Origin of the sequence: Haloferax sp. AS1 (genome assembly GCF_014530665.1) — an archaeon.
Classification (GTDB): Archaea; Halobacteriota; Halobacteria; order Halobacteriales; family Haloferacaceae; genus Haloferax; species Haloferax volcanii.
The window spans coordinates 1,739,053-1,960,304 of record NZ_SPSA01000001.1 but is presented as its reverse complement, the minus strand read 5'-3'; the positions used below and the strand labels follow the sequence as shown (position 1 = coordinate 1,960,304).

At 67.5% G+C, this 221,252-nt stretch carries 229 protein-coding genes, 5 tRNA genes, 1 other RNA gene and 1 pseudogene (1 of these 236 running past the window's edge); 125 read left to right on the top strand and 111 right to left on the bottom strand.

Going from position 1 to position 221,252, the window contains the following annotated elements; all coding sequences use genetic code 11:
- The first annotated feature begins 1,146 nt into the window (after positions 1–1,146).
- The 3 genes from E4P24_RS19005 to E4P24_RS10415 all read left to right on the top strand — a co-directional run bounded on the left by E4P24_RS19005 (position 1,147) and on the right by E4P24_RS10415 (position 4,315).
- Positions 1,147–1,491 carry a hypothetical protein gene (locus E4P24_RS19005; protein ID WP_223173912.1) on the top strand — a complete coding sequence of 115 codons (345 nt, stop codon included), beginning with the start codon at positions 1,147–1,149 and terminating at the stop codon, positions 1,489–1,491.
- A 225-nt stretch (positions 1,492–1,716) separates the two neighbouring features.
- Entirely contained in the window at positions 1,717–2,502 is a 786-nt protein-coding gene (locus tag E4P24_RS10420) for a winged helix-turn-helix domain-containing protein (RefSeq protein ID WP_223173911.1), read from the top strand.
- Between the two features lie 103 nt (positions 2,503–2,605).
- Positions 2,606–4,315, top strand: coding sequence for an NAD(P)/FAD-dependent oxidoreductase (locus E4P24_RS10415; protein ID WP_115803170.1), 1,710 nt, complete (start codon positions 2,606–2,608; stop codon positions 4,313–4,315).
- A gap of 282 nt (positions 4,316–4,597) precedes the next feature.
- Here E4P24_RS10415 and E4P24_RS10410 read toward each other — a convergent pair whose 3' ends face one another.
- Entirely contained in the window at positions 4,598–4,921 is a 324-nt protein-coding gene (locus tag E4P24_RS10410) for a hypothetical protein (protein WP_006601184.1), read from the bottom strand.
- 317 nt (positions 4,922–5,238) lie between these two features.
- Complete coding sequence (locus tag E4P24_RS10405; protein ID WP_163489317.1) at positions 5,239–6,159, bottom strand: NAD-dependent epimerase/dehydratase family protein; 921 nt, start codon at positions 6,157–6,159, stop codon at positions 5,239–5,241.
- Positions 6,160–6,474: 315 nt separating this feature from the next.
- On the opposite strand from E4P24_RS10405, the gene E4P24_RS10400 reads away from it, so the two are divergent.
- From E4P24_RS10400 to E4P24_RS10385, 4 genes are all read left to right on the top strand, one after another.
- On the top strand, positions 6,475–6,975 hold the full coding sequence (locus E4P24_RS10400) for a hypothetical protein (protein ID WP_206043019.1): 501 nt from the start codon (positions 6,475–6,477) through the stop codon (positions 6,973–6,975).
- A 309-nt stretch (positions 6,976–7,284) separates the two neighbouring features.
- Positions 7,285–8,463 carry an ABC transporter substrate-binding protein gene (locus E4P24_RS10395; RefSeq protein WP_188148447.1) on the top strand — a complete coding sequence of 393 codons (1,179 nt, stop codon included), beginning with the start codon at positions 7,285–7,287 and terminating at the stop codon, positions 8,461–8,463.
- A gap of 437 nt (positions 8,464–8,900) precedes the next feature.
- Positions 8,901–9,077, top strand: coding sequence for a hypothetical protein (locus E4P24_RS10390; protein WP_004041923.1), 177 nt, complete (start codon positions 8,901–8,903; stop codon positions 9,075–9,077).
- Positions 9,078–9,224: 147 nt separating this feature from the next.
- Positions 9,225–9,551: an SHOCT domain-containing protein gene (locus E4P24_RS10385; protein ID WP_206043018.1), complete on the top strand. Its 327-nt coding sequence runs from the start codon at positions 9,225–9,227 to the stop codon at positions 9,549–9,551.
- Between the two features lie 336 nt (positions 9,552–9,887).
- Here E4P24_RS10385 and E4P24_RS10380 read toward each other — a convergent pair whose 3' ends face one another.
- From E4P24_RS10380 to E4P24_RS10355, 6 genes are all read right to left on the bottom strand, one after another.
- On the bottom strand, positions 9,888–10,079 hold the full coding sequence (locus tag E4P24_RS10380) for a hypothetical protein (protein WP_115861120.1): 192 nt from the start codon (positions 10,077–10,079) through the stop codon (positions 9,888–9,890).
- A 67-nt stretch (positions 10,080–10,146) separates the two neighbouring features.
- A complete protein-coding gene (locus E4P24_RS10375) occupies positions 10,147–11,265 on the bottom strand; it encodes a TrmB family transcriptional regulator sugar-binding domain-containing protein (RefSeq protein ID WP_115861122.1) in 1,119 nt (372 codons plus the stop codon).
- 115 nt (positions 11,266–11,380) lie between these two features.
- Positions 11,381–12,436, bottom strand: coding sequence for an ABC transporter permease (locus tag E4P24_RS10370; RefSeq protein ID WP_115803178.1), 1,056 nt, complete (start codon positions 12,434–12,436; stop codon positions 11,381–11,383).
- Positions 12,433–13,563, bottom strand: a complete 1,131-nt coding sequence (locus E4P24_RS10365; protein ID WP_008575087.1) for an ABC transporter permease — start codon at positions 13,561–13,563, stop codon at positions 12,433–12,435. Before E4P24_RS10365 ends, E4P24_RS10370 begins: the two co-directional genes overlap by 4 nt.
- Positions 13,560–15,128: an ABC transporter ATP-binding protein gene (locus tag E4P24_RS10360; RefSeq protein ID WP_004062879.1), complete on the bottom strand. Its 1,569-nt coding sequence runs from the start codon at positions 15,126–15,128 to the stop codon at positions 13,560–13,562. The genes E4P24_RS10365 and E4P24_RS10360 overlap by 4 nt, the downstream gene beginning before the upstream one ends.
- A gap of 57 nt (positions 15,129–15,185) precedes the next feature.
- Complete coding sequence (locus tag E4P24_RS10355) at positions 15,186–16,397, bottom strand: BMP family protein (protein ID WP_006601174.1); 1,212 nt, start codon at positions 16,395–16,397, stop codon at positions 15,186–15,188.
- A 264-nt stretch (positions 16,398–16,661) separates the two neighbouring features.
- Between E4P24_RS10355 and lrp the strand changes: the two genes are divergently transcribed.
- Complete coding sequence (lrp, locus tag E4P24_RS10350) at positions 16,662–17,123, top strand: HTH-type transcriptional regulator Lrp (RefSeq protein WP_004041915.1); 462 nt, start codon at positions 16,662–16,664, stop codon at positions 17,121–17,123.
- Between the two features lie 9 nt (positions 17,124–17,132).
- On the opposite strand, the gene E4P24_RS10345 is transcribed toward lrp, so the two are convergent.
- A complete protein-coding gene (locus E4P24_RS10345) occupies positions 17,133–19,310 on the bottom strand; it encodes a PAS domain S-box protein (RefSeq protein WP_004062881.1) in 2,178 nt (725 codons plus the stop codon).
- 189 nt (positions 19,311–19,499) lie between these two features.
- On the opposite strand from E4P24_RS10345, the gene E4P24_RS10340 reads away from it, so the two are divergent.
- Positions 19,500–19,892, top strand: a complete 393-nt coding sequence (locus E4P24_RS10340; protein WP_004041912.1) for a DoxX family membrane protein — start codon at positions 19,500–19,502, stop codon at positions 19,890–19,892.
- A gap of 30 nt (positions 19,893–19,922) precedes the next feature.
- Here the strand turns inward: E4P24_RS10340 and E4P24_RS10335 are convergent, their stop codons facing one another.
- Together E4P24_RS10335 and E4P24_RS10330 are read right to left on the bottom strand one after the other, a co-directional pair.
- A complete protein-coding gene (locus E4P24_RS10335) occupies positions 19,923–20,102 on the bottom strand; it encodes a hypothetical protein (RefSeq protein WP_004041911.1) in 180 nt (59 codons plus the stop codon).
- 102 nt (positions 20,103–20,204) lie between these two features.
- Positions 20,205–21,386 (bottom strand): PAS domain-containing protein, encoded by a 1,182-nt coding sequence (locus tag E4P24_RS10330; protein ID WP_006601172.1) that lies wholly within the window; start codon positions 21,384–21,386, stop codon positions 20,205–20,207.
- Between the two features lie 185 nt (positions 21,387–21,571).
- Here E4P24_RS10330 and E4P24_RS10325 point away from each other — a divergent pair, with 185 nt between their 5' ends.
- From E4P24_RS10325 to E4P24_RS10305, 5 genes are all read left to right on the top strand, one after another.
- On the top strand, positions 21,572–22,804 hold the full coding sequence (locus tag E4P24_RS10325) for a hypothetical protein (protein ID WP_115803180.1): 1,233 nt from the start codon (positions 21,572–21,574) through the stop codon (positions 22,802–22,804).
- A gap of 671 nt (positions 22,805–23,475) precedes the next feature.
- A complete protein-coding gene (locus tag E4P24_RS10320; RefSeq protein ID WP_004041908.1) occupies positions 23,476–23,703 on the top strand; it encodes a hypothetical protein in 228 nt (75 codons plus the stop codon).
- Positions 23,704–23,767: 64 nt separating this feature from the next.
- A complete protein-coding gene (locus E4P24_RS10315; protein ID WP_006601170.1) occupies positions 23,768–24,373 on the top strand; it encodes a hypothetical protein in 606 nt (201 codons plus the stop codon).
- Positions 24,374–24,644: 271 nt separating this feature from the next.
- Positions 24,645–24,845 (top strand): hypothetical protein, encoded by a 201-nt coding sequence (locus E4P24_RS10310; RefSeq protein ID WP_004041906.1) that lies wholly within the window; start codon positions 24,645–24,647, stop codon positions 24,843–24,845.
- 262 nt (positions 24,846–25,107) lie between these two features.
- On the top strand, positions 25,108–25,911 hold the full coding sequence (locus tag E4P24_RS10305) for a DUF502 domain-containing protein (RefSeq protein WP_004041905.1): 804 nt from the start codon (positions 25,108–25,110) through the stop codon (positions 25,909–25,911).
- Here E4P24_RS10305 and E4P24_RS19440 read toward each other — a convergent pair.
- The gene (locus E4P24_RS19440; protein ID WP_115861127.1) at positions 25,855–26,157 is read right to left on the bottom strand and encodes a hypothetical protein; all 303 of its coding nucleotides are present in this window, start codon (positions 26,155–26,157) and stop codon (positions 25,855–25,857) included. The two genes, E4P24_RS10305 and E4P24_RS19440, sit on opposite strands and share 57 nt — an antisense overlap.
- A 336-nt stretch (positions 26,158–26,493) precedes the next feature.
- On the opposite strand from E4P24_RS19440, the gene E4P24_RS10295 reads away from it, so the two are divergent.
- From E4P24_RS10295 to E4P24_RS10275, 5 genes are all read left to right on the top strand, one after another.
- Complete coding sequence (locus E4P24_RS10295) at positions 26,494–26,766, top strand: PRC-barrel domain-containing protein (protein WP_004041903.1); 273 nt, start codon at positions 26,494–26,496, stop codon at positions 26,764–26,766.
- Positions 26,767–27,037: 271 nt separating this feature from the next.
- On the top strand, positions 27,038–27,397 hold the full coding sequence (locus E4P24_RS10290; protein ID WP_004062888.1) for a hypothetical protein: 360 nt from the start codon (positions 27,038–27,040) through the stop codon (positions 27,395–27,397).
- A gap of 94 nt (positions 27,398–27,491) precedes the next feature.
- Entirely contained in the window at positions 27,492–28,871 is a 1,380-nt protein-coding gene (locus E4P24_RS10285; protein WP_188148446.1) for a pentapeptide repeat-containing protein, read from the top strand.
- Between the two features lie 102 nt (positions 28,872–28,973).
- A complete protein-coding gene (locus E4P24_RS10280) occupies positions 28,974–29,873 on the top strand; it encodes a hypothetical protein (protein WP_008605791.1) in 900 nt (299 codons plus the stop codon).
- 165 nt (positions 29,874–30,038) lie between these two features.
- Positions 30,039–31,049 carry a cell division protein FtsA gene (locus E4P24_RS10275; RefSeq protein WP_004041899.1) on the top strand — a complete coding sequence of 337 codons (1,011 nt, stop codon included), beginning with the start codon at positions 30,039–30,041 and terminating at the stop codon, positions 31,047–31,049.
- An 81-nt stretch (positions 31,050–31,130) separates the two neighbouring features.
- Here E4P24_RS10275 and E4P24_RS10270 read toward each other — a convergent pair whose 3' ends face one another.
- Positions 31,131–31,631: a zinc finger domain-containing protein gene (locus E4P24_RS10270; protein WP_188148445.1), complete on the bottom strand. Its 501-nt coding sequence runs from the start codon at positions 31,629–31,631 to the stop codon at positions 31,131–31,133.
- Between the two features lie 123 nt (positions 31,632–31,754).
- Between E4P24_RS10270 and E4P24_RS10265 the strand changes: the two genes are divergently transcribed.
- Both E4P24_RS10265 and E4P24_RS10260 read left to right on the top strand, forming a co-directional pair.
- Positions 31,755–32,939, top strand: coding sequence for a tubulin/FtsZ family protein (locus tag E4P24_RS10265; protein WP_049896240.1), 1,185 nt, complete (start codon positions 31,755–31,757; stop codon positions 32,937–32,939).
- Between the two features lie 127 nt (positions 32,940–33,066).
- Positions 33,067–33,462: a response regulator gene (locus E4P24_RS10260; protein ID WP_004041896.1), complete on the top strand. Its 396-nt coding sequence runs from the start codon at positions 33,067–33,069 to the stop codon at positions 33,460–33,462.
- A gap of 1,128 nt (positions 33,463–34,590) precedes the next feature.
- On the opposite strand, the gene E4P24_RS10250 is transcribed toward E4P24_RS10260, so the two are convergent.
- The 4 genes from E4P24_RS10250 to arcS form a co-directional block, all read right to left on the bottom strand.
- The gene (locus tag E4P24_RS10250) at positions 34,591–34,980 is read right to left on the bottom strand and encodes a hypothetical protein (RefSeq protein WP_004041895.1); all 390 of its coding nucleotides are present in this window, start codon (positions 34,978–34,980) and stop codon (positions 34,591–34,593) included.
- A gap of 184 nt (positions 34,981–35,164) precedes the next feature.
- On the bottom strand, positions 35,165–35,473 hold the full coding sequence (locus E4P24_RS10245; protein WP_004041894.1) for a hypothetical protein: 309 nt from the start codon (positions 35,471–35,473) through the stop codon (positions 35,165–35,167).
- A 102-nt stretch (positions 35,474–35,575) separates the two neighbouring features.
- Positions 35,576–35,845 (bottom strand): hypothetical protein, encoded by a 270-nt coding sequence (locus E4P24_RS10240; protein ID WP_188148444.1) that lies wholly within the window; start codon positions 35,843–35,845, stop codon positions 35,576–35,578.
- A gap of 240 nt (positions 35,846–36,085) precedes the next feature.
- Positions 36,086–37,843 (bottom strand): archaeosine synthase, encoded by a 1,758-nt coding sequence (gene arcS, locus E4P24_RS10235; RefSeq protein WP_004062895.1) that lies wholly within the window; start codon positions 37,841–37,843, stop codon positions 36,086–36,088.
- A 112-nt stretch (positions 37,844–37,955) separates the two neighbouring features.
- On the opposite strand from arcS, the gene E4P24_RS10230 reads away from it, so the two are divergent.
- On the top strand, positions 37,956–38,417 hold the full coding sequence (locus E4P24_RS10230; RefSeq protein WP_188148443.1) for a pyridoxamine 5'-phosphate oxidase family protein: 462 nt from the start codon (positions 37,956–37,958) through the stop codon (positions 38,415–38,417).
- 151 nt (positions 38,418–38,568) lie between these two features.
- On the opposite strand, the gene E4P24_RS10225 is transcribed toward E4P24_RS10230, so the two are convergent.
- Positions 38,569–39,069, bottom strand: coding sequence for a hypothetical protein (locus E4P24_RS10225; RefSeq protein ID WP_004062897.1), 501 nt, complete (start codon positions 39,067–39,069; stop codon positions 38,569–38,571).
- 268 nt (positions 39,070–39,337) lie between these two features.
- The gene (locus E4P24_RS10220) at positions 39,338–41,353 is read right to left on the bottom strand and encodes a PGF-CTERM sorting domain-containing protein (RefSeq protein WP_188148668.1); all 2,016 of its coding nucleotides are present in this window, start codon (positions 41,351–41,353) and stop codon (positions 39,338–39,340) included.
- 276 nt (positions 41,354–41,629) lie between these two features.
- On the opposite strand from E4P24_RS10220, the gene epsC reads away from it, so the two are divergent.
- Entirely contained in the window at positions 41,630–42,493 is an 864-nt protein-coding gene (epsC, locus tag E4P24_RS10215; protein WP_004062899.1) for a serine O-acetyltransferase EpsC, read from the top strand.
- Positions 42,494–42,543: 50 nt separating this feature from the next.
- Here the strand turns inward: epsC and E4P24_RS10210 are convergent, their stop codons facing one another.
- The 3 genes from E4P24_RS10210 to tgtA all read right to left on the bottom strand — a co-directional run bounded on the left by E4P24_RS10210 (position 42,544) and on the right by tgtA (position 44,818).
- A complete protein-coding gene (locus tag E4P24_RS10210; RefSeq protein ID WP_008605678.1) occupies positions 42,544–42,849 on the bottom strand; it encodes a hypothetical protein in 306 nt (101 codons plus the stop codon).
- A gap of 79 nt (positions 42,850–42,928) precedes the next feature.
- Positions 42,929–43,204 (bottom strand): winged helix-turn-helix domain-containing protein, encoded by a 276-nt coding sequence (locus E4P24_RS10205; protein WP_004041883.1) that lies wholly within the window; start codon positions 43,202–43,204, stop codon positions 42,929–42,931.
- Positions 43,205–43,276: 72 nt separating this feature from the next.
- A complete protein-coding gene (gene tgtA, locus E4P24_RS10200; protein ID WP_115861139.1) occupies positions 43,277–44,818 on the bottom strand; it encodes a tRNA guanosine(15) transglycosylase TgtA in 1,542 nt (513 codons plus the stop codon).
- Between the two features lie 188 nt (positions 44,819–45,006).
- Between tgtA and E4P24_RS10195 the strand changes: the two genes are divergently transcribed.
- Both E4P24_RS10195 and E4P24_RS10190 read left to right on the top strand, forming a co-directional pair.
- Positions 45,007–45,288, top strand: a complete 282-nt coding sequence (locus E4P24_RS10195; RefSeq protein WP_115803196.1) for a hypothetical protein — start codon at positions 45,007–45,009, stop codon at positions 45,286–45,288.
- Positions 45,285–46,793 carry a methyl-accepting chemotaxis protein gene (locus E4P24_RS10190; RefSeq protein ID WP_004062903.1) on the top strand — a complete coding sequence of 503 codons (1,509 nt, stop codon included), beginning with the start codon at positions 45,285–45,287 and terminating at the stop codon, positions 46,791–46,793. Before E4P24_RS10195 ends, E4P24_RS10190 begins: the two co-directional genes overlap by 4 nt.
- A gap of 83 nt (positions 46,794–46,876) precedes the next feature.
- Here E4P24_RS10190 and E4P24_RS10185 read toward each other — a convergent pair whose 3' ends face one another.
- The 4 genes from E4P24_RS10185 to E4P24_RS10170 form a co-directional block, all read right to left on the bottom strand.
- Entirely contained in the window at positions 46,877–48,748 is a 1,872-nt protein-coding gene (locus tag E4P24_RS10185) for an SLC13 family permease (protein ID WP_188148442.1), read from the bottom strand.
- Positions 48,749–48,796: 48 nt separating this feature from the next.
- Complete coding sequence (locus tag E4P24_RS10180; protein WP_004062905.1) at positions 48,797–49,570, bottom strand: CPBP family intramembrane glutamic endopeptidase; 774 nt, start codon at positions 49,568–49,570, stop codon at positions 48,797–48,799.
- A 91-nt stretch (positions 49,571–49,661) separates the two neighbouring features.
- Entirely contained in the window at positions 49,662–50,210 is a 549-nt protein-coding gene (locus E4P24_RS10175) for an NUDIX hydrolase (RefSeq protein ID WP_004062906.1), read from the bottom strand.
- Between the two features lie 45 nt (positions 50,211–50,255).
- A complete protein-coding gene (locus E4P24_RS10170; RefSeq protein ID WP_006601161.1) occupies positions 50,256–50,987 on the bottom strand; it encodes a hypothetical protein in 732 nt (243 codons plus the stop codon).
- A 119-nt stretch (positions 50,988–51,106) separates the two neighbouring features.
- On the opposite strand from E4P24_RS10170, the gene E4P24_RS10165 reads away from it, so the two are divergent.
- Positions 51,107–51,823, top strand: coding sequence for a hypothetical protein (locus E4P24_RS10165; RefSeq protein WP_115861143.1), 717 nt, complete (start codon positions 51,107–51,109; stop codon positions 51,821–51,823).
- A 30-nt stretch (positions 51,824–51,853) separates the two neighbouring features.
- Here E4P24_RS10165 and E4P24_RS10160 read toward each other — a convergent pair whose 3' ends face one another.
- On the bottom strand, positions 51,854–52,471 hold the full coding sequence (locus E4P24_RS10160) for a bifunctional 2-polyprenyl-6-hydroxyphenol methylase/3-demethylubiquinol 3-O-methyltransferase UbiG (protein ID WP_008608314.1): 618 nt from the start codon (positions 52,469–52,471) through the stop codon (positions 51,854–51,856).
- 252 nt (positions 52,472–52,723) lie between these two features.
- Between E4P24_RS10160 and E4P24_RS10155 the strand changes: the two genes are divergently transcribed.
- A complete protein-coding gene (locus E4P24_RS10155; RefSeq protein WP_004041873.1) occupies positions 52,724–52,918 on the top strand; it encodes a cold-shock protein in 195 nt (64 codons plus the stop codon).
- A 117-nt stretch (positions 52,919–53,035) separates the two neighbouring features.
- Here E4P24_RS10155 and E4P24_RS10150 read toward each other — a convergent pair whose 3' ends face one another.
- The 7 genes from E4P24_RS10150 to E4P24_RS10120 all read right to left on the bottom strand — a co-directional run bounded on the left by E4P24_RS10150 (position 53,036) and on the right by E4P24_RS10120 (position 59,587).
- Positions 53,036–54,277: an ABC transporter substrate-binding protein gene (locus E4P24_RS10150; protein WP_115861145.1), complete on the bottom strand. Its 1,242-nt coding sequence runs from the start codon at positions 54,275–54,277 to the stop codon at positions 53,036–53,038.
- Positions 54,278–54,824: 547 nt separating this feature from the next.
- Positions 54,825–54,897: transfer RNA gene (locus E4P24_RS10145), tRNA-Pro, on the bottom strand.
- A gap of 84 nt (positions 54,898–54,981) precedes the next feature.
- Entirely contained in the window at positions 54,982–55,578 is a 597-nt protein-coding gene (trmY, locus tag E4P24_RS10140) for a tRNA (pseudouridine(54)-N(1))-methyltransferase TrmY (RefSeq protein ID WP_115861147.1), read from the bottom strand.
- Between the two features lie 214 nt (positions 55,579–55,792).
- Entirely contained in the window at positions 55,793–56,842 is a 1,050-nt protein-coding gene (locus E4P24_RS10135; RefSeq protein ID WP_188148441.1) for a DUF4350 domain-containing protein, read from the bottom strand.
- Positions 56,829–57,728: a S49 family peptidase gene (locus E4P24_RS10130; protein WP_004062915.1), complete on the bottom strand. Its 900-nt coding sequence runs from the start codon at positions 57,726–57,728 to the stop codon at positions 56,829–56,831. Before E4P24_RS10130 ends, E4P24_RS10135 begins: the two co-directional genes overlap by 14 nt.
- A 132-nt stretch (positions 57,729–57,860) precedes the next feature.
- Positions 57,861–58,637, bottom strand: coding sequence for an ABC transporter permease (locus E4P24_RS10125; protein ID WP_004062916.1), 777 nt, complete (start codon positions 58,635–58,637; stop codon positions 57,861–57,863).
- Positions 58,634–59,587, bottom strand: a complete 954-nt coding sequence (locus E4P24_RS10120; protein ID WP_115861151.1) for an ABC transporter ATP-binding protein — start codon at positions 59,585–59,587, stop codon at positions 58,634–58,636. Before E4P24_RS10120 ends, E4P24_RS10125 begins: the two co-directional genes overlap by 4 nt.
- 346 nt (positions 59,588–59,933) lie before the next feature.
- Here E4P24_RS10120 and E4P24_RS10115 point away from each other — a divergent pair, with 346 nt between their 5' ends.
- The 5 genes from E4P24_RS10115 (at position 59,934) to E4P24_RS10095 (ending at position 64,031) form a co-directional block, all read left to right on the top strand.
- A complete protein-coding gene (locus E4P24_RS10115; protein ID WP_004062918.1) occupies positions 59,934–60,188 on the top strand; it encodes a hypothetical protein in 255 nt (84 codons plus the stop codon).
- Positions 60,185–61,222 carry an isocitrate lyase gene (gene aceA, locus E4P24_RS10110; RefSeq protein ID WP_004062919.1) on the top strand — a complete coding sequence of 346 codons (1,038 nt, stop codon included), beginning with the start codon at positions 60,185–60,187 and terminating at the stop codon, positions 61,220–61,222. Before E4P24_RS10115 ends, aceA begins: the two co-directional genes overlap by 4 nt.
- Entirely contained in the window at positions 61,215–62,516 is a 1,302-nt protein-coding gene (gene aceB, locus E4P24_RS10105; protein ID WP_188148440.1) for a malate synthase AceB, read from the top strand. The genes aceA and aceB overlap by 8 nt, the downstream gene beginning before the upstream one ends.
- A 215-nt stretch (positions 62,517–62,731) precedes the next feature.
- Entirely contained in the window at positions 62,732–63,325 is a 594-nt protein-coding gene (locus E4P24_RS10100) for a DUF4112 domain-containing protein (protein WP_004062921.1), read from the top strand.
- A gap of 100 nt (positions 63,326–63,425) precedes the next feature.
- The gene (locus E4P24_RS10095) at positions 63,426–64,031 is read left to right on the top strand and encodes a twin-arginine translocation signal domain-containing protein (RefSeq protein ID WP_115861155.1); all 606 of its coding nucleotides are present in this window, start codon (positions 63,426–63,428) and stop codon (positions 64,029–64,031) included.
- A 133-nt stretch (positions 64,032–64,164) separates the two neighbouring features.
- Here the strand turns inward: E4P24_RS10095 and E4P24_RS10090 are convergent, their stop codons facing one another.
- A complete protein-coding gene (locus E4P24_RS10090) occupies positions 64,165–65,142 on the bottom strand; it encodes a DMT family transporter (protein WP_006601151.1) in 978 nt (325 codons plus the stop codon).
- Between the two features lie 190 nt (positions 65,143–65,332).
- On the opposite strand from E4P24_RS10090, the gene E4P24_RS10085 reads away from it, so the two are divergent.
- Together E4P24_RS10085 and rnhB are read left to right on the top strand one after the other, a co-directional pair.
- The gene (locus E4P24_RS10085) at positions 65,333–66,616 is read left to right on the top strand and encodes a tRNA pseudouridine(54/55) synthase Pus10 (protein WP_188148439.1); all 1,284 of its coding nucleotides are present in this window, start codon (positions 65,333–65,335) and stop codon (positions 66,614–66,616) included.
- Positions 66,617–66,706: 90 nt separating this feature from the next.
- Positions 66,707–67,354: a ribonuclease HII gene (gene rnhB / locus E4P24_RS10080; protein WP_115803215.1), complete on the top strand. Its 648-nt coding sequence runs from the start codon at positions 66,707–66,709 to the stop codon at positions 67,352–67,354.
- A gap of 66 nt (positions 67,355–67,420) precedes the next feature.
- Here rnhB and E4P24_RS10075 read toward each other — a convergent pair whose 3' ends face one another.
- From E4P24_RS10075 to secF, 3 genes are all read right to left on the bottom strand, one after another.
- Positions 67,421–67,651 (bottom strand): hypothetical protein, encoded by a 231-nt coding sequence (locus E4P24_RS10075; RefSeq protein WP_004041856.1) that lies wholly within the window; start codon positions 67,649–67,651, stop codon positions 67,421–67,423.
- Between the two features lie 281 nt (positions 67,652–67,932).
- On the bottom strand, positions 67,933–69,507 hold the full coding sequence (gene secD, locus E4P24_RS10070) for a preprotein translocase subunit SecD (RefSeq protein WP_004062926.1): 1,575 nt from the start codon (positions 69,505–69,507) through the stop codon (positions 67,933–67,935).
- The gene (secF, locus tag E4P24_RS10065; RefSeq protein WP_004062927.1) at positions 69,504–70,367 is read right to left on the bottom strand and encodes a protein translocase subunit SecF; all 864 of its coding nucleotides are present in this window, start codon (positions 70,365–70,367) and stop codon (positions 69,504–69,506) included. Before secF ends, secD begins: the two co-directional genes overlap by 4 nt.
- A gap of 127 nt (positions 70,368–70,494) precedes the next feature.
- On the opposite strand from secF, the gene E4P24_RS10060 reads away from it, so the two are divergent.
- On the top strand, positions 70,495–70,836 hold the full coding sequence (locus E4P24_RS10060) for a hypothetical protein (protein ID WP_115803217.1): 342 nt from the start codon (positions 70,495–70,497) through the stop codon (positions 70,834–70,836).
- A 35-nt stretch (positions 70,837–70,871) separates the two neighbouring features.
- Here E4P24_RS10060 and E4P24_RS10055 read toward each other — a convergent pair whose 3' ends face one another.
- Positions 70,872–71,369, bottom strand: a complete 498-nt coding sequence (locus E4P24_RS10055; RefSeq protein WP_115861159.1) for a DUF5812 family protein — start codon at positions 71,367–71,369, stop codon at positions 70,872–70,874.
- Between the two features lie 114 nt (positions 71,370–71,483).
- On the opposite strand from E4P24_RS10055, the gene E4P24_RS10050 reads away from it, so the two are divergent.
- The 4 genes from E4P24_RS10050 to E4P24_RS10035 all read left to right on the top strand — a co-directional run bounded on the left by E4P24_RS10050 (position 71,484) and on the right by E4P24_RS10035 (position 74,335).
- Positions 71,484–72,119, top strand: a complete 636-nt coding sequence (locus E4P24_RS10050; RefSeq protein ID WP_188148438.1) for a GNAT family N-acetyltransferase — start codon at positions 71,484–71,486, stop codon at positions 72,117–72,119.
- A 127-nt stretch (positions 72,120–72,246) separates the two neighbouring features.
- Positions 72,247–72,945 (top strand): phosphatidylcholine/phosphatidylserine synthase, encoded by a 699-nt coding sequence (locus E4P24_RS10045; RefSeq protein ID WP_004062931.1) that lies wholly within the window; start codon positions 72,247–72,249, stop codon positions 72,943–72,945.
- Positions 72,942–73,655, top strand: a complete 714-nt coding sequence (locus E4P24_RS10040; RefSeq protein WP_188148437.1) for a PHP domain-containing protein — start codon at positions 72,942–72,944, stop codon at positions 73,653–73,655. Before E4P24_RS10045 ends, E4P24_RS10040 begins: the two co-directional genes overlap by 4 nt.
- Entirely contained in the window at positions 73,652–74,335 is a 684-nt protein-coding gene (locus tag E4P24_RS10035; protein ID WP_006601147.1) for a TVP38/TMEM64 family protein, read from the top strand. Before E4P24_RS10040 ends, E4P24_RS10035 begins: the two co-directional genes overlap by 4 nt.
- 19 nt (positions 74,336–74,354) lie before the next feature.
- On the opposite strand, the gene E4P24_RS10030 is transcribed toward E4P24_RS10035, so the two are convergent.
- Complete coding sequence (locus tag E4P24_RS10030; protein WP_004041847.1) at positions 74,355–74,888, bottom strand: hypothetical protein; 534 nt, start codon at positions 74,886–74,888, stop codon at positions 74,355–74,357.
- Positions 74,889–74,960: 72 nt separating this feature from the next.
- On the opposite strand from E4P24_RS10030, the gene E4P24_RS10025 reads away from it, so the two are divergent.
- Together E4P24_RS10025 and E4P24_RS10020 are read left to right on the top strand one after the other, a co-directional pair.
- Positions 74,961–76,253, top strand: coding sequence for a hypothetical protein (locus E4P24_RS10025; RefSeq protein ID WP_004062935.1), 1,293 nt, complete (start codon positions 74,961–74,963; stop codon positions 76,251–76,253).
- A 249-nt stretch (positions 76,254–76,502) separates the two neighbouring features.
- Positions 76,503–77,240 carry a CPBP family intramembrane glutamic endopeptidase gene (locus tag E4P24_RS10020; RefSeq protein ID WP_188148436.1) on the top strand — a complete coding sequence of 246 codons (738 nt, stop codon included), beginning with the start codon at positions 76,503–76,505 and terminating at the stop codon, positions 77,238–77,240.
- A 33-nt stretch (positions 77,241–77,273) separates the two neighbouring features.
- Here E4P24_RS10020 and E4P24_RS10015 read toward each other — a convergent pair whose 3' ends face one another.
- Both E4P24_RS10015 and E4P24_RS10010 read right to left on the bottom strand, forming a co-directional pair.
- A complete protein-coding gene (locus E4P24_RS10015; protein ID WP_004062937.1) occupies positions 77,274–77,732 on the bottom strand; it encodes an NOB1 family endonuclease in 459 nt (152 codons plus the stop codon).
- Positions 77,733–77,750: 18 nt separating this feature from the next.
- Entirely contained in the window at positions 77,751–77,996 is a 246-nt protein-coding gene (locus E4P24_RS10010) for a PRC-barrel domain-containing protein (protein WP_004041843.1), read from the bottom strand.
- A 198-nt stretch (positions 77,997–78,194) separates the two neighbouring features.
- Here E4P24_RS10010 and infB point away from each other — a divergent pair, with 198 nt between their 5' ends.
- Together infB and E4P24_RS10000 are read left to right on the top strand one after the other, a co-directional pair.
- Positions 78,195–79,997, top strand: coding sequence for a translation initiation factor IF-2 (infB, locus tag E4P24_RS10005; RefSeq protein ID WP_049916525.1), 1,803 nt, complete (start codon positions 78,195–78,197; stop codon positions 79,995–79,997).
- A 116-nt stretch (positions 79,998–80,113) separates the two neighbouring features.
- The gene (locus E4P24_RS10000; RefSeq protein WP_188148435.1) at positions 80,114–80,437 is read left to right on the top strand and encodes a hypothetical protein; all 324 of its coding nucleotides are present in this window, start codon (positions 80,114–80,116) and stop codon (positions 80,435–80,437) included.
- Positions 80,438–80,462: 25 nt separating this feature from the next.
- Here E4P24_RS10000 and E4P24_RS09995 read toward each other — a convergent pair whose 3' ends face one another.
- The 6 genes from E4P24_RS09995 to E4P24_RS09970 form a co-directional block, all read right to left on the bottom strand.
- Complete coding sequence (locus E4P24_RS09995) at positions 80,463–80,624, bottom strand: hypothetical protein (RefSeq protein ID WP_004062940.1); 162 nt, start codon at positions 80,622–80,624, stop codon at positions 80,463–80,465.
- A gap of 171 nt (positions 80,625–80,795) precedes the next feature.
- Positions 80,796–81,179, bottom strand: a complete 384-nt coding sequence (locus E4P24_RS09990; RefSeq protein ID WP_004062941.1) for a DUF5811 family protein — start codon at positions 81,177–81,179, stop codon at positions 80,796–80,798.
- Between the two features lie 98 nt (positions 81,180–81,277).
- Positions 81,278–82,123 carry a sensor histidine kinase KdpD gene (locus E4P24_RS09985; RefSeq protein ID WP_004041839.1) on the bottom strand — a complete coding sequence of 282 codons (846 nt, stop codon included), beginning with the start codon at positions 82,121–82,123 and terminating at the stop codon, positions 81,278–81,280.
- Positions 82,124–82,213: 90 nt separating this feature from the next.
- The gene (locus E4P24_RS09980; RefSeq protein WP_004041838.1) at positions 82,214–82,687 is read right to left on the bottom strand and encodes a pyruvoyl-dependent arginine decarboxylase; all 474 of its coding nucleotides are present in this window, start codon (positions 82,685–82,687) and stop codon (positions 82,214–82,216) included.
- A gap of 110 nt (positions 82,688–82,797) precedes the next feature.
- Positions 82,798–84,036 carry a proteasome-activating nucleotidase Pan2 gene (gene pan2 / locus E4P24_RS09975; RefSeq protein WP_049896234.1) on the bottom strand — a complete coding sequence of 413 codons (1,239 nt, stop codon included), beginning with the start codon at positions 84,034–84,036 and terminating at the stop codon, positions 82,798–82,800.
- Between the two features lie 418 nt (positions 84,037–84,454).
- A complete protein-coding gene (locus E4P24_RS09970) occupies positions 84,455–84,928 on the bottom strand; it encodes a deoxyuridine 5'-triphosphate nucleotidohydrolase (RefSeq protein WP_004041836.1) in 474 nt (157 codons plus the stop codon).
- Between the two features lie 272 nt (positions 84,929–85,200).
- Between E4P24_RS09970 and E4P24_RS09965 the strand changes: the two genes are divergently transcribed.
- From E4P24_RS09965 to E4P24_RS09930, 8 genes are all read left to right on the top strand, one after another.
- Entirely contained in the window at positions 85,201–87,165 is a 1,965-nt protein-coding gene (locus tag E4P24_RS09965; protein ID WP_188148434.1) for an aconitate hydratase, read from the top strand.
- Positions 87,166–87,318: 153 nt separating this feature from the next.
- Positions 87,319–87,807, top strand: a complete 489-nt coding sequence (rimI, locus tag E4P24_RS09960; protein ID WP_006601140.1) for a ribosomal protein S18-alanine N-acetyltransferase — start codon at positions 87,319–87,321, stop codon at positions 87,805–87,807.
- 82 nt (positions 87,808–87,889) lie between these two features.
- Positions 87,890–91,093 carry a bacterio-opsin activator domain-containing protein gene (locus E4P24_RS09955; protein ID WP_188148433.1) on the top strand — a complete coding sequence of 1,068 codons (3,204 nt, stop codon included), beginning with the start codon at positions 87,890–87,892 and terminating at the stop codon, positions 91,091–91,093.
- Positions 91,094–91,254: 161 nt separating this feature from the next.
- Positions 91,255–91,602: a HalOD1 output domain-containing protein gene (locus E4P24_RS09950; RefSeq protein ID WP_006601138.1), complete on the top strand. Its 348-nt coding sequence runs from the start codon at positions 91,255–91,257 to the stop codon at positions 91,600–91,602.
- A 268-nt stretch (positions 91,603–91,870) separates the two neighbouring features.
- A complete protein-coding gene (locus tag E4P24_RS09945; protein WP_004041830.1) occupies positions 91,871–92,389 on the top strand; it encodes a DUF5810 domain-containing protein in 519 nt (172 codons plus the stop codon).
- A 24-nt stretch (positions 92,390–92,413) separates the two neighbouring features.
- Positions 92,414–92,935: a DUF5809 family protein gene (locus tag E4P24_RS09940; RefSeq protein WP_188148432.1), complete on the top strand. Its 522-nt coding sequence runs from the start codon at positions 92,414–92,416 to the stop codon at positions 92,933–92,935.
- Positions 92,932–93,495 (top strand): NUDIX hydrolase, encoded by a 564-nt coding sequence (locus E4P24_RS09935; protein WP_115861173.1) that lies wholly within the window; start codon positions 92,932–92,934, stop codon positions 93,493–93,495. The genes E4P24_RS09940 and E4P24_RS09935 overlap by 4 nt, the downstream gene beginning before the upstream one ends.
- A complete protein-coding gene (locus E4P24_RS09930) occupies positions 93,496–93,861 on the top strand; it encodes a rhodanese-like domain-containing protein (RefSeq protein WP_115861175.1) in 366 nt (121 codons plus the stop codon). It abuts the gene before it with no gap.
- Between the two features lie 122 nt (positions 93,862–93,983).
- On the opposite strand, the gene yciH is transcribed toward E4P24_RS09930, so the two are convergent.
- From yciH to E4P24_RS09900, 6 genes are all read right to left on the bottom strand, one after another.
- A complete protein-coding gene (gene yciH, locus E4P24_RS09925; protein WP_004041826.1) occupies positions 93,984–94,277 on the bottom strand; it encodes a stress response translation initiation inhibitor YciH in 294 nt (97 codons plus the stop codon).
- Positions 94,278–94,343: 66 nt separating this feature from the next.
- Complete coding sequence (locus tag E4P24_RS09920; RefSeq protein ID WP_115803334.1) at positions 94,344–95,402, bottom strand: hypothetical protein; 1,059 nt, start codon at positions 95,400–95,402, stop codon at positions 94,344–94,346.
- Between the two features lie 165 nt (positions 95,403–95,567).
- Positions 95,568–96,875 carry a hypothetical protein gene (locus tag E4P24_RS09915; protein ID WP_188148431.1) on the bottom strand — a complete coding sequence of 436 codons (1,308 nt, stop codon included), beginning with the start codon at positions 96,873–96,875 and terminating at the stop codon, positions 95,568–95,570.
- A gap of 52 nt (positions 96,876–96,927) precedes the next feature.
- The gene (locus E4P24_RS09910) at positions 96,928–99,177 is read right to left on the bottom strand and encodes a DUF3488 and transglutaminase-like domain-containing protein (RefSeq protein ID WP_115861178.1); all 2,250 of its coding nucleotides are present in this window, start codon (positions 99,175–99,177) and stop codon (positions 96,928–96,930) included.
- Positions 99,174–100,202: a DUF58 domain-containing protein gene (locus E4P24_RS09905; RefSeq protein WP_188148430.1), complete on the bottom strand. Its 1,029-nt coding sequence runs from the start codon at positions 100,200–100,202 to the stop codon at positions 99,174–99,176. The genes E4P24_RS09910 and E4P24_RS09905 overlap by 4 nt, the downstream gene beginning before the upstream one ends.
- 5 nt (positions 100,203–100,207) lie before the next feature.
- Complete coding sequence (locus E4P24_RS09900) at positions 100,208–101,164, bottom strand: MoxR family ATPase (RefSeq protein WP_004062958.1); 957 nt, start codon at positions 101,162–101,164, stop codon at positions 100,208–100,210.
- 207 nt (positions 101,165–101,371) lie between these two features.
- Here E4P24_RS09900 and mutS point away from each other — a divergent pair, with 207 nt between their 5' ends.
- A complete protein-coding gene (gene mutS, locus E4P24_RS09895; protein ID WP_188148429.1) occupies positions 101,372–104,140 on the top strand; it encodes a DNA mismatch repair protein MutS in 2,769 nt (922 codons plus the stop codon).
- Complete coding sequence (gene mutL / locus E4P24_RS09890; protein ID WP_188148428.1) at positions 104,137–105,828, top strand: DNA mismatch repair endonuclease MutL; 1,692 nt, start codon at positions 104,137–104,139, stop codon at positions 105,826–105,828. The genes mutS and mutL overlap by 4 nt, the downstream gene beginning before the upstream one ends.
- Before the next feature lie 111 nt (positions 105,829–105,939).
- Here the strand turns inward: mutL and E4P24_RS09885 are convergent, their stop codons facing one another.
- On the bottom strand, positions 105,940–106,227 hold the full coding sequence (locus E4P24_RS09885) for a zinc ribbon domain-containing protein (RefSeq protein WP_188148427.1): 288 nt from the start codon (positions 106,225–106,227) through the stop codon (positions 105,940–105,942).
- Between the two features lie 153 nt (positions 106,228–106,380).
- Between E4P24_RS09885 and E4P24_RS09880 the strand changes: the two genes are divergently transcribed.
- On the top strand, positions 106,381–106,617 hold the full coding sequence (locus E4P24_RS09880) for a hypothetical protein (protein WP_008609567.1): 237 nt from the start codon (positions 106,381–106,383) through the stop codon (positions 106,615–106,617).
- Here the strand turns inward: E4P24_RS09880 and E4P24_RS09875 are convergent.
- The 3 genes from E4P24_RS09875 to E4P24_RS09865 all read right to left on the bottom strand — a co-directional run bounded on the left by E4P24_RS09875 (position 106,571) and on the right by E4P24_RS09865 (position 108,977).
- On the bottom strand, positions 106,571–107,557 hold the full coding sequence (locus tag E4P24_RS09875; RefSeq protein WP_004062963.1) for a 5,10-methylenetetrahydromethanopterin reductase: 987 nt from the start codon (positions 107,555–107,557) through the stop codon (positions 106,571–106,573). The two genes, E4P24_RS09880 and E4P24_RS09875, sit on opposite strands and share 47 nt — an antisense overlap.
- Positions 107,558–107,609: 52 nt before the next feature.
- The gene (locus E4P24_RS09870) at positions 107,610–108,365 is read right to left on the bottom strand and encodes a coenzyme F420-0:L-glutamate ligase (protein WP_004062964.1); all 756 of its coding nucleotides are present in this window, start codon (positions 108,363–108,365) and stop codon (positions 107,610–107,612) included.
- A gap of 117 nt (positions 108,366–108,482) precedes the next feature.
- Positions 108,483–108,977: a metallophosphoesterase family protein gene (locus tag E4P24_RS09865; RefSeq protein ID WP_188148426.1), complete on the bottom strand. Its 495-nt coding sequence runs from the start codon at positions 108,975–108,977 to the stop codon at positions 108,483–108,485.
- Positions 108,978–109,037: 60 nt separating this feature from the next.
- Here E4P24_RS09865 and E4P24_RS09860 point away from each other — a divergent pair, with 60 nt between their 5' ends.
- From E4P24_RS09860 to ddh, 3 genes and pseudogenes are all read left to right on the top strand, one after another.
- On the top strand, positions 109,038–110,279 hold the full coding sequence (locus E4P24_RS09860; RefSeq protein ID WP_115861188.1) for an NUDIX domain-containing protein: 1,242 nt from the start codon (positions 109,038–109,040) through the stop codon (positions 110,277–110,279).
- 372 nt (positions 110,280–110,651) lie between these two features.
- Positions 110,652–110,780: pseudogene (locus E4P24_RS19305) on the top strand (hypothetical protein); the annotation flags it as partial.
- Between the two features lie 135 nt (positions 110,781–110,915).
- Entirely contained in the window at positions 110,916–111,842 is a 927-nt protein-coding gene (ddh, locus tag E4P24_RS09850) for a D-2-hydroxyacid dehydrogenase (protein WP_115861190.1), read from the top strand.
- A gap of 49 nt (positions 111,843–111,891) precedes the next feature.
- Here ddh and engB read toward each other — a convergent pair whose 3' ends face one another.
- Entirely contained in the window at positions 111,892–112,509 is a 618-nt protein-coding gene (gene engB / locus E4P24_RS09845; RefSeq protein WP_004062969.1) for a GTP-binding protein EngB, read from the bottom strand.
- A 138-nt stretch (positions 112,510–112,647) separates the two neighbouring features.
- Positions 112,648–112,980 carry a hypothetical protein gene (locus tag E4P24_RS09840; RefSeq protein WP_004041809.1) on the bottom strand — a complete coding sequence of 111 codons (333 nt, stop codon included), beginning with the start codon at positions 112,978–112,980 and terminating at the stop codon, positions 112,648–112,650.
- A gap of 484 nt (positions 112,981–113,464) precedes the next feature.
- Between E4P24_RS09840 and E4P24_RS09835 the strand changes: the two genes are divergently transcribed.
- From E4P24_RS09835 to E4P24_RS09820, 4 genes are all read left to right on the top strand, one after another.
- The gene (locus tag E4P24_RS09835) at positions 113,465–114,127 is read left to right on the top strand and encodes a helix-turn-helix domain-containing protein (RefSeq protein ID WP_188148425.1); all 663 of its coding nucleotides are present in this window, start codon (positions 113,465–113,467) and stop codon (positions 114,125–114,127) included.
- Between the two features lie 91 nt (positions 114,128–114,218).
- The gene (locus E4P24_RS09830) at positions 114,219–114,950 is read left to right on the top strand and encodes a 5-formyltetrahydrofolate cyclo-ligase (protein WP_004062972.1); all 732 of its coding nucleotides are present in this window, start codon (positions 114,219–114,221) and stop codon (positions 114,948–114,950) included.
- Between the two features lie 42 nt (positions 114,951–114,992).
- Positions 114,993–116,297: a TIGR00341 family protein gene (locus E4P24_RS09825; protein WP_115861196.1), complete on the top strand. Its 1,305-nt coding sequence runs from the start codon at positions 114,993–114,995 to the stop codon at positions 116,295–116,297.
- Positions 116,298–116,388: 91 nt separating this feature from the next.
- On the top strand, positions 116,389–117,141 hold the full coding sequence (locus tag E4P24_RS09820) for an SIMPL domain-containing protein (protein WP_188148424.1): 753 nt from the start codon (positions 116,389–116,391) through the stop codon (positions 117,139–117,141).
- A gap of 150 nt (positions 117,142–117,291) precedes the next feature.
- Here E4P24_RS09820 and E4P24_RS09815 read toward each other — a convergent pair whose 3' ends face one another.
- A complete protein-coding gene (locus E4P24_RS09815) occupies positions 117,292–118,269 on the bottom strand; it encodes an NOG1 family protein (RefSeq protein ID WP_004041804.1) in 978 nt (325 codons plus the stop codon).
- 226 nt (positions 118,270–118,495) lie between these two features.
- Between E4P24_RS09815 and E4P24_RS09810 the strand changes: the two genes are divergently transcribed.
- Positions 118,496–118,858 carry a DUF5518 domain-containing protein gene (locus E4P24_RS09810; RefSeq protein ID WP_188148423.1) on the top strand — a complete coding sequence of 121 codons (363 nt, stop codon included), beginning with the start codon at positions 118,496–118,498 and terminating at the stop codon, positions 118,856–118,858.
- 45 nt (positions 118,859–118,903) lie between these two features.
- On the opposite strand, the gene E4P24_RS09805 is transcribed toward E4P24_RS09810, so the two are convergent.
- Positions 118,904–119,401 carry a DUF367 family protein gene (locus E4P24_RS09805; protein WP_115803248.1) on the bottom strand — a complete coding sequence of 166 codons (498 nt, stop codon included), beginning with the start codon at positions 119,399–119,401 and terminating at the stop codon, positions 118,904–118,906.
- A 128-nt stretch (positions 119,402–119,529) separates the two neighbouring features.
- On the opposite strand from E4P24_RS09805, the gene E4P24_RS09800 reads away from it, so the two are divergent.
- Complete coding sequence (locus E4P24_RS09800) at positions 119,530–119,883, top strand: nuclear transport factor 2 family protein (RefSeq protein ID WP_004041801.1); 354 nt, start codon at positions 119,530–119,532, stop codon at positions 119,881–119,883.
- 49 nt (positions 119,884–119,932) lie between these two features.
- Here E4P24_RS09800 and serS read toward each other — a convergent pair whose 3' ends face one another.
- The 3 genes from serS to E4P24_RS09785 all read right to left on the bottom strand — a co-directional run bounded on the left by serS (position 119,933) and on the right by E4P24_RS09785 (position 123,463).
- On the bottom strand, positions 119,933–121,315 hold the full coding sequence (gene serS, locus E4P24_RS09795) for a serine--tRNA ligase (protein WP_008608299.1): 1,383 nt from the start codon (positions 121,313–121,315) through the stop codon (positions 119,933–119,935).
- A 177-nt stretch (positions 121,316–121,492) separates the two neighbouring features.
- Positions 121,493–123,061, bottom strand: a complete 1,569-nt coding sequence (locus tag E4P24_RS09790; RefSeq protein ID WP_004062977.1) for a DASS family sodium-coupled anion symporter — start codon at positions 123,059–123,061, stop codon at positions 121,493–121,495.
- Between the two features lie 141 nt (positions 123,062–123,202).
- Entirely contained in the window at positions 123,203–123,463 is a 261-nt protein-coding gene (locus tag E4P24_RS09785; RefSeq protein WP_049896232.1) for a hypothetical protein, read from the bottom strand.
- An 84-nt stretch (positions 123,464–123,547) separates the two neighbouring features.
- Here E4P24_RS09785 and E4P24_RS09780 point away from each other — a divergent pair, with 84 nt between their 5' ends.
- From E4P24_RS09780 to E4P24_RS09770, 3 genes are all read left to right on the top strand, one after another.
- On the top strand, positions 123,548–124,456 hold the full coding sequence (locus tag E4P24_RS09780; protein ID WP_006601120.1) for an MBL fold metallo-hydrolase: 909 nt from the start codon (positions 123,548–123,550) through the stop codon (positions 124,454–124,456).
- Positions 124,457–124,553: 97 nt separating this feature from the next.
- Complete coding sequence (locus E4P24_RS09775) at positions 124,554–126,554, top strand: long-chain fatty acid--CoA ligase (protein ID WP_188148422.1); 2,001 nt, start codon at positions 124,554–124,556, stop codon at positions 126,552–126,554.
- A 129-nt stretch (positions 126,555–126,683) separates the two neighbouring features.
- Positions 126,684–128,591: a cation:proton antiporter gene (locus E4P24_RS09770; RefSeq protein WP_004062981.1), complete on the top strand. Its 1,908-nt coding sequence runs from the start codon at positions 126,684–126,686 to the stop codon at positions 128,589–128,591.
- 51 nt (positions 128,592–128,642) lie between these two features.
- Here the strand turns inward: E4P24_RS09770 and E4P24_RS09765 are convergent, their stop codons facing one another.
- The 6 genes from E4P24_RS09765 to nasA all read right to left on the bottom strand — a co-directional run bounded on the left by E4P24_RS09765 (position 128,643) and on the right by nasA (position 135,275).
- Entirely contained in the window at positions 128,643–128,825 is a 183-nt protein-coding gene (locus E4P24_RS09765; protein ID WP_188148421.1) for a hypothetical protein, read from the bottom strand.
- Between the two features lie 130 nt (positions 128,826–128,955).
- Complete coding sequence (locus E4P24_RS09760) at positions 128,956–130,089, bottom strand: thiolase family protein (RefSeq protein WP_188148420.1); 1,134 nt, start codon at positions 130,087–130,089, stop codon at positions 128,956–128,958.
- 127 nt (positions 130,090–130,216) lie between these two features.
- Positions 130,217–130,420, bottom strand: a complete 204-nt coding sequence (locus E4P24_RS09755) for a hypothetical protein (RefSeq protein WP_115861202.1) — start codon at positions 130,418–130,420, stop codon at positions 130,217–130,219.
- Positions 130,421–130,422: 2 nt separating this feature from the next.
- Complete coding sequence (locus E4P24_RS09750) at positions 130,423–132,177, bottom strand: nitrite/sulfite reductase (protein WP_115803253.1); 1,755 nt, start codon at positions 132,175–132,177, stop codon at positions 130,423–130,425.
- Between the two features lie 265 nt (positions 132,178–132,442).
- The gene (locus tag E4P24_RS09745) at positions 132,443–133,075 is read right to left on the bottom strand and encodes a molybdenum cofactor guanylyltransferase (protein ID WP_004062986.1); all 633 of its coding nucleotides are present in this window, start codon (positions 133,073–133,075) and stop codon (positions 132,443–132,445) included.
- Positions 133,076–133,133: 58 nt separating this feature from the next.
- Entirely contained in the window at positions 133,134–135,275 is a 2,142-nt protein-coding gene (gene nasA / locus E4P24_RS09740) for an assimilatory nitrate reductase NasA (protein WP_188148419.1), read from the bottom strand.
- Between the two features lie 322 nt (positions 135,276–135,597).
- Here nasA and E4P24_RS09735 point away from each other — a divergent pair, with 322 nt between their 5' ends.
- The 3 genes from E4P24_RS09735 to E4P24_RS09725 all read left to right on the top strand — a co-directional run bounded on the left by E4P24_RS09735 (position 135,598) and on the right by E4P24_RS09725 (position 138,116).
- Positions 135,598–137,016: an ATP-binding protein gene (locus E4P24_RS09735; protein ID WP_115803255.1), complete on the top strand. Its 1,419-nt coding sequence runs from the start codon at positions 135,598–135,600 to the stop codon at positions 137,014–137,016.
- 66 nt (positions 137,017–137,082) lie between these two features.
- Positions 137,083–137,907, top strand: a complete 825-nt coding sequence (locus E4P24_RS09730) for an MBL fold metallo-hydrolase (RefSeq protein WP_188148418.1) — start codon at positions 137,083–137,085, stop codon at positions 137,905–137,907.
- A complete protein-coding gene (locus E4P24_RS09725; protein ID WP_188148417.1) occupies positions 137,904–138,116 on the top strand; it encodes a hypothetical protein in 213 nt (70 codons plus the stop codon). Before E4P24_RS09730 ends, E4P24_RS09725 begins: the two co-directional genes overlap by 4 nt.
- A gap of 4 nt (positions 138,117–138,120) precedes the next feature.
- On the opposite strand, the gene E4P24_RS09720 is transcribed toward E4P24_RS09725, so the two are convergent.
- Positions 138,121–139,104: a DUF5787 family protein gene (locus E4P24_RS09720; protein WP_115803257.1), complete on the bottom strand. Its 984-nt coding sequence runs from the start codon at positions 139,102–139,104 to the stop codon at positions 138,121–138,123.
- A gap of 224 nt (positions 139,105–139,328) precedes the next feature.
- Here E4P24_RS09720 and E4P24_RS09715 point away from each other — a divergent pair, with 224 nt between their 5' ends.
- From E4P24_RS09715 to E4P24_RS09660, 12 genes are all read left to right on the top strand, one after another.
- A complete protein-coding gene (locus E4P24_RS09715) occupies positions 139,329–140,036 on the top strand; it encodes a hypothetical protein (protein WP_004041783.1) in 708 nt (235 codons plus the stop codon).
- Between the two features lie 237 nt (positions 140,037–140,273).
- On the top strand, positions 140,274–141,509 hold the full coding sequence (locus E4P24_RS09710; protein WP_115803258.1) for a translation initiation factor IF-2 subunit gamma: 1,236 nt from the start codon (positions 140,274–140,276) through the stop codon (positions 141,507–141,509).
- Positions 141,510–141,531: 22 nt separating this feature from the next.
- On the top strand, positions 141,532–141,900 hold the full coding sequence (locus tag E4P24_RS09705) for a hypothetical protein (protein WP_004062994.1): 369 nt from the start codon (positions 141,532–141,534) through the stop codon (positions 141,898–141,900).
- A gap of 7 nt (positions 141,901–141,907) precedes the next feature.
- Positions 141,908–142,480, top strand: a complete 573-nt coding sequence (locus E4P24_RS09700; RefSeq protein ID WP_004041780.1) for a DNA-directed RNA polymerase — start codon at positions 141,908–141,910, stop codon at positions 142,478–142,480.
- On the top strand, positions 142,480–142,677 hold the full coding sequence (gene spt4, locus E4P24_RS09695; protein ID WP_004041779.1) for a transcription elongation factor subunit Spt4: 198 nt from the start codon (positions 142,480–142,482) through the stop codon (positions 142,675–142,677). The genes E4P24_RS09700 and spt4 overlap by 1 nt, the downstream gene beginning before the upstream one ends.
- Positions 142,678–142,690: 13 nt before the next feature.
- Positions 142,691–143,230 (top strand): GTP-dependent dephospho-CoA kinase family protein, encoded by a 540-nt coding sequence (locus E4P24_RS09690; protein WP_115803259.1) that lies wholly within the window; start codon positions 142,691–142,693, stop codon positions 143,228–143,230.
- Between the two features lie 68 nt (positions 143,231–143,298).
- Positions 143,299–143,604 carry a 30S ribosomal protein S24e gene (locus E4P24_RS09685; protein ID WP_004041777.1) on the top strand — a complete coding sequence of 102 codons (306 nt, stop codon included), beginning with the start codon at positions 143,299–143,301 and terminating at the stop codon, positions 143,602–143,604.
- A 33-nt stretch (positions 143,605–143,637) separates the two neighbouring features.
- Positions 143,638–145,296 carry a bifunctional N(6)-L-threonylcarbamoyladenine synthase/serine/threonine protein kinase gene (locus tag E4P24_RS09680; protein ID WP_006601112.1) on the top strand — a complete coding sequence of 553 codons (1,659 nt, stop codon included), beginning with the start codon at positions 143,638–143,640 and terminating at the stop codon, positions 145,294–145,296.
- A gap of 62 nt (positions 145,297–145,358) precedes the next feature.
- Positions 145,359–145,637, top strand: coding sequence for a DUF5808 domain-containing protein (locus tag E4P24_RS09675; RefSeq protein ID WP_004041775.1), 279 nt, complete (start codon positions 145,359–145,361; stop codon positions 145,635–145,637).
- Between the two features lie 54 nt (positions 145,638–145,691).
- A complete protein-coding gene (locus tag E4P24_RS09670; RefSeq protein WP_004062997.1) occupies positions 145,692–146,324 on the top strand; it encodes a non-canonical purine NTP pyrophosphatase in 633 nt (210 codons plus the stop codon).
- 160 nt (positions 146,325–146,484) lie between these two features.
- On the top strand, positions 146,485–146,892 hold the full coding sequence (locus E4P24_RS09665; RefSeq protein ID WP_115803261.1) for an ACT domain-containing protein: 408 nt from the start codon (positions 146,485–146,487) through the stop codon (positions 146,890–146,892).
- 233 nt (positions 146,893–147,125) lie between these two features.
- Positions 147,126–147,299, top strand: coding sequence for a hypothetical protein (locus E4P24_RS09660; protein ID WP_004041771.1), 174 nt, complete (start codon positions 147,126–147,128; stop codon positions 147,297–147,299).
- A 59-nt stretch (positions 147,300–147,358) separates the two neighbouring features.
- Here E4P24_RS09660 and E4P24_RS09655 read toward each other — a convergent pair whose 3' ends face one another.
- Positions 147,359–147,835 (bottom strand): PIN domain-containing protein, encoded by a 477-nt coding sequence (locus tag E4P24_RS09655; RefSeq protein ID WP_004063000.1) that lies wholly within the window; start codon positions 147,833–147,835, stop codon positions 147,359–147,361.
- A 231-nt stretch (positions 147,836–148,066) separates the two neighbouring features.
- On the opposite strand from E4P24_RS09655, the gene E4P24_RS09650 reads away from it, so the two are divergent.
- The 3 genes from E4P24_RS09650 to E4P24_RS09640 are packed head-to-tail and all read left to right on the top strand — an operon-like array spanning position 148,067 to position 150,681.
- Positions 148,067–149,095, top strand: coding sequence for a substrate-binding domain-containing protein (locus E4P24_RS09650; RefSeq protein ID WP_115803262.1), 1,029 nt, complete (start codon positions 148,067–148,069; stop codon positions 149,093–149,095).
- Between the two features lie 24 nt (positions 149,096–149,119).
- Positions 149,120–149,818 carry an ABC transporter permease gene (locus tag E4P24_RS09645; RefSeq protein WP_004063002.1) on the top strand — a complete coding sequence of 233 codons (699 nt, stop codon included), beginning with the start codon at positions 149,120–149,122 and terminating at the stop codon, positions 149,816–149,818.
- Positions 149,815–150,681: a phosphate ABC transporter ATP-binding protein gene (locus E4P24_RS09640; RefSeq protein ID WP_115803263.1), complete on the top strand. Its 867-nt coding sequence runs from the start codon at positions 149,815–149,817 to the stop codon at positions 150,679–150,681. Before E4P24_RS09645 ends, E4P24_RS09640 begins: the two co-directional genes overlap by 4 nt.
- 309 nt (positions 150,682–150,990) lie before the next feature.
- Here the strand turns inward: E4P24_RS09640 and E4P24_RS09635 are convergent, their stop codons facing one another.
- Complete coding sequence (locus E4P24_RS09635) at positions 150,991–151,644, bottom strand: TrkA family potassium uptake protein (RefSeq protein ID WP_004041766.1); 654 nt, start codon at positions 151,642–151,644, stop codon at positions 150,991–150,993.
- A gap of 40 nt (positions 151,645–151,684) precedes the next feature.
- Entirely contained in the window at positions 151,685–152,302 is a 618-nt protein-coding gene (locus E4P24_RS09630; RefSeq protein WP_004063005.1) for a hypothetical protein, read from the bottom strand.
- A gap of 98 nt (positions 152,303–152,400) precedes the next feature.
- Here E4P24_RS09630 and E4P24_RS09625 point away from each other — a divergent pair, with 98 nt between their 5' ends.
- Both E4P24_RS09625 and E4P24_RS09620 read left to right on the top strand, forming a co-directional pair.
- Entirely contained in the window at positions 152,401–153,012 is a 612-nt protein-coding gene (locus E4P24_RS09625) for a metal-dependent hydrolase (protein WP_186372488.1), read from the top strand.
- Positions 153,013–153,254: 242 nt separating this feature from the next.
- Positions 153,255–154,259, top strand: coding sequence for a pectinesterase family protein (locus E4P24_RS09620; protein ID WP_008605643.1), 1,005 nt, complete (start codon positions 153,255–153,257; stop codon positions 154,257–154,259).
- A gap of 81 nt (positions 154,260–154,340) precedes the next feature.
- Here the strand turns inward: E4P24_RS09620 and E4P24_RS09615 are convergent.
- From E4P24_RS09615 to E4P24_RS09595, 5 genes are all read right to left on the bottom strand, one after another.
- Positions 154,341–154,412 (bottom strand) — tRNA-Thr (locus E4P24_RS09615).
- A 162-nt stretch (positions 154,413–154,574) separates the two neighbouring features.
- Entirely contained in the window at positions 154,575–155,459 is an 885-nt protein-coding gene (locus E4P24_RS09610; RefSeq protein ID WP_163489262.1) for a hypothetical protein, read from the bottom strand.
- A gap of 74 nt (positions 155,460–155,533) precedes the next feature.
- The gene (locus E4P24_RS09605; protein ID WP_163489260.1) at positions 155,534–156,733 is read right to left on the bottom strand and encodes a site-specific integrase; all 1,200 of its coding nucleotides are present in this window, start codon (positions 156,731–156,733) and stop codon (positions 155,534–155,536) included.
- Between the two features lie 136 nt (positions 156,734–156,869).
- Positions 156,870–156,957: transfer RNA gene (locus E4P24_RS09600), tRNA-Thr, on the bottom strand.
- Between the two features lie 78 nt (positions 156,958–157,035).
- Positions 157,036–157,713, bottom strand: coding sequence for a hypothetical protein (locus tag E4P24_RS09595; protein WP_004063012.1), 678 nt, complete (start codon positions 157,711–157,713; stop codon positions 157,036–157,038).
- Positions 157,714–157,773: 60 nt separating this feature from the next.
- On the opposite strand from E4P24_RS09595, the gene E4P24_RS09590 reads away from it, so the two are divergent.
- On the top strand, positions 157,774–158,469 hold the full coding sequence (locus E4P24_RS09590; RefSeq protein WP_188148416.1) for an enoyl-CoA hydratase/isomerase family protein: 696 nt from the start codon (positions 157,774–157,776) through the stop codon (positions 158,467–158,469).
- 49 nt (positions 158,470–158,518) lie between these two features.
- Here the strand turns inward: E4P24_RS09590 and E4P24_RS09585 are convergent, their stop codons facing one another.
- Complete coding sequence (locus E4P24_RS09585) at positions 158,519–159,349, bottom strand: NAD+ synthase (RefSeq protein ID WP_004063014.1); 831 nt, start codon at positions 159,347–159,349, stop codon at positions 158,519–158,521.
- 275 nt (positions 159,350–159,624) lie between these two features.
- On the opposite strand from E4P24_RS09585, the gene E4P24_RS09580 reads away from it, so the two are divergent.
- Positions 159,625–159,695: transfer RNA gene (locus E4P24_RS09580), tRNA-Gly, on the top strand.
- Positions 159,696–159,888: 193 nt separating this feature from the next.
- Here E4P24_RS09580 and E4P24_RS09575 read toward each other — a convergent pair.
- From E4P24_RS09575 to E4P24_RS09565, 3 genes are all read right to left on the bottom strand, one after another.
- Entirely contained in the window at positions 159,889–160,068 is a 180-nt protein-coding gene (locus tag E4P24_RS09575) for a hypothetical protein (RefSeq protein WP_004041759.1), read from the bottom strand.
- A 50-nt stretch (positions 160,069–160,118) separates the two neighbouring features.
- Entirely contained in the window at positions 160,119–160,415 is a 297-nt protein-coding gene (locus E4P24_RS09570; protein WP_004063015.1) for a hypothetical protein, read from the bottom strand.
- Between the two features lie 114 nt (positions 160,416–160,529).
- Positions 160,530–161,447, bottom strand: coding sequence for an acyltransferase (locus tag E4P24_RS09565; protein ID WP_115803266.1), 918 nt, complete (start codon positions 161,445–161,447; stop codon positions 160,530–160,532).
- A gap of 189 nt (positions 161,448–161,636) precedes the next feature.
- On the opposite strand from E4P24_RS09565, the gene E4P24_RS09560 reads away from it, so the two are divergent.
- From E4P24_RS09560 to E4P24_RS09550, 3 genes are all read left to right on the top strand, one after another.
- Positions 161,637–162,710 carry an aldo/keto reductase gene (locus tag E4P24_RS09560; RefSeq protein ID WP_163489256.1) on the top strand — a complete coding sequence of 358 codons (1,074 nt, stop codon included), beginning with the start codon at positions 161,637–161,639 and terminating at the stop codon, positions 162,708–162,710.
- Complete coding sequence (locus E4P24_RS09555; protein ID WP_004041755.1) at positions 162,710–162,880, top strand: hypothetical protein; 171 nt, start codon at positions 162,710–162,712, stop codon at positions 162,878–162,880. The genes E4P24_RS09560 and E4P24_RS09555 overlap by 1 nt, the downstream gene beginning before the upstream one ends.
- A 281-nt stretch (positions 162,881–163,161) precedes the next feature.
- Positions 163,162–163,410 (top strand): hypothetical protein, encoded by a 249-nt coding sequence (locus tag E4P24_RS09550; protein WP_115803335.1) that lies wholly within the window; start codon positions 163,162–163,164, stop codon positions 163,408–163,410.
- Positions 163,411–163,591: 181 nt separating this feature from the next.
- Here E4P24_RS09550 and E4P24_RS09545 read toward each other — a convergent pair whose 3' ends face one another.
- From E4P24_RS09545 to E4P24_RS09535, 3 genes are all read right to left on the bottom strand, one after another.
- Positions 163,592–165,142, bottom strand: coding sequence for a heme-binding protein (locus tag E4P24_RS09545; protein WP_188148415.1), 1,551 nt, complete (start codon positions 165,140–165,142; stop codon positions 163,592–163,594).
- A gap of 117 nt (positions 165,143–165,259) precedes the next feature.
- Positions 165,260–167,044, bottom strand: a complete 1,785-nt coding sequence (locus tag E4P24_RS09540; protein ID WP_006601107.1) for a site-2 protease family protein — start codon at positions 167,042–167,044, stop codon at positions 165,260–165,262.
- A 148-nt stretch (positions 167,045–167,192) separates the two neighbouring features.
- Complete coding sequence (locus tag E4P24_RS09535) at positions 167,193–167,678, bottom strand: hypothetical protein (protein WP_115803269.1); 486 nt, start codon at positions 167,676–167,678, stop codon at positions 167,193–167,195.
- 130 nt (positions 167,679–167,808) lie between these two features.
- On the opposite strand from E4P24_RS09535, the gene E4P24_RS09530 reads away from it, so the two are divergent.
- Positions 167,809–168,348, top strand: a complete 540-nt coding sequence (locus E4P24_RS09530) for a hypothetical protein (RefSeq protein WP_008574805.1) — start codon at positions 167,809–167,811, stop codon at positions 168,346–168,348.
- A 51-nt stretch (positions 168,349–168,399) separates the two neighbouring features.
- Here E4P24_RS09530 and lysS read toward each other — a convergent pair whose 3' ends face one another.
- A complete protein-coding gene (gene lysS, locus E4P24_RS09525) occupies positions 168,400–170,067 on the bottom strand; it encodes a lysine--tRNA ligase (RefSeq protein WP_188148414.1) in 1,668 nt (555 codons plus the stop codon).
- 1 nt (position 170,068) lies between these two features.
- Complete coding sequence (gene pyrH, locus E4P24_RS09520; protein ID WP_004041748.1) at positions 170,069–170,782, bottom strand: UMP kinase; 714 nt, start codon at positions 170,780–170,782, stop codon at positions 170,069–170,071.
- 93 nt (positions 170,783–170,875) lie between these two features.
- Between pyrH and E4P24_RS09515 the strand changes: the two genes are divergently transcribed.
- The 4 genes from E4P24_RS09515 (at position 170,876) to E4P24_RS09500 (ending at position 174,188) form a co-directional block, all read left to right on the top strand.
- Positions 170,876–171,220 (top strand): hypothetical protein, encoded by a 345-nt coding sequence (locus E4P24_RS09515; RefSeq protein ID WP_115861222.1) that lies wholly within the window; start codon positions 170,876–170,878, stop codon positions 171,218–171,220.
- Between the two features lie 24 nt (positions 171,221–171,244).
- Positions 171,245–172,030, top strand: a complete 786-nt coding sequence (locus tag E4P24_RS09510; RefSeq protein WP_188148413.1) for a molybdopterin synthase — start codon at positions 171,245–171,247, stop codon at positions 172,028–172,030.
- 306 nt (positions 172,031–172,336) lie between these two features.
- Entirely contained in the window at positions 172,337–172,582 is a 246-nt protein-coding gene (locus E4P24_RS09505) for a hypothetical protein (protein ID WP_008574797.1), read from the top strand.
- Positions 172,583–173,048: 466 nt separating this feature from the next.
- Positions 173,049–174,188, top strand: coding sequence for a site-2 protease family protein (locus E4P24_RS09500; RefSeq protein WP_006601102.1), 1,140 nt, complete (start codon positions 173,049–173,051; stop codon positions 174,186–174,188).
- A 38-nt stretch (positions 174,189–174,226) separates the two neighbouring features.
- On the opposite strand, the gene thiL is transcribed toward E4P24_RS09500, so the two are convergent.
- Positions 174,227–175,120: a thiamine-phosphate kinase gene (thiL, locus tag E4P24_RS09495; protein WP_006601101.1), complete on the bottom strand. Its 894-nt coding sequence runs from the start codon at positions 175,118–175,120 to the stop codon at positions 174,227–174,229.
- A gap of 151 nt (positions 175,121–175,271) precedes the next feature.
- Here thiL and E4P24_RS09490 point away from each other — a divergent pair, with 151 nt between their 5' ends.
- From E4P24_RS09490 to E4P24_RS09445, 10 genes are all read left to right on the top strand, one after another.
- Positions 175,272–176,300, top strand: coding sequence for a lysylphosphatidylglycerol synthase transmembrane domain-containing protein (locus tag E4P24_RS09490; RefSeq protein ID WP_115803272.1), 1,029 nt, complete (start codon positions 175,272–175,274; stop codon positions 176,298–176,300).
- Positions 176,301–176,414: 114 nt separating this feature from the next.
- A complete protein-coding gene (locus tag E4P24_RS09485) occupies positions 176,415–176,870 on the top strand; it encodes a 30S ribosomal protein S19e (protein WP_004041740.1) in 456 nt (151 codons plus the stop codon).
- Between the two features lie 105 nt (positions 176,871–176,975).
- Positions 176,976–177,338, top strand: coding sequence for a DNA-binding protein (locus tag E4P24_RS09480; RefSeq protein ID WP_004041739.1), 363 nt, complete (start codon positions 176,976–176,978; stop codon positions 177,336–177,338).
- Between the two features lie 3 nt (positions 177,339–177,341).
- Positions 177,342–177,932: a hypothetical protein gene (locus E4P24_RS09475; RefSeq protein WP_004063031.1), complete on the top strand. Its 591-nt coding sequence runs from the start codon at positions 177,342–177,344 to the stop codon at positions 177,930–177,932.
- Positions 177,933–178,038: 106 nt separating this feature from the next.
- On the top strand, positions 178,039–178,944 hold the full coding sequence (locus E4P24_RS09470; protein ID WP_004063032.1) for an EamA family transporter: 906 nt from the start codon (positions 178,039–178,041) through the stop codon (positions 178,942–178,944).
- A gap of 54 nt (positions 178,945–178,998) precedes the next feature.
- Positions 178,999–180,294, top strand: coding sequence for a histidine--tRNA ligase (gene hisS / locus E4P24_RS09465; RefSeq protein ID WP_188148412.1), 1,296 nt, complete (start codon positions 178,999–179,001; stop codon positions 180,292–180,294).
- A 122-nt stretch (positions 180,295–180,416) separates the two neighbouring features.
- On the top strand, positions 180,417–180,863 hold the full coding sequence (locus E4P24_RS09460; protein WP_188148411.1) for a universal stress protein: 447 nt from the start codon (positions 180,417–180,419) through the stop codon (positions 180,861–180,863).
- A gap of 70 nt (positions 180,864–180,933) precedes the next feature.
- The gene (gene truA / locus E4P24_RS09455; protein WP_115803274.1) at positions 180,934–181,785 is read left to right on the top strand and encodes a tRNA pseudouridine(38-40) synthase TruA; all 852 of its coding nucleotides are present in this window, start codon (positions 180,934–180,936) and stop codon (positions 181,783–181,785) included.
- 87 nt (positions 181,786–181,872) lie between these two features.
- Entirely contained in the window at positions 181,873–182,520 is a 648-nt protein-coding gene (locus E4P24_RS09450; RefSeq protein WP_004063036.1) for an HAD family hydrolase, read from the top strand.
- Between the two features lie 111 nt (positions 182,521–182,631).
- Entirely contained in the window at positions 182,632–182,958 is a 327-nt protein-coding gene (locus E4P24_RS09445) for a hypothetical protein (protein ID WP_115861230.1), read from the top strand.
- 9 nt (positions 182,959–182,967) lie between these two features.
- Here the strand turns inward: E4P24_RS09445 and E4P24_RS09440 are convergent, their stop codons facing one another.
- Complete coding sequence (locus E4P24_RS09440) at positions 182,968–184,305, bottom strand: M28 family metallopeptidase (protein ID WP_188148410.1); 1,338 nt, start codon at positions 184,303–184,305, stop codon at positions 182,968–182,970.
- A 386-nt stretch (positions 184,306–184,691) separates the two neighbouring features.
- Here E4P24_RS09440 and pepF point away from each other — a divergent pair, with 386 nt between their 5' ends.
- Entirely contained in the window at positions 184,692–186,491 is a 1,800-nt protein-coding gene (gene pepF / locus E4P24_RS09435) for an oligoendopeptidase F (protein ID WP_188148409.1), read from the top strand.
- Positions 186,492–186,877: 386 nt separating this feature from the next.
- On the opposite strand, the gene E4P24_RS09430 is transcribed toward pepF, so the two are convergent.
- Positions 186,878–186,951: transfer RNA gene (locus E4P24_RS09430), tRNA-Lys, on the bottom strand.
- 86 nt (positions 186,952–187,037) lie between these two features.
- Between E4P24_RS09430 and E4P24_RS09425 the strand changes: the two genes are divergently transcribed.
- On the top strand, positions 187,038–188,282 hold the full coding sequence (locus E4P24_RS09425) for a M20/M25/M40 family metallo-hydrolase (protein WP_115861232.1): 1,245 nt from the start codon (positions 187,038–187,040) through the stop codon (positions 188,280–188,282).
- Here E4P24_RS09425 and E4P24_RS09420 read toward each other — a convergent pair.
- On the bottom strand, positions 188,270–188,944 hold the full coding sequence (locus tag E4P24_RS09420) for a hypothetical protein (RefSeq protein WP_004063041.1): 675 nt from the start codon (positions 188,942–188,944) through the stop codon (positions 188,270–188,272). The two genes, E4P24_RS09425 and E4P24_RS09420, sit on opposite strands and share 13 nt — an antisense overlap.
- Positions 188,945–189,040: 96 nt before the next feature.
- Positions 189,041–189,211 carry a hypothetical protein gene (locus E4P24_RS09415; protein WP_188148408.1) on the bottom strand — a complete coding sequence of 57 codons (171 nt, stop codon included), beginning with the start codon at positions 189,209–189,211 and terminating at the stop codon, positions 189,041–189,043.
- A gap of 304 nt (positions 189,212–189,515) precedes the next feature.
- On the opposite strand from E4P24_RS09415, the gene E4P24_RS09410 reads away from it, so the two are divergent.
- From E4P24_RS09410 to E4P24_RS09390, 5 genes are all read left to right on the top strand, one after another.
- Complete coding sequence (locus E4P24_RS09410) at positions 189,516–189,839, top strand: hypothetical protein (protein WP_004041667.1); 324 nt, start codon at positions 189,516–189,518, stop codon at positions 189,837–189,839.
- Between the two features lie 88 nt (positions 189,840–189,927).
- On the top strand, positions 189,928–191,706 hold the full coding sequence (locus E4P24_RS09405) for a nitrite/sulfite reductase (RefSeq protein WP_188148407.1): 1,779 nt from the start codon (positions 189,928–189,930) through the stop codon (positions 191,704–191,706).
- A gap of 66 nt (positions 191,707–191,772) precedes the next feature.
- Positions 191,773–192,057 carry a DUF6360 family protein gene (locus E4P24_RS09400; protein ID WP_004063046.1) on the top strand — a complete coding sequence of 95 codons (285 nt, stop codon included), beginning with the start codon at positions 191,773–191,775 and terminating at the stop codon, positions 192,055–192,057.
- A 318-nt stretch (positions 192,058–192,375) separates the two neighbouring features.
- Complete coding sequence (locus E4P24_RS09395; protein WP_144858428.1) at positions 192,376–193,296, top strand: DMT family transporter; 921 nt, start codon at positions 192,376–192,378, stop codon at positions 193,294–193,296.
- Between the two features lie 200 nt (positions 193,297–193,496).
- Positions 193,497–193,883, top strand: coding sequence for an ester cyclase (locus E4P24_RS09390; RefSeq protein ID WP_223173908.1), 387 nt, complete (start codon positions 193,497–193,499; stop codon positions 193,881–193,883).
- A 74-nt stretch (positions 193,884–193,957) separates the two neighbouring features.
- On the opposite strand, the gene E4P24_RS09385 is transcribed toward E4P24_RS09390, so the two are convergent.
- Positions 193,958–194,905 (bottom strand): DMT family transporter, encoded by a 948-nt coding sequence (locus E4P24_RS09385; RefSeq protein ID WP_004063048.1) that lies wholly within the window; start codon positions 194,903–194,905, stop codon positions 193,958–193,960.
- A 202-nt stretch (positions 194,906–195,107) separates the two neighbouring features.
- Between E4P24_RS09385 and E4P24_RS09380 the strand changes: the two genes are divergently transcribed.
- A complete protein-coding gene (locus E4P24_RS09380) occupies positions 195,108–195,596 on the top strand; it encodes an Lrp/AsnC family transcriptional regulator (protein WP_004041677.1) in 489 nt (162 codons plus the stop codon).
- A gap of 44 nt (positions 195,597–195,640) precedes the next feature.
- Entirely contained in the window at positions 195,641–195,916 is a 276-nt protein-coding gene (locus E4P24_RS09375; protein WP_004063049.1) for a hypothetical protein, read from the top strand.
- Between the two features lie 15 nt (positions 195,917–195,931).
- On the opposite strand, the gene E4P24_RS09370 is transcribed toward E4P24_RS09375, so the two are convergent.
- Entirely contained in the window at positions 195,932–198,040 is a 2,109-nt protein-coding gene (locus E4P24_RS09370; RefSeq protein WP_115861238.1) for a PAS domain-containing sensor histidine kinase, read from the bottom strand.
- Positions 198,041–198,281: 241 nt separating this feature from the next.
- On the opposite strand from E4P24_RS09370, the gene E4P24_RS09365 reads away from it, so the two are divergent.
- The gene (locus E4P24_RS09365) at positions 198,282–198,665 is read left to right on the top strand and encodes an SHOCT domain-containing protein (protein ID WP_188148405.1); all 384 of its coding nucleotides are present in this window, start codon (positions 198,282–198,284) and stop codon (positions 198,663–198,665) included.
- A gap of 149 nt (positions 198,666–198,814) precedes the next feature.
- Positions 198,815–198,955: a hypothetical protein gene (locus E4P24_RS09360; RefSeq protein WP_004063052.1), complete on the top strand. Its 141-nt coding sequence runs from the start codon at positions 198,815–198,817 to the stop codon at positions 198,953–198,955.
- 49 nt (positions 198,956–199,004) lie between these two features.
- On the opposite strand, the gene E4P24_RS09355 is transcribed toward E4P24_RS09360, so the two are convergent.
- The gene (locus tag E4P24_RS09355) at positions 199,005–200,237 is read right to left on the bottom strand and encodes an MBL fold metallo-hydrolase (protein WP_115861240.1); all 1,233 of its coding nucleotides are present in this window, start codon (positions 200,235–200,237) and stop codon (positions 199,005–199,007) included.
- Between the two features lie 111 nt (positions 200,238–200,348).
- Between E4P24_RS09355 and E4P24_RS09350 the strand changes: the two genes are divergently transcribed.
- Positions 200,349–200,747, top strand: a complete 399-nt coding sequence (locus tag E4P24_RS09350) for a hypothetical protein (protein ID WP_188148404.1) — start codon at positions 200,349–200,351, stop codon at positions 200,745–200,747.
- Positions 200,748–200,831: 84 nt separating this feature from the next.
- Here the strand turns inward: E4P24_RS09350 and E4P24_RS09345 are convergent, their stop codons facing one another.
- From E4P24_RS09345 to rnpB, 4 genes are all read right to left on the bottom strand, one after another.
- Positions 200,832–202,064 carry a digeranylgeranylglycerophospholipid reductase gene (locus tag E4P24_RS09345; RefSeq protein ID WP_115803285.1) on the bottom strand — a complete coding sequence of 411 codons (1,233 nt, stop codon included), beginning with the start codon at positions 202,062–202,064 and terminating at the stop codon, positions 200,832–200,834.
- Positions 202,065–202,304: 240 nt separating this feature from the next.
- Positions 202,305–202,637, bottom strand: a complete 333-nt coding sequence (locus E4P24_RS09340; RefSeq protein WP_004063056.1) for a hypothetical protein — start codon at positions 202,635–202,637, stop codon at positions 202,305–202,307.
- Between the two features lie 84 nt (positions 202,638–202,721).
- On the bottom strand, positions 202,722–203,867 hold the full coding sequence (locus E4P24_RS09335; protein ID WP_188148403.1) for a zinc-dependent metalloprotease family protein: 1,146 nt from the start codon (positions 203,865–203,867) through the stop codon (positions 202,722–202,724).
- A gap of 91 nt (positions 203,868–203,958) precedes the next feature.
- Positions 203,959–204,386, bottom strand: an RNA gene (gene rnpB, locus E4P24_RS09330) — RNase P RNA component.
- 150 nt (positions 204,387–204,536) lie between these two features.
- On the opposite strand from rnpB, the gene E4P24_RS09325 reads away from it, so the two are divergent.
- The gene (locus E4P24_RS09325; protein WP_004041686.1) at positions 204,537–205,139 is read left to right on the top strand and encodes a TIGR00296 family protein; all 603 of its coding nucleotides are present in this window, start codon (positions 204,537–204,539) and stop codon (positions 205,137–205,139) included.
- A gap of 93 nt (positions 205,140–205,232) precedes the next feature.
- Here E4P24_RS09325 and E4P24_RS09320 read toward each other — a convergent pair whose 3' ends face one another.
- The 5 genes from E4P24_RS09320 to E4P24_RS09300 all read right to left on the bottom strand — a co-directional run bounded on the left by E4P24_RS09320 (position 205,233) and on the right by E4P24_RS09300 (position 210,277).
- On the bottom strand, positions 205,233–206,399 hold the full coding sequence (locus E4P24_RS09320; RefSeq protein WP_115803287.1) for a nicotinate phosphoribosyltransferase: 1,167 nt from the start codon (positions 206,397–206,399) through the stop codon (positions 205,233–205,235).
- A 77-nt stretch (positions 206,400–206,476) separates the two neighbouring features.
- Positions 206,477–206,797: a hypothetical protein gene (locus tag E4P24_RS09315; protein ID WP_115861248.1), complete on the bottom strand. Its 321-nt coding sequence runs from the start codon at positions 206,795–206,797 to the stop codon at positions 206,477–206,479.
- Positions 206,798–206,834: 37 nt separating this feature from the next.
- Positions 206,835–208,268 carry an Hvo_1808 family surface protein gene (locus tag E4P24_RS09310; RefSeq protein ID WP_188148402.1) on the bottom strand — a complete coding sequence of 478 codons (1,434 nt, stop codon included), beginning with the start codon at positions 208,266–208,268 and terminating at the stop codon, positions 206,835–206,837.
- Positions 208,269–208,312: 44 nt separating this feature from the next.
- Positions 208,313–208,750, bottom strand: coding sequence for a hypothetical protein (locus tag E4P24_RS09305; RefSeq protein WP_115861252.1), 438 nt, complete (start codon positions 208,748–208,750; stop codon positions 208,313–208,315).
- A gap of 96 nt (positions 208,751–208,846) precedes the next feature.
- Positions 208,847–210,277, bottom strand: a complete 1,431-nt coding sequence (locus tag E4P24_RS09300; protein ID WP_115861254.1) for an Hvo_1808 family surface protein — start codon at positions 210,275–210,277, stop codon at positions 208,847–208,849.
- 99 nt (positions 210,278–210,376) lie between these two features.
- On the opposite strand from E4P24_RS09300, the gene E4P24_RS09295 reads away from it, so the two are divergent.
- The gene (locus E4P24_RS09295; protein WP_188148401.1) at positions 210,377–210,949 is read left to right on the top strand and encodes a cysteine hydrolase family protein; all 573 of its coding nucleotides are present in this window, start codon (positions 210,377–210,379) and stop codon (positions 210,947–210,949) included.
- 78 nt (positions 210,950–211,027) lie between these two features.
- Here the strand turns inward: E4P24_RS09295 and E4P24_RS09290 are convergent, their stop codons facing one another.
- Positions 211,028–211,513, bottom strand: a complete 486-nt coding sequence (locus E4P24_RS09290) for a PaaI family thioesterase (protein ID WP_004041693.1) — start codon at positions 211,511–211,513, stop codon at positions 211,028–211,030.
- A 237-nt stretch (positions 211,514–211,750) separates the two neighbouring features.
- On the opposite strand from E4P24_RS09290, the gene E4P24_RS09285 reads away from it, so the two are divergent.
- On the top strand, positions 211,751–214,330 hold the full coding sequence (locus E4P24_RS09285) for a PAS domain S-box protein (RefSeq protein WP_188148400.1): 2,580 nt from the start codon (positions 211,751–211,753) through the stop codon (positions 214,328–214,330).
- A 60-nt stretch (positions 214,331–214,390) separates the two neighbouring features.
- Positions 214,391–215,518, top strand: coding sequence for a hypothetical protein (locus E4P24_RS09280; RefSeq protein WP_188148399.1), 1,128 nt, complete (start codon positions 214,391–214,393; stop codon positions 215,516–215,518).
- A 199-nt stretch (positions 215,519–215,717) separates the two neighbouring features.
- Here E4P24_RS09280 and E4P24_RS09275 read toward each other — a convergent pair whose 3' ends face one another.
- The gene (locus E4P24_RS09275) at positions 215,718–216,401 is read right to left on the bottom strand and encodes a helix-turn-helix domain-containing protein (protein ID WP_008574713.1); all 684 of its coding nucleotides are present in this window, start codon (positions 216,399–216,401) and stop codon (positions 215,718–215,720) included.
- 221 nt (positions 216,402–216,622) lie between these two features.
- Positions 216,623–217,534: a hypothetical protein gene (locus E4P24_RS09270; RefSeq protein ID WP_170076678.1), complete on the bottom strand. Its 912-nt coding sequence runs from the start codon at positions 217,532–217,534 to the stop codon at positions 216,623–216,625.
- A 54-nt stretch (positions 217,535–217,588) separates the two neighbouring features.
- On the opposite strand from E4P24_RS09270, the gene E4P24_RS09265 reads away from it, so the two are divergent.
- Both E4P24_RS09265 and E4P24_RS09260 read left to right on the top strand, forming a co-directional pair.
- The gene (locus tag E4P24_RS09265; RefSeq protein ID WP_188148398.1) at positions 217,589–218,275 is read left to right on the top strand and encodes a lipoate--protein ligase family protein; all 687 of its coding nucleotides are present in this window, start codon (positions 217,589–217,591) and stop codon (positions 218,273–218,275) included.
- A gap of 88 nt (positions 218,276–218,363) precedes the next feature.
- Entirely contained in the window at positions 218,364–219,653 is a 1,290-nt protein-coding gene (locus E4P24_RS09260; protein ID WP_115861264.1) for a dihydroorotase, read from the top strand.
- A 32-nt stretch (positions 219,654–219,685) separates the two neighbouring features.
- Here E4P24_RS09260 and E4P24_RS09255 read toward each other — a convergent pair whose 3' ends face one another.
- On the bottom strand, positions 219,686–220,138 hold the full coding sequence (locus E4P24_RS09255; protein WP_004063072.1) for a hypothetical protein: 453 nt from the start codon (positions 220,136–220,138) through the stop codon (positions 219,686–219,688).
- A 126-nt stretch (positions 220,139–220,264) separates the two neighbouring features.
- Between E4P24_RS09255 and E4P24_RS09250 the strand changes: the two genes are divergently transcribed.
- Complete coding sequence (locus E4P24_RS09250; protein WP_006601078.1) at positions 220,265–220,792, top strand: hypothetical protein; 528 nt, start codon at positions 220,265–220,267, stop codon at positions 220,790–220,792.
- Between the two features lie 62 nt (positions 220,793–220,854).
- On the opposite strand, the gene E4P24_RS09245 is transcribed toward E4P24_RS09250, so the two are convergent.
- Positions 220,855–221,252, bottom strand: partial view of a DUF5806 family protein gene (locus E4P24_RS09245; RefSeq protein WP_004063073.1) — the 3' portion only. 355 nt of this gene lie beyond the right edge of the window; 398 of the gene's 753 nt are visible here — the last part of the coding sequence; its start codon lies beyond the right edge, outside the window — the gene reads right to left on this strand; it ends in the stop codon at positions 220,855–220,857.

The window sequence follows — 221,252 nt, the reverse complement described above, 5'->3', positions numbered from 1 at the left end:
CGCGACGAAATCGAGAACGGTCAGTTAGTTTCAACTCTCTTCCCTTCGAACCAAGTGGGTTGCGTGAGGGTGACGTGGCTTCCAGTAGATGCTTGCACGTACCTTTGGACGTGTTTTGCTGGCAGGTCGGTCCAGCAGTGGCGCTGTGATGTTGGTGTGCTCGCGTTCTAACTCGTGGGAACCACGTCGCGTTACGCCCCAGTCGTTGTGCCCTGACGAGGAAGGCCAGTTGACTGTGGCCTGTGCCATCCGAGGACCATTGTACACAGTAGCCTCAGAAGATGGTGGTGTCCCTTTGGGTACGTCTGTCCGAGTTGAACGAGGCCACGGTCCCAGATGTGTCATGACAGGTGTTCGCTCTCGAATCGAACGCACTTGCTCTCGACGAACTCGTAGTTCGAGACACCGAATGCCTCGTTATCACGAAGGTTTTCGATCGTTCGAACGATCTCGCTTGTTCATTGAGGAAGATACGGCCACACACCGCTTCGGTGAAGTCTATTGTTGCGGGACAGACGGTGGGTGTATTCCAATCGAAGCAGAGGTATGGTAACCCACCGACTCACCAACACACCGACTGCAACTCACCGCAACGACAACCCAGCCACCAAACCCGTCCCGAGCGCCACGACCTGCCAGCCACGGTGGATGGGAGCGCGTCGATTAGCCTCGGGGCGGTGTGTGGGTCCGAGGCCGCCCGCCCCCGCTCAGTCTCGAGAGTCGAATTCCCGTTATGAGTGGCCGATGGAGAAACGGACGCCCCGGTATATTGGCGTTCAACCACAAGCCCAAGTGGGCGATGACGAAGAAACATGAATCGAACGGTGTCTACATCACACCTCGCTGCCGAAACTCAACGCGGGCGTCATCGAACACAACAGACGAAGCGGGTGTATCCGGTATCGGCAATCCCCGCAGCTCAAACGACTGCTGGAACAGGTATCTGAATTCACGCGGCGCGACTATTGAGATTCCACGACACTCGGACAGACGGCGATTCTTTCTTGTGTCCGCTGGGCTGGCCCAGTTGAGTTCGTGCTCTCGTGTCTGGCGTTCCCTCTCACGTGAATTCGTGGCGTGATCAATTAAGAGTGTGCGGAGCTGATGAAGTCCACAAGTTTTGTACCCTCGTTGAAATGAACCGGTATGAGAGTCGTGAACTATACTGTCACAGGTGGGCAATTTTCGGACCTCATAGACGCACTAACTGAGCGATTTTCTCCGGAGGAATCTCACACAGGAGATGGGTTCGCGGTGTTACTGATTGAGAAATACGAATTTTGGCGGACGAACTCGAATATGCAGGTAACGATTATCCTCGAAGAGATGACTAGGACGACCTGGTTCCTAAAGATCGTCGTCGGTGGGGGAGCGAGCGGGATTTTCAACTGGACTTATGGGTCGGAACAGAAGGTTCTCCGAAAGATGACGACGGGAATTGAGGAGTTGATTGACGAGCTCGACATGAAAATCAAATCGAATGCTCGCTGAGTCTTGGCTGTTGGGCCACATCAAGGTGCGCGACCAACCACTTATCCGGGATCACATCGAACCGTGAAAACAGAGCGGTGTATCGGGGGACTCGTGTGGTCGCTCGGCTTCCTCGAGCTGTACGAGTGGATTCGGTGACGTGTTCGAAAGCGACGTCAGCGGGGGCGGCAACCTTCAGCCGCTTGCCGGAGGTACACTTAGGGTTTCCAAGTCCGTTCCGAGGACATGGCTCACCACGAACCGGACACACACCAGTTACTGGACCAAGCACCGCTGCTGGATGCGACCCGAGATGGGCCGCTCGACCGGTCGACGCTCCAAGACGAACTTAACATCTCGCGTGCAACGGCCTACCGATGGACATCCTCACTCACCGACGAGAGTTTGCTCGAGCAGACGCCCACGGGATACCGGACGACCGGAGCGGGCTGTGCCGTGGCCGATGCCGTGTCACGGTTCGAGCGGTCGGTCGCAGCGGCCGGCCGATTAGAACCCCTCCTCGCTCAGATTTCGGCACCGGAGTTCACGCGTCATGTCCACCTATTCGCCGACGCCGACCTCCACGTCGCCACGCCGCAGAATCCGAACGCGCCCATCGAACCGTGGCTCGAACACTTCGCGTCGTTCGAGCACTCGCGGAGTCTAGTCGTCGCAGGGTGTCCACCGAAGGTCACAGAACAGGGTATTGAACACGCCCGAAACGACGTGGACTTCGAGGCTATCTGTACGCCGCTGGCGCTCGAAGCGGACCGGAACGCTTCGAAGAACGCGTTCGACACCATCGCGTCGGCTGAAGCACCCGCGCTATACACTCACCCCGGACTGCCGTTCACCATGGGTATCATCGACGACGTTGTCATCGTCGGCGGTTTCGACGACGAGACATCCCTCCCGATTGCTTCGGTCACAACCGACGACCCCGAGGCTCGCAAGTGGGCCGTCGACCTCTATCGACGCTACAAACGCGACGCGGACAGGCTCAACGTGACTCAGATGAGCACCAAGAAGTAGCGACTCTACGCGTGAAATCTGTGTACTGATCGAACTGTGTCTCACGAACTGAGATGCCGTCTCAGGGAATGACTATAATCCTGAGCTTTCCGTCGAACGGATTATGGAACGGACAGGGCAGACCGAGGAGGACGGCGGCGATCGACAGCACAGGCGACGAGACAACTGGGACGCCGTAGAATCAGCACCGACGGGTTCCTACGACGTTGTTGTCGGTGGTTCCGGGATGTCGGCGTCTCTCACGGCGATGATTCTGGGAAAACACGGCCTCGACGTGGTGATGCTGGAAGCCGGGTCGCATCCGCGGTTCGCCGTCGGCGAGGCGATGCTCCCGCAGAGTTCGATGTGGATGTGGATTCTCGGGGAGTACCACGGAATCCCGGAGATTCAGTACCTCAGCGACACGGACGACATCGTCGACAACGTCACGTCGTCGTGCGGCATCAAACACTCCATCGGCTTCGCCTACCACGAACCCGGGCGGAGGGTCGCGCCGGACCACAGCCACCAATTGATTCCGCCGGACCTCCCGTTTTACAGCGAGAGCCACCTCCTGCGCTCAGAGATCGACCGGTATCTGGTTGAGGCCGCCCAGCGGTACGGCGTCGAGTACCTCGACGAGACCGAAATCACCGGCGTGGACATCGGCCGCGACGGGGTGACCGTGACGACCGGACGCGGCGACATCGAGGCGGCGTTCTACGTCGACGGGACCGGGGGAAACTCCGTCCTCGCCGAGGAGATGGGGTACCGCGAGGACGCACCGGCGTTGGAGACGGATTCGCGCGCCATCTTCACGCACGTCGAAGGGCTCGCCCCGTTCGACGAGGTGCTCGACGAGGCTGCCCGCCCCGGACAGTCCAACCGCCTCCACGACGGGACGCTCCACCACGTGTTCGACGGGGGCTGGATGTGGATTATCCCCTTCGACAACTTCGAGCGCTCGGAGGCGAACAAGGCGAGCGTCGGGGTAGTCCTCGACCGAACGCAGTACCCCGTTGACGAGTCGGTCAGCGCCGAGCAAGAGGCCCGACGAATCATCGCCGAGTTCCCCGACATCGAACGACACCTCGAATCAGCGGTGCCGGTGCGGCCGTGGGTTCGAACCGGGAGGCTTCAACGGACCGCCAGTCAGTCCTCGGGACACCGCCATTATCTGACCAACAACACGTATGGGTTCGTCGACCCGCTGTACGCGGTTGGCCTGGTGAACACCCTCGAATCCGTTTTTGTGTCGACCAACCTGCTTTTGGACGCGTTCGAAGACGGCGAGTTCTCGGTGGCGCGCTTCGCGCCAATCGACGAGATGCACCGCCGTCAGCTTGCGACCAACGACCGGGTCATCAGCAACGCTTACAAGTCGATGGGTGACTTCCGGCTCTGGAACGCGTGGACGCAGATGTGGCTGGGGCAGGTCCTGTTCCACGACCTGTACGTTCAGCGGCACTGCTTCAACTATCTCGCAACGGGGCGACCCGCCGAGTTCGACTCGCTCCTCGCGGAGTCGTCGCCAGGCGACGGCGCGCCCTTTGTCCCGCAGAAGACCGAGATACACCAGCGGATGGCAGAGGTACTGGATGTCTACAGGGACGGAGACGCGAGTGCTGGCGAGGCAGCCGGACTGTTGTTCGCGGAGCTTCGGCGGGCCGACTGGCTTCCGAAGCATGTCTACGCCTGGGGAGACGAGCGTGCACGGCACGTCGATTTCTCTGACCCGGAGTTAGTGGGCAAACTCATCCAGTGGGGGATGACCGAATCACCCGATCAGCTCCGAGCGGAACTGTTCGACTTCCCCGTTCCCGAGATGGCGTAGCCATCGGCTTAGGTGGGTAGTCACTTTGACTCGGTCCGTGTTTTTTCCTACCGACCCAAGCGGCTCGCGAGGCCGGAGGCTATCGAGCGACTCGTGACAAGCCCGCACCTGACGCCGACCGAGACCGTACGCTTGCACGTCGTTGCGACCGCAGTTCGGTGGGAGATGCGACCGTATTCGTGGACTGGTACTGAGCAGTTCGTTCGTATCACTCGGTGGAGGCGGCAGACCGACGGAGGAGGTCGTTCGTGAGCCACCGACCGCCCTCACACCTTCGGGAGTTCACTCCTCGTCGTCCGAACCGGGAAGCCGTCGAACGGCCCGTTCCCACCGGTCGCGGGCGGCCTGCCCGGGGTCCGCAAACGGGTCGTAGGTGATGTCTTCGGCGGTTCCGAGCCGACTTCCTTCGTCCCGTCCGGTCGCGCGCCGCCACAGCGCGACTCCCGACGCGAAGACGACCGCGGCGAACAGTCCGCCCAAGAAGAGATTGACCGGGTACTGGAGCGCGGGCACGACGAACACGAGCACCAACGCGAGCGCAGTCAGTTGGAACGCGTACAGCAGATAGCTGAACCACGTCCCGGAGAGTGAAACCGTTCGACCCATCGCTCGAGAACGGAGGGGCTCCACCGCCAAAGTGCTTCACACTGCGATGACTCTGTTGGACCCCTCGGGGAGCGTGCGGTCGGAACTGTGCCGAGATGGGGGGCGCAGCCAAATTACGAGAGCCGGGTGAAAAGTAGGTCAATCACCCTCGAAGCAGTGCGTTCTCGGAGACCGGCTCCGGAAACGTCGACTGCGCCGTGTCGGGCGACAACCACCGTCTGACACTTGACTCGTACTGGGGGTTCGATTGTCGACACCGGGCCTCGGTGAGTGAGCTCGGAACCCCCGGTCGAAACACACTAACGCGAGCGCGCTCGTCAGTCGTCGAGGTACGGCTCACAAACCCGCTGTACACCCTCTTCGAACGAAACTTCCGGCTCCCACCCGGTCGCCTCGTGCATCTTCGAGTAGTCGGCTTTCGTGTCGTGGACGTACACCTCGAAGGGGTTCTCGACGTACACGGGGTCAACGTCCGTCCCGAGCACCTCGTTTATCATGTCGACCATCTCGTTGAACGAGTAGCTCTCGGCAGTCCCGAGGTTGTAGATGCCCTGCAGCCGGTGGTCGGCGGCGAGTTCGATGCCGCGGACGATATCGTCCACATGCGTGAAGTCACGCGTCTGAGTGCCGTCGCCGAACAGCTCCGGCGACTCGCCGTTCGCGATTTTGTCGGTGAACTGCGCGACCGTATTCGCGAACTCCCCTTTGTGTTCTTCCGCGCCGCCGAAGCCCTGGTACACCGAGAAAAAGCGCATCCCGGCCAACTGCATATCGTAGTGGTGGTGGAAGTACTCCGCGTAGCGCTCGCGGCCCAGTTTCGACGCCTCGTAGCCCGTCCGGGACTCGACGGGCATATCCTCGGGCGAGGGCTCGGTTCGCGACCCGTAAATCGACGATGTCGTCGCGTACACCACGGTATCGCAGCCGTCCTTGCGAGCCTGTTCGACCGTGTTGACGAAGCCTTCGATGTTGACGCGGGCACCCTTCGTCGGGTTCTCCTCGTGCATCTTGTACGACGACAGCGCCGCCAGGTGGAATACCACGTCGACGCCCTCGGTCGGGAGGTCGTCGTCGAGGACCGTCGTGTCGTGGAACTCCACGGCGTCGTCGAGATTCTCGGGCGTTCCGAGATAGAGGTCGTCAATCGCAATCACGTCGTTGTCTTCGGCGAGATGGTTCGCGAGATTCGAGCCGATGAATCCGGCACCGCCAGTAACGAGGACTCGTTTGCCGTCCATACACCGAAGCTCTCACCGAGTGACAAGAACGTATCGCCCGCGGTGGTGCAATCTGCGTGGGTTCGTCTCGTGTCCGTCGGCGCTGGGTCGGTTGCGTCACCGCGCGACCCGCACCACGCTTTGAGCGATACGGTTCCGCGAGGAGAGCCGGACCGACTGCACGTGGATAGACGTACTGCGCGTGCACCGTGAACCGTACGCCCCGGTCCGTACGACGGTGAAATCCGCATAGCTACGCCAGCGGGCCGACACTCCCGGTACTAAGTAGCCACTCTCGCTCGTTCGACTGTGGGACGGACACGCTGGGACTTCGATTTGGCAGAGACCGCCGGAGCGATTGCGATTGCGCTCATTCTCGTGGGGCTACTGCTTCGGAACCTCGTTGACGCGACGACTTCAGCCGACGTGGTTCGGGCGTTCGGTGGGGTGACGATACTGGCGCTGTTGTTCGGTTATCGGTTCGTCTCACATCGGCTCGATGAGCAAGCCAGTGGAGTGCTGTTGTTGTTCGTTGGCGGACTCGTCGCTGGTCTCACACTGCTTGTTGCGCCGAGCGCGTTCGCTGACCGCGGGACTATCGCGGCGTTTGCTGCGTTGGGGGTGCTCGCTACTGCGTTCATCGTCTCACCGTGGATTTCGGTGTCGACGAGATGGTTCGGCGCGCTCCTCTGTGTCGTCGCACTACTGATGGCCGGCTTAGAGCTCACCGTGTTCACTGGCGAGGACATCGGCAGCGCGATTGTTGTCGCAATGCTGGGCCTCGTAATGGTTCTACGGCCGAAGGCGATAGAAGAGACCGGTGGGCGAACGGAGTAACTCCCCGCTTGGGATTCAGTCTCTACTGGGTAACCGTCTCCCCGCAGGCGACTGTCGCTGCACGGCGTCGTTCACGCCGAAGCGGAGTGTGAACGCGACGTGGGACGCGTTCGAGGGGGGACGACCGAGGGAACCAACGGTCGCCCGGTGTGAGGTATAACAGCCGCATCGGTGCCACAGCGTGGCGCTACCAAACCCACACAGAATGCTGAGACACCGGCCAACCAGAGTAAACACTTCGACAGCGCACCGTGTTTTGGCTTGCCTAAAAATCGAAGCCGTTATCTGGTTTTAGGCTAGCCTAAAATCATGGTGAACAAGTACAAACGACTCACTCGACGGGACTACGTGAAGTACGGGGCTGCGGCAGCGACGGCCGCACTCGCCGGCTGTGGCGGACAGTCGGCGTCCGACCCACCGACAACCGAAGCGAACACGACGGCGACACCAACGGACGACGAGCGTTACGCAGCCACCCTCTCGCCGGCCGGTCGTGTGGAGTTCACCGAGCCCCCGGAGAACGTGTTTACCGTCCTGCTTCACCACGCAGATATGGCGGTCGCACTCGGGCAGGGCGAGTCGCTCAACGGGATGTACAACCCGGAGGGGTTCGGGCAGTTGTACGACCTGCTATTCGAGCGACTCCCCGGCGTCTCGGTCGATTGGTCAGGGCTGGTGGATACCTGGAATCCCGACAAGGAGGAGCTCTACGAACTCGACAGCGATATCCATCTCGAAGACCCGGCGTTGATGGCGACGATGGAGGCGTGGGAGCCCGACGACGTTGCGGAGATTCGGACGGAAGTCGCCCCGTGGTTCGGGAACTCGCTGAGCCGAAACCACAGCGAGCCGCCGGCGAGGTGGGCGGACCAGTACCGGTATCACACGCTCTGGGAGATTTTCGAGCGGGTAGCGGCGGTGTTCCAAGCACGGGCGCGGTACGAGGCGCTGGCGGAAATCCACGGCGACCTCCTATCGACGATTACGGCCGGCCTCGAAGAGACGGAGGCCCGGCCGTCGACGGCGCGGTTCCTGTGGCGAGGCGGCATCTGGGTGTACCCACTCAACGGCCCCGGGACGGTCCGAGCCCACACGCGCGTGTTCGACGCCGAAGACGCACTCGCCGACGTGCCGAGCGGGACGCAAATCGACATGGAAGCGCTCGTCGAAGCCGACCCGGACGTCATCCTCGTCGACGGTGGCCTCGGCCCGGACTGGACGACGACCAAACAGGAACTGTACGACGAGCCGACTGCGCAGGGCCTCTCGGCGGTCGCAAACGACCGCGTCTTCCCGATTGGAGTTCGCTACGGCGGCCCGCTCATGAACCTGTTCCAGTTGGAGATGATCGCCAAGCAGTTGTATCCCGAGCAGTTCGGCGCGTGGCCGACCTACGAAGGCGGCCCGTATCCCGACGTTCCGGAAGCCGAGCGACTGTTCGACCGACAGCGCGTGGCTGACATCATCAACGGGGACTTGCAACCGTAGTCGAACGCCGAGGTGGTGGATAGCCTCGGCGTAACACTGAGCGGCGGAGCTCACCAAGCGACGAAAGAATACGCAGCGTTCATGAGCGACGCCGATGACCCCCGAAACATGAGTACAGACGCGAGCGCACGCGTGCCGCACCTACTGATGTCGATTGGGGGGTTGGCGCTGGTCAGTCAGTCGGTCGTGTTCGAAGGTGCCTTCGGACTGGTGACGAACCCGGGCGTGTCTGGCGGCCTTCGAGACGTGCTGAGCGGCGGTCTGTTACTTGTGTCAATGGTCTGCTTTTTCAGTGGAATATATCTGCAAATTCGAATGTCCCGATAACGACTCGCTCATCCCTCGAACGAAGTCTAGACTTGCGGTTTGACGCGTGTCTCGGAACACAGCGGTCTCGGACACACCACAACTAACAGACTGCTCGCCCACGGGTACACATGGACCGGACGGACCTGTTCCTCGGATTGATAGTCGTTCTGTTGGCCGCACAGGTGTACGAGACGGGCGACGGCCACACGCCGATGTTCATCGTGCTCCCCGTGATGGCGATTCTGTATCTGCTTCCGGTGTACCTCGCCGGAGCGGTCGTCCTTGAGAACGTCGTCGACGGCTGATTCACAGCGCACGAAACGGGAGGGCGCGACAGGGGGTGCCTGTTCGACAGCGATTCGGACGGCCGGACGGGGGCGTTCCCAGCGAGCGATAATCACGGCGTGAGTTGATACGGTCCGTGAGTGAACTACTACATAGAGGTGAGAAAGATGAGCGAAATGGCGACCGTCGTACTCCAGTGGGGTGGACACGGGCCGATGGGTCCCCACGGCGGCCACGGGGTCGCCGCGGGGGGCGCGACAGCCACCGGCGGCATGGGGCTGTGGTGGCTCGCGGCCGGAGTCCTCCTGCTTCTCGCACTCGCAGGAGTGAGTCTCGTGTACGTCAGTCGCGTCCGGGCGGCGAGTACCGAGACGACGCCACCGAAGGAAGCCGACAGCGCCATGCAGGACCTCCGGACGCAGTACGCGCGCGGCGAAATCGACGACGAGGAGTTCGCAAACCGGGCGGCCACGTTGAACCTGGAGTGGGGATAGACCGCAACGCACGCAGACATCCCCGTTTAACTCACCGGAAACAGACAGTTTCTCGGCGGCGAAACGCCGAGAGCAGTGAGTCGGGGTGTTCGAATTCATGTACGGTTCGTTATTTGAATCTGATGGAATCTATATAGCTAAATCTGCATACCGAATTTAACCTTTTCTGCAATAAAAACCGATAGTTCAGGCGCTCGCTTGAGATGCAACGCGTTCGTTTTCGACACCTATCTATGTAACTATCTGATTTCTGCTAATTACGTCACGCTCACGAATCGGTGTTTGTGTCCGTGTGTGAGGCGTTTTTATCATGATTCGGATGTTTTCGGACGCGACTCACTCCGTCCGCGACCGCTGACGCAGTTCGTTGATCAGCGTGGGAAGCACGACCCCCACGCCGAACAGCGCGACGAGCTCGACGAACCCGTCGTTCAGGTATCGCTGCGCCAAGTACCACGACGTGAGCCCGAGGAACATGAACGCGAGCGTCGTCTTCATCTCGACAGTCAAAAGCGGGTCACGGGTCATAGGCGGAGTTCGGGGAGAGCGCTTGTAAATTCGACTTACTGGCGGAGAACGCGGCGGACGGCGACCGTCATCGGTTGAGCGCGTCCGAGCGAGCGATGAGGTCCGGGACCGACTGGCCGGACGATTCGACGACGTCGAGCGTCACGCGCCTGGCCTCGTAGGGCTCGACAATCGCGCCGGGGCCGCCGACGCTCAGCTGTTCGGTGCCGTCGTCGATGAGGAACGCGTTCTCGATGGGAATCGAGTTCGTCGTCGGTTTCACGAGCCCCTGGGTGACGTCGGTAATCGTCCCGAACCGGGTTTCGAACGCCTCGTTCGAGTCCGCCGGTCTGAGTTCGATTTCCGCGACGAGCGTGTAGCCGCGTTTCAGATAGCGGGTCGCCGCGAAAATCGCGTGTCGGAAGCGGTCGTACGTCGCCGGAAGCTCGTCCGGTTCGTGGAGGTAAATCTCCTCGGCGAGCGGCCAGTAGTTTCCGAGAAACGACCCCACGAGCGCGGGGGAGAGGCGGTCTTCGGTGAAGCTAATCGCCTGGTGGTCCGACCCCCGCCCCATGACGAACTCCGGCGGGGAGAACAGCCCGTGTCGCCGGTCGACGCAGACGAGCATCGGGCCGCCGTCGGCCCAATAGCGGACGACGCTGCCGAGTCCCTTCAGCGTCGACTCCGAGACGGCCTCGTCGCCGTGGCCGTTGGCGAGGACGAGCGTGAGCACCCCCCGGTCGACGGCGGCCTCCAACTCGGGTGCGAGGTCCGGCAGTAGCGACGCCGGCACCGACACGTTGACCTCGTTTTCGGCCTGTCGAACCAGCGACGCGATGCGCTTTTTCACGGTGGATTTTGACTTGATGACCTCGTAGCGTCTGTCCTCGCCGGGGTCGGGGTTGTGGATGGATTCGAGCTGCGTTTCGAGCGAGGACAGCTGGTCGGAGAGCCGTCTGATGACGACCGCGGGGTCGACGGCGCGAATCGTCGTCGGCGTCTCGTGGTCGTTGACCTCGACGAGCCCGCGGTCCTCGAAGCTCCCGAGGACGTTGTAGACGTAGCGCTTGGACACGCCGGCGTGCTGGGCGAGTTCGCTCGCCTTGGCCTCGCCCTGTCCCAAGAGCGCGATGTAGGTGTCGGCCTCTTTGTCGGAGAAGCCGAACGTTTTCAGTCGTTCGCGGACGGTTGGTTCGTCGACAGTCACTAGCCTGTCTTTCGAGACGAACGGTAGTTGAATGTATGCGTTGGTGACAGCCCTGCGGCCACCGCAGGTCGGTCGAGCGGCGCGAACGGGGCCGAAAGGGGGAGTGTGCCGTGCCTTACTCTTCGGTGTCGTAGGACTCACCGACCGCCGACGGCACGCGCGTGTAGCCGACGCCGACGAGGACCACGAGCACGGCGACGTAGGGGAACAACCCGGTGATGCTCCCCGGCAGCGAGATGCCGATGGTTTGCAGTTGAATCTGGAGCATGTCCATCGCCCCGAACAGGAGCGACGCGCCGTACGTCCCGAGGGGGTTGTAGTTGCCGAAGAGGTACGCGACGATGGCAATCCAACCGCGGCCGTCGACCATCGTCACGCCGGTGCCGGTGAAGCCGCTGCCGATGCCGATTGACAGGACCGCGCCGCCCAAGCCGGCCATGACGCCCGAGAAGATGACGGTCGCGTAGCGGACGCGGTTGACGTCGATGCCGGCGGTGTCGAGCGCCTCCGGGTTCTCGCCGGCCGCCTGGACCCAGTAGCCGTAGCGCGTGCGGAACAGGACGACCCAGGCCGCGACGGCGACCACGATGGTCAGCAAGACCAGCGGCGAGGCGTCGAAGAACAGTCGTCCGAGGACCGGAATCTCTGCGAGGACCGGCACGGACACCGCGTCGACGTTCGGCAGCGAGGGGCTGGAGACGCCGCCCCACAGCACGGTGGCGGCGAACGGCCCGAAGCCGAGGCCGATGAACCAGACGGCGAGGCCGGCGACGATTTGGTTGGCCTCGTACCGAATCAACAGGACGGCGAACAGCGTCGCCAGCACGCCGGAGACGAGCGCGACCGCGACGAAGGCCACCCAGAGGTGTGCCTGCGTGATACTCCCGTCGCCGGCGAGGAGCCACGCGACCGCGGCACCGACGAGCGCGCCGAATATCATGAACCCCTCCAGCCCGATGTTGAACACGCCGCTTTTCTCGGCGTACAGGCCGCCGATGGCCGCGAGCGCGATGGGCGTCGCCGCCTGCAAGGCGCGTTCGAGCGCGCCGACCGTCACGAGGTCAGACCCCGGGAGGTCGACGAAAAGCAGGAGCGCGATGACGGCGACGAGTGCGACGAGCGCGCCAACGAGCGTCCGCTGGTCGTCGAGAAGCGCGCGAGCGGTGCTCATTCGCGGTCACCTCCGAGCGAGGTGTACTGCCCCGCCGCGCGGAACAGCTCCGGCGCGGCGACGAACAGGACGATGAGTCCGATGACGCCGTCGACGAGTTCGCTCGGCACGTCGAGCGTGAAGCCGATGTACTGGCCGCCGGCGTCGAGGCCGCCGAACAGCAGGCCGGCGGGAATCACGCCGAGCGGGTTGTTCGCCGCGAGGAGGCTCACGGCGATGGCGTCGAAGCCGAACGTGGGGAACGTGTTGGGGTCGCTGTAATAGCCGAGAATCATAATCGCAAACAGTGCGCCGGCGAGGCCGGCAATCATCCCGGAGATGGTCATCGTCCGAACGATCATCCGCTTGGGGTCGACGCCGGAGTATTTGGCCGCCGGCTCTTGGTAGCCGCTCGTGACGAGGTCGTATCCGAAACCGGTCCGGTCCATCACCAGATAGACGACGACGACCGTCAGGAGCGCCACGCCGAGTCCGAGAATCGAAAACGACGGGCTCTCGAAGACGAGTCCGGGCAGTCCGACGTAGTCGGGGAACTGTTCGGTGTTCGGCGCGGCCGCCCCCTCCGGGCGGAGATACGCGTCGAGCAGGAAGTAGACGACACCCGAGGCGATGAAGTTCAGCATGATGGTCGTGATGACCTCGTTCGCACCGGCGTACGCCTTCATCACGCCCGGGAGCGCCCCGTACGCGCCGCCAGCCGCCAGCGCCAACAGCGTGGCCAGCGCCAACAGCGGAATCGCGGAGACCGGCGAATTCGGGAGCAGCGGCGCGGCGAACAGGATGCCGAGGGTGGCCGCGAAGCCGCCGACGACGAACTGGCCCTGCACGCCGATGTTGAACACGCCCGCGCGGAACGCGACCGCGACCGCGACGCCCGTCAGAATCAGCATCGACGACTGCCGGAGCATGAACGCGAGGTTCGAGACGTTCCCGACCGCGCCGTAGACGAGCGACGAGACGAACTCGACGGCGTCGTACCCCGAGGCGGCGACGATGACCGCGCCGATGAGCAACGCGAGCGCGGTCGCGACGAGCGCGATGACGACGCGTTCGAGCACCGAGGCGTCGAGCATCCGGGCGGCGATGCGGTCCGCGAGAGACCGGACGCCGGTCGCAGCGTCGCTCACGCGTCACCCTCCGCGCCGCGCGCCGCGCGTTCGGTGCCGTCCCGAGTCCGGCCTGCCATCAGCAGGCCGAGTTCCTCTTCGGTCACGTCGTCGGGGTCGACGGTGTCGACGACCGACCCCTCGTACATGACTGCCGTGCGGTCAGAGAGCTTCTGAACCTCGTCGAGCTTCGACGAGACGAGGAGGATGGCGACGCCCTCCGCCCGCATGTCCTGGAACCGCTGGTGGATGAACTCGATAGAGCCGATGTCGACGCCGCGGGTCGGATGGGCCGCGACGAGCACCGACGGGTCGCGTTCGAGTTCGCGGCCGACGATGAACTTCTGTTGGTTGCCGCCCGAGAGCGATTTCGCGGTCGCCTCGGGGTTCCGCGGGCGCACGTCGTACGCTTCGATTATCTCGTCGGCGTGGTCACCGATTCGCTGCCAGTCGAGGAAGAGCCCGTCCGAAAAGGCGTCCATCGTCTGATTGCTCAAAAGCGCGTTCCTGACGAGCGAGTAGTCCTGAACGAGGCCCTCTTCGAGCCGGTCGCCGGGGACGTACGAGATGCCGTCTTCGATGCGGCGACGGCGGGACAGCTCGGTGATGTCGCGCCCCTGAAGCGAGACTGTGCCCCGCTCCGGGGTTCGCATCCCGGTGATGGCCTCGATGAGCTCCTGTTGGCCGTTGCCCTCGACGCCGGCGATGCCGAGAATCTCTCCTTCCCGAACCGAGAGGCTCACGTCGCGGACCTGTTCGAGCCCGCGCTCGTCGCGCACGGTCACGCCGTCGACGGTGAGCGCGACCTCGCCGGGGGTTCCGCCCCGCGAGTCGACGTCGAACAGCACCTCGCGGCCGACCATCATGCGGGCGAGTTCGTTCTGCGAGGTCGCCGCCGCGTCGACCGTCCCGACGGCGCTCCCGTCTCTGAGGACGGTGATGTCGTCGGCGGCGTGCATCGCTTCGTCCAGCTTGTGGGTGATGAAGATGAGCGACCGCCCGTCGGCGGTGAGCGCCTCCATCACGTCGAACAGCCCCTCGACCTCTTGGGGCGTCAACACGGCCGTCGGCTCGTCGAGGATGAGCGTGTCGGCACCTCGATAGAGGCTCTTGACGATTTCGACGTGCTGTTGGATGCCGAGTCCGAGCTCTTCGATTGGCGTGTCGAGGTGCTCGTCGACGGAGAAGCCGTAGGTGTCGCAGATGTCGGTGATGCGACGACGGGCCGCCTGCTCGTCGACGAGGCCCCGCGTCGAGGGCTCGTGACCGAGCACGATGTTCTGGAGGACGGTCATGTTGTCGACGAGCTGGAAGTGCTGGTGAATCATCCCGATGCCCGCCGCGATGGCGTCCCTGGGGGAGTCGAACGAACGGGGTTCGCCGTCGACGGCGATGGTCCCCTCGTTCGGGTCGTACAGGCCGTACAGGACGTTCATCAGCGTCGTCTTGCCCGCGCCGTTCTCACCGATGACGGCGTGAATCGACCCGCGGTCGAGGGTGAGGTCGACGCTGTCGTTGGCGACGACGTCGCCGAAGCGTTTCGTGATGTCCGTGAGCTGAACTGCTGGTGCGGTCGTGTCTGTCATGGGTTGGAGTCTACGCTATCTGGAAAAAGCCTGCGAGGTGGTGCCATGGCTGCGTCGCTAGCAGCCGCTGGCGCTACACGGCACGGTGACGTCGCCGTTGATGATGGCCTCTCTCGCCGCTTCGAGGTTCTCCGTGACCACGTCCGGAAGCTCGCCGCCGACCGCCTGCCCTAAGACGACGCGGACGGCCTCCTCTTCGAGACCGAGGATGTTCGAGCCCTGCACCGCCGACCAGTTGTCCTGCACGGTGGCCTCCGCGACCTCGTAGGTCCCCTCGTTGATGTACTTCACCGCAGAGCCCATGATGACGTCTTGGTACTCGGGGAGCGTGACGGACTGGTCCGCGTCGACGCCGATGGCGAAGCGATTTGCGTCCTGCGCCGCCTGGAAGACGCCCTGTCCCGCCGCCGCCGCCGCGTGGTAGACGATGTCCGCGCCGGCGTCGTACTGCGAGGTGGCGATGTTGTTGGCGGTCTGCGTGTCCGTGTAGTTCCCGATGTAGCCGACGGTGACGTCGAGGTTCTCGTCGACCCACTCGACGCCCGCCCGGTAGGAGCGCTCGAAGGCGTTGATGAGCGAGCCGTCGACGCCGCCGACGAACCCGACGGTCGACGAGTCCGGGTCGAGCGAGTTCCCCTCGTAGGAGAGTTCGCGGGTCGTCATCGTCCCCGCCAGCACGCCCGCCTGGAACGACATCTGGTGGTTCGCCCACGTGTACCCCGCGACGTTCGGCTGGTCGATGGAGTCGTTAATCAACATCCAGTTCTGGTCCGGGTACGCCTCGGCGTTCGTCTGGAGCGCCTGCGTGTGGTTGTAGCTGACCAGTACGACGAGGTCGTAGTCGGGGTTCGTGCTCTCGGCGAGTCGAGACTGAACCGTCTGGTAGTTCGACTGGTTCGTCTCCTCGACCTGCTGAATCTCGATGTCGTACTCCTCGGCCGCCGTCTGAAGCCCTTGCAGCGCGAGGTCGTTGAACGCTTGGTCACCGAAGCCGGCCGGACTGGAGACGATTGCGACGTTCGTCGTCTCACCCTCCGACCCGCCGCTTTCGGTCGTCTCGCCGGTGGTCTCCGAGTCGCCGCCGCCGTCGTCCGCGGCGGTCGTCGTGGTGGTCTCGTCGTCCGACCCGCCCCCGAGACAGCCCGCGACCCCAGCTATCGCCGCGAGGCTGATTCCCGATTTGAGAACGTCGCGCCGCTCGATGCCGCGTCGTGTCTCCCGAGTCGTCTCGTCTGCCGCATCTCCGTTTCCAGTGTCCCTTGCTGCCATTGTGTTTCCTCAGACTCACTCAGTCCTGAGTAACATAAATAATTATTCGCTATTTTCATATTGTGAACGGGTGAGAGGAAAGTGTGAGATATTCGTTTATCGCACGTCCGCTCGAAAACGGCCGGGTGCGACGAGGCGGCCGCACGACAAACGCGCTTCGACCGTCACGTTCGACCTAGTTTCCGGACGCCACTGGGCGACGATTCACCGAATCGTCAATTTAGACCGGGAGATTAATGACAATCACACGCAAAAGTTCCGAGGATGACCTACGAGAACCTCGATTCCGACCTCATCAACGCACTCCTCGAAGACGGGCGACGCAGCCTTCGGAGCCTCGCCGAAGAGCTCGACGTGTCGGTGACGACCGTCTCGAACCACCTGCGAGACCTCGAAGACGAGGGCATCATCGAGGGCTACACGCCCCGCGTCGACTACGACGCGCTCGGCTACGACGTGACCGCGGTCATGCACCTCAAAGTCGAGGGCAGCGCCCTCGCGGAAGTCACCGAACTGCTCGCAGACGAACCGCAGATGGTCTCGGTGTACGAGGTCACCGGCGACTACGACGTGCTCGCGGTCGGGAAGTTCAAGAACACCGACGACATGAACCGCCAGATCAAGGCGCTGTTGAGCGAGGCACCGATTCGCGAGTCGAACACGAGCGTCGTCCTCAACGCGGTCTCCGAGAACGAGCAGTTCGACCTCGGGGACGACGACGCCTAAGTCGGTCGCTCACTCGACGCGGAACTCGAACCGCGCACCGCCCTCGGTGCCCTCCGTGACCCGCACCTCCCAGTCGTGTGCGGCCGCTATCTGCGAGACGATGTTCAGGCCGAAGCCGGTCCCCTGCGCCGACGTGGTGTAGCCGGCCTCGAACACGGTGTCGCGGTCCTCTGGGTCGATGCCCACACCGTCGTCTTCGACGTAGAACCCGCGGTCGGTCTCGCCGACGGTGACGGCCACGCCGCCGTCGCCGGAGCCGTGCTCGACGGCGTCACCAGACGCGGTCTGGTTGCCCGTCGAGCCGTGCTCGACGGCGTTCCGAAACAGATTTTCGAGGAGTTGTTGGAGTTGCTCGGGGTTGGCGTCGAGGACCAGTTCGGTCTCGACGGTGAGCGTGGCGTCGCCGGTCATCACGTTCTGCCAGCACGTCCGCGCGAGGTCGGACAGCGCGACCGATTGGATATCCATGGCGTCGTTCCCGTCGTGGGCGAGGACGAGCAGGTCGCTGATGAGGTCGTCCATGCGGTCCAGCGCCCGGCTGATATCGTCGATGTGGTCGCTGTCGCAGTCGTCTGCGAGCAGTTCGAGCCGACCCATCGCGACTTGCAGCGGGTTGCGGAGGTCGTGGCTCACGACGCTCGCAAAGCGGTCGAGTCGCTCGTTTTGCTCGACGAGTTCGGCCTCCCGTTGCTTCTGCTCGCTGATGTCTCGAATCATCGCGACGAACAGGTCCTCGCCGTCGACGTTGAGTTCGATGAGATGCACTTCGGTCGGGAACGTCGTGCCGTCGCGGCGTTCGAGCGCACCTTCGAACCGGGTGGGTTCGTTCGGCGGCAGGCCGGCCCAGAACGACCGCGACCGCTCCGGGTCGGACGTGGGGTCGAGCTCCCAGACGGTCTTGCCGACGAGTTCCGCCTCGCTGTACCCCAACTCCTCGCACATCCGTTGGTTCACGTCTCGGATGCTGCCGTCGTCGGTGTGGACGACGACGAGGTCTGGTGAGTGTTCGAACAGGGCTTCGAGCCGCGCGGTGTTCGACCGCAAGAGCTCCTCGTACGTCTTCCGCGGCGTGATGTCGTCCTGAAAGCCGACGAAGAAGTCGATTACGCCGTCGTCGTCGAACAGGGGCGCGATGCGCACGCGGTTCCAGAACTCGGTGCCGTCCTTGCGGTAGTTCAGTAGCTCGGTCGTCACGGCCTCGCGCTCGTCGACCGCCGCCCGCAGTTCGGCGACGGCGTCCTCGTCGGTCGCTTCGCCCTGCAAGAACCGACAGTTCCGCCCCAGGACCTCGTCGCGGCTGTACCCGGTGAGGGCGGTGAACTCGTCGTTGACGTAGACGATGGGGTTGTCGGTTTGGCTGGGGTCGGTGAGCACGATGCCGATTGGCGCTTCGTCCATCGCCCGCTCCCGACGCGACAGGCGCTCTTCGAGCGTGTCGCTGCGCGACGCCGTCCAGACGAGCGACCCGTCGCTCGTGGACGTGAGCGTGTGCTCCACCTCGATGCGGTCGCCGTCCCCGCGGACGAGCGACGACCGGCCCGACCAGCGCCCCTCGCGGGCTTCGGACAGTATCGCGTCGCGGGTCGGTTGCAGTTCGTCGTCGGGGACGAACGACCCCCACCTGCGACCGACGAGGCCCTCGCGGTCGGAGCCCAACAGCGTCGCAGAGGCCGCGTTCGCGTACTCGACCGTCCCGTCTTCGTCGAGGACGCAGACGGCGTCGCGAGCGGTCTCGACGGCCGTGAGCCCCCATTCGAGCGCCCGCGAGGTTCGGGCGCGCTCGGCGGCGTTCTCGATGCGGGCGGCGAGGAGTTGGTGTCGGGCCGCGTCGTCGCGCTTGCGAAAGTGGTCGGTTGCGCCCGCCGAAATCGCCTCGTTCGCGACCTCGTCGTCGCTCTGTTCGGTAACGAGGATAAACGGCAGTTCGGGGAACTCGGCGCGGACGCGGTCCAGCACGTCGAGACCGCCGAGGGCGGGCAGGTCGTAGTCGCAGACGACGCAGTCGAACGCCGCGTCACCGCCCCGAATCCGGTCGAGTGCGGCCCGCGGGTCCGACTCGGTATGGACCGTAAAGCGCTCGCGCTCGCGTTCCAAGCGCGCCGCGAAGTCGCAACCGCCGCCGACGTAGAGAACGGCGATAGACGCCGGTTTCGAGAGTGAACGCGGCGCGTCACGAGATGTGTCCATACGCGGTGGTAGATAACGCCAAGAGAACATAATGGTGGTGCCGGGCGAAGCCGACGCAGCCGTGCGCGCCCGCGGTGTCCGCGACGCGAGAGCGGCCGAAGTCGGCGGACGGAGCGCCGAACGATGAAAAGCGTACCGGGCGGTCTGTAACCAGAGCGCTTATAATTAGCAATCCGCTTTCAAACGGTGATGACAGACACCGACGAATCCGAACGCAGCACGCCATCTCGGCTCGCCCGCGCCCTCTTCGCGAGCGGCCTCGCGATTCTGGCGATTCGCAACCTGACCGACCTCGACGGCCGCATCGCCTACGCGGAGGCGAAAGGCGTCCCCGAGGCGGACCGACTCGTCCCCGCGGCGACCGGCCTGCTTCTCGGCGGGAGTCTCGGCGTCGGGTTCTGGAAGCTTCCCCGGCTCGCCTCCGCGAGCATCGCGGCGTTCTTCGCCGGCGTCACGCCGACGATGCACGACTTCTGGGCCGTCGACGACGACGCCCGCGACGAGGAGCTCACGTCGTTCCTCCAGAACCTGACGCTGTTCGGCGCGGCGCTGGCGTTCTTCAAGCGCGCTTCGGACGAATAACAGCCCGGACGCAGCCGGTCCGTCTTTTTGTTACGTATCCACGGCATACTCGTCGATTCGGTCTGGTCCGAACCGGAGTGCGTACAGATACCACAGCCCGACGGCGGTCCAGCCGGCCGCGACGAGCGGCGAGTCATCGAACCACCGGTACGTCGCGAAGCCGAACGCGGAGAGGGCGAGGACCTGATAGAGTCGAACGTGGGCCGACACGGTCGCGGCTGATACCCGCCGCGAGCATAGTTCTTACTCACACCGGGGACGGACACCCCACCGTTTCCAGTATCTGGGTGCCGACAGCCATCGGCCGCCGCGTCAGGACGACCCCGCGTCGTCGGCGTCGCCGTCCCCGTCGCCGTCGGCCGGACGATGAAAGCAGATCGAACAGTCGAGCGCACCGTTGTCGTCCCGGACGGGACGGATATCGAGGCGGCTCACGAAGGGGTCGCCGTGGGCGTCGTAGTTGCGAATCTCGGTCGAAATCGACTCGCCGGCGTCGACGGCCCGCCGAACCTCGGCGACCGTCTCCGGGTCCGTCTCGGGACCACAGAGGAACCGGTAGCTGCGCCCCGTCACCGACTCGGCGTCGTAGCCCGTGAGCGTCTCGAACGCCGCGTTGAGATAGACGATGGGGTTGTCAGGCCGCGAGGGGTCGATGACGACGATGGCGACTTCGACGGCGTCGAGCACCCGGTCTTTCAGCTCGGCTTCCGCCCGCAGCGCGTCGACCTCGGTGAGCTCTTGGACGATGCAGACGTGGCCCCCGTCGTCCATCTGCGTCAGCACGAGGCGCTCGGGGACGGCTTCGCCGTCTTTGGTGATACCGGTCGAAAGCCCCCGCCACGACCCCTCTGATTCGAGCTGCGGGAGGATTTCGTCGTGGAAGCGTCGCGCCTCGTCGGCCGGGTAGAGGATGTCCCAGTGCTCACCGATGAGTTCGGACCGGTCGCGGTTGTAGAGCGCGGCGTACGCCTCGTTGAGGTACTGGTAGACGCCGTCGTCGTCGATGATGCCGATTCCCTCCTCGGCAGATTCGATGGCGAGAAAGCCGCGTCGCATGTGCGTCTCGGCCCAGTACTTCTCGACGAGGTTCGAGACCTTGTTCGCCAACACCGGGTACTCCTCGGGACCGCCCTTCTGGAGGTACTCGTCGACGCCGGCGGAGATGGCACGGCTCGCAATCTCCTCGCTCCCCTTGCCGGTAAAGAGGACGAAGGGAATCTCGATGGACCGCTCGCGCGCCGCCGTCAGCAGTTCGAGCCCGTCCATCCCCGGCATGTCGTAGTCGCTCACGACGCAGTCGTACTCTCCGTCTGTGAGTTCGTCGAGCGCCGGCTCCGGGTCGGTGTACGTCTCCGTCTCGGCATCGTCGAGTTCGCGTTCGAGGAAGGTCGCGGACAGGTCCACCATCGCTTCGTCATCGTCGACCAGCAGAATTCGCATCGCACGCTGTCCCGTGCTGAACGGAGCGATGCCGTGGAGCGGAGACACGTCCATTACATCCGTGGTATCACGGCACAACGATAAAAACAGCTACGGCGGCGGCCGAACGGGGCGACGACGGGCACGGACCGCCCGCGACACCGGGAACCGAGGGAATAGACGTCTGTATAGAATATATATTACTAGATGATGTGGGCGGCAAGAAATTATATCCGATGTGGGACAGTTGACACTCACATATGGAAGTGGTCAGAAACGTCCGAGAACTCACGGCGGTTCTCGAACAGTTGACGGAGATGACGGGCGCGGTTACCGGGGTCGAACTGGCGAGCGGAGGCGATTCGACCGCGGCGGGTGTCTCGGCTTCCGCCACCGTCGAGTACGACCTCGCATCCGAGTGCGCGGTGGACCCGAACCGACTCCGCGTGTCGTCGCCCGCGGCGGCGGTTACCGACGGCCTGCTTCGACTCGAACTCGACGTGACGCTCGCGCCCCCGGAGAGCGGAGCCGCCGAACCGGAACCGATGTCGTCCGGTCGCGCCGGCGAGGACGACCCCGAACCGACTGCGTCGCCGGTCGCCCGAACCGACGGCTCCGGGACGCGCAACTCGTCGGTCGACCCACCAGTCACCCCCGGCGCGTCGCCGCCGACGATGGAGTCCGCGGTCCCGACGGTGAGAGACGAAGCGCCGGAGCGCGACCGGGCCGCAGCGGAATCGGCCGACGACGCCGTCGAGGCGGCCGCGGGGGCGGACGCGGACGCCAGCCGAAAGACAGCGACGGGCGCGGACGCAGACGCGAAGACTGAACCCGAGACGGTACCGGCCCATCACGACCCGGTTCGGCTTCGGGAGGCCTACGAGACCTGCGAGACGTTCAAGGAGATGACCGACGCCCTCGGCGTCGACGTGACCCCGCAGACCGTCCGCAACCAGATGATTCAACGCGGGATTCACGAGCCGGATAGCTACGGCCCGTCGTCCGAACCGGCGTCTTCGGGCGGAACGAGCGACGGCGACGACGAAGTGCGGAACTCGGAGCCGAGCGTTGCCGACGCGGAGGACGCGACCGAGTCCGAACCGGCACCGGCTCCCGAACCGTCTCCCAAACCGGAATCGAACGCGGCCCCGGACGCCGACGCGGACGCCGAGTCGGTCGCGCTCGACGCCGACGAGACGAGCGGGGCGGCCGAGGAGCCGCCGACCGCGACCGACCTCCCGTCGCTTCCCGCGTCGCTGTCCTCGCTCGACTGCTCGACGGCGGACGTGTGTGCGGCAGTCGCGGGCGCGAAGACGCTGTACGAAGTCGAGCGTCGCCTCGGACTCGACCGCGCCGAGGTCCGTGAGGCGCTGACCGCGCTCGACCTCCTCGACCTCGTCACCGGACGGATGGCCCGGCGCGACGCGTCGGCGGCGAGTCCCGCCGACGTTCGAACCCGAGTGTGCGCCGCGCTCGATGAGAACGCCGAGTGACTCGGCCGGAGGAGCATCGGCGCGACGAGAGACGCCGGTAGAGACGCCGCCCCACCGGGAGCGACGACGGAACATCTTTGATTTCAAAGTATGATTGAAATAGTGCATTTACTGCGTATTCGGCCGTGGTGTCCGCCCCAACTCGGCCGGAAACGCGCTCACCGATGTCAGTGAGCGCGCCCGGGAGACACGTCCGGCAGGACCAGCCAGTACGTTCGACAGTCGGCCGCGTGCCGCCCGGACTCACGAGATGCGAACGGTACGCGGCTCGAACAACACGAAACACGGCTCGAACGGACAGTTCGCGGTGGCCGATACGGCCTACGAGAGCCTCTATCTCCCGCCGCCGTTCCCGAGGCCATCACGGAACGTCGCCGTCCGTCTTCGCGGGTCTCCACGGTCAAGTGGCGGAGTGACGGGGTTCTGAGAACGAAGCCCAGCATCGTTGACCGCCCGCCGACGGCGCGACACCCTACACTCGACGCCGGGCGTCTCTTGGGGGCTTTCGGGCGAGCGCCGGCGTCTGCACCATCTGGTTCAGTTGGTCCCCGGCTACCGCTTCGAATAGTCTACTATATCTGATGTATCCGAGTTATTATCAGATTTAAGTAATTCCGTTTTCGCACGCGACACCACGACCGGTTTTCAGACACACTATAACGTTTTTATTGGTGTTAGATCTCACGGCCGCGACGCTCCCCACCGGTGCGGCGGGCGTCGCGGCTGAGGCGGACGCGAGCGCGCTCGATTCGAGCGTCCAGTCGGCGGCGAACGCGTCCGCCTCGCCGGACGTGACCGCCGCCTTCGCGACGGCCACGGGGGCTACGTCGAGAACGACGAACGTCGCCATCGCGGCGCTCCTGTTCGGGGTCGGACGCCGAGTACGGCGCGAGAACTGAGCGAACACGGGCCCACGGGGGTCTGTGTCGAATCTTTATCCGTGTGGGCGTCTAGCAGGGAGGTATGAACGGCCCGGACACCGCGGACGAAACGAGCTTCTATTTCGACTACGAGCTACAGGTCGATGCGACCCGTGACGCCGTAGCGAAGCTCGCTCGTGAGGTCCTCCAGTACGAGTGGGCCGACTACCTCCGCGCGTCGCCCCCGGGGGGCACCCACGCGTGGCACGCCCTCGACTCTGGCAAGCCGTGGGGTCGCGTCACGCCCGCGGCGTGGGAGCGCGGCCGCGACCGCGGCTACGACCTCCACTTCGAGCACTACCCGACGCCGCGCGCCCTCCAGCGCGGGCAGTTCCGGCTCGAACTCCACCTCGAAGACGGTATCCACGGCGACGCCGACTTCTCGGGCGACTCGCCGTACGCGGCGCTCCGCGACCGACTCGTCGCGGCGCTCGACGAGGCGCGCGACGAACGCGACGACCTCCCGACCGGCGAGTTCGGCACCGGGCGGACGCTCTGGCGGGTCGACTCGCAGTTCCTCGCGGGCGACACCGTCGCCTACTACGAGGCGCTCCGCGAGGCGCTGTCGGCCCACGAGCCGTTCGTCGACGCCGTGGCGGCCGTCCTCGACGACGAACTCCCCGAGCGCGACCCGTTCGACGGCGAGTAGCGCGCCGGGGAGAACCGCCGAGGCGCGGTGCGAGTCGAGTCATGCGAGTCCCGTCCGCGAGTGGTGACGCTCCCGATAGCGGCGCGTCTGACGCTCCCGACTGCCGTCATCGTCCGACCACGAGTCCGTCAGAGTGACTCGTATCGGTGTGAAGGCGACCGCAACAGAAAGTGCACAATCCACCCGACAATACCACTATATAGCTACATTTGGATACAAGACCCCGAGAGTTGCGAAAGAATTATACGATTCACCGCCCGTTAGTGAAACGATGACGCAGACACTCGAGGTCGCCCCGCACGTAATCACGGAGGGGTCGACCATCCGGCATTCGACGCTGTGTACGGAACAGACGGTGGTGGAGATCGAAGACGAGACCGTCCGGACGATGTACGACGACGAGGAGTTCGTCTACCCGCGCGAACAGCTCGCGGTCGACCTCTCGGTCGGACGGTTCGAAGTCGTCTCCTGACCCCGCGTTCGGGACGGCACGGGCCGCCGTCTCGCCTTCCGTCGTCGCTCACGGTTACCGTACCCGCATCTTCTCGGCCCGCTTGTGGTCCCCGTTTTCGTCGCGCTCGCCGGACTCGCTTCCCGCCGGACGCTCGCAGAGCGTCAGCGCCGGCACGCGCCTGAAACACAGACGGTTCGACTGCCAGTACTATTTTTACCGCCCACGGGAATCTCCGGGCGTGTCCTCCGCAGACCCTCCGCGCTCGCCGGGTACACTCGCCGTGAGCGCTAAGGAAACCGGTCAGTCGCTGTACGAACGGGCGTACAACACCCTGCTGACGGGCGTGGCGATTATGATTCCCATCGTCATCACGCTGTACGTCCTGCGCGTCGGCATCGACTTCGTCAGAAACGCCCTCGAACCGTTCATCGAACTCCTGCGCTGGGCGGGCGTCATCAGCCGCTTCGAGAGCGTCGAGTTCATCAGCCTCCTCATCGACCTCGGCGTCTACTCGTTCGTCGTCGACTTCTTCACCGAGTTGGTCGCGCTGTTGGTCCTCTTCGCAATCGTCGCAGTCGTGGGAACCGTCGGTCGCAACCAGTACGGCGAGAAGATAATCGGCGTGTTCGACCTCGTGGTCTCGTCGATTCCGGGCGTCGGCACGGTGTACAAGAGCTTCCGCCGCATGGGCGACGTGGTCCTCGACGAGGGGGCCGACGAGTTCCAAGACGTGAAACTCGTCCAGTGTTTCGACGACGACGTGTACGTGCTGGGCTTCCAGACGGGGGGGTCGCCAGCGACCATCGAACAGTCGACCGGCCACAAGGAGATGGTCTCGATGTTCCTCCCGCTCGCACCGAACCCCGTCACCGGCGGCTTGCTCACCTACATCCCCGCCGACGACGTGTACGACATCGACATGACCGTCGAGGAGGGCATCCGGAGCATCCTCACGAGCGGCGTCGCCACCGACGAGGACGAGGACGCCCTCGGCGTGAACATGTCCGAACTCCGCGGCACCGAACGGTTACAGGACATCCGCGAGTCGATGATTACGACCGACGAGAAGCGAGACGACGACTGACCGCAGCGCAGTCGGACGGAGGCGAGTCGCGTTTCCGAGGTCGGCTCCGGGCGGTTCGCCGCCGCTGCCTCCGAACTCGCTCGACAGGTTACCGAGGAGGTCGGTCGGCCAACTGACGACCGCGCAGACGACCATCACGCCGACCGCGGCCGGATAACCCCAGACGGTGACCGCGTCGAGCACGAAGTCGAGAGCGACGAAGCCCGAGCGGATGACGGCACCGCTGACGGCCGCCGCGACGGCCAACAGCTGCCGGAAAAAAGCGCGCTCGCCGGCGACTTCGGAGACCAGAATGTGGCCAGAGGCCCCGGTAGTGGTGGTGGGTCTACGGAAGGAACACCGAGGCCCAGCTATCCTGACCAGATAGATATCTGTTAGGTGAGCCTAAATACGTATCGGAAATTGTGGATATTCGCCGTTCACGCCGCCACGAGCGCCTAAAACGACGTTTCAGTTACGGTGGCGCACGCCGAAACTGGAAACCGCGTCCGGACCGAGCGCACCGCAGGCGTCGCAACCGCGGAGCCGACACGGCCTGCGCCGACCGAGGTATTTTTTATTGACACGTCCGATACCGGAGGTATGGTCCCCCAGTCACCGACGGGCATCGAACCGATTCCGAGTATCGAAGGCCGCCCCGTGTACACCGCCTCGGGCGAGCGATTGGGCGAGGCCGTCGACCTCTGTGTCGACCTCGACGCCGACCGCGTGACCGCGCTTCTCGTCTCCGTCGAAGACCCCCCGGAAGGGTTGGAAGTCGGCCCGCGCGGCGTCCGAGTGCCGTTCAAGTGGATACGGGGGATGGCCGACATCGTCGTCCTGACGGGTGACCCGGCGCTCGAAGCCGCCGACTGACCGCGGCGACTTCGCTCGACTGGCCGCTCCGTCGGACAACGTTGATATACTCCGAACGACGACTGTACGGCGGGCAGTCGAGTGAGTCAGGATGTGGACAGCACGATTGCCCAATCACGCCTATCCGTCCCGCCCGGTTGCCTCTGACGGGCGGCCGATGGTCCGGCGATTCGACCGCGGGCTGTGAGCACGCAGCTCGCGGCGACGCCGCGAGGCGGTCGCGAAAAACTGTTGTAGATACGTTGATACGAGTGGACCGAGTAGGCGGCGTATGAGTCTCTACGAGTCGATTCATCAGTTCGTCGGCGAGCGCGAGACGCTCCGGTCGGTGAGCCACTACGAGGAGATGACGGTGCTCCTGACCGAGACGCGACTCGTCCAGATTCGACACGACGGCGAGCAGGCGAACCCCGAGGAGGTCCGGGAGGTACGGACGATACAGCTCAACCGCCCCGTCTTCGCCGGCTGTTCCGTCGAACTCGAACCGGAGCGGACCACCGTCGGCTTCCACGACAGCACCGGCGAGACGGTTCGACTGGTCACGCTTCCCGCCCGCGACTTCGAGTTCGCGGCGACGTTTTCGGCCGTCGTCGGAGACGCCGAAGTCGGCGCACCGCTCGCCGGAGACTGATTCGAGCGACGCGACGGGAGGAGTGGGGAGAACGACGACGACATCCGATTTAGTGACAACCTATTTATGTTAAGGCAATGAACGGTCAGGTGACGTGGAACACAGTCGCTGTGCCTACGAGCACGTCTTCGACGCCGCCGACGAGACGGGTGCCGACGGGTCGTCGTCGGTGTGGCGGTGTCCGCATCCCGCGAGCGACGGCTCCGCCCGCTGTCTGTTCCACCGCCCCGTCGAAGAAACGCGACCCGCGGCCGTCACCGAGGCGCTCCGCGAGGCGGTCACCGACGACGGGCGGCCCTCGGCGTTCGTCGGCGCGACGTTCGAACGCGTCGACCTCGCGGGGATGACGCTCCCGCCCGACGCGCGGCTGGACTTCCGCGGCGCGATGGTGAAATCGGATATCGACCTCCGGGATGCGACGCTCGACGGCGCGCTCCGACTCGACCGCGTCTCGGTCGGCGGTGCGGTGTGCATGCAGCGCTTCGACGCCACCGGAGCGGTCAGCTGTCGCCACCTGCAAGTCGGTGACCGCTGGGTGCTCTGCGAGGCCGAACTGAGCGAGCGCTTCGACGCGACCGGCTTCAGTGCGGGGTCCGTCGTGGCGACCGAGGCGCGCTTCGAGGGCGGAGCGACGTTCAGGAAAGGCGTCGTCGACGACGACGTGTCGCTCGCGAAATCGAGGTTCGGCGGGCCGGCGTGGTTCTCCCACACCCGACTGGGCGGCCGCCTCGACCTCGGAAACGCCGCGTTCGACCACCGGCTCTCGCTGGCGCACTGCCGCATCCGCGGGGGCGTCGTGGCCGCGTCGGCGACCGTCGAGGGCGGACTCTCGCTCGAACACGTGGTCGTCGACGGCGAACTCAACGCGACTCGGCTCACGGTTGGCGGCGGTATCGACGCGACGACCGCCGCCTTCGGCGGCCGGGTCGACTGCGCGGGGCTGACCGCCCGCGACGGCCCCGTCGACTTCACGCACAGCGCGTTCGACGGGCCGGTCTACTTCGACAACGCGACCGTCGAAGGCCGGGCGCTCCGCTTCCGGAACGCCCGGTTCGGGTCGGGACCGGCGTCGTTCGTCCGCGCGGCCGTCGACGGGGAGTTCGACCTCTCCGACGCGGTCTGTTCGGCCGACTCGCCCGTGCGACTGGTCGAAACCACGGTCGACGGGTGCGTCATCTGCGACCACGCGCGCTTCGGTGACGAGCTATTCTGCTCCGGCGTCCGCGTCGGACGCGACGTCGACTTCTCCGACTGCACCGTCGGGACGCTCACGTTCGGCGTCGAAATCGAGGGGCGACTGGATTTCGCGTACACGCACGTGACCGACGCCGCGGCCTTCGGTGACACCGTCGTCCACGGTCCCGCCCGATTCACGAGCGCCCGGTTCGACGCGGACCCCTCGCTCACCGAGGCGGCCCTCGGCGACACGGTCGCGGCCTACGACATCACCGTCGAGCACGCCGGCGGGTCGTGACGTGAGTCGAGTCGGGGCGAGTCGAGTCGAGTCGAACGCCCGGCCGCGGTTCGACCCGAGTCCGGCGAACATTATATGTCGCGCGGGGGAATGGTCTGAGGTATGTCGAGTGACGGGCAGAACACCCTCATCGCCCTCTACCGACGGTACGTCGACGCCGACCCCGACGAGACGACCGTCTACGCGGGCTTCGCACTGTTCTTTACGGCTATCGGACTGCTCGCCGTCGCGCTCGCGGCGGTCGTGTGGAGCGGCGGCATCCCGCCCGAGAACATCTTCAAGTACGAACTCCGCGAGGTCGCGGGCGTCACCGGTGCGCTCGGGATTCCCCTCCTCCTCGCCTCGGTCGTGGTCTTGCTTCCCTCGCAGTACCGGTTTCCGAAGCTCCTCGCGGGCGCGGGGCTGCTCGTCTGTGCGGTCGCCGTCGTCCAGTTCGTCGGCGCGTATCCCCACAACTGGAACGTCGCCGCGAACGCCGACCGGAGCGGCCGCATCGTCGGCATCTACTCGCTCGGTGCGGTGGCGGTCGTCGCCGCGAGCGGCACGTCGCTCGTCGGCTTCCAACTCGCCCGCGCGAGGACGAGCGCCCCCGCCGCGGCCGGGAGCGACGCAGAAGCCGACGCGAGCGACGAGGAAGACGAGGAGGCCGTCTCCGCGCAGGTTCGCCGCGACATGGACGAGGCGCTGTCGAACACCGAACTGTCGTGGGGCGGCGTCCGCAAGACCGAGACCACCCGCCTGAAGCTCGACACCTCCGCCGTCGACGACGCGGACCGCGCGAGCTTCGAGAACGCGAAGGCGACCGAGACGCGCGGCGGCGGCGTCGACGACGCGGTCGCGGGGCTCCAGGGACTCCGCGGCGGGAAGAAGGATACGGCGGTCGGTGACAGCACGGACGACCAGACCGCCGCGCTGGCCGAGTTACGGAAACAACAGCAGGCGGAGGCCGAACGCGAGGACGCCGAGGGGCTGGTCGACCGGATTCGCGGGCTGTTCTCCTGAGGCGTCGCGGGCCGGCGGGCGGGGACTGACGCGGCGTCGATCAGGGAGTGACGCGACGGTGGTTCGGCGTCGGTCCCGGCCGAACCGAATCGCAAACGCGCATACAGATTTATGCGACAGCCCTACGACGCGTGAGGTATGGCGAAAGGCCTTGACGTAGGAACCATGAACATCCTGTCCGCGAGTCAGGATGGGAGTGAGACCGTATTTGTCCAGCAGCGCAACTCGTTCGTCGAAATCGATTACAGCGACATGGCGGAGCAGATGCTCTCGCGAAGCGACGTGCTCCACATCCGCAAGGACGACAAGGTGTACGTCGTCGGCGACGACGCGCTCAACTTCGCGAACATCTTCGGCAAGGAGACGCGACGGCCGATGCAACACGGCATCCTCTCCAGCGAGGAGTCCTCCGCGATTCCGATGATTAAGCTCATCATCGAGCAGGTCGTCGGCTCGCCCTCCCGGCCGAACGAGCGCCTGTTTTATTCGAGTCCGGCGGACCCCATCGACTCCGACCTCTCGACGCTGTATCACGACAAGACGCTCGAATCGATGCTCGGCGACATGGGCTACGACCCCGAACCCATCAACGAGGGGATGGCGGTCATTTACAGCGAACTCGCCGACAACAACTTCACCGGCCTCGGCGTCTCGTTCGGCGCGGGGATGACGAACATCTGCCTGGCGTACTACGCGGTGCCGGTCATGCAGTTCTCCATCGCCCGCGGCGGCGACTGGATAGACCAGCAGACCGCCCAGGCCACCGGGACGGCCGTCGACAAGGTCACGTCCATCAAGGAAGACGACTTCCAGCTCGACTTCCGCACGGACGTCGGCGGCGTCGAGGGCGCGCTGTCGATTTACTACGAGAACCTCCTCGACTACGTCATCGAGAACATCGAACGCGAGGTCGACGAGGAAGACATCGAGGAGGGCCTCGACGTGCCCGTCGTCGTCACCGGCGGCACCTCCAGCCCCGAGGGCTTCGAGGAGCTGTTCGAACACCACCTCGAAGACTCGACGATTCCGTTCTCGGTCAACGAGGTCCGGAGCATCGACCGCCCCCTGTACAGCGTCGCCCGCGGGTCGCTCGTCGCCGCCCGCTCCGAAGAGGAATCCGACGGGGGCGCCTCCGACCCCGAACCGGAAGCCGAAGCCGCGCCGGAATCGAACTGAGCGCCGGCCCGAGCTGACACACCGGCCGGACAGTACGTCACGACCGAGGTCGACGCGCCGCCGGCGACGCGCGAGCGCGCGTCACTCGTCGCCCGCGCGGTCAGCGCGGTCCCCGCGGTCGCCGTCCTCCCCGTTTTTCAGTTGCGAGTCACTGGGCTCGCGGTCGGTGGCTTCGTCGTCGCCCTCGTCGTCACCGGCAGCAGCCACGTCTTCAGTCGTGTCGCCGCCCCCGTGTTCGGCTTCGGCGTCGTCCGCCGCGTCGGTCGCATCGTCCGCCGGGTGCTGCGTCTCATCGTCCTCCGCGCCGGCTCCGTTGCGCTCGGCTTCGACCGCGGTGTCGCCGTCGGTTGCCTCGCCGCTGTCGGCTCCGCCGGTACCGCCCGCGCCGTCGTCCCGCTCGCGCGCCTCGCGGAGCGCCCGCTCGTGGAAGCGAGCGATGGCGTCGTCCCACGACTCTCGGCTCGGCGCGTCGCGCTCGTGGACGGTCTCGACGCCGGCGAAGCCGCAGCGCTCGCAGTAGCGCGCCGCGCGACCGTCGAACGAGAGCGTCGAGAGTGGCTGTGAACACCGCGGACAAGTCATGCAGTTTGCCGATGATTCTCGCCCGGGTCGTATAGAACTACCCCGTCCCCGGCGGCGCGTTCGACTCGGTGTGGCAGGCAACTAACAGAAGATTCACCACTGATGACGTGTCAAAGAGAGACGATGAAGGTCCTTTGCTTCGGAATGGGACAAGCGGGTGGGAACGTCCTCGACGCCCTCCTCCGGTACGAACAGCGCACGAACGCCGATTACGTCGTCGACGCGGTCGCGTACAACACCGCGTCGGCGGACCTCCGCGGTCTCGACCTCGTTCCCGAGGAAAACCGCATTCTCTTCGGCGCGGACGAGGTGAGCGGTCACGGCGTCGGCGCGGACAATGAACTCGCCGCCGAACTCGCCGAGCGCGACAGCCGACAGCTTCTGCGGGGCACCGACGGCGCGCCGACTTCCACGGCCGACGCGTTTCTCATCTTCGCGGGTCTCGGCGGCGGGACGGGCAGCGGCGCGGCCCCCGTGCTCGCAAAGCATCTCAACCGCATCTACGAACAGCCCATCTACGGCGTCGGCATCCTCCCCGCCGCCGACGAGGGCGCGCTGTACTCGCGCAACGCCGCGCGGTCGCTCAGGGCGTTCGTAGACGTGACCGACCACGTCTTCGCGTTCGACAACGGGGCGTGGGCCGAAAGCGGCGAGGACGTCGCGCAGGCCCACGACACGATGAACGAGGAGCTCGTTCGACGCCTCGGCATCCTCTTCGCCTCGGGCGAGGTGGCCGAGTCGGGGACGGTCGCCGAGAGCGTCGTCGACTCTTCGGAGGTCATCAACACCCTCCGCGGCGGCGGCATCTCGACGATCGGCTACGCGGCGAGCGAACTCCCCGAGAGCGACGGCGGCGGCGGGTTCAGCATCAAGGGACTCTTGGGCGGGGATTCGTCGTCGACGGACGAACTCGACTCCATCAACCGCATCACGACCCAGACGCGGAAGGCTGTGCTCGGACAGCTCACCCTCCCGTGCGACGTCGACTCCGCCTCCCGCGGGCTGGTCGTCGTCAGCGGCCCGCCCGAGTGGCTCAACCGGAAGGCCGTCGAGCGGAGTCGGACGTGGGTCGAAGAACAGACCGGGAGCATGGAGGTCCGCGGGGGCGACTACCCGCTTTCGGAGTCGAACCACGTCGGCGTGCTGGTCCTCCTCGGCGACGTGTCGCGGAGCGACCGCGTGGCCGAAATTCGGTCGACCGCCGTCGAGGCCGAGCAGAACCGCCGCGAACGGAGCGCGAGCGACGCCGCCGACCGCGAGGACGGAACGGAGGCCGTCGTCGACGACCGCCTCGACTCGCTGTTCTGACCCGACCGCCTCGACGATAGCCCCCGCCGGTCCCGCGGTCCGACGCCGAGCGCGACCGCCGTCGGCGTCCGGCGTGGACTCGGGTCGGAGAAACTGTCAAATACCCTCTCGACGAACAGTCGAATGCGTGTCCGAGACTAGCATAGCGGCGACGCCGCGCATCCTCGCCTACGGCCCGCAGCCCGAGGGGTTGGGGGCGAGAGAGCGCGACGTGAACGTCGAGTTCGTAGGGTCGAGTCGGGAGTTGTTCGAGCGATTGACCGAGAGACCGGTGCATCTGGTTATCTGCCTCCACGCCCCGCCGGCGTTCGAGGGCATCGAAGCGGTCAAAGGTATCCGTCGGTTCGACGCGACAGTGCCGGTGGTGTTGGCGTCGCGGGTCCAAAACACGATGCTCAGCCTGCAAGCGATACAGTCGCAGGTCACCTGGAGCGTCGGCCTCGCGGGCGACGAGTCCGTCGAGGAGGCGCTGTCCGACCTCGTCGTCGACGCGAGCGAGTGGTTAGAGAAGCAGGCAGCGTAGCGAACCCCGGTCCGGCGAACCCCGCCCGAAGGCGAACCGCGGTCAGTCGTCGGTCGTCGGGAACTCGAAGGGACGCCGCGACTCTCCTGCGCCCTCCACGGCGTCCGCGTCGTCGGGAGTCGACACCCGCTGGAGTTCGTTCCGTACGGCCACAACCGCTCGAACAGTCGGCCGAACTCGTCGTCCGCGTCGTCCGGGAGGTCGCGAACGCATTCCACGGGGGCTCTTCGGCGCGGTCGACGCGAGCGGTGGCCCGGTCGAAGGTGTCGTTAATACGATGGGTGGGAAAAAGGTCCCGCCGTATCGAGGGTTACGTTACCGAGTACCGTAGTCGTTTCATCTTGTATAACACCATTACACTCATTACACCAACTCCGGTACTGTCCTCTGGGCTGACAATCAGAATGATTTATATATCCGAAGTGGTTGTACTCAATTGGATGCAACACCGTACAGAGTAACCCCTCGGACGCATCCACATGACCGAACTCATCCCCCCTTCCCCCCTTCCCCATTAGGTTCGGTCACCCCTTTACGGGGCGCGACTACTGACTCTCACTAACGACTGTGCTGTTGTGTCTCTCCAGAGAGCGTCGGTGACGTCGAACGGCCGGGCGCGAACGAGGTGCTTCGAATCCGGCGGGAGTCGTCCCGGATAGCTGTCATATGAATCACTCGGACGGGTCGAGTCGAGCCCGCCGCCACCGCCGGCGTCGGTCGACACCAAACCGGTCGGTCTGCCACGGAGTGGGCAGGGAGAGGGAAGTGCCGACTCGCGGTGGTCGAGCGAGATATCCGAACCGCCGCCGAACGAGAGAACACAGGTGAGAGGGCGAATTTTGGAGTGTAGTAGTGTTTTAAATAGACAATACTATTGAGGGACAGGGGTCGAGTCAAGAGTATCGAGATAGCGTGTTATCTACCGCATTCATGAGACTATTTGAGTTATATAGCTATTTTAGAATATATTCTACTAATGTAATCAGAAAACAAGCATTCGGGTTTGGTGAATAAATTTTTATATATGGCGAGGTTGTCCACGGTCGTGTTCCATATCCACATTTCTTCAAGACTGAACAAGCGTTCGCTCCGGAAACGACACCCCAGTCGACGCCGCGGGCGACGTACCTACTTGCCGTACCTGATGCCGTCTTCGACCAGTCTGAGGTTCCGTTCGCGGTCGATGTGGGGTTTCAGCCAGTCGTACTCCTCGATTTGGAGGATGAGGTCCGCTTGGAGGTTCCGCCACGCGATGGCGTAGATGGGCGACTGCCCCCACGCGCGGAGTTCGGGGATGAACTCGTCGTAGCGCTCGTAGTGGCCTTCCAGGCGTTCGAGCGCGTCGACGACGTAGCCGGCGGCCTCGGATTCCGTGTCGGCGTCCTCGATTGCGCGGTTCAGTCGCGTTTCGAGTCCCTCGACGGCGCGCTGCATGTCCTGTGCCGCCGTGCCGTCCGCCTCCGGCAGCGAGTCGATGATGGGCTTCGGAACGCCGAGCGAGAGTGGTTCGATAGCCATACTTCGAACTGGGCGGCAAAGCGGCAAAAAGGCGGCGACGGTCGCAGCACAGCGCGGTGACTCCCGACGCCACGGCCCCGTCGACAACGCGGGGCTGAGCGGCGTTGCCACTCCGCGCGAGGAACAGCGCGCCGGGGTGCCTCCGAAGGCCGTCCCGACCTTCGGTTGCGGCGCGTCGCTCCTGTTAGGCGTTCGCCTCGTCGGTCCGCGCCCTGAGTTCGGACTCGACGAGCGCGTCGAAGTCGACGCCGTCGGCTCGGTACTGGTCGCGGTTGTCGAGGACGACCAGCCCCTTGTCGGTGATTTCGTACAGCCCGGAGTTCGGCGCGGGCCCGACTCGCGCCAACAGGCCGTAGTCCGCGAGAATCGGCAGTCGCGTGTTGATGTACGAGCGGTTCTTATCGAGGATATACGAGAGGTTCACGGCGGTGTTTCGCCTCCGATCTGAAAGCGCTTCGAGGATGTCGAAGTCAGTTGGGACGGCCAACTTCATACACGGTTGTTCGTAGCCGCTGTTAAATAAACAACTTATGTGGGAGGGCGTCCGGTCGGGCTCGCGCGGCGAGGAACAACAACGCGGCGGTCTCGGGTCGAGTTACCGGTGGTCGAGCGCGTCGCGCGCGAGGCGTAAGTCCTCGAGAATTCGCGTGTGTCGGTCGATTGCGTCGTCGATGTGACGCGCCGTCGCCGCCGCGTCGAAACCGGCGTCACCGTGGTACTGCGACTGCAACAGATGCGATTCTAAGGCCCGCGAGGTCGAATCGCTCGCCGCCAACAGCGCATGGGTAATCATCCAGTCTACCGCCCCCTCGTCGGGAAGCTCGTCGAACTCCGGTCGTTCTCCCTCCTGTCGTTCTGCCATCATTGCCCACCTTGGGCCGTGATGCTACTTAAAGTTGTAGTGGCATGATATTTCCGCCATATACCGGTGCATAGAAAACCGAGTAACGGCCCATTTAGCGGCGTTCAAAGGCTGATTAACCATCACGGAGAAAATGTCTGGGAAATATGATTTTGAGGATTGCCTCGGCGTGTCAGACGGTTTTGGGTCCGGTCGGGTCGCGTTCGGTCGGGTCGGAGACCTCTCGTCCAAACCGGGGCCGAATTACCGCTCTTCGACGTGGCGGATTTCGACGCCGATGCCGCGCGTGGACTCGACCAGTTCGCGGCCGCCCATCTCCGCGCGGCCGATGGCGAACGCCTTCGGCCCCTCGACGACGACTTCGTCGCCCGGACGGATGTCTTCGTCGGCGTCGACGACGCCCGGCGCGAGGACCGAGCCGTGGGGAACGAAGCCGTCGATTTCGACCGTCTTCGTCGGCGCGTCGCTGTCGCGCCACACCTTCGCGCCTTCGAGCGTAAAGGAGAGCACGCCGTACTGCGGGACCATCGTCGCCAACTGCACGCCCGCATCGTTCCACACCTGAAGTTTGGGGTACCGACTCGTCATCTCCAACGCCACGTCCGAAAAGAGCGCGTCGCCCGCGTCCGGGCCGAGTTGGTAGTCCGCGAGGGCCTTCACGACGTTGTGCTCGCGCTCCTCGCGAGTGAACTTGGGTTCGCCGTCGAGCGTCCGCATCAGGTTGCCGATGGACTCCGTCGTCGTCGGGTGTTCGGAGACGGTGAACTCCACGTCGAGGTCCAAGTCGTCGGCGACGCGTTCGACGATGTCCGTGTACGCGCCCGGCGGGAGGTGCGCGATGATTCGCGGGTAGTCGTTGCGCTCCAGATAGCGCCGAAGCACCTCTGCGACGAACGACTTCTCGTCTTCCGACCAGTCGCCCGTGACGACCGAGTCGTAGTGCTGGGCGGGGTAGGTGAGTTCGAGTTCCTGCGGGACGACGCCGATGGGCGAAGTCATCGACACCATGTGTGCGCGGTACTGGACGGCCTCCTGGAACTGTCGGTGGCTCTGTGACTCGCTGTACGGCTTTTTGGCCGAACACGGCAGGAGCACGAGCGGGTTGTCGAAGCGGTTGCGGTAGCGCTTGGTCACGCGGTCGGCGAACCGCTGAATCTCCACGCGGTCGATTGACTCCTCGGACGCCGCGGTGAGTTCCGAGTCGCGGATAACGGGAACCCGCTGTTCCATGAAGCTGTACTGCTGGTCGAACCGGCGGAACAGGGCGGTCAACCACTGGTCGTGGCGGGCCTGCCCCTCGACGTAGTCCCGAAGTCGCCCGTCGCGGACGCGACGCCGGACCCGAGCGAGTTCGGCGCGCAGGGCGTTGGCGTTGTGGTCGGCCGCGTCGGCGCGGGTGAACTCGGAGGCTGGTTTGCGGCAGGCCTCGCAGGCGCAGGGGAGTTCGTCGAGGTCTTCGAGGAAGTACTCGCCGTCGCTCGTGAGGTAGAAGCCCTCCAACCCGCGGGCGCGGGCGAGTTTCTCGTCGACGAGGTCGACGCCGGCGTAGACGAGAAGCGAGACGTTCCGGGGCGTGGCGACGCCCGAGAGCATGAGCGCCGTGTCGGCGGGGAGGTTCTCCTTCGCCTCGATGACGTTGTCGCGGAAGGCGCGCGCGTGACCGACGAAGCCCTGCGCGTCGGAGAGGACGTAGGCGTCAGCGCCGAAATCGTCGGCCGTGTCGGCGGTGACGACGGCGGCCGACGGGAAGTCCACGTCGGGGTAGGCCACCGAAAACGACTCGCGCACCTCGTCGGCGCTCCCGGCGGGGAGCGAGCGGTGGGGGAGCACGGTCAGCACGTCGTCGGAGCCGTCGGGGAGTTCGCGCTCGGCCGCCCAGAGACTGCCGGCGTCCGCGAGCACGTCGTCCACGACCGCCGGCGTCGTCACCGAGTCGGAGAGCCGCAACTCCCCGATTCGGGCGGCGCCGTCGCGGGCGTGAACCTCGAAGTAATCGGTCATACCCGCTTTCGGCCCCCGATAGGCAATTAACTTGTCTTCTGCGGGCGCGCCCGGCGACCGAAACCGACCACTCGGCCTACACGACTTAGCCCCCGGGCCACGAAGTGACGGTATGGACGCCTCCGACCCCACCGGCCCGTGGTCACGCGCCCGCGTCGACGACTTCCTCGCCGCGTCGACCGTCCCGGTCCGGCTCTCGTGTCGCACCCCCGCGGACGACCTCTGGATGCTCTCGCTGTGGTACGAGTGGGACCCCGAAGCGACCGAACTTCGGTGTGCCACCTCTGCCGACGCCGACGTGGTGCGATTCCTCCGCGCCCGCGACGACGTGGCGTTCGAAATCTCGACGAACGACCCGCCGTACCGGGGCGTCCGCGGCCGGGGGGCCGCGACCGTCGAACCCGACGCGGAGAAGGCAGTGCTGCGGCGACTCATCACGCGCTATCTCGGCGACACCGACTCGGAACTGGCGAAGCGATTGCTCTCGCCCGAGCGCGACGAGGTCGTGATTCGGATTCGACCCGAGCGGGTGCACACGTGGGACTACGCGTCGCGGATGCGTTCGTCGGAGTAGTCGGTGCTAGTGAACTCCCCGGTTACTGATTGCGTAGCGAAATCGGAGGATCTGTTGAAACCGCAGAAGATAACACGACCGGACGCTGTGCGGCCAATACAGTGTGTATGCAGTCGGGTCCAGTCAAGCAGTCGCGACTTGCGCGTGGTAATCACCCGTGGACATCCTGAACGCAGCGTGAAGTGGTTCTAAACTCCCCGTCCGGCGTGGTCGTGAACGTGAGTGCCATGTCGAGACCACACTGCATGACGTAAACCTCCAACAGTTCATTTTGGTGTGTTTCGACCACGTAGACAGTCGCCTGGCTTTCGTTCCAATCGTCGACAAACACCGTACTGTTGCCATTCGGAACGGTCGACACACGGTCCGAACGGACCGGGTCGTGGAGAGTGACGTTGGTGTAGTTCGCCTCGGTCCGTAGTTCCGCTCTCCGAACGAGTCTCTGGCGACCGTCCCCCGTGGTAACGTCGAAGCGAAGGTTCTCGGGGGTCTCGTGGGCGCTTTGGAAGACCGTGACCGAGTAGCTTGATTCTCGTTCGTTCTCGATGAGAACCTGTGACTCATCGTCGGAGAGCAGTGACGTACAACCGGCGACCAGTACGAGACCGGTCAAGAGACCGGCGAGAACGACTCTGCGGGAGGGCAGTCGCATCGACGTAATTTCGCTCTTCGTCTCGTATGCGCTTTGGGGTGCAACGACGAACCGACGTAGTTGAGAGACTCACCAGAACACAGCGGCTGTCTTGCAGGCAAGGGTAGAGCTGTCTGTTAGCTAGGCAGAACGCGGACGCTCTCCGACGTGTGACAGCGCAAAATAACCCCAAAGCGGGCCGCGTGCCGCGCGGGGGTGGCTTGTGGCCCGCGCGGCGTACGAAAAAGGGTGCCTCTGTGTGGTGGTGGGCCGGTGCGTCTCAGCGGGGTTACCGACGCCGGGCGGCGACGAGCGCCGCCGCGACGAGCGCGACGAGGGCCACGACGAGGCCGAAGCCGGGCGCGTCGGTTGACGACTCGGTCGTCGTCTCCATCGACTCGTCAGTCATCTCGGTCGCGGGCTCGTCGGTCATCGTCTCGGTCGGTTCGTCCGTCATCGAGTCGGTCGGCTCGTCGGTCGTCGTCTCGGACATCGTGCCTTCGACCGTGTAGTTGGCCGTGGCGATGACTGCACCGCCGGCGGCCACGTAGGGACCGTCGTTTTCGCCCTCGCCGGTCACGAAGTCGTAGGCCTCGTTGCCGTTGGTGTCCATGTGCGCCATCGGGACGACGGTGCCGGACTCGTCGAGCGGCGCGTCGAGAGTAATTTCGACGTTCTCGTGGGTGCCGGGTGCGAGGTACGCGGAGGTGCCGCGGACGCTCTCGAACACCGCGCCCTCGGTGACCGTCCCGTCGTGGACCGTCACGAAGCCGCCGTCGTGGAGCGTGACGGAGTCGACGGTGACGGTCGTGCCGTCGCCGGACTGGTCCATCGCGGTCACGACCGCGTTGACCGAGGTGTGGGCGCTGGCGACGACCGCACCGCCGTCAGCCGTGTACGGGCCGTCCGCCTCGCCCTCGCTGGTCACGAAGTCGTAGGCCTCGTTGTCGTTGGTGTCCATGTGCGCCATGGGGGTGAGCACCTGCGAGGAGCGAATCGGCTCGTCGAGGGTGACTGCGACGTCCTCGTGGACGCCGGCGGGCAGGTACATCGAGGTGCCGACCACGCTATCGAACACCGCGCCGCCCGACAGCGACGGGTCGTGAATCGTCACGAAGCCGCCCTGCGAGAGTTCCACCCGGTCGACCACGACGGTCGCGCCGTCCGAAGCCTTCGTCGTGTAGTCGACGCTGGCAGAGACGGTCGCCTCGCCGCTGTCGACGACGGGGCTGCCGTCAGCCGTGTACGGACCGTCGGCCTCACCCTCCGACTCGGGGAAGGTGTACGTCTCGTCGTCATCGGTGTCCATGTGCGCCATCGGGACGACGGTCGTCGTCTCGTTCAGCGGCGAGTCGAGGGTGACCCGCACGTCGCGGTGCAGGCCGGGTTCGAGGTACGCGGAGGTGCCGCGGATGCTCTCGAAGACCTGTCCTTCCGTGACCGTCCCGTCGTGGACCGTCACGAAGCCGCCGTCGGGCAGGTACGCCGAGTCGACGACGACGGAGTAGCCGCCGGTGGCCTGCGCGGTGTAGTTCACGCTCGCGGTGTCCGACGGCGTGGCCATCGCGGTGTCGACGACGGGGCTGCCGTCAGCCGTGTACGGGCCGTCCGTCTCGCCTTCCGACTCGGGGAAGGTGTACGTCTCGTCGCCGTCGGTGTCCATGTGCGCCATCGGGACGAGCGTCGTGTTCTCGGTCACGGGCCCGTCCAGTTCGACGCGGACGTTCTCGTGGACGCCGGCGGGCAGGTACGCCGAGGTGCCGCGGATGCTCTCGAACACCGCGCCCTCGGTGACGGAGGCGTCGTGAATCGTCACGAAGCCGCCCTGCGAGAGTTCGACCCGGTCGACCACGACCGAGTCGCCGGTCGTGGGCTGGTCGGACATCGAGACGGTCGCGCTCGCGTTGACCGTCGCGGTGTCGACGACGGCGCTCCCGTCGGCCGTGTACGGGCCGTCGGTCTCGCCGTTGGCCGCGACGAACGAGTAGACGCGGTCGCCGTCGGAGTCCATGTGGGGCATGGCGACGAACGTGCCGGACTCGTCGACCGGTTCGTCGAGGTGGACGGTCACGTCCTCGTGGGTGCCGGCGTCGAGGTACGCCGACGAGCCAACGACGCTCCCGAGGACGTTGCCGTCCGTGACGGAGGCGTCGTGAATCGTCACGAAGCCGCCCTCGGGGAGCGTGACGGAGTCGACCGTCACGGTCGTCCCGCCGGTGGCTTGGTTCTCGAAGGAGACGGCCGTGGTCTCCTGTTGTGCCGCTGCGGCCGCCGGGATGCCCCCGACGACCACGACGAGTGTCATCAACACTGCGAGTGTGCGTCGCATGTCTCAGAGGGGGACGAATATTTAAAAGAAGATTTTCCGAACTGTCACCCAAATCTCTCCCCGATGTGTCCCCAGTCGCCCGATTTCGGCGGCCAGAATCCTTATCCGGCGGTTGGCTCACGCCGGGTCGGCAGAGCGAACGCGCCGGCTGTCGAGCGCCAGTTCGAACACACAATCCGCGACTCGAAGACGGCGAATCGGGCCCGATGAGACGGGGTTAAATATCGCTCGTCCACCAACTATCGCTATCGGATGTCCTACACCTACTCGGGCGACGCGCATCTCGGGCTCGCGGCGTCCTACCGCGCCGACGACGACCCCTTCCCCACGGACACGTCGCTTTCGTTCCCGCGCCGGAACCACCTGCGAGAGGACGTCGACCTCATCAAGCGCCTCCTGTTTCCCCGGTGTTGGAACGCGGGGCCGTGGGTCGCAGACGAGGAACTCCTCCGCGACGGCGTCGCCAACTTCGGCGCGCTCTGTTACTCCGGTATCGACCCCTACATAGACGAGGACCCCGCGCCCATCGTGGACGAGGTCGTCAGGCGACTCCCCGATATCCGCGAGCGACTGAAGAAAGACGTGGAGGCGGCGTACAAAGGCGACCCCGCCGCGCGCAGCTACGTCGAAATCATCCGGTCGTACCCCGGCGTGCAGGCCATCGTCGTCCACCGGGTCGCCCACGCCTTCTACGAGGCCGGCGCGCCCGCGTACGCCCGCGAACTCGCCGAGTACGCGAAGATGGAGTCGGGCATCGACATCCACCCCGGCGCGACCATTGGCGACTACTTCTTCATCGACCACGGCACCGGCGTCGTCATCGGCGAGACGACGACCATCGGCGAGTGGGCGCGCATCTATCAGGACGTGACGCTCGGCGCGCTCCACTTCGAGGAGGACGAAGACGACGAACACTCGCTCAAGAAGGGGTACAAACGCCACCCGGACATCGGTGACAGCGTCGTCATCGGCGCGGGGACCAAAGTGCTCGGCGCGGTCTCCGTCGGCGACCACGTGAGCATCGGCGCGAACTCGTGGGTCACAGAAGACGTGCCGGACCACACGAGCGTCTACATCTCGGAACACCCGACCCACGAGCGGAAACACCGGGACTGAGCGGGCGAAGGTGCGTCAAAACCGGACTGGAGCGGGAGAAAACAGCGGTTTCAGTCGAACGTAATCCACGCGAGGAACACGAGCCCGGCCGTCTCGAAGACGTGCAACAGCATCATCAGCCGCCAGGCGATGACGGGCACGTCGGTGCTGAACCACCCCGAGAGCGTCGGGTCGAGGATGTACATGTAGAACGCCAGCGCGTTCTCTGCGAGGAGGAACACCCCGAACACGAGGAGGCCGACGGCGTGTTTGGACCTGAAGGTCAGGTAGTTTCGGGCCCACACCGCCGACAGTGCGAGAAGCACGACGACGTTGACGCCCGAGGAGACCGTCGCGACGTCCACCCAGATACTCATTCGTTCTCTCCTTTCCCCGTCATCCTGATATACGCTTTCCCAAATCTTTCCATAATCGTGGCGTCACAGTGTCGCACGCTCAGTCCATCCGCTCGACGATTGTCTCGACGGTCTCCCAGTTGGCGCGACACCGCGGCGACGGGAGGTAGACCGCGCCGTAGTCGTCGCCGCTTCGCTGGACCACGTCGTTGTCCATGAGCACGTCGAGGTGGTGTCGGACGGTCTTGTAGTCGAGGTCGAGCGTCTCGGCCAGTTGGTTGGCGTTTCGCGGCTGCTCCTCTACGGTCTTGAGAATACGCACACGGTTTTCGCCCCCGCGGGTTCCCGTGAGCACGTACCAGAGGACAGCCTCCATCGTATTCGTTGATACGTCGGGTGAACCTAAGAGCATCGACCGACAGACACGGACGCGACCGACCGAGGCGCGCTACTCGGCAGACGACGCCGAACCGCCGTCATCCCCGCCGACCGACGCCTCGTCGCCCAATCGCTCCGAAACCGCCGACAGCGACTCCAACTCGACCGACTCGGGCACGCGGGCGAGCGCCGACTCGGGCCAGTCGTCGTGCGCCAGCGTGAACGCCGCGTCGGGGTTCTCCTCGACCAGCCGCGAGACGCCGCGGGCGGCCTGCTCGTAGGCGTCGCGGTCGAGGCGCTCGGGGACCTCGGCGGTGAGCGGGTACGTCTCGGAGAGCGACCGCGGGAACGGGCCGAACGGCGGGACGACCCGCCACGTCGCGTCGAAGTCGTCGCCGGAGGGGACGCCGCCCTCGGTGAGGAGGACGTGGCCCTCGGCGGTCAGGCGGTCCATGCGGGCGTGGTGGCGTGCAACCTCGGGGCGGTGGGCGCTCTCGTTGGAGGCGTAGAAGAACGCGCCCTTCGAGGCGGGGTCCTCGCGTTCGAGCTGGTCGACGTGGTCGAGAAGCGCGCGGTAGCCGTCGAGCATCGCCGGGTGCGAGCGGGCGCGCTCCTCGACGAGTTCCATGAGGTCGCCGTCGCGGATGGCCTGCTTGATGCGGCGGAGTTCCGCGAACGTGACGTGGAGGTTGTGCTCGGCGAGCAGCTGTTCCTGTCGTTTCGGCCCTTTCTCGCGGAGGTCGTCCGGCGAGTACTCCGTGCAGATGGGACAGGTACACGGGAGGTAGTCGAGGTCTTCGAGGTGTTCGGTCCCGCGGACGGTGAGATACCGCCCGTCGCGGGCGTAGAGGGCGTAGGCGGCGGAGTCGAACAGGTCGCAGCCGAGCGCGACGGCGAGCGCGAGCATCATCGGGTGGCCCGCGCCGAACAGGTGGACCGGGGCATCGACGCCGAGCCCGCGCTTGGCGGCCGCGACGGCGTCGACCATGTCGTCGTAGCGGTAGGCGTTCATCATCGGGACGACCGCGCCCACGGGGAACACGTCGAGGTCGGTCGCGTCGGCGTGGCGGCCGGCCTCCTCGCGGAGGTCCGGGTAGGTCGACCCCTGCACGGGGGCGTTGACGAGCATCTCGCCCGTGTCGGCGGCCTCGGCGTCGGCGAGGGCCTGTCTGGTGATTTCGAGGTCCGTCTCGGCCTGCTCGCGGGCCACGTCCGGCGGCGTCGGGATGTCGACCGGCGTGGCGATGTCGGTGCCGATGTCGCGTTGGAACTGGAGAATCTCCTCGGTCGTCGTGTCGATTTCGCCGTACTCGGCGAGTTGGAACGACCCCGAGTCGGTCATGATGGCCCCGTCGAAGTCGAGCATCTCGTGGAGCCCCACGTCGAGGGCCTCCTCGCGGAGGTGGTCGTTCGTCTTGATGATGTAGGAGTTGGTGATGAGGACGTCCGCGCCGAACTCGGACTCCAGTCGCGCGGGCGAAATCGTGTCGATGTTGGGGTTGACGACCGGCAGGAGCGCCGGCGTCTCGACGGTGATCCCCGCACGCGGGACCGAAAGCCGGCCGATGCGCCCGGCGAGGTCCCCGTCGCGGAGTTCGAAGTGGTCGCGCATGGACTGTCGTTTCCCGAGGGCGGCGGTAAGAGTTGCGTTCGCGGGCCGGTCGTCGGGGAGAAAAATAGACGCACGACGACATATCGGTTTATTCATCGAAATATTCTAGAAAAACAGACAGGAGAGATATCAAACGTGATTTTTTGGGCGAACAGTTTACAAAGAGATTGAGTCAACCGAGAGTATAGATGTTAGCCGACCTATCACCACTCGAAGTAACCGCGCTCGCCGTCGCCCTCGTCGGGCTGATACCGGTTATCACGCAGTACAGAGACGAGACCAAACTGTTCGCCGCGGGCTACGTCCTGCTCGTCATCGGGATGGTCGCGACGAACCTCGAGGTGTTCTTCCTCGGGTCGGTGCTCAACTTCGTCGAGCACGCGTTCGGCATCGGCCTCGCGGGAGTCACCTTCTTCGCGGCGGCGTACCTGCGCCGGAAAAACGTCATCAACGGCGGTGACGCCTCGTGATAATCGACGCGCTGTTCGACGCCATCGGGACCCTCGGGTTCATCGGCGCGGCGGGGCTGGCGTGGCTCAACTACCGCGACACCGACGCCGAGTCGTCGTTCTGGCTGACGTACGCGTTCGCTTCCGTGCTGGCGATTCTGTGGATGATCAGCCTCACGATGGAGAAACTCGGCATCTACACCGAGGTATTCAACCTCGTGACCTCGCCGCTCATGACCGCCACGGTCGCCGTCTTCGCCATCGGCGGCACCGCGACGCTCGCCATCGTCGCGGACATGAAAGAACTCGTCGACGACGCCGACGAACGGCGGCGCGAACTCGACGCGCTCACGACGGACCTCGAACAACAAGCTGAGACGTACGGCGACGCGATGCAGAAGGCCGCCGACGGCGACCTCACCGTCCGCGTCGACGCCGAGAGTCAGAACGACGCGATGCGCCGCATCGGGCTGGGCTTCAACGAGATGTTAGACGCCATCGACTCGGTCATCGTCCGAATCCAGACGTTCGCAGAGCAGGTCGACGACAAGAGCTCCGAAGTCACCGCGAGCGCGGACGCCGTGAAGACCACGAGCACGGACGTGGCCAACAGCATCGAGGAGATTTCGGCGGGCAACGAGACGCAACACCGGAACCTCAACGCCGCGGAGTCCGAACTGAGCAACCTCTCTGCGACCATCGAGGAAATCGCCTCCTCGTCCGAGGAAATCGCGCGACAGTCCCAACAGACCGTCGGGCGCGCCAAAGAGAGCCAGAAGGCCGCCAGTTCGACCATCGAGAAGATGGAGCAGTTGGAGTCGCGGTCGACCGAGACCGTCTCCGAGGTCGAGGAACTCCAGCAGTCGGTCACGCAGATCAGCGAGGTCGTCGACCTCATCGACGACATCGCGGAGAAGACGAGCATCCTCGCGCTCAACGCCTCCATCGAGGCGGCGGGCGCGGGCGACGCGGGCGAGGGCTTCGCCGTCGTCGCAAGCGAGGTGAAGACGCTCGCCGAGGAGACCGCCGAGGCGACCCAAGAGGTCGACTCCCTCATCGGTGACATCGAGCAGTCGACCGAGAACGTCGCCGAAGACACCTTCGAGACGCAGGCCGAAGTCGAGTCCAGCCGCGAGACCGTCGGCGAGACGGTCGAGGTGCTCGAAGAAATCGTCCACAAAATCGAAGACAGCAACGACTCCATCCAGTCCATCAGCAGCGCCACCGACGAGCAGGCGCAGTCGACCCAGGAGGTCGTCACGATGATGGACGAAATCACCAACCTCAGCGACCAGACGGCCTCGGAGGCGCAGAACGTCTCCGCCGCGGCCGAAGAACAGACGGCGGCGACCCAGCAGATTGCGGCGTCGTCCTCGTCGCTCTCGGAGCGCGCACAACAGCTCAAATCGCTCGTCTCGCAGTTCGAGTCCGGGCACGCGACGGGCGGCGCACCGGGCGGCGAGGCGGCGACGCCCGCGGCTTCGGCCCCGAACCGAGCGATGCGGGCCGACGGCGGCGACGACTGAACCCGAACTGACCGACGACCGGCGCACGGGCGAGCGCCCCCGACGAACGTTTTTCTGCCGACTCGCGCGCCGGGGAGGCGCGCCTACGCGCCGACGCCCCAGAAGAAGGCGATGCCGGCCACGGTGACGACCGACAGGAGCAATTGCAAGGGCGCGCCGACCCGGAGGAAGTCCGAGAACGTGTAGCCGCCGGGGCCGTAGACGAACAGGTTCGTCTGGTAGCCGACGGGGGTCATGAACGCCGTCGACGCCGCAAAGGTCACGGCGAGGACGAACGCGAACGCGTTGGCCCCGATTGATTGGGCGGCGCTGGCTGCGACCGGAATCATGAGCACGACGCTCGCGTTGTTCGAGATGACGCTCGTGAGCAGTCCGGTAGCGAGATAGAACACCCACAGCACGCCGATTGCGGGGAGGAACGTCGCGGTCGAGGCGACGGCGTCACCGAGAAGCGCCGCCGCGCCCGTCTGTTGGAGCGCGACGCCGAGCGGGATGACGCCCGCCAGCAGGAAGATGACGTTCCACTCGACCGATTTGTACAGTTCGTTCGGCTTGAGGACGCCGGTGAGAATCATCGCGACCACGCCCCCGAGCGCAGAGACGACGATGGGAAGGACGTTGAACGCCGGGAGCGCGACGACGCCGGCGATGATGGCGACCGCGAACGGCGTCTTCTCGGTTCGGTAGTCGACGTCGTCGAACTCGTGGGCGACGATGAAGTCCTCGTTTTGGACGAGGCGGGTGAGGCTGTCGGGCGGGGCCTGCACGAGTAACGTGTCACCGACGCGGATGTCGATGTCCTCGAAGCGGTCGCGGACGACCTTCCCGCGGGTCCGAAAGGCGAGCACGTTCGCGTCGTAGCGCTGGCGGAACGTCGAACTGGCGAGGCTCTCGCCGACGAGAAACGAGCCCGAGGGGATGACGACTTCGACCATGACAGGCTCTTCTTCGCCCGGGTGGAGTTCGCTCTCGGAGCGGGGGCCGCCGACGAACGTGAGCCCCTCCGAGCGCATGATTCGTTCGAGCGTCTCGCGGTTCGTGCGGAGCCGGAGCGTGTCGTTTTCGTGAATCTCCTTGCGAGCCAGCGGTTCGGGGAACTGCTCGCCGTAGCGGATGAGCTGTAACACGTCGATGTCGAGGTCGTCGTTCCCGAGGGCCTCTTGGACGGTCTGGCCGATGAGCGACGAGTCCGCGGGGACGACCACGTCGGCGAGGTACTCATGGAGCGCGTACTCCTCGACGAGGTCGTCCTCGGCGGGCACCCGCGTGGGGAGCAGGCGGACGCCGACCGTCATGAGGTAGACCGCGCCGACCACGAAGACGATGACGCCGAGTTTGGTGAACTCGAACATCCCGAAGGCGTGGAGGCCGAGGCCGGGCGACTCCCGTCCGAGCTGGGCCGCGATGTCGCTGGCGAGGATGTTCGTCGACGTGCCGATGACCGTCAGGGTGCCGCCGAGCATCGACGCGAACGAAAGCGGCATGAGGAGCTTCGACGGGGAGGTCTTGCCCTTGTGCGCGAGGTCCGCGACGACCGGGACGAGGATGGCGACGACCGGCGTGTTGTTGATGAACCCCGACACCGGCCCGGTGACGGTGATGGTCGCTGCGAGCTGTTTCGAGCGGCTGTTGCCGGCGAACTCGGCCATCTTCCGCCCGATGAGTTGGACGATACCGGTTCGGTTGACCCCCGTGCTCAGGATGAGCATCGCCAGCACGGTGATGGTCGCGGGGCTGGCGAACCCCGACAGTCCCTCTTGCGGGGTGATTTGCGTCCACGGCTCCAACACCATCAGAAGGACCATCACGACGATGGCGGTCACGTCGATGGGGAGCCACTCGGTGGCGAACAAGACGAGAGAAAGCAGGATGAGCGCGAAGACGACGAGCATATCGCCCGTGACGGCCGCCGGGACGAGTCCTTCGACTACCGACACGAGTGTGGAAAAGAACACATCTGTTCGAGGGGACAGCGAGCGAAAAAGGCTGGTATCGACGACTGCTCAGAACAGCAGTTCGGTCGGGACCCCGCCGGGGCTCATCTCGGTGAGCTTGAACACGAGGTACGCGAGCGAGAACAGCGTCGCGTTGTACGCGCCGTGGATGAGCGCCGGGACGGTGATGTTGTCGGTCAGTTCGTACGCCGTGCCGAAGACGACGCTCGGGAGGAACAGGATGCCGATGGTGACGAGGCGGCCGCCCGCGCCGCCGGTGAGCGCGACGTAGTGAATCGCGGCGAAGATGGCGCTGGCGAGGGCGATGCCCGGGACCGGGCCGAACGACTCGCGGATGCGGTTCTGGACGACCCCGCGGAACAGCAGTTCCTCGCCGGGGCCGATGAGGAGGAACGACGCCGGGACGAGGAGCAACAGCACTTCGGGGTCCTGTGCGGCGATTTCGGTCACTTGGTTCGACCCCGCTTGGACGCCGAACGTCGAGACGAGGAACGCGCCGACGAACGCCGCGACGAGCGCGGTCACGTAGCCGAGGACGACCGCGACGAGGTCGCGGAGCGACGGCATCGAGACGCCGAAGTACGAGCGGTCGAGGCCGCGGTATCTGGTGTAGACGAGGGCGACGCCGCCGAAGGCGATGCCCTGCAAGAGGATGAGCGACGTGACGACGAGCGCGAGGGGCGTCAGTTCGACGCCCGCGCTCGCCGCCGCGAACTGCGTGATAAAGACGAGTATCGTGCCGACGACGAGACCGCCGCCGCCGAGGGCGATAGCTGCGAGGAAGGACCGAGCGAGGTCGGGGAAACGCGTCGTAGTAGACACAGGCGACCAGTTGGAGCGCCGGCGTCAAAATCCTTCTCGCCTCGGAACGGGGTTCGAGGGGCGAACGCGGGCGCGCGAGTGACCGGGTGCGCTACTCGCCGGCGAGTTCGTAGTAGAGCACGCCGAGGACCGTCCGGGCGTCGCGCACCTCGCCCGCGAGGACGGCCCCCTTGAGGTCGTCGTAGTCGACCGTCGTCGGGCGGATGCTCTCGTTGAAGTCGAGGTTCTGGTCGGCGCTCGGCTCGCATCCGCGCGCGACGAAGTAGTGGTGGACGGAGTTGGCGATGCCGTTGGCCGGCTCGACGGTCACGAGCGGTTCGACCGTCTCGGCCTCGTGGCCGGTCTCTTCCGCGAGTTCGCGCCGGGCGGCCGCGGCGTAGTCGTCGTCGTCCGGTTCGGTGCCGCCGGCGGGGAGGCCGCGGTTCGTCCGGCCGACGGCCTGTCGCCACTCGTCGATGACGACCACGTCGCCGTCGGGTGTGAAGGGGAGGACGACGACCGCCGCCGGCTCGTCGACGTAGTGGAAGTCCGTCTCGGTCCCGTCGGGGAGCCGAACGTCGTCCATGCGGATGTCGAAGCCGGGACACGAGTAGTCGATGCGCGTGTCGGTGGTCTCCCACGCGAGGTCGTCGTCGCTCATGACAGCACGTGACGGCGGTATTTCCAAAAGCGTCGCGATACCCCGCTACCCCGCGTCGTCGAACGAGACGGTCGCGAGGTCGGCTTCGAGGTCGTCGACGTAGTCGTTGTACGCCTCCACGAACGCGGCGAAGTCGCCGGCGAGTTCGCGCACGTCGGGCGCGGCGGGCGGTTCGTACTGCGACAGCAGGTAGATGCCGCCCTCGCCGCCGACGCGGAGGTACGACGCCCGCGGGCCGTCCCACTTCAGCTCCCAGCGCGTGCCGCCGACCCGCTGGGTGAAGGTGCCGTACTCGCCGTCGAAGCGGTTGAGTTCGCCCGCCATGGTGTCGGCCACCTCGCGGATGGTCGAGACGAGGTGGTCCCGCTGGGCGACGATTTCCTCGGTCGTCGTCACCGCGGGGAACGCCGTCGGCACGTCGTCGAGGACGCCGTCGAGCGACTCGACGTGGTCGTTGTACGCCTCCACGAACGCCGGGTAGTCCTGCATCGCCGTCGCCAGCGCCTTCGGCTCCGGCGGCTGTTTGGTCGAGACGACGTACGTCTCGCCGCCCGACTTCCCCTTGAACCGGAGATACTGGAGCGCGCCCGCCTCGTACTTGAGCGTCCACGTCCCGCGGCGCGTCTTGAACGTCTCCTGGCCGTAGTCGCCGCCCTGGAGGATGGCGAGTTCGCGCGCGATGGTGCCCGCGTGGGCCTCGACCGCGGCGACGACCTCGTCTCGGTTGGCCGCGACGTCGTCGACGCTCGCGATATCGAACGAGAGGGCGTCAGTCATGGTCGGAAGGTGGCGATTGGAGGGGATAAGTGCGTCCGTCGCCGGATTTATCATCGGTGATACGCGTCTCGGATGTGATGAGCCAACACAGGGCATCGATTGGTGGGACAATCGGTGGGATGGCACGACGGGCGAACCCGGCCTTTGCGGGCGGCATCGTCGCCGTCTCGGTGGTCGCGCTCGCCTACGCGGTGACGGTCGGGTCGCTCCAGCAACACACGTTCGTCCACGTCATGGCGGGCCTGCTCTGGACGGGGACCGACCTGTTCATGGGGGCGATTCTCGGGCCGGTCATCGGCGGGCTGACCGACGAACAGAGCGCCGCGGTGTTCGAGCGCCTCACGCCGAAGACCTCGTTTTTCCTCCCGTCGATGGCGCTCGTCACCATCGCGGGCGGCATCACGCTCGCCCAGCGACTCGGCGTGTTTCCCCACGCCGAACCGTGGCTCGCGCTGTTCACCGCCGCGAACCTGATTCCGATTTGCCTCCTGCTCGGTCGCCGGCTGAACGCGTGGCGCGACCGGCGCTGGCAGGTCGTCTTCGCCGTCGCCACCGTCGGGTCGCTCGCGTGGGTCGCGACCACCATCGGTGACTTCCGGATGACGACCCCGGCCATCGTCGTCGCGCTCGTCGTCGTCACCATCCTCTCGGTGCAGGGCTTCGGCTTCCTGATGCCCGGCGAGATACGGATGTACTTCGAGATGACCTCCGAGGACCCGGACCCCGGCGTCATCTCGGCCATCGGAAAACAGAACGCCATGCTCGGCGGCGTGCAGGGAGTGTTCCAACTCGTCCTCATCGCCGACATGGTGTACCTCCGCTACGGCGGCTTCTGAGGTGAACGCGGGGCGGCCGCGCTCGCGGGGTCAGTCGACCCGGCGGAACACGCGGCGGGTGTCGCGGTCGCCGTGTTCGCAGGCGACCTGTTCGAAGCCGAACGGCTCGAACACGGCCGCCCAATCGCGGTAGTACAGCGGGAAGTCGTACTCCTCGTCGTTGACGCCGCGGTCCTCGGGCGGCACCGACCGGTCGCCCTCGTTTTCGACGGTGACGACGTAGTCGCTCGCGCTCCGAGCGACCGCCTCGAACACCCACGCGTCGTCGGGGTGGACGTGCTGGAGCGTCTCGACGGAGTAGACGGCGTCGAACTGCCCCGGAGAGAACTCCTCGACGGTCTCCTCGATGGCGGCGGCGTGGAACGTCCCGCAGCGGGCGAGGTCGGGGTAGGCGTCGGCCATCACCTCGAAGCAGTCGGGGTTGATGTCGACGCCGTGGAGGTTCTCGAAGCCGTGTTCGCGGAGGTGCGAGAGGTGTCGGCCGGGTCCGCAACCGAGTTCGAGAATCGACGCCGAGGCGTCGAGTCGCTCGTCGAACACCCGCCGAATCGCCTCGCTCGTCTCGTTCGGCCCGTAGTACGCGTAGTACTCCGGCGAGAACTCTCCCGACCGGTCTGCCCACTTCCGACGAACGTCGTTAGCATCCACGGTGTCGGAGACCGTCCGGCCACGCGTAAAGCCTCGTCGGCCGCGACCCGCCGGATTCGACGATCGGAACTGCCGATACCACAGCTTACCGCGGAATCGCCGTCGAACCACTAGGCGAGCGCGTCCAGAACCGACGTATCAGAACATTCGTCTACAAACGTCGATGATTCAGAAAAGTATTCAATAAAATAACCCCGTGACAACACGACCCTCACAAGTCTTATCCGTAAAGGGCGTGTGTGTTCAAAAGCAATGGCGAAAGGAAACGTTGATTTCTTCAACGACACTGGCGGCTACGGTTTCATTTCGACGGACGATGCTGACGACGACGTGTTCTTCCACATGGAAGACATCGGCGGCCCGGACCTCGAAGAAGGCACGGATGTGGAGTTCGACATCGAGCAGGCCCCCAAGGGCCCCCGCGCGACGAACCTCACGCGCCTTTAAACTAATTTAGTACGCCGCGTTTCGCGGCAGAACGATAACTTACATTTTGCGTATATTCGACCGGCGAGCGACGCGTTCGCGGCCGGTCGCTGGCCGAAAAAGCGGCGGCGAGACCGCTCAGAACTCGCCGTTGATGATGTCGGCGACGTGCTGGCGGTCGAACAGCTGTTCGTCTTCCGGGATTTCGGGGTACGGGCCGCCGTCCGAGGTCGGCCACTCCCCGAACGCCTCGGGATAGAACTGCTTGGCGCTCATCTCAAGCTGGAAGAGGTTGAGAATCGGCCCCTGATAGCGCGCGCCCTGCGGGTAGACCCGACCGTTCTGGACCGCCGAAATCTCCGCGGCGACGGGGTCAGATTCGAGCGTCGCCCGGAGGTCGTTCATGCTGACGCTCGGCTGCATCCCGCTCAGGAAGAGCAGAACGTCGGGGTCGGCCTCCAACAGCGCCTCGAAGTCGACGGTCGACCCCGACTCGATAGAGCCCTCGAACGCGTCGTGCGGTGCGAGCGGCCGGATGTGCGAGGTCATAAAGCCGGGGTTGCCGACCGTGTACGCCCAGACCTGGTTCTCGATGTCGGACGCGGTGAGCAACACGACGCTCGGGCGCTCGTCTTCCGGCGGCAGCCCCGCCTCGATGGTGGCGAGCACGTCGTCGTGGACGGCCGCAAGCGCCTCGTAGCGCTCCTCCTCTCTGAGCATCTGCGCGACCTTCTCGAACTGCTCCCACAGCGTGTAGTACTCGTAGTCGCCGGTCCACTCGTCCGTCGGCGACGCGTGACGGGCGCTCAACGAGTTCCCGAACCACGGCGAGATGTTCTCGGCGACCTCCTCGATGTCGGCCATGTCCCACTGTTCGAGTTGGACGACCCACGCGGGGTCGGCCAGATGCACGTCGCTGTCGAGTTCGTAGAGCTTCTCCTTGCTCGTCTCCCACGAGGGGTACAGGTCCGCCCAGTCCACCTCGACGCCGGGGAGCCGCGCCGTGAACTGCTTCCACGTCGCGTCGTAGTACGCCGGCCCGTTGACCGCGTTGACGTCGTCGCCGCGGCCGAGCGCGAACGCCATCCCCGCGTGGTGGGTCAGCCGCGTGAAGATGCTCTGCGGCGGTTCGTCGAACTCCACGGTGCCGACCGGCGACATCGTCACCGAGTACGACCCGTCCGCGGGCGATTCAGTCCCCGTTTCGGTGGCCGCTTCGGTCGCGGTCTGGGTCGGGGCGTCGGTCTCGCCGTCCGCCGTCGATTCCGAATCATTTCCCCCGGTACAGCCGGCGAGCAGGCCGCCGCCGACCGCCGCGCCGCCGTACTTCACGTAGTCGCGCCGCGTCAGTCCCGTCCGTGGCGTCTCGTCGTGCTCCATAGTTTTTTAGGCCTGCCTAAAATAGATAATTGCTTCGGTTCTCGGGCGACAGCGGGGTCACGACTGCCAGTGGTCGTTTAGTCGTCGGAGACACCGTGGATTCGTCGGTGTCGAAACGGCGGCCGTGTCGGTGGATCCGCCCGTTTGCAACTACTGTCCAAAACTCAGGTAGGTTGTCCGTGAAGATGCCGTCTCAGATTCGAACTTCCCTCGCTGTCGCTCGGACGTTCGAATCTTCAGTCACCCAGACAACCGTTTCGGGGGGACTCGCACACGCTACGCGGTGCTCGTTGGCGTTGAAAGGGGTAGAAATGGGACACTGTGACTCGCTTCGCTCGTCACAGGCACCCGCTCACTTCGTTCGCGAGTACGGCTCAGATTCGAATCCAGCGAGACGTCGTCTCGCCTCTTCACGCTCGCTGTGCTCGCGTGAACCACGGTCACTCACTTCGTTCGTTCCCTGATTCGAATCTTCACCGGGTGAAATCACCCCACACCTTTCAGACCACTCGCTGTCGCTCGCGGGTCGTGAAAGGTGGGGAGAATATGGGCCGGCTCAGATTCGAACTGAGGTTACGGCCACCCGAAGGCCGAAGGATACCAAGCTACCCCACCGGCCCGCATTTTGAGGCAAGCCACCGTCGCGTTTAACAGTTGTGATTGCGGGCCACCGTCAGACGCCGTGGCACACCGCCGACCCCGACTCAGTACCGCGAATAGCCCGCCGTGTCGAGGTAGTTGTGCGCGACCGTAATCGAGTGGTCGGCGTGGAGGATTTCGGGGCCGAGGCGGACCCGCTCGTCGGCGGCGGCCGCCAGCAACTCGGCTTCCTCGTCGGTGAAGTCGTGGTGGTCCGAGAGGACGAAAAGCGGGTTTTCGGGCGGTTCGACCTGAACAACGGGGTCACCGTCCTCGTGGAGTTCGACGACGGTCGCGTCGCGGGCGGCCTTTTCCAGCGTCGTCTCGAAGTCCATCCGGCGGATGGAGACCCCCGGCGACGACTCGGCGGGCATGTGGCCGATGGCCTCCTCGCGCTTTTCGAGCGCCTTGCGAATCAGGGCGGCGGTGGAGCGCTCGTCGGGGTTGAGTCGGCGGAGTTCCGACCCCTCGAAGCGGACGGTGTACTCGTTTCCGAGGACGAGGTGGACCCGAACGTCCTCGCGGATGTCGTGCGAGAGGAAGAACGCGGAGTTGACACAGCGGCAGAGCACGTCGAGTCGGCCGGCCCCGCCCGCGATGTCGTCGAGCGAGAAGTCGGGCGTCGTCGGCGCGTCGTGGCCGGTGACGATGAATTGGCGCATGCGTCCGACTCGGCGCGTGGGGACCTTATCGGTGTCCACTCGCGGGCGAGCGACAAGGGGCGACGGCGGCGAAGACGCCCGGCGAGGCCGGGAGCCGTCGCTCGGAGGCGCGGGGACTGAGCCTCGAAAGAAACGAACGGGACGCGTCGAAACCGGGGGTCCGGCTTCGGTCGCGTCGTCGATGGGTGGTGTCAGTCGCGTCGGTGCGACTCGGTTACGCCGAGGTCGGCGTGGTTCCCTGGGTGGGTGCTGAACCCGGTGCCGGGCCGGACGCTGAACCGCCCGGACCCGGGGCGCCGGATTCGGGCGTGGCCGGAGCGGGCGCACCGGACTCCTTGTCGCCGGAGACGAGGAAGTCCGCGAGGTTGCCGACGAGCACCTCGTTGTCGGCCTCGTAGGCCGACTCGGGCGTGAGGAAGTCGGCGTCGCCGATGGCGACGACCGTCTCGCTCTGGGCGGCGACCGTGTACGGACCGGACTTACGAATCGACTCGACGCGGGTCTCGCCGCCGGAGACGAGCGCCGGCGAGACGCTGTCGGCCGAAATCGAAAGCGGCGCGGCGTCGCGGAACACGACCTCGTCGACGCCCTCGGTCAGGGCGGTGTCGCCCTCCGGCGTGGCGTAGACGTTCTCGTAGTTGAGGTAGTAGTCGTGCATGTTGTACAGCGACGTGGAGCCGAACGAGACCCCGTAGTCGGAGGTCAGTCCGGCGTCGCCGCCGGTGGGGCCGGACGACACCGAGACGCTGACGAGGCCGAGGATGCTCGTCGTGCCCGCGGACTGCGGGTCCCCGACGAGAGCGACGCGGCCGCCGGCGTCTTCGAACGACCGGAGGCCGTCGAGTTGGCCGCCGGTGTACGGCTGCTCGGGGTTGACGACGACGAAGGCGTCGGCCCGGCGGAGCGAAGCGTTGAAGTTCCGCTGGGCGTCCTCGCGGGTGAGGTACTCAACCTCGTGGCCGTTGGCGACGAGGGCGTCGACGAGCGGTTGCATGTCGGACTCGCTCACGTCGTTGCCGTGGCCGACGTCGATGAGGACGGTCTTCGACGCGGCGTTGGAGTCCATCGTCACCTCGCCCGATTCGGGGCCGGGCGTGGCGACGAGTTCGTCCGCGTCGAACGCCTGTTTCGCGGCGTTCTGGGTGTCTGCCGAGTCGCTGCCGCCGAGTTGGACGGCGTAGGGTGCCACCGCGGCCCCGACCAGAATGAGGCCGAGTACGACCGCGAAGACGACCGTCCCGCCGAGTAAGTTACGCTGAGACATTGCCGATCACCTCGTCTTCGTACTGCACCTGTCCGTACACCATCAGGAACTGCGGCGCGCGAACGCCGTCGTAGCCCATGGGACTCTCTTCGACGACGACCGTCGAGTTGCCGTCCTGCGAGCTGAGAAGGATGATGCCGGACTGGGTCGGCGGCTCCTTCTCGACGACCTCGTAGTTTTCGAGGCCGGCCTCGGAGGCGGCGCGGTCGATGGCCGTCTGGAGCGTGCCGATGTCGTCGGCGTAGCCGTTCTGCGTGGCGCGAGCGCCGGTGTAGACCTTCGCGTAGGCGACCTCTTCGCGCGACAGCGAGAGCTCGTCGCCGCGGTGCTCCATGACGCTACCGACGAAGGCGTGTTTCAGCGTCTCAATCTGGGCTTCGCGCTGGTCGACGGTCATCGACGCCTTGTCCGGTCCGGTGCGAATCTCGTTGGACGTGCCGCCGATAGGGGCCGACCCGCGGACGCCGACGCTCCCGATGACCGAGGAGGGCGTCACGTAGATACTCTCGGAGGGAAGCATCGTGTAGTACGCGCCCGACGCGCCCGTTCCTTCGACGCTCGAAACGACGGGCATCTCTTGGGCGGTCCGGTTGACCGCCAGATACATCTGCTCGGACGCGGCCGCGGAGCCGCCGGGGCTGTCGACCTGCAGGACGACCGCTTTTATCGATTCGTTCTCTCGCGCTTCTTGTAGGTCCTCTTCCAGCTGGTCAGCTGTGTGGGAGGTGATGGTCCCGTCGACCGAGATGACCGCGACCCTGTCGGGGGTGGGCGCGGCCGCGTCGTAGACGACGGGGGCGAGGAATGCTCCAACCAGGACGGCCGCGACGATGGCGAGGACCGAGACGGTCCGCGTCGACGCCGCGGAGGAGGGTTTTGATACCATACGTCGACCGTGAGTTTTCGAGCCGGTTTCAAAATACTTGTCATTAGAAAATACAGTCCGCCAGACAATAACGGCGGCGGGGAACTGCATCGCCCGAGGGTTCGCCGTCGCCCGAGCGTCGGCCGGTTAGTCTCAGTCGGTCAGCCCGTAGCCGCGCCGGAACAGCACGACGTTGAGGCCGACGACGGCGAGCGTGAGCGCCGTCAGCACGCCGAGAGAGAGGTTCGGGTCCACCTCGGTGACGCCGAGGAAGCCGTAGCGGACGCCGTTGACCATGTATATCATCGGATTGAGCAGCGACGCCTGCTGGAAGGTCGCCGGAATCTCGTTGAGCGAGTAGAAGACGCCGCCGAAGAACACCAGCGGGCGCAGGATGAACTGGTTCATCATCGTCAGGTCGTCGAAGTCGTCGGCCCAGAGGCCGCCGACCACGCCGAGGCCCGCGAACAGCAGAGTGATGATGAGCATGAACGCGACGAGGTAGAACGGTTGGGCGACGCCGACGGTGGTAAAGACCATCCCGATGAGGGCGACGAGCGCGCCGACGAGCACCCCGCGGGTCGCACTGGAGAGGACGTACGCGCCGACCATCGAGGTGTACGACAGCGGCGAGGTGAGCGCCTCCTCGATGTAGCGGTTCCAGCGGCCGTGGAAGATAGAGAAAGAGGCGTTCTCGAAGGCGTTGGAGACGGCCCCGAGGACGATGAGCCCGGGGAGGATAAACAGGATGTACGGGACGCCCGCGATTTCGTTGATGCGCTCGCCGAGGATGACGCCGAACACGGAGAAGTACAGCACGTTCGTGATAAACGGCGGGACGAACGTGTTGCGCGGGCGGCGGACGAACCGGAGAACCTCGCGGCGAAGCAGGGCGTAAAAGCCGGTCACGTCGAGGCTCGTGAGGCTCATTGCTCGACCTCCGCGGTGGCGCGGCCCTCGCCCTGTCTCGTCATCTCGACGAACACCTCTTCGAGCGACGTGCGCGAGATTTCGAGGTCGACGATTTCGTGGCCCTGCCGGTCGAGCGCCTGCACCACGTCGGGGGCGACGAGACCGCCCTGCTGGGCCGTCACGACGAGGCGGGTGCCGTCGAGTTCGACGGCCTCGACGCGGTCGTCGTCGGCCGCGAAGTCGGGGACTGCGGTCGGCGGGTCGCGGAGTTGGACGACGATGTCGTCGGTCCCGCGGTCCATCAGTTCCTCGGGACTGGCGACCTCGATGACGGACCCGGAGTCGAGGATGGCGACCTCGTCGCAGAGGCGTTCGGCCTCCTCGATGTAGTGGGTCGTAAGGAGGATGGTCGTCCCGCTGTCGTTGAGGTCGACGATGGTCTCCCAGAGTTCGTGGCGCAGTTGCACGTCGACCCCGGCGGTCGGCTCGTCGAGGATGAGCAGGTCGGGGTCGGTGATGAGCGCCCGCGCGAGCATGAACCGGCGTTTCATCCCGCCGGAGAGCCAGTCGAAGCGGGTGTCGCGCTTGTCGTAGATGCCGACGCGCTTGAGCACCTCGTCGGCGCGCTCTGCGGCCTCGTCGTGCGGAATTCCGTGGTAGCCCGCCTTGTGTTCGAGCACTTCGCGGATGGGGAAAAAGCGGTCCACGTTGAACTCCTGGGGCGCGAGGCCGATGCGGTCGCGTGCCTCGCGGTAGTCGTCTTCCACGTCGTAGCCGAAGACGCTCGCCTCGCCGCCGGTCTTGCGGACGAGGCCGACGAGGATGTTGATGAACGTCGTCTTCCCCGCCCCGTTCGGCCCCAACAGCCCGAAGAACGACCCCTCCGGAACGTCGAGGTCGACGCCGTCGAGGGCGCGGACGTCGCCGTAGGACTTCGTCAAGTCGCGTATCTCAATCGCAGATGCCATTCGCTGGTGCGTCGTCGGGCGTGGACGCGATTAAGCGTAGTGTCCGCGGAACGCCCCGTCACGGCGTGGCACGCCCGGTCGCCGGGTGGAGCCGACGACGCTCGAATCCTCTGCGAGGGGACGATGTGTTACCATGTATCAAATTAGGGCCTAATATCCATCCGTACAGAACTAAGTCATTAACTAATATTATCATTATCAATCATTAACTATTAGTACTCCTCGGCAGTCGAACCGGGTGAGGAGACATCCGATGGTAGTATCCGCAGCACACCACGCGTCCGACCGCTCGACGACCGCGATACGAACCGACCGCTACCGACCGCCGACCCCACCGACGTAACCGATGACAAACCGCGACAACACGACCCGAACCGACACGACGACCCGCACGCCGACCACCGCTCGCTCGACGCCGACTCGTCCCCCCGCCGCGCGGCGCTACCCCAACAACGAGGAGAACATGGACGCGCCGCTCGTCCCCTTCATCCAGCGGCCGGGCGAGGACGACGAGATGACGACGATTCGGCGCGAACTCGCCGCGCTCCGCGCCCAACTGAACCGCATCGAGCGAACGATGCAGCCCACCGACACCCAATGAACCCGACCGAACTCGACAGCGACGTCTTCGCACAGGATGTTGACAACCAGAAGGCCCGCGAACTGCGGGAGATGCTGAACACGCAGGACTTCGTGTTCGCCCCCGGCATGTACCACGCGCTCGACGCCCGCCTCGCCGAGATGACGGGCCACGACGCCGCCTACATGTCCGGCTACTCGACGGTCCTCGGGCAGTTCGGCTTCCCCGACCTGGAGATGGTCACGATGACCGAGATGGTCGAGAACGCAAAGCGCATGGTCGAGGCGACGAACCTGCCGGTCATCGCCGACTGCGACACGGGCTACGGCGGCATCCACAACGTCCGCCGCGCCGTCCGCGAGTACGAGAAGGCCGGCGTCGCCGCCGTCCACATCGAAGACCAGACGACGCCCAAGCGCTGCGGCCACATCGCGGGCAAGCAAATCGTCTCCCGCGAGAAGGCCAAGGCTCGCTTCGAGGCCGCCGTCGACGCCAAGCAGTCGGAAGATACAGTCGTCATCGCCCGCACCGACGCCTACGGCTCTTCGAACGGCGACTGGGACGAGCACGTCGAACGCGGCCGCATCTACGCCGACGCCGGCGTCGACATCGTCTGGCCCGAGATGCCGAACCCCTCGCGCGAGGACGCCGTCGCCTACGCCGAGGAGATTCACGAGACGCATCCGGACCTGAAGCTCGCGTTCAACTACTCGTCGTCGTTCGCGTGGTCCGAAGAGGAGGACCCGCTGACGTTCCAGGAGTTGGGCGACCTCGGCTACAAGTACATCTTCATCACGCTGTTCGGCCTCCACTCGGGCGCGCACGCCGTCTACGAGGACTTCAAGAAGCTCGCCGAGCAGGACGAGGAAGGCCAGTTCGACCTCGAGCAGCGCTACCTCGGCCACCCGACCGAGAGCCACCACGAACTGTCGTTCGTCTCGCGGTATCAGGACATCGAGACGCAGTTCGACCCCGAGGCGCGCCGCCGCATCGAGGAGTCCGAAGGGTTCAGCGAGGAGCAGGCCGACCCCATCACGAGCAACGACGATGACTGAGCGCAGACACGACAGGGAGTTCGTGCGGACGTTCTTCACCTCGCCGACGGCCGTCGAGGGCGAAGACGACTCCGCGAAGATGCTCCGACGGGCGGCCGGCCTCCGCGGGATGCAAGCGCCCGACGTGTGGGTCCCCGACAACGAGGACGCCACCGCGCCGTCGATGCGCGACGAGGGGGCCGAGAACATCGTCGAAGTCATCTCCGAACACGGCTCGGAGTTCCCCGGTGAGATTCACCCCCGGATGGTCTGGCACCGCGACAGCCCCGAGACCCGATATCAGGGCTTCCAGCACATGCTCGACATCACCGACCCCGAGCGCGGGGCGGTCGAGCACATCGACGGCTTCGTCATCCCCGAGGTCGGCGGCATCGACGACTGGAAGAAGGCCGACGAGTGCTTCACCATCGTCGAGCACGAGCACGGCCTCGACGAGGGGAGCCTCGCCATGTCGGTCATCATCGAGAGCGGCGAGGCCGAACTCGCCATGTGCGACCTCCGCGACGAGATGGGCAAGCCCTCCAACAACCTCGAACGGCTGTTCCTCCTCGTCGACGGCGAGGTCGACTACACGAAGGACATGCGCGCCATGACGCCGACGGGCGAACTCCCGGCGTGGCCGGAGCTTCGACACAACACCTCGCGCGGGGCCAGCGCCGCCGGCTGTATCGCCGTGGACGGCCCCTACGACGACATCCGCGACGTGGAGGGCTACCGCGAGCGCATGACCGACAATCAGGCGAAGGGGATGCTCGGCATCTGGTCGCTCACGCCCGGACAGGTCGTCGAGGCAAACACCTCGCCGCTCCCGCCGAAGACCGGCAGTTGGCTCCTCGACGCGGACGGCGAGGAGGTCGAACTCGCGTCCGAGGACGGCGTCGAGGCGTACGACGGCGACCGCCTCTCGCTCGAAGCCACCGACGGCGGCTACGAACTCCGGGTCGGCGGCGACGCGCGGGAGCTCACCGCCGACGAACTCCGCGAGGAACTGCTGGGTCTGACCTCGTACGTCCCGAGCATGGACGACATCGTCGACTCCATGGAGGAGTTCGAGGCTGCCAAGGAGGCCGGCCGCGGCGCTATCGCCATGACGCAGTCCGCGACGCTCCGTATCGGCGGCACCGAAATCGACATCGAAAAAGACCGGATGTGGGACGAAGCGACCTATCAGGCCGCGATGACGCCCATCAGCCTGTTCCAAGACGTGTACGAGAACCGCCCGGACCAACACGATGAACTGGAAGAACGCTACGGCGCGGGCGTCGTCGAGCGCGCGATGGAGGTGGGTCTGTAAGCGCGGAAGACGGTCCGCCACAGGGGGTCCGCCGTCGGCCCCGGTTTCCGGCTTGGTCAGACGACGGCGTCCGGTTTCGTAGCTCTGCGGCGCGCGCGCCCGAACCGTGGGGGCGGCGCGCCTCGCTTTTTTCGGCAGTCTCGCGCGGTCCGCTTCGACTCGACAGGCCTCCTATCGACGCTAGCCTCAAGGTCCGCGCGCGCGACTCGACGCGTGTGAACGATTCCTCGAACACCCCGGCGACGACCGCGTCGGAGAGCGACGACGCCAACGACGGCAGCGGCGACGGCGACGAACCGCTGGAACCCGATGCAGTCGTCGAGTTCGAGGCGACTGGCGTCACCGACGAGGAGACCCTCGCGCGACTCCGCACGGTGAGCTTCTACCTCGACGAGGCGGTCGAGATTCCGGGGACGAACTACCGCGTCGGCCTCGACCCGATACTGGGGCTCGTGCCGGGAGTCGGTGACGCGACGGCCTCGGCGCTCTCGGCGTACATCCTCGTCGAGGCCGCCATGCTCGGCGTGCCGCGAGCGACGCTCGCGCGGATGCTCGGCAACGTCGTCCTCGACGCGACCGTCGGGTCGATACCGCTCGTCGGCGACGTGTTCGACGCGGCGTGGAAGGCCAACGCCCGGAACGTCCGGCTGTTGGAAGCCCGATGCGACGACACCTCCCCCGCGGCCGCAGCGGCCGACCGGCGCTTCCTCGTGGCCGCGGTGGCCGCCGTCACCCTCCTGCTCGTCGCGCTCGGCGCGGCGACTGCGCTCGTCGCCCTGTGGCTGCTCGGACAGGTTGGCCTATTGTAACTATCTGAAAAACAAACTAACTAAACCGGGTGTGTGGCTGGTTATCTCCCCCCAAAATATAAACTACAAGACATATATACGAGCTTGCAAACCGTGGCGTATGGAACGACGAACCTTCCTGAAGAGCGTCGCCACGACGGGAGCCCTCCTCACCACCGCCGGTTGTATGGGCGGTGGCTCCGAGTCGCAGCCGACCGCGGATACCGAGACGGGCAACGAGACCGGCAACAGTACGACTGGCGAGACGACGACCGAGGCCGAACCGGCCGAGGTCCCGTCGCCGGAACTCACCTTCCGCACGAACAGCGGCGTCCTCCGCGTCGTCCACATGGGCGGCGAGAAAATCACCGACGAGGGAACGGACGAGGTCTACGTCACCGTCGACGACGAGCGCACCGCGACGTGGGTCGCTGACGGCGACAAGGGCGGGGAGTTCCCCGTCTCGGTCGGTAACTTCCTCGAAATCGAGTCCGCAGAAAGCGGCTCGACGGTCGAGGTCGTCTGGGTCGGCAGCGAGGGTGCCGAAGAGGTCCTCGCGACTCACGAGGTCGGTGCCGAGGAGACCGCGACGACGACCACGAACGAGACGACCACGAACGAAACCGCGACGAACGAGACGGTCACCGAGACGACGACCGCCAACGAGACGGTCACGACGACGGCGACCGAGACGACCACGTCGTCCGGCAACGAGACCAGCAACTGAGGACGACGACCGACGACCGACGCCGGCGTCGGACGCGACGGAGCTTTTTTCGACCGAAGCGGGTGACGACTCGCGCTGTTGCACGCGGAGCGACGGGAGCGTAACGCGACGCGAGAGCAGCGACGGGAGCGACTCAGTCGTCGGCCGGCAGTCCGTCCGGGTCGGCCGCCGGTGCGGGCGCGACGAGGCCGACGCGGACGCCGAAGCGCCGCCCCAGCGGGCCGAGCGCGTCGCGCTTCATGAACGCGAAGCCGGCGAGGATGAGCGCAAAGCCGGCGACGGTGACGGGGCCGAGGCGCTCGCCGAGGAACGCCCAGCCGGTGACGGCGGCGACGACCGGCGTGACGTAGTTGACGAGGCTGATTTCGACCGCGCCGATGCGGTCGAGCAGGACGAAATAGGCGATGAAGCCGACGGCGCTGCACAGCACGGCCAAAAACAGCAGCGCGGCGACGACGACGGGCGTCCACGCCACGCTCGCGAGGCCGGGTTCGCCGAGGACGGGGCTCGTGACGTGGAGCATGGCCGCGCCGATGAGCATCATCCACGACTGCATCGGAACGACCGGCGGGTTGCCGGGCAGTCGCTTGACGAGTACCGAGCCGAACGCCCACGCCGCGGCGGCGAGAAACAGCAAGAGGACGCCGAGGAGTTGGCCGCCGACCGACCCGGACGCGAGGGCGATGACCACCGTTCCGGCCAGCCCCAGCAAGACGCCGAGGAAGCCGAACGCGTCGAGGCGCTCTTCGGGGAGCATCGGCCACGCGAAAAGCGGCGTGAGGACGGGCGCGAGGCTGATGACGATGGCCGAGACGCCGCTCGTCACGTACCGCTGGCCGGAGAACAGAAGCGAGAAGTGCGCGCCGATGAGGAGCGCGCCGCCGACGAAGACGACGAGCCACTCGTCGCGGCCGCGGGGCCGCCAGTCCTCCGCCGCGAGCAGGCCGTAGCCGAACAGCACGACGCCGGCCACGTCGTACCGGAGGGCGGCGAACAGCACGGGCGGGAGGGCGTCGAGTCCGACCTCGATAGCCATAAAGGAGGTCCCCCAGAGGACCGCGATGGTCGCGAACAGTGCGAGCGTCCGATTCGTTTGCGTATTGATAGACACGAGATATCGACCGTAGACCCAGGTGTTGAAACGGCTACCACGCCGCCGTACATCAAATTTCTCGGAGCCGAGATAGCACTCCTCTCGGGTCGTGTTGACAACCGTCTCAGCGTGGCGGAACGTCAGCGAAGCCGTCGGCGACCCGACGAACAAAGTAAGCTAGTTACGCGCGCCCCGAGAGAGACCGACCATGAGCATCCTTGAGGACGCGCGAGCGCTCGCGGAGAGCGGGCCGGTCTGCGACGCCTGTCTGGGCCGGGCCTTCGCCGAGCGCAGTTTCGGGCTGACGAACGCCGAGCGGGGCAAGTCGCTCCGGGTCGCCGCCGCCCTCGACGACGACGAACCGTACGAGGCCGTCGACACCGAGGACTGCTGGGTCTGCGAGGGAGCCTGCGCCGAGTTCGACGACTGGGCCGAGCGCTGTGCAGAGGCCATCGAGGACGTGGAAGTCGAGACGTACCAGGTCGGCACCCGCGCGCCGCCGCTCGTCGAGGAGAACGAACTGCTCCTCCGCGAGGGCGCGGGGCTCCCCGAGGACGCCGGCGAACTGTTCAAATCCGAGTTCAACCGCGAGGTCGGAAAGCGCGTGGGCCGGCTCACCGGCACCGAGGTGGACTTCACCCGCCCCGACGTGCAGTTCCTCCTCGACATCGAAGCCGACACCGTCGAGGCGCAACTCAACTCCGCGTTCGTCTACGGGCGCTACCGGAAGCTCGCCCGCGACATCCCGCAGACCGAGTGGCCCTGCCGCGAGTGCGACGGCTCGGGCTACAAGGGTAAAGAGCCGTGCGACTACTGCGGCGGCTCCGGCTACCTCTACGAGGACAGCGTCGAGGGCTTCGTCGCCCCCGTCGTGACGGACGTGATGGACGGCGTCGACGCGAAGTTCCACGGCGCGGGCCGCGAGGACGTGGACGCGCTCATGCTCGGCACGGGCCGACCGTTCGTGGTCGAAATCATGGAGCCGCGTCGCCGCACCGTCGACGTCGAACAGCTCGAAGGCGACATCAACGCGATGGCCGAGGGCGAAATCGAGGTCGAGGGGCTCCGACTCGCCACCTACGACATGGTCGAGCGCGTGAAGAAACTCGACGCGAGCAAGGAGTACCGCGCCGCCGTCGAGTTCGACGACGGCGTGACCGACGCGGAACTGGCGGCCGCGCTGGACGAACTCACCGGCGCGACCATCGAGCAGTACACCCCCAACCGCGTGGACCACCGCCGCGCGAGCATCACCCGCACCCGCCACGTCTACGACGCCACCGGCGACCTCGAAGACCCGCACCACGCGACCGTCGAAATCCACGGCGAGGGCGGCCTCTACATCAAGGAACTCGTCTCCGGCGACGAGGGCCGAACCAACCCGAGCCTCGCCGGCATCCTCGACACGGGCGCGGTCGTCACCGCGCTCGACGTGATTGCAGTCGAAGGCGAGGACGAGCCGTTCGAGGACGACGCGTTCTTCAAGGACTGAATCGAGACGCCGGCGGGAGTCGGCGGGAACCGGTCTGGTCGGCGTCACGGACCGCAACCTCTAATTTTCCACCCCAAGACCCGACCAGGTATGCACATCGGCGTCGACGAGGCCGGAAAGGGACCCGTGTTGGGTCCGATGGTCGCCGCGGCGGTCCGGGCGGACCCCGACGCCCTCCCGGACGGTATCGCCGACTCGAAGCGCCTCGCCCCCGAGCGGCGCGAGGAACTCGCCGCAGAGCTGCGAGAGCGCGACGACATCTCGGTCGGCGTCGCGTTCGTCGAGCCCGAGACCATCGACGACCCCGAGACGGACATGAACCTGCTGACCGTCCGGGCGCAGGTCGAAGCGGCCGCCGACGTCGCCGCCGACGCCGACGAACTCGTCTGCGACGCGGGCGACGTGAGCGAGTCGCGGTTCGGCCGTCGCGTCCGCGAGGGTCTGGCCGAGGCGGGCGTCTCGGTCGCGGTCCGCGCCCAGCACCGCGCGGACGACGAACACGCCATCGTCGGCGCGGCGAGCATCGTGGCGAAAGTCGAACGCGACCGACGGGTCGAGGCCATCGCTGACGAGTACGGCGAGGTCGGAAGCGGCTATCCGAGCGACGGGACGACCCGCGAGTTCCTGCGGGAGTACGTCCGCGACCACGGCATTCTGCCGGACTGCGCGCGGAAGTCGTGGTCGACGTGCGCCGACCTCGTGGCCGCGCACGAACAGTCGTCACTAGGGGATTTCTGAGGCGTCGGGGAACCGGCGGTGGAAAACGTGGAGGGCCGGTAGTTCGGAGGCGAATCGCGGAGACGATTACCGCATCTCGGCGAGCGCGACGTACGCGCCTTCCTGGGCGGAGAGCCACGTCGTCAGCAGCTCGTCTTCTGTGAGTCCTGCGGGGAAGATGGTGCACTCGTCGGGCGCGTCGTCGTACGGGGCGACGATAGCGACGAGTTCGTCGTCCGCGGCGTCGGAGCGCCGCAAGGCGTCCGGGCGGGTCGTCGTCGCGTCCGGGTCGTCGTGTCGAAGGGTCGTATCGTCCATGAGTGGAGTGCGTGCACCGTGATTACCGACGGGCGGCGGTTGCTTGGTTGCCGCTTCACTCAATATTTTATAGACAGTCTATATGATTCTGTCGGCGAATCCGCCCCGGTGAGGACGACCGAAACCGCCGCAGTCTGCCGATTCTGAAATAGAGAACGCTCGTCCGGGCACGGAGATATCAGCTTCGAGAATCGTCGAGGCCGCCCGAGCGGACGGAATCGCGACTTCGCGGTGTCCGGGGGGCGGTCGGCAAAAACGCGTCGGCCGAATCGAGGTCGGCCTCAGCGGTCCTCGGTCAGGAGGAGTCGGAGGATGTCACCGTACGCCGGGCGGGTGACGAGCACGCCGACGATGACGCCGAGGATGGTGAAGATGGCGAAGCCCTGGAGGTCACCGAGCGAGAGCACGGCGAGCGGGCTCATGGCGATGATGGTCGTCGCGGCGGCGGCACCGATGACCCAGAAGGCGCGGCGGAACCGCGACTGGAAGACCTTGCGGGACTTCACGGAGCCTTCGCCCATCACCTCGTCGGCGATGATGATGAGGTCGTCCACCCCGGTCCCGATGACGGCGATGAAGCCGGCGATGACGGAAAGGTCGAGCGGGTAGCCGATGGCCGCGGCGAATCCGAGGAGGATATACACCTCGGAGAGGCCGGTGACGATCATCGGCAGGGCGACCTGCGGTTTGCCGTAGCGGATGAAGACGACGCCCGCGACCGCGAGCACCGCGACGATGCCCGTGATGAGCGAGTCGAACTTGAAGCTCTCACCCTGGCTCGGGGAGATGTACGACGAGGTGCCGCTATCCTCGCCCGAGAGGTCGAGGCGGGCCGGCAGCGCGCCGGCGCGAAGGTTGATGGCGATTTCCTGCGCCTCGGACGTGTTGCGCGTCTGGAGCTGGAAGCTCGGCGCTCCGGCCCACTCGCCGGCCCGCATGGTGTCGGCGAGCCCGCCGCTCATACCGAAGGCGTTGACGACCTCGCCGTTGACGACGAGCAGGAGACAGCCCTCGGTCGTGTTCCGACCGCCGTCTTCCATGTAGGTACACCGCGTCCCGCCGGGTTGGGCGAGGCCGGTGTCCTGAACTGCCGTCTGGAACTCCGCCGCGGGGTCGTCGCGGACGGAGACGGGGACGAACGCCCCGCTTCCGGTCTGGGACTCCTGTGCGGTCCCGATGGAGGTGAAGTCGGCCTGCGTCAGGACGGCCTCGCGCGTCTCGTAGGTCCGCGAGCCGTTGTCCGTTCCGGTCGGGTAGTAGATGTCGATTTGGACCGTCCCGCGCTCGCCGACGAGGTCGACGACGTCGGACTGGTCGCGGTTGGGGACCTCGACGAGGATGAAGTGCTCGCCCGTCGCCGTGGTCACCTGCTGGACCGTCCCGCCGGAGAGGCCGGCCTCGTTAATCTTCGACTGGAGGACGCGAACCGTCTCGGCGCGGGTCGTCCCGGTGACGCCGTCTCTGACCTCGCCGTGGGCGTAGCCCGCGGCGTCGAGCGCGGCGCTCAGGTCGTCGGCCGTGACGTTCTCGATGGTCGCTTCGACCGTGCTGGACTCAGCGCCCGTGCGGGCGATGATGTCCGCGGCGTCGGCACCGGCTATCTGGGCGGCGACCTGCCGTTCGACGACGCGCTCGGAGTCGCCTTCGAACTCGACGTCTTCGGCGGTGACGCCGACGAGCGGCGCGCGGATGCGCGTCCCGCCGTCGAGTTGGAGACCGAACTGGAGGTTCGTCGCGCTGTCGTCCTCGCCGATTGGGGACTGATTGCCCATCGTCGGCGAGAAGAGGGCGAACGTCGATAGCAGGATGGCCACGACGAGGAAGATGACCCGCCAGTTGTCGCGGAGCGTGCTCATCGAGCCACCCCCTCGAACTTGTACCAGCGAAGGAGGGTCACGTTCAGCATGTAGGTGTTCATCAGGTCGGCGGTGAGGCCGAACACGAGGACCGTCCCGATGGCGGCGAGCAGTTGAATCCCGAACAGCGTCGCCGTGATGGTCATGACGATCATCGCCGCGATGGACGTGAGCGTCATGGTCACGCCGGTGCGCATGGCGCGCGCGGTCGACTCGTAGAAGTCACCGGAGCGCCGGAGGACGTGATTGTTCAGGAGGATGTCCGAGTCCACCGAGTACCCGATGAGCATCAGGAGCGCCGCGACGGTCCCCAGCGACAGTTCGATGCCGAAGAGGTTCATCAGCGCCACCGGGATGACGATGTCGGAGAACGCCGAGAGGACGACCGCGATGGAGGGGACAAAGGAGCGGAACATGGCGAACACGAGGACGCTCATGCCCGCGAAGGCGACCGCGAGGCCGCCGAGGGCGAGCAGTTGCGTCTCGCCGCCGAAGTTAGCCGACACGGCGTCGATAGACCTGACTTCGAAGCCGGCGTCCTCGGCCTGCGTCTGGAGTTCGGTCGATGTCGCGCTCCCCGACTGGAACGTCACGACGTAGGTTCCGTCGGCCGCGACGGAGCGAATCGATTCGGGCTGGCTATCGAAGGCCGCGGCGACCTCGCTTTGCGGGGCATCCGTTGCGATGCGGAGTTCGGTACCGCCGGTGAAGTCGACGCCCGGATTCACCGGCGCACCAGTCGCGACGTACCACCCTCCGATGACCAGTAGGGCCACCGCGAGGACCGCGAGGGGGACGGCCGCGAGTTGGCGATTCGTGTACCGGGTGTAGTCTACCTCCGGTACCGTAAACTCAACCATGGGTTGCGGTCCTGAGCGGTGCGGAATAAGGTTTCTTATCCGCGGACGATTTCGGCCGCGGCGCGGTCTGGCGAGCGCGCGGCGAACCCGCGACAGGCCCATAGTCGTTGGCCGACAATCGTGAACTATGACGACCGAACCGACGGCGACCCGCGTGGTCGTCTCCTTCCCCGACGAACTCAGCGCGTGGGGCCACGACCAGCTGACCGCCGACCGCTTCGTGACCTACCTGCGACGGGTCCACGAGGACGCCGCGCCGGGCGACGAGTGGGAAGAGTTCCTCGACGTTGGCTGTTGCGGCGACTCGCTGACGCTGACGCTCCGCGTGGAGGAACTCGACCCCGAAGGGGCGACCCGCATCGACGACGAGACGACAGTCGAGTTCGTCGAGCGCGAGGGGAGCGTCCACGGCGGCTGGTGCGTCCAGAGCGCGGACGGGCCGGTCTCCTCGACGGCGGAACAGCGGTAGAACGCGAGACGAACTCCGGGGTGAAAACCGACCTGTCAGGGCATGTAGCGGACCGCGACGACGCCCGGCTGCGAGCGGATTTCGACGCGGTTCACGTCGAGTCTGGCGGCCCGCGAGAGCAGGCCTTCTCTGTCGTCGAGGATGTCGTCGACGGCCTGTTCGGTCATGTCGTCGGGGACCGACAGGACGTGAATCTCGCCGGTTCCGGCGCGTTCCTCGCGGACGAGTTCGCCGTCGGGGTTGTCGGCGGCGATGTCCCGGGAGTTCGTCGTCGGCGACTCGGTCGAGCGCTCGACGGAGACGGTCCAGCGCGACTCGACCTCCACGAGCTGCCACGAGACGTTCATCGGCGGGTCGGGCGCGACGGTCCCGCGGACGGCTTCGTCCTCGGAGACGCCGGGGTTCGACGAGAGCGCGTGGACCTGCCCGGAGTGAACGTCCTTCAGGACGGCCGACTCCTCGTCGGCGGCGGTGACGAGAAACGTTCCCGTTCGCTCGGACTCGGCCTCGGTGTCGGTCTCGGACTCGGTCATCACCCGCTGTACGCCACCGGGCCTTTTCCCCGTTTCGGGCGCTGACGGCGGTGTGTGGCACCGATACCCACGGCGACGGTGGGCTTTTCTCGCGGCGCTTCGAGGCGACTGACGATGCCCGCGCTCTGGCGGTTGACTCGGACCGAGACGGCCCGCCGCGTCTACGACGCGCTCAAGGCCCGCGGCCTCACGGCGACGCAGATGGACGAGTACGTCGCGGACGCCGCCGCGGCGGACGCCGACCGCGACCCCCCGTCGGGAGTCGAGATTCGCGCGCTCGACCCCGCGGAGACGCGTCGATTCGAGGGGCGTTACGACGCGTTTTCCGAACTCCGAGACGACGAGACGGCGGTGTGCGCGTTCGACGCCGAGAGCGGAGGGAGAGACGGCGAGGGCGGTGAGAACGGTGAAGCCGCGGACTCCGACCTCGTCGGCTACCTCTTTCTCGGTGACCCCGGCCTGACGTACCACGTCCACCCGCTGGAGGCCGACGTGACGTTCCCCGGCGGCTACGTCCGCCGGGTGTTCGTCGCGCCCGCGGCGCGGAACCGCGGCGTCGCCACCGCGCTCGTCTCGCGGGCCGTCGCCGTCGCCGGCGAACGGGGAGCCGAGACGGTCCACGCGCTCGTCGCCCGCGACAACCGACCCTCGCAGTGGACCTTCGAGAGCGTCGGCTTCCGAGTCGCCCGCACCCGGGCGTACTACCGGGTCGGCCCGTGGCGACGCCGGCGCGTCAAACCGCGTTCATAGCGGTACAGAACAGTCAGTGCCGTCCCGAGCGCTCCGTTCGGGAACGTTAGTATATAGATATTTGATTTATATATACTATATCGGTTAAATTTATACTCGGTCGACCGAGTGTGTCTGATAGACAGGCATGACGGACGAACTCAGGTCAGCAGTTCGCGGGAGGCTGGACGCGGTCGACGCGCGGGCGAGCGAGGTCGTGCGCTCATCGACGGGGGAGAACATGATTTCGCGGCTCGGGACCGCGGACTGGTTGAGTCTGGGCGCGCTCTTCTGGGCGTGGGTCGGCGCGATACTGTTCGTGTCGGGCGAGCCGAACTGGGCCATCGTGGCCGTCCTCGCCGGCTTCGCCTTCGACAAGGCCGACGGCTACTACGCCCGCAAAACCGGGACCGCCTCGGCGTTCGGCCGACAGATAGACTCGTTTATCGACATCTTCGCGTACCTCGTGTCGGCGGCGCTCCTGTACCACGTCGCGCTCGCGCCCAACCCGGCCGTGAGCGCCGTCGTCGGCTTCGTCGTCCTCACCTTCGGCGGCCTGCGACTCATCCGCCACAACAGCGAGGGCTTCGGCGACGAGGGCGGTACCTCGTACTACCACGGGACGACGGTCGTCCACACGCACCTCGTCGTACTGGCGAACTACTTCCTCCTCCAGTTCGTCCCGCTGTGGAACGGCTGGGTCGCGGGCGCGACAATCGTGGCGGTCTGCCCGCTCATGACCTCCGACTACAAGGCGTACAAGACCGACGCGGGCCACGTCCTCGTCGGCGTCGCCGGCGTCCTGACGGTCGTCGGCTGCCTCGCGCTCGAATTCGGCGTGGTATGAGCGGGCGGGCGCAGGGCTCGCGGAGGCCACAGACGCTCGCGGTGGACCTCCACGTCCACACCGACGCCTCCTACGACTGCGAGATGTCGGTCGAGGCGGTGTTGGCCCGCGCGGCGGCGGTCGGCCTCGACGCGGTCGCCATCACCGACCACGACTCGGTCGGGTCGCTCCCGCGGGCGTTCGACATCGCCCACGAGTACGGCGTCCGGGTCGTCCCCGGCGTCGAGGTCTCGACGGCCGACGGCCACCTCCTCGCGCTCGGGGTCGACGACCCGCCGGCGACGAGGCGACCGCTCTCGGAGACGGCACGAGAGGTCCGCGAGGCGGGCGGACTCGCGGTCGTGCCGCACCCGTTTCAGACGTTCCGACACGGCGCGTCCCGGCGGGCGATTCGGGACGTTGACGCCATCGAGGCCATCGAGGCGTACAACGCCCACACGCTCACCGGATTCAGAAACGGACAGGCGCGGCGCTACGCCCGCCGGCAGGGACTCCCGGGCACGGGCGGGAGCGATGCCCACCGGCCCACGCTGGTCGGACAGGCGTACACGGCCGTCTCGGTCGAGGCGGACGGCGGCGTCACGACGGACGCCATCTTGGAGGGGATTCGCGCCGGGCGAACCGTCGCTCGCGGGACGCGGACGACCGCCCGCCAGTACCTGCGGAAGTACGCGCTGAACGCCCGGCTCAAGACCGCCTCGTTCCTGTGACCGGTCGCCTGTTCGACTCGCCCGCGGCGCGGAACGCGGCGCTCGTCAGAATCGGGGCCGTCGCGGTCGCTTTCGCGGCCGTCGCGGTCGGCGTCGCCGTGTTCGCCCCGCGCCTCGCTGACCCGGCGTGGGTCCGCTCGGCCGTCGAGTCGACCGGCCCGTTCGCCCCGCTGGTGTTCGTCGGTATCCAGACGCTTCAGGTGATTCTCGCGCCGATTCCCGGCCAAGCGCTCGCCGCCGTCGGCGGCTATCTGTTCGGGACGGTCGCCGGCACGGCGTACAGCATGGTCGGCGTCGTCGCCGGAAGCGCCATCGTCTTCCTGCTCGCCCGGCGCTTCGGCCGGCCCGCGGTCGAGCGTCTCGTCGCCGACGACGCCCTCGCGCGGTTCGACGGCTTCGCCGACCGCCGGGGCGTCGCCGGCCTGTTCGTCCTGTTTCTCCTGCCCGCGTTCCCGGACGACGCGCTCTGCGCCCTCGCCGGGCTCTCGCCGCTTCGACTGCGGACGCTCGTCGTCCTCGTCGCCGTCGGTCGCCTGCCGACGTTCGCGCTCGCCGCGGCCGCCGGGCAGAACGCGGGCGCGGCGAACTACGAGGCGGTGGCGCTCCTCGTCGGAATCGGCGTCGTCGCCTCGGCGGTCGTCTACCGCTACCGCGACGAGTTGGCGGCGAGGGTCGGCTGAGAAAACGCGCGGGTCGCGGTTAGCGAAGCAGTCGGTGAATCCCGTAGATGCCCGCCGCGCACGCGACCGGCGGGACGAGGCCGTAGAGCGCGGGCAGGTCGTAGAGGAGTCGGACGACCGGAACGAGCGCCGAGACGGTCACGGGGCCCACGGTGAACGGCTCGGCCGGCGTCTGAAGCTCCGCGGGAACCGACGCGAGAAGCCCCACGTACACCGACAGCATGAACACGAAGCCCGCGAGCGCGAGGCTCAGGTCGTACCGCGGCTTCGACCCGGTGCGGCGGTGTCGGCGGGCGACGAACAGTATCGGGGCGACGAGCGGCGCGACGACGAACAGCCCCACGAGGACGTAGAACGACCGCGAGAGGGTGAGCGACCCGCCGGGGACGCCGGCGGTCGCACCGATGAGGACCACGAGTCCGAAGGCGACGAACAACGAGACGATGCCCGTCGCCAGCGCACCGACGAGCACGTAGCACTTGAACAGCCACGACTCGCTGTGCCGGAAGGCGTACGGGAACGCGCCGATGACGCCGCCGTAGTCGTCTGCCATCGGTCGCCCTTGGGAGCGGCCGCGATTAAAGCGACCGGTGTCGTTTTGACGCCGGGCGACGCGGCATCCGGTATGCAGGTAGACCTCGGAAACGTCCTCGACACGGCGCCCGCCCACGGCGTCTCGCGCGAGGCGCTCGACCGACTCGACGACCGCGTCGCGGCCGCTCACGACCGCATCGAACGCGGCCGAGCGGCCGGCGAACACGGCTACGAATCGCTGAACCTCCCGAACACCACCGACCCCGCGGCGATTCGCGACGCAGTGAGCCGGTTCGACGACCCCTCGGCGGTCGTCACGGTCGGCATCGGCGGGAGCGCCCTCGGCGCGGCCACCCTCACCGACGCGCTCGAAAGCGACGTGGACGCCTACTACCTCGACAACGTCGACCCCGAGGCCGTCGAGCGCCTCCTCGACTCGCTCGACCTCGCGTCGACCGTCGTCAACGTCGTCTCGCGGTCCGGCACGACCGCCGAGACGCTGGCGAACTTCCTCGTCGTCCGGGAGGCCATGGCCGACGCGGGCGTCGACTGGACCGACCGGACGTTCGTCACGACCGGCGAGGAGGGGAACCTCCGCGACCTCGCGGACAAACACGACCTCCCGTCGCTCCCCGTCCCGGACGGCGTGCCCGGCCGGTTTTCGGTGCTCTCGACGGTCGGCCTCGCCGCCGCCGCCCTCTGCGGTCACGACATCGAGGCGGTCTTGGAGGGCGCGGCCGCACAGGAAGCGCGCCTGTCTGACTCGCTTTTCGACTCGCCGGCGTACGCCTACGGCGCGGTGTCCTACGCGCTCGCCGAGCGCGGCATGCAGCAGAACGCGATGATGCCCTACGCGGAATCGCTCGAAACGTTCTCCGAGTGGTTCGCCCAGCTGTGGGCCGAGTCGCTCGGGAAGGACGGCCTCGGCCAGACGCCCCTGCGGGCGCTCGGCGCGACCGACCAGCACTCCCAGCTTCAACTGTACCGCGCCGGCCCGCGCGACAAGTTCGTGACGCTCGTCCGCGCCGCGGAGCGCGACGACGTCGCCATCCCCGAGACCGACCTCGACGGCCTCGCGTACCTCGGCGGCTCGTCGCTCGGTGACCTGCTCGACGCCGAGTTCGAAGCGACCGAGGCGAGCCTCGCCGCGGCCGGCCGGCCGAGCGTCCGTATCGAACTCGACCGCGTCGACGAGTACGGACTGGGCGAACTGCTCTACGCGATGGAGGCCGCCTGCGTCCTCTACGGCGAACTCGCCAGCGTGGACACGTTCGTCCAGCCGGCGGTCGAGTGGGGCAAACGCGCCGCCCGCGGCCTGCTCGGCGGCGGCGACTTCGAGGAGGCCGACGCGGTCGAAGAGAAGTCGCGGCTGGTCGTCGAGTAGTCGGAGCGAGCGGCGCACGGCGACCACGGCCGAGACTCGGCTTTTGCGACGACGACCGAACGGCCAACCAGCGACGACGACCGAACAGTCCACGGGGTGGGACTGAAAGGGGCCGCGGGGGCTTTCGAGGGGGTCCAACAGACCGGTCCTCCGCTCGAAACGACGCAACCGACACAGACGCACGTGACTCCACGGAGTCACGAGAATCGACCCGAATAGATTATCCGACCCCGTTCCGAAGGGGGGACAATGGCACACGACACCGCCCGCACGTCTGCGAGCCTCGCAGACCACCTCCAGGCGTACGGTGGCATCATCATCGTCGTCGCCCTTTCGCTCCTCGTCGGCGCGACGTTCGGCTCGCTCGCCGGCGGCCTCGCTCGCGGCGTAGTTCCGGGCGATACTGCGCTCATCGGCGCGATAGAGAGCGCCGGACAGTTCGTCGGCTTCGGCGTCGTCGGCGCGGGCTACCTCGCCGCCCGCGACGACTGGGAACTGATTCGGTTCGAGCGACCGACCGCGCGCGACGCCCTGTGGATTGCGGGGGGATTCGTCGCCGTGATGGGCGTCTACCTCGGCGCGTCGGCGCTGATGGCCGCGCTCGGCATCCAGAGCGGCGACAGCGTCATCGCCCAGCAGGGCCGCGAGAACCCGGTGTACTTCCTGTATCTCACGGTCGTCACCATCGTCCTCGTCGGCCCGGCGGAGGAGCTTATCTTCCGGGGCATCGCCTTCGGCGAACTCCGGCGGCTGTGGGGGCCCGCCCCGGCGGTCGTCCTGTCGAGTCTGGTGTTCGCGTCGATTCACCTCTGGTCGTTCTCCGGCGAGGGGCTGTACGTCTCGTTGGGGATGGTGCTCGTCCTCGGGAGCGTCCTCGCGGTCGTCTACGAGCGAAGCGGGAACCTGCTCGTCGTCGCGCTGGTCCACGGGCTGTACAACGCGGTCCAGTTCCTCGTGAGCTACGCGCAGGCGACCGGGCTGGTCTGAAAAAGCGGCATCGAACCGCGGGCGGCGACCGGCTTACGCCGGGTTCTTCCGCGACAGCTCCATCCCGCAGATGGGACAGCGCTCTTTGTCCTCGTCGAACTCGCGGCCGCAGCCCTGACACTGGAACTTCCAAGTTCGCTGTTCCGCGATGCCGTCTTGGGCGATGACTTCGACGCCGACGTTGAGCCGTTCGGCGACGTTCTGCATCGCGTAGTCATCGGTGACGAGCGTCGCGTCGAGTTCGAACGCGGCGGCGATGAGGCGCGTGTCGGTCTCCGAGAGCACGTCGCGGTCGCCGGTCTCGCCCGCGGCGCGGAGCACCTTGTCCACGGTTCCCTGTCCGGGGATGTGGACGTACATGCCCGCGCCTTCGAGGGCGTCGAAGCGGAAGGCGTGCTCGCCGGTGAGTTCTTCTTTGACGAGGGGAATCGAGGCCGTCTCGTCGTCGGTGTGGTACTCGTGGATGAACGCAGACGCGTCGAGAATCCGCATTGAGAATCTATCCTGAATCTACCGTTGGACGACGATGTAATCCTTGACCGCCTGCACGCGATTCACCGGGACTCGGAACCGTCCGTGGTCGTCCTGGTCGAACGAGACGCGTCCGGGGGAGATTTGCTCGTTCGGCTGGACGAGCAGGTCGTGCAGCTCGCCCGATTTCATATCCATCGTGATGTTGTACAGCATCCCGAGCTCCGTCCCGTCCGAGCCCATAACGGCCTTTCCGGAGAGGTTCTCGGCGAGTATGTCGGCCATACACACCCCTTCCTCGTCGGTTCACATAAACGGTACGGGCACGTCTGACGAGCGGCCGACGAACCCCCCATCCCGCCTGCGGGCCGCGAGAACAGTCGACACGGCAAATCGTGGGATTCGTGCGCGCGGCCGTGACGATGGACTTAACTTGAGTCACCGACTCGATTCCGGTAAGAGCTTTCTCCGGGGCGATTCTTCATGTCCGACACTGATTCGACGTCACAATCCGATACGCTTCGCACACCCATCGTGGCCGTCCTCGGCCACGTGGACCACGGGAAGACGAGTCTTCTCGACAAGATTCGCGGCTCCGCCGTCAGCGAGGGTGAGGCCGGTGCTATCACCCAGCACATCGGCGCGACCGCGGTCCCCTTAGACACCGTCTCGCAGATGGCCGGCAGTCTGGTCAAACCCGAGGACTTCGACCTCCCGGGGCTGTTGTTCATCGACACGCCGGGGCACCACTCCTTTAGCACCCTCCGCTCGCGCGGCGGGGCGCTGGCCGACATCGCCATCCTCGTGGTCGACGTGAACGACAGCTTCCAGCCGCAGACCGAGGAGGCAATCGACATCCTCAAGCGGACGGGGACGCCGTTCATCGTGGCCGCGAACAAGATAGACACCACGCCGGGCTGGAACCCCCAAGAGGGGGCACCCATCCAGAAGACCTACGAGGAGCAGTCACAGCGCGCGCGCTCGAAACTCGACGAGAAGCTGTACGAGATTATCGGTGAACTCTCCGACCGGGGCTTTTCCTCCGACTTCTACTGGCGCGTCCAGAACTTCCAGTCCAACATCGGCGTCGTTCCCGTCTCCGCGCTCACCGGCGAGGGGATTCCGGACCTGCTGGGCGTCCTGATGGGCCTCTCGCAGCGCTACATGAAAGACGAGATGGCCATCGACGTGGCCGGTCCCGGCTCCGGGACGGTCCTCGAAGTCAAGGAGGAACGCGGCTTCGGCGCGACCCTCGACGTGGTCCTCTACGACGGGACGATTCGCGCGGGCGACACCGTCGTCGTCGGCGGCGCGAACGACCCCATCGTCACCGAGGTCCGCGCGCTCCTCCAGCCCCGGCCGAACGCCGAGATTCGCACCGAAAAGCGGTTCGACAAGGTCGAGGAGGTCCGCGCCGCGGCCGGCGTGAAAATCGCCGCGCCCGACCTCGAAGACGCGATGGCCGGCGCGCCGGTCCGCGTCGTCGGCGACCGCGACCTCGACGAGGTCGTCCGCGAGGTCGAAGCCGAACTCGCGGACATCGAGGTCACCACGGAAGAAGAGGGCGTCGTCGTCAAGGCCGACACCCTCGGCAGCCTCGAAGCCATGGCGAACGCCTTACAGGAGGCCGAAGTGCCCATCCTCCGCGCCGAGGTCGGCGACGTGGCCCCGCGCGACGTGGCCGTCGCCTCGACCGCCCGCGAACCCGAACACAAAGTCATCCTCGGGTTCAACGTGGACGTGCTCTCGAACGCCGAGGCCGAACTCGACAAGAACGACGTGAAACTGTTCGAAGACGACGTTATCTATCAGCTCGTCGAGGAGTACGAAGAGCACGTCGAGGAGATGAAGCGCGCCCAACAGGAGACGATTCTCGACAAAATCGTCCGCCCGTGTCGGTTCCGCATCCTCGAAGACCACGTCTTCCGACAGAACAACCCCGCCGTCGTCGGCGTCGAAGTCATGTCCGGGACCATCAAGAACAACATGAACGTCGTGAAGTGGGAAGACGGCGAGCCCAACCGCGTCGGCCAGCTCTCGGGCATCCAGGAGAACGGCGAGGACGTGTCGAGCGCCCGCGCCGGCTCGCGCGTCAGCGTCGCCATCGACGGCCCGACGGTCGGCCGCCAGATAGCGGAGGGCGACGAGCTCTGGATCGAACTCCCCGAGAAGCACGCGAAGATTCTCGAACAGGAGCTCCGAGACGACATCCCCACCGACGAACTGGAGGCGCTGTCGGGCTACCTCGAAAAACACCGCCGGCGCGACCCCTTCTGGGGCAAATAGGCGACTAACCGCGCCCCGATTGTTCCGTTGGTTCACCGCACCCGTGAGCCGCACGGCCCTCCCGTCGGGCGAAATAGCTAATATTCACACGTTCGTATTCGCCGCCGAGTGGTATCATGCGCACACGAACATCCCATAGCGACAGCATCGTCTCGGAAGCGACGCGGTACGACGCCATTCTCGCGACACTACCGCTCCCGCTCGTCGTCGGTGCGGCGGTCGGCGCGCTCTCGCCGCTCCCGATTTCGCCCGTCGTCGGCGCGAGCGGCCTCGTCTCGGCGGCCGTGCTCGCCTACGGGTTGTTCGTTGCGACACCGAAGTCGGCGGCGGGTCCGACCAGCGGCCCGGGCGCGTCCGCCGAGACCGACGCCCCGCTCGACGGCGTCACCACTCGCGTCCGCGACGACGCCGGTCGGAACCGCCGTCGCGGGAGCGTCTGAGCGGGGTCGCTCGCTCGCCTTGCGCTCAGGGGCGGTTCCACTCCCAGAACCAGTACGCCGCGCCGAACAGCATCAGCCCCGCACCGAGAGCCGAAGTCGCCGGTTCGGGGAAGACAAACAGCAGGAAGCCGACGATGATGAGCGTCGTCGGGCCAATCTCGTCCGCGTAGCCGAAAAGCGAAACCATACCTCTCTTTCGACCGCCTCCGTGAAGTGTATTGTTCTCGTTCTGAACTGACGAGAGTACGAGCTGAAACGAAGGACGAGACGACGAAGCAACGACGAGAAATCGGTCGGCAGGTCACAACGGCGCGTCAGTGGCCACTCGGACCCCGACGGCAACGGGGGTCGGTCGGGGTTACCGAGCGGCGGGGGTGAGGTCGTCTCCGACGGCGCTCATCACCTGAAACGCCGCGGTTGCGGCTAGCCCGCGGGCGACCTCGTTTCGGTCTTCGTCGGTGAGTCCGGCGTCGAGTTCGTCGGCGTCCGGCGAGAAGCCGGCGCTGACGGGGTGGCCGACCGGCGGGTGGACGGCCACGGTGGCGAGCGGCCCGGTCGACCCGGTCGAGAGCTCCGACCCGACGGCGAAGCCTTCGGGGAGGTACGACTCCGTCCGCGAGACGATACCGGCGACGGCCCGCCGGAGCGCGTCCATCTGGTCGACGGTCAGTTCTCGGTCGGCCGACGCCTGGCCGGCCCCAGTCACGCCGGGAGCGCCCGCATATGGGTTGTTCCCGTTCATCAGTCGTCTGCGATACGGGAAGGACGTGTAAAAAGCCGTCGTCGGTCACCGACGCGGCGGGCGAATCGAAAGCGGATGACGACGTGGTGACGACGCCGTCAGGCCGGTCGCGGAAGCGAGACGGTGACGACGGTCCCGTGGGACTTCGGCGTCGAGATGTCGAGCGACCCGCCGGAGGCGTCGACGATGGCGCGGACCAGCCAGAGGCCGACGCCGCTGGTGTGCGAAAGCGGCGTCTCCGAGCCCGAAAGCAGGGCCTCGCGCTCGGCGTCCGGGATGCCGGGACCGTTGTCGGTGACGGTCACCCCGACGACCTCGCCGAGCTGCCAGACGCCGACGTGTACCTCCGGGTCGTCGCAGTCGGAGTGGACGACGGCGTTATCGAGTAGTTCTGCGATGCTCCGCGGGAGCGCCGGGTGCGCCCGCGCGACGAGCGTCTCCGGCGAGGCGACCGAGACCTGTACCGCCGGGTACTCCATTTCGAGGTCCTCGACGGCGTCTGTGACCGCAGACGTGAGGTCGACGTCGACCTCGTTCCCCTCCGCGAGCTCGACGGTCCTGAGGAGCGCGACCTCGTCGCTTACCTCGACCAGTCGGCTCGCTCGCTCTCGAATCGCCTCGACGGGGTCGGTGTTCGCGTCCGCGTCGTCCCGCGGCTCGACCAGTTCGGCGTAGCCGAGAATGGCGGTGCAGGCGTTCCTGATGTCGTGTCTGAGGATTCGATGGAGGACGCTCGTGTGGGCGAGCGTCGACTCCAGTTGCTCGGAGGTCCGGTCCAGTTCGGACTGGCTCCGGTCGACGAGAACGTACACCAACAGCGCCGACAGGACGACGAACAGCCATCCCTTCACCGTCTGGATGAGGTCGTGGTTGGGGAGCCCCGCCACGAGACTGTCGCTCGTCGCGACCCAGAGGAACCCGAAGGCGGCGTAGATGAGCGCCACTCGCCTCGGGGACAGGTCGAACGGCGCATCACCACTCATGCCCGAGCAATACTCACAAACGCTGATGAGTCCGTCGGTCAGCGCGGCGTGTCAGAAGACGGACTCGCTTTGCCCGTAGGCCGCGACCGTGACCGCGGTGGTGTAGCCCTCGCCCTCGTGCGTGCCGGTGGTGAGCGCGACTTCCTCGTCATCGAACGACCACTCTCGGAGGTTCCGGCCCGCTTCGAGGCCGTCGATGACGGCCGCGCGGACGCTGTCTTCGTCGGTTCCGGACGCCTCGTAGAACAGCCCGGGACCGGAGCCGGTCGCCCAGCCGAGGCCGGCGACGACCGTCTCGCCGGGCGTCGCGGTGGTCTCGCGGGCCTGCACCACGGTCAGTCGGTTGCCCGCCGGGCCGAGGTCGGGAGCCACGTCGACCGCCTCGACGGTCGCGTCGGCGGGGACGACCGACGAGACGGCGACGAGGTTGTAGTTGTGGATGTTGGCGGCGGCGAGCGCGGCGTCGTACGACGCCATCTCCGTGGGGGCGGTGCCGACCCCGCGGACGACGCGAATCGTGTTCATGTCCGAACTCTCGCGGCGGCGGAAAAGGGGGTTACGAATAGCGGCGCTCGAAAGTTGGGGAATGGGTGGCGTCCGTGACCGCCCCCGGCGGCGGTCCCCGGCCGCCGACCTCAGTACTGGTAGTCCGTGAAGCCCGAGATGGGGCCGGTACCGGACTCGTCGACGTTCGAGAGCTTCTCGTGGGCGGCGTCGAAGTCCGCGCCCGTCACCTCGGTCCGGCCGTCGCGGATGGCGAACATCCCGGCCTCGGTCGTGAGCGACGCGATGTCCGCGCCGGAGTAGTCGTCGAGTTCCTCGGCGAGCGCGTCGAGGTCTACGTCGTCGGCGACGTTCATGTCGCGGGTGTGGATGTCGAGGATGTGGCGGCGTCCCTCGACGGCGGGCTTGGGCACCTCGATGAGGCGGTCGAACCGGCCGGGCCGGAGGATGGCCTCGTCGAGCATGTCGAAGCGGTTGGTCGCCGCGATGATGCGGATATCGCCGCGGTCGTCGAAGCCGTCCATCTCCGAGAGCAGCTGCATCATCGTGCGCTGGACCTCGGCGTCGCCGGAGGTCTTCGAGTCCGTCCGCTTCGAGGCGACGGCGTCGATTTCGTCGATAAAGATGACCACCGGTTCGCGCTCGGCGGCGAGCTTGAACAGGTCGCGGACCAGCCGCGCGCCCTCGCCGATGAACTTCTGGACGAGTTCGGAGCCGGCCATCTTGATGAACGAGGCGTTGGTCTCGTTGGCGACGGCCTTCGCGAGCATCGTCTTCCCGGTGCCCGGCGGGCCGTAGAGGAGCACGCCCGACGGCGGGTCGATGCCGACCTCAGCGAACATCTCGGGGTTTTCGAGGGGTTGTTCGACCGCCTCGCGGACCTCGCGGACCTGCTCGTCGATGCCGCCGATGTCGTCGTAGGTGACCGTCGGTGACTCGACGACCTCCATCGCCTGCGCCCGCGCGTCCGTCTCGTCGTCGAGGACGGTCTGGACGGCGAACGAGTCGTTGATGGCGACGCGGTCGCCGGGCTCGATGTCGTCGATGTTCAGGCTCGGTGCGAACTCGGTCAGGACCTCCTGGTTGTTGCCGTGCTGCTTGATGATGACGCCGTCGTCGGTCAGCTCCTCGACCGTGGCGATGTAGTACGAGGCCGTCTTCAGCGCCTCGTTGCGCGCTTTCATCTGGTCGACCTCGTCGACTAACTCGGCGTGGCGGTCATCGGCGTTCTGGAGCCGCTGGTCGAGTTCGCGGTTGACGTCGACCATGCGTTCGAAGTGCTGGCGGAGTGCAGACAGCCGCTCTGCATCCGACATCTCGGGGTCCAGATCGAGATGAGGACGTTCCGGGAGAGATGGACTCCGTGACATCAGTGATTGGCCTCACTTAGGTATGCGCGTAAATGTGCCTTTGGGTCAGAGAACCCGACTGCCGCGCTCGAAGCGGCTTTAGGTGGCGGCGGTCCCGTGGCGCTCGCTCGCGGCGGCGAATCGCAGGCCGGCAGCGCGACGCCGCGGCTCACGGGCACGAGCGGGTCGCAGGAACGCGCTGTCGCAGGAACGCGCGAAGCAACGAAGACGAAGGTGTGGAAGGAGGAAGTTGCGGAGGTTCGGTGTGTACAGGTCGCCCCTCGTTTCGGCCCGACGTGCCCTCCGCGAGAAGGGATACGACGCCCACCGACTTGAAAGGAATTCGTCATCGCCGAGAACGTCCCGTAAATCGGGATGTCGGTATTCATCCGGTAGTATCCGGCGAGCGACCGCTTCCGAGAGTCGCGGTCGGCGGTCGTCAGCGGGTCCGTTCGCCCTGATAGCTGCCGTCGTAGGTCTCGTCGTGAGTCGCGTCCGCGAGGACGATTTGGGCGACGCGCGCGCCGCGTTCGAGTTCGACCGGGTGGTGGACCTCCAAGAGGCCCTCGCCTTTCCCCTCGTAGCCGGCGTCCCAGACGGCCGTGTTCAGCATACAGGAGTTCCGCATGAGCGACGACCGCGGGTAGATGAAGCCGACGTGGTCCTCTGGGATGTGGACCGTCTCGGCGTACTGGAGGACGTAGCCGCCGGGGTCGAGTCGGTACGTCTCGGTGTCCGGGTCGGCGCAGTCGAGGGCGCGGCGCTCCCCGACGGTCTTTCCCTCGCGACCGAGGCGACCCGGTTCGACCTGTTCGAGGACCGCTTCGAGCGTCAGGTCGACGCCGTTGGGTTGGACCTGTTCGGCCGTGACCGGCGAGATGTGCTGTGCGACGAACGAGCCAGCGCGGTGCATATCCGAACCCCGGCCAGCGGGCGCAAAACTGTGCCGAACCTCGACCGTCATCACCGCCTGAACGCCACCCCGATTCCCGCGCCGCGACGGGGCCGAAACACGCCCGCGGTGGGGGCGGTGACGACCCCCGCGGTGACCAGTCACATTGGAGAACCAACAAGGAGTTTAATGGCCCTTAGACGCTAGAAATCCAGAGACGGCGCTATCGTTCACGTTCGAAGATAGGGAAGTACGCGGGATTTATATCCGAGGACCATCGACGTTCGGGTGTTATGGGACAGACGCTCACGGAAAAGATTCTCTCGGACCACCTCGTCGAGGGTGACCTCACCCCCGGAGAGGAGATCGGAATCGAAATCGACCAAGTCCTGATGCAGGACACGACCGGGACGATGGTCTGGCTCCAGTTCGAGGCGCTCGACCTCGACGAGGCCCAGACCGAACTCGCGGCCCAGTACTGCGACCACCAGACCTACCAGTTCGACTTCAAGAACACGGACGACCACCGCTTCCTCCGTTCCGCGGCCGGGACATATGGTGCCCACTTCTCCCGCCCCGGTAACGGTATCTGCCACAACGTCCACAAGGAGAACTTCGCCGCGCCCGGCAAGACGCTCCTCGGCTCGGACTCCCACACGCCGACCCCCGGCGGCCTCGGCCAGCTCGCCATCGGTGCCGGCGGCCTCGACATCGCCGTCGCCATGGGCGGCGGCGCGTACTACGTCGAGATGCCCGAAGTCGTGAACGTCCGCCTCGAAGGCGAGCTCCCCGAGTGGTCCTCCGCGAAGGACGTCATCCTCGAGATGCTCCGCCGCGAGACCGTCAAGGGCGGCGTCGGCAAGGTCTTCGAGTACACCGGCCCCGGTGCTGAATCGCTCACCGTGCCCGAGCGAACCACCATCACCAACATGGGGACCGAACTCGGTGCCACCTCGTCGCTGTTCGAGACCGACGAGAAGACCAAAGACTACCTCGAACGTCAGGGCCGCGGCGACGAGTACGTCGAGCTGACGGCCGACGACGACGCCGAATACGCCGACGAAATCGTCATCGACCTCAGCGAGCTCGAACCGCTCATCGCCTGCCCGTCGATGCCCGACAACGTGGTGCCGGTCCGCGAAGTCGCCGGCGAGACGGTCGAGCAGGTCCTCGTCGGGTCCTGTACCAACGGCGGCTACGAGGACGTCCTCCCGGCCGCGAAGATGGTCAAGGACCAGGAGGTCGCAAAGCACCTCGAGATGATCGTCGCGCCCGGTTCGAAGCAGGCCGGCGAGATGCTCGCCCGCGAGGGCTGGACGGCCGAGATGATGGCGGCCGGCGTCAACGTCTCCGAGGCGACGTGTGGCCCGTGTATCGGTATCGGCCACGTCCCCGCCTCCGACTCCGTCTCGCTGCGCACCTTCAACCGCAACTTCGAGGGCCGCTCGGGCATCGAAGACGACAACGTCTACCTCTGTTCGCCGCAGGTCGCCGCCGCCGCGGCGCTCAAGGGCGAAATCGTCGACCCGCGCGACCTCGCCGACGAGCTCGGCCTCGACGCCCCCGGCGTCGAACTCCCCGACAAGTACGACGGCTCGAAGACGGACCTCATCTACGCCGACGACGCCATCGACGACGAGCTCATCAAGGGCCCGAACATCGGCGAAGTTCCCCTGCAGGACCCCCTCGGCTCCGACATCTCGGGTGAGACCCTCCTGAAGATGGAGGACAACATCACGACCGACCACATCATCCCGGCGACGTCCGACATCCTCAAGTTCCGCTCGAACATCGAGCGCCTCTCGGACTTCACGCTCTCGCGCGTCGACGAGACGTTCGCCCAGCGCGCCAAGGAAGCCGGCTCCGGCGTCCTCGTCGCGGGCGAGAACTACGGTCAGGGTTCCTCCCGCGAACACGCCGCGATGTGTCCGATGTACCTCGGCATCGAGGCGGTCCTCGCGCAGTCGTTCGCTCGCATCCACAAGGCGAACCTGTTCAACTTCGGTATCGTCCCCCTCGCCATCGACGAGGAGACGTACGAGAAGATCGAGCAGGGCGACGACGTCGAAATCGTCGACGACGTTGCCGAAGCCGTCGAATCCGGCCAGGAAGAGTTCACCATCCGCGTGAACGACGACTGGGAAGCGACGGCGAACCTGCACGCCTCCGAACGCGAGCGTCGTATCCTCACCGCCGGCGGCAAGCTCCCCCTCACGAAGCAGCAGGCCGAGGGCGGCGCTGCCCCCGCGGACGACTGAACGCGACCGACACCACCTTCTCACTTTTTCGCGCGGCGAGCGGCGGCCATCGCGCGGCCGGCGGGGGGACCCGCCCGCGACCGTGAGCGTTCCTCCCGATTCCCGCAGGCCCGTGCCGTCGGGCTTTTGCGTGCCAACCACGTAGCGCCGGGCGTGACGGCGTTCGACGACGCGCTCGCCGACGACGCGGTCGTCAGGCGAGTCGACCGGGCGGACCTCCTCGACGTGCTCCGCATCGAGCGGACCTGTTTCTCCGAGCCGTGGCCGTACTCCGCGTTCGAGATGTTCGTCGACGAGCCGGCGTTCCTCGTCGCCGCCCGCGGGGACGAGGTGCTCGGCTACGTCGTCGCCGACGTGATGCCCAACCACGGCAACGACATCGGCCACGTGAAGGACCTCGCGGTCCGCCCGGCGGCCCGCGGCAACGGCCTCGGCCGGCGGTTGCTCGTCCGGTCGCTGACGGCGATGGCCATCGCGGGCGCGACCGTCGTGAAACTCGAAGTCCGCGCCTCGAACGAGCCGGCAATCGGCCTTTACCGGAGCCTCGGCTTCGAACCCGCCCGCCGGGTGCCGAGCTACTACGGCGACGGCGAGGACGCGTACGTCATGGTCCTCGACGTAGCCGAGTGGCAAAGCGCTTGACAGGACCGCAGACGGTCGAACGAGGGCTTATCACGACGAGCCGCGTACACGAGTTGTGTTACCGCCCCCCACCGTCCTCTGTGTGAGTGACGACGACGCGTTCGCGGCGTCGCTCGACTCGTCGCTGTCGTCGCTCGACGAGACGACGGTCGTCCGCCACGTTCGCACCCCCGCCGCGGCGCGCGCGGAGCTCGTCGCCGCCGCGGCCGTCTCGTGTGTCGTCTTCACCGCACCCACGACGACCGGTGACGAGGGGGCGTTCGTCCGCGACATCTACGCGCAGGGTATCGACATCCCGGTCGTCGTCGCGGCCGCCGACCGCGAGGTCGCGGCGCGCGCGGTCGAAGCCGGCGCGACGGACTACGTCGTCCGCGACGACGACCCCGAGACGATGCCGTGGCTGGCCTTTCGCGTCGAGCGGGCGCTCGGCGAGTGCAGCCTCGCACGGGACCACCGAGACCGCATCGAACAACAGCGCGTCGTCTCGGAAGTCGGCACGCGGGCGCTGACCGCCGCCGACCTCGACTCGACGCTCGACCACGCCGCGCGTCGCGTCCGCGACGTGCTCGACGCGGACTCCGTCACCATCTTCGAGGGGCTCGACGACGGCGCGTTTCGCGTCGCCGCCGCCGCGGGCTGGTCGGCGGACCGGAGTCACGGACCCGCCGCGGTCGGAGGGACGCAGGCGGCCGAGACCTACCGGACCGGCCGTTCGACGCTCGTCGACGACTTCGACGCCGACGAGCGCTTCGAGCGCGCGGCCGACGGCGTCCCGTCGGGACCGAAAAGCGGGATGAGTGCGGCCATCGGCGGCGACGGGACCTGCTGGGGGGTCATCAACGTCCACGGCGTCGCCTGCGGGCAGTTCTGCGACGACGACGTGCTGTTCTTGGAGAACATCGCGGCCGTCGTCGGCGCGGCGAGCGAGCGTCACGAGCTCAAAGGGGCGCTCTCGGAGGTGTTAGCGCGGATGGACGAGGCGGTGATGGGGTTCGACGCGGACTGGCGGGTCACGTACGTCAACTCGACGGCTGAACACGGACTCGGGATGTCCGCCGCGGCGGTGCTGGGGACGCGCATCTGGGACTCGGTCCCCGAGGCGAGCGTCTTCCGCGAGGAGTTCGAGCGCGCGATGGAGCGACAGGAGCCCGCGACCTTCGAGACCTACTACGAGCGCCTCGAAACGTGGTACGCGGTTCGAGCGTACCCCTCCGAGACGGGGCTGTCCGTCTACTTCACCGACATCACGGAGCGGTTGGAACACGAGGTCGAAGCCGAGCAGTACGGGCGGATGCTGGCGGCCGTCGCCGACGCGGTGTACGCGCTGGACGACGAGGGGCGGTTCGCGGCCGTCAATCCGGCGTTCGAGCGGCTCACCGGACTCGACCGCGACCGCGTCATCGGCTCGTCGACGGCCCTGCTCGCCCAGCACGCCACCGCGACCGACGGGAGCGACGAGGCGTTCGCGGCCACGTCGCGAGGCATCGTCGAACTCGAACTCCGGACGCCCGACGGCGAGGTCGTCCGGGTCGAGAACCACCGAACGCCGCTCGTCGTCGGCGGCGAGGAGGTCGGCTCGGTCGGGGTCCTCCGCGACGTGACGAAGCGACACCGCTACGAGCGCCTGCTGGCGACGCTCCACGACCGGACCCGCGAGATGATGGGCGCGACCGACAGACAGACCGTCCTCCGGGCGGCCGCCGACGCCTGCGACGAGGTGCTCGGTGACGCCCGAACCGAACTGTTCGTCTTCGACGAGGCGGACACGAGTCTCGTCCGCGTGGGCGCGGCGGGGACCGGCCTCGGCGACAAACCGCTCGACGGCGGCCTCGACCGCGGCGGCGTCTGGGACGCGTTCGTCTCCGGCGAGGTCCGCGTGGTCGAACTCGCGCCCGACGGGGGCGTCGTCGACGGCGTCGAGCGCGTCATCGCCGCGCCGCTCGGTCGCCACGGCGTGCTCGTCACCGGCCATCCCGGCACCGTCGCGCCGAACGAGGTCGACGTGGAGCTCGTGAACCTGCTTTCCGCGACCGTCGAGGAGCTGCTCGAACGCATCGACGCCGAGGCGGAGCTCCGCGAGCGCGACCGCCGGCTCGAGGCCCAAAACGAGGCGCTCACCCGGCTCGACCGAATCAACGAGACCATCCGGAACATCAACCAGTCGCTCATCCGCGCGCCGACCCGGGGCGCGGCGCTGTCGGAAGTTGCCGAACACCTCGTCGACACCGACGGTATCACGGTCGTCTGGCACGCCGAGGTCAGCGACATCGACGAGGCGTACCGCCCGCCGAGCGACGCGGTCCACGGCGCGGACACCGCCTACGCCGACCGGCTCGGTGAGGTGGCGACCGCGGACCCGCTGTGTTCGCTGCTCGAAGCCGCCGTGGAGAGCCGAGAGAAACAGGTGGTCGCGGACGTGCTCGACGACCCCGCGTGGGCCGACCACCGCGGCGACGCCCTCAGCTACGGGTTCCGAGCCATCGCGGTCATCCCCGCGGTCGCTGACGGCCAAGTGGAGGCGCTGTTCGTCGTCCACGCGACCGGGGCGAGCGCCTTCGACGACGACGGCCTGCTCACCGAACTGGGGGAGTCGGTCGGCTACGCGCTCGCGGCCACGGGGCGCGCCGACGCCATGTTGACCGAGCGCCGGACGAGCGTACAGGTACGGCTCGGCGGCGACCGGCTGTCGATATCGCGGCTCGCCCGGCGGGTCGGCCGCGCGGTGAGTCTCAGCGGCGTCATCCCGCAGTCCGACGGCTCGGTCATCGCGTTCGTCGCCAGCGACGCGGAGCCCGAAGACGTCGTCGCCGCCGGGGGAGATATCGCGACGCGCGTGCGCCACGTCTCGACCGACGACTCGGGGTCGCTGTTCGAACTCCGACTCCCGCGGGAGTCGCTGTTCGAGACGCTGTACGCCTCGGAGGCGACGCTCCGCGCGCTCGACGCGACGCCCACCCAGACCACGCTCACCGCCGAGGTTCCGACGCGCGTCCGAGTCCGGTCGTTCGTGGACGCGCTCGACTCGAACTACCCCGGGACGAGTCTGCTGTCGCGGCGGACCGCCGCCGGGGCCGAGTCGCCCCAGACGTTCGCCGCCGAGATGCGCGCGGCGTGGACGAGCCGCCAGCACGAGTCGATTCGGGCGGCCCACCTCGCCGGGTTCTACGAGTGGCCGCGCCGCAGCACCGCCGAGACGCTCGCCGAGACGTTCGACATCAGCGCGCCGACCTACCAGTACCACCTGCGCGCGGCCGAGCGAAAACTGGTCGAACGCGTCTTCGAGTGACGACGTACCACGTGTAGACCAGCGATACCAACTGATTTTCAGTTACGGTTCTAGGTACCTAGAGGTGGCGCGCGCGTCACCACTAGTTGGATAGCAGCGACCGATATACCCGCGAGCGTCATCGGTGCGGATGTCGGCGAGGCGCCGGCGCGAACCGAACTATGGACGAAACTCGCGTGTTACCGGGCAACGATGTGGGATGGAATACGGGGTCGACCGACGAGGTCGTCGCCCGACACGACTGGAGCGGACGAGACACTCTGGCGGTGACGGTCGTCACCGCGACCGCTCAACTGCACGGCGTGGACGCCATCGACCTCCCACCGCTGTCCGAGGCTATCGACCCCGACGCGCTCTGTCAACTGTTCGCCCCGCTGGCGCGGGTGGCGGCGACCGACGGCGGCACTCGCGGGTCGATAGCGCCCGCTCGCGGTCGAATCGGGTTCCGGTACGCTGCCTGCGACGTGACCGTCTGGGCCGACGGCACGGTCATCGTCACGCCCGCCTGACGCATCGACACACGAACGAATCGGTAATCCCACCACCACAACCACCACACGACGCGGCACTCCACGGGGGTGCCGCGACTGCCGACCGCCGCCCGCACCCACCACCATCATCACCACGCGGGCGAGGCGGCTCCATTTCTTTCGAGACCGACGCCGACGACGCTGACGCGCTGCGACGCGCCGCGACACGGTGCGCCGCAACGCGACGCGGCACGGAACGACGCGAGAGTGCGACGGGTTTTGGTACACAGAGCCGCTACCGGCGGGCATGGGATACGCCTGTCCGGTCTGCGACGCGCCGCAACGCGACGAGACGCACCTCGCGAACCACCTCGCGTTACAGGCCATCGTCCACGGCGACGACCACGAGACGTGGCTGGACGAACACGCCCCCGAGTGGGCCGACCTGAACGCCGACTCGCTCGGCCCGCTCGTGGCCGACCTCGCGGAGGAACGCGAGTTCGACGAGGTGTTCGAAGACACGGTCGACCGCACGGGCGGCCCCGGCCATGCTCACCCGCACGGACAGGAACACGACCACGACATCCCCGACCGACAGCCGCAACCGTTCGGCGGGGCCGGCGGGTCGGAGTCGCTGTCGGGTGACGCCGCGCGCATCTTCGAGGAGGCGCAGTCGCTCACCCGCGAGATGGTCGCGGACGACGGCGAGGACGGCGAGAACGGCGAGCGTGAGGACGCGCCGCGGGACGGCGACGACGCCCGCGACGCCACCGATGCCGACGACCGCGGCGAGGAGACCGACGGCGCGGACAGGAAAGAGTCGTAAGTCCGGACCCCGAACCGACTGGCGATGGAAACCCACGGGACGATTGCGCCGGCGTCGCTCGACGAGGCCGAGGCCGCCTTCGACCGCGTCGGACCGACCGCACAGGTGGTCGTCCGCGAGACGGCCAAGGCGATGGAGTTCGACCGCGAGGAGTACAGCGAACGCGTCACCGGCGACGTAATCGAGACCGTCCGGAACGCGCTGTTCGCGGAGTCGCTTTCGGTCACGGTCGGCACGCGCGCCGAGTTCGACGACTGGCGTTCGACCCACGAGGAGTACGAGGTGGTCGAACTCGGCAACCCCGACGTAGAGCGCGTCGCGTGGCACGCGGTCCCCTTCGCGGAGACGGTGCTGGCGACGACATTCCAAAACGAGGAGGACGCCGCCGTCAGCACGCTCCGACGCAACGCCTTCGGCCGCGTCTACCGCGACGTGCTGCTCGGAGAGGAAGCCGAGGGCGACGACGACGCGTCGGCCGGAGCCGACGACGACACCGCGACCGACGCCGCAGGGACCGACGGCGACGCGACCGGAGCGGACCGATGACCGACGACGGCCGCCGACACGAGCGCCTGCCCGACCCCGAGTGGCGCGTACTGGAGTCCGAAACCGAGTACGACACCGGCTGGTTCACCGGCGGCTACGACCTCGTCGAACAGCCCAACGGAACCACGAAGCGCTACTACTGGGCCGAACTGGCGACCGCGGTCGTCGTCGTCGCGGTCGCGGACGACCACGTCGTCTTCGTCGAGCAGTACCGGCCGAACATCCGCCAGACGCAGCTCGAACTGCCCGCGGGCGTCGTCGAGAAGGGCGAGTCGTTCACCGACGCCGGGGTGCGCGAACTCCGCGAGGAGACGGGCTTCGCCGCCGACTCGGCGTCGGTCATCGGCGACGTGTGGTGTTCGACGGGCGTCCTCCGGCACCGCCGCGGCTTCGTCTTCGCCGAGGGCCTCACGCCGGTCGAGCGCGACCTCGACGACAACGAGTTCCTCTCGGTCCGCGCCGTGTCGGTCGAGGAAGCCATCGAGCGGGCGACCGAACCGCCGACGAACGACGCGACCGTCGAGGGCGTGCTCTTCGCCCGCGACGAGGGCCTGTTGTAAATGGTCGACGAGGTCTCCCCCGCAGCAGTCGAAGAACTCCTCGACGGCGAGGACCCGCCGCTCGTCGTGGACGTGAGCACGGAGGCGGAGTTCGCGCTCGGGCACGTGCCGGGGAGCATCAACGTCCCGCTTTCGAACCTCGTTTCGCATCTCGACCGCGTCGCGGGCGCAGAACGCATCGTCACCGTCTGCCCGCGGGGCGAGGCGAGCGTGCAGGCCGTCCGCCTGCTGTCGGCCTACGAGGGGACCGAAGACGCCCGCATCCAGAGCATGGCCGGCGGGCTCGCGGCGTGGGACGGCCCGCTCGAAGAGGGCCTCGACGAGGGTGCGGACGGCGACGAAGAAGACGGCGACGAGAGGAACTGAACGGCGTCGCTGGGCGGTGACGCGACTGGAGACGCGAACGGTCGGGGAATTGGCGGACTAACGGCTCGCGCGCGCTGACTTGCTTCGAAAAAATCTCGACGGCGGGCTAACTCAGAGGTCGGTCACGCGACGTTGAACCCCTTTTCGCGGAGGAAGTCCTCCACGCGGCCGCGGTGGTTGCCTTGGAGTTCGATGGAATCGTCTTCGACGGTTCCACCGCAAGCGAACTTCGACTTGAGGTCCGACGACAGGCTGTCCATGTCGACGTCCCTCGGGTCGAATCCCTCGATGACTGTAACCTCTTTTCCGTAGCGGCGCTCGTCGATGCGGATGACTATCTCCTGAGACTCTTTCGCCACGTCCTCGCAGACGCAGAGCTCTTCAGGGAGCCCGCACGTCGAGCAGACTTCCGACATTACAGTGTGGACCTACAAGATGGGGATATTAAACAGTATCGGGAGGCGGGGTCGCCGTCCGCGCCCTCAAGCGCCCGAGTCGTCCGTGGACGACGTTTCCGATTCGTCGTCCGTCGTATCGTCGTCGGTCGCGGTCGTATCGTCGTCGGACCGCTCGTCGGCGGGGGGTACCGCGACATCGCTCCCGTCGGCGTCCTTCGCCCGCTTGTCGTTCCCGGGCGGCGTCTCCGGGGCGTTGCCGCGGTCCGGGCCGTCGGCGGCCCCGTCGGATTCGCCACCGGCCACATCGGTCACGGTTCCGTTAGTTGCGTTTCCGTCGGTCTCGGTTCCGTTGGTCGCGTTCCCGGCGTCGGCGCGGGCGTCCGCGGCGCGGTCGCTCGCCTCAGAACGCGAGTTTCCCGGGGCGTCACTCCGCCCCGCGTCGTCGGGTCGTCCGCCGGCGTCGGTTTCCGTCTCGTTTGCGGCGCGCTCGCGGCCGATGCCCTTGCCGGGGTTCCCCGCGATTCCGCGGGCGATTTCGGCCACTTCGGGGCCGGTGAGTTCGCTCGCGTTCGTGCGGAGCCGGTCGAGTTCGGCCGTCTCGACGCCGCGGGCCGAGAGCTCTTGGGCGGGGACCGTCGAGGCGGCGTCAGTCGTCTGGTTCAGCATACTCCGAGTGCGCTCGATGTCGGCGACCGTCCGGGTCAGTCGCGCGCGGTACTGGCCCTCGGAGAGCGTCCCGTTTTCGCGCTGGGCTTCGAGGCGGTCCCTGCGCTGTTCGAGTTCGGTGAGGCGCTCGCGGACCGTCTCGACCTGCGTGGCCACGACCGCGGCCTTCGAGGCGTTCGAGTTCGCGTTCGCGAAGCGCGCGTCGAAGCTGCGGCGTTCGAGTTCGCCGTTGGTCTCCGAGCCCTGTACGCCGATGACGGCGGACAGGCGCTGCCCGGGAAGCGTCTCCGACGACGCGGCGCTGTCGTTGCCCGCCGTGTCGGTGGTCGCGCTGTCGTTCGCGGTCGTCTGTGCGACGGGCGCGGCGACCGAACCATCGGTGGCCGCGGCCGCCGTTCCCGTCGGTCCGGCCGAGGCGGCGAGAGCGAGCGGTGCGCCCACCGTCGCCAGCAACACGGCGGCAGCGACGGCGAGCACAGCGGTTCGTCGACTCATCACCCTCGTTTTGGAACTCCGTTCCGATATAAGCGTGCGGTCGTGCCCCCGAATCAACCCCAGTCAACGGCAGTTTGAGAGTCGCGTTCGGGGCGACGCCGTCTCCCGATTAGGAACTGACCACCGACCGAAACGGTCGTAAGAAATTTATACCCCGTTCGAGTCGCCGTCGTCGTCGGGGGCGTCCGCGCCTCCGTCGTCGTCTTCGGGCAGTCGCAGGACGTTCTCGCGGCCGAGGCGGAAGCCCTCGATGGTCCCCTCGTCGCGCATCCCGCGGACGACCTTGCTCGTCTTCGCGTCGGTCCAGTCGAGCGCGCCGGCGACCTCCTGTTGCTTGATGCGGCCCCCGCGGGACTCGATGAGCCGGAGGACGCGCTCTTCGTTGCTGAGGAGTTCCGGCGGCGGACTCGGCTCGCCGTCGTCGCTCGCGTCGGACTGGTCGGTATCGTCGGCGGCGGCGGTATCTTCACCGACATCGGCGGTCGCCCGCGAGGTCGCGGCGTCGTCGGCCGCCGGTTCCGAACCGGCTTCGTCCGCGGTCGCGGCGGTCGAGTCGGCGGGTGCGTCGGCGTCCGTCCCGCCGGTCGCGTCGACTGCACCTGCACCGCCGTCGCCGCCGCCGAGCGCGCCCCGCGAGCGGAGATAGACCGCGCCGGCACCGACGAGAACGACGAGCGCGAGCGCGAGTGCGATGAGCGCGGTCGTCGTCGGGAACGGGTCGTCGCCCGCGGCGGGCGTCTCGGAGTCGCCCGGCGTCGGTGTGGGCGTGGGCGTCGCCGAGGGTTCCGAGCCGCCAGCGCCGCGTTCGAGGACGACGTTCGGCTCGCCCGAGACGAACTCGGTCTGGGTTCCGCGCCAGATGACCGCGTTCTCGCGGGTCTCGTCGCCCGCGGGCTCGACGGTCGTCGCGCCGTAGTCGTCGGGCCACGAGAGGATGAGCCGGGAGCTACTGTCGAGGAAGAAGCCCTCGATGGCGTCGCCGACGACGAGTCGGTCGCCGTCGACCGCCGCGAAGTTGGACCACTCGAAGGAGTAGCTGACGACGCCGAAGCTATCGGGGAGCGACCGCGTCTCGGCGGCGACCGAGACGTTCGTCGCGGCCATCTCCCGGCCGGTGGCGTTCTCGGCGGCCCCGACGGTCGAGGCGATGCGCTCCGCGAACGCCGCGGTGTAGTCGTCGGGATTGGCCCGCACGTCGTCTTGGAGCGACCGGAAGGCCTCGGTCGTGTTCTCGTCGTCGAGCCGGGTCCAGTACTGAATCTCCCAGCGGGCGTCGCCGCGCTCGGAGACCTCGACGACGATTCGCGTGCTGTCGGGTTCGACGCCCTGCTGGACGAGCGGTTCGACGCCCGGACCGCTCGCGGTGCTCTCCTGTGCGGCCGCGGTCGGCGCGACCACGGCGAGCACGCAGAGGGCGGCACACAGGAGTGCGAAGACAGCGTCTCGTGTCGCCATTGGGCGTTCGTGCGAGCGCACGCAGAAAAAGTGACGCGGTTCTTCGTGCCGCTCAGTCCGTCCAGCGTCTGACGAGCGGCAGACGACCGCGGACGACGGCGTTCGCCGCGGCCACGGCCTCGTCGGCGTCGGCGCGGGTGACGCCGTCGCCGTACTTCGCGCGCTCGTAGAGGCGGCCGACCTGTCGGGTCCGCTCGTCGACGCCGACGCGGGACAGCGAGTCGAGATACGCCCTGACCGTCTCGCCGGGGCGACGCGGCCGGTACTCGCGTTCGAGGGCGAGTTCGAGGCGGTCGTACGCCCGGAACACGTCGGCGGCCGGCGAGTCGGTGCGCCGCTGGTACGCCGCGGTCGCAAACCGGAGGTGCGCCGGGAGCCGCGTTCGCCTGACGCCGGCGGCGACGCCGAGGAGGCCGACGAGACCGACGAACAGCGTCTCCCGAGACGGCAGTTCGGGGAGGAGGCCGCCGCCCTCGTCGTCTTCGGCCGCGCCGTCGCCCGCGGGGGTGACGCCGAGGCGCTCGTCGATACCGGGGCCCGGCGGGCTGCCGCCGGCGGGCGTCGCGTTCGTCTCGGTCCCGTTTTCGGTCGGCGTCTCGGTGTCGGTCGCGGTCGGCGTGGGCTCGTCGGTCTCGTTGGACTCGGCGTCCGTCTCGTCGGTGTCGATGCCCGTCTGGCCCTCGTCGCGGGCGTCGCTGAGCGTCGTCGATTCCGCGTCCTCTCGGGGGCCGGCGGGCGTCGGGTCGAAGCGCACCCAGCCGGTGTCCTCGAAGTAGACTTCGACCCACGCGTGGGAGTCGAGGCCGCGGACGACGTAGCGGTCGTCACCGACCTGCTCGCCGGTCGTGTAGCCGGTGACGAACCGCGCGGGGACGCCCTCAGAGCGGAGGAGCACGACCATCGTCGAGGCGTAGTAGGTGCAGTAGCCGGCGTCCATCTCGAAGAGGAACGACTCGGCGATGTCGCCGTCGGGTCGAGACACCCGAAGCGAGTACTCCTTGTTGGCTTCGAGCCACTCCTCAACCGCGACGGCCTTGTCGTAGGGCGTCTCCGCGTCGCCCGCGATTTCGGCGGCGCGGTCGCGAACGCGGTCGGACGTGCTGTCGGGCAGCGCGAGATACCGCTCGCGTATCTCGTCGGGGTAGTCGGTTCCCGTCCGCCGGAGCGACGCCGCGGTGTGCTGCGGGACCTCGCTCGTGACGTTGTAGGTCTCCCCGATTTCGACGGTGCGGTCGGGCCGGAGGTTCCCCTGTTGAGTGACGAGCGTCTCGTTTTCGACCTCGCCGGAGACGGCGACGGGCCGCCACGCCGCGGGCATCGAATCGAGCGGCGTCGCCGGCGTGACGGTTTGGCGGACCAGCCGCGAGGGGCCTTCGGGACCGGTCAACCGGCCGCCCTCGTAGTCGCGGGTGTCGCCGGTCCTGACCCAGCCGTCGCCGGTGTAGCGGTCGAACGTCGCGGTCTGCCAGTAGTCCGGCGAGGTGCTCTGGACCTCGAAGCGGACCTGCGGCGAGAGACTGATGCTCCCGACGATTGAGATGCGGTCGTCCGCGCTCACGAGGCTGGCTTCGACGGTCGGCTCCTCGGCCACGCCCCCGTCGGGGATGACCGGCGACCCGCCCGCGCCGGGGAGGACCGTGACGGTAGCAGAGAGCACGACCATCGCGGCGAGGACGATTGTCAGCACGTCGAGTTGGCCGCCGGCGCTCCCGAAGCGGTCGATGCCGTCGAAGCCGACCGCGGCCATGCCCGCGCCGACGCCGAGGAGCGTGAGCGTCCCCGTCGCGTCGGTGGTGAGGACGAACAGGCCGAGGCCGCTCCCGGCGACCGCGACGGCCGGCGCGATTCGCCCGCGGACCGCGAGATACCACGCGAGGAACACCGGGCCGGGCGTCACCGCGAGCGCCCACACGTCGGCCGACAGGAGCCGGAGCGCCGAGAGGCCGCTGAGGAGCGCGAACGTGTCGGCCAGGAGGCGCTCCGGCGAGAGCAGCGCGACCTGGCTCTCGGGGAGCGCGAGGAAGTACGCCGCGAAGCCGCCGCCGGCGATGAGAACCGCGAGGCCGAGCGCGTATCTGGGGCGGAGCGTCCACCCCACCACGGTAGCGAGGCCGAGCGTGCCCGCCGCGAGGAGGACGAACTGGTCGCGGCGACCCACGACGTCCGTGATGTCGTAGACGACCGCGAGGAACGCGCCGATGAGGACCAACGACGCCGCCGTGGCGAGGAGGCCCGCGGGGACGCCGAAGACGGTGTTCGTCGAGCCGGCAGAAGCAGACGACGACTCGCCGGCGACCGTCACGCCGACACCCCCGAGTCGGGTCGGCGGGTTCCGACGCGACTCGCCGGATTCCGGTTCGACCCACCCACTGCGTCGCCGTCGGCGCGCAGGCGGTCGAACGTGGTCTCGCGGCCGCCGAGCGCGACCCGGGTCTTCCCGGCGTCGCCGCTGACGACGACCGCGGCGGTCTCGTCGGGGACCGACCCCGAGCGGAGCCGCGAGAGGTGGCCGAGGACGCGCCGTCGGTCGCCGGGCGTCGCCTCGACGACCCCCGCGGGCGAGGTGAGGTGGACCGGAACCCCGGCGTCGAGGAGCGCACAGCAGAGCGCCGCGGCCGCCTCCGCCGCGTCGTCCTCGTGGCCGTCGGTCGCGCCGGCCGAGACGCGCACCGCGTCGGCCGTGACCCGGTCGGCGTAGGCTTTCACCACGAGGTCGCCGGACTTGGCGCTCGACTTCCAGTGGATGTCGCGGAGCGGGTCGCCGGGGACGTACTCCCGCAGGCGGTCGAACTCGGCGCGCTCGTCGGTTCGCCCCGCGTCCGCGAGTGCCGAGAGGTCGCGGCGGGCGGTCGCGCCGAGCGACCGGACCCGCGGGAAGACGAGCACTTCGGTCGTCCCGCCGGCGGTGAACGACGTCGAGAACAGGCCGAGGATGTCGCGGGCGACGACGGTCGCCGGACCGAGCGTCGCCGGGCCGCGACCGCGGTAGGTCACTTCGTAGTCGATGCGGCCGTCACCGACGACCGAATCGACCGCGGTGTCGCCGTCGAGACCGGGCGACAGCGCGTCGGTGACGGTGGCCGGAAACGGCCGGTCGGCGTCGATATCGAGCGAGACGGTGTGGGTCTCGCCGGGGAAGCCGTCGTCGGGCGCGACGCGTTCGACGCGGGGCGGCGAGACGCGCCAGACCTGCACCGCGCCGACGACGAGGCCGACGGCGACCGGGACGACGACGGCGTTGAGCGCCCGCGGGCCGTAGGCGACGGCGTTGGCGACGCCGACGACCACGACCGCGACGGCGACCCAGCCGCGGAGGGTGAGCCGCATCGGTCTCACTCGACCGGGACGGTGTCGAGCGCCCGCTGGACCACGTCGCGGCCGGCGCGCTCGTCGGTCGTCCGAATGCGGTGGGCCCAGACGCTCCGCACCTCGCGTTGCACGTCGTCGGGGACGACGTAGTCGCGGGCGTCGAGTGCGGCGCGGGCCTGCGCGGCGCGGACGAGGGCGATGGAGCCGCGGGGGCTCACGCCGAGGTCGGCGCGCGCTCTGGTGTCGGCGGCGAGCCGAGAGACGTAGCTGCGGACCGGCTCGCTCACCGTCACGTCGAGGATGCGCTCGCGGGCGTCGCGCACGTCGCCCGCCGATGCGACGGGTTCGAGCGACTCGATGGGATGGTGGCCGGAGACGCGGCCGAGCAGTTCCGTCTCCTCGGCCTCGTTGGGGTAGCCGAGGTGAATCTTCTTCATGAACCGGTCGAGTTCGGCCAGCGGGAGGTCGTACGTCCGGTCGGGTTCCACGTCGTTCTGCGTGGCGATGACGGTGAACGGGTCGGGGACGCGGCGGGTGACGCCGTCGACGGTCACCTGAAGCTCCTCCATGACTTCGAGGAGCGCGGCCTGCGTCTTCGGCGGCGCGCGGTTTATCTCGTCGCCGAGGACGACGTTCCCGAAGACCGGTCCCTCGCGAAACTCGAACTCGCTGGTCTGTTGGTTGAACACGTTCACGCCCGTCACGTCGGACGGGAGGAGGTCGGGCGTGAACTGGATGCGCTCGAACTCCCCCTCTATCGAGGTGGCGATAGCGCGGGCGAGCATCGTCTTGCCGACGCCCGGCACGTCCTCCAACAGGAGGTGGCCGCGGGCGAACAGCGCCACGATGATGTCTTCGATGGCGTCGTGGTGGCCGACGATGACCCGTTCGACGTTCTCGGAGATTCGTGTCGCGAGGTCCGACACCGCCTCGACCGAGGGCGCGGGGTCGAAGTCGGCGTCTGCATGTGCATCAGTCATTGATATCCCGGATGCCCCGCCGACCGTCCGCACCGCCGACGGGTCTCTGCGTGTTAGTATTGCCTCAGCCTACCTAACCTTGCTGGGTGTGTACATTGGCCTTGCTGGTCGCCCACACGCCGCAGTCGCGGGCGGCGGCGCGGACGGGCGACCGCCCACCGCATCGTTCCCGGCCGTTTTTATTGCTCGGCCGCCCGCCTTGTGGGTATGAACGCGGACGCCCAGCAGGAGGCGGTGTACGGCGCGCCGCCGGAGATGCTGGCAGTGCGAGACGACCTGACGCCGATGCTCTCGCAGTACGCCGACCTCTGCGAGGAACACGACGACGCCGTCGTGCTGTTTCAGGTCGGCGACTTCTACGAGGCGTTCTGCGGCGCGGCGGAGGCCGTCGCCCGCACCTGCGAGGTGACGCTGACCCAGCGCGAGGACTCCACCGGGACGTGGCCGATGGCGGGCATCCCCATCGACAACGCCGCGGGCTACCTCGAACGCCTGCTCGACGCCGGCTACCGGGTCGCGCTCGCGGAACAGGTCGAAGACGCCGAGGAGGCGTCCGGCCTCGTCGACCGCGCGGTCACCCAACTCATCACGCCCGGCACCGTCGTCGACGAGGAACTGCTCGACGCCGGGCGGGCGACCTACCTCGGGGCGGTCGCTCGGGGCGGCGGCGACGGCGAGAACGGAAGCGACGACGACGCCGAGGGCGACACCTACGGCCTCGCCGTCGTGGACGTGTCGACCGGCGAATGCCTCGTCACCGGTGCGGACCGCGCGCTGGCGCTCGAAGAACTCGAACGCCTCGCGCCCGCCGAACTCGTCGTCGGTCCCGACTGCGACCTCCCGGACCTGTCGTTCGACCCGATGGAGACGCCGTTCGAACCGGGGGCGTTCGACGCCGACGCGGCCCGCGAGACGCTGTCGGCCTACGCGCCCCGGCCGGACGCCGTGGTCGAGTCGGACGCCGAACTCCGGGCGGTCGGCGCGGCGCTCGCCTACGCCGAGTACGCCCAGGGCGACTCGAAACTGGCGTACGTCACCCGCGTCACGCGGTTCGACCCCCGCGAGTTCCTCCAACTCGACGCGACGGCCATCCGGAGCCTCGAACTGTTCGAGTCGCGGAGCGCCCGGGCGGGAAGCACGCTGTTTTCGGTCCTCGACGAGACGGCCTGCGCGCTCGGCCGCCGCCGACTGGAGGCGTGGCTCCGCCGCCCGCTCGTCGACCGCGACCGAATCGAGGCCCGACTGGACGCCGTCGAGGCCCTCTGCGACGACGCGCTCGCCCGCGCCGACCTCCGAGACCACCTCTCGTCGGTGTACGACCTCGAACGGCTCGTCGCCCGCGTCTCCCGGGAGCGCGCCGACGCCCGCGACCTGCGCTCGCTGAAGACGACGCTCGACCGAGTGCCGGAAATCCGCGAGGCGCTCGCCGGAACCGATTCCGACCTGCTTTCGGACCTGCGCGACTCGCTGGACGAGCTCGAAGACGTGCGCGACCTCGTCGGCGACGCGGTCGTCTCCGACCCGCCGCAGGAGATTACCGAGGGCGGCGTCATCGCCGACGGCTTCGACGCCGAACTGGACGACGTCCGCGGCACCGCCGAGGCGGGCCGCGAGTGGGTGTCGAACCTCGAAGCCCGCGAGCAGGAGCGCACCGGCATCGACTCGCTGGAGGTCGGTTACAATCAGGTCCACGGCTACTACATCGAGGTGACGAACCCGAACCTCGACCGCGTCCCCGACGACTACCAGCGCCGACAGACGCTGAAGAACTCGGAGCGGTTCTACACGCCCGAACTGAAGGAGCGCGAGGACGAGATTCTCCGCGCCTCGGACCGCGCCGACGCCCTCGAATACGACCTGTTCTGCGAGGTGCGCGCCGACGTGGCGACCGAATCGGCCCGGGTTCAGGCCGTCGCGGACGCCCTCGCGGACCTCGACGTGCTCCGAACCCTCGCGGACGTGGCGGTGGCGAACGACTACGCCCGACCCGAGTTCCACGCGGGCGACACGGACGAGAGCGCCGGCATCCGCATCGACGCCGGCAGACACCCCGTCGTCGAGCGCGCGCAGGACGAGTTCGTGCCGAACCCCGCGGACCTCCCGCGGGGGAGCGTCGCGCTCGTCACCGGCCCCAACATGTCCGGGAAGTCGACGTACATGCGGCAGGTGGCGCTCGTCACACTCCTCGCGCAGGTCGGGAGCTTCGTCCCGGCGAAATCGGCCCGACTGCCGGTCCTCGACCGCGTGTTCACCCGCATCGGCGCGTCCGACGACATCGCGGGCGGCCAGTCCACGTTCATGCGCGAGATGAGCGAGCTGACCGAAATCCTCCACAACGCCACCGGCGACTCGCTCGTCCTCCTCGACGAGGTCGGCCGCGGCACCTCCACCGCCGACGGCCTCGCCATCGCCCGCGCGGCCACCGAGTTCCTCCACGACGAGGTTGGCGCGACGACGCTGTTTGCGACCCACTACCACGACCTCACCGACGCGGCCGACGACCGCGCGGGCGTGTTCAACCTCCACTTCACCGCCGCGCGGCGCGACGGCGAGGTCACGTTCCTCCACAGCGTCGCCGACGGCCCCTCGTCGTCGTCCTACGGGGTCGAAGTGGCGCAGTTGGCCGGCGTGCCCGCGAGCGTGGTCGAGCGGGCGCGAACCCTCGTGGACGAACCCGAGACCGACGCCGACGCCGAGCGCGCGACCGACACAGGAAGGGACGGCGTCGCCGCCGCCGCGAACGGCGAGGTCGACGAGGCCGCCGAAGACGGCACGCTCGCGGCCTACGTCGATGGGCTGGAGAACGGCCACCGAGAGAGCGAGAATCCGAGCCGAGCGACCGCGACGGCCGAAACGACCGAACCGAACCCCGAACTCGAAGTCGTCGCCGAGGCGCTCCGCGAGGCCGACCTCGTGGACACCACGCCGCTGGAGGCGCTGAACCTCCTGTCGGACCTCAAAGGAAGACTCGAATGATTCACCGACTCGACCCGGAGACGCGGTCGAAAATCGCCGCCGGCGAGGTCGTCGCCCGGCCCGCGAGCGTCGTGGTCGAACTGATTGAAAACGCGCTCGACGCCGGCGCGGAGACCGTCGAAACCGACGTCGACGGCGACGGCACCGACCGAATCCGCGTCGCAGACGACGGTCATGGGATGGCCGAGGCCGACGCCGCGCTCGCGGTCGAGCGACACACGACGAGCAAGCTTGCGGCGGCCGACGACCTCGAAACCGTCGAGACGCTCGGCTTCCGGGGCGAGGCGCTCCCGAGTATCGCCGCGGCCGCCGCCCGCCTCGAACTGACGACGAACGACGGCGGCCCGCGGGGAACGCGAGTCGTCGTCGACGGCGGCGAGAACGCGCCCGGTGGCGAGCGCGACAAGACCGTCTCGCCCGCGGGTCGGGCGCGCGGGACGACCGTCGACGTGACCGGCCTGTTTGCCGACCGCCCGGCGCGGAGGAAGTCGCTCGCGTCGTCGAAAGCCGAGTTCGCCCGCGTCTCGGCGGTCGTCACGCGCTACGCGCTCACGCGGCCGGACGTGCGGTTCGTCCTGCGACACGACGGCCGCGAGACGCTCGCGACGCCCGGCACCGGCCGCTTCGCCGACGCGCTCTTGGCGGTGTACGGCCGCGACGCCGCGAGCCACGCCTCGACGTTCGACGCGGCGCGGGAGGTCGAGGCCGCGGGCGAGACGGCCACGGTCGACGTCGACGGCGCGCTCTGTCATCCCGAGGTGACGCGGTCCCGACGCGACCACGTCCACGTCTCGGTCAACGGCCGCGCCCTCGCCGAACCGCGACTCCGCCGGGCGGTCGCGGACGGCTACGGGACGCTGCTTCCCGACGGGCGCGAACCGGTCGGCGTGGTCAGAGTCCGCCTGCCGCCCGCGTGGGTCGACCACAACGTCCACCCCGCGAAGGACGAGGTGGGCTTCAGAGACGCCGACGCGGTCGCCGAGGCGGTCGAGGCGAGCGTCCGCGACGCGCTCTCGACGGCCGACCTCCGGCGGAGCGGCGAGGTGGCGATGGACCTCGATAGCTCGCTCGCGCCCGTCGAGGCCGCCTCGGTGTTCGACGACCTCCGCGTCATCGGGCGCTTCCGCGGCCTGTACCTGCTCTGTGAGGCCGACGACGAACTCCTCGTCGTCGACCAGCACGCGGCCCACGAGCGCATCAACTACGAGCGACTCCGCGAGGCGGTCGAATCGGCGGGCATCGACTCGGCCGCCGTCGACCCGCCGGCGACCGTCTCGCTGTCGCCGGCCGACGCGGCGCTCCTCGACGCGAACCGCGACCTCGTCGAAAAACTGGGGTTCCGCGTCGTCGAGTTCGGCGAGGGGGGCGGAACCGGAACGTACCGCGTCGAAGCGGTCCCGGCACCGCTCGGTCGCCCGTTCGCCCCGGACGCGCTCGCGGACGTGGTGGCCGACGTCGCCGCCGGCGACGACGCCGACCCACGGGACGAACTGCTGAAAGACCTCGCGTGCCACCCGTCCATCAAAGCCGGCGACGACCTCACCGACGACGAGGCCGCGCGGTTAGTCGAGCGACTCGGCTCGTGCGGGACGCCCTACACCTGCCCGCACGGCCGACCCACGGTGCTCGCCATCGACGAGGAGACGTTCGTCCGCGGATTCGGCCGACGAAGCGGTCGGCTCGGGTAGCATTCCTTGGGAGCAACGTTGTCGAGCCACCCCGACGGAGTCGTGCGAAGTGGCGCGGTGGCTCGTGCGGGAATAGTTACCGAATGATTACTATATTTGTGCGCCCGGCCGCTACCAGTCCTTGCAGTCCAGACAGACGTACTCGTCGCCGTCGAGCCACCGCTTTTGGACCGACTCTCCGCACTGCGGGCACGCCGCGGGTTCGGGCGTCCATCGGTAGGTGGCGAGCGTGCTCACGTCGCGGTCGTCGGCGTCGCTGGCATTGGTGTCGCCGGCATCGGGTGAGTCGTCAGCGCCGTCGACAGCCGTCGGTTCGTCGGCAGCGCCATCGACAGCCGTCGGTTCGTCGGCAGCGCCGTCGTCGCCGCCGGCGAAGTCGTCGAGCGAGCGGTTCGGCATGACTCAGCGTCCGTGGGCGCGGTCCTTATCGGTGCCGACCGAGCGGCGCGGTGGACGACCGCCGCGAACCGGGGGGCGAGGCGAGTTCCACCGGACGGGTGAGCGCCGTGCGAAACCCACACAATCAATACCCCCGAATCCCGAGAGTCGCGCATGGCAACACTCACGGACTTCGTCATCGCGCTCCTCACGAGCGTCCTCGAACTGGTGGTGACCTTCGCCGACGTGGCGCTGAGCGACCCGCTCTCGACGGTGAGTTTCCTCTTCGGCAACATCTTCATCCTGCTCGCTGTCGGCGCGTTCGCCTACGTCGCCCTCGGCGCACTCGGCGCGGAACTCGGCATCATCGGTGTCGGCTCGTCGAACGGTAGGCCGCCGCAGCGAGAGTAATCGCTTCTTCGAGGTCGGGGCCGACCGGCGACCCGACCACGACGCCGTCGGCGTGTTCGAGCACCGCGTCCATCCGGTCGGCAACGTCGTCGGGCGTGCCGGCCATCGAGAAGGCGTCTATCATCTTGGGGGTGACGAGGTCGAACGCCTCGGAGAAGTCGCCCGCCGAAATCTTCTCGCCGATGTCGCCCGCGAGGTCGGCGTCGATGCCGTGTCTGTCGAGGACCGGCGGGGCCGCCCCCGCGGCGATGAAGGCGACAGGCGGGCGGGCGGCCTCGCGGGCCGCGTCCGCGTCTTCCGAGACGGAGACGCTGGCGTAGGCGGCGAGCGTGAACTCGCCGCGGGAGTCGGGGCGGTCCTCGACGCCGATATCGACCTGTTCTCTCGCCCACGCGAGGTCGTCGGGGTGCGAGCCGTTGAACAGCAGGCCGTCGGCGTGCTTGCCGGCCATGCGACACATGTGCGGGCCCTCGCCGCCGACGTACACCGGCACCTCGCCGGGCACGTCGAAGTTGAGGCCGGCGTCGGTCGCCTCGAACGTGCCGTCGTGGCTGACGCGCTCGCCGTCCCAGAGCTTCTGTGCGACCTTGAACGCCTCCAGCACGGAGCGGAGGCCGCGCTCGTCTTCGAGGCCGAGGTTGCGGAGCGTCGAGGGGTCGCCCGGGCCGATGCCGAGGAGGCCGCGACCGCCCGAGGCCTCGGCGACGGTCGCCACCTTGCCGGCGAGCGTCACGGGGTGTAGCTCGTAGGGGTTGGCGACGCCGGGGCCGAGGCGGATGTCGTCGGTCTCGGCCGCGAGTCGCGCGAGGACCGCGAAGGGGTCGCGGTTGTTGTAGTGACACGAGACGAAACACGAGTCGTAGCCCTCGCGTTCCGCCTGCGCGCCCAGTTCGACGAGGTCGTCGACGGGATGTTCCGGGGTGAGTTCGAGTCCGAGCATGGTGTGAACGTAGTGTGAGCGTGGTGTGAGCGTGGAATGGTGAAGCGGGTCGTCAGGGGTCGTAGCGCCACTCGCGGAGCGCCTGTCGCACGAAGTCGCCGTCGATGTCGCGGAAGTGGGCGTCGCTTTCGCCGTGGTCGCCCCACTCGAAGTCGCGGACGACGACGACGGGCGTGCCGCCGTCGCCCTCTCCCTGCACGAGGTTGGCGGCCGCGGCGAGTTCGTCCACGACGCTCTCGACGGTGACGCCGAGTTCGCGGCCGTCGCGGTCGGCCTCGCCGCGCCAGTCGCGCGAGGCGCTCAGGCCCGCCCAGCCGATGGCGACGCCGCGCTGGCCGTGGCGGAACGGCCGGCCGCAGGTGTCGGTGACGACGACTCGGTCGGCGTCGACGCCGGCGCGGATGCGCTCTGCCGACTCGCTGGGGCGCTTCGGGAGCAACAGCAGGTCGTGGTCGGGGACGTTCGAGCGGTCGATGCCGGCGTTGACGCCGACGTGGCCGAACCGCGTCTCCGTCAGGAGGAACGGCTCCGACATGACGAGGTCGACGCTCTCTTCGAGGACCGCCTGCGCGAACCGCGGGTCCTTCTCGTCGCCGGTCAGTTCGGCGAGGCGAGCGGCGAGTTCGCGCGCCCGCGGGCCGGCCGGGAAGTCGTCGAGGTCCGCGAACCGCCCTTCGGCCTTCGAGACGACGGTGGAGGCGACGCAGACCACGTCGTCGGGCCGGAGGTCGACGCGCTCGGAGACGAGGGCGGCGAGGTCGTCGCCCTCGCGAATCTCGGGCACGTCGGGGACGGGAAACAGCTCCATACCGCTTCGGAGGGCGAGGGCGGTGAAAAACGACGGGATGCTGGCGAACCGGGCCGGTATCGCAGGCGGGCGACCGGAAGCGGCTCAGCTGCGAGACAGCGCGACGACGCGCCGACCTCAGTCGTCGCGGACGACCTCGACCGACACCGAGCCGTCGGTGACCGTGCCGACCATCATCGTCGCGTCGTCGCCCGGGTTCGCCGCCGTCGCGGTGCCCGGGTTGAGGACGCGGACGCCGTCGACCACCTCGTCGACCACCTCGTGGATGTGGCCCGCGACGCCGACCGCGTCGGTGCCCGCGGCGTCTCTGACCGTCTTCGCGACGCGGGACTCGTAGCCCGTTCGCGTGCCCGTGCCGTGAGTGACGACGAACGTGAGCCCGTCGACCTCGACGATTTCGACGAACGGGAGGTCGATGCCCGGCGGGTCGACGTTCCCGCTGACGCCGACGAACCGCGCCGAGAGGTCGCGGAGGCGGTCGAGCGTGGCCGGCGAGTCGAAGTCGCCCGCGTGAATCACGAGGTCGGCCTCGCGGACCCTGGCTTCGACCCACGAGGGAATCCCGTCGGCCCGCCCCGGAACGTGCGTGTCGCTCAGGATGGCGAGTCGCATACCGACACCACGCGACCGGCCTGAATAGTCGTTTTGTCAGTCGCGGCCGTAAGTCACGATATGCCACACGTCGTCACCGTCTTCCTTCGACACGACGGCCGCGTCCTCCTCACCCGCCGGAGCGACGCCGTCGGAACGTATCAGGGCCGCTGGGCCGGCGTCTCCGGCTACGTCGAGGGCGACCCCGCCGACGCCGAGCGCGACGCCCGGCGCGAACTCGCCGAGGAGGTCGGCGTCCGCGAGACCGACGCCGAACTCGTCCGTGCTGGGGAACCCCTCACGGTCACCGACGAGGGCCGCGAGTGGACCGTCCACCCGTTTCTGTTCGACGCCGAGAGCCGCGATATCGACACCAACGAGGAACTCGCCGCGGTCGAGTGGGTCCACCCGACCGCGATTCGGGAGCGCGAGGCGGTCCCCGGACTGTGGGCGACCTACCGCCGGGTCGCGCCCGCGGTCGAGACCGTCGCCGACGACGAGACCCACGGGTCGGCGTGGATTTCGCTCCGGGCGCTGGAGGTCCTGCGCGACGCCGCCGCCGAGGCGGACTCGTTGGAGGCGGTCGCATCGGTCGCCCGGCGACTCCGCGACGCCCGCCCGAACATGGCCGCCGTCGAGAATCGCGTCAACCGCGCCATGGCGGAATCGGATTCCGACCCCGAATCGGTTCGCCGCCGCGCCGAGGCGGCCATCGACGCCGCCGCCGAAGCCGACGACGCGGCGGCCGCCCGCGCGGCCGAACTCATCAGAGAGCGCGGGGTCGACCGACTCGCCACGCTCTCGCGGTCGGGGACCGTCCTCGCGGCGCTCGAAGCCGCCGAGGCCGCCGCAGTCGCCGTCCTCGTCTCCGAATCCCGACCCGGCGGCGAGGGCGTCGGCGTCGCGGAACGGCTCGCCCGCGACGGGCGGGACGTGACGCTAACCACCGACGCGGCGCTCCCCGGACTCGTCGCGGCCGGCGGGGCCGACGCCGTCTTACTCGGAGCCGACTCGGTGCTCGCGTCCGGCGGCGTCGTCAACAAGGTCGGAAGCCTCCCCGCCGCGCTCGCGGCCGCCCGCGCCGACGTGCCCGTGTTCGCCGTCTGCGCCCGCGACAAGGTGCGCGGCGACGACCGCTTCGCCGGTGAAGACGCGGGCGCGCTGTACGACGGCGAGGCCGCGATAGGAACCGAGAACCCGCTTTTCGAGGTCGTTCCCGCCGACTCGCTCTCGGGGGTCGTCACCGAATCGGGCGTGTTGAACGCGGGCGACATCGGCGCGGTCGCGGCCGAACACGCCGCGCTGGCGGCGTGGGACGACTGAGTCGGGAGTGCGGGGTTCTGGGAACCGCCGGGACCACTGCCGGCGGGGGCAAAAGGGTGGATTCTTGAACGTCCGACCCGGACTCCGACTCGGTGGCGATGACGAAGGTTACCCCCACTCAGCCCCTTGTGATGATAGATTTCATCCGAGCCACCAACTACTGACGACCCGTCGTCCTATCGCTCCGAATCTCGTTGCCCCGGAGCGCCGCGTCCGCGACCGTGGCGCGCCGAATCAGCCGTTTCGAGCTAGCTATTTGCCGCCGAACGACCAAAGAGGGGTGTACCGCCGCACGTTTCTCGGAGTCGTGAGCGCGGCGGCCGCCGGACTCGCGGGCTGTACCGAAGGTAATGTGCGGCCGCCGAGGGGCGGGTGTTCGGCGCGTCGGTCCTGACCGGCGACGCCGAACTCCGAAACGCCGCCAACCTCGTACTCTACGACGAGGCGACCGGAAGCTACTGGAGTCAACTGCTGGCGACCGGCATCTGTGGCCCGCAGTCCGGCGAGCGACTGGCGATTCTCCCGTCGTCGGTGACGACGTGGGGCGAGTGGCGCGCCGACCCTCGACGAGCCCCGAAACCGGACACCGACGCCGAAGCCGCAACGTCCTTCGTGAGCCGCCGCGACCCCTCGGCCATGCACATCGAACGCATCGCGGTCGACGAGTCGGTCGGTCGGACGATGCCCCCGGGGCTGTTCGTCGAGGCGCTTTCGGGCCGCGGCGTGCCCGTCGAGCGCGTCGGCGACGACGAGGAGTTCGGGCCGGGCGACGCGGTCGCCACGTTCGGCCACAGAGACGCCTTCGTCGACGCCGACTGGGTCCACTGCGTCCGCGCCGGCTACGACGAGTTCCCCGTCTCCGACTACGAGGCGGCCGGCACGGCCCTCACGAACAGCACCGGCGTCCACGGGACCACGGTCGGCGAGACGGTCGTCGGCTACATGCTGACGCTCGCCCGCCGCCTCCACGCCTACCGCGACGCCCAGCGCGACCGCGAGTGGGACCTCCCGCGCTACACGGAGCCCTTTACCCTCGACGGCGAGCGCGTCTGCGTCGTCGGCCTCGGCACGCTCGGCCGGGGCGTCGTCGACCGCGCGGCCGCCCTCGGCATGGACGTCGTCGGCGTCCGGCGCTCCGGCGACCCCGTGGAAAACGTCTCGGCGGTGTTCACCCCCGACCGACTGCACGAGGCCGTCGCCGACGCCCGATTCGTCGTGCTGGCGATGCCGCTGACCGCGGAGACCGAGGGCATGGTCGCCGCGCCGACGTTCGAAGCGATGCGCGAGGACGCCTACCTCGTGAACGTCGCGCGCGGCCCCGTCGTCGACGAGGCCGACCTCGTGGCGGCGCTCGACGCCGGCGACATCGCGGGCGCGGCGCTCGACGTGTTCGCCGAGGAACCGCTCCCCGCGGAGTCGCCGCTGTGGGGCTTCGACGAAGTGCTCGTCACGCCGCACGTGAGCGCCGCGACGGGGAAGTACCACGAGGACATCGCGGCGCTCGTGCGGGAGAACGTCGAGAAGATAGCGGCCGGCGAATCGCTCACGAACCGCGTGGCGTGAGTTCGCTTGGGGGGCAGGTCGCGGGGGTGTCGGCGGGACGGCGCGTCGCTCAGAGGAACTTGAACAGGTCGTCGCGGCCCTGTTCGTGGAGGTGCGACCGCAGGGCGTCTTCGAGGTGGGAGATGTCGCCGCGCTTGGCCGTGATGGGCGCGATGACGTTCCGCCACTGCTTCCACGGCGGGAAGAGGCCGAGGCGGTCACAGAGGTCGTTCAGGCGCTCGTCGCGATCGTCGACCTTGTCCATCTTGTTGACCGCGACCACGGTCGGGATGTCGAGTTCGTCGAGGAAAAAGAACATCTCCACGTCGTGGGGGATGGAGTCCTCGGTGGTGTGGCGGTCGATGATGTCGATGACGCTTTTCCCGTCGACGACGAGGACCGCCGCGAGGATGTCGTCGGCGTGCTCCTCGATGTACTGAACCACGTCCGTCTTGATGGCCTCGCGGGTGTCGCGGTCGACGCCGGACATGAAGCCGAACCCGGGCAGGTCGGTGAACATGAAGTGCTCCGCGTTCCAGTCGAAGTGGTTGGGCTTTCGGGTGACGCCGGGCTTCTTGCCCGTCGTGAACTTGCTGTGACCCGTCAGCTCTCGCATCAGGGTGGACTTCCCCACGTTCGACCGCCCGACGAGGACGATTTCGTCGCGGTCCGGTCGGTCTTGGAACATACCGGTGGTTCGCCACCGCGACGGATAAGGTGGGCGGAACGGACCCGCCGGTGCGCGGCGTCGGCGTCGAAAAATCACGTCTCCGGGCGAGTCGCCCCCACAGCGACTCGACGACGACGCGTGAATGCGGCGGCCGCGTCAGTCACAGCCGCCGACCGATGGCTCGCCGGCGTGCTCGTCGAGGAATCGCAGCAGCGGCTCGATTTCGTCGAATCGAGGGCCGCACGCGACGGAACCGCGACGACGGTTCCAGTCGACGAAGCCGGCGTCAGCGAGCTTCGGCAGGTGAACGTGGAACAGTTCCAGCTTCAGTCGGTCGCGGTCGCGGCCGCCACCAACGGCCGCGTCCCGCGTTGCCGCGTCGAGGCGCGTGCGTCGCCGTCGGCGCAGGCCCAACAGCAACCGTCGCCGATGGACGTTTCCGAGGGCGTCGAACGCCTCGTCGAGGCGGGGGGACGCTGTGGCTACCATCGGCGCAACCCCCGTCGAATCCGAACGGGCGTCGCGCGACGGGCGCGAGACGCCGGGATAACGCGGCTTCCGCGAGTCGCTGACAGGCCCCGCTCCGGGCACCCGGCGAACACCACCCGATACCGGTACCGTCGAGAGCGCGGCTCGTCAGTCACACGTCCGTACGCGGCTGCACCACCACGGCGCTGTCGGGCGGCGTACGGCTGTCGATGTCTGTGTGCGTTCACAACTACGTCCCCGAGGGGTCATAGCTAGCAAGCCAGCATTCTCTTTCTGCTTTCACAGTCCGGTCATTGAAGTAGTGCATCCGGGAAGCCGATGGGGCGCGCGTCCGAGTGGGCTGCGGTCACACACGAACGTTGTCGGCCGAAATCCTGCCGAACACGAGCGCGCCCCGGCGGCGACGAGGCCGACCTCCGGGCGCGGTCGTGGCTTTCGGTTGACATAGGTGTTCAATACAGCGGCTGCTAAATGAGAGCCAGCAATGGCCGTAATCGTCGAGTTGACGATTGACTCAGAGAGCTTCGACCTCGGGAGGGTCACCGCCGTGTCGAACGGCGTTCACCTCAAGTTAGAGCGCGTCGTCCCGACCGGCGGTGAGGTCATGCCGTTCTTCTGGGCCCACGGCACGGACTTCGAGGCGTTCGAGCGCGTCGTCCGAGACGACCGGCTCGTCGACGATTTGGCGGCCGTCGCCCGCATCGAAGACCGGGTGTTGTACAAGGTCAACTGGGGAGAGTCCACGTCGAGTCTGACCCGGGTTCTCACCGACAGCGAGGCGACGATTCTCGAAGCCCGCGGCAACGACCCGTGGCTGTTCCGCCTCAGATTCAACGACCACGCGGCGCTCACCGAGTTCCACAACCGCTGTCAGGACGAGGCCATCGAGTTCCACGTCGAGCGCATCTACACTCTCGCGGAGGGCGAACCGGGCGTCTACAACTTCGACATCACCGACGAACAACAGGAGGCGCTCGTCACCGCCGTCTCCGAGGGGTACTTCGAGGTTCCGCGGCGAACCACGCTCAACGAGGTGGCCGACCGACTCGGAATCAGCCCGCAGGCCGCCTCCGAGCGCGTCCGCCGCGGGGCCGACACCGTCCTCCGGAAGGTGCTCTTGTCGCAGTCGGCGGCCGACCTCTCGTAACGACCGACTGGGAGACTGCGCGGCGGCCGGAACCGCTCGCGGCCCGAGCGGGGGAGCTATTGGCCCGGCGCGAGTACGCGACGGCGACGCGATGGACAAAGCGACGCTCCGAACGACGGTGTGGGACGACCTCGAATCGTCGGGCGCGGCCCGGTTCCCCTTCCCGCCGCACGGCCGCATCCCGAACTTTGCCGACGCGACGGCGGCCGCCGAGCGACTCGCGGCGACGCCCGAGTGGGCCGCCGCCGACGCGGTGAAGGCCAACCCGGACGCCCCGCAACTCCCCGTCAGGCGGCGGGCGCTCCGCGAGGGCAAGACCGTCTACATGGCCGTCCCGCGACTCCGCGACGAGGAGTGCTTCTACGAACTCGACCCCGCGCGCATCGACGACGAACACCTCGACAGCGCGCCGACCGTCTCGCACGTCGAGACCTACGCCGACACGGTCGGTCCCGACGCCCTGCCGCCCATCGACCTCGTCGTCTCGGGGTCGGTCGCCGTCTCCGAGGCGGGCGCTCGCGTCGGGAAGGGCGAGGGGTTCAGCGACCTCGAATACGCGGTGTTGCGGGGGCTGGGAGCCGTCACCGCGGAGACGACCGTGGCGACGACGGTCCACGAGCGACAGGTCCGCGACGACCTGCCCGAGCCGGACGCCCACGACGTGCCGATGGACCTCGTCGTCACCCCCGAGCGGCTGGTCCGAACCGAGACCCCGTATCCGCGGCCCGAGGGAATCGACTGGGACGCGCTCCCCGACGAGCGCCTCGACGAGATGCCCGTCCTCCGGCGGTTGCGCGACGAGTCGGGCGCGGTGGGCGAGTAGCCGAGCCCCTGCTTATTTCACCGCCCGGGCCGACGTGAGGCCGTGCGACTCGTACAGGTGTTGGTGCCGACCGGCAAGCGCGAGGCCGTCCTGCGGACGCTCGACGAGGAGGGCGTCGACTACGCCGTCTCCGAGGAGACCTCCGGGCGCGGCTTCGTCGCCGTCGTCACCTTCCCGGTCCCAAAGGAGGCCGTCGAACCGGTGTTGGCTCGGCTCCGCGAAGCGGGCGTCGAGCGCGACGCCTACACCGTCGTCGTCGCGGCCGAGACGGTCGCCTCGAAGCGGTTCGACCAACTGCGCGAGCAGTACGAGGAAGACGACGAGAACGGCGACCGCATCGCCCGCGAGGAGCTGGCCTCGAAGGCCGCCGACCTCGCGCCGTCGGTGTCGACGTACGTGCTCATGACGGTCATCTCGGCGCTCGTCGCCACCGCGGGCCTGCTTCTGGACTCGCCGGCCGTGGTCGTCGGCTCGATGGTCATCGCCCCGCTCGTCGGCCCCGCGATGTCCGCGAGCGTCGGCACCGTCGTCGACGACGACGAGATGTTCGCCCGCGGGGTTCGCCTGCAAGCGCTCGGCGGCCTCCTCGCGGTCGGCGCGGCCGCCGCCTTCGCCTTCCTGCTCAAACAGACCGGGGCGGTCCCGCTGTCCCCCGCGGAGGTGCTGTCGATTCCCGAGGTGGACGAGCGCCTCGCGCCCGACGTGCTGTCGCTCGTCATCGCGCTCGGCGCGGGGGCGGCGGGCGCGATTTCGCTCTCCTCGGGCGTCTCGACCGCGCTCGTCGGCGTCATGATAGCCGCCGCGTTGGTCCCGCCGACCGCCGTCGTCGGCATCGGCATCGCGTGGGGCGCGCCCGAGGCCGTCGTCGGGTCGGCCATCCTCGTCCTCGTCAACATCCTTTCGGTCAACTTCGTCGCCATCGGCGTCCTCTGGCGACAGGGCTACCGCCCCGAGCGCTGGATTCGTCGCGACGAGGCCCGCCGGGCCGCCCTGTTCCGCATCGCCGTCATCGGGGTCGGCCTGCTCGTCCTCTCGTCGTTCCTCGGCGCGGTTACCTACACGACCTACCGGAACGCCGACTTCCAGTCGGAGGCGCACGACGCCATCGAAGACGCGCTTTCGGACACCGACGCCCGCCTGCTGTCGATGGAGCTGCGGTACGACAGCGGGCCGCTGCAAGAGCCGGAGGGTATCGTCGTGACCGTCGGCTACGACCCGGCCTCCGACCCGCCGATGGTCGAACGCGAACTCACGAGGCGGGTGAACGCCGTCGCCCCCGAACCGCTGTCGCCGTGGGGGGCGAGCGAAATCGACGTCGAAGTGCGCTACGTCGCCGTCGTGGAGTAGTTCGCTGCGGGGGGTTGGCACCCGTTTCGAAGGCTACAATCGCTCTTTGTCTCTAGCGCGGCTTGAATAGCTGAACCGACGTACGAGAGGTATGCAACGACGCACGATTGCTCCGATATTCCTCGTCGGCCTCGTCCTCCTCGCGGGCTGCCTCTCGGCACCCTTGCAGACGACGGCCGACGGGGGCGCAGACGGGATAAACGCGACGAACGCGACGACCATCTCCACGACCGGCACCGGCGAAGTGACCGCCGACGCCGACCTCGCCGTGGTTTCCATCGCCGTGACGACCACCGCGGACTCGGCCGACGAGGCCCGCGGCACCGTCGCCGACGACGTGGCCGCCGTCCGCGCCGCCCTCACCGACGCCGGCATCGCCGAGGACGCCGTCCAGACGACCAGCTTCAACATCTACCCCGAGTACGATTACAGCGGTCAGGAACGCGAACTCCTCGGCTACCGCGCCGCCCACACCCTCCGCGTCGAGGTCGCCCCCGACCGCGCCGGCGAAGTCATCGACCTCGCGGTCGGTGCCGGTGCCAGCGAAATCCGCGGCGTCGCCTTCACGCTCACCGACGAGAAGCGCGCCGAACTCCGCGAAGAGGCCCTGAACCGCGCCGTCGACTCCGCGAAGGCCGACGCCGACGCGGTCGCCAGCGCCTCGGGCCTGACCGTCGCGGGCGTCCACACCGCCACCGTCGGCGGGGGCGCCTCGCCCGGCCCGTACCCGGTCGCCTACGCCGAGGACGCCGCCCGCGGCTCCTCCGGGTCGACCGAACTCTCGCCCGGCCCCGTGACCGTCTCTGCGACCGTCCAGATGGTCTACGAAGCCGAATCGGAATAGGAACCCGCCCCCGCTGACCGAACCCGCGGTTCTCGGGTTGAACTGCCCCACGTCCCTCTTCTCAGAGACTCACCCCGTAGCCGCGGCTCTCTCGTCGAAGTGCTGCGACGAGACGAAAGTGACGGTGCCCAAAACTCCGCGTCGATTCACTTACTCGTTGCGCGACGGCGGGATGTCGGGTTCGAACCCGATGGCCTCGACCGCGGCGTCGAGGACGGCCTCGACGTTCTCGCCCGTCTCGACGCTCATGTAGATGTCGGCGTCCATGTCGGTCGAGCGGTCGCTCTTGTTACAGACGGTGAGGACGGGGATGTCTCGCTCCTCGAAGCGCGCTTTCACGGCGTCGCGGAGTTCGAGCTGCGACTCGATGGGGTAGCCGCACGCCCCGCTGGCGTCGGCGACGAAGAGGACGGCGTCCGCGAGGTGTTCGAGGGCGCTCACGGCCTGTCGCTCGATGTCGTTGCGCTCGTCTTCGGGACGGTCGAGCAGCCCCGGCGTGTCGATAATCTGGTAGCGGATGCGGTCGCGGTCGAAGTGCCCGATTTGGACGCCCTTCGTCGTGAAGGGGTAGCGGGCGATTTCGTTCGACGCGCGGGTCACGTCGTTGACGAACGAGGACTTGCCGACGTTCGGGTAGCCGGCGACGACGATTGCCGGCTCGTCCGGGCGGATGTCGGGGAGGTCCTTCAGGGCGTCGCGCGCCTCGCCGATGCGGAGCAGGTCGTCTTCGACCTCCTCGACGACGCTCGCCATGCGGGCGAACGCCTGCTTTCGGTGCTTGCGCGCGAGGTCCGCGTCGGTCTTGCGGAGCTTCGGCTGGTACTCGCGGGCGATGTTGTCGACCTGCCGGGAGGCCCACATCACTTCCGAGAGGCTCTTTCGGACCTCGTCGACGTCGACGATGGCGTCGGCGAGTTCGTAGTAGAAGGGGTCGACCGTCTCGAAGTCGGGCCACTCGACGACGACGTTCTCGAGGTTGTCCGAGAGGATGTTCGACGCCGTCTGGAGCATCGACTGCTGAGCCTCCAACTTGTTCTGCTTCGCTCGCCCCGTGCGCGCGGCCCGCGAGAAGGCCTTGTCGATGAGTTCGTCCGACCGGGGCGTGGTCGGGAGAGACTCGAAAATCATTGCAGTCCGCTACATGGCCGAGCCGTAAAAGCGCGTCCGTTTGGGGCTCGGCGCTTCGAGCGGGGGATTCGCCGTGCAGGTCTCCCGCACGGTTCGACCGGAAGCGAAGGGGTCGCAGGGGGTCGGCGCGGGGACGCGGGGACGCGAACGGGCGCGGCCGGACGCCCCACCCCACCCCACCCGGGCCGCCACGAAGTTCTTGCCCGCCCGCGGCCTACCTCGACGCATGACTGACTGGAAAGCTGTCGCCATCGGCTTCGTCGTCATCGTCGTCGTCGGCACGGGCGGGCTGGCGCTCCCCGTCGTCGGCCAAATCGGCGCGGGGCTGCTCGGCGGCTTCGCGGCGGGCTATCTCGCGGGCGGCACGCCCGGTAACGGCGCGTGGAACGGCCTCGTCGCGGGCTCCATCTCGGGCATCGTCGTCACGCTCTTCGCGGCGCTCCTCGGGAGTTTGCTCGGACTCGCCGGCGGGCCGCTGGGCGGCCTCCTCGGCGGCGTCGGCGTCCTCGTCGCGGGCGTCGTACTGACGCTCATCTTCGCCATCGACAGCGCCATCGCCGGGGCCGTCGGCGCGTGGGTGAAGGGCTGAGGCTGAGCTGAATCTGAGGCGGCGGTTGGAGGGCGTCGCAACGGGCTACTCGCCGCGTTCGAGGTACTCCCGCTGAATCTCGACGACCTCGGTCGAGTCCGCACACGCCGCGTACCGGCGCAGCGGCTCCTCGTTGAGTTCCAGGAACGTGTGGCCCCAGTTGAACTTCGAGAGCGCGTCTTCGGCCCGCTTTTTCTCCCCGAAGATGACGAGCGCGGCGGCTATCGCCTCGACGGTCGTCAGCTGCATCGGGCGGCCGAAGTTCACGGGGTTGGCGGCGACGAGATACGGGAGCGCGCGGTGCTCGCCGGGGAGCGAGAACATGGCCTCGCCGGCCGACTCCCACGAGCAATCGAGCGCGACGAGCGCGCCGGTGTCGGCGTCGGCGGGGGACAGCGCCCTGTCAGCGTGCGGGTTGAGCACGACGCCGTAGGGAGTCTCGCGGTCGGAGCCGTGGAGGACGGCCATGTCGAAGCGTTCGAGCTTCTTCGCCGTGCACTTCTTCGGGTCGTCGTCGCCCTCGTATCGAACGTGCAGGTCCACAGCCGCGGTACGCGGCTGGCGGAGAAAAGCGTCCCGAACGCGGTGTCGGCCGGGGCGTTCGACGGCAACACCGACAGGGCCGGCAGCGCCGGCGTCGGATTCTTCCCGCCCGCCGACGAAGAAAGCGCGTGCACCCCGACGCGACGTATCTGGCCCGGCAGTACTACACGGCGCTCGACCACCACGGATACGACATGCTTCGGAACCTCCTCGAACCGGAGTTCGTCCAGCACCGCGGCGACATGACGCTCTCGGGGCGCGAGGAGTTCGTCACGTTCATGCGGGACGACCGGCCGCAGAAGGACACGCGACACGTCATCGAACGCTACATCCAGTCGAAGTCCGACGACGAAATCGTCGTCCGCGGCCACCTCGAAGACGGCGATGGCGACGAGCTGTTCGTCTTTCTCGACCGGTTTCGAGCGCGCGACGGGAAGCTCTCGGAGCTGAAGACGTTCGTCAAATCCTCGACGGCGAACTGACGGGGCGTCGCTGGAAATCGGAGTACTGGGGTCGCGGCGCGTCAGACGCTCAGTCTTTCTTGCCAGCGCCGACCGCGGCCTCGCCGACGGGCTCGTGACCCTCGATGACCTCGCGGCCGCCCATGTAGGGCTGGAGGGGTTCGGGCACGTCGACCGTGCCGTCCTCGTTTTGGTAGTATTCGAGCAGCGCGACCATCACGCGGCCGACGGCCGTGCCCGAGGCGTTGAGCGTGTGGAGGTACTCCGCCGACTCGTGGCGCTCGGGGCGGTAGCGGAGGCCCGCGCGGCGCGCCTGGAAGTCCTCGAAGTTCGAGGCCGACGACACTTCCAGCCAGCGGCCGCCCTGTTCGGGGGCGTCCTCGGACTCCGTGCCGGGGGCCCACACTTCGAGGTCGTAGGTCTTCGCCGACGCGAAGGTGAGGTCGCCGGTGCAAAGCGAGAGGACGCGGTACGGAAGGCCGAGTCGGTCGAGCACTTCGGCGGCCTCGTCGACGAGCGCTTCGAGCCGGTCGTACGACTCGTCGGGTTCGACGAAGTTGACGAGTTCGACCTTGTTGAACTGGTGGACGCGGACGATGCCGCGGGTCTCGGTGCCGTGTTCGCCCGCCTCGCGCCGGAAGTTCGGCGTGTACGCCTGATGTTTCAGCGGGAGGTCGTCCTTCAGGAGAATCTCGTCGCGGTACATGTTCGTCACCGGCACCTCCGCGGTGGGACAGAGCCACAGGTCGTCGTCGTCGTAGTTCTCGGTCTCCGCGCCGCCGATGCGGTAGGCGTCCTCCGCGAACTTCGGGAGCTGGCCGGTGCCCTCCATCGAGGTGGTCTTGACCGGAATCGGCGGGAACAGGTCGACGTACTCCTGTTCGCGGTGCACGTCGAGCATGAACTGCACGAGCGCGTGTTCGAGCATCGCGCCCTCGCCTTTCAGGAAGTAGAAGCCCGCGCCGGTGGTCTTGGCCGCGCGACCCTCGTCGATGATGTCGAGTTCCTCGCCGAGGTCGTAGTGCGGCGTCACCTCGTCGGGGAGCTCGCGCAGGTCGTCGAAGCCGACGCGGCGGACCTCCTCGTTGTCGTCCTCGTCGGCGCCGACGGGGACCGACTCGTGGGGGAGGTTCGGCAGCTCCATGAGCGCCTCGTCGAGTTCCGCTTCGAGCTCGTCGGCGCGGGCTTCGAGCTCCTGGAGCTCCTCTTTGAGTTCGCCCGAGCGGTCGATGGCTTCCTGCGCCTCCTCGTCTTTGCCCTCCTGTTTCAGCTGGCCGATCTGCTGGCTGACCTCGTTGCGCTCGTGGCGGAGGTCGTCGCCCTCGGCCTTCAGCGAGCGCCACTCGTCGTACACGTCGAGGACGCGGTCGATGTCCACGTCCTCCATGTTTCGGGCGGCGAGCGCGTCGCGAACTCGCTCCGGTTCGTCGCGGAGTAGTTGCCTGTCAATCATTGGGCTGTGATTTCCGGGCGGGCGGGAAAATCGTATCGCATCGCTGAGGAACGGGGGCGAGCACGCGGCGGGCGAACGCGAGGAATCCGCGCCGAATGCGCGCGACGAAACGGCGTCGGCGGAACGCCCCGACACCGCGGTGAGAGCGGCCGCCGCGGTCGGAAGCCGACGGAGCGACTACCAGAGGAACGCCGGCCAGACGAACTGGAAGAGGAACCAGATGAGGATGGTCAGCACGCCGGTCATCACGACGTTGAGGACGGCCCCGGCCCGCATCATGTGGGACTGCTTGATGTGGCCGCTCCCGAAGACGATGGCGTTCGGGGGCGTCGCCACCGGCAGCGCGAACGCGAACGAGGCCGCGATGGCCCCGCTGACCGCGAGGAACACCGCCGCGGAGACCTCGGTGAGCCCGAGCGTCGCCGCGAAGACGCTCCCGATGCCGATGAGCACGGGGACGATGATGGTCGCCGTGGCGGTGTTCGAGGTCATCTCCGTGAGGAAGATGACGAGAAGCACGATAGCGCCGACGACGAGGACGATGGGCGCGCCGGTCAAGGAGCCGAAGACGGCCTCGGCGAGCCACCGCGTCGCGCCCGTGGAGGCGAACGCGTCGGCCAGCGAGATGCCGCCGCCGAAGAGGAGAATCGTCCCCCAGTCGATGTCGACCAGTTCGTCCCACTCCATCGTGTCCGCGAGGACGAGCGCCGGGATGGAGACCATCCCGACCATCACGTAGTACAGGAGGCCCTGATGGCCCTCGACGCCGAGGAGCGTCATGCCCTCGGCGGTGCCGAACAGGGTGTTGAACACCGGGTCCGAGAGGACGCCCTCGAACGCGAGGTCGAGGCCGCCGAGCACCCACAACCCGGCGGTGGCGGCGAAGATGTACGCGACCCGGCGGCCGCGGGTCGAGAGCGCGCCCTCGTCGGCGAGGTACTCGCGGGCCTGTTCGCGGGCTCCCTCCACGTCGTCGACCTCGGGCGGATAGAACCGGAACGTGAGGAGGTACCAGACGATGGGGAGGGTGATGGCGACGATTGGGAGGCCGACGAGGAGCCACTCCGCGAAGCCGATGTCGTAGCCGAGGAGCGCGTTGAGCTGGGTGGCGACGACCGCGTTCGGCGGCGTGCCGATGAGGGTTCCGACCCCGCCGACGCTCGCGGCGTAGGCGGTGCCGAGGAGCGTCGCTATCTGCATGTTCGAGAAGGAGCCCTCGGCGGCGTCGGCCTCGTAGACCTCCTCGCGGCCGAGCACCTGCGCGAGGACGCCGAGCGCGATGGGCGTCATCATCGCCGTCGTCGCGGTGTTCGAAACCCACATCGACAGGAACGCCGTGGCGAGCATGATAGCGAGGATGAGCCGCCGCGGCGACGACCCCATGACGGCCATGAGCCACAGCGCGATGCGGCGGTCGATGTTGTACTTCTGGAGCGCGTTCGCCAGCATGAAGCCGGCGATGAAGAGGAAGATGAGGTGGTCAGCGAAGCCCGCCAGCGCCGGGTCGATATCGCCGTAGACGCCGTAGGCCGTGAGCAACACCGGTATCGACAGCGCAGTCACCGCGAGAGGGAGCGCGCCGGACACCCAGAGGATGCCGGCGAACACCATCGTCGCTAATGCGTACTGTCCCCGCGTCGAGAGTCCCTCAAGCGACGGCCCGAAGGCCAGCGCGAGGGACGCGACGAGGGCGAGCGTGAAGACGGCGAATCGTCCGCGAGCAGTCTTTGTAACACCGCGTATCATTGATACACGGTATCTCTAACGATAGTCTTACTTAATTATTTTCAATACGGTAGCGAACGGCGGTATATCGGCGTCGACAGCCGCGTTCTCGACGGAATCGGCAGACGGAAGCGGGGATTTCGCGTCGCGCCCCGACGCGATTTAAAAGTGTTCGACGAGCGTGCGGACCTGTCCGTCGTCGAGTTCCGCGGCGTACAGCGAGAGCAGGGCGCGGCGGCGCGACCGCGAGAGGCCGCGGCTCCCGGATTCGAGCATGGAGACGTGCGCCTGCATGAGGTCGTCGACGGCGCGCTCGACGGCCCGCTGGTTGTAGCCGGCGGCGACTCTGAGCAGTCGCCACGCCATCGGGGAGATGTCCGTGATGTCGACGTCCGGGAGCGGGTCGCTGCCCTGTTCGGACATGGAGACGGCTTTGCGGTCGCCCGTAATCAACGTGGGGGGTCGGGGCGACCGAACGCTTTTCTTCCCCGGAGACGGCCGTCAACTATGGCTATTGGCGACGTCGAACCCGTCCCGGACAGCACGGACCTCTACTACGTCGACAGCGGGATGTACGAGGTGGAGAAGTACGGCTCGGTCTACCTCGTCGACGCCGAGAGGCCGGCGCTCGTCGACACCGGCATCGCCGCCGACCGGGAGGCGGTCTTCGGAATGCTCGACGAGGTCGGCGTCGACGACCTCGCGTACATCCTGCCGACGCACGTCCACCTCGACCACGCGGGCGGCGCGGGCTACCTCGCCGAGCGCTACCCCGACGCGACCGTCATGACCCACGAACTCGGTGCGCCGCACCTCGTTGACCCCTCGCGGCTCATCGAGGGCACGAAGGCGGCCGTCGAAGACCAGTGGCGGTTCTACGACGAACCGCTCCCCATCGAGGAAGACCGCGTCGAAGGCCTCACCGACGGCGACGAAATCGACCTCGGCGACCGGACGCTCACGGTCCACCACGCGCCCGGCCACGCGCCGCATCAGGTGATGTTCCACGACGACGGCGACGACGTGCTGTTCGTCGGCGACGCGCTCGGCATCTGGGAGCCGCGGTCGCGGACGCTCCGCCAGACCTCGCCGCCCTCGCAGTTCCACCTCCAGAAGGCGCTCGACGACGTGCGGACCATCGAGGACATCGACCCCGAGACGGTCTGTTTCGGCCACTTCGGCCCGAAGCCCTACGACGCCGACCTCGCCGAGGAGTACAAGCGCGTCCTCGTGGAGTGGGTCGAGGCCATCCGACAGAAGCGCGCGGAGCTCGGCGTCGACGAGGCCGTCATCGACCACTTCGTCGAACACACCCAGATGGACGAGGTGTGGGGCGAGCGGAAGGCCCGCGACGAAGAGCGCCTGAACACCCGCGGCGTGCTCGGCTACCTCGACTACATCGGCGACGACGAGTGACGCGAGCGGGTCGCAATCAGCGTTTCCCCGCGGTATCGCGGGCTTTCAACAGACCGAACGTACATAGTTTTAAATGGTGAATGACAACTAACAGGACATGGACTGGCGGGACGCGGAGGCGGCGTTCGACGACCCTGTCATCGAGCGGACGACCCTCCCACGGATGTTCGAAGCGAGCGCCTCGCGGAACGCCTCGCGGGTCGCGCAGCGATACAAAGGCGGCGTCTATCGGCGGTCGCTGGTCGCTGAGGGCGTCGTTCCGGCGGCCCCCGACGGCGACTACGCCGGCCTGACCTACGACGAGATGCGGGGCATCGTCCGCCGCCTCGCGGCAGGGTTCCGCGACCTCGGCATCGAGAGCGGCGACCGCGTCGGCGTCCTCTCGCACACGCGCATGGAGTGGGCGCAGACCGACTTCGCGGTCCTCGGCGCGGGCGGCGTCGTCACCACGGTGTACACCTCGTCGTCGGAGCGACAGACGCAGTACTTGCTCTCCGACCCGGGCGCGGACGCCGTCGTGGTCGAAAACGAGGCGCTACTGGAGCGCGTGCTCGCCGTCGAAGACGAGTTGGACCTGCGGTTTATCGTCGTCGTCGACGAGTACGACGGCCACGACGACCGCGAGGACGTGCTGACGCTCGGGGAACTGTATCGCCGCGGCGAGGAAGCGTACGACGAGGCGGCCTACGAATCGTGGCTGGACGAGCGCGACCCCGAGGACCTCGCCAGCCTCATCTACACCTCGGGGACGACCGGCCAGCCGAAGGGCGTCCGGCTCACTCACTGGAACTTCCGGTCGAACGTCAACGAGAGCTACCGACGCTTCGGCCCGCGCCCGGACAAAGGCGATACCCCGGTCATCGGTCCCGACGCGGTGGCGCTGTCGTTCCTGCCCCTCGCGCACGTCTTCGAGCGCATGGCCGGCCACTTCATGATGTTCGCGGCGGGCGCGACCGTCGCCTACGCCGAAAGTCCCGACACGCTCCGCGAGGACTTCCAACTCGTCCGGCCGACGGTCGGGACGAGCGTCCCTCGCGTGTACGAGAAGCTGTACGACGCGATTCGGGCGCAGGCCAGCGAGTCGCCGGCGAAAAAGCGCGTCTTCGAGTGGGCCGTCGGCGTCGGGCAGGCGTACCACACGACCGACGCGCCGGGCTACCTGCTCACCGCGAAACACCGCCTCGCCGACCGCCTCGTGTTCGGGCAGGTGCGCGACGCACTCGGCGGCAATCTCGACTTCTTCATCAGCGGCGGCGGGAGCCTCTCGGCCGAGCTGTGCGCGCTCTACCACGCGATGGGCCTGCCGATTTACGAGGGCTACGGCCTCACTGAGACCTCGCCGGTCGTCTCGGTCAACCCACCCGAAGCGCCGAAAATCGGCACCATCGGCTATCCGCTTCGGAACGTCGAGACGAAACTCGACACGACCGTCGTCGGCGACCAACTCGGCGAGGCGGGCGGCGAGGTGGGCGAACTGCTCGTCCGCGGGCCGAGCGTCACCGAGGGCTACTGGAACGACCCCGAGGAGACCGAGGCGGCGTTCGTCGAGGACGACGAGGGGAGACGCTGGTTCCGCACCGGCGACGTGGTCGAACGCCGGCCCGACGGCTACATCGCCTTCCGCGAGCGCGCCAAGCAGATTCTCGTCCTCTCGACGGGGAAGAACGTCGCGCCCGGCCCCATCGAGGACGCGTTCGCCTCCTCGCCGGTGGTCGAGCAGTGCATGGTCCTCGGCGACGGCCGCAAGTTCGTCTCGGCGCTCATCGTCCCGAGTTTCGACGGCCTGCGGGAGTGGGCCGCCGAGGAGGGCATCGACCTCCCGGACGACCCGAAGGCCGTCTGCCGCGACGACCGGGTGTACGAGCGCATCGAGGCCGAGGTGGACGCGGCCAACGAGAACTTCGAGTCCTACGAGCGAATCAAGCAGTTCCGCGTCGTTCCCGAGGAGTTCTCGGAGGGCAACGACCTGATGACGCCGACGATGAAGAAAAAGCGCCGGAACATCCTCGACCGCTACGCCGACGAGGTGTCTCTCATCTACGACGAGGACCGCGGGACCGAGGAGCGACGGAGTCGCGAGCGGGATGCGACCCAGTGAAATCTGACAGCCTAAACTTTTTCGAGCGTTTTGCGGGCATACGTATCCACAAGGCCGCGGAAATACCGCCCGAGATGTATGGTTTTATCTTCCGTCGTCACATGAACCGAATCCATGGAGGCGATATAAGTGGCCGCAGCAGGAGGGGCGAACCTCATCCCGCTCGTCGCCGCGATAATCGGCATCGGCGTGGTCTCGCAGGTGCTCTCGGACCGCTTTCAGGTCCCCAGCGTCGTGTTCCTCATCGCGTCGGGCATCCTGCTCGGCCCGGAGGTCCTCGGCGTCATCTCTCCCGACTCGTTCGGGAACGCACTACAGGCCATCGTCGGTCTCTCGGTCGCTATCATCGTTTTCGAGGGCGCGTTCCACCTTCGAATCGACAAGCTACGGGAAGCGCCGGCCGCGACGTTCCGACTCGTCACCGTCGGCGCGATAATCTCGTTCGTCGCGACGGGCGTCGTCGTCCACTACGCGCTCGGCGCGCCGTGGCCGGTGTCGTTCCTCGTGGGCGCGCTCCTCGTCGCGACGGGACCGACGGTCATCGCGCCGATTCTCGAAGTCGTCCCGGTCCGCGACCGGGTCGGCGCGGCGCTCGACACGGAGGGTATCGTCAACGACGTGACGGCGGCCATCGTCGCCGTCGTCATCTTCGAGGCCATCCTCGAAGGCGTCAGTAGTCCCGACGCCCTCGTGACGCTGTTCGCCGAGCGCCTCGGCGTCGGCGTCATCGTGGGTGCAATCGTCGCCGGGTCGCTGTACTACGCGCTCCGGTACGTCGACCTCTCGCCGGGCAACGCGCCGCAGAACGCGCGCCTGCTCGTCCTCGCCGGCGCGCTCGTGTCCTACGCGGCCGCCGACTACGTCGCCACGGAGGCCGGCATCGCCGCGGTGGCGACCGCCGGCATCCTCCTCGGCAACGCGGACGTGCCGTACGAAGAGGAGATTTCGGCGTTCAAAGGCGACATCACGCTGCTCGTGCTGTCGTTCGTCTTCATCGCCCTCGCGGCGCTGTTGGACTTCCAGAACCTCCTGAATCTCGGCGTCGGCGGCCTCGCCGTCGTCGCCGCCGTCGCGCTCGTGATTCGGCCGTTTTTGGTCTTCGTCTCGGCGCGCGGCGACCGCTTCACGAGAGAAGAGAAGCTCTTCATGAGCTTCGTCGGCCCGCGCGGTATCATCCCCGCGTCCGTGGCCTCGCTGTTCGCTATCGCCCTGCAGGAGGAGGCGACGCGACTGGCGGCCGAGGGAATGACCCAGCAGGCCGCCGCGCTGAACCAGAGCGCCTCGATTCTCGTCGGCACGGTGTTCCTCGTCATCCTGACGACCGTCGTCTTCGAGGCCGGTCTCGCTCGCCGGATTGCAGAATATCTCGACGTCATCCCAATGCGTGTACTCATCATCGGAGGCGGGAAAGTGGGCCGTGCGCTCGCCGAACGCCTCGCAGACCGCGGAGAGAACGTGGTCCTCATCGAGCAGGACCAAGAAGTAGTCCAGACGGCCCGGAACATGGGCTTTACCGTCCATCACGGCGACGGAGCCGACACGAGCGTCTTACGCTCCGCGGGGGCCGCGAACGCCAAGTTCGTGGTCGCCGCGACCGGCGACGACGACGTGAACCTGCTCGTCGCGCAGTTGGCGAACTCGAAGTTCGACCCCGAGAGCGTCCTCGCGCGGGCGAACAACCCCGACAACGTCGAGGCGTTCGAAGAACTCGGCGTTCGGACCATCTCGTCGACCATCGCCACGGCGCAGGCGCTCGACAACTACATCGAGCGCCCGTCGATGTCGAACTGGATGGGCGAAATCGGTCGCTCCGGCGACGTCCAAGAGGTCGAGGTCACCGCCGAGCGACTCATCGGTCGGACCATCCGCGAGGTCGGACCCGAACTGCCGGACGGCTGTCTCGTCACGCTCGTCTCGCGGAACGGTGACACGACGGTCCCCAACGCGGAGTACACACTCCAGGAAGGCGACCGCATCACCATCATCGGCGAGCGCGAGGCCGTCCGGGACGCAGAAGAGCTAGTCAACCCCGAATAGCGGCTCTCGCCGCCCGGCGCTCGTTCGGTTTTTCGCGTCGCCCCCGACCGCTCAGCGCCGGGCCCACCGAACGAACACCGCCCAGTAGCCGACGGTGAGCGCGACGAGGACGACCCAGACGGACGCGCCGGGAGCGGGGCTCGAAACGAATCCGAATCCCGCGGAGGCGGCCGCCGCCACCAGCGCCACCAGCGCCGCCAACGCCCCCGACAGGGCGGTCGTCGTGAGGTTCATCACCGAGATACTCTCGACGACGGGAGTATGAACGTGACGGAATTGGCACGGACGTTTGTGACATATCTCGGGCGGGGAGCAACGATGCGTCTCGGGGGGCTGGAAAAACAAAAAGCAGCCGAGCCCGCAGCTATCTGCTGAACTCTATCGCCGCGCCCTGACCGAAGCCGACGCAGAGCGACGCGAGGCCGCGGTCCACGTCGCGCTTCTGCATCTCGTGGATGAGCGTCACCGGCAGGCGCGCGCCGGACGCCCCGAGCGGGTGGCCGAGCGCGATTGCGCCGCCGTTGACGTTGAGGCTGTCCGCGTCGATGCCGAGTTCGCGCCGGGAGTACTCACACTGGCTGGCGAACGCCTCGTTGATTTCGACGAGGCCGTAGTCGTCGATGTCGGTGCCGGCGCGGTCGAGGAGGCCGCGGGTGGCCGGGACCGGGCCGATGCCCATGACCGTCGGGTCGACGCCGGCGACGTTGTTCGTGCCGACCGAGGCCAGCACGTCGAGGCCGCGGTCCTCCGCGAACTCGCGGCTGGTGACGAGGACGGCGGCCGCGCCGTCGGTTATCTGCGAGGAGTTGCCGGCGGTGACCGAGCCGTCGCCCGAGAAGGCGGGGTCGAGGCCGCCGAGAATCTCCATCGAGGTGTCGCGGCGGATGCCCTCGTCCTCGGTGACGACGCCGTCGGCCGTCTCGACCGGGACGATTTCGTCGTCGAAGCGACCCGAGTCGGTCGCCTCGGCGGCGCGCTGGTGGCTCCGGAACGCGAACTCGTCTTGGGCCTCGCGGGAGACCTCGTACTCCTCGGCGACCTTCTCTGCGGTCATCCCCATCTGCAACTGGAAGATGTTGTACTGCTCGCCCAGTTCGGGGTGGAGGTGCTCGTAGGAATCGCCGTCCATCGGCACGCGGGACATGCTCTCGACCCCGCCGGCGACGATGCACTCGCGGTTACCGGCGGCGATGGCGTCGGACGCGGAGATGATGGCCTGCATCGAGGAGGCGCACCAGCGGTTGATGCTCGTCGCGGGCGTCCCCTCCCCGAGGGCCGACAGGAGCGCGATGACGCGGGCGACGTTGTTGTCCTGTTCGGCGCGCTGCTGGGCGACGCCCCACATCAGGTCCTCCACGTCGTCGGGGCCGACGTCGTGTTCGTCGAGGATGTGGTCGATGAGCGTGACCGAGAGGTCCTCGCTTCGAACGTCTTCGAACACGCCGCCCGCCTTACCGAACGGCGTGCGGTACGCGGCCGCGATGACTGGCTCTGGCATGGCACAGCATCGGGGTTCGAACACCATAAATAGTTTAGAACTCGCTATTCGTCGTGACGAGTTGTTCATCGGGTCGAAAAACGCCGAGAGAGCGGAAACGTGGAAACGACGGCCCGACTCTCGGAACTCAGGAACTGGTGGCGGAGTCGCTGTCCGGCCGACCGGGGGTTCCGCCGGTACCCGCGTCGGCAGCCGTTGGTTCCGCCGGGAAGAGCTCCGGCGCGACATCCGCCGAGGCGTGCTCGAACGGCGCGTCGTCGACGCGGGTGTCGGCGTCGGCGACGGCCTCGGCGTCGTCAGCCGGGTCGTCGTGGGCGCTGCGTTCGGTCATGCTCAGTCGCTCGTGACCGCCTGTTCGGACTGCGCTTCGTCCTCGGCGAACGGGTACCACGACTGCTTCGCGTCGTGCATGTACGGCGCTTCGAACTCCGTCTCCTCGGGCACGCAGTACTCCGTGACCGCCTCGGTCCCCTCGGCGTCGACCCACTCGCGGAACGTCTGTCCGGGCTCGCGGCGCTCCGCGAACGCCTCCACGAGCGACGCGATGGCCCCCGGCACTTCGTCGGCCGGGACGCGCTGTTGAATCCAGTCGACGAACGACGGCTCCTCACCGATGCCGCCGCCGACGCCGATGTCCATCGCCTCGACCATCTCGCCGTCCTTCTGGGCGCGCATGCCGAACAGGCCGATGTCGGCCGTGTTCGCCTGCCCGCAGTCGGCGGTGCAACCGGAGTAGTGAATCTTCAGTTGGCTCACGTCGTCGGGCACGTCCACGTTGTCGCGGAGCCACCGGAGCATCCGGGCGGTCCGGGCTTTCGTCTCCGTGAGCGCGAGCGAGCAGAACTCCGTGCCGGTACAGGCGACCGTGCCGCGCTGGAACGGGTTCGGGACGGGCGTGTGTTTGCCGAGGAGCGGCTCTGCGAGCAGGTCGTCGAGCTTCTCCTCCGGCACGTCCATCAGAAGCGGGTTCTGGCGGCGAGTGAGCCGTATTTCGCCGGAACCGTACTCGTCGGCGATGTCGGCCAGTTCGATGGCGTCCGACGCCGTGAGCCGACCGACCGCGACGCTGAGGCCGACGTAGTAGTCGCCGTTGGCCTGCTCGTGGACGCCGATGTGGTCGTGTTTCCCGTCAGACTCCGGGCGACCCGCGTTGTAGGTGTACTCGTCGCGGATGTTCTCGCCCGCAGACCGGAGTTCGAAGTCGACGTACTCCTCCTGAAGCAGGTCGCGAATCTTCTCCGTGCCCCACTCGTCGACGAAGAAGCGACTGCGGGCGCGGGCCCGAACGTCGCGGTTGCCGTGTTCGTGGTAGAGTTCGACGAAGCCGCGGACGACCTCGTAGGCGCGCTCTTCGTCGGCGACGAAGATGTCGAGGTCGCGGGCGACGCGCGGCTTCCGGGAGCCGAGGCCGCCGCCGACGCGGACGTTGAAGCCGGTGACGGTCTCGCCGTCGATTTCTTTGGTCGCGGGTTCGAGCCCCACGTCGTTTATCGAGTCCTGCGCGCAGCCCTCCCGGCAGCCGGTGACGCTGATGTTGAACTTCCGCGGCATGTTCGACAGCGCGTCGTTCCCGCGGAGGTCCTCTTGGAAGCGGTCGAGAAGCGGCTGGGATTCGACGAGTTCGTGCTTGTCGCGGCCGGCGACCGGACAGCCGGTGATGTTCCGCATCGTGTCGCCGCCCGCAGAGCGCGAGGAGACGCCCGCCGCTTCGAGCCTCTCCCAGACCTCGGGGATGTCTTCGAGTTCGAGCCAGTGGAGCTGAATCGACTGGCGGGTCGTCAGGTCGATCCACGCGTCTCCGAACTCGGGGTTCTCGACGGGGCCGGAGGCGTAGTCGCGCGCGACCTCACCGATGGCGCGAAGCTGCCCCGGTTCGAGGACGCCGTTGGCGTTCGTCAGCCGCATCATGAAGTACGAGTCCTGACCCGTCCGCTGCTGGAAGACGCCCCAGAACTTGAAGCGAGTGAACCACTTGTCTCGCTCCTCTTCGGGGATGGCGTCAACCCCCTTTTCCGCGAACTCCTCGATTTTGTCGCGGACCGCGTCGCCGTAGAGCTCCGACTTCCAGGCTTCCTTCTTACTCGCCATTACCGACCACCAGTGGGCAATCGTCCACTATCCGTGTGCGTTTGGTTGCGAACTTGGTCATGTTTCGTGATAACACGACTCGATAGAAGTTGATAAGCGTATTCGTTGATAATGTGTAGAAATAGGCCTTATGTTCACTATTCGTCCATTTTATAACCAAATATTCCGAATATAAGGGCGTATTCTGGGCAGAAAGCCGGCTGTTTATTCGACAATCTAAACCCACTATAATGAACGATAGTGTAGTATGTGCCTCGAACGCGGCTCACCGGCGAGGGGTGAGCGCGCGCAAGTCGTCGAAGGAGTTCACGTTGTGAAACGCGTGCGTCCCGGCGTGAGCCTCCACTTCGCGGTCGTCGAGGACGGTCACGTCGAGCGCGGACATCACGGTCTGGAGGCGCTCGTCGCCGTCGCGGATAGTGTCGGTGCAGGCGACTTCGGCGGCGCGGCAGTGAACGACCGCGGGGAGCGGTTGGGTCGTCTCGGAGACCCGCGGGACGACGCCGGCGCTGCCCTGCAAGCGGCCGAAGAGGTGCGAGATGAACCCGCTCGGGACGAGCGGCATATCGCACGGGAGGACCGCCGCGTACTCGGCGCTCGTCGCCCGCAGGGCGGTTCGCAGGCCGAAGACGGGGCCTCGGTCGGGATGCGAGTCCTCCGCGAACCGGATATCGAAGTCCAAGAGTGCGCCGGCGAGGGAGTCGCGCTGTTCGGCGCGGCAGTTGACGACGAGTTCGTCGACGACGGGGTCGAGCGAGGCGGCGACCCGGTGAATCATGGGCTGGCCGCCGACCGTAGCCGTCGCCTTGTCGATGCCGCCGAATCTGGTCGAGCGGCCGCCGGCGAGGATGATGCCCGCGCGGCCGGTGTCGAGGTGTGGGTGCGACGCGTCTGCCATTCTCAGGCGGCGGTGGGTTCGAGTTCGCGGGACCGTCCGCCGGCGGCGACGAACGCCATCAGTCGCTCACCTCGGCGGCGAGGCGGTCGGAGGCGGCTGTCGTCTCGGGGTGTTCGAGGCGGACGGCGCACTGCTTGAAGTTCGGTTCGTTCGACTGCGGGTCGACCGCAGGGCTTGTAAGTCGGTTTGTCATGGGATGGTGAATAGAGAGCCAGACGAGGCCCGGCGGGACGGCGTCGTCGGGGTCGAGCGTCGCCGGGACCGACGCCCGACGGGAGACGACGGTGGTTCGGCGGTCGCCCTCGGGGTCGACGACCGCGTCGCGGTGCGCGTCGATAGTGTCGGGATGCGCGCGGGCGACCGGCTGGTCCGGCGTGTCGCTCCGCGTGCGGACCCCGGTGTTGTACCCGTCGGCCTCGCGGCCGGTCGTGAGCGTCAGCGGGTACGACTCGTCGGCGGGTTCGGGGAGCGACGACCCCGAGAGCGCGCTGAACTGGGCCTTCCCGGACGCCGTCGGGAACGACCACGTCGGGTCGTCCGATTCCCCGTCGGCGTCGTCGTAGTAGCGGTATCCGCCCTCGCTCGTCGGGTCCGGCGCGGGCCAGCGGACGGCGCGCTCGCCGTCGAGTCGCGTGTACGACAGCCCCGAGCAGTCGGCGTCGGTCCCCTCGGTGAGCGCGGCGAACTCGTCGAACAGTTCGCTCGGTGAGACCGACGGTCTCGGGAGCAACCCGGGCGCGACGCGGGCGGCCACGTCGGCGATGATGTCGAGGTCCTGTCTGACGCCCGGCGGCGTCTCCGTGGCCGGGCGGACCCGCGAGACCGTCCGCTCCATGTTCATCGTGGTCCCCTCGGACTCTCCCCACGTCGCCGCGGGGAGCACCACGTCCGCGAGTTCGACCGTCTCCGACCGGAAGGCGTCCTGCACGACGAGGAACGAGTCTTCGAGGACCTCGCGGGCGGCCGTGGCGTCCGGGAACCCCGCGAGCGGGTTGGTGGCGACGGTCCAGATGACCGACGGCGACGACTCGAACATGCCGACCGGTCCCGGGCCGTTGTCGTCGGGGAGCCGAGAGACGGGCACGTCCCACGCCTCGGCGACGGTCCGGCGGTGGTCCGGGTGTTCGAACGGTCGGTGGCCGGGCCACGTCCCCTTCGAGGAGACCACGCGGGTGCCCATCGAGTTCGCCTGCCCGGTGAGCGAGAAGGGGCCGGACCCGGGGCCGAGGTTGCCGGAGGCGAGACAGAGGTTCACGAGCGCGCCGGCGGTCGCGGTGCCCCGGACGCTCTGGTTGACGCCCATGCCCCAGTAGACGAGCGTGGGCGCGTCGAGGAGCGACGCCAGTTTCTCGACCTCGTCGAGGGTGACGCCGGCCTCCGACGCCGCCTCCTCGACCGGGGGGAGTTCGTCGACGACGCGGTCGAACCCCTCGGTATGTTCCTCGACGAACGCCTCGTCAACGCGGTCGGTCTCGACGAGGTGTCCGAGAATCGCCTGCGCCAGCGCGAGGTCGCCGCCGGGGTCGATGGCGACGTGGTCGTCGGCGACGCCCGCGGTCTTCGTCTCGACGGGGTCAACGACGACGAGGTCGCCGTCGTCGGCCGACTGGCGAATCCACCGGAACATCACGGGGTGGGCGACCGCCGGGTTCGCCCCCCAGACGAGGTGCGTCTCCGCCTCGGGGATGTCGTCGTAGGTCGGCGGCGGCGCGTCGCTCCCGAAGGCGCGGTAGTAGGCCGTGACCGCGCTCGCCATGCAGAGCGTCGTGTTCGCGTCGTAGTGTCTGGTGCCGATACCGCCGCGAGCGAGTTTTCCGAGGGCGTAGGCGGCCTCGTTCGTCTGTTGGCCGCTGCCGAGGACGGCGACCTCGTCGGGGTCGTCGGCCATCGCGTCGCTGATAGCGTCTCCCGCGCGCGAAAGCGCGTCCGACCACGAGGTCTGCCGGAGTTCGCCGTTCTCCCTGACGAGCGGTCGCGTGAGCCACGAGCCGTCGGGGTCGGCCGACTCGCGGATGCCGCGACCGCAGGCCAGCCCGTTGTTCACGGGATGCGAGGGGTCGCCCCGGACCGCGTCGAGACCGTACGCCGTATCGGAGCCGAGGTGGACGTGGCCACAGCCGACCGCACAGCGCATGCAGGTCGTGGGGACTTGTTTCGCCACGCGACTCACCACCCACCGCTCGCGTCGAATGTACCGCATTCGGGCATATATCCCGTGCCGTTCGTGAATATCATTTCACTTTCTTGGCTCACAGTGGCGGAAGATAACCATAAAGACCTAATCGTTTAATAACGGATATTTTCCCCACGTGTTCCGAATAAAGACACAATATACAATCGAATGAAAGGAATATAATCGCGTAAATCCCCCAATTTAAAATATGTTTTTTGATTGTTTTTCTGAAATTAATGTCTGACGGCGGTTCCGGACCGCGTTCCGTGCCATCGAGGCCGGTCGGTCGCGCGCGGCACCCGGCGGCGCTCCGACGCTCTTATGCGTCTCCCCGGGCAATTTCTGGGGGATGAGTGAACGGGCGCTCGAGGTTGTCGAGTTTCTGCTGACGGCCCACCTCTACACTGACGACCGAACGCTTGACGAAAACGACCTTCCCCCGCGGTATCGACGCGTCTTCTGGGCGGACGCCGAGGACGACGGCGACGAGGACGACTCGTCGGCCGCCGGCATCGAGCGACCGCTCGTCGTGACCGAGTCCGTCGCGCGGAAGGCGACCGGCGTCGAACACCCCTGGGACGCGATTTCCGACCTCATGTTCACCCAACGTGAGGAGTTCTCCGGCCGCCTCTCGCTGACGCAGCCCGAGATGGCGCTGGAGTGGTTCGTCAAGCGAGCCGACTACGACCGGCTCGTGACGAACCCGACGGTGGCGAAGTCGGTCGAGGACCGCGACGACGTGGACGTGACCCACGCGGACGCGAGAGAACAGACCCGGCCGATTCACGCCGACCGCGTGTGGATAGACAGCCTGCTCGACGAGTACTTCGACGACGAGGACGACGCCGAGATGCTCGACCTCGTGCAGGTCCGCGCGCCCGAGGAAATCGAGATGACGCTCGACGACCTCGTGCTCACGACGGACCAAGAGGGCGAGATTCACAAGCTGATGAAGGCCATCGAACACCGCGAGTACCTCGCGGACATCGGCCTCCGCGAAATCGGGAAAATCCTGTTCGTCGGACCGCCGGGGACCGGCAAGACCACCGTCTCGCGGGCGCTCGCCCACGAACTCGGCCTGCCGTTCGTCGAGGTGAAGCTCTCGATGATTACGAGCCAGTACCTCGGCGAGACGGCCAAGAACGTCGAGAAGACGTTCGAAGTGGCGAAGCGCCTGTCGCCGTGTATCCTCTTTATCGACGAGTTCGATTCGGTCGCCAAGACCCGCCGGTCGGACGAGCACGCGGCGCTCAAGCGCGCGGTCAACACGCTGCTCAAGAGCATCGACGACATCTCGCTGATTCGCGACGAGGTCATCCTCATCGGCGCGACCAACCACCCCGACCAGCTCGACTCGGCGGCGTGGCGGCGCTTCGACGAAATCGTCAACTTCCCCAAGCCGGACCGCGGGATGCGCGCCGACATCCTCCGCGTCATCACGAACCGGATGGACATCGACGAGTTCGACCCCTCGGCCATCGCGGACGTGACGGAGGGCCTGACCGGCTCCGACCTCCGACTCGTCCTCCGCGAGGCCGTCCTCGAAGCGCTCACCGAAGAGCGGATGGAACTCACGCAGGACGACCTGCTCGAGGCCGTCGCGGACTTCGAAGAGCGCGACAACCTGAAGAACCTCGACATGATGTCCGACTCGTCGGAACTCGTCGCGGGGTCGGAGTCCGGAGACGGTCACGACCACAGTCACGACCACGACCACGCGGACGAACACGAAGGCGAGACGCAGAAGGACGCCGGCGCGGCGCAGTAGGCGGGCGACGGGAGCGCCCGCCGCCGTCGGCCACGTTTATACCTCGCCGCCTCCGTGGTTGAATCAATGCGCGTGACCCTCCTCGGGACCGGCGACACGACCGGAACGCCCACCGTCGGGTGCGACTGCGAGACCTGCCTCGCGGCCCGCGAGCGAGGCATCGAGCGGACGCGCTTTTCGGTCCACGTGCAAAACGAGCGGACCGGCGAGTCGCTCCTCGTGGACTTCAGTCCGGACTTCCGCCACCAGTTTCTCACGCAGGACGTGCCGCTGCCCGACGAAGCCTTAGTCACCCACATTCACTTCGACCATCTCGACGGCCTCGGGAACGTCTACCGCCTCCTCGACGACCTCGCGGTCCACGCGGCCGACGAGGTCGACCCGGTCACGGGCGAGAGCGTCGCCGACGCGATTCGCTCGAAGTTCGACTACCTCGACCGCATCTCGGTCGAAGACCGGACGCCGTTCGAGTCGTTCCGCGCCTGCGGCCTCGACGTGACGTTCGTGCCGGTCGTCCACCCGCCGCTGGTCTGTTACGGCGTCGCCATCGAGGACCCCGAGACGGGTGCGAAGCTCTCGCTTTCGGGAGATACGACCTACGCGATTCCCGAGGCGTCCCGCGACGTGCTCCGGAATCCCGACCTGCTTCTCGCCGAGGCCATCGTCCCCGCGTCGGTCTGCGAGTACCACCCCATCGGCGGCGACGACTACGACGAAAACGGGGTCGCGCGGACCTTCGGCACGAAGCACATGACCCGCGAGGGGGCCATCGCGCTCGGCGAAGAACTCGACGCCGACGAGACCCGCCTCGTCCACGTCGCCCACTACTATCCCGCCGACGAGGCGTTCGAAGAGCCGCTGGCGGTCGACGGCGAGGTGTACGACCTGTGAGGCTGCGAGCCGTCGCCGAGGACACGGCGTTCAGATATCTCATGGTCGCCGGCGTCGTCGCGGCCGCGGGAAACTTCGTCCTGACGTACGTCGACACGGGTCGGCTGGACCTCGTCGGCGTCGTCGTCCAAGTCGTCTTCGTCGCCGTCATCGGCGTCGCGCTCGTCGCCTACTGGAACTACATGGAGCGGCGGGCGGACGCGGAGTGAGGCGTCAGCGATACCGGTCGAGTCCCGACTGTCTGCGGACCGCGCCGGGCGGGTCAGCGACCCAGTCCGTCCGCGACTCGCGGAGGCCGTCGCGGTCCAGTTCGGGCGGGTCGGCCGCCTCGAACGCCGGGCAGTCCGTGCCGCACTCCGAACCGGGGTCGACGACGTGGTCGAAGTGGTCGCAGACCGGGCGGCCGTCGGCGTCGACGCGGGCGCGGGCACAGCCCGGCAGGTCGTAGGCGCGCCATCCCTTGCCGTAGGCGCGCTCGGCGAGTCGGAGGCGCGCGGTTCGCTTTTCTGCGGGCGAGACGAGCGCCACGTCGGTGTGCAGCGAGTGGTACTCGACGGGTTCGACGCCGGTCGAGTCGGGCGAAAGCGGGCGAGGCTCGCGGACCACCTCGCGGTCGCCGGTGTCGGGGTCGAAGCGCCAGACGCCGACTTCCTCCGGAATGCGGTTGAGGTGCGCGCCGGTAACATAGCTCTCAGTCGTGAGAATCACTTCGTCGAAGACCGCGAGGCTCACGTCGAGGCGAAGCTGTCTGAGCAGGTCGCCGGGGCTTCCGAGGTCGGGTTTGTTCTCGATGCCGACGAGCCGGGCGAACCAGTCGTCCGGGTAGCGGGCGGCGCGGCGGACGTACTCCCTGCTCCGGCGGCGCTCGGACTCGAAGAAGCCGACCTCGACGGCGCGGTCGGTGGCGCGCCGGGCGCGACCGGGGTGGCAGTCGAAGCCGTCGCGCCAGAAGACGGCGCTGCCGGCTCCCACGTCGCTCTCGATGGCCGCCGCGGGAATCGCGCGGTCGGTGATGCGGGCGCGGTCGTCGAACCCCGGCCCCGGGACGACGGCGCACACGTCGATGATGCGGCTCCCCGGCGAGGCGACGGACGCGCCGAGTTGGCGCGCGGGGAGCCAGTCGGTCGTCTGTTCGAGGCGGGCGCAAAGCGCCAGTTCGAAGGCGAACTCCGAGGGCGACGACGCCGGAACGGGCACGTGACACGCTCGGTGGCGGAGCGGCAAAAAGGTCGCTCCCACGGCCGTCGGGTCGTGTCGGTGTTCTCGTATCTGATTTTCGGGGGGTACCTATTTGAGACAGAGCGCGGCAGTACTGACCGATGAAGGGGGAAAACAACGAAACCCACAGTATCAGGCGGAGAGCGTACCTCGGAATCGCGGCCAGCGCGGGACTCGCAGGTCTCGCCGGTTGTAGTTCCGGAATGACCGCGAGCGCCGCGCGGGCACCGCCGCAGGTTCCCGAGGCGGCGCTCGAAGCCGGCGGCTGGGAGTACATCGGGGGACACTCCTTAGACCCGGCCTTCGAGCAGTCGGTCGGCCCGGCGAGCGTCTCCGCGGCGTTCGAGACGCTCGTCTACGAGGACATGGACCTCTCGGAGACGCTGAAAGAGAAGACGCTCGGACAGGCCGAGGGGCAGTTCTCGCTGTTCTTCGCGACGCGCGTGACGCTCGACCCGAGCCTGTCGAACCTCCCGAAAGCGGCCCGCGGGACGGTCGTCGACGTGGTCGAAGAACACGCGCGGGCGAACTACGAGGGGCAGTTAGAGGACGTGGATGTCACGGACATCGAACAGACGGGCACGCGGTCGACGACGGTCGACACCGGCGAGTCGGCGCGCGTGACCGAGTACGAAGCCACCATCGCCTTCGACGAGATTACGTTCCCGTTCACCGAGGAAAAGGAGTTCACCATCGAGGGACAGGAGTTCGACGTCAGCGGGATGCTGGCCGTCTGGGAGCACGACGGGACGATTCTCGTCGCCGGCGGCGCACACCCCGGCGAGAACATCGAACTCAGCGTGACCAAGGAGCCGACCGAGGCCATCGAGGTCTCGGTCGACATCGACCTCGGCCTCACGCCCGACGCCTACCGCGAGGAGCTTCAGTCGCTCGTCGCGGGCGTCGAATAACCGGCAACGCCCGGAGCCGACAGCGATTCGAGGGGTTACTCGAATCGGTCCACGAACCGTCGTGCCGGGGGGCACGACCACCCATTTTTCGAGCCGTCGCCGGGACCGGGAGACGCCGCTGAATCGCCGCGCGCGGTGTGTGACCGCCCGACGCGGCCACAGCGTCGCCGCTCCGAGAACAGCACCTTTATCAGTCGTTCGGAGCCAAGTTCACGCAAGATTACTCTCAGGAGGTCAATGGTGACGAAAAACCCACAACAACCGGAGGTGAACATCGGACTCGTCGGTCACGTCGACCACGGAAAGACGACGCTCGTTCAAGCGTTGTCCGGCTCGTGGACGGACCAGCACTCGGAGGAGATGAAGCGCGGTATCTCCATCCGACTCGGGTACGCCGACGCGACGTTCCGTCAGATTCCCGGCGTTGACGCGCCGGAGTGTTACACGGTCGAAGAGGAGACGGAAGACGGCGAGGAGACGGACGTACTCCGCACCGTCTCGTTCGTCGACGCGCCCGGCCACGAGACGCTCATGGCGACCATGCTCTCTGGTGCCGCCATCATGGACGGTGCCATCCTGCTCGTGAGCGCGACAGAGGACGTGCCGCAGGCCCAGACGGCCGAGCATCTGATGGCGCTCGACATCATCGGCATCGAGAACATCGTCATCGCGCAGAACAAGGTCGACCTCGTCGACCGCGAGCGAGCCGTCGACAACTACGAACAGATACAGGAGTTCGTGGAGGGTACGGTGGCCGAAGACGCGCCCATCGTCCCTATCAGCGCCCAGCAGGAGGTCAATCTCGACCTCCTCATCGAGGCCATCGAGGAGGAGATTCCGACGCCCGACCGCGACGAGACCGAAGACAGCCAGATGTACGTCGCGCGCAGCTTCGACATCAACCGCCCGGGGACGACCTGGGACGGCCTCGCGGGCGGCGTCATCGGCGGCAGCGTCGTCGCCGGCAAGCTCGAAGCGGGCGACGAACTCGAACTCCGCCCCGGCCGCGAGGTCGACGAGGAGGGCCAGACCGAGTGGCGCTCTATCACGACCGAAATCCGCTCGCTCCAGGCGGGCGGCAACATGGTCGACGAGGTCCGCCCCGGCGGGCTCTGCGGCGTCGGGACCGGTCTCGACCCGAGCTTCACGAAGGGCGACGCGCTCGCGGGACAGGTCGCCGGCGAGCCCGGCACGCTCCCGCCGACGCGCGAGCAGTTCACCATGGACGTGGAACTGCTCGACCGCGTCGTCGGCGGCGAGGAAGGCGAGGGTATCGACGAGATATCCACCGGCGAGCCCCTGATGCTCACCGTCGGCACCGCGACCACGGTCGGCGCGGTGACGAGCGCGCGAAGCGGCGAGGCGGAAGTCTCGCTCAAGCGCCCCGTCTGCGCCGAGGAGGGCGCGAAGATAGCCATCAACCGCCGCGTGGGCGCTCGCTGGCGGCTCATCGGTATCGGGACGCTCAAGTGACGTGACCGCCACCGTAGTCGTCATGGACACGAACGCGCTCATGATGCCGGTCGAACTCGACGTCCGCGTGTTCGACGAACTCGACCGGCTGCTCGCGGCCGACGCGGACCTCGTGGTCCCCACGGCCGTCCTCGACGAGCTGGAGAAGCTCTCGTCGGGCGGCGGGACCGAAGGCGTCGCGGCGAGCGTGGGCGCGGACCTGGCGACCCGGTGCCGGGCGGTCGAAACCGAGGAATCGTACGCCGACGACGCGGTCGTCGAACTCGCCGAATCGGGCGAGGTCGACTACGTCGTCACGAACGACAAGCCCCTCCGTGACCGGGTGCTCGACTGCGGGATTCCCGTCGTCGGCATCCGGGGGCACGCCACGCTGGCAATCACGGAACCTTAACGAAACTATGTACAAACGGGTACGACTCAAAGATACAGTCGAAGTCCCACCCCGACACCTGGGCGACGTGACGCCCGAGCGGGTCAAGCGACTGTTGCAGGACAAGTTGGAAGGACGGATGGACGAGGACGTGGGGAGCGTCGTGAGCGTCGTGAACGTCAACGACATCGGCGAGGGCACCGTGCTGCCCAACCGCCCCGGCGTCTACTACGAGGCCGACTTCGACGCCATCACCTACGACCCAGACATGCAGGAGGTCGTCGACGGCATCGTGGTCGAAGTCGTCGAGTTCGGTGCCTTCGTCGGCATCGGCCCGGTCGACGGGCTGCTGCACGTCTCGCAGATATCCGACGAATACCTCGCCTACGACGGCGAGAACCAGCAGCTCGCGTCGACCGAGTCCAACCAGACGCTCGCCGTCGACGACGAGGTGCGCGCCCGCATCGTCACGAAGAGCATCGACGAGCGCAACCCGCGCGACTCGAAGATCGGCCTCACGGCCAAACAGCCGGGGCTCGGCAAGCACGGCTGGCTCGAATCGAAGCGCCAGCAGAGCGAGGCCTCGGCGGAGGGTAACTGATGGCGAAGCCCCGTCTCGCCTGCCGCGAGTGCCACTTCGTCAACGACCCGGACAAACAGACCTGCGAGAACTGCGGGTCGAGCAGTCTCACCGAGGACTGGGCGGGCTACGTCGTCATCACCCATCCCGAAGACAGCGAAATCGCCACCGAGATGAACGTCACCGAACCCGGCGGCTACGCGCTGAAGGTCCGCTGAGGGTCCGCTGAGCATGCTCACCCTGCCGACGGCGCTTCGGGCGGCGTTCAAAGAGCCGTTCGGCCCGGTGTACGCCGAGGCCGACGACCTGCTGGCAGACGCATCCAGCGAGGACGCGGACGCGCCGCTCGTCGCCGTCGGCGACGTCGTCACCTTCCACCTCCGCCGCGCCGGTCGCCCGCCGGACGTGGCCGTCGTCGACGGCAAGACGAAACGCGAGGCCGTCGGCGAGGAGATTCGGCGGGCGGTCGAGACCGGCCGCCTCGTCGAGGTCGAAAACGAACCGGGCACCGTCTCCGTCGCCCTCGTCGAGGCGCTCGTGGCCGCGCTCGACGACCCCGAGCCGACGACGCTCCTCGTCGAGGGCGAAGAGGACCTCGCCACGCTCCCGGCGGTGCTCGCCGCGCCCGTCGGTTCGACCGTCGTCTACGGCCAGCCCGACGAGGGAATGGTCCGCGTCGCCGTCACCGACGCGGCCAAAAGCGAGATGCGGGACCTCCTCGCGCGGTTCGACGGCGACTTCGACGCCGTCGTCGCGCCCATCGACGCCTGAGACGCGGGCGCGCTCGTCCCTTCGAAATCCTTTTACTTGCTTCGGAGGGAATTACGGGTAACTGAACCATGGATATCGAAATCATCTCCGAGGAGGAGAACCCCATGTTGCACCGGACGGACGTTCGATTCGAGATCGTCCACGAGGAAGCGACGCCCTCTCGTCTGTCGGTCCGCGACTCGCTCGCGGCCAAGCTGAACAAGGACTCCGACGAGGTCGTCGTCCACGAACTCGACACGAAGTTCGGCATGCGCAAGACCGCGGGCTACGCGAAGGTCTACGAGAGCCCCGAGTTCGCGCGCGACGTCGAGCAGGACCACATGCTCGAGCGCAACAAGATTACCGACGCCGAAGTCGAAGCCGAAGAGGCGTAGTCTCGGCTTCCGACCGCCGTTTCTTCACACTCGATGCGCATTCTCGGAATCGAAGGTACAGCGTGGGCCGCGAGCGCCGCGGTTTTCGAGACCGACGACCCCGACGCGCTCCGCTCCGGTACCGGACGGACGCCCGACCCCGCGGTCGACCACGTCTTCATCGAATCTGACCCGTACCAGCCCGACAGCGGCGGCATCCACCCGCGCGAGGCCGCAGAGCACATGGGGACCGCCATCCCCGAGGTCGTCGAGACCGCGCTCGAACACGCCGCGGCGCGACACGACGGCGACGGCCCCGTCGTCGACGGCGTCGCCTTCTCTCGCGGCCCCGGTCTGGGGCCGTGTCTCCGCATCGTCGGCACCGCGGCCCGCTCGGTCGCCCAGACGCTCGACGTGCCGTTGCTGGGCGTCAACCACATGGTCGCGCACCTCGAAATCGGCCGCTACCAGTCCGGCTTCGACTCGCCGGTGTGTCTGAACGCCTCGGGCGCGAACGCCCACCTGCTCGGCTACCACAACGGCCGCTACCGCGTCCTCGGCGAGACGATGGACACCGGCGTCGGCAACGCCCTCGACAAGTTCACCCGCCACGTCGGCTGGACCCACCCCGGCGGCCCGAAGGTCGAGGCGGCCGCGGAGGACGGCGACTACGTCGAACTGCCGTACGTCGTCAAAGGGATGGACTTCTCGTTTTCCGGCATCATGAGCGCCGCGAAGGACGAGGCGGACGCGGGCACGCCCGTCCCCGACATCTGCGCCGGTCTCCAAGAGACCGTCTTCGCCATGCTCACCGAGGTGGCCGAGCGCGCCCTGTCGCTGACGGGGACGGACGAACTCGTCCTCGGCGGCGGCGTGGGCCAGAACGCCCGCCTGCGCGAGATGCTCGCGGAGATGTGCGACCAGCGCGGCGCGAAGTTCCACGCGCCCGAACCGCGGTTCCTCCGCGACAACGCCGGCATGATAGCCGCCCTCGGCGCGCGGATGCTCGCCGCGGGCGACACGCTCGCGGTCGAAGACTCGACCGTCGACCCGAACTTCCGGCCCGACCAGGTCGACGTGACGTGGCGCGGCGCGGACGAGTCGGTCGCGCGCGCCTACACCGACGACGGCGCGATTCGCGGGGCCGAGGCGACCGTCGACATCGGTACCGAGGAGGTCGTCAAGCGGCGCGTCCCGAAGACGTACCGCCACCCGGAACTGGACGACAGGCTCCGACGCGAGCGTACGAAGGCGGAGGCGCGGCTGACGAGCGACGCCCGGCGCGCCGGCGTTCGGACGCCCGTTATTCAGGACATAGACCCCGTCGACGGCGTCATCGCGTTCCAGCGGGTCGGCGATGCGGACCTCGCGGAACGGCTCGACCCCGAGGCCGTCCGCGTCGTCGGCGAGTACCTCGCACGACTCCACGAGGCCGGTATCGTCCACGGCGACCCGACGACGCGGAACGTCCGTGTCGGAACGGGGCCGGACGGCGACCCGCGCGTGTATCTCATCGACTTCGGCCTCGGCTTCCACACGGGCCACGTCGAGGACCACGCGATGGACCTCCACGTGTTCGCCCAGAGCGTCCAGGGGACCGCCGCCGACGCCGACCCGCTCATCGACGCGCTCGAAGCGGGCTACGAGGCCGTCGGTTCGGCCGAGGTCATCGCCCGGTTGCGCGAGGTCGAGTCGCGCGGCCGGTACCGGTAGGCCGCCGTCGAACTCGTCGGAAGGCCAAAACGATTTATCCCGAGCCGGCGTATCCGTCACACATGGCAGACAAACCGCAGCGCGGAACGCTTTTCGGCATCCCGTACAACTTCGAGCGCCCGAGCGCCGGCCGACTGCTCTCGTCGTACTGGCAGCCCGGCAAGGGCATGCTGGTCGAAAAGCCGTTCGGCATCGGCTACACGCTGAACCTCGCGAGCTGGCGGTCGTGGGTCGTCCTCCTCGTCGCCGGCGGCCTCCTCTGGAACGAGCGCCAGAAGGCGGAAGAGACGGAAGACGAGGCCGAGGCCGACGACGGCCCCGTCGAAGTCATCGTCGACTGAGGCGACGCGACCGACACCGACGACTTTTCCACGTCCGCCCGCGGAGGGCCGGACATGCTCCGATACGTCACCACGAACGCGGGGAAGGTCCGCGAGGCGCTTTCGTACCTCGACGACGACGTGACTCAACTCGACTTCGACTACACCGAGGTGCAGGCGTCCGACCTCGGCCCCATCGCGGCCCACGGCGCGCGCGAGGCCTACCGCTACGCCGACGAGCCGGTGCTCGTGGACGACGCCGGTCTCTTCATCGACGGCTTCGAGGGCTTTCCCGGCCCGTACTCCTCGTACGTCGAGGACACCCTCGGCGTCGAGGCGGTTCACCGACTGGCCGCGGCCGAGCTCGACGAGCCCCGCCGGGCCTCGTTCCGCTGCGTCCTCGCGTACTGCGACGGCGAGCCGTTCGAGGCGAGTCCGGACCCGATAGACCGCGACGACCGGACCGTGGCGGCCGCACGCGGCGCGGAACAGGACGCAGAAGAGACGGAGGCGCTCCCGGTGAAGCTCTTTACCGGAAGCGTCAACGGCCGCATCGTCCCGCCGCGCGGCGAGGGCGGCTTCGGCTACGACCCCATCTTCGAGCACGATGGCGCGACGTTCGCGGAGATGAGCGCCGAGGAGAAAAACGGCATCTCCCACCGCGGGCGGGCGTTAGCGAAGTTCGCGACGTGGTACGCCGAGAGATAGCGAGGCGAACGTCGTCGGGCGCGGAGCGTCCGACGGAAGTACGCCGAACGGTAGTGAGGCGTCCGTCGAAAGTCGCTGATTGTCGGCCAGACGCTGAACCGGAGTCGTCGACCGCGTCGCCAGTCGCTACGCTTACCTCGCCGGAGCGACCCCGAGACGCATGGACCCCAGCGACTTCTTCGAGGGCGGGACCGTGACCGTCTCGGCGGCGACCTACGCGGTCGTCAAGACCGAACGGAGTGACCCGGACGCCTTCGCGACGATTCGAGACGGAACCGAGACGACGGTCGTCGTCGAGGAGGGACGCGTCGACGAGGCGGCGGCCGTCGAAATCGAGCGGGGCTGGAAGCGACTCACCTTCGAGATGGTCCTGCCGTTCGAACTCGTCGGCTTTCTGGCGCGGGTCGCGGGCGCGCTCGCCGCGGAAGATATCTCGGTGTTCGCGCTGTCGGCGTACTCGACCGACCACGTGCTCGTCCGGGAGGGCGACGTGGCGGCGGCCGCGACGAAGCTCGAATCGCTCGGGTGTGCCGTCGAGCGCGCCGAGGACTCCGGCGGCGGGAACTAACGCCGGTCCCGGCTCGCGAGCGAACAGTTTGATACGTTCGGCGGTGCCACATTAGCCGTGATGGTTCCCGACTCCGACGACTCCCTCCCACTCGTCACCGACCCCGGCCAGACCGACCGCGCGCGCACCGCCCGAGTGAGAGCCGACCCTCGCCCCGGCCCCGACTTCGACCCCGTCACGACCCACAATCGCGGGGGGTCACGCTCAGGCATCGCGGGCGCGTACGGAGACGCATGAACCGAGCGAACGTCGTCGCCGCCGGCGCGGCCAGCGGCTACGGCATCGCCGTCTTCGCCGCCATCGCGGTGTTCTTCGGCGACGCCTCGCAGGGCCTCGGTGTTGCCGTCGGCTTCGGTCTCGTGACCGTCCTCGCCATCTTCGCGGTGACCCGCGTCCTCAACGACTGACCCGACAGGCGGTCAGCGACAGAGCCGACACGGGTGGTCGATTGGGGCGGCGCGAGCGACTACGCCCGCGGGTCGCGGTCCGGCCCGGGGTACGGCCCGCCTTCGACCTCGGCGTAGAGACTCTCCGGCGCGAACAGCGACGCGAACGCCTTCGGATGGCGGACGCTGACCGGGAAGCGACCGCCGAGCGCCGCGCCCGCCTGCGCCGAGCTAAGCCGGTCGTCGAACGTGAGGAGATGCATCGCGCCGCCGCGGTAGGCCGACGCAAGCGCGGGGTTGTCGCCGTCCGGATGGGCGACGAGTTCGGCCCACGAGTCGGTTTTCTCGCGCCAGTCGGCCGCGAGGTCGGCGTCCGCGAGCGACGAGACGACCGCCTCGGCGTCGTCGAGGAGCGGGTCGCTGGCGACGAGCGTCGTCCACGAGTGTCGCCGCAGGTGGTCGAGCGCCGCTCTCGCGGGGCCATCGACGAGCAGGTCGGCCGCGAGCACGTCGGCGTCGGCGACGACCCGCGCGGGCGAGGGCTCCGTCTCAGGCATCGTCGCCTCGGCGGGCGCGAAGCGCCTCGCTGATGTCGGCTTCGGTGGTGTCGTAGGCGGCGGCGCGGGCGAAAAGCGACTCCCAGCTCATGGCCGTCTCCACGGGGCGAGTCGAAAAGAATCCGACGCAACCGGATTCGGGGTCGAATCGTTACGATGCACCGGTATTGAAATTATTTGTGATTACGTTGCGTGGGAAACAGTTAATTCGCGTTCGGCGAACCACAATGCATGGCGATAGAGCGACGGCGTTTCTTACAGGCTGCTGGTGTCGGTGCGGTTCTCGGACTGAGCGGATGCACGGGGAACACGAGTCCCCCGCAGGCGAACAACGAGACCGCCGAGGGCTCTGGCGGGAGCGAAAGCGGTGACGGTTCGACCCAAGAGCTGACGCTGGCGACGACGACGAGCACGTACGACACGGGGCTGCTCGACGCCCTGAACCCGGTGTTCGAGGAGAAGTTCAACGCTCGGGTGAAAACCATCTCACAGGGGACCGGCGCGGCAATCGAGACGGCGCGAAACGGCGACGCGGACGTGATTCTCGTCCACGCCCGCGGCGCGGAAGACGAGTTCCTGCAAGATGGCTACGGCGTCAACCGCCGCGACGTGATGTTCAACGACTTCGTCGTCGTCGGGCCGGCGGACGACCCCGCGGGCATCTCGGGAATGGAGAGCGCGGCCGACGCCTTTGCGACCGTCGCGGACGCCGGGGCGACGTTCGTCTCCCGCGGCGACGACTCCGGGACGAACAAGAAGGAACTGCTCATCTGGGAGGCCGCCGGCGTCGAGCCGTCGGGGACGTGGTACCGAGAAATCGGCAAGGGCATGGGCGACACGCTCGTGCAGGCCGACCAGTCGGGCGCGTACACGCTCTCCGACCGCGGGACGTTCCTCGCGACGCAGGACAACATCGACCTCGAAATTCAGGTGCAGGGCCCGCTCAAGGGCGGTCCGACCATCCTGAAGAACCCCTACGGCGTCATCCCGGTGAACCCCGCGAAGTACCCCGACGTGAACTACTCGCTGGCGATGGCCTACGCCGGCTTCCTCACGAGCCCCGAGGGACAGGAGATAATCAGCAACTACACGGCCAACGGGTCGCAGTTGTTCTTCCCCAACGCGCTCTCGGAGGACCCGCAGTTCGGCCAGTACGTCCCCGAGAACTACGACGGCGGGGAGAACGCCTCGTCGTCGGCGTCGGTCTCCGACGCGCAGTTCGAGTCGTGGGTGGCACAGCACGTCCCCGAGGACTTTTAGTCCGACCGGACCCCACCACCGCCCGTGTTCGCCCTCGGCGACCTGAACCTCACCTACCTCGTCAGCATCACGGCCGTCTCGCTGTACGTGAGTACCGCGGCGGTCGCGCTGAGCGCCGCGCTCGGCCTACCAATCTCGCTGGCGGTCGGGTTCCGCGACTTCTACGGGAAGTCGGTCGTCACCTCCGTCATCTCGACGGGGATGGGCTTTCCGAGCGTCGTCGTGGGGCTCGTCGTCCTCTTGGTGCTGTCCCGGTCCGGGCCGCTCGGGACGTTCGAACTGCTGTTCACGCCCGAGGCGATGATTCTCTCGCAGACCATCCTCGCGCTCCCCGTCCTCGTGAGCGTCTCGCTGTCGGCGGTCCAGTCGGTTCCGCAGGACCTCAGAGACGCCGCGTTCGCCGCCGGCGGCACCTCGACCGACGTCGCCCTGTTGGTCGTCCGCGAGGCGCGCTACGGCATCGTCACGGCGCTTCTGGCCGCCTACGGCCGCGCCATCAGCGAGGTCGGCTCGGTCCTCATCGTCGGCGGAAACATCGTCTTCTCGGACAGCACGTCGTTCACCCGGACGCTCACGACGGCCATCACCGTCGAGGCGCGGAAGGGGAACATCGAGACGGGCATCGCCCTCGGAGCCATCCTGCTCGCGCTCGTCCTCGGCGTGAACGCCCTCGGCGCGCGCTTCCGCGACCGGACCCCGGGACGGAACGGGAGGGGACGATGACGACCGAGCGACCGGGTGCCGGCGATTCGGGTTCCGAGAAGCCCGACGAGACCGCCGCGCCCGACCCGGCGGCGAACGGCGCGCGGCGGAGCAAGACCCGACTCGCGGCCCGCAGCCTCGGCCACGGCTTCGGCGACGGCGCGGTGCTGGAGGATATCTCGCTCGCCGTCGAACCGGGCGAGATTCTCGCCGTCGTCGGCCCCTCGGGCACGGGGAAGACGACGCTCTTCCGACTGCTCGCCATGTTCGAGCGTCCCGGCGAGGGGACGGTCGAGGTCGGCGGCGACGACGTGTGGGACCTCCCCGAGGCCCGCCGGCTGGCGGTCAGACGCCGGGTCGGGATGGCGTTTCAGACGCGGAGCCTCTTTTCGACGACGGTCGAGGAGAACGTCTCCTACGGGCTTCGAGTCCGTCGGTCGTGGTCGGCTCGCGTCCGCGACGCGGTCGAGGGACTGTTCGGCCGCGACGAGCCGTCCGAGACGGTCAGAGACGCGCTTCGGACCGTCGGAATGTTCGACAAAGTCGGCCGCGACGCCGGCTCGCTGTCGGCGGGCGAGGCCCAGCGCGTCGCCATCGCGCGGGCGCTCGCGCCCGACCCCGACGTGTTGCTGCTGGACGAGCCGACGTCGAATCTCGACCCGCGGAACACCGCCGCCATCGAGTCAGCGATGCGGGCGGCGCGGGACCGCGGCATCGCCGTCGCACTCGCGACCCACGACATGCAACAGGCTCGGCGGGTGTCGGACCGGACGGCCGTCATCCTCGGCGGGACGTGCATCGAGTCGGGGCCGACCGACGCGGTGTTCGAGTCGCCGGACGACGACCGAGTCCGCCAGTTCGTCGAGGGGAAACTCGTCTACTGAACGCGGGCTGACCGCCGCGGTCTCGTCGGTGGTATAACAGCACATATTGCGGGTAGATGGCGTGTGACTCCCGTCTGACGCGGATTTAAGGTTCCCCATACGTACCCGAGTATGGGGCGCGTATTCGGCCTTCGTTCCCATCCTCCCACCGGCGCGCCCGGCACGAAAACCACCACCACCATCGTCGTTCTGGTTCCCCCGGTACGACGCGCGGCGCCGCCACCACGGCGCTGTTTTCCGAGGCAGACCGTACCGCAGCGAAGCGTCTCGGTTGCGACGGGTCTCGACAGGAAACTCGTCGTTTCGGCGTCAGCCGAGCAGTTTCGACCGAACCCGGTCCAACGCGTTGCGCTCCGTTAACAGCGCGAGCTGGTCGCCGGGCTCGACGACGGTTCCCGGAAGCGGAATCGTCATCGGCTCGCGTTCCCGGCCGTGGGCGTAGACGCGGCCGTCCGCACCGAGGTCGATGTTGGCGACGTGTTCGCCGACGACGGGCGCGCCGTCGGGGACGCTGACCGTCGTCAGCCGAAGTTGGTCCGTCAGGTCGCCGATGGCGTTGAAGTCGCCGCCGAGAAGCGCCGTCTTCGCCCCGGCCGCGCCGAGGCGTTCGGGGTAGATAATCTCGTCCACGTCGTCGGCGTAGCGCTCGTAAATCTCCTGGCGGTAGTCCTCGCTAATTCGCATGACCGTCCGGCAGTCGTACTCTTTGCCGAGCATGCAGGCCGCGAAGTTGATGTTCGGGTCGCCGGTCAGCCCGCCGATGGCGTCCGCGCCCTCGATGCCGGCCTCCCGCAGCACGGTTTCGGTGCCGCCGTCGCCGAGGACGGCCTCGAACCCCTCGTCGCGGGCGCGGTCGACCTTCTTGTCGTTGTTGTCGACGACCGTCACGTCGTGGCCCTCCTCGCGGAGCACTCGGGCGGTCCGCGAGCCCACGCGACCGTACCCAACGATAACGAAATTCATGGTAGTAGTATGCACACCGGGTGGCTAAAAGATGGCCCCGTCAGGACCGAGTCCGTTCGAGGCGTTCCCTGACTGAATCGATGGTGTCCGCGAGCGGCGGCGTCCCGAAGAGGGCGACGAGCACCGCCCCGACGGTGTCGAAGACGAGGTCGACGATGGTGTCGCTGAGTCCGTACTGGACGAGGACGGCCTCAGAGCCGATGGCTTCTGCGGCGAGGCGCGCGCCGAACTCCAACACCTCCCAGAACACGCCGGCCGCGAGCGTGAAAAGCAGGACGTAGACGAACATGAAGCGGTCGGGGAGGTGGACGGCCTCGGTGTACTCGTCGACGGCCCGCGCGGTGACGTAGCCGACGGCCGCGACCACGGTCGCCGAGAGCGTGTGGGTGACGTGGTCCCACCAGTCGATGTAGTTGTACGGGCCGAGCATGCCGACGGCGTGGAGCAACACCGCCAGCGCCAACCAGAGACCGAGAAGCGGGTGGAGCCGAATCTGCCAGTCGCGGCGGAGCACCGCGGGGAGGAACGTCGCGCCCAGCGCGAGCACCGCGTTGACGACGACGCTCAGATTCCGCGTGTAGATGCCGACGAGCAAGATACACAGGATGGCGGCCTGAATCACCCGCCCCGCGAGCCGTTCGAATCGACGGGAGACCATTGCGGTGTGCTACGGCCTGAGCGCCCTAAATTCGACCGTGGTACTAGCTAGCACGACCACCGACACCGTTTTTCCTCCAGATTGCATACGCCCCACCGATGATGGCCACCACTCACGCCCTCGCGGGTGTCGTCCTCGGCACCGCCGTGTGGGCGCTGGTCCCCGAGGCCGGGATGCTCCCGGTGCTCGCGGCCGCACTCGGCGGCCTGTTCCCCGACTTCGACCTGTACGCGGGGCACCGGAAGACCCTCCACTTCCCCGTGTACTTCAGCGCGCTCGCCGTGCCCGCGGTCGCGGTCGCCGCGCTGAACCCGACGACCACGACGCTCGCCGTCGCACTGTTCCTCGCGGCGGCCGCGCTCCACTCCGCGTCGGACGTGCTCGGCGGCGGCCTCGAACTCAAGCCGTGGCTCGGCACCTCCGAGCGCGCCGTCTACGACCACTGGAACGGCCGGTGGCTCGCCCCGAAGCGACTGATTCGCTACGACGGCGCGCCCGAGGACCTCGCGCTGACGCTCGCGTTTGCCGTCCCGCCGGTCCTCGCCTTCGACGGCCTCGCGGAGACGCTCGTCATCGCCGCGGTCGCCGTCTCCGGCGTCTACGTCCTGCTCCGCAAGCCGATGGTTGCGATTGCCGAGACCGCCGTCGCGGCGATGCCCGACCACGTCGTCGACCTCATGCCCGAGCGGTTCGTCCGCGACTTCCGCTGAATCGCACCCACTTCTGCCCGAGTTCCACCCGCTTTTTCGAACGCGTACGACGGCCTCTCCGCCGTCAGCGCTGCCCCTGATACCGACCAGCGGAGCGACGACGCCCCCCAGTTCCCGACGACGAACCGGGGAGTCGAACCCGTTCGCGTCGGCGCGGTACGGGGGATGAACCGCTCGCGTCCCCGCCGTGGGCTCCACCGGTACCCCCCAAGCGTATGGCGTCGGCGAGAGTGGTACGATGCATGTTCGCACTACTCACGTCGCTCGCCGTCGCGGTCGGCTGTCTCGCCGTCGCCGCCGGGACGGTCGGGACTCTCGGAGGCGCTGACGACCCCGACGACGCCGGCGCGTACGACTACGTCGTCGCGCAGGACGGCAGCGGCGACTACGAGACGATTCAGGCCGCCATCGACGGCGCGAAGTCGTTTCCGCCGGGGCGAGTCCGCATCCTCGTCCGAGACGGCGTGTACGACGAGAAAGTCGAAGTCCACGCGTGGAACCCCGACATCACCCTCGTCGGCGAGAGCGCCACGGAGACGGTCATCACCCACGGCGACCACTTCGAGCGAATCGACCGCGGGCGCAACAGCACCTTCTTCACCTACACGCTGAAGGTCCGCGGCAACGACTTCCGCGCCCGCGACCTGACCGTCGAGAACAGCGCCGGCCCGGTCGGACAGGCCGTCGCCCTCCACGTCGACGCCGACCGCGCCGTCTTCGAGAACTGTCGCGTCCTCGGCCACCAAGACACCGTCTACGCCGCCGGCGAGGGGGCGCGCCAGTTCTTCTCGGACTGCTATCTCGAGGGGACGACCGACTTCGTCTTCGGCGGCGCGACCGCCGTCTTCGAGGACTGCCGCGTCCACTCGAAAGCCGACTCGTACATCACCGCGGCCTCCACGCCGGCGAGCGAGCCCTTCGGCTTCGTCTTTCTCGACTGCGAACTGACCGCCGACGCCGACGTGTCCGAAGCGTATCTCGGCCGCCCGTGGCGGAATCACGCCCGAACTGCGTTTATCCGCACGTGGATGGACTCGCACGTCCGCTCCGACGGGTGGCACAACTGGTCGCGACCGGACGCCGAGGCGACGGTCGAATACGCGGAGTTCGACAGCCGAGGCCCGGGGGCGGAGGGCGAGCGGGTGTCGTGGGCGACGGCGCTGACCGAGGACGAGGCTGAGCGGTATTCGAAGGCGAACGTGCTGGGTTCTGCGAGTCGTGGGGAGTGGTGGGACTGGGAGGGATGAGCGTGCGATCGGGGCGGTGTCAGACGGACGTTGAACTCACTCGATGCGGTTCGCTATCGCTCTGTGTGAGTTTGTGAGAAGAGCCTAGGCCGGGATTTGAACCCGGGGTCTCGTCCTTACCAAGGACGCGCTTTACCGCTAAGCTACCCAGGCGCTCTATGGGTTGATATCCCCACTGATGCGCTTTCTGCATCCGATTTTACTACAGGGCTGTATAAGAATGTGATGAAACGCTTCGAGGGTGTCTCAAGGTAACATACGAGAAAGATAACAATCGATGCCCGCTCTATGTGTTGACAATTTCTTTGATATCAGTTATGGAATCACTCTAACGTCTACCTGAAACTCTGTTCCATCAATCGTTCGCGGCCCCGTCAAATCTTTTTCAAAGTTAGAACGGTCGGTGATCTCTGAGTCACCATCCCACACAACAGCGATCATCCGACTGCAGTCTGTATGTTTATGATAACTTTCAATGTCTATTTTCAGTTCATCTGGGATGTCTTTAGCATGAGAACTATTTCGCACATATTTCGCTTCAATAACAGTAGATATCTCTGGAACTACGAAGTCAATTCTCTTTGAGGTCGTAGCGTGTTTTGGTGTGTATTCTTCCGGACGCGAGTCTGGAAATATAGGCTTCATTATTGCATAGAGCAAGTCTTGAACGTCTTGTTCACACGTCATCCCAAAGTCAGGTCTATCTGCATCACGGTCGTTAAGTATCGAAACCGATTCAGAGAACCCTTCGATTATTTCGGATAATAGGAATTTTCTATCACCAGTATACGACTGTTGGAGGAACTCATACCGATCGGGCTTCCCACCACAGACAAGCGATTCAAGTTCTCCACTATAGAATGCGGCTGGACAAAATTTCGTTTCAGGTTGTCCTGTGTCTTTTGCCCATTCGTTGTATTCTCTGACTCTCGCTTTAACACTCTCGTCAGATAGCTCATCTAGAGCTTCCTCAGAAGAGAGGCCTTGGCTCCGGTATCTAAGGAAGTCATCATATGCATCCAACGAATCAACAAACCTCACGATTTCATCGGGATGGAATTGAATCCTACAAAAACCAAACTCATCTATCTCCTCACGCCAGAGTTGAGTATAGATACAACCCTGACTTTCCAGATCCTGAAGATCCTTTATGAACTCTCGGCTGAGGTGATTGAACTGTCTTCCAAAAATTTTAGCCATAGAATAGGTTTATCACGGCATATAAAAAACGTGTGTTATTTCAGAAAATAATTCGGTAGACACTACTACTCATTTCACCAAATCTGTTCCACCGCCGTTGACCGCATCTCGGTGTCCGAGTGTAGGTATTTCATCGTCGTCGTCACGCTCTTGTGGCGGAGTTGTTCTTTCGCGTGGTGCGGCCCGACGTGGTTCGCCCAATGAGTCGCCACACCGTGACGAATGGAATACCAGGTGATCTCCTTATGATCTGGAATCGGCACATCCCCCTCCTCGATGAGTCGAGTCAGTAGGTAGTTACATGACTTCGAACTGTAGGGAGTCGCCTTCTTCGTCAACCACAACTCATCGCGGTCTTGGTACTTGTCGTAGGTTGCACGTTCATCGAGCCAGCGACGAAGCACCTTGACAGTTCGATTCTTCAATGTGCAGTTCCAATGAGCCTCGTTCTTCGTCGACTCATCCTTCGGGATGTTCAATTCGTGGGCCTCTATGTTCACCCAATCTACCGTGGCTCGACCCACCTCAATGGGTCGGAGCCCTGTATCGAGCGTTACGGCGAGAAGTGAGGGAATCTTCCACGAGTTCGCGGCCTTGAACTCTTCAGGGCCAATCTCGTTCTTGGAAACCCCGTTGCGTTGAGCGAGGTACGTTTTGATTCGATCACGCTCCTCGGGTGTCATCGAGGAACTGTGGTAGCTCTTGACCGTCCCGTAGTCGAGTGCGGCTTTGTAGAGTGCTTTGAATGCACGTCGATGAAGGTAATCACGCTCGTCTCCGTTAGATTGGCTCAGCTCAACGTCAGGATCCCAGTCGTAGTCCGTTCCGTGGACGTGGTTGTGAAATTTGAAGAATCGCTTGATGACCTTGAGATGGTGGAGAACACTGGAATCGATCATCCCGTCGGACATATTCAGGAGATGGATGAAGCGGTCGGCCTTCTCCGGAGTGAGGTCGGTCGTATACTTCTGCTCGTAGTCCCACAGCCAGCGGAAGACTGTCTCAAGTTTGTAGTGGGTGGATTGAAGCGTGCTTTCTGCCAGCCCCTCACCTTTCTCGGGGTGTTTTCCGTAGTTGGCGAGCCACGTCAGGACTTCCTCTTTGAAGTCGTGGTAGTCGCCACTCATGTTGACACCAAATGCCTCTAAGTCCTCCTTTGAGCGCTTGCTCACGAGCGGGAACGAGAACTCGACCGGCGTGCGAGCAGGAGGAAGATCTGGGGTACTGTCCTCGCTCAATGGAGGCATATCATCGAGTGGGTCGTCTCGATTCATACCCATACCTCACGAGAGATGTGTGTCGTAGTCAGAATGCTAATCGCTATACAGCGGCCTGTCTGTGTTGTAGCGTAATCGTACACTTGAACGCACCTTATTTCTCTTGTTGAGACGGTGCAGAAAGTGGCTTTAGTGCCTGTAGCCGTCGGTTTGGAACCTCGCGTTCCAATAACGGTCCTCGTCCTTACCAAGGACGCGCTTTACCGCTAAGCTACCCAGGCAGGCATTCCTTGGTTGTCCGGGTTCCTCTTTAGGGGTTTCGATTCGAATCGCCCCGGAACCGTGGTAGCGTATGCCGATTAGCGGTCCGCGGCGGAGGTGACCGCGTCGTCGCCACCGCCGCCTCGGTAGAGCGCCGCGATGCGCTCGACGGTCCCCTCGGAGACGGTCTCGTCGGCCGGGGGGAAGTCGCCGTCGTGGGTGTCGGCCAGTCCCGCGGCGTACTCCACGAGCGCGGTCGGGGGGGCCGAGCCGACGGCCGTGGTACCGGCGACGACGGCGAGCGTGCAGATGTTCACTTCGAGTTCGCCGTCGAGGTCCGGGCGCTCCGACTCGGCGGCCGAGCGGCGGCGAGTCTGGTCGCGGCCGAAGGCGCGGACCGTCTCGACGGCGTGGTCGGCGGCCTCGGTCCGGGCGAGGAGGTAGAAGCCGCGCGAGACGAGCACGTCCGCCGCGAGGATATCGAGGTCGGCGTCGGTGTCCGCTTCGGGGGAATCGAGCTGCGACCACGGCTCGTCGTGGGCGAGCGACCGGGTGAGCCGGAGGCCCTCGTAGATGAGTTGCACTCCGGCCGCGCGGGAGGCCAGCCCGTTCAGGTCGACCTTCGGTTCGACGGCCCGCGCGCTCACGAACGTGAGCACTGCCGGCGTCAAGGAGGCGGCGTCGAGGCGTTCGTCCAGCGCCGCGCGGAGGGCCTCGGGCTCGATATCGGAGAGGGCCTCTCGCGCGGCCTCGCGGGCTCGCACGGCGTCGTCCATCGGCCGAGACTTACGGTTGGGAGGGCAAAGACCTTTGGAAAACCACGGCACAACGGGCGTATGATACGGACGACGGACGACGGCGACCTCCGGGTCGTGACCATCGACCGCCCGGCGCGACGGAACGCGCTCAGACCGACCGACCTCGACGCCCTCGAAGCCGCGGTCACGGGTGCCGACGCACCGGTCGTTCTCCTCCGGGGGAGCGGCCCGGCGTTCTGCGCCGGCGCGGACCTCGACAGCGTCACCGACCTCGACGACCCCGAGGCGTTCGCAAAACACGGCCAACGCGTCGCCGACGCCGTCGAATCGGCCGAATCGGTCGTCGTCGCCGGCATCGACGGGGCGGCCCGCGGCGGCGGCGTCGAACTCGCGCTCGCCTGCGACGTGCGGGTGGCCACTCCGCGTGCGACCCTCGGTGAACCGGGCGTCCGACTCGGCCTGTTCGGCGCGTGGGGCGGGACGGTTCGGCTCCCGCGCGTCGTCGGCGAGGGCCACGCCCTCGAATTCTCGCTTTCGGGCCGCGTCGTCGACGCCGACGAAGCCCTCCGGATGGGTCTCGTCTCTCGAATCGTCGACGACCCGTGCGAGGTCGCGGCCTCGATGGCCGACAACGACCACCGGTCGCTCCGAATCGTCAAGGAGCGACTGCGCGACCGCGGCAACCGGGACGGACGCTTGGAACGGGAAGCCGCCGGCTTCGCGGAGTTGCATCGGGCGAACGTCGACGACATCGCGGCGTCGCGCGAAAAGTGAATTCCGCGGGCGGGTCGGCGGGCCGGCGGGTCGGCAGAGCCGCGGTGACCTACACGTCCAGCGCCGACGGCGCGGGCGGCATCGACCGCTTGTGGGCGCTCCCCTCGACGAGGCCGACCACGCGGTCGACCTGTTCTTCGGTTACGTCGAGGTGACGAGTCGTCGCGGACTTCGAAAGCGGGCCGTCCACGTGGAGCGCGAGAATCGCGTCGAGCGCGTCGTACGTGAGGCCGAGTTCGCCCTCGTCGGTCTGGCCGGACCACATCTCGGCCGACGGGGTCTGCAACACGAGGTCTTCCGGCACGCCGACGTGGGCGGCCAGCTGGCGGACCTGCTGTTTGTAGAGGTTCCCGATGGGGTTGCAGTCGACCGCCTGGTCGCCGTACTTCGTGAAGTAACCGGTCATCGCCTCGGCGCGGTTACCCGTTCCGAGCACGATGCGGTTCTCGTGGTTGGCGACGAAGTAGTTGAGCACCGCTCGCGTGCGGACGTAGACGTTTCCGGCGGCCATGCGGTCGTCGGCCGCCTCGGGGAACGTGTCGAAGAACGTCTCGGCGATGGGCTGGATTTCGACCACGTCGTACTCGATGCCCAGCATCTCGGCGACGCCCTCGGCGTCGCTCATCATGTCCTCGTCGTTCGCCACGCTCGGCATGACGAGCCCGTGGAGGCTCTCCTTTCCGAGCGCCTCGACGGCGAGGAAGGCGGTGAGCGTCGAGTCGATACCACCGGACAGCCCGATGACGGCCCCGTCGGCACCGGCGGCCTCGACGGTGTCTTCGATGAAGGTCGTGATGTGCTCGCGGTGCGCTTCGAGTTCCTCGTCGGACAACAGGAGGTCGAACGGGGCGTCCTCCGAGAGAACGTCGACGGATGTCATGGGCCTCGCTTGGAACCGGGAGCCCAAATAGCCACGTGTCACGCGAAAACAATGGACGGGTGTCCAGTTTTTTCGGGGGCGCGATGGGGTGAAGCGCTACGTTCAAGTGCCCCCGAAGTCTACGAATTTTTGCTTCGGAAGGCGGTTCGAAGCGAAGCGTAGCGCGCCGATGTGTTGTCGAGCGAAGTGAGACAACGCGCGGGGCGAACGAATGTGAGCGCCGATGGTCGACCGAGCAGAGCGAGGTCGAGTCAGGGGCGCAAGCGAAGCGTAGCGCGCCGATGGTCCAGTGGTAGGACACGAGCTTCCCAAGCTCGGAGCCCGGGTTCAATTCCCGGTCGGCGCATCTTCTGAACGGAACCGGACGAGGAGCCGCGAGGCTCCGAGTCCCGTGGAGTGAAGAGATGCGGCCCGAGGGAATTGAAGCAGCGAGCAACGCAGAGCGTTGCGAGTGAGGTTCAATTCCCGGTCGGCGCACTCGCGGGACTCCCGGTCGGCGTACAAACTCTCGTCTTCGAATCGTAACCCGCGCCGCCGACTCAGAAAAACAGGTTCTGCACGTCGTCGAACTCCGGTGACTCCGAGCGGAACACCGGCTCGCGGGCGGTCTGTCGAATCATCGCGTGGCGTTCGAGGGCCGAGTCGAATTCGAGAATCGCCCGCTCGATGTCGCGGGCGAGCGCGTCGATTTCGCCGTGGAGTTCGTCGTCGTCGGCCATGATACGCGTAGTTAGGCGAGGGCTGATAAAACGGACTCGGCTACGAGTCGTCAGCGGAGCCGTCGGGTGCAGTTCCAGCAGAGGTCGAAGGTGGTGTCGGCCTCGTTTTCGGCCCCGCAGTTCGGGCAGATGCGCTCGCCCGTCGGCGTCGTCTGTACGCCGGCCTGCGAGCCGTCGTCGAGCGACGCCGCGATTTCGGGGTGGGTGTAGCGGTCCGTTCGGGCGGAGTCCCGGCCGGACCCCTCGCCTACCGTCGGCTCCCCACCGTTGACGAGGTATCGATAGACCAGAAGCTGGAGCAGGGTCAACCCGAGGGCGTAGACGACGATCCAACCCCAGGAGTCCATCACACATTGACTTACGTTAGCATGCTATATCGGTTCTTCGGTCGAACGGGTCTGCTGACGCTCTCGGCGGTGGTCGCGGGCGATGTCGACGCGGCGGGTTCGCGTCGAAACGAGTTACTCGCGCCGGTGGGAGTCCACCGGGCCGTCGAGGTCGCGGTCGAATTCGTCGAATACCTCGATGTCGTCTGGGAGTTCGTAGGGAATCTCGCGCTCGTCGGCGCGGCGCTCGCCCCCGGCGTCGAGCGGTTCAGCGACCTCTTCGAAGCCGGGCTTTACTTTCACGCTCTTGGCGGGCGAGCCGACCGCGATGTGGTGGGCGGGCACGTCGCCCTGGACGACCGACCGCGCGCCGACGATGGCGTTCTCACCGACCGAGACCCCGGCGTTCACCATCGCGTCGTAGGTGACGCGCGCGTCGTCGCCGATGGTCGTGTGGTAGTTTCTGACCTCGGTCTGGTCGACGGTGTCGTGCGAGTGGCTGTATATGTGGGCGCTGTCGGAGATGGAGACGCGGTCGCCGATAGTGAGTTTCCCGCGGTCGTCGAGGTGGACGTCGTCGTGGATGACCGTGTTGTCACCGACGGAGATGTTGTGACCGTAGGAGAACGTGACGCCCTTGAAGATGCGGAGGTTGTCGCCGGCCTCCGCGAACAGGTGGTCCGCGAGCATCTGTCGGAACCGGAGGGCGAAGGCGACGTTGTCGGCCATCGGCGTCGCGTCGAACTGCCGCCAGAGCCACTGGAGGTGCTTCGAGCGCTTGAACTTCGCCTCGTCTTTCTCGGCGTAGTACTCGGCTTCGAGCGTCGCGTTACAGGGGTCGTACCCTTGCAGTCGAACCCGCGTCGCGGGCGAGACGGGCTTGCCGTTCTGCCAGCGCTCCCACGCCTCGCGGTCGCCGAACAGGTCGATGAGGGTGTCCCGAACGACCGTACAGGTGTCTTCGTCCGAGGCGAGCCGACCGTCGACCTCGTCGATGAACGCCTGTAAGCCTTCTTCGGCGTCCTCCGGAAGCGAAACGTGGACCTTCGTCATTGCACCGTCGTAAGCCGTCGAGATTCAAATGGATTCGGTTGTGCGAACCGCGCGTCAGGCTTCCTCCGGGCAATACTGGCTGGTTTCGACCGTTGGTGAACGGAAATCCGAGCGCCCGCCCGCGGCGGGATTCCCAGCGTACGGGAACAAAACACACGGAATAAGTCGCCCCAATTCGTAGGGCCGGCCATGCACTACCGCGAACTCGGCACCTCCGGAATCGAAGTCAGCGAGGTCGGCTTCGGTGCGTGGGTCGTCGGGACCGACTGGTGGGGCGACCGCTCGGACGAAGACTCCATCGAGATGCTCCACCACGCCATCGAGCAGGGCATCGACTTCTTCGACACGGGTGACGTGTACGGCCACGGCCACTCCGAGGAGGTCGTCGGCGAGGCGCTTTCCGACTACCGCGACGAGGTCACCGTCGCCACCAAAATCGGCTACGACTTCTACAACAACCCGCAGGCCGGCCACGGCGAACTCCCCAAGGAAATCACCGGCGAGTGGGTCCGCGAGGCGACCGAAAAGAGCCTCGAACGCCTCGACATGGAGTACGTCGACCTCCTGCAACTCCACAACGCGAACGTCGACGAGGTCACGCCCGACGTGCTCGAAGCCCTCGACGAACTGAAAGAGGAAGGTCTCATCGAGGCCACCGGCTGGGCGCTCGGCCCCTCCATCGGCTGGCTGGCCGAAGGCGACATGGCCATCGAAGAGGAGTTTGACGCGCTCCAAATCGTCTGGAACGCCTTCGAGCAGGACGTGGGTAACCACTTCCTCGACACCATCCGCGAGACCGGCTCCTCGACGAGTCTCATCGCCCGCGTGCCGCACTCCTCGGGCCTCCTGAACGAGCAGGTCCGCCCCGAGACCGAACTCGGCTCCGGCGACCACCGCGGCTTCCGCCCCGACGAGTGGTACGAGACGGGCTGGGAGAAGCTCGAACAACTCCGCTTCCTCGAACGCGACGGCGAGCGGACGATGGCGCAGGCGTCCATCGCCTATCTCCTCGGCTACGACGAGACCGCGGCCGTCACGCCGACGTTCCGCACGAAAGCCGACATCGACGAGTGGGCGAAGGCCTCCGACGTGCCGAAACTCACCGACGAGGAGATGAGCCGCGTCGAGGAACTGTACGCGGACAACTTCGGCATCGACCGCTTCGACGGCATGGACGCGCTCCGCTCGTCGGTCGACGGCGAGGACATCCGCGCGGCCGGCCTCGACAAGCGCGTCGCGAAAGGCGCGCGCAACGAAGCCTGATGGGCCGCCTGAAAACCCTCCTCGGCGTCACCGCGGTCGCCCACGTCGCGCTCGCGTGGCTGGTCAGCCTCGACGCCAAGAAGCGCGGCGACGACGCCGGCAAGTGGATTGCGCTGACCCTCCTCACCGGCGTCGTCGGGGCCGCGAAATACGTCCGCGACGGACGCTGAGGCGCGACCGCCGGAAAAACGGACCCGAAACGACGACGGCAGCGGCAACGAAGCCGTCTCGTTCCGACGCGGTTTTTGTGTTTCAAGCAACACGCTCGACCGATAGTCCTCGAACGAGTCGGTTCGGTTCGTTCCCGCGATGTCCGCGCCGTCACCCGAAATTCGCCCCTCTTGGAGTTATCACCGTGGTGTGGGATAGACGAGTGGACCGACTTTCGGACGGACCTGAAGCCGCTGCGAGACCAAAAAAGACACAACGCTCGACCGAGTTCGGGACGACCATGCGTAGTTCACTCGTCGACGTGCTCCCGGACCTCCTCGAACTCCTCGTCTTCGGCCTCGGCAGCGCGGGGCTTTCCCTCGCCGGCGCGTACATCGAGCGGTTCGCCTTCGTCACCTTCGAACAGGGCAACGTCGAAATCGCCGCGTGGGCGGTCGTAATGGGCGCGGTGGCGCTGTACTTCGCGTACAGCGTCGGCACCGACAAAGTGCGCCCGAAGCTTCGAGACGTTCGCGCCGCGCTCGCGTAGAGAAGCCGCAGTCTGATTTTCGGCGTTCCCGCGTCAGGCGAGGAACACGGTCGCGGCCGGTCCGCGAGCACGCACACGCCACCGTTTCCTGCGCTCGCTCCGCTCGCTGGCAAAAGCTGGACCAAAACGGTTCGTCACCCCCGCATGGGGGTTCCTCACCCCGCTCTCGATGGTCGCGAAGTTACGCTAAGAACACGTGTCGCGGCCGGTCCGCCAGCACGTCGCGGCCCCACTGGACCGTGTCGCGGAACGCGTCGGAGCGGAAGAACTCCATGGCGTCGTCCTGCGAGCGCCACTGGCTGGCGATGAACATGTCGTCTTCGTCCTCGACGTTGACCATCAGGTCCGTGTCGAAGTGGCCGTCCATCTCTTCGAGGAGGCCGCCGACGGTGCCGAACTTCTCGACGAAGTCGCCGCGGTGTTCGGACTTGACGGTGTAGAACATCCCCATCGTGCCGAAGCCGGACTCCTCGCCGGCGCGCTCGACGATGCCGGGAAGCTCCGAGAGGAAGCCCGCGGCGGTCTCGGCGGCCGACGCCGTCTCCCAGATGGAGACGATGGCGACCCGGCCGCGCTCGTTGGCCTCGTAGACGGCCGTCTTGACGTGCGTCGGGTAGTGGTCGAAGTTGCCGCGGAGGCCTTCGACCTCCTCGAACAGCTCGTCGGCGTCGGCCTCGGAGTAGAGGACCGTCGCGTACACGTCCTCGCCGTGGGGCTTGCCGGCGTAGATGTTCAGGTCTTCGAGCTGACCGCGAATGTCCTCGTCTCCGGTCTCGTCACCCCCGTCGTCACCGTGGTGGTGGCCGCCGTCGTCGCCTTCGCCGTGATGGTGACCGTCGCCACCTCCGCCGTGGTGATGACCGCCCTCGCCATGATGGTGGCCGTCACCGCCGTGGTGTCCGCCCTCACCGTGCGCGTGCGCGCCGTGGTGGGACTCGTCGCCGAACTCGCTCGTCGGGACGCCGTCGCCCGCGAGGAACGCGCCGAGGTCCGACGGCGGGAAGCGCCGGCCGACGTAGAACTGGCCGAACTCGCCGTACTTCGAGGACACCTCGTCGAAGCGCATCTCGTAGACGATGTCCTTGATGTCGGTCGGGTCGTCACCGAACAGGGTGACGCCCCATTCGTAGTCGTCGAAGCCGACCGAGGAGGCGATGACCTGCTTGATTTTCCCGGCGTACTTCCGACCGGTGTCGCCGTGGGTGGACATCAGGTCGCGGCGCTCGTCGAACGAGAGGTCGTACCAGTTGTGCTCCTCGCCGCGGCGCTTCGACATCGGGTAGAAGGACATGTAGGTGTCCTCGGGGATGTCGGGCTTGAGTTTGCCCTCGATGTAGCGCAGCAGGCCGGCGTCGATGTCCTCCTCGTTACCCTCGAAGTAGTCGTCCGAGACGTAGCCGGACACCTCGGTGACGGAGACGTAGGAGGTCGGCTGTTCGGTGAAGGCCGCGAGCGCGGTCCGCTCGAACTGCCGTTCGGCGCGGGAGACGTCGTCCAGCGTCGGTCGGAAGTGGACGACCACGAAGTCCGCCTTGTGGCCGAGGACGGAGAAGACGGCGGACGCGCCCGCCTCGGCGTCCTCGACCGCCTCGTGGGCGTCGAGGTACGCGACGCCCTCCTCGATTGCGCGGCGGCGCTCGTGTTCGGGCGCGTCACGCCACGCGTCCCAGTCGACGGTTCGGAAGTCGTGCAGCGCGAACCAGCCCTCGTCGGTCTGTGGGGCCTCTACCATACCGTGGCCTAGGGAGTCATCCGGTATTGAAGTTGCGAGTCGTTTTCGCGGTTCGAGAACCGTCGAAGGAAAGCGGGACGGCGTCGACCGAGACGACCGGGGCGACCGACAGGCCGGTCAGCCGAGGAGCGTCGGCCCGAATATCATGAGCACGAGCGACGCGAGCATCGTGAGGCCGATGGAGGTCGTGATGGTGCGGACGACGGTGTGGGGGTCGTCGACCGGGAGCCGCGAGACGACGGCCTCGGCCGAGGTCCGCAGGATGCGACCGCCGTCGAGCGGGTAGCCGGGGATGCAGTTGAAAAGCCCCAGTTGGAGGTTAATCCACGCCGTCCAGAACAGGACGTTGGCGACGATGAAGACGCCGCCGCCGAGGAAGCCGAGCGGGCCGCCGACCTGATAGAAGTTGACGACCTGCCCGGTGAAGCCGGGGAAGTTCGGAATCCCGAGGACGACCGACGCGAGGGGCAAGAGCAGCGACACGTAGACGAGTTGGAGGGGCGAGCCTTCGAAAGCGGTCGCGAGGCCGCCGTCGCCGCCGTCACCGCCGAGAAGCGAGAGGTACGTCCCCGCGGGGTACTCCTGCGTGCCGAAGTCCGTCAGGAGCAGGCCGCTCGTCCCTTGGAAGATGTTGACGCCGAGGAAGCCGTTGCCGTCCTGCTCGTTCACGCCGAGCGTGACCTGAACCGTCTCGAAGCCGCCGTTTCGGTACAGTTCGACGGCGACGGTCTGGTCGGGGTCCGTCCGGTCGAGCGCCGCCTGCAACTCCGTCGACGAGGTGATGCGCTCGCCGTTGAACGACGAGACAATGAGGGGTTGGGTCGTCCCCGTGGCGTTGTACAGCGGGCCGTTCTCGGCGACGTTCGTGATGTATGCGCCGACCGGGATGGTGCGCTCGCCGGCGGAGGTGTCGAGGCGGGCGAACCGCGAGTCGCCGACGGCCGACTCGAAGTCGGCGCGCGTCGAGACGGCGGTCCCGTTGACCGCGGTCACGCGAATCGGGTCGGAGCCGGACTCGACGGTCAGGTTCGCGGGGTTGCCGGCGACGGAGCCGGCGACGACGAGTTCGCGCGTGACCGAGACGGTCCGCTCGCCGTCGAGTTCGACCGACACCGTCCCCGCGTCGGTCGCGAGGAGCGCGGCGTCGAGTTCCCGCGTCGTGTTGACCGGCGTGCCCTCGACGGCGGTCACGCGGTCGCCGCCCGAGATACCCGCGGCGTCGGCCGGCGAACCGGCGTACGCGCCGGAGACGGCGACGCCCGGCGCGACCGAGATAGAGCCGATGACCGGGCCGAAAAGCAGGGCGAACGCGACGAGCGTGACGGCGAAGTTGTTCGTCACGCCGGCGGCGAACATCCGCGACTTGCCGCCGCGGTCGGCGCGGCGCTGGCTCTCCTCGGAGGGTTCGACGAACGCCCCCACGGGGAGTATCGTCAGGAGGACGACGCCCATCGACTCCACGTCGATGCCCTCGACGCGGCTGAGGACGCCGTGGCCGCCCTCGTGGACGACGAGACCGACGAGGAGGCCGAAGAGGATTTCGGGCGCGACCGAAAGCGGGAGGAAGTCGTTGACGCCGGGGATGACGAGGAAGTTCTGCGGCTGGTTCACCTGCGTCGGGGCGGGCGGATTCTGGAGGATGACGACCGCCTGAAAGACGAGGAGGACGAACGTCCCGACCATGATGACGAGGGCGATACCGAGGCCGACGTTGCTCCACGCCCGCCAGAACCGCTTGGGGGCGGCGATTCTGTCGAGGAGTTCGCGGCCGCGACGGGTGTGGACCGTCGTGAGGGGACCCTGGACGCGGACGTACTCGGGGAGGATACCGCGAGCACGCAACAGCGCCGCGAGGAGAGAGTAGGCGATGAAGCCGGCGAGAACCCAAAGCAGCGTGTTCATCGCCCGAAGGGAAGCGGCGCGCGCCAAAAGGCGTTCGGGTTACGGTCCCACCGTTCGGGTCACGGTCCCGCCTTCGAGACCGAGGGCGGGCGTTGGCGGCCGCGAATGACGACCGCAACCGAACCCAACCCGCAACGAGCGCGTCGCGTTACTCCTCGTCGTCGCCGTCGTCGCCGGGCGACTCGATTTCGACTTCGACCGCGCCGTCGTCGTCCGCGTCGGTCTCCTCGTCGCTCGCGTCGCCCGTCTCGTCCGCCTCGGCCGCCTCGTCGTCGGCCGCGGCGTCGTCCGTTTCCGCCTCGGGGTCGTGTTCGACGGTGACCGTGGCGTCCTCGTCGTCGGTCGCGTCGTCGCCTGCGCCGGTCTCCTCGTCGGCCGCCGAGTCGCCCTCGGCGGGGTCGTCGGCGAGCGCGATGTCGGTAAAGGAGTCGCCGGACGACGAGCGAAGCCGCGAGACGGCGTAGGCGACGCCCACGAGGAGCAACGCGACGAGGAGCAGCCGACCCCACGAGCGGCCGCCCGAGGTGTCGTCGTCGACGGCTTCCTGTTCCGAGTCGGCGTCGAACTCCTCCAGTTCGACGTCGAATTCGTCTTGCGATTCCTCCACGGACCGGATGAAGTCGATGAGAGACATGTGAACTGTGATACGGCGAGGCCGCGGTAGGCGTCGTTCGCGGGGAACGAGCCCGTCTCACCGTACGCGCGTCGGGGACATAAGTCGTCCCCCAGAAGGGTTTTAGCCACCCCGGCGACGAACGGAAACCGTGTTCGACAGTTCCCGCTACGAGGTCCGACAGAAGGTGTCCATCAGCAACAAGTACGTCGTCTACGAGGGCGACGACCCCGTCCTCTCGGCGAAGCAAAAGAAGTTCAAACTGAAAGAGGACTTCCGGCTGAACGACCACGACACCGGCGAGGAGCGCTTCCGCGTCAAGGCCGACAGCGTCCTCGACGTGTCGGCGGCCTACGACATCGTCGACAGCCGGACCGACGAGCGCGTCGGCGCGGTCAAACGCGGCGCGTTCTCGTTCGCCAAACACACCTACCAACTGCTCGGCCCCGACGGCTCGGTCGCGGGGCGAATCGTCGAGGACAGCGTTCCGATGGCGGTCGCCAGACGGCTCGTCACGACGCTCATTCCCTTCTCGTACCGCATCGAGGACGCGGCCGGCGAGGAAGTCGGCGCGGTAGACGGGCAGTTCTCGCTCCGGGACAAGTACACCGTCGACGTGGACCGCGAGCGTATCGACCCGCGACTCGCCGTCGTCGGCGCGGTCGTGATAGACGCCATCGAGGAGAACTGACGGACTCCGTGCGAACGCGAGGGAAGCGAAATTGAGGGCGAGAGCGAGGAGTCAGTCCTCGCGGCGGAGTCGCGTGACGACGAAGTCGCGCTCTAGCTCGCCGAGGAACTCGCCGAGTCGCGGCCCCTGTTCGGCGTCGAAGAACAGCCGGTAGCCGGCGGCGAAGAAGTCGCCCATCTCGATGTCGTGGCGGCGCGCAGTCTCGTAGATTTCGCCCTGAATCGCCTCGCCGTCGTGGCCCTCGGCGACAAACTCCGCGAGGTCGTCAAGCGCGGCCTCGACCGCGGGCTCGAAGTCGAATTCGGGGAGGTCGACCTGCAAGCGGTAGTTGTACTGGTTGTCCATCTTCTCGGCCCAGCGGCGGGCGCGTTCGACCCGGTCGAGCGCCTCCTCGACCACCTCGTCGGGAGTGTCCTCGTCGAAGAAGCCCTCGTTGCGGGCCATCTTGACGCGGAGGTCCTCGTCGTCGGTCATGCCGAGGACGGCCGCGAACGTGTACGGGAGTCGAATCCGGTCCTCGCGGACCTCGTCGACGACGAACGGGTAGGCGCGCTCGGCGAAGCGGGTCAGGCTCTCGTCGTCGACCTCGCCGAAGTAGGCGCGCTCGAAGCGGTCGAAGTCGTCCACGAGCTGGTCGAGTCGCGTGAGGTCGAGGTCGCGGGCCTTCCGCGGGTTGAGCGCGAAGAAGTACCGGAGCACCTCGGGTTCGAGCAGGTCGAGCATCTCCGCGACGGTGACGATGTTGCCGGCGGACGACGACAGCGCCTCGCCGTTGAGCGTGAACCACTCGTACACCATCGGCACCGGCGGCTCGATTCCGAGGACGTTCTCGGCGATGTCCTTGCCGGAGGGCCACGAGCCCTCGGCGTGGTCCTTGCCGAACGGCTCGAAGTCGACGCCGAGGACCTGCCACTGGCCGGGCCACTCGAAGCGCCACGGCAGTTTGCCCTCGCGGAACGTCGCGGTCCCCTCGTGGCCGCAGCCGTCGATGGTGTTGTCGCCGACGGTCATGTCGGTACAGACGTAGTCGACGGTTCCCGCGTCGAGGTCGATGTCCGTGACCGTCTCCGTGATTTTACCGCACTCGGCGCAGACGGGGTTGAAGGGAACGTAGTCCTCGTCGACCTTCGACTGGTACTCGCCCAGCACCTCGCGGGCGGTGTCGGCGTGGTCGAGGACGTGTTCGACCACGGGGTCGAAGTCGCCGCTCTCGTACAGTTCGGTGTTGGAAATCATCTCCACCGGGACGCCGAGGCGGTCGGCGTCGGCCTTCAGGAGCGCCGCGAAGTGCGCCGCGTACGACTCGGCCTCACCGAACGGGTCCGGAATCGACGTGTACGGCTTGCCGAGGTTGCGGCCGAGCGCGCCGGCGTCGACCTCGCCGAGCCCGACGATGTTGCCGTCGGCGTCCGCGAGCTTTCGCGGGAGCTTCCGGAGGGGGTCTTTGTCGTCGCTGGTGAACACCTGCCGGACCTCGTGGCCGCGCTCGCGGAGCACCTCGGCGACGAAGTAGCCGCGCATAATCTCGTTGAAGTTGCCGAGGTGAGCCACGCCCGAGGGGGAGACGCCGCCCTTGACGACGACCGGTTCGTCGGGGTCGCGGGCCTCGATTTCGTCGGCGACCTCGTCGGCCCAGAAGCCGTGGTGGGTGGCGTCGGCACCGCCGTCGGTCGCGTCCGCGGCGGGGGCGTCGCCGCGGGAGGGGTCGTCGGTCGTCATCTCAGGGAGCCCAGTAGGTGGGTTCGTCGCCGCCCTCGGGGATGATGTCGGTGCCCGTGTGCTCGCCGCGGAGGACGGCGGGCGTGATGCGGTCGGGGTCCGTGCCGTCGAGGACGATGGTGCGCATCTTCGCGCGCTCGATGAGCTTCGCGGCGAGGAGGTCGACCGGGGCGGACGACCCGGCGTTCATCTCGATGTCGCCGATGACGTCGACGAGTTCCGCGGCGGTCATCTCCTCGAACTTCGTCGCGTCGGGGTCGCTGTTCGGGTCGGCGCTGAAGACGCCGTCGACGCTGGTCGCGTAGACGAGCAGGTCGGCGTCGACGTATTCTGCGAGCGCGGCCGCGACGGCGTCGGTGGTCTGGCCGGGCATGACGCCGCCCATCACCGAGATGTCGCCGCGCCGGATGGCGTCGCCGGCGTCCTCGTAGTCGTGGGCGACCTTGGGGTCGACCTGCGAGCCGAGCGCCGCGATGAGCAGGCGGGCGTTGATTCTGGTCACGTCGATGCCGATTTGGTCGAGTTGGACCTCGTTCGCGCCGAGGTCACGGGCAGCGCCGATGTAGTCGCGGGCGACGCCGCCGCCGCCGACGACCGCACCGATTTCGCACCCGTCCCGCGCGAGCGTTTCGACGACGGAGGCGTGACCCTCCACGCGTCGAGCGTCGAGGTCCGGCGCGAGCACGCTTCCGCCGATGGAGATGACGACTCTCATTGCACACGGGTATCCGTGACCGCATCTTAAGGGTTATCAACTGCGAGACGCCCGTGTCGGGGGCTTTAAACCACTCTCGCGGCGACTACCGGTATGCGACTCGTCACCGTGGAGACGGTTACGCTCGTCGTCGTCGGCTGGGTGCTCGCGCTCGGCGCGATGCTCGTCCGCCACCGCCGTGACGAGGTCGACCGCCGAACCGTCTTCAACTGGGCGCTGGCGGCCTGTTTTTCGGTCGGCTGGGCGCTCTGGCAGTTCGACACGCTGCCCGCGACGGCCGACACGCCCGTCGGCGCGGCGGCCCCGTGGCTGGCGACGCTCCTCGGACTCGTCGGCGCGGCCGTCGCCGTCCACCTCTACCGGACCCGCCCGCGCGCCGAGGCGCGGGAATCGGAGCCGACGCCCGAGGCCGACGAGGCCGGCACGGAGCAATCTTAAACCGGCGCGGGCCGTCCTTCGGGTATGCACGTCCTCGGAATCGTCGGCGCGGGCGCGACAACGCTCTGCGACCGACTCGCCGCGCAGTTGGACGGCCGCGTCGCCACCGTGGAATCGCTCCCCGAGAGCGCGACCGAACCGGAGTCGACAGACGGCGTCGCCGCAGCTTACGGGCTCTCGCCGGACGGTAACTGGGTCGGGTCCGGCGACGACCGCGACCTCGATGGACTCCTCGACGACCTCTCGGCCGAGTACGACTACGCGCTCTTCTCGGGGTTCCCCGACGCGCGCGTCCCGACGGTCGCGCTCGCGGGTGCCGACGCGGCGAACGTCGTCGCGGAGGCCGAAACGGCCGACGCCGCGGACGTGGCGTCTCTCGCCGCCGAAATCGACTCTCACGAGCCGCACGTCACGCTCGAAACGCTGGTCGAGCGCGCGAAGGCCGACCCGCTGGAAGTGTACGCCGGCGCGATTGCGACGTTCACCGGGCGGGTGCGCGCGAAGGAGTCCGAAGACGACGACCCGACGCTGAGCCTCGAATTCGAGAAGTACGACGGCGTCGCGGAGTCGAAGATGGACGCGATTTCCGAGGAACTGGAGGCGCGCGACGGCGTCCTCCGCGTCCTCATGCACCACCGGGTGGGCGTCGTCGAAGACGGCGCGGACATCGTGTTCGTCGTCGTCCTCGCGGGGCACCGCCGAGAGGCGTTCCGGACGGTCGAAGACGGCATCGACCGCCTGAAAGACGAGGTGCCGATTTTCAAGAAGGAGACGACCACCGACGAGGAGTTCTGGGTCCACGACCGCTGAGACGGCGCGGATAACTCAGGAGATGCGGATAGTCCCGACGGGGCGAAAATCGAGCGATATTGCGGGTGTTGTTGCCGCAAAATGCGGCGTCAGACGGGCGAAAAACGGGAGTATTTACCCATATGAAGTCTGACGATATTCTCTGAAAGAATCTCTTAGAACCGGTTCTAAAAAATCTAAGCCGATTTCAAAGATTCCTAAAATGTACCGTTTGCAACGATTCAGGCTGAAAGCGGCCGAACTAATTCTAACGGACCTTCCTTTATAACAGGTAATGGGGCGATAGGTGGAAGTGAGGTGTACCAGATGAGCGCAACAGTACCCCCCTCCACCGACGATAGCTCCAAGGAAGACCGCCTCAAGCAGTACCTGCTCGACCGTGCGAAAGACGGCGAGATGTACTTCAAGAGCAAATTCATCGCCGACGACGTCGGCCTGTCTCCCAAGGAAATCGGCGCCCTGATGGTCAAGCTCCGCGACTCCGCGACGGACCTGACCATCGAGAAGTGGTCGTACACGAGCGCGACCACGTGGCGCGTCGAGACCGCCTGAGAGCACGCACTGCCCGCCCCGACCGACGCCAGCGCCAGGACGGCGCGCACCGCCCGGTCCCCGGACGAAAGAACCCGACCCCGCGACAGCCACTGATAGCCCCTAATGGCCCCGTGACAGCCCCGCCAAGCGCGCTCGGAAACCGAACCGAGACGCGACTCAACAGCCCTCGCGATTCGTGACCCCGGCGAATTGACGCCCCTCCCCAGGGCGCAGCGACCCGAACTCACGACGCGACCCCGGAACGCCCTCCCCCCGCACGCACCCGTCGACGACCGCCCGACCCGCGAACCAACCCGACCCGCGAACCAACCCGACCCGCGAACCAACCCCGCATTTTCACTTTCGCGTTCCGCTTCGACGCACACCACACGGCCGGAGCGACAGCCCTCTCGCGCCGTCGTCGCCCGGTCGGGTCAGGTCTCCGTCACGGGATTTATGCACGTCGCCCGCCTACTGCACGCCGATGGAACAGTCCGAATCGGCGGACGGACCGCCGGTGGAGGCACTTCGCGCCGTCTTCGACGTTCACGAGGTGCGGTCAGACGGTCGCCGACGTATCTACTACGGCGAGTCGCTCGTCCCCGAGCAGATGCTCGTCCGCGAAATCTGGTCGGCGTTCCGGGGAGCCGGCTACGACGTGGAAGCGCAGGTGTCCGGGCTCGGAGAGACCGACGTGGTCATCGTCGAACCGGCCTCGCAAGGCGTCGAGGAAATCCCGTGGAAGAACATCACGCTGTTCGCGCTGACGATTCTCTCGACGCTGTTCGTCGGCGCGCACGCGTGGTACTACATCCCCCTGTCGGACATCGTCGCGAACCCGCTCGTGATGCTTCGGGCGTGGCCCTTCACCGCCGCCGTCCTCGGCGTCCTGTCGGTCCACGAACTCGGCCACTACGCGGTCGGGCGATACCACGGCGTCAACGTCTCGCTGCCCTACCTCATCCCGTTTATCTTCCCGTTCGGAACGCTCGGCGCTATCATCCGCATGCGCGGGCAGATGCCCGACCGGAAGACGCTGTTCGACATCGGCGTCGCCGGCCCGCTCGCCGGGCTCTGTGCGACTGTCGTCGTCACCGTCATCGGCCTCTCGCTCGAACCGATGACCGTCCCGAGTCGGGTCCTCGCCGGGTCGGCCGACACCATCGTCTTCAACAATCCGCCGCTCCTCGACGCCATCGCGACCGTGCTCGGTCGCCCGACAGAGTACGCCGACCCCCGGACCGTCGTCCACCCCGTCGTCATCGGCGGCTGGGTCGGGATGTTCTTCACCGTCCTCAATCTGCTCCCGGTCGGCCAACTCGACGGCGGCCACATGGTCCGGGCGATGCTCGGGGAGCGCCAAGAATCGCTCGCGGCGGCCGTCCCGCTCGTCCTGTTCAGTATCGCGGGGTATCTCCACTACATCCGGGGGCTCGGTCTCAACCAGTCCGTCGGCCTGTGGTTCTTCTGGGGGCTGATGTCGACGTTCATCGCCTACAACGGCCCGGCGAAGCCGATAGACGAGACGCCGCTCGGCCCTGCGCGGATGGCCGTGGGCCTCGTTACGTTCGCCCTCGGCGCGGCGTGTTTCCTCCTCGTGCCGATTCAGGTCATTCCGGGGTGAGGCGCGGGCGGACTCGACACCGCCGCGAAAACAGGATTCTACTCACCGCCGCCGTGGGTGTAACCGCGGTCCGGTACGGCCTCGCCGTCGGCGACGACGGCCGCGTCTGCGGATTCTTCGACGGCTTTTCCGACCACCGTGAGCGGCACGTCGGTCGCGTCGCGGGCGGCGTCGAGCGCGGCTTGGGGGAGCGTAAAGACGAGTTCGAAGTCCTCGCCGAAGAACGCCGCGAGGTCGCGTCTGTCGTCGGCGTCGGCCGCGACCTCCTCGACCGCGTCGTGGACGGGGAGCGCGTCGAAGTCGAGTTCGAAGCCGCAGTCGCCGGCCTCCGCGAGCTGGTGGGCCGAGCGGGCGAGGCCGTCGCTGGAGTCCATCATCGACGTGGCCGACCCGCGGAGGCCGACGCCGGCGGCGACGCGGGGCGTGAACCGGAACAGGTCGTTCGCGCGGACGGTCTCGCCCGCCTCGAACAGGCGGACGGCGGCGGCCGACCGGCCGAGTTCGCCCGTGACGCAGAGCAGGTCGCCCGGCTCCGCGCCCGAGCGGCGAACCGGGTCGTCGGTGCGGCCGATGGCCGTCGTCGCCGTCGTGAACTCCCGATGGGTGTCGAGGTCGCCGCCGACGTACGACGCGTCGACCGCCTCGCAGACGTCCCGCGCGCCCCGGACGAAATCCCCGAGTTCAGTCTCGTCGAGTTCGACGGCGGCGTAGGCGGCGACGGCGCAGGTGGCGCTCGCGCCCATCGCGGCCACGTCCGACAGCGACGCGCCGACGGCCCGCCAGCCGGCGGTGTAGCGGGTCGTCCCCGCGGGGAAGTCCGTCGTCTCGTGGAGCATATCGGTCGTGACGACGAGGTCGTCGACGACGGCGGCGTCGTCGCCGGCGTCCGGCAGGTCCGCGGCGAGCAGTCTGAGGGCGGCGCGCTCGTCCATATCCGGACGTGTCGGGCGGAGCGGAAATGTCCATCTATCCGCCAGCGAGCGGCGGCGCGGGCCGCGAGTCCCCGACGGCGGCGACGCGAGACCTGTTTCTCGGCCGTCGAATCCGGTGACTTAATGCCCGTCGTAGACGCATCCCCAGCAAATGGCCCGCGAGAACCTCCGCGCGACGGTGCTCGGTTTCGCAGCGGCAATCGCCGTCTTCGCCGTCCTGTTCTACTTCGCGGGCGTGGACGAACTCGTCGCCCGGGTGACGATGGCCGAGCCGACCTACCTGGCCGCCATCCTCGCCATCACGCTCGTGTGGCTCGTCTCGTGGGGGGCGTCGCTGAAGACCGTCCTCGGCGTGCTCGGCGTGGACGTCTCGCTCGTCCGCTCGTTTCTCATCTTCACGGGCGCGACGTTCTCGAACAACATCACCCCGTTCGGGCAGGCGGGCGGCGAGCCCGTGACCGCGCTGCTCATCTCCCGGAGCGCCGACACCGAGTACGAGACCGGGCTGGCGGCCATCGCCAGCGTCGACACCATCAACTTCGTCCCCTCGATTACCATCGCGCTCATCGGCGCGGGCTACTACGCCACGGAGGTGACGCTCGGCCGCAACCTCGAAATCGCGCTCGTCGCCGTCGTCGGCCTCGCGGTCGGCGTCCCGGCGGCCGTCTACACCGCGTGGAAACGCCGCTACGACCTCGAACGCCGGCTCATCGGCGCGCTGACGCCGGTCATCCGAACCGTCTCGCGGTACGTCCCGCGGGTGTCGGTGCCGTCGAACGACGGCATCGAGCGCCGCATCAACGGCTTTTTCCGCTCCATCGAGCGCGTCGGCCGGAACCCGCGGGGGCTGGCGGTCGCACTCGGTCTGTCGGGAATCGGATGGTTCTGCCAGATGGTCGCGCTCTGGGTTGCGTTCCACGCCATCGGCGCGCCCATCGCCTTCTCCATCGCGCTGTTCGTCGTCCCCATCGGTGCGATAGCCGGCGTGACGCCGCTGCCCGGCGGCGCGGGCGGCATCGAGTGGACGCTCGCCATCCTCGTCGCGGCCGCGAGCTCCGCCGTCTCGTTCGACGTGGCGACCGCGGGCGTCGTCGTCTTCCGCGGGTTCATCTACTGGGTGCCCGTCGTCCTCGGCGGCCTCGTGATGAGCACGGAGAGCGCGCGCGGGTGGCGGTCCTGACGGCGCGATACGGGCTGTCACCCCGGCGCACGCCGGGCGGGGCGCAGGAGCCTCCAACCGCCCGTATCGGGCGAATACGATGCCTTTAAACGCCGCGATTATGAACCAATAGCCATGGTAACCATCTATGACGTCCCGGCGGACGCCCTCATCGAGGAGGTCGCCGGACGACTCGAGGACCGTATCGAGCAACCCGACTGGATGGCCTTCGCGAAGAGCGGCCAGACCCGCGAGCTGCCGCCCCAGCAGGACGACTTCTGGTACGTCCGCGGCGCGAGCCTGCTCCGCAAGGTCGCCATGAACGGCCCCGTCGGCGTCGACCGTCTCTCGACCGAGTACGGCGGCCTCAAGCGCGGCTCCAACCGATACAGCGTCTCCGGTGCGCACAGCGACGCCGGCAGCAAGAACATCATCCGCACGCTCCTCCAGCAGCTCGAAGAGGAGGGCCTCGTCGAGACCGCCAAGGGCGAGGGTCGCCGCATCACCGCCGAGGGGACGAGCTTCCTCGACAACGCCGCGTCCGACGTGCTCTCCGACCTCGACCGTCCGGAACTCGAACGCTACGCGTAGAGCCGCCGACACACACCGAGAGTTCTTCTTCGACGGCGGATTCCCCGAGAGCCGTCTGTATGCGGGTCCGTAATGGTTTTCAGACATCGGACCGTGCGCTAGGGTATGAGTGGCAGTCCCGACGATGAGCGACTGGAGGAGCTTCGAAAGAAGAAGATGCAGGAACTCCAAGAACAGCGGGGCGGCGGCGGACAGGGCTCCGCGGAGCAACAGCAGGCCGAGGAGGCCCAACAGCGCGCCGAACAGCAGAAACAGGCGCTTCTCAAACAGCATCTGACCGACGAGGCCCGCCAGCGCCTCAACGCCGTGCAGATGTCCAAGCCGGACTTCGCGGAGCAGGTCGAACGCCAAATCGTCGCCCTCGCCCAGAGCGGGCGCATTCAGGGCCGCATCGACGACGACAAGATGAAGGCGCTCCTGAAGGAGCTGCAGCCCGAGTCGAAGAGCTTCAACATCCGCCGCCGGTAAGACGTGGAACTCGCGCTCCTCTACAGCGGCGGCAAGGACTCCTCGCTCGCCGCGCTGCTTCTCGACACCTTCTACGACGTGACGCTCGTGACCGCCCACTTCGGGGTCACGGAAGACTGGACTCACGCCCGCGACGCGGCGGCCGAACTCGGCTACGCCTTCGAGACGCTGGAGCTCGACCGCGAGGTCGCGGCGGCGGCGACCGCCCGGATGGTCGAAGACGGCTACCCCCGAGGCGGCATCCAACACGTCCACGAACACGCGCTCGAAGCGGTCTGCGGCCTCGACTTCGACGCCGTCGCCGACGGCACCCGCCGCGACGACCGCGTCCCCTCGATTTCGCGGGCGCAGGCCCAGAGCCTCGAAGACCGCCACGGCGTCGACTACCTCTCGCCGCTTTCGGGGTTCGGCCGCGGCGCGGTCGACCGCCTCGTCGAGTCGCATCTCGACGTGGAGACCGGCCCGTCCGAGGAGATTCCGAAGGCCGACTACGAGGGCGAACTCCGCCACCTCATCGCCGCCGAACACGGGCAGGCGGCGGTCGACGAGGTGTTCCCGGACCACGTCCAGAGCTACGTCCACGGCCGGCGCTGAGGGCGGCCCCGCGTTCTGACGCCGTCCCGGCCCGGACACCCGCTCCCCCGGCGCGCCCCCGATTCGTACCGCGTCGTTTTTCACGCCGCCGCGCGCCGGGTGAGGCATGGACCCCGGCATCGCCTACTCCGTTCTCGCCGCGTTCGTCTGGGGCGTCTACATCTTCGCCCTGAAGCGGTACTTCCCGGGCTACTCCGGGGCGGTTCTCACGGTCGTCGTCAACGCCTTCGCCGTCCTCCTGTACCTCCCGGTCACGGCAGTGACGTACGACCCCGCGGCAGTCCCCTCGCTGGCCGAACTCGGCGCGACGGGCGTCGGAATCGTCGCCGGTACGGCCGCTCTCGTCGGCGTCGCGCTCATCCTGTTTGTCGACGCCCTCGAAGCCGGCGACGTGTCCTACGTCGCGCCCATCAACAAGCTCGTCCCGGTGTTCGTCCTCCCCATCGAGATTCTGTTTCTGAACCAGTTCCTGACGGGTGTTCAGGTCCTCGGCGTCGCGGTCGCCACCGTCGCCGTCTACGTCGCGAACTACGAGGGCGGGGCGTTCCTCGACCCGCTCAGACGCGCCGTCCGGTCGCGGCCCGCCCAACTCGCGCTCGCCAGCGCGGCCTGTTACGCCGTCAGCGACGTGGGCAAACGCGTCGCCCTACAAGAACTCGGCATCCCGACGAGCGTGTTCGTCCCGGTGCTGTTCGTCGGCGCGGCCCTCGCCGTCCTCCCCGTCGCAGTGCGGGAGTGGCCGGGCGTCCGCGGCGACCTCCCGAAGTTCGCCGCGGCGGGCGCGCTCGTCGCCGTCGGAGAACACGTCACCTCGACGGCCTTCGGGCTGGTGCCGGCGAGCGTCGCCTCGCCAATCGTCAACACGCAGGCCATCGTCGCCGTCGTCCTCGGCGGGGTCGTCCTCCGAGAGGCGCGGTTCGGCACGCGCCTCGTCGCCGCCGTCCTCGCGGTCGCCGGCGTCTCGCTCATCGCCCTCGGCGACGCGGCGGCGCTCCGCGCCCTCGTCGGGTAGTCGCCGTCGCCCCGAACAACAGGTTTCAAGCGCGACCTGCGCCAACCAACGCCCATGTACGACCGACTCAAGGGATTTCGTGACTTCTACCCCGGCGAGATGTCGGCCCGGCGCGAGGTCGTCGACACCGTCGAGACCGCCGCCGCCCGCTACGGCTTCCGCGAAATCGGGACGCCCCACCTCGAACGGACCCAGATGTACGTCGACAAGTCCGGCGAGGAAATCGTCGAGGAGCTGTACGCCTTCGAGGACAAAGGCGGCCGCGAGGTGGCGCTCACGCCGGAGCTGACGCCGACGGTCGCCCGGATGGTCGTCGCCAAACAGCAGGCGCTGTCGAAGCCCATCAAGTGGGTCTCGACCCGGCCCTTCTGGCGCTACGAGCAGGTCCAGCAGGGTCGCTTCCGCGAGTTCTACCAGACCAACGCCGACATCTTCGGCTCCTCGGAGCCGGAGGCCGACGCCGAGATTCTGGCCTTCTGCGCCGACGCGCTGACCGACCTCGGCCTCACGGCCGACGACTTCGAGTTCCGCGTCTCCCACCGCGACATCCTCGGGGGCCTGCTCCGGTCGTTCGACGCCGACGTGGACGTCGCCGACGCGGTCCGCGCCGTCGACAAATCCGAGAAAGTCGAGCGCGCGGAGTACCTCGGCCTCCTCTCCGACGCCGGCCTCTCGTACGACCAGGCCGACGAGTTCGCCGACCTCATCGAGCGCGGCGACCTCGACGAAATCGCGGCGTTCGGCGGCGACGACGTCGAAGCCGCGGTCGAGAACCTCCGGAACGTCCTCGCCGCCGCCGACGACTTCGGCGCGGGCGAGTTCTGCGAGGTGTCGCTTTCGACCGCCCGCGGGCTGGACTACTACACCGGCGTCGTCTTCGAGTGCTTCGACTCCACGGGCGACGTGTCGCGGGCGACGTTCGGCGGCGGCCGCTACGACGACCTCATCGAGTCGTTCGGCGGCCAACCCACCCCCGCCGTCGGCGTCGGCATCGGCGGCGCGACGCTCCAACTGCTCTGTCAGCGCGCCGGCGTCTGGCCCGACGAAGAGCTGGCGACCGACTACTACCTCCTCACCGTCGGTGACACCCGCGGCGTCGCCTCCGACATCGCCCGCGACCTCCGCGCGGCGGGCAACGTCGTCGAGGTCGACGTGTCCGACCGGAGCTTCGGCGCGCAGATGTCCTACGCCGACTCCGTCAACGCCGACACGGTCGTCATCGTCGGCGAGCGCGACCTCGAAAACGGCGAGGTGACGGTCAAGGACATGGCCAGCGGCGACCAGACGACCGTCCCCGTCGACGACTTCCCCGGTGACCGCGACGCGCCGACCTACGAGGACTACGAGTAGGCCGCCTCGCGGGTCGCGCCGGCAACGCCGACTGTCCCGCCGCCCCCCATCGCCGCCGCGATTCTCGCGCCGCGATACCGGCGCGCGCCCTGTTGTTTCCGCCCGTCGTACGGGCGAGCGACATGTACGACAGGATTCTCGTCCCGGTGGACGGGAGCGCCCCCGCCGACGAGGCGCTCGACCGCGCGCTCGACCTCGCGGCGGCGACGGACGCGACGCTGTACGCCCTCTACGTCGTCGACGAGCGCGCCCTCCACGCGACCCAACTCGACGCCGGCGGCCTCGTCCGCGCCTACGAGGCGGAAGGCGAGCGCATCGTCTCCGAGGCCGTCGAGGCGGCCGAGGCCGACGGCATCGAGGTCGTCACGGCCGTCGAACACGGCTCGCCGCACCGGGCGATTCTCCGGTACGCCGAGGAGGTCGACGCCGATCTCATCGTGATGGGCACCCACGGCCGCCGCGGCATCGAGCGCTACCTGCTCGGGAGCGTCACCGAGCGCGTGCTTCGACTGGCCGACGTGCCGGTGCTCTCCGTCCGAAGCGAGGACTCGCCGGTCGAACGCGAGTGAGCGGTGCGGTCGGGCGGGCGCGACGGCGCGGGTGGCGTCGGTTAAGTAGTCCGCCGGGCAAGCACCCGCCATGCGCGCCTTCCGCGTCGCCTACGACGGACGCCCGTACCACGGGTTCCAGCGACAGCCGGACGTGCCGACCGTCGAGGACGCCATTTTCGACGCCTGCCGCGCGCTCGGCGTCTGCGACGACGACGAGGAACCGACCGACTACGCCGCCGCCGGGCGGACCGACGCGGGCGTCTCCGCGCTCGCCCAGACGGTCGCCTTCGACTGTCCCGACTGGTGTACGCCGCGGGCGCTGAACTCGGAGCTACCGGGCACGGTCCGGGCGTGGGCCGCCGCCGACGCCCCCGACGACTTCCACGCCCGGCACCGGCCGACCCGCCGCGAGTACGTTTACGACCTCCACGCGCCGACGGAGGGGTTCGACGACGACCGGGCGAAAGCCGCCTTCGACGCCTGCCGCGGCGACCACGACTTCCACAACCTCACGCCCGACGACCACGGAACGGTCCGGTCCATCGACGGCGGCCTGACCCGCGACGGCGACTTCCTCCTCGTGCGCGTCGAGGCCGGCGGCTTCGCCCGCGAACTCGTCCGCCGACTCGTCTCGCTCGTCCGCGCCGTCGGGTCGGGCGCGGCCCCCCTTTCGAAGGTGGACGATGCGCTCGGTCCCGACCACCTCGACGGCCCCGAGGGCATCGCACCCGCGCCGCCGACGCCCCTGCTTCTCACGGCGGTCGACTACCCGGAAGTCGAGTTCGACGTGGACGCGATGGCCGCCGAGAGCGCCGCGGCGGCGTTCGAAGAGCGGGCGCTGGCGGACCGTATCGGCTGGCGCGTCGGCTCGCGCATCCGCGAGGGAGTCGAGCGGGCGGGCGATGCCAGACGCGTCGGCGACGGCGAAGACCGCGGTTGACCGACGCGTGAGGGGTCAATAGCCCTCCGGAGCGGTTGGGGTCGCACATAGCAACGTTATCGTCGGTCGAGGCCGAACGATTCGACCATGTGCTACGACGCTGTCATCTTCGACAACGACGGCGTGCTGACGAAGCCGACGCTGCTCGAAGTCCAGCGGGAGGCGGTCAGGCGGGCGTTCGACGAGTTCGACGTGGAGCCGACGACCGAGACGGTCGACGGCGTCATCAACGGCGGCCTCACGCGCCTGCGCCGCATCTGCGCGGTCCACGACGTGCCGGTCGACGACTTTTGGTCGCACCACGAGACCCACGCCGCGGCGACCCAGCGGGCGTGTCTCGAAGACGGGACGAAACCGCTGTACGACGACGTGGCCGCCCTCGACGACATCGACCACCCGCTGGCGGTCGTGAGCAACAACCAGCACGCGACCATCGAGCACATTCTGGACGTGTTCGACATCGGTGACCGATTCGAGGTGGCCTACGGCCGCGACCCGACCGTCGAGGGCGCGCGGGTGAAGAAGCCGGACCCGCACTACATCGAGCGCGCCATGGGCGAACTCGGCGTCGATTCGGCGCTCTACGTCGGTGACAGCAACGTCGACGTGGTCGCGGCCGACCGCGCCGGCATCGACTCGGCGTTCATCCGCCGACCGCACCGCGACGGCTACCGGTTGGCCGCCGAGCCGACCTACGAACTCGACTCGCTCGACGAACTGCTCGCGGTGTGCTGACGCGCGGGAGAACCTCGCGGCCCCTGCAACCCTCACCCCGCGACCTTCACCGCGGGTCCGCGCCGCGTATCGACCAGTAGACACATCACGCGGCTCGCCGTCGGCTCACGCATGGACCGGTCCGCCGCGTGGGACGCCACCCTCCGCATCGTCTTCGGCCTGTTTATCATCGGCGTCGGCAACGCCGTCGGCGGCTTTCTCGCCGGCACGACGGGTATCGCCGGCCTCGCGCTCTACCTCCTCGTGGCCGTGCCGACGTTCGTCTACGGGATGTTCTACGTCGTCATCGGGGCCGGAATGGTTGTCGAGGCCGCGACCGAACGCGCGCTCGAAGCGGCGGAGCTAACGGTCGAAGTCAGCGACGGCGACGACGGCGGCGAGGGACGCGACTCGGGCGGCGACAGAGGAGACGACACCGAGTCGTCCGCGCGCGACTGACCGCCGGACTCACTCCCAGCCGTCGGGCCAGATGCCCGCCGCCTTCATTCCCGTCTCGAAGTCGGCGTCGCGGAACGCCGCGGCGAGTTCGTCGTCGTCGAGTCGGGGAATCTCCCCGTCGGCGGCGGTCGCGGCGAGTTCGCGGACGATAAGTGCGGTCAGCATCCCGTGTTCGCGGACGTTTCTGTCGTCGACCTTGTCGCGGGTGTCGGCGTGGGTGTGGCCCCAGCCGCGGCCGCGCTCGCCGCTTTCGCTCCTGAGTTGGAGCGCCGGGACGCCGGCGCGGACGAACGGCCACTGGTCGCTGAACGGGTGCGGTTCGGGTTCGATGCCGACCGGGTGGCGCGTCTCGTTGCCGACGCGGGTCGCCACCGCGGCGGTCGCCTCCGAGGTGTGGCTGTGGGCGACGAGGTCGCGGAACCGACCCGCGCCGTCGACGTTGACGACGGCGGCGACGCGGTCGAGGTCGAGGCGGTCCGCGAGGTGTTCGGAGCCGGTTAGCCCCAGTTCCTCCGCGCCGACGCCGACGACGCGCACGCCGAGAGCGAGGTCCATCTCGGCGAGGAGTCGCGCCGCGGTGACGACGACCGCGATGCCACAGCCGTTATCGAGCGCGCCTTCAGCGATATCGTGGGCGTCGAAGTGGGCGCACAGGAGGAGTTCACGGTCGGTGTCGGGGCCGACGCGCCCCTCGACGTTCCGGCTCTCGCCGGGCGTCGTCTCGGCGTCGACCGCGAGGGTCGCTTCGCCGCCGCGGGCCGCGTAGTCGGTCAGCCACGACCCGGTTTCGGCGCTCACGCCGACCGCGGGGGCGGCGGCCTCCTCGTCGTAGCGGAGCGCCCCGGTCGGCGGGAGTTGGCCGGGGACGTGGTTGACGAAGACGAAGCCGACCGCGCCGGCGTCGATTGCGTAGTTGAACTTCTCCATCCGGTGGACGAACCGGCCGCCGGCGGGGGTGGTCGTGCTGGCGACGACGAGCGCGCCGTCCACGTCGGCGGCGTCGATTTCGCTCGGCGTGCCGTAGCCGACATCGACCAGCGGACCGGAGACGGTCGCCGGGGGCGCGTACGGAAGCGCGACGGCCTCGAAGCGCCGTTCGTCGGGTGCGGTGAGGTCGAGCGTCGTGTCGCCGCGGGTCCAGCGGGCCATCTCGAAGGGATCGAACTCGACGCGCCGGACGCCCGCGTCGGTGAAGGCGTCGGCGACGAGCGTGCTCGCGCGTCGGTCGCCCGGCCCGCCGGCCATCCGGTCGCCGATGGCGGTCAAGTCGGTGAGGAACGCCCACGGGCGGTCGTCGACCCACGTCCGGGCGAACGCCTCGCGGACCGCGGGAGAGAGGTCGTCCATGGCAGTTCCACACGCCCGCCGGTCAAAGTGGTTTGCGCCGCCGGGGGCCGCGTCGACTCGGGCGGCCCGCCGCGGTCGGGGTCGGTGTCGGATGCCGAAAATCGCCCACAACATCTAACTCAGTTGACGTGGTACGCACGACCGCCATGCCTACATGTCAGAACTGCAATTCTTTCGTCACGGAAGGTTACGTCAGGGTGTTCGCCCCGGAGGGCATGGACGCCCCCCGCGTCTGTCCGCACTGTGAGGACTTAGTCCGGGACGGTTCGCAGGTCCGAGAAGCGAGAGCGACCCGACACTAACCGCGACGCGGCCGCCCTCCTCGTCCCCGCTTCGCCGGTCGATTGATAAGGCTTACCAGCCGCGCGCGCGTCACAGTACCCGACATGAGTTCGGTTCCCGAGCGGAGCGACATCGACGAGGAGTACAAGTGGGACCTCGACAGCATCTACGCGTCCGACGACGAGTGGGAGGCGGCGTACGAGGACGTCGCAGAGCGCGTCCCCGAACTGGCGAGCTACGAGGGCCGCGCCACCGAGGACCCCGAGACGCTCCTCGAACTCCTCGAAACGATGGAGGAGGTGCTCCGCGAGGTGTCGATGGTCGTCTCCTACGCGAACCTCCGCAGCAGCCAGGACACCCGGAATCAGGAGTACCAGGCGCAGGCCGGCCGCGCCGAGGCGCTGGCGTCGAAGGCCCGCAGCGCGGTCAGCTATCTGGACCCCGAACTGCAGGAACTCGGCCGCGACGGCGTCGACGAGTTCGTCGAGGAGGAGCCCGAGCTGGCGGCCTACGAGCACTACTTCGACGACGTGCTCCGGACGAAAGAACACACCCGCTCCGCGGAGGTAGAGGAGGTCCTCGCCAACCTCTCGGACGTGACCGGCGCGTCCAACGACATCTACTCGATGCTCGCCAACGCCGACTTGGAGTTCCCGACGGTCGAACAGCCCGACGGCACGTCGGTCGAAATCACGCAGGGTAACTTCACGAAACTCCAGAAACACCCCGACCGCGAGTTCCGCCGGACCGTCCACGAGGAGTTCTACGACCGCTGGGCCGACGTGCGCAACGCGGTCGGCACCTCGCTGAAAAACAGCGTCAAGAAGGACGTGAAGACCGCGCGCATCCGCGACTACGAGACCGCTCGCGAATCCGCCCTCGACGGCCCCAACGTCCCCGTCGAGGTGTACGACAACTTACTCGACACCGTCCGCGACAACCTCGGCCACCTCCACCGCCACGCCGAGTTGAAACGGGAGGCTATCGGCGCGGACGAACTCAAGATGTGGGACCTGTACGTGTCGCTCACCGGCGACCACGGCCCCGAGATTCCGTACGAACAGGCGAAGGAGTACATCGTCGAAGCCGTCGAACCGCTCGGCGAGGCCTATCAGGAGCGGATGGCCGAGGGCCTCGACGACCGCTGGGTCGACGTGTACGAAAACCGCGGCAAGCGCTCCGGGGCGTACTCCGCGGGCACCTACGACACCCAGCCGTTCATCATGATGAACTACCAGGACGACCCCGCATCGATGTTCACCCTCGCCCACGAACTGGGCCACTCGATGCACTCCGAACTCGCCAACGACGCCCAGCCGTGGCACGATGCGAGCTACGACATCTTCACCGCCGAGGTCGCCTCCACGGTCAACGAGACGCTCCTGACCGAGTACCTACTGGAGAACGTCGACGACGACGAACTCCGGACGCACGTCCTCGACGAGTACCTCGAACGCTTCCGCTCGACGCTGTTCCGCCAGACGATGTTCGCGGATTTCGAACTCCAGATTCACGAGATAATCGAGAACGACGGCGCGCTCACGCCCGACCGCTTCGACGAGCTGTACGGCGACCTGAAGGCGACGTACTACGAGCCCGCGGCGACCGACGACCGCATCGCCCGCGAGTGGGAGCGGATTCCGCACTTCTACTACAACTACTACGTCTACCAGTACGCGACGGGCATCTCCGCGGCGGCGGCCATCGTCGAGCGCATCCGCGAGGAGGGCGAGTCGGCCGCGGCGGACTACCGCGAGGCGCTCGCGCTCGGCGGCAGCGAGTACCCCCTCGACGTGCTCCGAACCGCCGGCGTCGACATGACCGAACCCGAACCCATCGAGGACGCGATGTCGGTCTACGCCGAGTTCCTCGACGAGGCCGCGACGCTCCTCGACCTCGAATAGGCGAAAAATCGCAGGCCGGGCTCAGCCGACCTGTCGTTGCATATCCCGCCTGCAATCGACGGTGATTGCGTGGGAAGTGTCGGATTCACTCCCGCCCTAAGCGGCGGGTTCTCTCCTTATAGAAAGATACTCTCACAAAGTGCCAGTTTGACGAGAGCGACAGCCACGGAGTGGAAGTAGCCAACGCAATGTGCAACACGGCTTGGCGAAGCTATCACTCGGAGACGTAGGAATCAGAAAGCCGTGTCACTCCGCACGTACTTCGTCGCAGAAACGGGCTGGGAGGGACTTGAACCGGGCCCAGACGTGCTCGCTTCGCTGTGCGCGACTGGTCGGGTTCAATCTCTCGAAGCCGTTTCACTCCTCACGGTTGTTCGGAGTAGAAACGGGCTGGGAGGGACTTGAACCCCCGACCGTCTGGTTAAAAGCCAGACGCTCTGCCTAACTGAGCTACCAGCCCTCGACGTTTCTTTAAATGGGGATACTGATAAGCGTTTATTTTCGCCGCCCCCGCCTGCTTTGTACCCCGTTCCCGTCCCCCACAATATGGACCTTCGCGACTTCGTGGACGCGCTGCTCCGGTTCGAGAGCGTCGCCCGCGCCGAAGCACCGGCTCAACAGTGGGTCAAAAACCGCCTGCACGACTTCGGGTTCGAGACGTACGAGTGGACCGCCGACCCGGAGCGACTGGCCGAACATCCCTCGTTCCCGGACGACCCCGACGACATCGACACCGCGAACCGGCCGAGCGTCGCCGGCGTGGTCGAGTTCGGCGACCCCGACGCGGGACCGACGCTCGTCCTCGACGGCCACGTCGACGTGGTGCCAGCCGACAGGGAGTTGTGGTCCCACGACCCGTATTTGCCCGACTGGGACGACGACGCCGGCACCGTCAGCGCCCGGGGCGCGGCCGACATGAAAGCGGGGCTCGCGGCGTGCGTCTTCGCCGCGCTCGACCTCCGCGACGCCGCGGCGGCGGGCGATGTTGCCCTCGACGGGCGGGTCGTGGTCGAGAGCGTCGCCGGCGAGGAAGACGGCGGTATCGGGGCCGCGGCGGCCGCGCTCGACAATCCCTACCCGTTCGAGCGAGACGCCGCGCTCGTCGCCGAACCGACGCGGCTGAAGCCGGTCGTCGCCACCGAGGGGTCGGTGATGAAGCGACTCCACCTGACCGGGCGGACGGCGCACGCGGCCTCGCGGTGGCGCGGGGTGGACGTCATCGAGAAGTTCGAGGCGATTCGGGCGGCGTTTTTCGACCTCGAAGCGGAGCGGACCGACGCGGTCGACCACCCGCGTTTCGACTACCCGATTCCGTGGCCCGTCTGCGTCGGCCGCGTCGAGGCGGGGTCGTGGGCGTCGAGCGTCGCGGGGACGCTCACCGCGGAGTGGCGACTCGGCGTCGCGCCGGGCGAGACGGTCGAAGAGGTCGAAGCCGCGTTCGAGGAGCGACTGGCGCGCGTCGTCGCCGCCGACGATTGGCTCTCGGCGCACCCGCCGGCGTTCGAGCGGTTTTCGGTGCAGTTCGAGCCGGCGGAAATCGACGCCGACGAGCCGGTCGTGGAGTCGCTGCGGGCGGCGCTCCGGGCCGACGGCCGCGACGACGACCCGGTCGGCGCGACCTACGGCGCGGACTCCCGGCACTACGTCGAGGCGGGTATCCCGACGGTGCTGTTCGGGCCGGGCGATATCGACCAGGCGCACTTTCCGGACGAGACCGTCGAGTGGGACGAAGTCGAGGTGGCGCGCGAGGTGATTCGGGAGACGGCGACGCGGTTCCTTCAGTCGAGATAGTCGTCGAGCGCGTCGGCGACGACGTCGCCGGGCGGCGTGTCTTCGAGCGAGGCGCGGCGGCGGAGTTCGAGGTACACGTCGGCCGGCAGCGTCACGTCGAGCCGGCCGATGTCGACGCCGTGGTCGGCGAGGGCGTCCACGGCCGGCGTGCCGTCGTTGACCTCGCTGGCGAGCCGGCGGACCTCGCGGACGGTCAGGCCGGCGTCGAGCGTCGCCCACGCGAGGTGGAGTCGGGCGTCGCCGGAGACGCGGGCGATGTGCTTTGCGGCCGTGGGCGCGATGCGGCCGCGGGCGACGTGCCGGCGGACCGACTGCGGGAGGTCGTGGACGCGGGCCCACTTGCGGATGAAGGAGACGGACACGTCGCCGCCGGCGCGCTCGGCGGCGCGCTTGTACGAGCCGACGCCGCGGACAAGCGCGGCGCAGGCGGCCGCCCCGCGGAGCATGAACACGTGGTCGTCGTCGCCGGCGGTGGACTCGGAGAACGAGCGAACCGTTCTGGCGGCCTCGGCGAGGCTGTCGGGGTCGGTGGGGTCGAAGCCGACGGCCTCGCGGGCGCGGTCGCCCGTGACGGCGGGGTCGCCGCGGACGACGGGTTCACCGACCGGTTCGCGCCGGTCGGCCGGAACCTCGGTCGTTCGTCGGCGTTCGTCGTTCGTCATCTACGAATCGGTAACGCGTTCGGGCTTAAAAACGTCTCCCCGAGAGGCGAGATTCGCGCCGCGGGCGGCCCGCGAGCGAAGACAGACGGCGGAGCGTTACTCCTCGCGGGACTCAGAGAGATGTGACCAGATTTCGGTGCAGCCCGCGCCGTCTTCGAGGTCCTTGAGGTGGGCCGCGGGGTCTTCGTCTTCCGCCTCGGCGGACGGGTCCGCCTCGGCATCGGGGTCGCGGTCGAGTTCGGATTCGAGTTCTGCCTCGCCGGTCATGCGTTTCCCTCCTGGGACTGTTCAAACAGCTCTGGGGCGACGTCGGCGGAGGCGTGTTGTCGGACGGCGGTGCGGTGGTCACTCATCACCACCACGTACCGGTCGAACCCGCATAAGGGAATCCGCACCTGTAATGTGTACCCCCACTCCCGGCTACCGGAACGGGTTGCCCCTACCTCTGACGGCCGGTTTCGGGGACAATCGCAGGACTCCGACCGAACGACCGCCGAAACGGCCGTCGCGCTCCCCCGCGGGGATTGCGGGCGTCGTCCCGCATAGGTAGCCGGAGCGACGAGGGTGAGGTATGAGCGTCTCCCTGCGCGTCCTCGACGACGGGGCGTGGGTCTCCGTGAACGACGCCAGAGAAGTGAGCGTGAGCGAGCTCTGGCGGCTCGACGACCCGTCATTCTGTGGGTGCGAGCTTCCCGACTTCGTCGTCGAGAACGTCCTCGACGTCGGCGCGGACGGTAGAACCGTCTCCGCGAAAGTGTACGGCCAGTGCATCGCCTGCGGCCAGACGGGCGTTCCCGGCTGGGTCCCGGTCGGCAGGCTCCGCGAGGGCGAATTCGTCGATATCGACCGCGAGCGGGTCGTCCTCCCGGTTCGACGCGGCGACGACGACGAATAAGCAATATTCTCCGCTTTTGGGCAGCACCGGGAAGGGTTGACGGTACGCTCGGGGCCTTACGTGGGCACGTATATGGACATTCATACGAATGCCCACGGACGTCGAACGCTGGAAGTCGGAGGTCTACGGTAACGAGATACGAGAGCACCTGCTGGAGTTCGCTGAGCAGGGCTGGGACTCCATCCCGGAAGACGAGCGAGACGCCTGGTTCGAGCGCTTCAAATGGTGGGGACTGTACCACCAGCGCAACGGCCAAGAGTCGTACTTCATGATGCGCATCGGGACGCCGAACGGCGTGCTGACGCCCGGCCAGACCGAAGTCGTCGCGGAGGTCGCCGACGAGTACGCCCGCGGCCCCGCCGAGAACCCCATCTTCGGCAACGGCTACGTCGACTGGACGACCCGCCAGTCGATTCAGCTCCACTGGATTAAGCTGGAGGACATCCCGGAAATCTTCGATAAGCTCGAATCGGTCGGGCTGTCGACCCAGCAGGCCTGCGGTGACTCGTGGCGGAACATCGTCGGCTGTCCCGTCGCCGGCAAGGACAAACACGAGCACGTCGACGCGCTCCCCGTCGCGATGGAGCTCAACGAGACGTTCAAGGGCAACGACGACCACTCGAACCTCCCGCGCAAGTGGAAGGTCTCCGTCACCGGCTGCCGCGAGGGCTGCGGTCAGGGCGATATCAACGACCTCGCGCTCGAGCCCGCGACCAAGGAAATCGACGGCGAGGAGACGAAGGGCTTCAACATCCGCATCGGCGGCGGCCTCTCGCGGAACGAACCGCGGCTCGCCCGCGACATCGACGTGTTCGTGACGCCCGAGCAGGCCCCCGAGGTGTCGGGAGCCATCTCCGCGCTGTTCCGCGACAACGGCGACCGCGACAACCGCTACAACGCCCGCATCAAGTTCCTGATGGACGAGTGGGGCGCGGAGAAGTTCCGCAACGTCCTCCAGGAGGAGTACGTCAACTTCGAGCTGGAGACCGCCGGCGAGGACCTGCGCTCGGAGTACTCCTACAACTCCGGCTACGCCGACGGCGGCCACTCCGACCACGTCGGCATCCACGAGCAGGCCGACGGCAACTACTACGTCGGACTCGACGTGCTCGTCGGCCGCATGGGCGTCGACGACACGAAGGAACTCGCCCGCGTCGCCGACGAGTACGGCTCCGGCGAGATTCGCATCACGCAGCGCCAGAACGTCATCATCACCGACGTGCCCGAAGAAAAGCTCGACGCGCTGCAAAACGAGGACCTTCTCGACCACTACTCGCCCGACCCGCACCCGTTCATGCGCGGCTCCATCGCCTGTACGGGCACCGAGTTCTGTTCGCTCTCCATCGTGGAGACGAAAAACCGGCAGGTCCGCTACGCCCGCTGGCTCAAGGAGAACGTCGAACTCCCCGCGGGCGTCGAGGACTTCCACATCCACCTCTCGGGCTGTACGGCCTCCTGCGCCCAGCCGCAGATTGCGGACATCAGCCTCCGCGGCATGAAGACCCGCAAGGACGGCGAACCGGTCGAGGCGCTCGACATCGGCCTCGGCGGCGGCCTCGGCGAGAACCCGAACTTCGCCGAGTGGGTCACCCAGCGCGTCCCCGTCGACGAGGTGCCGGGTGCCATCAAGAACCTGCTCGCGAACTTCGAGGAGCGCCGCGAGGGCGACGAGACGTTCCGCGAGTTCGTCGCCCGGACGGACGAAGAGGAGCTGGCCGAACTAGTCGAACCCGAAGAGACCAGCTACGAGGACCCGATGATGCACAACACGAAGCGCACGTGGTACCCCTACGCCGACGACGACGGCCTCGACGCGAGTCCCGCGCCGACCCGCGCCGACGGCACGCCCATCGCGAGCGACGACTGAGCGGGTCGCCTCGGTGACGACGCCGCCGCGCTACCTATTTACGACGACACCCAACAGTACTCACAGATGCCAGACCGAATCCTGAAGGTCAACGCCTACACGACGCTGGACCTCGTCGACGCGTCGGCGACGGGCCACGACTTCGAGGAGTCGGCGTTCGCCGTGTGCAACGTCACCTCGCCGCGGAAGCACCCCGACGAGATTACCCTCGAACTCGAACTCGACTGGACGCAGCTCGACGCGCTCGCGCCGCACGCGGACAAACTGACGCTGTCGCCCGAGGAGGCCCGAAAAATCGCGGCCGACCTCGAAAAACACGCCGACCGCGTCGAAGCCGAACAGCAGGACTGACCGCCGTCCCCCGATTTTCGACGACAGTTCGACGCCCCGAGCGACGCGACTGTCCGTACGACCCCGACGGTTCGTGGCAACACCACCCATGAGATATTCTCCCCCGGTTTGGTCAACGAATCGTGTGAAACCGTGACTCGAATGGTCGAATCGTATTGCTACGAGCCCAATCGTTAGACATATGCCTTCGGGAGTCGCAGAACGTGTTGTGATACAGACGACGCCTCTACGCTGTCCACGCACCGAGCGTCGACCGCACTCCACCTCCCGCGCCCGCCCGGCGAATCGAACGCCGGCCACAGCGCGGGGGGTGATGGCGTGAGCCGTCATCGGACCCTCGTCCTCTTCGTCGCGGCCGCGGTGCTGTTCGGAACCTCCTTCGTCGGCATCAAAGCCGCCATCGGGTCGGTCCCGCCGGTGCTGTTCGCCGCCTTCCGCGTCGACGTCGCCGCCGTCGTTCTCCTGACGCTCGTCGCCGTCCGCGGCGGCTACTGGCTCCCGCGGACCCGCGCCGACGCGCTCGGCATCCTGGCCAGCGCCGCGTTCGTCCTCGGGGCGAACAACGTGTTTCTCTTCCTCGGCCAGCAGCACGCGACGACCGGCGCGGCGGCCGTCATGTACAGCATCATGCCCGTCGCCTCCCCGGTGTTCGCCGTGTTACTCCTCGACGACGCGCGCATCTCGGCTGTCGACGCCGCCGGCATCCTGCTCGGACTCGTCGGCGTCGTCGTCATCGTCGGCCCCGAGAGCGTCCTCGGCGGCGGGAGCGTCGGACAGGCGCTCATCGTCTGTTCGGCGCTGTCGGTCGCCTTCGGGACCGTGCTCCTCAAGCGCGTCGGGCCGTCCATCGGGACGCTCCCGCAGACCGCGTGGGCGATGGCGGCCGCCGCCGTCGGCATCCACGCCGCCAGCCTCGGTCTCGGCGAGTCGGTCGCGCAGGTCGCGTGGTCGCCGGAGCTCGTCGCCGCGATTCTCTACGTCGGTATGCCCGCGACCGCCGCGGCCTACCCGGTCTACTTCGCGCTCCTCTCGGAGGCCGGCCCGGTCCGCGGCAACCTCGTCGCCTACGCGATGCCGGTCGTCGCCACCGTCACCGGCTGGGCGTTCCTCGGTGAGGCCGTCTCGCCGGCGACCGTCCTCGGCTTCGGGGTCATCCTCTCGGGGTTCCTCCTCGTGCAGCGCGAGAGCGTGGCTCGGGTGGTCGGCCTCCGGGGGAGCGTCCCCGCGGAAGCCGAGTGAAGAGACAGGCTTTTCAAAACTCTTGATTGCTGACAGGTTGTCGAGACCGTGTCGGATAGATGGTCCGTCTCGTCCACTAGTCGAGCAGCGATGGTTCTCGCAGGTCGAGAGCTACCTGACAACGATATATCTCTTTGGCGCGAAGGATAGTTGGGTCGAGAACCATGACCGAGACAACCGTAACCAAACACGAACAGCCAATGAGTGACTACCTCGCGCTGTGGCACGGGGAGTTCTCGAGGAGAGACGTCCTCTCCGATTCGTTCGTGGCCTACGAACCGAGCGCTCCGGGCGGCGAAGTTCGCGGACCTGACGCCTTCGAAGCATACGTCCGTCAACTCCGGTCCGCGTTCTCCGACTTCACGATTACCCCCGAAGCCGCGCTCGAAGACGAGGAGATAGTCATGACCGAGTGGACGGGGACGGGCACGCACGAAGGGGAGTTCGATGGGCTCCCCCCGACCGGTCGCACGTTCGAGCACAGAGGGATGTCGAAGTTCGTCATCACGGACGGGAAGATACAGGAAGAACGGATGTACTACGACCCGCGAGAGATTGCCGAACAACTCGGGTTCCGCGAGGAGTGAGAGCGCGGTTCCGTTCTCTCGAAGATCAACGTTCAACAGCACGAGAAAACGGAGCCAGCAGACCGAAGCCGAGCCTACGCGGCGACCCGCCGCCGGACCGCGACGGCGACGGACACCAGCGTCTCCTTTTTCATCGCCGCGAAGCCGAAGAAGATGGCTCCGAAGCCGACGAGCGCCGTCGTGTCGATGACGTGGCCGAGGAGTACCCAACTCATGAGCGCCGCGACCACGGGCTCGACGTAGCCGATGAGGTTGAGTTCGGTCGGGCCGAGGCGGTCCAGAAGCTCGAAGTAGAGGAGGAACGCCACCGCGCCGGAGACGAGCGTCAGGTAGAGGAACGACGCGATGCCGACGGGGGCGAGCTCGATAGTGGAAAGCGACTCGCCGCGGACGAGTGCCCAGCCGTGAAGCAGGACGCCGCCGCCGAGCATCGACCACGCCTGCATCGACTGGACCGGGAGGTCACTCCGGAGCGGGCGGGTGAGGACCGCGCCGAGCGCGAACGACACCGCGGCGAGGAAGATGAGGACGATGCCGAGTCCCTGCGCCGACCCGGACGACCCCGAGAACGCCGAGACTGGGTCGGCCACGAGCACGGCACCGGCGAAGCCGGCGAGCAGCCCGACCGTCCCGGTCTTCCCCAGCGACCCCCTGGCGAGGATAACGGAGGCGAAGACCGCAGTCAGGATAGGCGAGAGGCTAATGATGATAGAGGCCACCGCGCCGGGGACGTGTTCCTGTCCGAGGTAGAGCAGGCCGTGGTAGGCGGCGATGATGAACACCGCGCCGATGGCGGTCGCGAGCAGTTCGTCCCTCGTCTTCGGCCGCCAGCGGTCGGTCGAGTAGCAGGCGTACGCCAGCATCACGAGCCCCGCGAGTTCGTAGCGGAGCGCGGCGAAAGAGAGCGTCGGGAAGAACTCCAAGCCGACCTCGATGGCGACGAACGAGGTGCCCCACATCGCCGCGAGCGCGACGAAAAGCAGGGGCGTCGTCGGAACGTTTCTCCAAGTGGTTCGCGTCATAGTCGAATCTGTTTCAGCTCTCAGAGACGCACGCTGTTAAATCCTTCTACAAGAGATTTGTTTTGGGTTGGAGATTAGAATAAATATTCTATATTTTGCTGTACCAATCGCTCTATAATTCATGAAGATTCGAGAAGCCGCGAGAGGTGGCGAAAACGGCGGACAGAACAAGGACTTACGTCACCGACCGCAACGGGAGGGTATGGACGAACGCGACGTGCGCCTGTTGAAGGCCATCGCGGACCTCGGGACGGGCAGTCCCGAGAAGCTACACGAAGCGACGGACATCCCCGTGTCGACCATCCACTACCGTCTGAACAACCTGAAAGACGACGGCGTCATCGAAAACGACCTCTACGACATCGACTTAGAGGCGTTCGGACTCGGCGTCACCGTGGTCGTGGAAGTGCTGGCGGATTACAGCGGGTCGTACGAGGAAGTCGGGAACAAACTGCTGGAGATAGAGGGCGTCACGCAACTCTACTTCACGATGGGGGAGACGGACTTCATCGTCGTCGCCCATCTCGCGGACTCCGACCGCGTGGAGCGCCTCATCAGCGACTTCGAGGCGACGCCGGAAGTCGAGCGAACGAACTCGACGTTCGTCATCTCCTCGATGCGCGACAGCCACCGGGCGCTCCAGAGCTACACGCTGGAGACGCTCCTCGACGAGTTGGGTATCGAGGACTGAGAGTCGGCCGAGGGAGTATCACGGGTGGCCACGTACTACCGACCATGTCGAACGACGTGCGGACGTGGCTGGTCGAACGGACCTACTCGGACGACGAACAGAACATCATCATCCTCGTGTACGCGACCCCCGACGGGACGCGCTACCACCGGAAGGAGCGCTCGCTGACGAGTTTCGAGTCCGACGTGCGCGACACCTACGCCGCCGTCGACGTGCCCGAAGACGAACTGGGTCGCGTTGCCGACGAGGAGACGAGGGAGTCGTACGCGGCCGCCGCGACCGAGATGGCCGAGTCCCACGAGCCGACCGACACGGTCTGAGACCGGACGGTCGGCTCAGTCCACCGACGCGAGCGGGAGCGAGACGACGACGACCGTACCCGTGGGTTCGTTGTCCTCGAAGTGGACCTCGCCGCCGAACGAGTCGACAAGCTGGTGAACGAGGTAGAGTCCGAGGCCGGTCCCGGTGCTTTCGAGTCCCTTTTCCCCCTTGCCGAAGACCACCGACTTCCGCGCGTCGGGGATGCCCGAGCCGTCGTCGGCGATGCGGATGACCGCCATGCCGGCGTCGTCGTCCACGGCCGCCGAGACGGTGACGACGGTGTCGTCGGCGTTGTGCTGGACGGCGTTGTTGAGGAGGTTCCCGAGCACCGACGCGATGAGCGGGTTCGCGCGCACCGCCACGTCCGGTATCTCGCCGTCGACCGCGAACGTGGCGTTGGGAAACGCCTCGCGGCGGACCGCGAGCTCGCGGTCGACGGCGCTGGCGAGCGACATCGGGCGGGTCTCGACGCCGCCGCCGCTCATCGTCTCCATGAGGTCGCGGGCGACCTCGGTTATCTCGGTGGTGTGGCGGCCCGTCGAGAGGATGCGCGAGAGGATGTCCGCGCCCTCCTCGTCGACGTGTTCTCTGAGTAGCTCCGCCCAGCCGACGACGACGGCCATGTCGTTGCGGATGTCGTGGCGGACGATGCGGTTGAGCGCCTCCAGCTCGGCGTTCGTCCGTTCGAGTTCGCGCTCGCGGGTGCGACGGGCGGTCACGTCCTGTATCGTCCCCCTGAGCGCCGCCACGCGTCCGTTTCGGATGACCGGCTCGCCGTGGGTGCGGACCCACAGCTCCGACCCCTCGGCGGTCACCAGTCGGAACTCTTCTTCCCAGGGAACGCCCTCGGACCGACAGCGGTCCAACAGCTCGCGGATTCGGTCCCGGTCGTCGGTGACGTAGAACTCGATGGCGTCGTCGACCGTCGGCTCGTAGTCGAGCGGCACCTCGTGGATGCGCTTCGTCTGGTCGGTCCACGCCAGCGTGTCGGTCACGAGGTCGAGTTCCCAGCCGCCGACTTTCGAGATGCGCTGGGTCCGTTCGAGGAAGTCGCGGCTCCGTTCGAGTTCGTCCTCGCGCGCTTTCTGCTCGGAGAGGCTCTGGAAGACGACGACGTTGCGGTCGCCTTCGAGGGACGTGATGGAGAACCGAACCGGAACGCGTTCGCCGTCGCGCCGGCGAATCGCCACCTCGCCTTGCCACTCGCCGTCGGCTTCGAGCGCGGGGGGAATCGTCTCTCTGAGGCGTTCGAGTTCCGGCTCGTCGTGGAGGTGGCCCCAGCCCGTCCCGAGCATCGACTCGGGGTCCGAGTAGCCGCAGATGTCGGCCGCGGTCTGGTTGACGTACACGTGTCGGTCGTGCTCCGTGATGGTGACCCCGGCGTCGACGGCGTCGACCGCCTCCTTGAACGCCGCAAGGTCGCGCTCGCGTCGGCGCTCTTCGGTCACGTCCTCGACCGTCGAGATGAGTCGGTCCCGTCCCGAAATCTCGGCGACGGTGAGGCTGACGCGAATCCAGACGGTGCCGCCCGACGCGCCCTCGATGGGCCACGTGAAGGCGGCTCCGCCCTCCTCGCGGGCGGCCTCGACCTCGCGGAGAGCGCGCTCGGCGTCGTAGCCGGCGATATCCGCGGTCACGTAGAGGGGACTCGTATCGATGACCGACTGGCGGTCGATGCCGAGGATGTCCAGATAGTGCTGATTGATGTCGACGAGTTCGAGCGTTTCGAGGTTGCGAACCGCGAGGCCGACGTTGACGGCCTCGAAGAGCGCGCGGTAGTCGAGCGAGCCGACGGCGCTGTGGGCGGCGTCGTAGACCTCGCGGCCGAGCGTGTCGAGGTCGCGGTCGGCAGCGGTCGACCCCGCTACCGAGACGCGCGGGACGCCGTCGGCGCGGAGTTTCGAGGCGAGCGAGAGACCCTCCGCGTCGGTGACCTCGGCCGAGACGACGGCACAGTCGATACGAGCGCGTTCGAGTTCCGCGTGGACCGCGTCGAGGCTGTCGGCGGTCGAGACGCTGACATCGGTCGTCGCGTCACCGACCGAGTCGGGAAGCTCGTCGGCGAGACGCTCGCGAACGGCGGCGTCCTCGCTGACGACGAGGACGTGTAACCGACCAGGCATACCGGCGAGAGGACAGCGAGGTTCAAGTATGAACCGACAGCTGTCGGCGGGAAATCATGACCGGCGGGGAGCGCGAACGCCGCGCCCCGCCCACGTCGAAGATTCCAAACTTCGGGCGGCGAAAACCGGAGAAATCCAATCTTTGCCGGCGTCGGAGCCGAAGCCCCGAAGCGACAATCGACCTAAACGTGGAGCGCGTACTGTCACCTGTGAGGCGGCACCCGCCGCCTCGGTGAACACTATGACGACGACAAACGACTCGACGCGACTCGCTGGCATCGTCCTGCTCGCGCTGGCCGCGCTGTTCGCGCTCCCCGCCCTCGTCGGGATGGCCGGCTTCGGCGGCGGCATGCCGATGGGGTGGGGCGGCGGCTGGATGCACGACACGTGGATGCACGGCGGAACCGGCGGGACCGTCCCGTGGTGGATGTGGGGGATGGGAATCTTCGGGCAACTGCTCGTCCTCGCAGTGGTCGTCGGCGGCGGCGTCCTCCTGTTCCGCGCCCTGCGCGACGGGGACGACGGGAGCGACGGCGCGCTCGACGAACTCCGCCGGGCCTACGCCCGCGGCGACATCGACGACGAGGAGTTCGACCGCCGCCGCGAACGACTCGACCGCGACTGACGCGTCGGAAATCGAGATACTCCGGACGTTGCAGGCGAAACGAAGGGGTTCCCCGGGAGGCGGTCGCGGGGAGTCGGCGCGCGGCCGACCCGCTGAAGGCAGTGCGCACTCACCGCAACGACTATGGTCATTTAGGCCAACCTAAAACCATGGCTTCGGATGCATCCGACGGGAAGTTCCGTTCGTTTATCGGTCGGTTCCGGTCGCAGCGGACCCGACTCCGCGTGTCCGCGTGCGTCGCCGCGAGCCGGTCGATAGCGGTTCCGGACGACGACGAGCACGCCGAATAGGTCGGGGGAGCGGTCGGTTCGACCCGCTACGGGTCGCCGCCGGCGCGTCTCAGACTTCGACCGTCGCCCCGATGTCGGGAGCCGCGGCCTCGTAGCCGTCGGCGCTGAGCTCCCCGGCGAACGCCGCACAGCGGTCGCCGTGGTTGACGAACACCGGCGCGTCGCGGTAGTCGTCGAGGAACGACAGAAGCCCGTGGCGGTCGGCGTGGGCCGAGAAGTCGTACATCTCGGCGCGGGCGGCCACCGGGACGACGCCGCCGTTGAGTTCGCACCGGCCGCGTTCGACCAGTTCCCTGCCCGGCGTCCCCTCGACCTGATAGCCGGTGAGACAGATTTTGTTCGTCGGGTCGCCCCGAATCTCGGGGATGTACGTCATCGCCGGCCCGCCAGAGAGCATCCCGCTCGTCGTCACGATGACCGAGTTCTCCCGGGCGATGCGCTTTCGCTGGCCGTCCCGGCCCGAGACGACTCTGGCGTTCGACTTCGCCCGCTTGAGCGCCGCCGCGTCGCGGACGTAGTCGGGGTGATTTCCGAGCATCTCCAGCACGCGGACCCCCATGCCGTCGACGTAGCAGTCGATGTCGTGGGCGTCGAGCACCATGAGAAGCTCCTGCGTCCGGCCGATGGCGAACGCGGGGACGACGACGGTGCCGCCCTCCCAGACGGTCGTCCGCACCGACTCCACGAACCGCTCTTCGACGGTCGCGCGGTCCTCGTGCTCCACGTCGGAGTAGGTGGACTCGCAGATGACCACGTCGGCGTCCGGGCGGGCGGTCGTCCCCGAGACCAACCGCTGGTCGTCGGTGTGGAAGTCGGCGGTGTACAGCAGGCGGGTCTCGCCGTCGTCGACGAGGACGTGGGCGCTGCCGGGGATGTGGCCCGCGTTGTAGAACGTGACCTCGTGGCCGGCGGCCTCGAACGGCTCGCCGTAGTCGTGGTGTGCCGACTGCTGGGTCATCCGCCGGACGTGCGTCTCGGTGAACGGACAGTTGTAGCTGCCGCCGTGGAGTTTGAGCGTGTCGCGCGCGAGGGTCCGAGCGAGTTCGTCGGTCGGCGGCGTCCAATGGACCGCCGGCCAGTCGTCGCCCGAGAGGAGCGAGGGGACCGTCCCGACGTGGTCGAGGTGGCCGTGCGAGACGACGACGGCGTCGGGCTCGACGGAGCCGACGGGGAACTGCGGGGGGTTCCCGGTCAGCATCCCGTAGTCGAGCAACAGCGAGTCGTTGACGAGAATCGCGCTGCGCCCGACTTCCTCGGCCCCGCCGAGGAACTGGAGTTTCATTGGCGGCAGTACCGACCGGAGGGGCTTTTGCTCGTCGGTCCCGCGAGGCCGGCGGGACTCGGCGGGCTCGCGGGCTCGACGCTTTTCACGCCGGCCGCCGTCTCCCGAGGCGTGACCGGCTCCGACCCTGACCCTGACCCCGACGCCAGTTCCGACGCCGATACCGACGCCGATACCGACGCCGAACCCGACCGCGACGACCTCGACCGACTGGTGACGGCGCTCCACGACCGGCTCGCCGCGACAGCGACCCGGCCCGTCCGCGAGGACGCGAGCCGATGGCTCGGTGAAGCGGAGGCAGTCGCGGGCGACCTCGCAGTCGGCCCGCTCCCGGACGACGAGGTGGTCCGGACGCGCCTCGGCCACGTCGAACACCTGCTGTCGAACGTCGACGGAACCGAAGACGAGGCGGCCGACGAACACGTCGCGTCGGCGCGGGCGGCGCTGGCCGACGCACTGGCGATGCTCGGTGACGGCGACGGCGGGAGCGACGGCGACAGAGCCGGGTGAGCGGCTCGACGAGAGAAACGAGAACGGAGGCGAGAGACGAGCGGGGACACCGGGGACGGAGAGACGCGCGTGTCGCCCGGCGGCTCAGTTCGAGAACCAGTCTTTCGCGGTGGACGCGAGGATGGAGAGGTCTTCGAATTTGAGCATCCGGAACATGGCGAGCGGGCTACCGCCGTTCGCGGCGTCTAACTGCTCGTCGGGGAGGCGGTGGAGGTCTTCGAGCAGTTTGTCGTAGCGCTCGTTGGAGGCGCGGTAGAGCATCTCCGTCATGAACAGGCGGTTTTTCACCTTCGGCGCGACGCGGTCGTGCCACAGCTGGTCGTAGATGGCGAGTTCGGACGCCGAGGTGTCGCGCTCGGAGTTGGTGAGCGCGCGGTCGGCGGTCGCGGCCGCGACCCGGCCCGAGCGCATGCATTTGTCGATGCCCTCGCCCCACAGCGGGTCGACGGTCGGGACCGTGTCGCCGATGGCCATGAAGTTGTCCGTGCTCATTCGACCCGGCAGTTGGATGTGCGCGGAGCCGCGGTGCTGTTTGCCCGCGATGCGCTCCGCGTTCGCAAAGCGCGGGTCGGACTCGGTCCAGTACTGGAGGTAGTCGTCGATGGTGTAGCCCGACTTGGCGTTGTGGCGGTGGCCCTCGTTTTGGATGTAGCAGACGCCGACTTTCGCGGTGTCGCCGCCGGTGTGGAATATCCACGAGTAGCCGCCGGGCGCGATGTCGTGGTCGAGACGGAGCATCATCGCGTCGGTGAGGTCGCCGTAGCCGTCGGGCGCGAGGTCCATGCCCTCGAACTCGTACTCGATGCCGATGGCCTGCTTCTCGCGGCGGAGGTCGCAGACATCGAGGGCCTTGGCGAGCGGCGCGCTCGGTCCCGTGGCGTCGATGACGATGTCGGCGTACACCTCCTCGTCGCCGTTGTATCGGACGCCGACGATTTCGCCGCCCTCCATGATGGGCTTGGAGACGCGCGCGTCGAAGCGGTACTCCGCGCCGTCGGCCTCCGCCTCATCGACGAGCCAGTTTTTGAAGTCGGCAAACTCGAGGACTGCACCGGGCTGGTGGCGGTGGTAATGGTCGTTCGGGGACTCCAGGACGACGTCGTCGGTGAAGTTCATCACGACCTCGTCGGGGATGTTGAACGAGGCCATCGTCGACGGGAACGTCCCGGCGGTCGATTTGTTGCTTCTGGAGGGGAACTCGTCTTCGGACTCGGTTTCGAGGACGCACACGTCGTAGCCTCGGGCGGCGAGGTCTCGTGCCGCCTGTCCACCTGCGGGGCCCGCGCCCGCGATAATCACGTCGTAGTTGTCAGTCATTGTAGAGTAGGCATCACCGGTAGGGTTGGTCGTACGCGTTACACACCTTTTCTGTAACAAGCGTGTAATCTGCTTTGGTTTTGAACGGTCGGGAACGGGGGCCGTTCGACGGAATCCGTCCTCGGAGGGGCGACAGATGACTGCGGGAGGCGGCGGCCGAGCGGGGGTGGCCGCGGCGCACCGCTGGACAGCAGCGAAAACGACGACCGACAGGGCCGCAACGCGAGCGAGCGGCGACAGTCAGGCTTTCGGGATGCGGCGGACTTGGAACTCGCGGTAGCCGCCGTAGGCGGCTTCGAGCGCGCCGAGCCACCAGTTCCAGCGCGTCGCGGGGCCGCCCTCGGGCGCGTCGCGCATGTTCCGCACGATTTCGTCGCCCGTGAGCGGCGCGCCGCGGTCGGACTCGGCCTGCCCCGAGTCCGCGAGGTCGCGGGCCTGCCGCGCGACGACCCGGCGCTCGGCGTCGGTACCGCCGAACTCGGCGAGGGCGTCGCGGAACGACTCCTCGTCGAACGCGGGATGGGTGTCGCCGTGCCTGTCGGTGGGGGTCACGACTCTCTCTACGGGGGCCATGCCAAAGAAGGACTCGGCCGATTCGTCCGGGTGAAAACCCCCGTCTGCGGCGCAGAGCGCTCGGCTGGCGACGCGACGCCGGCGCTACGCCCACCACTCGCTCCGGCGCTCGCCGTACGTCGCGTTCTGGAACGGTTCGGGCTTGTCGTCGTCGGCCTCCGCGCCGAGGTAGTGGGCGGTCCAGTAGCCGACGTGCCAGCCGACGGCCTCGGTGTCGAGGTCGACGAGGACGACCCGGTAGCTGCCGTAGGTCTCTAACGAGCCGTCGCCGTCCGGGTCGTAGCCGCCGGCGATGGCGCAGGAGGCCGCGCCCGCGGCGCACGGCGAACTGTCCGCAAAGGAGATGCGCACCTCGGCGTCCGCGGGGTCGTCGACGTAGGTGTAGGAGAGGTTGTCGGGCATCCCCGGCGCGCCGCCTTCGAAGTAGTCGAGCGCGTGGCGAACCTGCTCGCGGGCCGCGACGGGGTCCGAGGCGTTCGTGTCGTCGATGTGGACCGTGAAGTTCGGGTCGTCCCACGGGAACGCCTTCTCGGTCGCGTTCGTCCGCGGGAGCGTGTAGAGGATGCCCGTGGCGTTCATCAACTCTGCGGGTTCGTCGCCGTGGGCGAGTCCGAGCGTGTGACCGAGTTCGTGTGCGACGATATCGACCGTCGAGTCGTCGCCGTATCCGGTTCGGACGTAGACGGTCTCGGGGCGGTCTATCTGCCACGCGTCGGTGAGGTAGGGCGCGCAGCCGGCCGCGTCGTCCAGCCCGCTGCACTCCGGGATGTCGTCGGTAAAGCGGACCACGAGGTCCGGGTCGCGGGCGTCGGCGTCGACCTCGTAGTCGATTTCGTACTCCAGGTAGCGCGAGTCGTTCCCCTCCCAGAACGCCGTCGCCTCGCTCACGAGGGCGGCGTAGTCGCGGCCGTCGTCGGGCGCTTCGACGGCGACGACGACCGGCTCGGACCCCCACGGCCCGTAGCCGGGCGCGGGCGTGAACGTCGTTGTGGGTTCGGGCGTCGGTGACTCGGTGGGCGCGGCAGTCGGGGTCACGGTCGCGGTCGTCGACGGAGGCGAAGTCGTCGGGGTCGCGGTCGCCGCGGGCGACTCGGTTGCCGAGTCGGTGGTCGGCGGCGAAGCCGCAGACGTGGCAGTCGTCGCTGTCGTCCCGTCGGTTCCCGGCGACACCGGCGCGGCACAGCCGGCGAGGACGACGAGCACCGCCACGAGGAGAGTCGAGCCGCGCATACCGAGACTGCGGCGGCGAACGGTCAAGAGCGTTTCCCGACGGCGCGAAAACGGCTCGACCGACAAAGCGGTCGCTCGGCGGTTCGAAAGCGGCTGAGAGGAGTAAGCCCCCTTCTGTTCGTCCCAGCATTCGGCTCAGCGTCCGCGTCCTTCTCGGGGCGAGCCCCCGAGGGCGCGACGGGCGAACCCGACGCGCCGTCCGAACTACCTTCGCGGCGCGGACTTGCACCGGTGAGGATTCGCCGTTCCATCCGTTCTCGACCGTCGGAGATGGCGACGCCACCTCATCCCTCTGCGGGTTAGCTCCCTTCCCTTACGGGTCGGTTCGCACGCGGCCGTGACGGCCGCGCCGGCGACGGCGGAGCCGTCGCGCGCGCATCATCGGTCGGGTCGAGCGGTCTCGTTTCTGTTCCAGCGCCAGCCGTCTCCGACTCCGGGCTTGCGCCCGGTCACCCGTTCGGACGGTGGGGGGACTTTCCTCATGCCCGTCTCGGGCACGGGAACTGGGCTCTCTCTGCCGACCTACCCTAGTCAGGTCGGTCGGATAAGCGGTTCGATTAACGGGGTCCTACCGGGGTTTAGCCGCACGTTATGTTGCAACGAAACTACATAACAACGGGATAACATCCGAGGGAAGCGTTGAAGTCACCACAGAACTTGAATGGTAATATGTCCGAGGCGCAGACCGTACACCTCACCTACGATGATGGGGCGCGGGCGGTCGAACTAGCGCGGGAATCGGTCGAATCGTACGTTCTTCACGGGCAGAGAGAACAACCGGGCAGCATGCGCGACGCGTTTTACGCTCGAACCGGGGCGTTCGTCCGCATCAAGTCGACACGGGGGCGCGGTCGACTGCGGGGCTGTGCGGGCGCGTATCGGGGGAAAGACCAACTCGGTCACGCCATCGTCGACGCCGCCATCAAGGCCGCGTCGGGCGACTCCTGCCAGACCGAAATCGAAGCACCCGAACTGCCGAACCTGAACATCTCTGTCTGTATCGTCAACAACTACACGCTGACTAACGACCCAGTCGCAGACATCGAACTCGGCACCCACGGCATCGCCATCGACGCCGGCGGCACCCACGGCTGGATGTATCCGACGCTGCCCGTCGAACTCGGCTGGTCGAAAGAGGAGTTCCTCACGAACGCCTGCCGTAAAGCCGGTCTGTCGCCGCTGGCGTGGCAGGACGACGATACCATGATTACCCTGTTCGAAGGACAGGTCTTCCGCGAGCGCGACGACGGCGGGAGCGTCGAAGCGCTGTAAGTCGTCGCGACGACAACTCGACTTCTCGGAGGGAGGGCTACGACCGGCGAGCGACGGCTCCGAGCGTCGCCGCCGCAAAACGAGAACGCGTGCTTACTCCTCGCTGACCCCGCCGAATCCGACCGACTCGGCGTCTTCGCTGGCCCGCGTCGCGGCCGCGTCGATGTCGAAGTCGAACTCGGAGACGACTTCGCCGTCGCGGATGAGCGGTTCGAGGAGCGACTCACCGTCGGTCGGACCGGGCCGCCCGCGGAGGCCGACGTGGTGGCCGCCGTCGACCGTGCGGTAGACCTCTTTGACGCCCGAGAGCTTGCCCCGCTTGGCCGCGGGTTCGCCGTTTACCTCGACGATGTCGAGCGCGAAGTCCACCGGGTCGGCGTTCGAGATGTGGCCGCCGACGCCGAAGCCCTCGACCACGTCGCGGAGGTGCCGAAGTTCGGCCGGGCCGAGACCGCCGCTCACGAAGATGCCCACGTCCTCGTGGCCGCGGGCGTCGAGTTCCCAGCGAACCTCGCGGACGATGTGACGGAAGTCGCCGCGGCGCGAGGAGGTGGTGTCGAGGCGGACGCTGTCGAGGTCGTCACCGAGCGCTTCGACCGCCTGGAGCACCTCCTCGGTCTCGTCGCCGTAGGTGTCACAGAGGGCGACCCGCGGCACGTCTTCGTCGACGGCCTCGTCGAACGCGCGGAACGCCTCGGCCTGATTGCCGCGCCCGAAGGCGATGAGGAGCGCGTGCGGCATCGTCCCCGACGCCTCCTTCCCGAGAATCTCGCCGGCGGCGACGTGCGAGAAGCCGTCGAGACCGGCGACGAGGGCGCTCCGCTCGACCATCGCGGCGATGGCGGGGTGGACGTGTCGCGCGCCGAACGAGAGAACGGTCGAGTCGGGGGCCGCCGCGCGGGCTTCGAGGGCGGCCGTCGCACAGCCCGAGGCGTGCGAGAGGAAGCCGAGAAGCGAGGTTTCGAGCCGGGCGAACTCCAGATAGTCGCCCTCGATTCGCATCACGGGGCCGCCGTCGAACAGCGTGCCCTCGGGCATGGCGTCGACGTCGATATCGCGGCCGGCGAGGAGTTCCGCGGCGTCTTTCACGCCGGCGAACAGCTCGAAGTCGCCGTCGGGGAACTGGTCGGCCGTCACCTCGGCGACGACGCGGGGGTTCTTGCCCGCGTGTCGGAGGGTCGCCTCGGTCCGCTCGAAGTAGGCGTCGGTCGCGACGCCGTCGCGGATGGCCTCGGGACCGACGATATCGAAGTCACTCATTGGCGCGGATTCCACCCGGCCGATGAAAAAGCTGTATAATCGGTCACGTGCGTCGAAGACGAATTGTCTTCAACGGGTCAGCAGACGGCGATTGTCGCGTCGTAGACCGTCCCGTTCTTGCGGGCGTAACTGGGTCCCGGCGACCACGGCCGGTCGTCGAGCGAAACCATCGAGTCCGAGGCCAGCGCGTCGTCGAAGGCGGCCTGTTCGGCGGGCGTGAGCGACTCGTAAGCGACTATCTCCGCGTCGGCGGGAACGTCGTCGGCCGGGTCCACGCCGAGTTGCGGCGGGCAACTGTTCGACCACGGAACGAGCGACCCGGTGACGAAGAGGAAGGCCGCGACGAACAGGACGAGCAAAGAGGCGACGAGCGCGAAGCGACCGAGCCGGCTGGACATACGGAGCGACTGTCAGCCGAGAAACAAGTGTTTTCTCCTAGCTTCGCTCGTGAATCTCGTCCACCTGCGCCACGGTCGGCGCGTTGACGACGGTGACGGTGTCGCCGTCTCTCGTCACCCGATAGGCGTCCGCGAAGGGGCCGTCGTCGACGCGGTAGGTGTCCTCGCCCGCCTCCGACGCGTTGAGGCTGCGCTCCAGCGTGTCGGTCACGTACGCCCGCTCGAACTGCTCGGCGTCCGCCTCGGTATCCCAGACCGTCCGCCAGACGTAGCCGCGCTCGTGGGGGTTCGCCTCGTACGTCTCGTCGGACGCCGGGCGGTAGGGAACCACCGCGTCGCCGGCCCAGCCCTCGGAGGGTTCGGCGGTGTAGTTGTACGGCGAGTACGCGCCGGGGGCCTGCTGGAGGCTCGCCCGGTCGACGGCGCGGTGCTTCCAGAACGTCGCGAAGATGGACGCCTCGCCGACCGTGTCGGCGGCGGGGTCGGTGTCGTAGCGCGTCCACGCCGCCGACGAGCGGTCTTCGACCGTCACCTCGACCGGTCGCTCGTCGGGGTAACGGGTCGGGTGGAGCACCTGCTCGGTCGAGGTGGGGCGGTCGGCGTAGGCCGCGTCGACGGCCGCCCAGCCGCCGCGGTCGCGCAGGTCCGAGACGAACGTCGGCCCCTCGCTGTACGGCGTGTAGATGGTGATGAACACCGGGTAGTCGACCGAGCCGCCGCCCGAGCCGCCGCCCGAGGGCCGGGGGACGCAGTCCCAGTCGGCCTCACAGCGGGCTTCGTACAGGCCGTCGACGTAGCGGGCGTCGCCTTCGACCAGCCCGCTGTGGGCGAGTTGGGCGTCCTGCGTCGACGGCGAGCGGTCCAGACCGAACTGCTGGTCCTGTGCGGCGTGGACCAGTTCGTGGGCGAGCGTCCGACGGTCGATGGTCGGTTGGCTGTCGTCGCTCACGACGACGATGCGGCCCTCGGAGGGGGAGTAGTAGCCGAGCACCACGCCGCCGTACAGCTCGTCGAACACCTCGTCGATGGTCCGGTCCTCACCGACCAGCAACAGCGCCTCCCACACCTGGTCGTTCCAGTCGCTGTGGACCGGGTCGGTCGACGCGTCGGACTCGTTTCGGTACTCGGCGCGCGAGACGACCTCGACCGGCACGGACTCCTCGAACTCCAGTTCGCGGACGACCTCGACGCGAGCCATCGTCCGGGCGACGAACGCCTCCATCTCGGAGTCGTTCAGGCCGTCGGACTGGTCGACTGCGATGGACTCGTTGTACCAGTAGCCGGCCTCCCAGCCGAGTCGGTCGGTCGACGGGTCGTCGGGCCACGACCGGTCGGCGTCCGGGTCCGGGTCCGCGCCCCCGACCGCGGCGTCCGAGTTGTCGTTCGCGGCGCTCGGGTCTGCGACGGGGGCGGCACAGCCGGCGACGACGAGCAGAAATGCGGAGAAAACGGCGGCGAGGCGGCGGTTCATAGCCAATTCACGGGCGGGAGTCGAAAAAGCGTCCCGGCGCGGGGTCAGCAGATTGCGACGACGGAGCTGTACGTCTCGTTTTCGTACCTGACGTACGGGCGCTCCACCCAGAACTCGTAGGCGTCGGTCCGCTCGGAGAACGACGCGGCGTCGGCGCTCTCTGCGGAGTTTGACCCGCCAACCGCCGCGTCGAACTCCGCGCGCCGCTCTGTCGAGAGGTTCGCGTAGTCGAAGACGGTCGCGTCGCTCGGAACCTCATCCGCGGGGTCGACCGAAAGCGAGGCGTTGCAGTCGAAGTACCACTCGTCGGTTTCCGTGGGCGTCGCCGGGTCGGTCGGTGTGGGTTCCGTCGTCGCAGTCGGCGTTTCCGCCGTCACCGACGGCGACTCACCCGGCGCGTCGGCAGTCGGGACGCCGACACAGCCGGAGAGGACGGCGAGCGCGGCGAGCGCCGCCAGCGGGAGGGCTCGAAAGCGGGCCATATCCCGGTTGGCGTCGCCCCGCGGCAAGTGCTTTGTCACCGGGCGGGCGGGAACGCGAAACGGAACGGGAAAATCAGCGTGAAACGCGGAGTCGACTCAGCCGGCGAGTCCCGGCCGAATCTCGTCCACGTCGGCGGGCGTCGGCCCGTTGACGACGACGACGCGGTCGCCGGTGCGGACGACCCGGAAGGCGTCGTTGAACGAGCCGTCCGCGATGACGTAGACGCCGTCGTCCCGCTGGGTGGCGTCGTGGGCGCTGAGGATGTTCAGGTACGCGTCGTGGAACTCCCGCGCGTCGTCGTCGGTGTCCCACTCAGTCACCCAGACGTAGCCGTAGTCGGTCTCCGCGCCGGCCGCGTTGCGGTAGGGGAACAGGCGGTCGTTCGCCCAGCCGTTCGACGGCTCGGCGTCGTAGTTGTACGTGTCGTACTGCGAGTTCGTGTCGAGGATGGACTGGACGCGGACGGTTTCCGCGCCGGACGTGCGGGCCTGATACCAGAACATCGCGAACATCGACGCCTCTCCGACCGTGTCCGAGCCCTCGACGCCCTGGTCGGGGAAGGTGGTCCAGCCGTTCGTCCCCTCGTCGACGAAGGAGATGGGACGGGGCGATTCGTCGGTGACGTGGATGGTCTGTTCGGTGGACGCCGGCGGGTCGCGAAGGGCGTCGTTGACGGCCTCCCAGCCGCCCCGCTCGTAGAGGTCGTGGACGTACACCGGGCCGTCGGAGTACGGCTGGAAGATGGTAATCAGGACGCCGAGGTTCGGGCTGCCGCCGCTGTTTTCCGTGTCGGGCGTGGCGACGCAGTCCCACGTCCCGGCCGCGCACCGCTCGCTGTACTGTCGTTCGACGTAGCTGGCGTCGCCCTCGACGATGCCGTCGGTGGCGAGGTCGCCGTCCTGCGTCTCGCTTCGGAATCGGGCGTCGGTCAGGTCGAACCGCTGGTCCTGTGCGGCGTGGACCAGTTCGTGGACGAGCGTGGCGTTGTCGATGGTCGGCTCGCCCGGGGAGTCGGTGACGATTTTAATTTCGCCGTCGGACGGCGAGTAGAAGCCGAGGACCGAACTCCCGGTCGTCTCGGAGATGGCGCTCGCGCTCGCGGTCGACTCACCGGCGATGAAAAGCGCCTCCCACACCTGGTCGTTCCAGCGGTTGTACTCGGAGTCCGAAGCGGCAGAGCCGCCGGCGTTGGCGCTCCGGTAGTCGTCTCGGGAGACGACGCTGACGGGGACGCGCTCGTCGAACTCCAACTGCCGGAGCTGTTCGACGCGGGCCATCCCGCGGGCGACGTACGCCTCCATCTCGGAGTCGTTGAGGCCGTCGGACTGGTCGACGGCGATTGGCTCGTCGTACCAGTAGCCGTTCTCCCAGCCGAGCACGTCCTGGTCGGGGTCGTCGAAGCCGTCTCTGTCCGGGTCGGGGGTCGCGGGCGACGCGTCGCCGCCGGGCGCGGCCGTGGGGGCGGCACAGCCGGCGAGAACCAAGAGTACGGCGGCGAAAACGGCGCGGAGACCGGTGGTTCGCATATCGTACCCTTAGACTCCGGAGTGAAGTACCTTGTCGGGTTCGGGCGTCGAATCGAACCGGCGCGTACTGTTTTGGTCGTCCCGGCGCAACCCACGCGCATGGAACTCGACCCGACCCGAACCGCGGTGGTCGTCGTGGATATGCAGAACGGCTTTTGTCACCCCGACGGGAGCCTGTTCGCGCCGGGGAGCGAATCCGCAATCGAACCGGTTACGGGACTCGTCGCCGCCGCCCGCGACGCCGGCGCGCGCGTCGTCTACACCCGCGACGTGCACCCGCCGGAGCAGTTCGATGGCAACCACTACTACGACGAGTTCGAGCGCTGGGGCGAACACGTCGTCGAGGGGACGCGGGACGCCGCCCTCCACGGCGACCTCGACGTGCGCGACGAGGACCTCGTCGTCGAGAAGCACACCTACGACGCGTTCTACCGGACGCAGTTGGCGGGCTGGCTCGACAGCCACGGCGTGGACGACCTGCTCATCTGCGGCACGCTGGCGAACGTCTGCGTCCTCCACACCGCCGGGAGCGCCGGCCTGCGGGACTACCGACCGATTCTCGTCACCGACGCGCTCGGCTACATCGAGGAAGAACACAAGGCGTACGCCGTGGACCACGCCGACTGGCTGTTCGGCGAGACGGCGACGCTCGCGGACGTGACGTTCGAGTAGACCGGCGGCCCCGCCGAGCGCGAGCGGAACCCTGACTCTAACCCCGACTCCGACGCTGACCGCGACTCCGGCCGCGTCTCACTCCCGAAAGAGCCGATACGCGCCCTGTCCGGTGGCGACGGCGTCGTTCCAGTCGCTCGACGGCGACTGCCGGGCGGCCACGTCCGAGTCCTCTTCCGGGTCGGTGCTGACGACGGTGATGGTGCTCACGCCGACCGAGCCGCCGGCGCGGACGACCTCAGCGACCGCGGTCAGGTCGCCCGACGCCCGCCGCAGGTAGTTCACGTTGAGATTGATGGTGGCGACGCCGCCGGCGAGCGGGTCGTCGAGCATCGTCCGGAGGGCGATGCCGCCCGCGGTGTCGATGAGCGTCGCCGCGATACCGCCGTGAATCGTCGGCGGCGACACGGTGTTGGTGAGCTTCTCGTCGTACGGGATGGTCATCACGATGCGGCCGCGCTCGATGGCGTCGACGCGGGTGTTGAGCCACGACAGGTAGCCGTGTTCGTCCTCGATGTGTCGCTGGACGATTGCCGCGGCCTCGGCGGGAAAGTCGTCGGCCATATCACGAACGAGTGTGTCAAATAGTATGTAACCGACGGTCGGTGGCAACCCCGGCGGCCCCGCGAGCAGCGCGAGCAGGCGGTCGCCTCGCCGGTCCCGCGAGCAACGAGTGGGCCGCACCGAGGCGACTGCGAGCGGGAAACCGACCGGCGAGTGAGCCGAGCGGACGGGAGCCGTGGAGCACTTGTCAGTCCGGTGGTGAGTGAAATATATACACGTTCACGGAGTGATACGGGTATGAGCGACACCCGCGTCGTACTGGTCGACGAGTGCCCCGACGGCCTCGTCGACGCCCTCGGACGACGCGGGTTCACGACCGAGACGTGCGCCGACCGCGGCGACGTGTTCAGTGCCCTCGACGCCGGAGTCGGCGGCGTCGTCGTCCGCGGCGCTCTCGACGCCGAGTTCGTCTCCGGCGTCCGCGACCGAGTCGGCGTGGTCCCGGTGTTCTTTCTGACCGAAAGCGCCCCGGAATCGGCCCACGACGGCGGCGCAATCGCTATCAGCGACCCGGAGACGCCGGAAGCGGTTGCCTCTGTCGCCGCGCGGGTCGAGCGGGCCATCGAGTTCACGCAGTGGGCGTCGGCCGGGCGGAACTCGGACTCGCTGTATCGGACCGTCGTCGAACAGAGCCACGACGCCATCTTCGTCGCGCAGGACGGCGAGTTTCGCTTTTGGAACCGCCGGCTGACCGAGCTCACCGGCCTGCGCGACGGCGAACTCGCCGAGCGGTCGGTGTCGAGTATCGTCCACCCCGACGACCGCGAGCGGGCCGCCGCCATCGCCACGACGCGACGACAGGGCGGCGACGCACCCGCGAGCTACGAGATTCGTCTCGTCGACGCCGACGGCGCGGCCCGCGAGTGCTCGACGAACGTCAGAGAAATCGACTACCACGGCTCCGACGCCGTCCTCGTCTCGATGCGCGACGTGACCGAGCAGCGGGCCACGGAAGCGCAGTTCCGCGGGCTCGTGGAGTTGGCACGGGACCTCGTGACCCTCGTGGGAACCGACGGGCGAATCAAGTACCAGAGCCCCTCCGTCACCGAGGTGCTCGGATTCGACGAGGACGAACTCGTCGGAGAGCACGTCGCCGACCTGATTCACCCCGACGACTGGGACCGCGTCAAGGCCGTCTTCGAGCGCGCGCTCCAGACCGGGGCCGACGGGACCGACTCCGTCCGGTACCGCCAGCGGAACGCCGAGGGGTCGTGGACGTGGCTCGAATCCGTGGGGAGCAATCAGGCCGACACCTCGGTCGACGGCTTCGTCGTCACCTCGCGGAACGTGACCGAACAGCGGAGCTACGAGCAGCGGCTCAAGCGCTACGAGACCATCGTCGAGAGCATCGGCCAAGGCGCGTACGTGCTCGACGAGGCGGGTGTCGTCCAGTTCATCAACGAGGCCGCGCTCTCGCGGACGACCATCCCCATGTCGACGTTCGTCGGCCGACACGTCTCGGCGCTCCGCGACGCCGGCTATCTCGCCGCCGACCAGTACGAACGCGCCCAGTCCGCGCTCGACGCCGTCCTCGGCGGCGAGAGCGAGCGCGAGCGGTTCGAAATCGAACTGTCGTTTCCCGAGAAAAACTACGTGGCCGAGTTCACCGTCTCGCCCATCGTCGACGACGGCGGGGAGGTCGCGGGCGCGGTCGGCATCTCGACGGACGTGACGGAGCGAAAGCGGTACGAACAGCGGCTCAACGCGCTGCACGCGTCGACCCGACGGCTGACGGGGGCGACGAGCCGCGAGGAAGTCGCGGAAATCGTCCGCGAGGCCGCCACCGAAGTCCTCGACTACGCGATTAGCGGCGTCCTCCTGTACGACGAGTCGCAGGACGCGCTCGTCCCGACGGCGTTCACCGACGAGGCGTGGGACGTGTTCGGCGACGTGCCGCCGATTCCGCGAGGGGCCGGGCTGACGTGGGAGGTGTTCGAACGCGGCGAGCACAACCTCTACCGGGACGTGGACTCGAACCCGCGACGGTTCGTCCTCGACGCCGGGGTCAAAGAGGAACTCATCGTGCCGATTCCCGACCACGGCGTGTTCTTCGTCGCGTCCGTCGGCGACGACTCGCTGGCCGACCAGCGCATCGCGTTGGCGAAGGTGTTGGCCGCCAACACCCGCGCGGTCTTGGACCGGGTCGAACGCGAACAGCTCTTGCGGCGGCGCGAGCGCGAACTCGCCAGCCAGAACGAACAGCTCGAATCGTTCGCGTCGGTCGTCTCGCACGACCTCAAGAACCCGCTGAACGCGGCGATGGGCTATCTCGACCTCGCCCGCGAGCAGTACGACGGCGACGAACTGGACCGCGTCGCCGACGCCCACGAGCGGATGGCCGGCATCGTCGAGGACATGTTGGCGCTCGCGCGCAACGGTCAGACGGTCGAGGAGGCCGAGCGACTGTCGCTCGGGGGCGTCGCCGAGGCGGCGTGGACGACCGCCGCGAGCGACGCGCCGGAAGCGACGCTCGTCACCGACGGCGAAATCCCGGTCGACGCCCACCGCGGGCGGCTCAGACAGCTCCTCGAAAACCTCTTTTCGAACGCGATTCGCCACGGCGGCGACGACGTGACCGTCCGGGTCGGCCCCCTCGACGACCGCGCCGGCTTCTACGTCGAAGACGACGGCCCGGGGATTCCGCCGGACGACCGCCCCCGCATGTTCGAGGCGGGCTACACCACGAGTTCCGAGGGGACCGGCTTCGGCCTCAGCGTCGTCATGAGCGTCGTAAACGCCCACGGCTGGAGCGTCTGGTTCGTCGAGAGCGACGACGGCGGCGCACGGTTCGAAATCACGACCGAAAGCGACCACTGACGGGCCGAGAGTGTCGCCGCCGGCGGCAACACTAATTGCGGGTCGTCCGAACGGAGCGCCATGGAAACACCGGACGAGACGACGGTCCGCGCGGCCGACTCGTGTCGGGAGTCGCTGCCCGAGCGCGTCGACGGCGGGCGGGTGCTGTTCGGATTCGACGGCTACATCGACCGCGTTCGGGAGTTCGTCTCCGAGCGACAGTCGGCAGATACCTACGAGCGGGTGCCGACGCTCGACGCGTTCGCTGACCGCGTGAACGACTCGGTCGAAGCCGAGAGTTCGCTCACCTTCGAGTGGATTCAAGACGGCGTCCGCACCGGCGGACACGTGAGCCACCTCGCGCGCGCCTTCGACCGGATGGGGTTCGAGCCCGGAGTCGTCGGCTGTCTCGGCGACCCGGTCGAAGAGCCGTTCGTCGAGGAGTTCGGCCACCTCCCGCTGGAGACCCTCGGGTCGCCGGGCTACACCGACGCCGTCGAGTTCGGCGACGGGAAGCTGATGCTCACCGAAATCGGCGCGCTGATGACGCTCGACTGGGCCGGAATCGAGTCGCGCGTCGGCCTCGACCGACTGGCCGAACTGGTCGACGGGGCCGAACTCGTCGGGATGGGCTACTGGTCGGAGATGCCCGAGCTACCGGACGTGGCCCGCGGCCTCCGCGAGGAGCTGTGGCCGACGCTGTCGGACCCGCCGGAGACGCTGCTTTTGGACCCCGGCGACCTCAGAAAGCGAGAGCCCGACGTGGTCGCCGCGGGCGTCGAGCAGGTGTCGGCGCTGGACGACGCGGTGCGCGTCGTCGTCTCTGCGAACCGCTACGAGACGCGCTATCTCGCGCGGCTGGCGGGCGTCGAGAGCGACGACTTCGGCCGCGAGTCACAGGCGGCGTTCGACCACCTCGGCGTCAGTCGGTTCGCGGGCCACGGCATCGAGGAGGCGCACCTCGTCGACGAGGCGGGAACCGCGACCGTCGGGGTCCCCCGGACGGACGACCCGGTGTTGACGACGAGTTCGGGCGACCACTTCAACGCGGGCCTCGCGCTCGCGCACGTCCTCGACCTCGGTCGCGTGGAGTCGCTCGTCGTCGGCAACGCCGTCGCGGGACACTTCGTCAGAACCGGGTCGCCGCCGACGTACGACGAACTACGGGCGTTCGCCTCGGGGTATCTCGATTACTTCGACGCCGCTTAAATACCGATTGTCCACACAAGGGTCAGATATATTACTAGAATCGGCGTACCGATATGCGTCGGTGGCACCCCCCACACGGGCGCACCGCCGGAGAGCCGCGAGTCGCGCCGTTCCGGCGGCGAAATCGACACCCGCCGTGGCATCTCGCGCCCGGTTGCCGCGCCCCACCACGGTCCCGTTTTGACGCATCATCGGCTCTTCACTCGGACCGCGAACCGCGGTCGAGGTCGTCTATCGTCGACCCGACGAGGTTTCGGAGGGCCCGACGAAGCCGCTGTGAGAGCGCCTGTTCGGTGATACCCAACCGGCTCGCGATGTCGTCGAGACCCGCCTCTTTCGGCGTCTCGAAGTAGCCCCGTTCGAAGGCGAGCCGAAGCGCCGTCAGCTGTTTCTCCGAGAGGCCGGTGTCCGGGGGGTGACGCTCGTCGAGGCGGGCCGGTTCGACGCGGCGCACGTCGATGTCGATATCGCGGGAGAGACAGGCGTCGTGGAATCGGGTGGTCAGCTCGTTCGACGGGAAGTACACCGACAGCGACCAGCCGTACCTCGTGCCGACCATTCGCCGGACGATGCCGTCGCACTCGCGGATGGCCGAGAGGATGTCGCCGTCGCGGGTCGCCCACTCGCAGCGGTAAAGCCGTCCCTCGGGTCCGTCCGATATCGGTTCGAAGCGCTCGATGCTCGCGTGGTCGTCGAGCAGGTCGTCGAGCGCCTCGCGGTCGCTCCCGCGGGCGACGAAGTAGGGAACCGGCTCGTCCGTCACCGGGATACCGCCGACGAACGTGAGTTCGAACTCGGGGTCCTCGAACGTTCCGTCGGGCGAGGCCCCGGCCAGCGGGTGGCCGAGTTCGACCTCGTACCCACTGGCGTGGTCGCCGGTCATCGCAGCGCGGAGGCAGCGGCTGCATCGAACACCGAAGCGACGGCACACGCTCGTATGTCGGATCTCACGAACGGAGAAAAATACGGGCGACCGAAGGATATTTTTTGCGGAGACTAATCCTTTCATAGTAAAGGTGTTTAAAAATGGTGCCACAAAGTGGAGGTGTCGGGCAGTCGCGCCGGAGAGGATTTAAAAACAGTTTCATGACACTTCTGCCGCCGTCAGTCGAGTCGAATCGGGTCGGCGCTGGGGCGAATCTCGACCGACACCTCGTCGCCGGTGGCGAAGCCGTGACCGGGACAGACGAGTTTGCTCCCGAAGTCGACGCGAGACGCGAATAGTGACAATCCAGTGATTTGAACGCCGTCGACGAGCACGTCGAAGTCGGCCCACGGAACGTCGCGGCCGGCCGCCCGGCCGACCCGCTCGCCGAGGAGCGACAGCGATTGTCCGTCTTCGACGGGCGAGAGCGCGCCCCCGAAGCCGTAGTGGGCGAGCCCGCCGTCGAGGACGACGCCCTCGTCGCTGGCGAGACCGACGAACCCGTCGGGGGCGACCGCCGCGTCGGCGCGGGTCGGGGCGTCGAGAACGACGAACGTCTCGGCCGTCTCGACGACGGTTCCCGTCCCGTCCCAGTCGAGCGGCGAGACGGTCACGTCGGGCGACACCGGGAGCGACCCCCGAGCCCGGTGGTGGTTCGCGTCCGCGGCCCGAAAGCCGACGTGGACGTGGTTCGAGACCCACGGCGCGAAAAAGCCGGAGCGGACGAGCCGTCCCAGCGAGTCACCGACCGCGACCTCGTCGCCCGCGTCGACGCCGGGGTCGACGTGGAGGATGCGCGCGACCAGTCCGTCCCGGGGGTCGTCGTCGGGGTCGCCGAGCCAGTCCAGTCCGGTGGCGTCGGCGTCGACATCGACGAGGATGAGGTACTCGTCGTCGTGGGCGTAGGGCTTGTCGGGCGCGCGGACGGTCCGCGTCTCGCGGACGACGCCCGCGACGGGCGAGCGGGCCACCGGGTCGTCGGCGGCGACGTAGAGGTCGATAGCACACCCGCTGTCGTGGGCGGGGTACGGCGAGTTGTAGAGCGAGAAGCGCTCGAAGCGCGAGAGCATCGGCCGCGGCAGTCGCAGCATGGTCGTCGGGACGGGACGGGTGCGCTTAGGTACGTCGGGGTGGTTCTCTCGGGCATGCGCGTCATCCGCGGCCGCGGGCCCGACCGGGAGGCGGACCGGGCGGTCACCGCGGCCATGCTCTGCGAGGCGGGCGACACGGACGAACCGGCGTTCCGCGCGTGGACGCCGCACCGACAGCTCGCGTTCGGCAGGCGCGACACCCGCGCCCCGCGGTACGACGAGGCCGTCGCCGCCGCCGAGGAACGCGGTTTTCCCGCTGTCGAGCGCTCCGTCGGCGGCCGCGCGGTGGCCTACACGGGAACCACCGTCGCGTTCGCCCACGCGGTTCCCCTCGACGACGCCCGGAGCGGCCTCGACGCGCGGTACGAGGCCGGAACGACCGCCGTCGTCCGCGCCCTGCGAACCCTCGGCGTCCCCGCGCGGCGGGGCGAGCCCCCGGCGTCGTACTGCCCCGGCGACCACTCGGTCCAAGCGGGCGGGAAGCTCTGCGGCCTCGCCCAGCGCGTTCGAAAAGAGAGCGCGCTCGTCTCCGGCGTGGTCGTCGTCACCGACCGCGACGAGATAGCCGACGTGCTCGCGCCCGTCTACGAGGCCATCGACGTTCCCTTCGACCCGGATTCGGTGGGGAGCGTCGCCGACGCCGGCGGCCCGGCCAGTTCCGACGCGGTCTGCGACGCCCTCGAAGCCGCCTTCGTTGGCGACGCGGAGACGCGCGTCGAAGGCGCGGCGGACCTCGCGTGAGCGACTGACTGCGACCGCTCCCCGAACCGCCGGCCCCGTCACTCCCCGAACCGCCGGACTTAGCACCCGGCGCGTCGCACCCCCTCGTATGCGAATCGAGAACGCGACGCTGGCCGACGGCCGCGCCGTCGACGTCCGCGTCGAGGACGGAACCGTCGAGGCGGTCGGTGACCTCGACCCCGTCGCCGACGAGGAGACCGTCGACGCCGAGGAGAACCTGCTTCTGCCGGGCGCTATCGACGTGCACGTCCACTTCCGCGAACCGGGATTCGAGCACAAGGAGACGTGGGAGACCGGCGCGCGGAGCGCCGCCGCGGGGGGCGTGACGACCGTCGCCGACCAGCCGAACACCGACCCGACGACGACCGACGGCGCGGGCTTCGACGTGAAAGCGGAGTGCGCCGCGAACGCCTGCATCGACTACGGTATCAACGGCGGCGTCACCGCCGACTGGGACCCGGACAGCCTGTTCGACCGACCGCTTTTCGCCCTCGGCGAGGTGTTTCTGGCCGATTCGACCGGCGACATGGGCATCGAGGCCGACCTGTTTGCCGAGGCCGCGGAGCGCGCCGGCGAGGCGGGCGTGCCCGTCACGGTCCACGCCGAGGACGCCGACCTGTTCGACGAATCGGCCATCGAGGGCGACCTCGGCGGGGTCGGCCGCGACGCCGACGCCGACGCGTGGAGCGCCTACCGGACCGCCGAGGCCGAAGCGGTCGCCGTCGAGCGCGCCGTCCGCGTCGGCGGCGAGACCGGCGCGCAGATTCACATCGCCCACACGAGCACGCCGGAGGGCGTCGACGCCGCCCGCGACGGCGGCGCGACCTGCGAGGCGACGCCGCACCACCTGTTTCTGTCCCGCGACGACCTCGACGAGTTGGGCACCTACGGCCGGATGAACCCGCCGCTCCGCTCCGAGGCGCGCCGCGAGGCCATGTTCGAGCGCCTCGCCGACGGCCGCATCGACATGGTCGCCACGGACCACGCGCCGCACACGCGCGAGGAGAAAGAACGGTCGCTCCTCGACGCCCCGAGCGGCGTCCCCGGCGTCGAGACGATGGTGCCCCTGCTTCTCGGCGCGGTCGTCGCCGGCGACCTCACCGCCGAGCGCGTCCGCGACGTGGTCGCCGCGAACCCCGCCGACGTGTTCGACCTGCCGCGCAAGGGCCGCATCGAGGCGGGCGCGGACGCCGACCTCGCGCTGTACGACCTCGACGCCGCCCGCGAGATTCGCGGCGCGGACCTCCACTCGAACTGCGAGTGGACGCCGTTCGAGGGCCACACCGGCGTCTTCCCCGAGTGGACGATGCTCCGCGGCGAGTTCGTCTGGGACGGCGACGAGTTCGGCGCGGTCGCCGGCGAGAACGTCCGCGACTGAGCGCAACTGAGCGCGACTGCGGCGCGAAACTCTCAGAACCGCGCGGCCGCGACCTGTGCGCCCTTCCAGCCGACGCCGACGAGCACCGCCAGCGGCGCGGTCAGTGCGACCAGCGAGACTGCCGACCCGGCGAGGCCGCCGAGACCACCGAGGCCGGCCGACAGGACGACCGTCCCGAGGAAACCGCCCACGGCGAGCGCCGGGGCGACCAGCGCGTACGCGAACAGCCAGCGCTGTCTGCGAGTGAACCGGACGCCGTATCCCGGTCCCGGCGGGATGAGCAGGCCACCAGCGAGGAGGACGAAGCCGGCGACCCCGAACACGAGGAGGAAAAAGCCCGCGAGCCCGTGGGCGAAGCCGTCGCTTCCGGGCGGCGGCGGGGGCATCGTGACGGCGGTCCGCCAGACGAACGCGAGAAGCGCGACCCCGGCCCCGGCGACGGGGAGTTGGAGCGACCCGAGGACCGCGCGGAGTGACCATCGCATCGGGCCGACTGTCGGCGGGGAGACAGATAGCAGTTCCGCCGTCGGGTGTCGGGACCCCCGCCGGACCGGACGAACCCGACGCAAGCGAATCTTTTTCCCGTCCGACTCCCCGAGGGAGTGACACGCATGACCGACGAGCGGACGCCGCCGCGAGGCCGCGACCCGAACGCGGACGCCGACGAACCGCACGCACTCACGGGACTGCTGTCGTTCTGGGAGACGGTCGTGGAGGACGCCGAGGCGACCGCGGCCGAGTACGAAGACGAGGGCTGGGAGACGCTCGTGCTCCATCCCGGCGACGTGTCGGTGTTGCCGCCGGCGAACCTGCCGGAGGCGACGGAGCGCGTCGGCTTCGACGTGCTCGTCCCCGGAAGCGAGTTCGACGCGCTGTCGTCGTGGGTCGAGTCGGCCGAGTTCGACCGCTACGACGTGTACCGCGCCCGCGAGGACGACACCGTGTTCGTCGTCTCGGTCGTGCAGGACGCCGCGGCGTCGAAGGCCGTCGTCGTCCCGCTGTACTACGAGCTGGGCGAGGTGGACGCGATGGCGACGAAGGCGCGAAAACAGGACGAACTCCGGCTCTACGTTCGGCCGGTCGAGGCGGACCGACGCGTCGAGTTAGTCCAGTCGGAACCGGACCCGCTTTTCCCCTGACTGCGAGTCGGCGCGGCGTCGGTCCGGGGTCGAAGCCGTGGGGTCGCACGGACCGCGGGGCCTCACTCCTCGTCAGACAGTTCCTCTTGCCGCAGTTCCGTGCTCGCCTCGCGGACCTCGCGCATGACGCTCGAAATGCGCTCTTCGGCTTCGAGTTCCTCTTCGACCGAGAGGTCGACGCCCTCGACTTCGAGCAGGAACTTGGCGATTTCCGTCACCTCGTACATCATCTCGTCGAGTTCCTCGGCCGTGAAGAACCCCGACATCGCGCCGTAGAGGAACGTCGCGCCCGACTTCCGGACCTTGTCGCGGAACGCAGACCGGGCCTGATTGACCGCCTGCGGCGTGTAGGTATCGGTCATGAAGGGGACGAGTTCGGGGAGGTTGTTCCCGATTTTCGTCATCTCGACGCCCGTCTCGGTCCGGAAGTCGGCGCAGAGTCGCGCGATTGCCCACTCGC

Coding starts and splice junctions, on each gene's coding strand:
- E4P24_RS10060 (WP_115803217.1), top strand. CDS start 70,495: ATGACGACCGAACCGACGGCGACCCGCGTGGTCGTCTCCTTCCCCGAC.
- E4P24_RS09735 (WP_115803255.1), top strand. CDS start 135,598: ATGAGTGAACGGGCGCTCGAGGTTGTCGAGTTTCTGCTGACGGCCCAC.
- E4P24_RS10130 (WP_004062915.1), bottom strand. CDS start 57,728: ATGGTATCAAAACCCTCCTCCGCGGCGTCGACGCGGACCGTCTCGGTC.
- E4P24_RS09900 (WP_004062958.1), bottom strand. CDS start 101,164: ATGACTGATGCACATGCAGACGCCGACTTCGACCCCGCGCCCTCGGTC.
- truA (WP_115803274.1), top strand. CDS start 180,934: ATGCGCGCCTTCCGCGTCGCCTACGACGGACGCCCGTACCACGGGTTC.
- E4P24_RS10125 (WP_004062916.1), bottom strand. CDS start 58,637: ATGAGCCTCACGAGCCTCGACGTGACCGGCTTTTACGCCCTGCTTCGC.
- hisS (WP_188148412.1), top strand. CDS start 178,999: ATGTACGACCGACTCAAGGGATTTCGTGACTTCTACCCCGGCGAGATG.
- E4P24_RS09375 (WP_004063049.1), top strand. CDS start 195,641: ATGTCGAACGACGTGCGGACGTGGCTGGTCGAACGGACCTACTCGGAC.
- E4P24_RS09420 (WP_004063041.1), bottom strand. CDS start 188,944: ATGACGAACGACGAACGCCGACGAACGACCGAGGTTCCGGCCGACCGG.
- E4P24_RS10055 (WP_115861159.1), bottom strand. CDS start 71,369: ATGACCGAGTCCGAGACCGACACCGAGGCCGAGTCCGAGCGAACGGGA.
- E4P24_RS09410 (WP_004041667.1), top strand. CDS start 189,516: ATGAGCGTCTCCCTGCGCGTCCTCGACGACGGGGCGTGGGTCTCCGTG.
- E4P24_RS09460 (WP_188148411.1), top strand. CDS start 180,417: ATGTACGACAGGATTCTCGTCCCGGTGGACGGGAGCGCCCCCGCCGAC.
- lrp (WP_004041915.1), top strand. CDS start 16,662: ATGACCTACGAGAACCTCGATTCCGACCTCATCAACGCACTCCTCGAA.
- E4P24_RS10330 (WP_006601172.1), bottom strand. CDS start 21,386: ATGGACGTGTCTCCGCTCCACGGCATCGCTCCGTTCAGCACGGGACAG.
- E4P24_RS10195 (WP_115803196.1), top strand. CDS start 45,007: ATGTTAGCCGACCTATCACCACTCGAAGTAACCGCGCTCGCCGTCGCC.
- E4P24_RS09785 (WP_049896232.1), bottom strand. CDS start 123,463: ATGTCCGAACAGGGCAGCGACCCGCTCCCGGACGTCGACATCACGGAC.
- nasA (WP_188148419.1), bottom strand. CDS start 135,275: ATGCGGTACATTCGACGCGAGCGGTGGGTGGTGAGTCGCGTGGCGAAA.
- E4P24_RS09390 (WP_223173908.1), top strand. CDS start 193,497: ATGAGTGACTACCTCGCGCTGTGGCACGGGGAGTTCTCGAGGAGAGAC.
- E4P24_RS09810 (WP_188148423.1), top strand. CDS start 118,496: ATGACTGACTGGAAAGCTGTCGCCATCGGCTTCGTCGTCATCGTCGTC.
- E4P24_RS09755 (WP_115861202.1), bottom strand. CDS start 130,420: ATGACCGAACGCAGCGCCCACGACGACCCGGCTGACGACGCCGAGGCC.
- E4P24_RS09885 (WP_188148427.1), bottom strand. CDS start 106,227: ATGCCGAACCGCTCGCTCGACGACTTCGCCGGCGGCGACGACGGCGCT.
- E4P24_RS09400 (WP_004063046.1), top strand. CDS start 191,773: ATGCCAGACCGAATCCTGAAGGTCAACGCCTACACGACGCTGGACCTC.
- E4P24_RS09715 (WP_004041783.1), top strand. CDS start 139,329: ATGACCGCGAGCGCCGCGCGGGCACCGCCGCAGGTTCCCGAGGCGGCG.
- E4P24_RS10015 (WP_004062937.1), bottom strand. CDS start 77,732: ATGCGGATTCTCGACGCGTCTGCGTTCATCCACGAGTACCACACCGAC.
- E4P24_RS10000 (WP_188148435.1), top strand. CDS start 80,114: ATGCGCACACGAACATCCCATAGCGACAGCATCGTCTCGGAAGCGACG.
- E4P24_RS09560 (WP_163489256.1), top strand. CDS start 161,637: ATGCACTACCGCGAACTCGGCACCTCCGGAATCGAAGTCAGCGAGGTC.
- E4P24_RS09665 (WP_115803261.1), top strand. CDS start 146,485: ATGGACCCCAGCGACTTCTTCGAGGGCGGGACCGTGACCGTCTCGGCG.
- E4P24_RS09780 (WP_006601120.1), top strand. CDS start 123,548: ATGGCTATTGGCGACGTCGAACCCGTCCCGGACAGCACGGACCTCTAC.
- E4P24_RS10310 (WP_004041906.1), top strand. CDS start 24,645: ATGACGCAGACACTCGAGGTCGCCCCGCACGTAATCACGGAGGGGTCG.
- E4P24_RS10390 (WP_004041923.1), top strand. CDS start 8,901: ATGGACCGGACGGACCTGTTCCTCGGATTGATAGTCGTTCTGTTGGCC.
- trmY (WP_115861147.1), bottom strand. CDS start 55,578: ATGCGCCAATTCATCGTCACCGGCCACGACGCGCCGACGACGCCCGAC.
- E4P24_RS09750 (WP_115803253.1), bottom strand. CDS start 132,177: ATGGCGAGTAAGAAGGAAGCCTGGAAGTCGGAGCTCTACGGCGACGCG.
- engB (WP_004062969.1), bottom strand. CDS start 112,509: ATGTTCCAAGACCGACCGGACCGCGACGAAATCGTCCTCGTCGGGCGG.
- E4P24_RS10115 (WP_004062918.1), top strand. CDS start 59,934: ATGACAAACCGCGACAACACGACCCGAACCGACACGACGACCCGCACG.
- E4P24_RS09630 (WP_004063005.1), bottom strand. CDS start 152,302: ATGGTCTCCCGTCGATTCGAACGGCTCGCGGGGCGGGTGATTCAGGCC.
- E4P24_RS10045 (WP_004062931.1), top strand. CDS start 72,247: ATGACGGACGAACTCAGGTCAGCAGTTCGCGGGAGGCTGGACGCGGTC.
- E4P24_RS09875 (WP_004062963.1), bottom strand. CDS start 107,557: ATGCTCGGACTCGAACTCACCCCGGAACATCCCGTCGACGACCTCGTC.
- pan2 (WP_049896234.1), bottom strand. CDS start 84,036: ATGTCACGGAGTCCATCTCTCCCGGAACGTCCTCATCTCGATCTGGAC.
- E4P24_RS09915 (WP_188148431.1), bottom strand. CDS start 96,875: ATGGCGACACGAGACGCTGTCTTCGCACTCCTGTGTGCCGCCCTCTGC.
- E4P24_RS09685 (WP_004041777.1), top strand. CDS start 143,299: ATGGATATCGAAATCATCTCCGAGGAGGAGAACCCCATGTTGCACCGG.
- E4P24_RS10010 (WP_004041843.1), bottom strand. CDS start 77,996: ATGGCCGACATACTCGCCGAGAACCTCTCCGGAAAGGCCGTTATGGGC.
- secD (WP_004062926.1), bottom strand. CDS start 69,507: ATGAGCACGCTCCGCGACAACTGGCGGGTCATCTTCCTCGTCGTGGCC.
- E4P24_RS09930 (WP_115861175.1), top strand. CDS start 93,496: ATGGTCGACGAGGTCTCCCCCGCAGCAGTCGAAGAACTCCTCGACGGC.
- E4P24_RS09450 (WP_004063036.1), top strand. CDS start 181,873: ATGTGCTACGACGCTGTCATCTTCGACAACGACGGCGTGCTGACGAAG.
- E4P24_RS09980 (WP_004041838.1), bottom strand. CDS start 82,687: ATGAACACGATTCGCGTCGTCCGCGGGGTCGGCACCGCCCCCACGGAG.
- E4P24_RS09680 (WP_006601112.1), top strand. CDS start 143,638: ATGCGCATTCTCGGAATCGAAGGTACAGCGTGGGCCGCGAGCGCCGCG.
- E4P24_RS10405 (WP_163489317.1), bottom strand. CDS start 6,159: ATGGACGGCAAACGAGTCCTCGTTACTGGCGGTGCCGGATTCATCGGC.
- E4P24_RS10205 (WP_004041883.1), bottom strand. CDS start 43,204: ATGGAGGCTGTCCTCTGGTACGTGCTCACGGGAACCCGCGGGGGCGAA.
- E4P24_RS09705 (WP_004062994.1), top strand. CDS start 141,532: ATGGACACGAACGCGCTCATGATGCCGGTCGAACTCGACGTCCGCGTG.
- E4P24_RS09335 (WP_188148403.1), bottom strand. CDS start 203,867: ATGCGCGGCTCGACTCTCCTCGTGGCGGTGCTCGTCGTCCTCGCCGGC.
- pyrH (WP_004041748.1), bottom strand. CDS start 170,782: ATGAGAGTCGTCATCTCCATCGGCGGAAGCGTGCTCGCGCCGGACCTC.
- E4P24_RS09730 (WP_188148418.1), top strand. CDS start 137,083: ATGCGCGTGACCCTCCTCGGGACCGGCGACACGACCGGAACGCCCACC.
- E4P24_RS09655 (WP_004063000.1), bottom strand. CDS start 147,835: ATGCCTGAGACGGAGCCCTCGCCCGCGCGGGTCGTCGCCGACGCCGAC.
- E4P24_RS10240 (WP_188148444.1), bottom strand. CDS start 35,845: ATGATGGCAGAACGACAGGAGGGAGAACGACCGGAGTTCGACGAGCTT.
- E4P24_RS09415 (WP_188148408.1), bottom strand. CDS start 189,211: ATGACCGGCGAGGCAGAACTCGAATCCGAACTCGACCGCGACCCCGAT.
- E4P24_RS09270 (WP_170076678.1), bottom strand. CDS start 217,534: ATGCTGCGACTGCCGCGGCCGATGCTCTCGCGCTTCGAGCGCTTCTCG.
- E4P24_RS09710 (WP_115803258.1), top strand. CDS start 140,274: ATGGTGACGAAAAACCCACAACAACCGGAGGTGAACATCGGACTCGTC.
- E4P24_RS10025 (WP_004062935.1), top strand. CDS start 74,961: ATGCAGGTAGACCTCGGAAACGTCCTCGACACGGCGCCCGCCCACGGC.
- E4P24_RS10315 (WP_006601170.1), top strand. CDS start 23,768: ATGAACGGCCCGGACACCGCGGACGAAACGAGCTTCTATTTCGACTAC.
- E4P24_RS09585 (WP_004063014.1), bottom strand. CDS start 159,349: ATGACATCCGTCGACGTTCTCTCGGAGGACGCCCCGTTCGACCTCCTG.
- E4P24_RS09620 (WP_008605643.1), top strand. CDS start 153,255: ATGTTCGCACTACTCACGTCGCTCGCCGTCGCGGTCGGCTGTCTCGCC.
- E4P24_RS09700 (WP_004041780.1), top strand. CDS start 141,908: ATGTACAAACGGGTACGACTCAAAGATACAGTCGAAGTCCCACCCCGA.
- E4P24_RS10290 (WP_004062888.1), top strand. CDS start 27,038: ATGAGTCTCTACGAGTCGATTCATCAGTTCGTCGGCGAGCGCGAGACG.
- E4P24_RS10030 (WP_004041847.1), bottom strand. CDS start 74,888: ATGGCAGACGACTACGGCGGCGTCATCGGCGCGTTCCCGTACGCCTTC.
- pepF (WP_188148409.1), top strand. CDS start 184,692: ATGAGTTCGGTTCCCGAGCGGAGCGACATCGACGAGGAGTACAAGTGG.
- rnhB (WP_115803215.1), top strand. CDS start 66,707: ATGCACATCGGCGTCGACGAGGCCGGAAAGGGACCCGTGTTGGGTCCG.
- E4P24_RS09315 (WP_115861248.1), bottom strand. CDS start 206,797: ATGTCCAGCCGGCTCGGTCGCTTCGCGCTCGTCGCCTCTTTGCTCGTC.
- E4P24_RS09515 (WP_115861222.1), top strand. CDS start 170,876: ATGCGACTCGTCACCGTGGAGACGGTTACGCTCGTCGTCGTCGGCTGG.
- E4P24_RS10085 (WP_188148439.1), top strand. CDS start 65,333: ATGAGCATCCTTGAGGACGCGCGAGCGCTCGCGGAGAGCGGGCCGGTC.
- E4P24_RS09295 (WP_188148401.1), top strand. CDS start 210,377: ATGGAACTCGACCCGACCCGAACCGCGGTGGTCGTCGTGGATATGCAG.
- E4P24_RS09280 (WP_188148399.1), top strand. CDS start 214,391: ATGGAAACACCGGACGAGACGACGGTCCGCGCGGCCGACTCGTGTCGG.
- E4P24_RS09480 (WP_004041739.1), top strand. CDS start 176,976: ATGAGTGGCAGTCCCGACGATGAGCGACTGGAGGAGCTTCGAAAGAAG.
- E4P24_RS09965 (WP_188148434.1), top strand. CDS start 85,201: ATGGGACAGACGCTCACGGAAAAGATTCTCTCGGACCACCTCGTCGAG.
- E4P24_RS10150 (WP_115861145.1), bottom strand. CDS start 54,277: ATGGAGCACGACGAGACGCCACGGACGGGACTGACGCGGCGCGACTAC.
- E4P24_RS10385 (WP_206043018.1), top strand. CDS start 9,225: ATGAGCGAAATGGCGACCGTCGTACTCCAGTGGGGTGGACACGGGCCG.
- E4P24_RS10360 (WP_004062879.1), bottom strand. CDS start 15,128: ATGACAGACACGACCGCACCAGCAGTTCAGCTCACGGACATCACGAAA.
- E4P24_RS09385 (WP_004063048.1), bottom strand. CDS start 194,905: ATGACGCGAACCACTTGGAGAAACGTTCCGACGACGCCCCTGCTTTTC.
- E4P24_RS09605 (WP_163489260.1), bottom strand. CDS start 156,733: ATGAATCGAGACGACCCACTCGATGATATGCCTCCATTGAGCGAGGAC.
- E4P24_RS09565 (WP_115803266.1), bottom strand. CDS start 161,447: ATGACGAAGGTCCACGTTTCGCTTCCGGAGGACGCCGAAGAAGGCTTA.
- E4P24_RS10415 (WP_115803170.1), top strand. CDS start 2,606: ATGGAACGGACAGGGCAGACCGAGGAGGACGGCGGCGATCGACAGCAC.
- E4P24_RS10020 (WP_188148436.1), top strand. CDS start 76,503: ATGGCACACGACACCGCCCGCACGTCTGCGAGCCTCGCAGACCACCTC.
- E4P24_RS09635 (WP_004041766.1), bottom strand. CDS start 151,644: ATGAATTTCGTTATCGTTGGGTACGGTCGCGTGGGCTCGCGGACCGCC.
- E4P24_RS09445 (WP_115861230.1), top strand. CDS start 182,632: ATGGACCGGTCCGCCGCGTGGGACGCCACCCTCCGCATCGTCTTCGGC.
- epsC (WP_004062899.1), top strand. CDS start 41,630: ATGTCCTACACCTACTCGGGCGACGCGCATCTCGGGCTCGCGGCGTCC.
- E4P24_RS09840 (WP_004041809.1), bottom strand. CDS start 112,980: ATGGTAGCCACAGCGTCCCCCCGCCTCGACGAGGCGTTCGACGCCCTC.
- E4P24_RS09355 (WP_115861240.1), bottom strand. CDS start 200,237: ATGAAACTCCAGTTCCTCGGCGGGGCCGAGGAAGTCGGGCGCAGCGCG.
- E4P24_RS09625 (WP_186372488.1), top strand. CDS start 152,401: ATGATGGCCACCACTCACGCCCTCGCGGGTGTCGTCCTCGGCACCGCC.
- E4P24_RS10275 (WP_004041899.1), top strand. CDS start 30,039: ATGAACATCCTGTCCGCGAGTCAGGATGGGAGTGAGACCGTATTTGTC.
- E4P24_RS09905 (WP_188148430.1), bottom strand. CDS start 100,202: ATGCGGCTCACCCTCCGCGGCTGGGTCGCCGTCGCGGTCGTGGTCGTC.
- E4P24_RS09550 (WP_115803335.1), top strand. CDS start 163,162: ATGCGTAGTTCACTCGTCGACGTGCTCCCGGACCTCCTCGAACTCCTC.
- tgtA (WP_115861139.1), bottom strand. CDS start 44,818: ATGCGCGACCACTTCGAACTCCGCGACGGGGACCTCGCCGGGCGCATC.
- E4P24_RS09255 (WP_004063072.1), bottom strand. CDS start 220,138: ATGCGATGGTCACTCCGCGCGGTCCTCGGGTCGCTCCAACTCCCCGTC.
- E4P24_RS09365 (WP_188148405.1), top strand. CDS start 198,282: ATGACGACGACAAACGACTCGACGCGACTCGCTGGCATCGTCCTGCTC.
- E4P24_RS10135 (WP_188148441.1), bottom strand. CDS start 56,842: ATGTCTCAGCGTAACTTACTCGGCGGGACGGTCGTCTTCGCGGTCGTA.
- E4P24_RS10175 (WP_004062906.1), bottom strand. CDS start 50,210: ATGAGCGACGACGACCTCGCGTGGGAGACCACCGACACGCGCATCGAC.
- E4P24_RS09765 (WP_188148421.1), bottom strand. CDS start 128,825: ATGAACCTCACGACGACCGCCCTGTCGGGGGCGTTGGCGGCGCTGGTG.
- E4P24_RS09380 (WP_004041677.1), top strand. CDS start 195,108: ATGGACGAACGCGACGTGCGCCTGTTGAAGGCCATCGCGGACCTCGGG.
- E4P24_RS09305 (WP_115861252.1), bottom strand. CDS start 208,750: ATGGCCCGCTTTCGAGCCCTCCCGCTGGCGGCGCTCGCCGCGCTCGCC.
- E4P24_RS09440 (WP_188148410.1), bottom strand. CDS start 184,305: ATGGACGACCTCTCTCCCGCGGTCCGCGAGGCGTTCGCCCGGACGTGG.
- mutS (WP_188148429.1), top strand. CDS start 101,372: ATGAACGCGGACGCCCAGCAGGAGGCGGTGTACGGCGCGCCGCCGGAG.
- arcS (WP_004062895.1), bottom strand. CDS start 37,843: ATGACCGATTACTTCGAGGTTCACGCCCGCGACGGCGCCGCCCGAATC.
- E4P24_RS10120 (WP_115861151.1), bottom strand. CDS start 59,587: ATGGCATCTGCGATTGAGATACGCGACTTGACGAAGTCCTACGGCGAC.
- E4P24_RS09760 (WP_188148420.1), bottom strand. CDS start 130,089: ATGCCAGAGCCAGTCATCGCGGCCGCGTACCGCACGCCGTTCGGTAAG.
- E4P24_RS09640 (WP_115803263.1), top strand. CDS start 149,815: ATGACGACCGAGCGACCGGGTGCCGGCGATTCGGGTTCCGAGAAGCCC.
- E4P24_RS09870 (WP_004062964.1), bottom strand. CDS start 108,365: ATGGAGCTGTTTCCCGTCCCCGACGTGCCCGAGATTCGCGAGGGCGAC.
- E4P24_RS09470 (WP_004063032.1), top strand. CDS start 178,039: ATGGACCCCGGCATCGCCTACTCCGTTCTCGCCGCGTTCGTCTGGGGC.
- E4P24_RS09675 (WP_004041775.1), top strand. CDS start 145,359: ATGGCAGACAAACCGCAGCGCGGAACGCTTTTCGGCATCCCGTACAAC.
- E4P24_RS19005 (WP_223173912.1), top strand. CDS start 1,147: ATGAGAGTCGTGAACTATACTGTCACAGGTGGGCAATTTTCGGACCTC.
- E4P24_RS09500 (WP_006601102.1), top strand. CDS start 173,049: ATGGAACAGTCCGAATCGGCGGACGGACCGCCGGTGGAGGCACTTCGC.
- E4P24_RS10340 (WP_004041912.1), top strand. CDS start 19,500: ATGACAGACACCGACGAATCCGAACGCAGCACGCCATCTCGGCTCGCC.
- E4P24_RS09660 (WP_004041771.1), top strand. CDS start 147,126: ATGAACCGAGCGAACGTCGTCGCCGCCGGCGCGGCCAGCGGCTACGGC.
- E4P24_RS09775 (WP_188148422.1), top strand. CDS start 124,554: ATGGACTGGCGGGACGCGGAGGCGGCGTTCGACGACCCTGTCATCGAG.
- E4P24_RS09555 (WP_004041755.1), top strand. CDS start 162,710: ATGGGCCGCCTGAAAACCCTCCTCGGCGTCACCGCGGTCGCCCACGTC.
- E4P24_RS09815 (WP_004041804.1), bottom strand. CDS start 118,269: ATGATTTTCGAGTCTCTCCCGACCACGCCCCGGTCGGACGAACTCATC.
- infB (WP_049916525.1), top strand. CDS start 78,195: ATGTCCGACACTGATTCGACGTCACAATCCGATACGCTTCGCACACCC.
- E4P24_RS09260 (WP_115861264.1), top strand. CDS start 218,364: ATGCGAATCGAGAACGCGACGCTGGCCGACGGCCGCGCCGTCGACGTC.
- E4P24_RS09575 (WP_004041759.1), bottom strand. CDS start 160,068: ATGGCCGACGACGACGAACTCCACGGCGAAATCGACGCGCTCGCCCGC.
- E4P24_RS09345 (WP_115803285.1), bottom strand. CDS start 202,064: ATGACTGACAACTACGACGTGATTATCGCGGGCGCGGGCCCCGCAGGT.
- E4P24_RS09275 (WP_008574713.1), bottom strand. CDS start 216,401: ATGACCGGCGACCACGCCAGTGGGTACGAGGTCGAACTCGGCCACCCG.
- E4P24_RS10095 (WP_115861155.1), top strand. CDS start 63,426: ATGGAACGACGAACCTTCCTGAAGAGCGTCGCCACGACGGGAGCCCTC.
- E4P24_RS09945 (WP_004041830.1), top strand. CDS start 91,871: ATGGGATACGCCTGTCCGGTCTGCGACGCGCCGCAACGCGACGAGACG.
- E4P24_RS09670 (WP_004062997.1), top strand. CDS start 145,692: ATGCTCCGATACGTCACCACGAACGCGGGGAAGGTCCGCGAGGCGCTT.
- spt4 (WP_004041779.1), top strand. CDS start 142,480: ATGGCGAAGCCCCGTCTCGCCTGCCGCGAGTGCCACTTCGTCAACGAC.
- E4P24_RS09360 (WP_004063052.1), top strand. CDS start 198,815: ATGGCTTCGGATGCATCCGACGGGAAGTTCCGTTCGTTTATCGGTCGG.
- E4P24_RS09485 (WP_004041740.1), top strand. CDS start 176,415: ATGGTAACCATCTATGACGTCCCGGCGGACGCCCTCATCGAGGAGGTC.
- E4P24_RS09320 (WP_115803287.1), bottom strand. CDS start 206,399: ATGAGTGACTTCGATATCGTCGGTCCCGAGGCCATCCGCGACGGCGTC.
- E4P24_RS09880 (WP_008609567.1), top strand. CDS start 106,381: ATGGCAACACTCACGGACTTCGTCATCGCGCTCCTCACGAGCGTCCTC.
- E4P24_RS09510 (WP_188148413.1), top strand. CDS start 171,245: ATGCACGTCCTCGGAATCGTCGGCGCGGGCGCGACAACGCTCTGCGAC.
- E4P24_RS10355 (WP_006601174.1), bottom strand. CDS start 16,397: ATGGCAGCAAGGGACACTGGAAACGGAGATGCGGCAGACGAGACGACT.
- E4P24_RS09820 (WP_188148424.1), top strand. CDS start 116,389: ATGCAACGACGCACGATTGCTCCGATATTCCTCGTCGGCCTCGTCCTC.
- E4P24_RS09610 (WP_163489262.1), bottom strand. CDS start 155,459: ATGGCTAAAATTTTTGGAAGACAGTTCAATCACCTCAGCCGAGAGTTC.
- aceA (WP_004062919.1), top strand. CDS start 60,185: ATGAACCCGACCGAACTCGACAGCGACGTCTTCGCACAGGATGTTGAC.
- E4P24_RS10370 (WP_115803178.1), bottom strand. CDS start 12,436: ATGAGCACCGCTCGCGCGCTTCTCGACGACCAGCGGACGCTCGTTGGC.
- E4P24_RS10280 (WP_008605791.1), top strand. CDS start 28,974: ATGTCGAGTGACGGGCAGAACACCCTCATCGCCCTCTACCGACGGTAC.
- E4P24_RS09535 (WP_115803269.1), bottom strand. CDS start 167,678: ATGTCTCTCATCGACTTCATCCGGTCCGTGGAGGAATCGCAAGACGAA.
- E4P24_RS09835 (WP_188148425.1), top strand. CDS start 113,465: ATGGCCGTAATCGTCGAGTTGACGATTGACTCAGAGAGCTTCGACCTC.
- E4P24_RS10380 (WP_115861120.1), bottom strand. CDS start 10,079: ATGACCCGTGACCCGCTTTTGACTGTCGAGATGAAGACGACGCTCGCG.
- E4P24_RS09860 (WP_115861188.1), top strand. CDS start 109,038: ATGCCACACGTCGTCACCGTCTTCCTTCGACACGACGGCCGCGTCCTC.
- E4P24_RS09690 (WP_115803259.1), top strand. CDS start 142,691: ATGCTCACCCTGCCGACGGCGCTTCGGGCGGCGTTCAAAGAGCCGTTC.
- E4P24_RS09370 (WP_115861238.1), bottom strand. CDS start 198,040: ATGCCTGGTCGGTTACACGTCCTCGTCGTCAGCGAGGACGCCGCCGTT.
- E4P24_RS09325 (WP_004041686.1), top strand. CDS start 204,537: ATGTCCGAGGCGCAGACCGTACACCTCACCTACGATGATGGGGCGCGG.
- secF (WP_004062927.1), bottom strand. CDS start 70,367: ATGGTTGAGTTTACGGTACCGGAGGTAGACTACACCCGGTACACGAAT.
- E4P24_RS10270 (WP_188148445.1), bottom strand. CDS start 31,631: ATGACTTGTCCGCGGTGTTCACAGCCACTCTCGACGCTCTCGTTCGAC.
- E4P24_RS09300 (WP_115861254.1), bottom strand. CDS start 210,277: ATGCGAACCACCGGTCTCCGCGCCGTTTTCGCCGCCGTACTCTTGGTT.
- E4P24_RS10225 (WP_004062897.1), bottom strand. CDS start 39,069: ATGCGACTGCCCTCCCGCAGAGTCGTTCTCGCCGGTCTCTTGACCGGT.
- E4P24_RS10220 (WP_188148668.1), bottom strand. CDS start 41,353: ATGACACTCGTCGTGGTCGTCGGGGGCATCCCGGCGGCCGCAGCGGCA.
- E4P24_RS09990 (WP_004062941.1), bottom strand. CDS start 81,179: ATGAACGGGAACAACCCATATGCGGGCGCTCCCGGCGTGACTGGGGCC.
- E4P24_RS10410 (WP_006601184.1), bottom strand. CDS start 4,921: ATGGGTCGAACGGTTTCACTCTCCGGGACGTGGTTCAGCTATCTGCTG.
- E4P24_RS10170 (WP_006601161.1), bottom strand. CDS start 50,987: ATGACTGACGCCCTCTCGTTCGATATCGCGAGCGTCGACGACGTCGCG.
- E4P24_RS09490 (WP_115803272.1), top strand. CDS start 175,272: ATGGCCCGCGAGAACCTCCGCGCGACGGTGCTCGGTTTCGCAGCGGCA.
- E4P24_RS10265 (WP_049896240.1), top strand. CDS start 31,755: ATGAAGGTCCTTTGCTTCGGAATGGGACAAGCGGGTGGGAACGTCCTC.
- E4P24_RS09940 (WP_188148432.1), top strand. CDS start 92,414: ATGGAAACCCACGGGACGATTGCGCCGGCGTCGCTCGACGAGGCCGAG.
- E4P24_RS10325 (WP_115803180.1), top strand. CDS start 21,572: ATGGAAGTGGTCAGAAACGTCCGAGAACTCACGGCGGTTCTCGAACAG.
- thiL (WP_006601101.1), bottom strand. CDS start 175,120: ATGGACGAGCGCGCCGCCCTCAGACTGCTCGCCGCGGACCTGCCGGAC.
- E4P24_RS09935 (WP_115861173.1), top strand. CDS start 92,932: ATGACCGACGACGGCCGCCGACACGAGCGCCTGCCCGACCCCGAGTGG.
- serS (WP_008608299.1), bottom strand. CDS start 121,315: ATGATTGACAGGCAACTACTCCGCGACGAACCGGAGCGAGTTCGCGAC.
- E4P24_RS10295 (WP_004041903.1), top strand. CDS start 26,494: ATGGTCCCCCAGTCACCGACGGGCATCGAACCGATTCCGAGTATCGAA.
- E4P24_RS09290 (WP_004041693.1), bottom strand. CDS start 211,513: ATGGCCGACGACTTTCCCGCCGAGGCCGCGGCAATCGTCCAGCGACAC.
- E4P24_RS09250 (WP_006601078.1), top strand. CDS start 220,265: ATGACCGACGAGCGGACGCCGCCGCGAGGCCGCGACCCGAACGCGGAC.
- E4P24_RS09650 (WP_115803262.1), top strand. CDS start 148,067: ATGGCGATAGAGCGACGGCGTTTCTTACAGGCTGCTGGTGTCGGTGCG.
- E4P24_RS10210 (WP_008605678.1), bottom strand. CDS start 42,849: ATGAGTATCTGGGTGGACGTCGCGACGGTCTCCTCGGGCGTCAACGTC.
- E4P24_RS10050 (WP_188148438.1), top strand. CDS start 71,484: ATGCCCGCGCTCTGGCGGTTGACTCGGACCGAGACGGCCCGCCGCGTC.
- E4P24_RS10230 (WP_188148443.1), top strand. CDS start 37,956: ATGGACGCCTCCGACCCCACCGGCCCGTGGTCACGCGCCCGCGTCGAC.
- E4P24_RS09310 (WP_188148402.1), bottom strand. CDS start 208,268: ATGAACCGCCGCCTCGCCGCCGTTTTCTCCGCATTTCTGCTCGTCGTC.
- E4P24_RS09540 (WP_006601107.1), bottom strand. CDS start 167,044: ATGAACACGCTGCTTTGGGTTCTCGCCGGCTTCATCGCCTACTCTCTC.
- E4P24_RS10345 (WP_004062881.1), bottom strand. CDS start 19,310: ATGGACACATCTCGTGACGCGCCGCGTTCACTCTCGAAACCGGCGTCT.
- E4P24_RS10165 (WP_115861143.1), top strand. CDS start 51,107: ATGGCACGACGGGCGAACCCGGCCTTTGCGGGCGGCATCGTCGCCGTC.
- E4P24_RS09790 (WP_004062977.1), bottom strand. CDS start 123,061: ATGATACGCGGTGTTACAAAGACTGCTCGCGGACGATTCGCCGTCTTC.
- E4P24_RS09830 (WP_004062972.1), top strand. CDS start 114,219: ATGGACAAAGCGACGCTCCGAACGACGGTGTGGGACGACCTCGAATCG.
- mutL (WP_188148428.1), top strand. CDS start 104,137: ATGATTCACCGACTCGACCCGGAGACGCGGTCGAAAATCGCCGCCGGC.
- E4P24_RS10075 (WP_004041856.1), bottom strand. CDS start 67,651: ATGGACGATACGACCCTTCGACACGACGACCCGGACGCGACGACGACC.
- E4P24_RS09505 (WP_008574797.1), top strand. CDS start 172,337: ATGAGCGCAACAGTACCCCCCTCCACCGACGATAGCTCCAAGGAAGAC.
- aceB (WP_188148440.1), top strand. CDS start 61,215: ATGACTGAGCGCAGACACGACAGGGAGTTCGTGCGGACGTTCTTCACC.
- E4P24_RS09425 (WP_115861232.1), top strand. CDS start 187,038: ATGGACCTTCGCGACTTCGTGGACGCGCTGCTCCGGTTCGAGAGCGTC.
- E4P24_RS10420 (WP_223173911.1), top strand. CDS start 1,717: ATGGCTCACCACGAACCGGACACACACCAGTTACTGGACCAAGCACCG.
- E4P24_RS09340 (WP_004063056.1), bottom strand. CDS start 202,637: ATGGCCCCCGTAGAGAGAGTCGTGACCCCCACCGACAGGCACGGCGAC.
- E4P24_RS09950 (WP_006601138.1), top strand. CDS start 91,255: ATGGACGAAACTCGCGTGTTACCGGGCAACGATGTGGGATGGAATACG.
- E4P24_RS09405 (WP_188148407.1), top strand. CDS start 189,928: ATGCCCACGGACGTCGAACGCTGGAAGTCGGAGGTCTACGGTAACGAG.
- E4P24_RS09595 (WP_004063012.1), bottom strand. CDS start 157,713: ATGGACGACGCCGTGCGAGCCCGCGAGGCCGCGCGAGAGGCCCTCTCC.
- E4P24_RS10040 (WP_188148437.1), top strand. CDS start 72,942: ATGAGCGGGCGGGCGCAGGGCTCGCGGAGGCCACAGACGCTCGCGGTG.
- E4P24_RS10395 (WP_188148447.1), top strand. CDS start 7,285: ATGGTGAACAAGTACAAACGACTCACTCGACGGGACTACGTGAAGTAC.
- E4P24_RS09995 (WP_004062940.1), bottom strand. CDS start 80,624: ATGGTTTCGCTTTTCGGCTACGCGGACGAGATTGGCCCGACGACGCTC.
- E4P24_RS09970 (WP_004041836.1), bottom strand. CDS start 84,928: ATGCACCGCGCTGGCTCGTTCGTCGCACAGCACATCTCGCCGGTCACG.
- E4P24_RS09865 (WP_188148426.1), bottom strand. CDS start 108,977: ATGCGACTCGCCATCCTGAGCGACACGCACGTTCCGGGGCGGGCCGAC.
- E4P24_RS09285 (WP_188148400.1), top strand. CDS start 211,751: ATGAGCGACACCCGCGTCGTACTGGTCGACGAGTGCCCCGACGGCCTC.
- ddh (WP_115861190.1), top strand. CDS start 110,916: ATGCACATCGAACGCATCGCGGTCGACGAGTCGGTCGGTCGGACGATG.
- E4P24_RS09745 (WP_004062986.1), bottom strand. CDS start 133,075: ATGGCAGACGCGTCGCACCCACACCTCGACACCGGCCGCGCGGGCATC.
- E4P24_RS10245 (WP_004041894.1), bottom strand. CDS start 35,473: ATGAAGTTGGCCGTCCCAACTGACTTCGACATCCTCGAAGCGCTTTCA.
- lysS (WP_188148414.1), bottom strand. CDS start 170,067: ATGACGACCGACGACCCCTCCCGCGGCGACGCCCCCGCCGCGGACGCG.
- E4P24_RS09545 (WP_188148415.1), bottom strand. CDS start 165,142: ATGGTAGAGGCCCCACAGACCGACGAGGGCTGGTTCGCGCTGCACGAC.
- E4P24_RS09590 (WP_188148416.1), top strand. CDS start 157,774: ATGATACGGACGACGGACGACGGCGACCTCCGGGTCGTGACCATCGAC.
- E4P24_RS10155 (WP_004041873.1), top strand. CDS start 52,724: ATGGCGAAAGGAAACGTTGATTTCTTCAACGACACTGGCGGCTACGGT.
- E4P24_RS10250 (WP_004041895.1), bottom strand. CDS start 34,980: ATGGCTATCGAACCACTCTCGCTCGGCGTTCCGAAGCCCATCATCGAC.
- E4P24_RS09265 (WP_188148398.1), top strand. CDS start 217,589: ATGCGCGTCATCCGCGGCCGCGGGCCCGACCGGGAGGCGGACCGGGCG.
- E4P24_RS09570 (WP_004063015.1), bottom strand. CDS start 160,415: ATGGACTCCTGGGGTTGGATCGTCGTCTACGCCCTCGGGTTGACCCTG.
- yciH (WP_004041826.1), bottom strand. CDS start 94,277: ATGTCGGAAGTCTGCTCGACGTGCGGGCTCCCTGAAGAGCTCTGCGTC.